General features: G+C 45.7%; 195 protein-coding genes, 2 pseudogenes and 3 riboswitches (2 of these 200 only partly in view). Of the genes and pseudogenes, 151 read left to right on the top strand and 46 right to left on the bottom strand.

Annotated elements, in window-relative coordinates; all coding sequences use genetic code 11:
- The 15 genes from QMA13_RS32705 to purD all read left to right on the top strand — a co-directional run.
- A protein-coding gene (locus QMA13_RS32705) for a Gfo/Idh/MocA family protein (RefSeq protein WP_282937806.1) crosses the window boundary here: on the top strand, positions 1-994 show its 3' portion. 212 nt of this gene lie to the left of the window's left edge; 994 of the gene's 1,206 nt are visible here — the last part of the coding sequence; its start codon lies beyond the left edge, outside the window; its stop codon occupies positions 992-994.
- 343 nt (positions 995-1,337) lie between these two features.
- The gene (locus QMA13_RS32700) at positions 1,338-2,009 is read left to right on the top strand and encodes a DUF6483 family protein (protein ID WP_282937805.1); all 672 of its coding nucleotides are present in this window, start codon (positions 1,338-1,340) and stop codon (positions 2,007-2,009) included.
- A gap of 137 nt (positions 2,010-2,146) precedes the next feature.
- Positions 2,147-2,248: riboswitch (purine riboswitch) on the top strand.
- 160 nt (positions 2,249-2,408) lie between these two features.
- Positions 2,409-2,894 (top strand): 5-(carboxyamino)imidazole ribonucleotide mutase, encoded by a 486-nt coding sequence (gene purE, locus QMA13_RS32695; RefSeq protein ID WP_282937804.1) that lies wholly within the window; start codon positions 2,409-2,411, stop codon positions 2,892-2,894.
- Positions 2,891-4,090 (top strand): 5-(carboxyamino)imidazole ribonucleotide synthase, encoded by a 1,200-nt coding sequence (gene purK, locus QMA13_RS32690; protein ID WP_282937803.1) that lies wholly within the window; start codon positions 2,891-2,893, stop codon positions 4,088-4,090. The genes purE and purK overlap by 4 nt, the downstream gene beginning before the upstream one ends.
- 17 nt (positions 4,091-4,107) lie before the next feature.
- A complete protein-coding gene (gene purB / locus QMA13_RS32685; protein ID WP_282937802.1) occupies positions 4,108-5,403 on the top strand; it encodes an adenylosuccinate lyase in 1,296 nt (431 codons plus the stop codon).
- 26 nt (positions 5,404-5,429) lie between these two features.
- Positions 5,430-6,314 carry a phosphoribosylaminoimidazolesuccinocarboxamide synthase gene (locus QMA13_RS32680; RefSeq protein ID WP_282937801.1) on the top strand — a complete coding sequence of 295 codons (885 nt, stop codon included), beginning with the start codon at positions 5,430-5,432 and terminating at the stop codon, positions 6,312-6,314.
- Positions 6,315-6,390: 76 nt separating this feature from the next.
- Positions 6,391-6,633, top strand: a complete 243-nt coding sequence (gene purS, locus QMA13_RS32675) for a phosphoribosylformylglycinamidine synthase subunit PurS (RefSeq protein ID WP_079914022.1) — start codon at positions 6,391-6,393, stop codon at positions 6,631-6,633.
- A gap of 72 nt (positions 6,634-6,705) precedes the next feature.
- Positions 6,706-7,401: a phosphoribosylformylglycinamidine synthase subunit PurQ gene (gene purQ, locus QMA13_RS32670; RefSeq protein ID WP_282937800.1), complete on the top strand. Its 696-nt coding sequence runs from the start codon at positions 6,706-6,708 to the stop codon at positions 7,399-7,401.
- Positions 7,379-9,622, top strand: coding sequence for a phosphoribosylformylglycinamidine synthase subunit PurL (purL, locus tag QMA13_RS32665; protein ID WP_282937799.1), 2,244 nt, complete (start codon positions 7,379-7,381; stop codon positions 9,620-9,622). Before purQ ends, purL begins: the two co-directional genes overlap by 23 nt.
- The gene (gene purF, locus QMA13_RS32660) at positions 9,607-11,091 is read left to right on the top strand and encodes an amidophosphoribosyltransferase (RefSeq protein ID WP_282937798.1); all 1,485 of its coding nucleotides are present in this window, start codon (positions 9,607-9,609) and stop codon (positions 11,089-11,091) included. The genes purL and purF overlap by 16 nt, the downstream gene beginning before the upstream one ends.
- A 620-nt stretch (positions 11,092-11,711) precedes the next feature.
- Positions 11,712-12,752 carry a phosphoribosylformylglycinamidine cyclo-ligase gene (gene purM, locus QMA13_RS32655; protein ID WP_282937797.1) on the top strand — a complete coding sequence of 347 codons (1,041 nt, stop codon included), beginning with the start codon at positions 11,712-11,714 and terminating at the stop codon, positions 12,750-12,752.
- A complete protein-coding gene (gene purN, locus QMA13_RS32650; protein WP_282937796.1) occupies positions 12,749-13,378 on the top strand; it encodes a phosphoribosylglycinamide formyltransferase in 630 nt (209 codons plus the stop codon). Before purM ends, purN begins: the two co-directional genes overlap by 4 nt.
- Positions 13,375-14,562, top strand: coding sequence for a phosphoribosylaminoimidazolecarboxamide formyltransferase (locus QMA13_RS32645; protein ID WP_282937795.1), 1,188 nt, complete (start codon positions 13,375-13,377; stop codon positions 14,560-14,562). Before purN ends, QMA13_RS32645 begins: the two co-directional genes overlap by 4 nt.
- Positions 14,563-14,592: 30 nt before the next feature.
- Positions 14,593-15,324 (top strand): IMP cyclohydrolase, encoded by a 732-nt coding sequence (locus QMA13_RS32640; RefSeq protein WP_282937794.1) that lies wholly within the window; start codon positions 14,593-14,595, stop codon positions 15,322-15,324.
- Between the two features lie 15 nt (positions 15,325-15,339).
- A complete protein-coding gene (gene purD / locus QMA13_RS32635) occupies positions 15,340-16,599 on the top strand; it encodes a phosphoribosylamine--glycine ligase (RefSeq protein ID WP_282937793.1) in 1,260 nt (419 codons plus the stop codon).
- Between the two features lie 56 nt (positions 16,600-16,655).
- Here the strand turns inward: purD and QMA13_RS32630 are convergent, their stop codons facing one another.
- A complete protein-coding gene (locus tag QMA13_RS32630; RefSeq protein ID WP_282937792.1) occupies positions 16,656-16,787 on the bottom strand; it encodes a hypothetical protein in 132 nt (43 codons plus the stop codon).
- A 156-nt stretch (positions 16,788-16,943) separates the two neighbouring features.
- Here QMA13_RS32630 and map point away from each other — a divergent pair, with 156 nt between their 5' ends.
- A complete protein-coding gene (gene map, locus QMA13_RS32625; RefSeq protein ID WP_282937791.1) occupies positions 16,944-17,690 on the top strand; it encodes a type I methionyl aminopeptidase in 747 nt (248 codons plus the stop codon).
- A gap of 82 nt (positions 17,691-17,772) precedes the next feature.
- On the opposite strand, the gene QMA13_RS32620 is transcribed toward map, so the two are convergent.
- On the bottom strand, positions 17,773-18,645 hold the full coding sequence (locus QMA13_RS32620) for a D-alanyl-D-alanine carboxypeptidase family protein (protein ID WP_282937790.1): 873 nt from the start codon (positions 18,643-18,645) through the stop codon (positions 17,773-17,775).
- A gap of 212 nt (positions 18,646-18,857) precedes the next feature.
- Between QMA13_RS32620 and QMA13_RS32615 the strand changes: the two are divergent.
- From QMA13_RS32615 to QMA13_RS32555, 14 genes and pseudogenes are all read left to right on the top strand, one after another.
- Positions 18,858-19,496, top strand: a pseudogene (locus tag QMA13_RS32615) (DUF2278 family protein); the annotation flags it as partial.
- Positions 19,485-19,877 (top strand): lamin tail domain-containing protein, encoded by a 393-nt coding sequence (locus QMA13_RS32610; protein WP_282943668.1) that lies wholly within the window; start codon positions 19,485-19,487, stop codon positions 19,875-19,877. The pseudogene QMA13_RS32615 and the gene QMA13_RS32610, both read left to right, overlap by 12 nt.
- A 107-nt stretch (positions 19,878-19,984) precedes the next feature.
- Positions 19,985-20,410: a hypothetical protein gene (locus QMA13_RS32605; protein ID WP_282937789.1), complete on the top strand. Its 426-nt coding sequence runs from the start codon at positions 19,985-19,987 to the stop codon at positions 20,408-20,410.
- A 415-nt stretch (positions 20,411-20,825) separates the two neighbouring features.
- A complete protein-coding gene (locus QMA13_RS32600; protein ID WP_282937788.1) occupies positions 20,826-21,725 on the top strand; it encodes an ABC transporter ATP-binding protein in 900 nt (299 codons plus the stop codon).
- 19 nt (positions 21,726-21,744) lie between these two features.
- Positions 21,745-22,485, top strand: coding sequence for an ABC transporter permease (locus QMA13_RS32595; protein ID WP_282937787.1), 741 nt, complete (start codon positions 21,745-21,747; stop codon positions 22,483-22,485).
- Positions 22,486-22,488: 3 nt separating this feature from the next.
- The gene (locus QMA13_RS32590) at positions 22,489-23,631 is read left to right on the top strand and encodes a sensor histidine kinase (RefSeq protein WP_282937786.1); all 1,143 of its coding nucleotides are present in this window, start codon (positions 22,489-22,491) and stop codon (positions 23,629-23,631) included.
- Positions 23,628-24,233: a response regulator transcription factor gene (locus tag QMA13_RS32585; RefSeq protein WP_282937785.1), complete on the top strand. Its 606-nt coding sequence runs from the start codon at positions 23,628-23,630 to the stop codon at positions 24,231-24,233. Before QMA13_RS32590 ends, QMA13_RS32585 begins: the two co-directional genes overlap by 4 nt.
- Before the next feature lie 231 nt (positions 24,234-24,464).
- Positions 24,465-24,657: riboswitch (cyclic di-AMP (ydaO/yuaA leader) on the top strand.
- Between the two features lie 154 nt (positions 24,658-24,811).
- A riboswitch (cyclic di-AMP (ydaO/yuaA leader) is annotated at positions 24,812-24,965 on the top strand.
- A gap of 145 nt (positions 24,966-25,110) precedes the next feature.
- The gene (locus QMA13_RS32580; protein WP_282937784.1) at positions 25,111-25,509 is read left to right on the top strand and encodes a hypothetical protein; all 399 of its coding nucleotides are present in this window, start codon (positions 25,111-25,113) and stop codon (positions 25,507-25,509) included.
- 126 nt (positions 25,510-25,635) lie between these two features.
- On the top strand, positions 25,636-25,713 hold the full coding sequence (kdpF, locus tag QMA13_RS36775) for a K(+)-transporting ATPase subunit F (RefSeq protein WP_481858262.1): 78 nt from the start codon (positions 25,636-25,638) through the stop codon (positions 25,711-25,713).
- 75 nt (positions 25,714-25,788) lie between these two features.
- Positions 25,789-27,468, top strand: coding sequence for a potassium-transporting ATPase subunit KdpA (gene kdpA / locus QMA13_RS32575; RefSeq protein ID WP_282937783.1), 1,680 nt, complete (start codon positions 25,789-25,791; stop codon positions 27,466-27,468).
- 19 nt (positions 27,469-27,487) lie between these two features.
- A pseudogene (gene kdpB, locus QMA13_RS32570) lies at positions 27,488-29,540 on the top strand (potassium-transporting ATPase subunit KdpB).
- A gap of 63 nt (positions 29,541-29,603) precedes the next feature.
- The gene (kdpC, locus tag QMA13_RS32565) at positions 29,604-30,209 is read left to right on the top strand and encodes a potassium-transporting ATPase subunit KdpC (RefSeq protein WP_282937782.1); all 606 of its coding nucleotides are present in this window, start codon (positions 29,604-29,606) and stop codon (positions 30,207-30,209) included.
- A gap of 34 nt (positions 30,210-30,243) precedes the next feature.
- Positions 30,244-32,568, top strand: coding sequence for a universal stress protein (locus QMA13_RS32560; protein WP_282937781.1), 2,325 nt, complete (start codon positions 30,244-30,246; stop codon positions 32,566-32,568).
- Between the two features lie 48 nt (positions 32,569-32,616).
- The gene (locus QMA13_RS32555; protein WP_282937780.1) at positions 32,617-32,790 is read left to right on the top strand and encodes a hypothetical protein; all 174 of its coding nucleotides are present in this window, start codon (positions 32,617-32,619) and stop codon (positions 32,788-32,790) included.
- Positions 32,791-32,869: 79 nt separating this feature from the next.
- Here the strand turns inward: QMA13_RS32555 and QMA13_RS32550 are convergent, their stop codons facing one another.
- Positions 32,870-33,142: a hypothetical protein gene (locus tag QMA13_RS32550; protein ID WP_282937779.1), complete on the bottom strand. Its 273-nt coding sequence runs from the start codon at positions 33,140-33,142 to the stop codon at positions 32,870-32,872.
- A gap of 325 nt (positions 33,143-33,467) precedes the next feature.
- On the opposite strand from QMA13_RS32550, the gene QMA13_RS32545 reads away from it, so the two are divergent.
- The 3 genes from QMA13_RS32545 to trxA all read left to right on the top strand — a co-directional run bounded on the left by QMA13_RS32545 (position 33,468) and on the right by trxA (position 34,828).
- Positions 33,468-33,902: an RrF2 family transcriptional regulator gene (locus tag QMA13_RS32545; protein ID WP_282937778.1), complete on the top strand. Its 435-nt coding sequence runs from the start codon at positions 33,468-33,470 to the stop codon at positions 33,900-33,902.
- Between the two features lie 166 nt (positions 33,903-34,068).
- Positions 34,069-34,452: a hypothetical protein gene (locus QMA13_RS32540; protein ID WP_282937777.1), complete on the top strand. Its 384-nt coding sequence runs from the start codon at positions 34,069-34,071 to the stop codon at positions 34,450-34,452.
- A gap of 55 nt (positions 34,453-34,507) precedes the next feature.
- Positions 34,508-34,828, top strand: a complete 321-nt coding sequence (trxA, locus tag QMA13_RS32535) for a thioredoxin (RefSeq protein ID WP_282937776.1) — start codon at positions 34,508-34,510, stop codon at positions 34,826-34,828.
- 67 nt (positions 34,829-34,895) lie between these two features.
- Here the strand turns inward: trxA and QMA13_RS32530 are convergent, their stop codons facing one another.
- The 4 genes from QMA13_RS32530 to QMA13_RS32515 are packed head-to-tail and all read right to left on the bottom strand — an operon-like array spanning position 34,896 to position 38,429.
- Positions 34,896-35,774 (bottom strand): ABC transporter permease subunit, encoded by an 879-nt coding sequence (locus QMA13_RS32530; protein WP_282937775.1) that lies wholly within the window; start codon positions 35,772-35,774, stop codon positions 34,896-34,898.
- Entirely contained in the window at positions 35,771-36,730 is a 960-nt protein-coding gene (locus QMA13_RS32525) for an ABC transporter ATP-binding protein (RefSeq protein WP_282937774.1), read from the bottom strand. The genes QMA13_RS32530 and QMA13_RS32525 overlap by 4 nt, the downstream gene beginning before the upstream one ends.
- The gene (locus QMA13_RS32520; protein ID WP_282937773.1) at positions 36,727-37,884 is read right to left on the bottom strand and encodes a hypothetical protein; all 1,158 of its coding nucleotides are present in this window, start codon (positions 37,882-37,884) and stop codon (positions 36,727-36,729) included. The genes QMA13_RS32525 and QMA13_RS32520 overlap by 4 nt, the downstream gene beginning before the upstream one ends.
- An 11-nt stretch (positions 37,885-37,895) precedes the next feature.
- Complete coding sequence (locus QMA13_RS32515; RefSeq protein ID WP_282937772.1) at positions 37,896-38,429, bottom strand: sigma-70 family RNA polymerase sigma factor; 534 nt, start codon at positions 38,427-38,429, stop codon at positions 37,896-37,898.
- Between the two features lie 213 nt (positions 38,430-38,642).
- Here QMA13_RS32515 and QMA13_RS32510 point away from each other — a divergent pair, with 213 nt between their 5' ends.
- Positions 38,643-39,413: a DODA-type extradiol aromatic ring-opening family dioxygenase gene (locus QMA13_RS32510; RefSeq protein ID WP_282937771.1), complete on the top strand. Its 771-nt coding sequence runs from the start codon at positions 38,643-38,645 to the stop codon at positions 39,411-39,413.
- Between the two features lie 84 nt (positions 39,414-39,497).
- Here the strand turns inward: QMA13_RS32510 and QMA13_RS32505 are convergent, their stop codons facing one another.
- The 6 genes from QMA13_RS32505 to QMA13_RS32480 form a co-directional block, all read right to left on the bottom strand.
- Positions 39,498-40,376: a hypothetical protein gene (locus tag QMA13_RS32505; protein ID WP_282937770.1), complete on the bottom strand. Its 879-nt coding sequence runs from the start codon at positions 40,374-40,376 to the stop codon at positions 39,498-39,500.
- Between the two features lie 146 nt (positions 40,377-40,522).
- Entirely contained in the window at positions 40,523-42,799 is a 2,277-nt protein-coding gene (locus QMA13_RS32500; protein ID WP_282937769.1) for a hypothetical protein, read from the bottom strand.
- 152 nt (positions 42,800-42,951) lie between these two features.
- Positions 42,952-44,604 (bottom strand): hypothetical protein, encoded by a 1,653-nt coding sequence (locus QMA13_RS32495; RefSeq protein WP_282937768.1) that lies wholly within the window; start codon positions 44,602-44,604, stop codon positions 42,952-42,954.
- 143 nt (positions 44,605-44,747) lie between these two features.
- The gene (locus tag QMA13_RS32490; RefSeq protein ID WP_282937767.1) at positions 44,748-45,182 is read right to left on the bottom strand and encodes a divergent PAP2 family protein; all 435 of its coding nucleotides are present in this window, start codon (positions 45,180-45,182) and stop codon (positions 44,748-44,750) included.
- Positions 45,183-45,224: 42 nt separating this feature from the next.
- Entirely contained in the window at positions 45,225-45,581 is a 357-nt protein-coding gene (locus QMA13_RS32485) for an SMR family transporter (protein WP_282937766.1), read from the bottom strand.
- Between the two features lie 20 nt (positions 45,582-45,601).
- The gene (locus QMA13_RS32480) at positions 45,602-46,510 is read right to left on the bottom strand and encodes a decaprenyl-phosphate phosphoribosyltransferase (RefSeq protein ID WP_282937765.1); all 909 of its coding nucleotides are present in this window, start codon (positions 46,508-46,510) and stop codon (positions 45,602-45,604) included.
- A gap of 334 nt (positions 46,511-46,844) precedes the next feature.
- Between QMA13_RS32480 and QMA13_RS32475 the strand changes: the two genes are divergently transcribed.
- The 6 genes from QMA13_RS32475 (at position 46,845) to QMA13_RS32450 (ending at position 55,080) form a co-directional block, all read left to right on the top strand.
- Positions 46,845-47,156 carry a helix-turn-helix domain-containing protein gene (locus QMA13_RS32475; RefSeq protein WP_282937764.1) on the top strand — a complete coding sequence of 104 codons (312 nt, stop codon included), beginning with the start codon at positions 46,845-46,847 and terminating at the stop codon, positions 47,154-47,156.
- A gap of 33 nt (positions 47,157-47,189) precedes the next feature.
- The gene (gene glmS / locus QMA13_RS32470; protein ID WP_282937763.1) at positions 47,190-49,019 is read left to right on the top strand and encodes a glutamine--fructose-6-phosphate transaminase (isomerizing); all 1,830 of its coding nucleotides are present in this window, start codon (positions 47,190-47,192) and stop codon (positions 49,017-49,019) included.
- 38 nt (positions 49,020-49,057) lie between these two features.
- Positions 49,058-50,266, top strand: a complete 1,209-nt coding sequence (locus tag QMA13_RS32465) for a HEAT repeat domain-containing protein (protein WP_282937762.1) — start codon at positions 49,058-49,060, stop codon at positions 50,264-50,266.
- Positions 50,263-51,726, top strand: coding sequence for a glycosyltransferase family 2 protein (locus tag QMA13_RS32460; protein WP_282937761.1), 1,464 nt, complete (start codon positions 50,263-50,265; stop codon positions 51,724-51,726). The genes QMA13_RS32465 and QMA13_RS32460 overlap by 4 nt, the downstream gene beginning before the upstream one ends.
- Before the next feature lie 59 nt (positions 51,727-51,785).
- A complete protein-coding gene (locus QMA13_RS32455; RefSeq protein WP_282937760.1) occupies positions 51,786-52,601 on the top strand; it encodes a response regulator transcription factor in 816 nt (271 codons plus the stop codon).
- Between the two features lie 259 nt (positions 52,602-52,860).
- Positions 52,861-55,080, top strand: a complete 2,220-nt coding sequence (locus tag QMA13_RS32450; protein ID WP_282937759.1) for a hypothetical protein — start codon at positions 52,861-52,863, stop codon at positions 55,078-55,080.
- Between the two features lie 34 nt (positions 55,081-55,114).
- Here the strand turns inward: QMA13_RS32450 and QMA13_RS32445 are convergent, their stop codons facing one another.
- On the bottom strand, positions 55,115-55,447 hold the full coding sequence (locus QMA13_RS32445) for a helix-turn-helix domain-containing protein (RefSeq protein WP_282937758.1): 333 nt from the start codon (positions 55,445-55,447) through the stop codon (positions 55,115-55,117).
- A gap of 141 nt (positions 55,448-55,588) precedes the next feature.
- The gene (locus QMA13_RS32440) at positions 55,589-55,759 is read right to left on the bottom strand and encodes an anti-repressor SinI family protein (protein ID WP_282937757.1); all 171 of its coding nucleotides are present in this window, start codon (positions 55,757-55,759) and stop codon (positions 55,589-55,591) included.
- A 389-nt stretch (positions 55,760-56,148) separates the two neighbouring features.
- On the opposite strand from QMA13_RS32440, the gene QMA13_RS32435 reads away from it, so the two are divergent.
- Both QMA13_RS32435 and QMA13_RS32430 read left to right on the top strand, forming a co-directional pair.
- Complete coding sequence (locus QMA13_RS32435; protein WP_282943667.1) at positions 56,149-57,006, top strand: sugar phosphate isomerase/epimerase family protein; 858 nt, start codon at positions 56,149-56,151, stop codon at positions 57,004-57,006.
- Between the two features lie 172 nt (positions 57,007-57,178).
- Entirely contained in the window at positions 57,179-57,400 is a 222-nt protein-coding gene (locus tag QMA13_RS32430) for a DUF2905 domain-containing protein (protein ID WP_282937756.1), read from the top strand.
- A 510-nt stretch (positions 57,401-57,910) separates the two neighbouring features.
- Here QMA13_RS32430 and QMA13_RS32425 read toward each other — a convergent pair.
- Together QMA13_RS32425 and QMA13_RS32420 are read right to left on the bottom strand one after the other, a co-directional pair.
- Entirely contained in the window at positions 57,911-58,402 is a 492-nt protein-coding gene (locus tag QMA13_RS32425) for a DoxX family protein (protein ID WP_282937755.1), read from the bottom strand.
- 86 nt (positions 58,403-58,488) lie between these two features.
- Positions 58,489-58,884 (bottom strand): hypothetical protein, encoded by a 396-nt coding sequence (locus QMA13_RS32420; RefSeq protein WP_282943711.1) that lies wholly within the window; start codon positions 58,882-58,884, stop codon positions 58,489-58,491.
- On the opposite strand from QMA13_RS32420, the gene QMA13_RS32415 reads away from it, so the two are divergent.
- From QMA13_RS32415 to QMA13_RS32405, 3 genes are all read left to right on the top strand, one after another.
- Entirely contained in the window at positions 58,883-59,695 is an 813-nt protein-coding gene (locus QMA13_RS32415) for a DUF3048 domain-containing protein (protein WP_282943666.1), read from the top strand. The genes QMA13_RS32420 and QMA13_RS32415 overlap by 2 nt on opposite strands.
- A 114-nt stretch (positions 59,696-59,809) precedes the next feature.
- Entirely contained in the window at positions 59,810-61,090 is a 1,281-nt protein-coding gene (locus QMA13_RS32410) for a Gfo/Idh/MocA family protein (RefSeq protein WP_282937754.1), read from the top strand.
- Between the two features lie 272 nt (positions 61,091-61,362).
- The gene (locus QMA13_RS32405) at positions 61,363-62,244 is read left to right on the top strand and encodes a glycoside hydrolase family 43 protein (protein ID WP_282937753.1); all 882 of its coding nucleotides are present in this window, start codon (positions 61,363-61,365) and stop codon (positions 62,242-62,244) included.
- Between the two features lie 66 nt (positions 62,245-62,310).
- On the opposite strand, the gene QMA13_RS32400 is transcribed toward QMA13_RS32405, so the two are convergent.
- The 4 genes from QMA13_RS32400 to QMA13_RS32385 form a co-directional block, all read right to left on the bottom strand.
- On the bottom strand, positions 62,311-63,450 hold the full coding sequence (locus QMA13_RS32400) for a Ger(x)C family spore germination protein (RefSeq protein ID WP_282937752.1): 1,140 nt from the start codon (positions 63,448-63,450) through the stop codon (positions 62,311-62,313).
- Positions 63,447-64,979, bottom strand: coding sequence for a spore germination protein (locus tag QMA13_RS32395; protein WP_282937751.1), 1,533 nt, complete (start codon positions 64,977-64,979; stop codon positions 63,447-63,449). Before QMA13_RS32395 ends, QMA13_RS32400 begins: the two co-directional genes overlap by 4 nt.
- Complete coding sequence (locus QMA13_RS32390; protein WP_282937750.1) at positions 64,976-66,067, bottom strand: GerAB/ArcD/ProY family transporter; 1,092 nt, start codon at positions 66,065-66,067, stop codon at positions 64,976-64,978. Before QMA13_RS32390 ends, QMA13_RS32395 begins: the two co-directional genes overlap by 4 nt.
- Positions 66,068-66,196: 129 nt before the next feature.
- Positions 66,197-67,540 carry an aminotransferase-like domain-containing protein gene (locus QMA13_RS32385; protein ID WP_282937749.1) on the bottom strand — a complete coding sequence of 448 codons (1,344 nt, stop codon included), beginning with the start codon at positions 67,538-67,540 and terminating at the stop codon, positions 66,197-66,199.
- A gap of 135 nt (positions 67,541-67,675) precedes the next feature.
- On the opposite strand from QMA13_RS32385, the gene QMA13_RS32380 reads away from it, so the two are divergent.
- The 3 genes from QMA13_RS32380 to QMA13_RS32370 all read left to right on the top strand — a co-directional run bounded on the left by QMA13_RS32380 (position 67,676) and on the right by QMA13_RS32370 (position 69,909).
- Positions 67,676-68,626, top strand: a complete 951-nt coding sequence (locus QMA13_RS32380; RefSeq protein WP_282937748.1) for a DMT family transporter — start codon at positions 67,676-67,678, stop codon at positions 68,624-68,626.
- 109 nt (positions 68,627-68,735) lie between these two features.
- Positions 68,736-69,371, top strand: coding sequence for a TetR/AcrR family transcriptional regulator (locus QMA13_RS32375; protein WP_282937747.1), 636 nt, complete (start codon positions 68,736-68,738; stop codon positions 69,369-69,371).
- A 34-nt stretch (positions 69,372-69,405) separates the two neighbouring features.
- A complete protein-coding gene (locus tag QMA13_RS32370) occupies positions 69,406-69,909 on the top strand; it encodes a DUF4188 domain-containing protein (protein WP_282937746.1) in 504 nt (167 codons plus the stop codon).
- Between the two features lie 95 nt (positions 69,910-70,004).
- Here the strand turns inward: QMA13_RS32370 and QMA13_RS32365 are convergent, their stop codons facing one another.
- Positions 70,005-70,169, bottom strand: a complete 165-nt coding sequence (locus QMA13_RS32365; protein ID WP_282937745.1) for a DUF1328 domain-containing protein — start codon at positions 70,167-70,169, stop codon at positions 70,005-70,007.
- A 69-nt stretch (positions 70,170-70,238) separates the two neighbouring features.
- Positions 70,239-70,685 (bottom strand): YflT domain-containing protein, encoded by a 447-nt coding sequence (locus QMA13_RS32360; protein ID WP_282937744.1) that lies wholly within the window; start codon positions 70,683-70,685, stop codon positions 70,239-70,241.
- Between the two features lie 316 nt (positions 70,686-71,001).
- Here QMA13_RS32360 and QMA13_RS32355 point away from each other — a divergent pair, with 316 nt between their 5' ends.
- The 9 genes from QMA13_RS32355 to QMA13_RS32315 all read left to right on the top strand — a co-directional run bounded on the left by QMA13_RS32355 (position 71,002) and on the right by QMA13_RS32315 (position 83,371).
- Positions 71,002-72,147, top strand: a complete 1,146-nt coding sequence (locus QMA13_RS32355; protein WP_282937743.1) for a SpoIIE family protein phosphatase — start codon at positions 71,002-71,004, stop codon at positions 72,145-72,147.
- Positions 72,148-72,179: 32 nt separating this feature from the next.
- Positions 72,180-75,860 (top strand): response regulator, encoded by a 3,681-nt coding sequence (locus QMA13_RS32350; RefSeq protein WP_282937742.1) that lies wholly within the window; start codon positions 72,180-72,182, stop codon positions 75,858-75,860.
- A gap of 38 nt (positions 75,861-75,898) precedes the next feature.
- Complete coding sequence (locus QMA13_RS32345; protein WP_282937741.1) at positions 75,899-76,777, top strand: CheR family methyltransferase; 879 nt, start codon at positions 75,899-75,901, stop codon at positions 76,775-76,777.
- A 42-nt stretch (positions 76,778-76,819) separates the two neighbouring features.
- Entirely contained in the window at positions 76,820-78,007 is a 1,188-nt protein-coding gene (locus tag QMA13_RS32340) for an ATP-binding protein (protein WP_282937740.1), read from the top strand.
- 255 nt (positions 78,008-78,262) lie between these two features.
- Positions 78,263-79,462 (top strand): glucose-1-phosphate adenylyltransferase, encoded by a 1,200-nt coding sequence (locus QMA13_RS32335; protein WP_282937739.1) that lies wholly within the window; start codon positions 78,263-78,265, stop codon positions 79,460-79,462.
- Positions 79,463-79,530: 68 nt separating this feature from the next.
- The gene (locus QMA13_RS32330; RefSeq protein WP_282937738.1) at positions 79,531-80,082 is read left to right on the top strand and encodes a hypothetical protein; all 552 of its coding nucleotides are present in this window, start codon (positions 79,531-79,533) and stop codon (positions 80,080-80,082) included.
- A 176-nt stretch (positions 80,083-80,258) separates the two neighbouring features.
- A complete protein-coding gene (locus QMA13_RS32325) occupies positions 80,259-81,308 on the top strand; it encodes a Leu/Phe/Val dehydrogenase (protein WP_282937737.1) in 1,050 nt (349 codons plus the stop codon).
- Positions 81,309-81,736: 428 nt separating this feature from the next.
- A complete protein-coding gene (locus tag QMA13_RS32320; RefSeq protein WP_028549944.1) occupies positions 81,737-82,159 on the top strand; it encodes a helical membrane plugin domain-containing protein in 423 nt (140 codons plus the stop codon).
- A gap of 33 nt (positions 82,160-82,192) precedes the next feature.
- Complete coding sequence (locus tag QMA13_RS32315; protein ID WP_282937736.1) at positions 82,193-83,371, top strand: NAD(P)/FAD-dependent oxidoreductase; 1,179 nt, start codon at positions 82,193-82,195, stop codon at positions 83,369-83,371.
- Between the two features lie 108 nt (positions 83,372-83,479).
- Here QMA13_RS32315 and QMA13_RS32310 read toward each other — a convergent pair whose 3' ends face one another.
- Positions 83,480-83,641 carry a hypothetical protein gene (locus QMA13_RS32310; protein WP_282937735.1) on the bottom strand — a complete coding sequence of 54 codons (162 nt, stop codon included), beginning with the start codon at positions 83,639-83,641 and terminating at the stop codon, positions 83,480-83,482.
- Between the two features lie 242 nt (positions 83,642-83,883).
- Between QMA13_RS32310 and QMA13_RS32305 the strand changes: the two genes are divergently transcribed.
- The 6 genes from QMA13_RS32305 to QMA13_RS32280 all read left to right on the top strand — a co-directional run bounded on the left by QMA13_RS32305 (position 83,884) and on the right by QMA13_RS32280 (position 87,486).
- Positions 83,884-84,327 carry a DUF948 domain-containing protein gene (locus QMA13_RS32305; RefSeq protein WP_282937734.1) on the top strand — a complete coding sequence of 148 codons (444 nt, stop codon included), beginning with the start codon at positions 83,884-83,886 and terminating at the stop codon, positions 84,325-84,327.
- Positions 84,328-84,468: 141 nt separating this feature from the next.
- Positions 84,469-84,804 carry an STAS domain-containing protein gene (locus QMA13_RS32300; RefSeq protein ID WP_282937733.1) on the top strand — a complete coding sequence of 112 codons (336 nt, stop codon included), beginning with the start codon at positions 84,469-84,471 and terminating at the stop codon, positions 84,802-84,804.
- A gap of 20 nt (positions 84,805-84,824) precedes the next feature.
- Complete coding sequence (rsbW, locus tag QMA13_RS32295) at positions 84,825-85,274, top strand: anti-sigma B factor RsbW (RefSeq protein WP_282937732.1); 450 nt, start codon at positions 84,825-84,827, stop codon at positions 85,272-85,274.
- A complete protein-coding gene (locus tag QMA13_RS32290; RefSeq protein WP_282937731.1) occupies positions 85,271-86,047 on the top strand; it encodes a sigma-70 family RNA polymerase sigma factor in 777 nt (258 codons plus the stop codon). The genes rsbW and QMA13_RS32290 overlap by 4 nt, the downstream gene beginning before the upstream one ends.
- Before the next feature lie 76 nt (positions 86,048-86,123).
- On the top strand, positions 86,124-87,083 hold the full coding sequence (locus QMA13_RS32285; RefSeq protein WP_282937730.1) for a magnesium transporter CorA family protein: 960 nt from the start codon (positions 86,124-86,126) through the stop codon (positions 87,081-87,083).
- Between the two features lie 85 nt (positions 87,084-87,168).
- Positions 87,169-87,486 (top strand): hypothetical protein, encoded by a 318-nt coding sequence (locus QMA13_RS32280; protein ID WP_282937729.1) that lies wholly within the window; start codon positions 87,169-87,171, stop codon positions 87,484-87,486.
- Positions 87,487-87,655: 169 nt separating this feature from the next.
- On the opposite strand, the gene QMA13_RS32275 is transcribed toward QMA13_RS32280, so the two are convergent.
- Together QMA13_RS32275 and QMA13_RS32270 are read right to left on the bottom strand one after the other, a co-directional pair.
- On the bottom strand, positions 87,656-88,102 hold the full coding sequence (locus QMA13_RS32275) for a YtxH domain-containing protein (RefSeq protein WP_282937728.1): 447 nt from the start codon (positions 88,100-88,102) through the stop codon (positions 87,656-87,658).
- 30 nt (positions 88,103-88,132) lie between these two features.
- A complete protein-coding gene (locus tag QMA13_RS32270; RefSeq protein ID WP_282937727.1) occupies positions 88,133-88,393 on the bottom strand; it encodes a GlsB/YeaQ/YmgE family stress response membrane protein in 261 nt (86 codons plus the stop codon).
- A gap of 292 nt (positions 88,394-88,685) precedes the next feature.
- Between QMA13_RS32270 and QMA13_RS32265 the strand changes: the two genes are divergently transcribed.
- The 8 genes from QMA13_RS32265 to QMA13_RS32230 all read left to right on the top strand — a co-directional run bounded on the left by QMA13_RS32265 (position 88,686) and on the right by QMA13_RS32230 (position 99,638).
- Entirely contained in the window at positions 88,686-90,983 is a 2,298-nt protein-coding gene (locus QMA13_RS32265; protein WP_282937726.1) for an AraC family transcriptional regulator, read from the top strand.
- A gap of 259 nt (positions 90,984-91,242) precedes the next feature.
- Entirely contained in the window at positions 91,243-92,109 is an 867-nt protein-coding gene (locus tag QMA13_RS32260) for a carbohydrate ABC transporter permease (RefSeq protein WP_282937725.1), read from the top strand.
- Positions 92,110-92,128: 19 nt separating this feature from the next.
- Positions 92,129-93,667: an extracellular solute-binding protein gene (locus tag QMA13_RS32255; protein ID WP_282937724.1), complete on the top strand. Its 1,539-nt coding sequence runs from the start codon at positions 92,129-92,131 to the stop codon at positions 93,665-93,667.
- A 71-nt stretch (positions 93,668-93,738) separates the two neighbouring features.
- On the top strand, positions 93,739-94,623 hold the full coding sequence (locus tag QMA13_RS32250) for an ABC transporter permease (RefSeq protein ID WP_282937723.1): 885 nt from the start codon (positions 93,739-93,741) through the stop codon (positions 94,621-94,623).
- Positions 94,624-94,658: 35 nt separating this feature from the next.
- A complete protein-coding gene (locus QMA13_RS32245; protein ID WP_282937722.1) occupies positions 94,659-96,116 on the top strand; it encodes an arylsulfatase in 1,458 nt (485 codons plus the stop codon).
- Between the two features lie 161 nt (positions 96,117-96,277).
- Entirely contained in the window at positions 96,278-97,111 is an 834-nt protein-coding gene (locus QMA13_RS32240) for a GNAT family N-acetyltransferase (protein WP_282937721.1), read from the top strand.
- A gap of 124 nt (positions 97,112-97,235) precedes the next feature.
- Positions 97,236-98,183, top strand: a complete 948-nt coding sequence (locus QMA13_RS32235) for an MraY family glycosyltransferase (protein ID WP_282937720.1) — start codon at positions 97,236-97,238, stop codon at positions 98,181-98,183.
- 198 nt (positions 98,184-98,381) lie between these two features.
- A complete protein-coding gene (locus tag QMA13_RS32230) occupies positions 98,382-99,638 on the top strand; it encodes a M16 family metallopeptidase (protein WP_282937719.1) in 1,257 nt (418 codons plus the stop codon).
- An 82-nt stretch (positions 99,639-99,720) separates the two neighbouring features.
- On the opposite strand, the gene QMA13_RS32225 is transcribed toward QMA13_RS32230, so the two are convergent.
- Positions 99,721-101,760, bottom strand: a complete 2,040-nt coding sequence (locus QMA13_RS32225) for a peptidoglycan D,D-transpeptidase FtsI family protein (protein WP_282937718.1) — start codon at positions 101,758-101,760, stop codon at positions 99,721-99,723.
- Positions 101,761-101,794: 34 nt separating this feature from the next.
- On the bottom strand, positions 101,795-101,926 hold the full coding sequence (locus QMA13_RS32220) for a hypothetical protein (protein WP_282937717.1): 132 nt from the start codon (positions 101,924-101,926) through the stop codon (positions 101,795-101,797).
- Between the two features lie 248 nt (positions 101,927-102,174).
- On the opposite strand from QMA13_RS32220, the gene QMA13_RS32215 reads away from it, so the two are divergent.
- From QMA13_RS32215 to QMA13_RS32190, 6 genes are all read left to right on the top strand, one after another.
- Entirely contained in the window at positions 102,175-102,717 is a 543-nt protein-coding gene (locus QMA13_RS32215) for an RNA polymerase sigma factor (RefSeq protein ID WP_282937716.1), read from the top strand.
- Positions 102,714-104,258, top strand: coding sequence for an ABC transporter substrate-binding protein (locus QMA13_RS32210; RefSeq protein ID WP_282937715.1), 1,545 nt, complete (start codon positions 102,714-102,716; stop codon positions 104,256-104,258). The genes QMA13_RS32215 and QMA13_RS32210 overlap by 4 nt, the downstream gene beginning before the upstream one ends.
- A 22-nt stretch (positions 104,259-104,280) precedes the next feature.
- Positions 104,281-105,672, top strand: coding sequence for an ABC transporter substrate-binding protein (locus QMA13_RS32205; protein WP_282937714.1), 1,392 nt, complete (start codon positions 104,281-104,283; stop codon positions 105,670-105,672).
- A 103-nt stretch (positions 105,673-105,775) separates the two neighbouring features.
- Positions 105,776-107,692 carry an FAD-dependent oxidoreductase gene (locus QMA13_RS32200; RefSeq protein WP_282937713.1) on the top strand — a complete coding sequence of 639 codons (1,917 nt, stop codon included), beginning with the start codon at positions 105,776-105,778 and terminating at the stop codon, positions 107,690-107,692.
- A gap of 519 nt (positions 107,693-108,211) precedes the next feature.
- Complete coding sequence (locus tag QMA13_RS32195; RefSeq protein ID WP_481858261.1) at positions 108,212-109,900, top strand: glutamine--tRNA ligase/YqeY domain fusion protein; 1,689 nt, start codon at positions 108,212-108,214, stop codon at positions 109,898-109,900.
- 223 nt (positions 109,901-110,123) lie between these two features.
- Positions 110,124-110,882 (top strand): hypothetical protein, encoded by a 759-nt coding sequence (locus tag QMA13_RS32190; protein WP_282937711.1) that lies wholly within the window; start codon positions 110,124-110,126, stop codon positions 110,880-110,882.
- Between the two features lie 287 nt (positions 110,883-111,169).
- Here the strand turns inward: QMA13_RS32190 and QMA13_RS32185 are convergent, their stop codons facing one another.
- Together QMA13_RS32185 and QMA13_RS32180 are read right to left on the bottom strand one after the other, a co-directional pair.
- Positions 111,170-111,958, bottom strand: a complete 789-nt coding sequence (locus QMA13_RS32185; RefSeq protein ID WP_282937710.1) for a phytanoyl-CoA dioxygenase family protein — start codon at positions 111,956-111,958, stop codon at positions 111,170-111,172.
- Positions 111,951-112,241: a hypothetical protein gene (locus tag QMA13_RS32180; RefSeq protein ID WP_282937709.1), complete on the bottom strand. Its 291-nt coding sequence runs from the start codon at positions 112,239-112,241 to the stop codon at positions 111,951-111,953. The genes QMA13_RS32185 and QMA13_RS32180 overlap by 8 nt, the downstream gene beginning before the upstream one ends.
- A 69-nt stretch (positions 112,242-112,310) precedes the next feature.
- Here QMA13_RS32180 and QMA13_RS32175 point away from each other — a divergent pair, with 69 nt between their 5' ends.
- The 7 genes from QMA13_RS32175 to QMA13_RS32145 all read left to right on the top strand — a co-directional run bounded on the left by QMA13_RS32175 (position 112,311) and on the right by QMA13_RS32145 (position 121,148).
- The gene (locus QMA13_RS32175) at positions 112,311-113,240 is read left to right on the top strand and encodes an AraC family transcriptional regulator (RefSeq protein WP_282937708.1); all 930 of its coding nucleotides are present in this window, start codon (positions 112,311-112,313) and stop codon (positions 113,238-113,240) included.
- Positions 113,241-113,304: 64 nt separating this feature from the next.
- A complete protein-coding gene (locus tag QMA13_RS32170) occupies positions 113,305-115,620 on the top strand; it encodes a helix-turn-helix domain-containing protein (protein ID WP_282937707.1) in 2,316 nt (771 codons plus the stop codon).
- 155 nt (positions 115,621-115,775) lie between these two features.
- Positions 115,776-116,726 carry an ABC transporter permease gene (locus QMA13_RS32165; RefSeq protein WP_282937706.1) on the top strand — a complete coding sequence of 317 codons (951 nt, stop codon included), beginning with the start codon at positions 115,776-115,778 and terminating at the stop codon, positions 116,724-116,726.
- A gap of 76 nt (positions 116,727-116,802) precedes the next feature.
- On the top strand, positions 116,803-117,669 hold the full coding sequence (locus QMA13_RS32160; RefSeq protein WP_282937705.1) for a carbohydrate ABC transporter permease: 867 nt from the start codon (positions 116,803-116,805) through the stop codon (positions 117,667-117,669).
- A gap of 57 nt (positions 117,670-117,726) precedes the next feature.
- Entirely contained in the window at positions 117,727-119,262 is a 1,536-nt protein-coding gene (locus QMA13_RS32155; protein WP_282937704.1) for an extracellular solute-binding protein, read from the top strand.
- A 74-nt stretch (positions 119,263-119,336) separates the two neighbouring features.
- The gene (locus QMA13_RS32150; RefSeq protein ID WP_282937703.1) at positions 119,337-120,749 is read left to right on the top strand and encodes a sulfatase family protein; all 1,413 of its coding nucleotides are present in this window, start codon (positions 119,337-119,339) and stop codon (positions 120,747-120,749) included.
- A gap of 156 nt (positions 120,750-120,905) precedes the next feature.
- Entirely contained in the window at positions 120,906-121,148 is a 243-nt protein-coding gene (locus QMA13_RS32145; RefSeq protein WP_282937702.1) for a hypothetical protein, read from the top strand.
- Between the two features lie 131 nt (positions 121,149-121,279).
- Here the strand turns inward: QMA13_RS32145 and QMA13_RS32140 are convergent, their stop codons facing one another.
- Positions 121,280-122,137 (bottom strand): AraC family transcriptional regulator, encoded by an 858-nt coding sequence (locus tag QMA13_RS32140; RefSeq protein WP_282937701.1) that lies wholly within the window; start codon positions 122,135-122,137, stop codon positions 121,280-121,282.
- Positions 122,138-122,428: 291 nt separating this feature from the next.
- Here QMA13_RS32140 and QMA13_RS32135 point away from each other — a divergent pair, with 291 nt between their 5' ends.
- Both QMA13_RS32135 and QMA13_RS32130 read left to right on the top strand, forming a co-directional pair.
- On the top strand, positions 122,429-124,906 hold the full coding sequence (locus QMA13_RS32135) for a glycoside hydrolase family 2 TIM barrel-domain containing protein (protein WP_481858063.1): 2,478 nt from the start codon (positions 122,429-122,431) through the stop codon (positions 124,904-124,906).
- A 93-nt stretch (positions 124,907-124,999) separates the two neighbouring features.
- Positions 125,000-126,154, top strand: a complete 1,155-nt coding sequence (locus tag QMA13_RS32130; protein WP_282937700.1) for a glycoside hydrolase family 88 protein — start codon at positions 125,000-125,002, stop codon at positions 126,152-126,154.
- Between the two features lie 67 nt (positions 126,155-126,221).
- Here the strand turns inward: QMA13_RS32130 and QMA13_RS32125 are convergent, their stop codons facing one another.
- A complete protein-coding gene (locus QMA13_RS32125; RefSeq protein ID WP_282937699.1) occupies positions 126,222-126,974 on the bottom strand; it encodes an AraC family transcriptional regulator in 753 nt (250 codons plus the stop codon).
- A gap of 152 nt (positions 126,975-127,126) precedes the next feature.
- Here QMA13_RS32125 and QMA13_RS32120 point away from each other — a divergent pair, with 152 nt between their 5' ends.
- The 4 genes from QMA13_RS32120 to QMA13_RS32105 are packed head-to-tail and all read left to right on the top strand — an operon-like array spanning position 127,127 to position 131,582.
- Positions 127,127-128,110 carry a hydroxyacid dehydrogenase gene (locus QMA13_RS32120; protein WP_282937698.1) on the top strand — a complete coding sequence of 328 codons (984 nt, stop codon included), beginning with the start codon at positions 127,127-127,129 and terminating at the stop codon, positions 128,108-128,110.
- Positions 128,111-128,128: 18 nt separating this feature from the next.
- Positions 128,129-128,980 (top strand): sugar phosphate isomerase/epimerase family protein, encoded by an 852-nt coding sequence (locus QMA13_RS32115; RefSeq protein WP_282937697.1) that lies wholly within the window; start codon positions 128,129-128,131, stop codon positions 128,978-128,980.
- On the top strand, positions 128,977-130,374 hold the full coding sequence (locus QMA13_RS32110) for an enolase C-terminal domain-like protein (protein ID WP_282937696.1): 1,398 nt from the start codon (positions 128,977-128,979) through the stop codon (positions 130,372-130,374). Before QMA13_RS32115 ends, QMA13_RS32110 begins: the two co-directional genes overlap by 4 nt.
- A gap of 23 nt (positions 130,375-130,397) precedes the next feature.
- Positions 130,398-131,582 (top strand): Gfo/Idh/MocA family protein, encoded by a 1,185-nt coding sequence (locus QMA13_RS32105; protein ID WP_282937695.1) that lies wholly within the window; start codon positions 130,398-130,400, stop codon positions 131,580-131,582.
- Positions 131,583-131,957: 375 nt separating this feature from the next.
- Here the strand turns inward: QMA13_RS32105 and QMA13_RS32100 are convergent, their stop codons facing one another.
- Both QMA13_RS32100 and QMA13_RS32095 read right to left on the bottom strand, forming a co-directional pair.
- Positions 131,958-133,997, bottom strand: a complete 2,040-nt coding sequence (locus QMA13_RS32100; RefSeq protein WP_282937694.1) for a penicillin-binding transpeptidase domain-containing protein — start codon at positions 133,995-133,997, stop codon at positions 131,958-131,960.
- A 350-nt stretch (positions 133,998-134,347) separates the two neighbouring features.
- Positions 134,348-135,280 carry a helix-turn-helix domain-containing protein gene (locus QMA13_RS32095; protein WP_282937693.1) on the bottom strand — a complete coding sequence of 311 codons (933 nt, stop codon included), beginning with the start codon at positions 135,278-135,280 and terminating at the stop codon, positions 134,348-134,350.
- Positions 135,281-135,485: 205 nt separating this feature from the next.
- Between QMA13_RS32095 and QMA13_RS32090 the strand changes: the two genes are divergently transcribed.
- On the top strand, positions 135,486-136,226 hold the full coding sequence (locus QMA13_RS32090; protein ID WP_282937692.1) for a ThuA domain-containing protein: 741 nt from the start codon (positions 135,486-135,488) through the stop codon (positions 136,224-136,226).
- A 362-nt stretch (positions 136,227-136,588) separates the two neighbouring features.
- On the opposite strand, the gene QMA13_RS32085 is transcribed toward QMA13_RS32090, so the two are convergent.
- Complete coding sequence (locus tag QMA13_RS32085) at positions 136,589-137,056, bottom strand: hypothetical protein (RefSeq protein ID WP_282937691.1); 468 nt, start codon at positions 137,054-137,056, stop codon at positions 136,589-136,591.
- Positions 137,057-137,348: 292 nt separating this feature from the next.
- Here QMA13_RS32085 and QMA13_RS32080 point away from each other — a divergent pair, with 292 nt between their 5' ends.
- The 4 genes from QMA13_RS32080 (at position 137,349) to rlmD (ending at position 141,467) form a co-directional block, all read left to right on the top strand.
- Complete coding sequence (locus QMA13_RS32080; protein WP_028549983.1) at positions 137,349-137,639, top strand: YerC/YecD family TrpR-related protein; 291 nt, start codon at positions 137,349-137,351, stop codon at positions 137,637-137,639.
- A gap of 454 nt (positions 137,640-138,093) precedes the next feature.
- Positions 138,094-138,858 carry a sirohydrochlorin chelatase gene (locus QMA13_RS32075; protein ID WP_282937690.1) on the top strand — a complete coding sequence of 255 codons (765 nt, stop codon included), beginning with the start codon at positions 138,094-138,096 and terminating at the stop codon, positions 138,856-138,858.
- Between the two features lie 37 nt (positions 138,859-138,895).
- Entirely contained in the window at positions 138,896-139,879 is a 984-nt protein-coding gene (locus tag QMA13_RS32070; RefSeq protein ID WP_282937689.1) for a diacylglycerol kinase, read from the top strand.
- Positions 139,880-139,934: 55 nt separating this feature from the next.
- Positions 139,935-141,467 carry a 23S rRNA (uracil(1939)-C(5))-methyltransferase RlmD gene (gene rlmD, locus QMA13_RS32065; protein WP_282937688.1) on the top strand — a complete coding sequence of 511 codons (1,533 nt, stop codon included), beginning with the start codon at positions 139,935-139,937 and terminating at the stop codon, positions 141,465-141,467.
- A 114-nt stretch (positions 141,468-141,581) separates the two neighbouring features.
- On the opposite strand, the gene QMA13_RS36770 is transcribed toward rlmD, so the two are convergent.
- On the bottom strand, positions 141,582-141,785 hold the full coding sequence (locus QMA13_RS36770; protein ID WP_481858260.1) for a hypothetical protein: 204 nt from the start codon (positions 141,783-141,785) through the stop codon (positions 141,582-141,584).
- Between the two features lie 348 nt (positions 141,786-142,133).
- Positions 142,134-142,358, bottom strand: a complete 225-nt coding sequence (locus QMA13_RS32060) for a tyrosine-type recombinase/integrase (RefSeq protein WP_282937687.1) — start codon at positions 142,356-142,358, stop codon at positions 142,134-142,136.
- 315 nt (positions 142,359-142,673) lie between these two features.
- Between QMA13_RS32060 and QMA13_RS32055 the strand changes: the two genes are divergently transcribed.
- From QMA13_RS32055 to QMA13_RS32035, 5 genes are all read left to right on the top strand, one after another.
- Entirely contained in the window at positions 142,674-144,761 is a 2,088-nt protein-coding gene (locus QMA13_RS32055; protein ID WP_282937686.1) for a dynamin family protein, read from the top strand.
- A complete protein-coding gene (locus QMA13_RS32050; RefSeq protein WP_282937685.1) occupies positions 144,736-145,377 on the top strand; it encodes a hypothetical protein in 642 nt (213 codons plus the stop codon). Before QMA13_RS32055 ends, QMA13_RS32050 begins: the two co-directional genes overlap by 26 nt.
- Positions 145,378-146,107: 730 nt before the next feature.
- Positions 146,108-148,519, top strand: a complete 2,412-nt coding sequence (locus tag QMA13_RS32045) for an ATP-binding protein (protein WP_282937684.1) — start codon at positions 146,108-146,110, stop codon at positions 148,517-148,519.
- Positions 148,520-149,227: an HNH/ENDO VII family nuclease gene (locus tag QMA13_RS32040; protein ID WP_282937683.1), complete on the top strand. Its 708-nt coding sequence runs from the start codon at positions 148,520-148,522 to the stop codon at positions 149,225-149,227.
- 11 nt (positions 149,228-149,238) lie between these two features.
- A complete protein-coding gene (locus tag QMA13_RS32035) occupies positions 149,239-149,628 on the top strand; it encodes an SMI1/KNR4 family protein (protein WP_282937682.1) in 390 nt (129 codons plus the stop codon).
- A 196-nt stretch (positions 149,629-149,824) separates the two neighbouring features.
- On the opposite strand, the gene QMA13_RS32030 is transcribed toward QMA13_RS32035, so the two are convergent.
- From QMA13_RS32030 to QMA13_RS32005, 6 genes are all read right to left on the bottom strand, one after another.
- Complete coding sequence (locus QMA13_RS32030) at positions 149,825-151,003, bottom strand: tyrosine-type recombinase/integrase (RefSeq protein WP_282937681.1); 1,179 nt, start codon at positions 151,001-151,003, stop codon at positions 149,825-149,827.
- A gap of 276 nt (positions 151,004-151,279) precedes the next feature.
- On the bottom strand, positions 151,280-151,753 hold the full coding sequence (locus QMA13_RS32025) for a site-specific integrase (RefSeq protein WP_282937680.1): 474 nt from the start codon (positions 151,751-151,753) through the stop codon (positions 151,280-151,282).
- Positions 151,754-151,828: 75 nt separating this feature from the next.
- Positions 151,829-152,785 carry a tyrosine-type recombinase/integrase gene (locus QMA13_RS32020; protein ID WP_282937679.1) on the bottom strand — a complete coding sequence of 319 codons (957 nt, stop codon included), beginning with the start codon at positions 152,783-152,785 and terminating at the stop codon, positions 151,829-151,831.
- A gap of 10 nt (positions 152,786-152,795) precedes the next feature.
- Entirely contained in the window at positions 152,796-153,899 is a 1,104-nt protein-coding gene (locus QMA13_RS32015; RefSeq protein WP_282937678.1) for a tyrosine-type recombinase/integrase, read from the bottom strand.
- Between the two features lie 2 nt (positions 153,900-153,901).
- Positions 153,902-155,434 (bottom strand): tyrosine-type recombinase/integrase, encoded by a 1,533-nt coding sequence (locus tag QMA13_RS32010; protein ID WP_282937677.1) that lies wholly within the window; start codon positions 155,432-155,434, stop codon positions 153,902-153,904.
- A gap of 115 nt (positions 155,435-155,549) precedes the next feature.
- Positions 155,550-156,404, bottom strand: a complete 855-nt coding sequence (locus QMA13_RS32005) for a hypothetical protein (RefSeq protein WP_282937676.1) — start codon at positions 156,402-156,404, stop codon at positions 155,550-155,552.
- A 667-nt stretch (positions 156,405-157,071) separates the two neighbouring features.
- Here QMA13_RS32005 and QMA13_RS32000 point away from each other — a divergent pair.
- From QMA13_RS32000 to QMA13_RS31890, 23 genes are all read left to right on the top strand, one after another.
- Positions 157,072-157,242, top strand: coding sequence for a helix-turn-helix domain-containing protein (locus QMA13_RS32000; RefSeq protein ID WP_282937675.1), 171 nt, complete (start codon positions 157,072-157,074; stop codon positions 157,240-157,242).
- A 50-nt stretch (positions 157,243-157,292) separates the two neighbouring features.
- On the top strand, positions 157,293-157,493 hold the full coding sequence (locus tag QMA13_RS31995) for a hypothetical protein (RefSeq protein WP_282937674.1): 201 nt from the start codon (positions 157,293-157,295) through the stop codon (positions 157,491-157,493).
- Between the two features lie 64 nt (positions 157,494-157,557).
- Positions 157,558-157,734 carry a hypothetical protein gene (locus QMA13_RS31990; protein WP_282937673.1) on the top strand — a complete coding sequence of 59 codons (177 nt, stop codon included), beginning with the start codon at positions 157,558-157,560 and terminating at the stop codon, positions 157,732-157,734.
- Positions 157,727-158,317 (top strand): ATPase, encoded by a 591-nt coding sequence (locus tag QMA13_RS31985; protein ID WP_481858062.1) that lies wholly within the window; start codon positions 157,727-157,729, stop codon positions 158,315-158,317. Before QMA13_RS31990 ends, QMA13_RS31985 begins: the two co-directional genes overlap by 8 nt.
- 126 nt (positions 158,318-158,443) lie before the next feature.
- Positions 158,444-159,397: a helix-turn-helix transcriptional regulator gene (locus QMA13_RS31980; protein ID WP_282937671.1), complete on the top strand. Its 954-nt coding sequence runs from the start codon at positions 158,444-158,446 to the stop codon at positions 159,395-159,397.
- A gap of 38 nt (positions 159,398-159,435) precedes the next feature.
- Positions 159,436-159,759, top strand: coding sequence for a hypothetical protein (locus QMA13_RS31975; RefSeq protein ID WP_282937670.1), 324 nt, complete (start codon positions 159,436-159,438; stop codon positions 159,757-159,759).
- A gap of 253 nt (positions 159,760-160,012) precedes the next feature.
- Entirely contained in the window at positions 160,013-162,910 is a 2,898-nt protein-coding gene (locus tag QMA13_RS31970; protein WP_282937669.1) for a PD-(D/E)XK nuclease family protein, read from the top strand.
- Positions 162,903-163,952, top strand: coding sequence for a UvrD-helicase domain-containing protein (locus QMA13_RS31965; RefSeq protein ID WP_282937668.1), 1,050 nt, complete (start codon positions 162,903-162,905; stop codon positions 163,950-163,952). Before QMA13_RS31970 ends, QMA13_RS31965 begins: the two co-directional genes overlap by 8 nt.
- A 257-nt stretch (positions 163,953-164,209) precedes the next feature.
- Positions 164,210-164,725 carry a hypothetical protein gene (locus QMA13_RS31960; protein WP_282937667.1) on the top strand — a complete coding sequence of 172 codons (516 nt, stop codon included), beginning with the start codon at positions 164,210-164,212 and terminating at the stop codon, positions 164,723-164,725.
- A gap of 288 nt (positions 164,726-165,013) precedes the next feature.
- Positions 165,014-166,174 carry a PD-(D/E)XK nuclease family protein gene (locus tag QMA13_RS31955; RefSeq protein WP_282937666.1) on the top strand — a complete coding sequence of 387 codons (1,161 nt, stop codon included), beginning with the start codon at positions 165,014-165,016 and terminating at the stop codon, positions 166,172-166,174.
- A 97-nt stretch (positions 166,175-166,271) separates the two neighbouring features.
- Positions 166,272-166,727, top strand: coding sequence for a BREX-3 system P-loop-containing protein BrxF (gene brxF, locus QMA13_RS31950; RefSeq protein ID WP_282937665.1), 456 nt, complete (start codon positions 166,272-166,274; stop codon positions 166,725-166,727).
- Positions 166,728-166,745: 18 nt separating this feature from the next.
- A complete protein-coding gene (locus tag QMA13_RS31945) occupies positions 166,746-170,429 on the top strand; it encodes a DUF6079 family protein (RefSeq protein ID WP_282937664.1) in 3,684 nt (1,227 codons plus the stop codon).
- Between the two features lie 8 nt (positions 170,430-170,437).
- A complete protein-coding gene (locus tag QMA13_RS31940) occupies positions 170,438-171,262 on the top strand; it encodes a DNA methyltransferase (protein WP_282937663.1) in 825 nt (274 codons plus the stop codon).
- Positions 171,205-173,193, top strand: coding sequence for a DNA methyltransferase (locus tag QMA13_RS31935; protein ID WP_282937662.1), 1,989 nt, complete (start codon positions 171,205-171,207; stop codon positions 173,191-173,193). Before QMA13_RS31940 ends, QMA13_RS31935 begins: the two co-directional genes overlap by 58 nt.
- 17 nt (positions 173,194-173,210) lie before the next feature.
- Positions 173,211-175,112 carry a BREX-3 system phosphatase PglZ gene (pglZ, locus tag QMA13_RS31930; protein ID WP_282937661.1) on the top strand — a complete coding sequence of 634 codons (1,902 nt, stop codon included), beginning with the start codon at positions 173,211-173,213 and terminating at the stop codon, positions 175,110-175,112.
- A 10-nt stretch (positions 175,113-175,122) separates the two neighbouring features.
- On the top strand, positions 175,123-175,830 hold the full coding sequence (locus tag QMA13_RS31925; RefSeq protein ID WP_282937660.1) for a hypothetical protein: 708 nt from the start codon (positions 175,123-175,125) through the stop codon (positions 175,828-175,830).
- A 12-nt stretch (positions 175,831-175,842) separates the two neighbouring features.
- Positions 175,843-179,064 carry a DEAD/DEAH box helicase gene (locus QMA13_RS31920; protein WP_282937659.1) on the top strand — a complete coding sequence of 1,074 codons (3,222 nt, stop codon included), beginning with the start codon at positions 175,843-175,845 and terminating at the stop codon, positions 179,062-179,064.
- 264 nt (positions 179,065-179,328) lie between these two features.
- Positions 179,329-179,850 carry a hypothetical protein gene (locus tag QMA13_RS31915; RefSeq protein WP_282937658.1) on the top strand — a complete coding sequence of 174 codons (522 nt, stop codon included), beginning with the start codon at positions 179,329-179,331 and terminating at the stop codon, positions 179,848-179,850.
- A 26-nt stretch (positions 179,851-179,876) separates the two neighbouring features.
- Complete coding sequence (locus QMA13_RS36485; RefSeq protein ID WP_349254187.1) at positions 179,877-181,127, top strand: HD domain-containing protein; 1,251 nt, start codon at positions 179,877-179,879, stop codon at positions 181,125-181,127.
- 48 nt (positions 181,128-181,175) lie between these two features.
- Positions 181,176-182,732: a hypothetical protein gene (locus QMA13_RS31905; RefSeq protein ID WP_282937657.1), complete on the top strand. Its 1,557-nt coding sequence runs from the start codon at positions 181,176-181,178 to the stop codon at positions 182,730-182,732.
- Positions 182,717-182,977, top strand: a complete 261-nt coding sequence (locus tag QMA13_RS31900; protein WP_282937656.1) for a hypothetical protein — start codon at positions 182,717-182,719, stop codon at positions 182,975-182,977. Before QMA13_RS31905 ends, QMA13_RS31900 begins: the two co-directional genes overlap by 16 nt.
- Positions 182,974-183,747, top strand: a complete 774-nt coding sequence (locus tag QMA13_RS31895; protein ID WP_282937655.1) for an McrB family protein — start codon at positions 182,974-182,976, stop codon at positions 183,745-183,747. The genes QMA13_RS31900 and QMA13_RS31895 overlap by 4 nt, the downstream gene beginning before the upstream one ends.
- Positions 183,744-185,018 (top strand): McrC family protein, encoded by a 1,275-nt coding sequence (locus QMA13_RS31890; protein ID WP_282937654.1) that lies wholly within the window; start codon positions 183,744-183,746, stop codon positions 185,016-185,018. Before QMA13_RS31895 ends, QMA13_RS31890 begins: the two co-directional genes overlap by 4 nt.
- 140 nt (positions 185,019-185,158) lie before the next feature.
- On the opposite strand, the gene QMA13_RS31885 is transcribed toward QMA13_RS31890, so the two are convergent.
- A complete protein-coding gene (locus QMA13_RS31885; protein WP_282943664.1) occupies positions 185,159-189,484 on the bottom strand; it encodes an AAA domain-containing protein in 4,326 nt (1,441 codons plus the stop codon).
- Between the two features lie 389 nt (positions 189,485-189,873).
- Here QMA13_RS31885 and QMA13_RS31880 point away from each other — a divergent pair, with 389 nt between their 5' ends.
- From QMA13_RS31880 to QMA13_RS31810, 15 genes are all read left to right on the top strand, one after another.
- Complete coding sequence (locus QMA13_RS31880) at positions 189,874-192,225, top strand: McrB family protein (protein WP_282937653.1); 2,352 nt, start codon at positions 189,874-189,876, stop codon at positions 192,223-192,225.
- Positions 192,222-193,448 (top strand): McrC family protein, encoded by a 1,227-nt coding sequence (locus tag QMA13_RS31875; RefSeq protein ID WP_282937652.1) that lies wholly within the window; start codon positions 192,222-192,224, stop codon positions 193,446-193,448. Before QMA13_RS31880 ends, QMA13_RS31875 begins: the two co-directional genes overlap by 4 nt.
- Before the next feature lie 300 nt (positions 193,449-193,748).
- Entirely contained in the window at positions 193,749-194,645 is an 897-nt protein-coding gene (locus QMA13_RS31870) for a restriction endonuclease-related protein (RefSeq protein ID WP_282937651.1), read from the top strand.
- Positions 194,642-197,755, top strand: a complete 3,114-nt coding sequence (locus tag QMA13_RS31865; protein ID WP_282937650.1) for a pPIWI_RE_Z domain-containing protein — start codon at positions 194,642-194,644, stop codon at positions 197,753-197,755. The genes QMA13_RS31870 and QMA13_RS31865 overlap by 4 nt, the downstream gene beginning before the upstream one ends.
- Entirely contained in the window at positions 197,721-200,192 is a 2,472-nt protein-coding gene (locus QMA13_RS31860; protein ID WP_282937649.1) for a pPIWI_RE module domain-containing protein, read from the top strand. The genes QMA13_RS31865 and QMA13_RS31860 overlap by 35 nt, the downstream gene beginning before the upstream one ends.
- A 45-nt stretch (positions 200,193-200,237) precedes the next feature.
- Complete coding sequence (locus QMA13_RS31855; RefSeq protein ID WP_282937648.1) at positions 200,238-202,289, top strand: ATP-dependent nuclease; 2,052 nt, start codon at positions 200,238-200,240, stop codon at positions 202,287-202,289.
- Positions 202,290-202,303: 14 nt separating this feature from the next.
- Positions 202,304-204,193, top strand: a complete 1,890-nt coding sequence (locus tag QMA13_RS31850; RefSeq protein WP_282937647.1) for a UvrD-helicase domain-containing protein — start codon at positions 202,304-202,306, stop codon at positions 204,191-204,193.
- Positions 204,190-205,149 (top strand): 3'-5' exoribonuclease YhaM family protein, encoded by a 960-nt coding sequence (locus QMA13_RS31845; RefSeq protein ID WP_282937646.1) that lies wholly within the window; start codon positions 204,190-204,192, stop codon positions 205,147-205,149. Before QMA13_RS31850 ends, QMA13_RS31845 begins: the two co-directional genes overlap by 4 nt.
- Before the next feature lie 20 nt (positions 205,150-205,169).
- On the top strand, positions 205,170-205,388 hold the full coding sequence (locus QMA13_RS31840) for a hypothetical protein (protein ID WP_282937645.1): 219 nt from the start codon (positions 205,170-205,172) through the stop codon (positions 205,386-205,388).
- Positions 205,389-205,616: 228 nt separating this feature from the next.
- Positions 205,617-206,075, top strand: coding sequence for a DUF2397 family protein (locus tag QMA13_RS31835; protein WP_282937644.1), 459 nt, complete (start codon positions 205,617-205,619; stop codon positions 206,073-206,075).
- On the top strand, positions 206,017-207,153 hold the full coding sequence (locus QMA13_RS31830) for a DUF2397 family protein (protein ID WP_282937643.1): 1,137 nt from the start codon (positions 206,017-206,019) through the stop codon (positions 207,151-207,153). The genes QMA13_RS31835 and QMA13_RS31830 overlap by 59 nt, the downstream gene beginning before the upstream one ends.
- The gene (locus QMA13_RS31825) at positions 207,125-208,321 is read left to right on the top strand and encodes a TIGR02678 family protein (protein WP_282937642.1); all 1,197 of its coding nucleotides are present in this window, start codon (positions 207,125-207,127) and stop codon (positions 208,319-208,321) included. Before QMA13_RS31830 ends, QMA13_RS31825 begins: the two co-directional genes overlap by 29 nt.
- Positions 208,322-208,323: 2 nt before the next feature.
- Positions 208,324-212,502 carry a TIGR02680 family protein gene (locus QMA13_RS31820; protein WP_282937641.1) on the top strand — a complete coding sequence of 1,393 codons (4,179 nt, stop codon included), beginning with the start codon at positions 208,324-208,326 and terminating at the stop codon, positions 212,500-212,502.
- 18 nt (positions 212,503-212,520) lie between these two features.
- Positions 212,521-213,825, top strand: a complete 1,305-nt coding sequence (locus QMA13_RS31815) for a TIGR02679 domain-containing protein (protein ID WP_282937640.1) — start codon at positions 212,521-212,523, stop codon at positions 213,823-213,825.
- A 185-nt stretch (positions 213,826-214,010) separates the two neighbouring features.
- Entirely contained in the window at positions 214,011-214,256 is a 246-nt protein-coding gene (locus tag QMA13_RS31810; protein ID WP_282937639.1) for an AAA family ATPase, read from the top strand.
- Between the two features lie 210 nt (positions 214,257-214,466).
- Here QMA13_RS31810 and QMA13_RS36765 read toward each other — a convergent pair whose 3' ends face one another.
- On the bottom strand, positions 214,467-214,562 hold the full coding sequence (locus QMA13_RS36765) for a hypothetical protein (protein WP_481858259.1): 96 nt from the start codon (positions 214,560-214,562) through the stop codon (positions 214,467-214,469).
- Positions 214,563-215,258: 696 nt separating this feature from the next.
- Here QMA13_RS36765 and QMA13_RS31805 point away from each other — a divergent pair.
- The 13 genes from QMA13_RS31805 (at position 215,259) to QMA13_RS31745 (ending at position 229,488) form a co-directional block, all read left to right on the top strand.
- A complete protein-coding gene (locus QMA13_RS31805; RefSeq protein WP_282937638.1) occupies positions 215,259-217,238 on the top strand; it encodes an nSTAND3 domain-containing NTPase in 1,980 nt (659 codons plus the stop codon).
- A 16-nt stretch (positions 217,239-217,254) separates the two neighbouring features.
- Positions 217,255-218,040 carry a PRP40 family protein gene (locus tag QMA13_RS31800; protein WP_282937637.1) on the top strand — a complete coding sequence of 262 codons (786 nt, stop codon included), beginning with the start codon at positions 217,255-217,257 and terminating at the stop codon, positions 218,038-218,040.
- Positions 218,041-218,218: 178 nt separating this feature from the next.
- Positions 218,219-218,716: a transposase gene (locus tag QMA13_RS31795; RefSeq protein ID WP_282937636.1), complete on the top strand. Its 498-nt coding sequence runs from the start codon at positions 218,219-218,221 to the stop codon at positions 218,714-218,716.
- Between the two features lie 69 nt (positions 218,717-218,785).
- Positions 218,786-219,505: a hypothetical protein gene (locus QMA13_RS31790; RefSeq protein ID WP_282937635.1), complete on the top strand. Its 720-nt coding sequence runs from the start codon at positions 218,786-218,788 to the stop codon at positions 219,503-219,505.
- Positions 219,496-220,620: an AAA family ATPase gene (locus tag QMA13_RS31785; protein WP_282937634.1), complete on the top strand. Its 1,125-nt coding sequence runs from the start codon at positions 219,496-219,498 to the stop codon at positions 220,618-220,620. The genes QMA13_RS31790 and QMA13_RS31785 overlap by 10 nt, the downstream gene beginning before the upstream one ends.
- Positions 220,621-220,639: 19 nt before the next feature.
- Positions 220,640-221,509 (top strand): HNH endonuclease, encoded by an 870-nt coding sequence (locus QMA13_RS31780; RefSeq protein ID WP_282937633.1) that lies wholly within the window; start codon positions 220,640-220,642, stop codon positions 221,507-221,509.
- A gap of 533 nt (positions 221,510-222,042) precedes the next feature.
- Positions 222,043-222,354 (top strand): hypothetical protein, encoded by a 312-nt coding sequence (locus tag QMA13_RS31775; protein ID WP_282937632.1) that lies wholly within the window; start codon positions 222,043-222,045, stop codon positions 222,352-222,354.
- A 348-nt stretch (positions 222,355-222,702) separates the two neighbouring features.
- Complete coding sequence (locus QMA13_RS31770; protein WP_282937631.1) at positions 222,703-224,661, top strand: AAA domain-containing protein; 1,959 nt, start codon at positions 222,703-222,705, stop codon at positions 224,659-224,661.
- Positions 224,662-224,694: 33 nt separating this feature from the next.
- A complete protein-coding gene (locus tag QMA13_RS31765) occupies positions 224,695-225,672 on the top strand; it encodes a DEAD/DEAH box helicase (RefSeq protein ID WP_282937630.1) in 978 nt (325 codons plus the stop codon).
- Positions 225,673-225,755: 83 nt separating this feature from the next.
- The gene (locus QMA13_RS31760; protein ID WP_282937629.1) at positions 225,756-226,181 is read left to right on the top strand and encodes a hypothetical protein; all 426 of its coding nucleotides are present in this window, start codon (positions 225,756-225,758) and stop codon (positions 226,179-226,181) included.
- Positions 226,182-226,842: 661 nt separating this feature from the next.
- Positions 226,843-227,778 carry a sulfate adenylyltransferase subunit CysD gene (cysD, locus tag QMA13_RS31755; RefSeq protein WP_282937628.1) on the top strand — a complete coding sequence of 312 codons (936 nt, stop codon included), beginning with the start codon at positions 226,843-226,845 and terminating at the stop codon, positions 227,776-227,778.
- 1 nt (position 227,779) lies between these two features.
- Entirely contained in the window at positions 227,780-229,246 is a 1,467-nt protein-coding gene (locus tag QMA13_RS31750; protein ID WP_282937627.1) for a GTP-binding protein, read from the top strand.
- A complete protein-coding gene (locus QMA13_RS31745; RefSeq protein ID WP_282937626.1) occupies positions 229,222-229,488 on the top strand; it encodes an adenylyl-sulfate kinase in 267 nt (88 codons plus the stop codon). Before QMA13_RS31750 ends, QMA13_RS31745 begins: the two co-directional genes overlap by 25 nt.
- A gap of 205 nt (positions 229,489-229,693) precedes the next feature.
- Here QMA13_RS31745 and QMA13_RS31740 read toward each other — a convergent pair whose 3' ends face one another.
- Positions 229,694-230,686: the 3' portion of a sensor histidine kinase gene (locus QMA13_RS31740; protein ID WP_282937625.1), read on the bottom strand. The gene runs 369 nt beyond the window's last position; only the last 993 of its 1,362 coding nucleotides appear in the window; the start codon falls outside the window, past its right edge; it ends in the stop codon at positions 229,694-229,696.

Genomic DNA, 230,686 nt, shown 5'->3' with positions numbered 1-230,686 from the left:
CAACAAGGCGGATTTGGCCGTCATTAGTACGCCGATTCAATTTCATTGCGATCAGACTTGCCTTGCATTGGCTAATGGAAGCAACGTTCTGTGTGAGAAACCTATTGCCGCGACAGTGCAGGAGGTACGCCGAATGATGGAGGCGCGTGACCAATCAGGGAAATTCGTTGCCATAGGCTTCGATTGGTCGTTCACCCCTCAAATTCAGCAGCTGAAGCAGGATATAATGTCAGGATGCTTTGGCAAGCCGAAGCGTCTCAAAACGATTGTACTGTGGAAACGGACGGACACTTACTTTTCCAGCGGCTGGAAGGGCCGCAAAAAAAGCGATCAGGGCGATTGGATCCTGGATAGCGTCGCCCATAACGCAACATCACATTACTTGCACAATATGTTTTATATCCTCGGCTCGAAAACGGATGAAAGCCTGCGTCTGCAAAGCGTTGAGGCAGAGCTGTACAGAGCAAACCCTATTGAAAACTTCGATACATGCGCCGTTCGTGTTCAAGGCGAAGGCGGTGTGGAGGCGTTGTTCTACGCTACGCATGCGGTGAGTCATAACTTTGGCCCATCTTTTTGCTATGAGTTTGAAAAGGCGACGATTACGTTTACATTCGGTCATAATGAGAATCGTATCGAGGCTGTTTTTGCAGATGGAACAAGGAAAGTTTATGAAGCTCAAAAAGCTAGTAAGCTGAGAATCTGCATCAAGGCTGTTGCTTCAGGCGATTCACTTATTCCTTGCGGCTTGGAGGCAGCCTATGCCGAAGTATTATGCACGAATGGAATGCTGGATTCCATGCCGGCTATTCGACCTTTCCCTGAAGCTTTGATCCGGCGCGATGAAGAGGAGAAATTCACTTGGGTGGAGGGTCTGAAGGAATCGCTGCTGGATAGCTATCACCGCTGGGCGCTGCCTTCCGAGCTTGGCTATGAGTGGGCTGCGAAGGGTACTTTGACGGAGCTAGGAAACTACCGTTCTTATGTAGGATGAGTAGATAATACTTGCGGTAAAAGAAGTCGAAGTAAGCAGTAGGGTAGAACAGAAGAGGGAATGGTTGCGGGGTGGAGAAGCGATAGCGTCCGCCTTTGAAGCTCGTGTTCCAACAGCTGCAAGCCTATTATTCAAGGAACACGACTTCAACAGCGGTCGGAATCCCGCAACCACTTCCCTCCCTTGCACAAACGTTCGGCTACAATATAATAAATCGAGGCCTAGCGCAAATATCGCTAGGTTTTTTCTTTTTCCCATCCGCCATCACTTTTCCAATAAGCATCGTCATACAGTACAATAGAAGTAAATCTATATCGCGCACAAGACATAGGAGGGGATCGCGATGTATCGCAGAGATTACCTAATGAGGATGATCGAGCAGTTTACCGTATCCATGGGACAAGTCATGTTCCAAAGGCAGAACCGCAGGTTTGCCGAAGCGATGGAGCTGCTGACGCAAGCGATGAAGCAGCTGCTAGGTCTCAACTCGAAGATGGTCCGGGCTCTGTCCGTTAAAGATATCATCACGCTGCTCTCAACAAACGGCCATTTCGATGCCGGCAAAGGGCTTCTCCTGAGCGATATGCTCGTTGCGGAGGGGGATGTGCTCAACGATGCGGAGCAGGAGGAGGAAGCCTCGACCTGCCTGGTTAAAGCATTAGAGCTTCTGCTCAACATTCGCCGAATGGAGGATGCGGAGCACGGGATGACAGACGTTGATGAGCGAATTGCCGCAGTGCTGCCCAAGGCGCAGAACATTCGGATGACCCCCTTTATGATGGAGGTGCTGATTGAATATCACGATACTGCTGGGCAGTTGTCCAAGGCGGAGGACATGCTGTTTTTCATGCTGGACGACGATCCGGGAAATACTACCGCGATAGAGCAAGGAATAGCTATGGTAGAGCGATGGATCAAATTGTCCCCTGAAGACATTGAGAAGGGCAATTTAAGTACCGAGGAAATCCAAGAAAGTTATCACGTACTGATAAAAAAGAAGCAATCTACGAACTAACCAGTGTGAATGTACGGGAAATAGCAATTGAAATGCGAACTTTAACTAGTTTTATTTCACATAATGTTCGCCTTTTTTTGTTGACATGAGGCTTTCATCACTGGTAAACTAAAGATGTTATCAGAACATGATTTTTAGCTGAAAATGTCACAGTTTCTCGTATAATGTCGGGGATATGGCCCGGAAGTATCTACCCAAAAACCATGAATTTTTGGACTACGAGTAAGCGTAAATAATGAAGGTCGGCGCAGAGGCGCTTGGCCTTAGCTTGCGCTTGAGCAATACTCGTCGTCCTGCGGATAGCATGCCTATGCATGTTAACTGTCGGACGTTTTGTGTTTATTAGGAACTTATTTAGACTGCAAATGCCAAAAAAAGCGCATATCACGGAGGTTGGAAATGTCTGCTCTTGTTGGAGTGATAATGGGAAGCAAGTCGGATTGGGAAACCATGAAGCATGCATGCGACATGTTGGAAGAGCTAGGGGTTTCTTACGAGAAGCAAGTTGTATCGGCTCATCGTACGCCGGATTTGATGTTCGAGTATGCGGCATCAGCCGCAGAGCGCGGGTTAAAGGTCATTATCGCTGGAGCGGGTGGAGCCGCTCATTTGCCCGGCATGGTCGCCGCAAAAACGGAACTGCCGGTTATTGGCGTGCCTGTGAAAACGTCCACGCTGAACGGAATGGATTCGCTGCTCTCCATCGTACAGATGCCAGGAGGAATTCCAGTTGCAACAGTAGCCATCGGTCATGCAGGCGCAACCAATGCGGGCTTACTGGCTGCGCAAATTCTTGGAGCCTTTGATCCCGAGCTGCAGCAGAAAGTACGTGACCGTCGTGAGCGGATTCGCCAATCGGTGATAGAAAGCAGCGTGCTGGAATGAGTCAAGCTGCTAACAGCCATACCGATGCGAATCAGGTTATTCGTCCCGGTGGTACGATCGGCGTGTTGGGCGGAGGCCAATTAGGCCGAATGCTCGCATTGTCCGGACGTGCGATGGGATACCGTTTCGTCACACTGGACCCGACTTCCGACGCTCCTTGCGGGCAGGTGGCCGATCAGCAAATCGTGGCATCATACGACGATATCGAGGCCGCCAAAGCATTAGCGGAGCAGTCCGATGTCATCACTTATGAATTTGAGAATGTGGATGCCGACGTGACGGAGCTTTTGATGGCTCAATCCTATGTGCCTCAAGGAAGCCGGCTGCTCTATACGACGCAGCACCGTTTGCGAGAGAAGCGCGCGATCGAAGCGGCTGGTGTGCAGGTAGCGCCTTATGCAGAGATTACAAGCGCAGAGCAGCTGCGAGAATCGGTCGAACAATTCGGTACGCCTTGCGTGCTGAAGACAGCGACTGGAGGCTATGACGGTAAAGGACAATGGGTTATTCGTTCCTTGGATGAAGTGAAGGAAGCGTACTATACTCTCAGCAAAGCGAAAACGGAGCTGGTGTTGGAACAGTTTATCCATTTCGAAAAGGAAATATCCGTTATTGCAGCGAGAAGTCCCCGCGGAGAAGTGAAAGCATTTCCTGCTGCGGAAAACATTCATATTAACAATATATTGCATCTATCTATTGTGCCTGCCCGAACGAGCGAAAGCATTCAGCAGGAAGCGGAAAGGTTGGCTGTACGCATCGCTGAATCGATGGACGTTATCGGTCTGATAGCCGTAGAAATGTTCTTGACCAAGGACGGTCAGCTGTTCGTAAATGAGCTAGCTCCACGTCCTCATAATTCCGGTCACTACACGATGGAAGCATGCGCAACGTCGCAATTCGAGCAGCATGTACGGGCGATTTGCAATTTGCCGCTCGGTTCGACGGAGCTGTTGACCCCGGTTGTGATGGGCAACATTCTCGGACAGCATGTAGAGCCGCTTCTGGATTGGGTCGTTCAGCCTGAATCGGAGCAATTGGACGGTGTTACGGCCAAGGTCCATTTGTACGGCAAGCATGAAGCGAAGCATAACCGCAAAATGGGACATGTTAACGTGCTGGCGGATTCGGTCGATAAGGCACTGCAGTGGATAGAGGCTTCAAACATATGGAAAACTAACGAATCAATAGCAGATTGAAGCGGAGGCGGAAAAAGTTGATCGAGCGTTATTCAAGACCGGAGATGGCCAAGATTTGGACGGAAGAAAACAAGTTTAACGCATGGCTTGAGGTAGAGCTGCTTTCCTGTGAAGCATGGGCGGAGCTTGGGGTTATTCCCAAAGAGGATGTGAAGGAGCTTCGCAAAAACGCAACCTTCGATATCGACCGCATTTATGAAATCGAGCAGGAAACCCGTCATGATGTAATTGCTTTTACTCGAGCGGTATCGGAAAAAGTCGGCCCAGAGCGCAAATGGGTTCATTATGGACTGACTTCGACGGACGTAGTAGATACGGCGCTAGGCTATCTATTGAGACAAGCGAATGAAATCTTGGAAAAAGATATTGTGAACTTTATTGATATTTTAAAAAATAAAGCGATTCAGTATAAAGACACTCCGATGATGGGACGGACGCACGGCGTGCACGCAGAGCCTACAACCTTCGGCTTGAAAATGGCTCTCTGGTATGAGGAAATGAAACGGAACCTAGAGCGTTTTCGTTTTGCGGCTGATGGTGTACAGTACGGTAAAATCTCGGGCGCTGTGGGCACATACGCTAACATCGATCCATTCGTAGAAGGTTACGTATGTGATAAGCTCGGCACCAATCCAGCTCCGATTTCTACACAAACCTTACAGCGTGATCGTCACGCGGAATACATGGCTACCTTGGCGCTAATTGCTACATCACTTGATAAATTCGCTACAGAAATTCGCGCGCTGCAAAAGAGCGAATTCCGCGAAGTGGAAGAGCCATTCGCCAAAGGGCAAAAAGGCTCCTCGGCCATGCCACACAAACGCAACCCTATTGGTTGTGAGAGTATCTCCGGCTTGTCCCGCGTGATTCGCGGACATATGATCTCCGCTTACGAGAACGTAACGCTTTGGCATGAACGCGACATCTCGCATTCCTCCGTAGAGCGGATTATCCTGCCGGATGCGACGACGCTGTTGAACTACATGCTGAACCGCTTTGGCAACATTGTGAAAAACTTGACTGTGTTCCCTGAAAATATGAAACGCAACATGCAAAGCACTTATGGCGTTCCATTTTCCGGTCGCGTTATGACGAAATTGATCGACAAAGGCTTCAGTCGAGAGCAAGCCTACGACACGGTACAGCCTAGAGCCATGCAAGCTTGGGAAGAGCAGCGCTCGTTCCGTGAGATCATCGAGAATACACCTGCGATTCGGGAGCAATTAAGCCTCGAAGATATTGAAGATTGCTTCAATCCTAGCTGGCATTTGAAACATGTAGATACGATTTTCAAACGTTTAGGTTTACATTAATATACTCTGGGGAGGACCAATCCATCATGGGCTCAACAAAAGCTATATCGAGTGCTGAGGAATACGTCAAAGCACCTTTGCTTTACAAAGGCAAGGTTCGCGAGCTGTACGATTTGGGAGAGCATTTTTTGATCGCTGTAACCGATCGCATCTCCGCCTTTGACTGGGTGCTGTCTCCAGCTGTTCCCGATAAAGGCAACGTGCTGAACAGCTTGAGCAAGTTCTGGTTTGAGCAAACGAAGAACATCATGCCGAATCATGTGGTGCATGGTGATGTCGAGAAGCTGGGCGATATCGTAACTGACCAAGACATCATGAAGGATCGCTTTATGGTCACGAAGAAGGCAGAACGAATCGATATTGAATGCGTCGTACGCGGCTACATCACCGGTGGCGGATGGCGTCAATATGAGAAAACAGGCGAGATTAACGGACATAAGCTGCCCGCTGGCCTGCGCAAAAACGAACGCTTTCCGAAGCCGATCTTCACACCTGCGGCAAAGAATGATGTCGGTCATGACGAGGATATCTCCATCGAACGGATGAAAGAGCTTGTCGGAGCTGAGCTGACAGAGAAGCTGGAAGCGAAGAGCATTATGCTTTACGAATTCGCTCGTCAGTTCTGTGAAGAGCGCGGCATTATTTTGGCGGATACGAAATTTGAATTTGGTCTTATTGACGGGGAAATTATTCTGATTGATGAAATTTTCACCCCGGATTCCTCTCGTTTCTGGGCGAAGGAAAACTTCGCTTACGATATCGAAATCGATAGTATGGATAAAGAACCAGTACGGACTTATCTTTCCAGTACAGACTGGGATAAAAACAGCGAGCCGGCTCCACTGCCAGCCGATGTAGTCGAAGAGACTTCCCGCCGGTACAGAGCGATTTACGACCGGTTAGTAAAATAGTTCACGTCATTTACATTTTGCAAGGTTTAATATAAAGCTCAATTAATAATATCTCTCCAGAGGAGGATTCACCCTAATGTTAAAAGCAACGGTTTATGTGACGATCAAACAAAGCGTACTCGATCCGCAAGGGGTTGCGGTACAAGGCGCTCTGCATTCCATGGGTTTTGATGAAGTAGGTAAAGTGCGCGTAGGTAAATATTTGGAGCTGGAGCTTGGCACTAGCGACCGTGCAGTAGCTGAAGAACGTGTAAAAGCAATGTGTGAGAAGCTTCTCGCCAACACCGTTATTGAAGATTACCGTTACGAATTGGTTTAATCAACGACAGCAATATCCGGATAGGATTTTACAAATAGACAGACATCGACCTAAGTGAAGGAGGAGCAAGTGATGAATTTCGCTGTACTGGTGTTTCCTGGTTCCAATTGTGACATTGACTGCTATAAAGCAGTAGAAAATACGATCGGCCAGCCTGTTAGCTACGTTTGGCATACCGAAACGGATTTATCCCAATATGACTGTATTATCGTTCCAGGAGGCTTCTCTTACGGAGACTACTTGCGCTGCGGCGCTATTGCCCGGTTTGCTCCTGTAATGAATGCGCTAGTTCAGGCGGCGGAGCAAGGCAAATATATTATCGGCATTTGCAACGGATTCCAAATATTGCTCGAATCTGGCTTGCTTCCAGGCGCAATGCTTCGTAATGAATCGCTTAAATTCCGCTGCCACGCGGCTATGCTGCAGGTGGAGAACACAACGACCCCTTTTACTTCGGAGTATAAGCAAGGCGAACTCATCAACATTCCTATCGCTCACGGCGAAGGCAACTACTATTGCGATGATGCAACACTGGCTGAACTCAAAGCTAACAATCAAATCGTGTTCCGTTACGAGGCAGGTACAAACCCTAACGGCTCCGTGGAAGATATCGCAGGTATTTGCAACAAAAATGGCAACGTGCTTGGCATGATGCCGCATCCGGAACGCGCTGTGCATGAGCTTCTTGGTTCCGCTGACGGTAAACGGATGTTCACATCGATCTTGAGTACTTGGAGGGAAAAACATGGCGCAGCAACTATCGGCTAAGGAGCCAACTGCACAACAGATTGCAGAGCAAAAAATTTACAAGCAGATGGGCGTTACCGATGCTGAATTCGATAAAATCTGCGGTTTCTTGGGTCGTCAACCGAACTACGTAGAAATCGGCGTATTCAGCGTCATGTGGTCCGAGCACTGTTCTTATAAAAATTCCAAGCCGGTGCTTCGCAAGTTCCCGGTTACTGGCCCTCGTGTTTTGATGGGTCCCGGCGAAGGCGCAGGTATCGTGGATATCGGCGACAATCAAGCTGTTGTATTCAAAATTGAAAGCCATAACCATCCATCCGCTATCGAGCCTTTCCAAGGCGCTGCAACAGGTGTGGGCGGTATTATCCGCGACATTTTCTCCATGGGCGCACGTCCGGTGGCCTTGCTGAACAGCTTGCGCTTCGGTCGCCTTGAGAATGAGCGCGTTAAATATTTGTTCGAGCATGTCGTTTCCGGTATTGCTGGCTACGGTAACTGTATCGGTATTCCTACTGTCGGCGGCGAAGTCATGTTCGACGAAAGCTATGAAGGCAACCCGCTTGTCAACGCTATGTGCGTAGGGATCATCGACCATGATATGATTCAAAAAGGCGTAGCTAAAGGTGTAGGAAACCCAGTGTTCTACGTAGGTCCTGCAACAGGACGCGACGGAATCCACGGAGCAACATTCGCTTCCGAGGAATTGACCGCTGAATCCGAAGCGAAGCGTCCGGCTGTACAAGTAGGCGATCCGTTCATGGAGAAGCTAGTTCTTGAAGCTTGTCTGGATTTGATCAACTCCGGTATTGTTCTTGGTATTCAAGACATGGGCGCCGCAGGCTTAACCTGCTCCAGCGCGGAGATGGCAAGTAAAGCGGGTAACGGTATGGAGCTGTACCTGGATGAAGTGCCTCAACGTGAAGATGGCATGACGCCATATGAAATGATGCTGTCCGAGTCCCAAGAGCGTATGCTGTTCGTAGTAGAGCCTAAGCATGAAGCTCAAGCCAAAGCGATCTTCGAGCGTTGGGGTCTGCACTGCGCGAAAGTCGGTAAAGTATCCAATGACGGCCGCCTGAAGCTGTTCCACAAAGGTGAACTCGTAGGCGATATGCCGGTAACGGCGCTTGTCGATGAGTGCCCGGTTTACAACAAGCCTTCTCAAGTGCCTGCTTATTATATTGAAAATGGTTCAATCGATACGAACGGCTATGCAGAAGTGAACGATTTGAACGATGCATTGTCTAAAGTACTTGCTTCCCCAACGGTTGCAAGCAAAGAGTGGGTTTACAATCAATACGATTACATGGTTCGTACCAGCACAGCGGTTCGTCCGGGTTCGGACGCAGCGGTAGTTACGATTCAAGGCTCCCGCAAAGCATTATCGATGTCCACGGACTGCAACAGCCGTTATGTATACCTCGATCCGGAAGTGGGCGGTATGATCGCGGTTGCCGAAGGCGCGCGTAATAACGTATGCTCCGGTGCTGAGCCACTGGCTATCACGGACAACTTGAACTTCGGAAGCCCTGAGAAGCCGGAAATTTTCTGGCAGCTGGAAAAAGCGGCTGATGGTATGGCGGAAGCTTGCCGCAAGCTCGAAACTCCGGTTATCGGCGGTAACGTAAGCTTATACAACGAAAATGCAAAAGGCGCGATCTATCCAACGCCGGTTGTCGGCATGGTCGGTCTTGTTCATGATACAGATCACATCACTACGCAAGCTTTCAAAAAAGAAGGCGACATCATCATCTTGCTCGGCGACACGAAAGCCGAATTGGGCGGTAGTGAGTTCCAATATGTGATTCACGGCGTAACGGAAGGACGCCCTCCGCAGCTTGATCTGGATGTTGAGAAAAAGCTGTTGAACACCGTATTGGGTGCTATTCAAAAAGGTCTTGTCGCTTCTGCGCATGACTTGTCCGACGGCGGTTTGGCTGTTGCTTTGGCCGAAAGCTGCATCAGCGGACGTCTTGGCGCCAAAGTGAATTTCTCTACTGAATTGCGCAACGATATTGCGTTGTTCAGTGAAAGCCAGTCCCGTATTTTGTTAAGCGCATCGCCAGAGCAAGCTGAATCCTTGAAGCAATGGATTGCCGAGCAAGGCGTTCCATATCAAGAGCTAGGTCAAGTTCAAGGGCAAGAACTGCAAATCCAAGTGAATGCTAAACCAGTCATCCAATCACCTGTCGCACAACTAGAAAAGGTTTGGAAGGATGCGATTCCATGTCTGATGAAGTAATGCAGCCGCAGCAGCTATGGACAGGACGTTTCTATAATGATGGAATCAACAGCCATGACGGGCTGTTTGACAAGCTTCGTGAGGAATGCGGCGTATTCGGAGTGTATGGTCACTCCGAAGCCGCTAACCTTTCCTACTACGGTCTGCATGCTCTGCAGCACCGTGGTCAGGAAAGCGCCGGTATTTGCGTGGCTAATGGAACCGATTTTCATTACCATCGCGGTATGGGCTTGGTGAAGGAAGTTTTCAATAACGATAACCTCAGCACGATGATAGGCTCGTCAGCTATTGCTCACGTTCGTTATTCAACGGCCGGAGAGAGCAAGCTCGCGAACGCTCAGCCGCTGGTGTTCAAATACCGTGGAGGCGACTTGGCTATCGCTACCAACGGGAACCTGCATAATGCCGGGGATATTAAAGCCGAGCTCGAAAGCCAAGGCTCGATCTTCCAAACAACAAGCGATACGGAAGTTATCGCTCACTTGATCGCTCGTTCCAAACATGATGATATCGTGCTGGCCGTGAAAGAAGCGCTCCTTCGTGTCGAAGGAGCTTACGCTTTCTTGTTTCAGACGAAGGATAAAATCATTGCGGCACGCGATCCGCATGGTTTGCGTCCATTTGTCATGGGACGTTTGGGAACAGGATATTTGTTTGCTTCAGAAACCTGTGCGTTTGATGCCGTTGGTGGAACCTATTATCGTGACGTAGAACCAGGTGAGCTGCTCATTCTGGATGGGAAAAACGGACTGACCGAAGACCGTTTCTCTCCGATTAAGCAGCGCGCCATCTGCGCGATGGAGTATATTTACTTCGCGCGTCCGGACAGCGACATCGACGCGATTAATATCCATTCCGCGCGTAAGCGGATGGGCCGCCAGCTTGCGCTAGAATCGTTCGTAGACGCCGATATCGTAACCGGCGTACCGGACTCTAGTATCTCGGCAGCTATCGGCTATGCCGAGCAAACCGGTATCCCTTATGAGCTTGGGCTCATCAAGAACCGATACACGGGCCGGACGTTCATCCAGCCGAGCCAAGAGCTGCGCGAGCAGGGCGTGAAGATGAAGCTGAGCGCCGTGCGCAGCATCGTGGCTGGCAAGCGCGTCGTCATGATCGACGACTCTATCGTACGCGGCACGACTTCCCTTCGCATCGTAAACCTGCTTCGTGAAGCGGGTGCTACTGAGGTGCATGTTCGCATCAGCTCACCTCCTTTCAAAAATCCTTGCTTCTACGGCATCGATACGCCGGACCGTAAGGAATTAATTGCTGCACAGAAATCAATCGAAGAAATTCGCCAAGCCATCAACGCGGATTCGCTTCACTTCTTAAGCAAAGACGGCCTCCTTGCCTCTATCGGCCGGCCTAATGTCGAGCTGAACCGCGGCCATTGCACAGCCTGTTTCGATAACAGCTACCCAACTCGGGTCACCGAGGAGTCTTCTATCGGCTGCGGGTGCGATTAATCTTTTTCAAACGACGATTAGGATCAAATCGTCGTAATAAGGCGAGCTTGCGATGCCTGAGGTTTATGGTTTAAGGTTTAGGGTTTAAGGTTTAAGGTTTAGGATTTAAGTGTTTATGGTTTAAGTTTTTGATTAAAGCTTGTGAAGTCTTACAAGCTTCAAAATGCTAGAAGAAGGTAGAGGCGGAGGAGGACAGTGCCGACTCCGCCATTAAATAGTAAATAAACGCAGCCGAGTTTGGGATGCGTTGGAAGCGAGCGTGGCTCAGCCGCCGAGGCGAAGGTCCATGTGTCTGCTGGAAAAACAGCTTTTGAATGAGTGTGCAGTTGTTACGGTGATAAATAGCGGAGAGAGCGGAATCGTTCTGGAGAAGCGCAGCGTTCCCCTTTGTCCCCGAATTTCAACCGTTAAACACGGTATCATATCAAGAAATTCGGGGACAACAGGGATCGGAGGAATGATCCGCTCGCGTAAGCGATCTGTTATCACCTGGCTCCTCACACTCATTCAACAGCGGCCGGAGGCAGCACATGGACCGCAGCCGAGGCATCCTGCTGAGCCATCAAAGGGGTTCTGCTTCCACTCAAACCAAACCTCGGCCCCATAGGGAGTGAAACCAAGTGTCGGATGCATATAAAAAGGCCGGTGTCGATATCGCGGCAGGCAACGAAGCGGTAGAACGAATGAAGAAACACGTAAAAACGACGTTCCGTCCAGAAGTTTTGACGGATTTGGGCGGCTTTGGCGCGTTGTTTGGCTTAAATAAAGATAAATACGAAGAACCGGTGCTTGTTTCCGGCACAGACGGTGTAGGCACGAAATTGAAAATTGCTTTTGCTATGGATAAGCATGATACAATCGGCATCGATGCTGTAGCTATGTGCGTGAACGATATCGTGGTTCAAGGCGCAGAGCCGCTCTTTTTCCTGGACTACTTGGCATGTGATAAGGTCATTCCTGAGAAAATCGAAGCGATCATCAAAGGGATCAGCGATGGCTGTGTGCAATCCGGTTGCGCATTGATCGGCGGAGAAACGGCTGAAATGCCGGGTATGTACTCCGAAGGCGAGTACGATATCGCTGGCTTTACCGTAGGGATCGTAGACAAGAAGAAAATCATCGACGGCTCTACTATTCGTCCTGGTGACGTAGTATTAGGCTTGGGTTCCAGCGGCGTACACAGCAACGGCTTTTCTTTGGTACGTAAGCTTTTGCTTGAAGAAAAAGGCTACAGCCTGCATGATCATATCGATGCATTAGGCGGCAAGCTGGGCGATGTTGTACTTGAGCCTACGAAAATTTACGTAAAATCCGTTTTGGCGGCGCTGGAGAAAGTGCAGCTTAAAGGCTTGGCTCACATTACAGGCGGCGGTTTCATCGAGAATATTCCACGTATGCTTCCGGCTGACGTGAATGTAGAGATCGATTACGGCTCCTGGCCGATTTTGCCGATCTTCCAATTGATGCAGCAGGATGGCGGTATCAGCAACAATGATATGTTCCGTACCTTTAACATGGGTATCGGTATGGTGATTGTCGTATCCGAAGCGCAAGCGGCGGAAGCGTCTGCTATTTTTGAACAGCACGGAGAAAAAGTATATACGCTCGGCAGAGTGACCGCAGGGGAACGCGTCGTAACGTTTACCGGAGCGGAAGTATGATTAAACCCATTCGCATAGCCGTATTCGCGTCCGGAAGCGGGTCGAATTTTCAGGCAATCGCGGATGCGGTTCATGCAGGCAAGCTCGATGTTCGCATCGAGCTATTGGTTTGCGACCGGCCGCAGGCCCAGGTCGTACAGCGTGCGCAGAAAGCCGGAGTGCCGGTGCATACGTTTCGGCCGAAGGAATACCCGTCTCGCGAAGCCTATGAGCAGGAAATTTTGGAGCTTCTCAAGAATAAACAAGTAGATCTGGTTGTACTGGCTGGTTATATGCGCATTGTGACTCATGTACTGGTCGATGCTTATTGGGGCCGGATGATTAATATTCATCCGTCTCTGTTGCCTTCGTTCCCTGGACTCAATGCGGTTCGACAGGCACTTGAGCACGGCGTGAAGATTACGGGCATCACTGTGCATTTGGTAGACGGCGGACTGGACAGCGGACCTATCCTAGCCCAGCGTGCGTTCGATATTCGACCGGACGATACGGAGGAGACGCTCAGCCATCGGATTCATCCTATGGAGCACGAGCTGCTTCCAGAGGTCATTCAACATATAGCTTCAGGACATATCGATTTAAAACATATCACTAACCTTAAACTGAAGGATGGGATTAAATCATGAGCCAGACGACTAGCGGGACGAAAGTACTGGAATTGCGATACGGAATGAATCCGCATCAAAAACAAGCAAAACTGTACAGCGACGGAGAGCTTCCGATCAAAGTATTAAACGGAGATCCAGGCTTTATTAATCTGTTGGACGCTTTGAACAGCTTCCAGCTTGCACGTGAGCTGCGTCAAGCTACCGGCCTTCCTGCGGCTGCTTCCTTCAAGCATGTTAGCCCGGCAGGAGCGGCAGTAGCGGCACCGTTGACAGATAACCTGAAAAAAGCCTACTTCGTTGAAGGCTTGGAGCTTTCTCCATTGGCAACGGCGTATGCTCGTGCTCGTGGTGCTGACAGAATGTCCTCGTTCGGCGATGCGGCTGCACTCAGCGACGTAGTAGATGCATCTACTGCCCAATTGTTGAAGCGAGAAGTGTCTGACTTGGTTGTTGCTCCCGGTTATACGGATGAAGCTCTTGAGATCCTCAAAGCGAAGAAAAACGGCGGCTATTTGATTCTGCAAATCGATCCTGAGTATCTGCCAAATCCGGTAGAAACTCGTACCTTGTTCGGTTTGACGATGCAGCAAGAGCGCAATAATGGCATTATCGATGCATCCGCATTGGATAAAATCGTAACGGAAAATAAAGATCTTCCTGACAATGCCAGAAGAGATCTTTTGATCGCGTTAGTTACATTGAAATATACGCAATCCAACTCCATCTGCTACACATTGGATGGACAAACCATCGGTATCGGTGCAGGACAGCAATCCCGTATTCACTGTACCCGTCTTGCCGGAGACAAAGCAGACCGTTGGTTCCTGCGTCAGCATCCGCAAGCATTGAACATGAATTTCCGCCAAGGCCTCTCCCGAGCGGAGCAAAATAATGCCATCGACCTGTGGCTTGAAGAAGAACTGACTCCTGTGGAGCAGGCAGCTTGGGAAGCTTGCTTCGACGAAGTTCCTGCTCGCTTGTCCCGTGAAGAGAAGCGTGAATGGCTGAGCAAGCTTCAAGGCGTATCCTACGGCTCTGACGCTTTCTTACCTTTCCGTGACAATCTTGACCGTGCCAGCCGCAGCGGCGTGAAATACGTTGTCCAAGCAGGCAGCTCCATGCGTGATGAAGAAGTGGTCAAAGCTGCTAACGATTACAGCATGGTCATGTGCTATTCCGGCGTACGCCTGTTCCACCACTAAAATCGACGCAGTTCAGGGGAGGATTTCATCGTGACAACGACTAGAGCCGCTCAAGCGGATCAATATATTAATGCATTAAGCAGCAATGCGTATCCTGGACGCGGTATCGTTATCGGCGCGACGCCGGACGGTACTCGCTTAGTTCAGGTGTATTGGATTATGGGACGCAGCGAGAACAGCCGTAATCGTGTATTTATTCAAGAGGATAATGGATTTGTTCGTACGGAAGCGAAAGATCCTGCCAAGCTGACGGATCCTTCGCTTATCATTTATTATCCGGTAAGACATGCGAACGGAGCTCATATCGTGACTAACGGTGACCAAACGGATACGATCTATGACGCACTGCAATCCGGCGGCTCCTTTGAATCCGCACTGGCAACTCGTACGTACGAGCCGGATGCTCCTAACTTCACGCCGCGCATTAGCGGACTTGTTGATCATAAGGACGGACAATTCGCATACAAGCTGTCCATTCTAAAATCTAACGGAAATGTAGAGGATCAAACGCTTCGCCATACGTATACGTACGAAAAAGCGATTCCTGGCTATGGTCACTGCATTCATACGTATCAAGGAGACGGCAATCCACTTCCATCATTCCAAGGAGAGCCTGCGCTCGTTCCTTTGACGAATAACATTCGTGAAATTGCTGACCTTTATTGGAAAGCGCTGAACGACGAGAACAAGATCTCCCTGCTTGTCAAAACGATCGACATCGAAAGCGGCGCTACCGAGCTGCTCGTAGTGAACAAAGATTAAGGGGGAGCAGAAACCGTGCGTGTATTAGTCGTTGGCGGCGGAGGCCGTGAGCATGCCATTTGCTGGGCGTTGAAAAAAAGCCCTAAGGTGCAGGAGCTGTATTGCGCACCGGGTAATGGAGGCATTGCTGGAGTAGCAGAGTGTGTTCCTATTCAAGTGAATCAATTCGAAGAGATTGGCGAATTCGCCATCGACAATGCGATTGATCTTGTTGTAATCGGACCGGATGATCCATTGTCTGAGGGCATTGTCGATCACTTGGAAGCGAAAAAAATTCCGGTATTTGGTCCACGCCAAAATGCGGCAATTCTGGAGTCGAGTAAAGTATTTTCCAAGGATTTGTTTAAAAAATATAATATCCCGACAGCTGCATACGAATCGTTCGATGATTATGAAGCTGCTCTGAGCTATTTGCGGAAGCAAACGATCCCTACGGTCATTAAAGCCGACGGCTTGGCTGCAGGAAAAGGCGTTATCGTAGCGCAATCGATGGAAGAAGCAGAAAAAGCGCTTCACGACATCATGGTAACCAAAATTTTCGGCGATTCCGGTAATCAGGTTGTTATTGAGGAATTCCTGACTGGACAGGAGATGTCCATTCTTTCCTTTGTTGACGGCCATGTCGTTCGCCCGATGGTGCCTGCGCAAGACCATAAAGCTGTCTACGACAATGATAAAGGTCCGAACACAGGAGGTATGGGCACTTACACACCTTTGCCGCATATTCCTCAATCGGTTATCGATGAAGCTATCGAAACAATTATCAAGCCGACGGCGGCTGCGATGGTCAGCGAAGGACGTCCGTTCCGCGGCGTGCTGTTTGCCGGTCTTATGATCACCCCACAGGGGCCTAAAACAATTGAGTTTAACGCTCGTTTTGGCGATCCGGAGACTCAGGTTGTGCTGCCTCGTTTAAAAACGGATTTGCTGGATATTTTCGTTGCTGCTGTTAACGGTCACTTGGAGCAGATGGATATTCAATGGTCTGATGAGGCTGCTGTATGTGTTATACTCGCTTCTGAGGGCTATCCAGGTTCTTACCCTAAGGGACTTCCTATCGAAGGCTTGAGCGATGTTCAGGATTCCTTCGTATTCCATGCAGGAACTGCATTGAAAGACGGACAGATCGTAACCAACGGGGGACGTGTGCTTGGGGTTACGGCGCTTGGCAAAGATATTGCTGAGGCTCGCGCCAAGGCTTATGCCGATGCCGATCGTATCCGGTTCCAAGGCAAGCATTACCGTACCGACATCGCTAAAAAAGCGCTTGTATAGTGATCATAAACAATGCCAAGGGAATTTCCTTTCCTAAGGCATTGTTTTTTTTAGGTTTATTTTCGACCGCTGCCTTTGATGATGATTTTGTCCCAATTTTTGTACACGAAGAATATGGCGGCGATAATTCCTAGAAGAAGAACAATAGATAACGCGTAATGGTGCAAAAAGTATGAAATGGCATTCATGGCGCACACCCTCCCGATGTTTTCTTCTTAAGGTCCCCTAAGTTGCATGGAAGATTCCATTTAAAAATGTTCACGGGTCATTCATCATCTTTTACCCTAAAAACTGTTATACTAAAAGGATGATCAAGGATTACAGGAAAGCTAGGAGTGAACGCAATGGTTGTTATAAAAACGAAAGAAGAAATACAATTCATGCATGAAGCAGGAAAAATTCTTGCGGCTTGCCACAGGGAAATTGCCAATATGATTCGTCCGGGTGTTTCGGGAATGGACATTGACCGGTTTGTAGAAAAGTTTCTGGCCGAGCACGGTGCTACCCCGGAACAAAAAGGATACAGCGGGTACCCTTTTGCAACTTGCGCTTCAGTTAACGATGTTATTTGCCACGGGTTTCCTAACGAGAATCCGTTTCAAGATGGCGACATTGTCACCATCGATATGGTCGTTAATTTGAACGGCTGGCTGGCGGATTCGGCTTGGTCTTACAGAGTTGGCAATGTTTCGCCGGAGGCGGATAGACTGCTTAAGGTAACGGAAGCTGCGCTGTACAAAGGCATAGAGCAGGCGCTCGACGGAAACCGTATCGGGGATATTTCCCATGCCATTCAGGTATATGCCGAAGCCGAAGGATTATCGGTAGTGCGTCAATTCGTCGGTCACGCCATCGGTCAAAAAATGCACGAAGAACCTCAGGTTCCGCATTACGGACCAGCAGGTAAAGGGCCAAGATTGAAAGTAGGCATGGTTATTACCATTGAGCCTATGTTAAATATCGGCGGTTACAAAGCAAAGATCGATGCGGACGGATGGACAGCCAGAACGGTCGACGGAAGCTTATCGGCGCAATATGAGCATACGATCGCCATTACAGCTGAAGGTCCGATTATACTTACCCAACAATAAGAATACGGCTGGAAAAATCAAAAGCTCCGAAGTCGCTATTTTGGCGGCTTCGGAGCTTTTGTTTAACCTGGCGCTGCAGCAGTTATTTGGTTGCTGGCACGGCGTTTAAGTACTCTTCTAATGTGATCCCCTTGGAGGCTATTTCTTTGGCCATTTGTGTTCCTACATAACGAATATGCCAAGGCTCATATTGATAGCCTGTAATAGATTCCTTACCCTTTAAATAACGGATAATAAAGCCGTATTCCGCCGAATGCTTTGCCAGCCATTCCGCTTCCTTCGTTCCTCCGAAGCAATCCTGAGCGGCACATTTACCGTCGCTTCCTGAGACATCAATGGCTAAGCCTGTCTCATGTTCACTGTGACCCGGAACTGCGCTATAGGTTTTTGCTTTTTCTTCGCCGTCGGTTTTTACATAGTTGTTAAAAACTGTTTTTTGCGTAGCGTGGGACCGATAGGCAGATACACCTGCCAAATAGATGCCGTCCTTTTTGGCGCCTGCAAAAAGCTTCTCAAGGGCAGCCGCAGCCTCTTTACGCATTTTGCGCTTTTCAATTTTTTCTTTGAACGTAAACGGCACATCAGGATATACGAGATCAGACGGTTCGTATTTCTCCGGCAGGGCGAATTGCTTGTTCACCAGCACAGAGATGCTTTCCGGCTCAGCTACCACCTGATTGGCTGCGCCTTTGCCTGGATCGGTCGTTTTACCGGTATTGCTGGCGCTTCCCGTTGGGGTAGTGGCTGGAGCTGGAGAAGTTGTGCCTGGTGAGGTAGCTACGCTTCCCGGGGTGCTTGTGGAGTTCCCATTAGGGGTGGTTGTAGAAACGTTATTTTGCGCTGGGGCAGCGGTGTCTGCAGGTTTAGCGGACGGATCATTCTTGGAGCCCTCACAGCCTGTGAATAAAGCGAGGGATGAAGCTAGCAGTAAAGCGGTAAGTGACGATTTGTTCATGAATTCTAATTCCTCCGTTAGTGGGTTTAACTAAGGGGCGCTTCTATGTAACTAGGGGTCCGTTAGTTGTAGCTTTCTCATCATACTATAGACTGGTGTAAACGATCAAAAGTTACAAGCTTGCTTGAGGAAATTGAGAACAAGCTATTGACTTGCTCCCTTATTTGATTAAATCTATTAGCAGAGAAATGGACTGGGAGGGAGCTACTAACATGACAATCCATTATGGAGTCCTGAAATGTAAAGTCATTGGACGTCGGCAGGGTATGCGGGAAAACCCGCATTACCAGCTGCACGCCGAGTCGGGAGGAATCCATTACCGGATTGCGATCAACGTGAAGTCGCAGCTATCTCCTTCGGAGCTGCTATACTATACGGATGAGCATTTTGAGCATGAGGTAACCGGCGATTTGCCAGGGCTGCCGTTTGGGTTTACCTACTTGGATAGCAAGCCCGGGGGCATGGCTCTGGATTATATTCGCGGCAATTTGTTTGATCGGCGCAGCATGGTTCCACTGGCGTTTGAAGTGCCGGGACATGATAACGATTTGAACGGCAAGCTCGATATGTATATGAAACTGGCGATGGAGTGCGATGATGCGGTTCTTTACGCATATGGTGATGTGTGGGGACCCGAGCCTAAGCAGGCTGATAGCATTTTTGGTTTTATTCCTGGGAACGGTCTTCATGACATTCATATGAATCAAGGGAACGGTGGGGTACGCACCAAGGATAATGGGGTCTATCAGGATGGGGGCCTGCTGCTGCATTTTCCATCCAGCAACCGCTGGATAGCGATATTTTTGGCTTTTCAGTCTCAATCTTGGCATACCAATGACTTGACGGGCCATCCTATCCATCTAGGCCGACAAGCCCCTTCAGGAACGCAAGAAAGGGAGCTGCATACGGAGCATGCGATATTTATTGTAGGAGCTATAGTTAAGCCCGCAGCACCGACAGCTTATGAATCGGTTACTTTATTGAATGTAACGGATCGAACCATGGATTTAACAGGCTGGTCTTTAGCCAACAAATTCAAACGGAAGTACCCTTTAAAAGGCACTATAGAGCCGGGGCAGTACTTGACCGTACCGTTAACTCTTCCTGGTTATTCCGATTATCTGCGCCAGCGGGGCGACATCATTACATTGCTTGATACAAACGGTTTGAAGGTCCACGGGGTTTCGTATACGAGAAGCCAAGTCCGCAGCGGGTGGACGATTCGGTTTTGATAGGAATCAATGTATTGCGTAATAATGGAAACTATTTCAGGTGTCAAAGCGTCTAACCAAAAGAGGTGAAGACTGAAATGAAAAGGCTTTGTCTATTTGTTTGTCTAATGATGCTTACGGCATGTTCCAGTGCTGATAAAAGCGGTAAGGTTTTGGAGCCTTCTGCGGTCAAGACGGAGCTAACCAATCCACAGCATCTGGATCAATGGAAGCTGGCCCTGCTGCCAACAAACCGCTCTCCGGAAATGTCTTGGCAGTATGCTATCGAAGTGCAGTATACAGGCGAACAAGCGGTAAGTAATGTCGTCGTAGTGTACAGAGTGGATACGAAGGAGAAGATGTCGGGCAGCACGATCAGACCCGATGCCAAAATGGTAGTCTCCAAGCTTGAACCTAATGAAAAAATTATGATTCAGGATCTGAGTCTTCCGTTAAATACTCCTATTCAAGTAGGAGTCACTTGGTTGAGTGTCAATACGATTATTAACAGTTCCGGCACTTTTACTATTACGGAATTAAAAGATAGCAAGTGATCAAGTACCATCACCTTGTTTTACTAGAGATCGGCTTGTTAAAATGTTTACCTCCATCAAAGGATGGGGGTATTTGTGTTATAGCTTTGTAATGTTTTGAAAAGTTTGGGCCAACTGTTTGTAGAACACGAGAGGGAAGGGGTATGGGGTGGAGAAGCGATAGCGGCCGCCTTTGAAATCGTATGAATACCGCTAAAGCAATAATTCCAATCATACGATTTCAACAGCGGTTGGAACCCCATACCCCTTCCCTCCCAAGCAACGGATGGGTTTATGAAGGGTCTTTTAAGCAACTGAGAACACAGCCGATATCCAACATGACATTTGTCATATGAAAAGAGTGACATTCATGAATACCGAGCGTGATTCAATCCAGTTACACTAAGTACATACCAAATACGACGAGGTGAATGTAGTGAAACCAGTCATTCAATTGGATCACGTTACCAAACAATATAAAGATAAAGTAGCTGTTAACGATCTTTCCTTAAGCATAGAAGAAGGCAGCGTTGTTGCACTGCTAGGTCCGAATGGAGCGGGAAAAACGACCACGGTCTCGATGACGCTGGGTCTTCAACAGGCGACTTCCGGCACGATAAGACTACTAGGAGGCAGTCCTCAGGACCGCAGGGTGAAAGACCGTTTAGGCGCGATGCTGCAGGATGTTCATGCGATCGATGGCCTCAAAGTTGGTGAAACGATCGAGCTGTTCCGCCATTATTACTCGAAGCCGCTGCCTCTCAACCATCTGCTGAAGGTGTCTGGCTTGGAGGAGGAAAAGGACAAAATGGCCACGGCATTGTCTGGCGGTCAGAAGCGCAGATTGAACTTCGCCTTGGCGCTGGCAGGGGACCCGTCCATTCTGTTTTTGGATGAACCGACAGTAGGCATGGATGTAACATCTCGCCAATTGTTCTGGGAGACGGTTCGTGCGATGGCGGCGCAAGGCCGTACAGTTATTTTAACGACACATTATTTGGAAGAGGCGGACGCCATTGCCGATCGGGTCGTCGTAATTGACAAAGGCAAGCTCCGTGCGGATGGCACGCCTGCGGAGATTAAAGCTTCAACGAACGGCAGGACGCTTTCTTTTACGGCTGGGCCTCGTGTAACCCAGGAAATGATCTGGAGCCTGCCGGGCGTAACGGATGCGGTCTGGAACGGCCGGAGAGTCAAGCTGTGGAGCGGCGACACGGATCGGCTCATTTATGCCATTATTCAAAACGGATTGGATGTCAAAGATATCGAAATTCAGAGCGGCGGCTTGGAAGAAGCGTTCCAAACATTGGTTCAGCATCCAAGCAGCCATGCCTAAAGAATAGGAGATGATATAGATGAATGCAGCGTTAGCCCAATGCAAGGCGGAGATTTTGCGTACGTTAAGAAATCGGAAGTTTGTCGTTATGGCGTTGTTGATGCCGGTCATTTTCTACTTTATTTTTACAAGCACAATTGATGGGAACACGGAGATAGGAGGAATTCAATGGAAAGCATATTATTTGATGTCCATGACTGTTTTCGGAATCATTGGGGGAAGTCTGAATACCATCAGTATTCGTTTTGCCCAGGAACGGAAGCAAGGATGGGTGCAGCTGCTCAAAATAACTCCATTGCCGTCAGGTACGTACGTGTTCTCTAAAATAGCGGCACAATCGATTTTGAATCTTGGCGTGATCGTTCTGATGTTTATCATTGGAAGTGTGTTTAAAGGTGTCCAGCTGTCCTTTGTGCAATGGATGTTGTGCGGACTGTGGATTTGGATCGGAGTACTTCCTTTTCTAGCCCTAGGCACCCTTATCGGTACGATACGCAGTGTAGAAATTGTACAGGTAGTATCTCAGGTGTTATTTATGGGGATGTCGGCTCTAGGGGGCTTGTGGATGCCTATCCAAACGATGCCTTCTGTCATGCAGCATATCGCGCAGTGGCTGCCTTCCTACCGATATGGTCAAGGGGCGTGGAACATCATTGCCGGAAGCGCCGTAGATTGGACTGGGATCGTAGTGCTTGCTGCTTATGTGGTTGTCTTTATGATACTATCTTCTTATATGATTAAAAGACAGGAAGCGGTATAGACGATGTTCAAAAAAGAAGGTCAGCCATTTAATCGGGGCATGGGTGTTTTTCAAATGATTTGGCTCGTGTATCTTGCCTCACCAATCTACAATATTTTACAATTGCCGGTTCGCGAAATGTGGATCGGCCTTGCTTTATTATTTGTGTTTGTTGTAGCGACTCTATGCTGCTATTTCACGGAAAGCAAGAGGCTGCTATTTATTTTATTGATGATGGCGATCATCGTCTTTTTTTGCTTGAGATATGATCTGGGCTTCTGGTTTATGGGTTTTTATGCGGCTCCGGTTATCGGGCTTTTGCGGTCAAGGGTTCAATTCTTCGCAGGCCTGGGGATTATGGCTGCCCTATTTATTTTTTTGTTAGGATTTCATTTGGAACGGTTCTCCGGCAGCGAGCTGGTCATTATTCTCCCCTCTTCGGCGTTAATGTTCGGTCTACCCTTTATTCTTCGGGCAGGAGTGAAGTCAAGAGAACTGCGGGCCAGGCTGAATTCGGCGAATGAGGAAATAGCGAGGCTTGTCAAAAATGAAGAGAGACAGCGTATTTCCAGAGACCTTCATGATACGCTTGGACATACACTTTCATTAATTACGTTAAAAAGCGAGCTGGCGGAAAAACTAATTGTCAAAAATCCGGAGCGGGCCATAAAGGAAGTTAAAGATATTCAAATGACGGCTCGTGCTGCACTGAAACAAGTTAGGGAGTTAGTATCGGGAATCAATGCGGTATCCGTGAAAGACGAGATTCGCCATACGGAGCAGCTGTTAGCCGCTGCGATGATTGAACTGGAGGCTGTAGGCGATTTTGGAGGCGTGCAAGCTTCTCCCATCATACAAAATATTCTCGGGATGTGTTTGCGGGAAGCGATAAACAATGTGGTCAAGCACAGTAAGGCCACACGATGCAAGGTAGAGCTGATGGAGGATGCAAGCCAAATATCAATTGCGGTAAGCGACAATGGGGTAGGGGCACAATGTCCGTCACCCGGTACGGTGTCTTCCGGACGTGGTTTGCTTGGAATGAAAGAGCGGCTGGATTTAATCGACGGCAAGCTGGAGTTTCATTCCTCAGGCGAGAGCGGTACTAGAGTGACAATGACCGTAAACAAAATTGTGAAGAATCAACAAGCGGAAGGGGAAGCGTGATGAAGGTTATTATTGCAGAAGATCAGGTGATGCTGCGCGGCGCATTGAGCGCATTGCTGGATTTGGAGGATGATGTTGATGTCATCGGTCAAGCCGGGGACGGAGAGGAAGCGCTGAAGTTCATTATGCAGTTGGAGCCGGATCTGTGCATTATGGATATTGAAATGCCCAAAATGACCGGTTTAGACGTTGCGGAGCGTTTAAAAGAACTTGGACATCCATGCCGCGTTGTCATTTTGACAACCTTCTCCCGTTCTGGCTATTTCCAAAGGGCTATGAAAGCGGGAGTTCACGGATTTCTCTTGAAGGATTCGCCGATAGACGAGCTTAGTGAGGCGCTCCGCAAAGTTTATAAAGGCGGCAGAGCGATTAGCCCGGAGCTATCGTTAACGTTCTGGGAGGCGGAGAATCCGCTGACAGAGCGGGAGCAGGAAGTGCTGAAGCGGGTCGCCCAAGGCTTATCGGCCAATGATATTGCCAAGGAGCTGTACTTATCTAGTGGCACGGTGCGAAACTATGTCTCGGAAATATTGCAAAAGCTAGAGGCCAAAAATCGAATCGATGCAATAAGTATAGCGGAGAAAAACGGCTGGCTGAAATAAATCCAGTTATTAGTAAAGATAGCGGGACAATATTAGGGAAATATAAGGAAACATTTTATGAAAACCAGAGATAGAGTGAGCAGGAGGTAGTTATCTGGAGATCGCATATTAAGTAAGCGTTATCATCCTATCCGTTGGTGTAATTTCATCTCACATGTCTCTCAAGTGTTCTTTACAGTTTAGAGTAACTGGCGTAATATACAATTCATGATTTGAAAAAAACAAAGTTTCCAATTCTGATCGCTTAATTTCCTTAATAGGAAAGCGGGGGAACCAATTCAGTGATATTCGTTCGGTGTGAGAGCCGGCCGCATATCGCTTGGGGTGAATCCTAAAGGTGCAAAGCTAGCTTGCACCGACAGGTAGGGCGACTCTCACCGCCCGAATCCGACAGCTAACCTCGTCAGCGTGGAACAGACTTCAACTTCTTTATGTAGAGAAGTTACAGGGTCTATGGAGAGAGGATGATGAAGCTTGTGATCGCTACTAACGACCACAGGGCTTAAGCCTCTGTGGTCTTCTTGCGTCTTCTTATGAAAAAAATAGTATTTTTCCATGAAAACATTTCAATATGACCTTGCAATGTATCGCTGAATCCTTAATGCAATAAGGAACGGGGGAACCAACGAGCCTATCGGCTCATGGGGTGAATCCTAAAGCTATGCTTTGGGTAGGGCGACTCTCACGCCCGAATCCGACAGCTAACCTCGTAAGCGTATCGAGAGAGGCAACGATGATCGTGTGCTCGGCACAGCTATTTTGCTGTGCGGTAAGAAGCCGCGAGAAGAGTTCTCCTCTTTTCGCAGGCTTCTTTTTTTATGCCTACAACACGGATTATCGGTGCCTCCTCTTGGGAGAATTAGGAGGGAACGAGAAGATGAACGCCGCTCAAGAATTTGTTCTTGTATCGGCGCCCAATAAAACCGGTGAAGGTTTTGTCCGGCTGCTGCTGTCCAAAGGCATTCCGTTCGCAGCCATTACGAACAGCCGGGCTGAGCAGGAGCGTCTAGTGAGCTTGGGCGTAAAGCATATTATTTGGATCGACACGACAGAATGTGAATCATGGATATTGCCCGAGCTTCCGATTGGCAAAGTATTTTTATTCGAAAGCTCGCTGAACCTGTGCTGCCGCTTCATTCAAATATGCAGGACATGGACGTCCAAAGATATTTGCGTCGTGACGCATAACACGAATCCGCGGCTTGTCTACAAAGGCTTGGGAGCGAACCATGTCATTCATACTTCGAGTCATGAGGTATCTTTCTTAATCAATTGATGCGGACGGAGGCATTCCGATGCAGGATTTATACATGGTAGTACTATTGGCAGTGACGTACCTGTTGTTTTACGGCTTTTTGTCCTGGTGTAACAGGGTTGTTGAGGATACGGGAGGCGAACGATCATGATGGTTATCGCAGTCTTTACGGTGCTTCTCTTTATCTACTTGGTTTATGCTTTGATTCACCCGGAAAAATTTTGAGCTTTGCGCTAGCAAAGCTCAGCAGATGCTTACGAAGTTAGCTTTTCTACGAAAAGCTCTTAGGAGGAAAGAACAATGGGAATTTTGCAAATCGCCGTCGTGATTGTCATTTTAGTCCTGCTGGTCAAACCGTTGGGGACTTATTTATATCATGTCTTTTCCAACGAAGGCAATCGTACGGATAAATGGTTTGCTCCTGTGGAAAAGGCGATCTACGCGGTGACAGGTCTGAAAAACCGTCAAGGCATGACCTGGAAAACATATGCTTTAAGCTTTATTTTAACGAATATCGTCTTTGTGGCGATCAGCTATATCATTCTTCGGGTACAAAAATATTTGCCGTTCAATCCGAACGGAATCGACAATATGGAAGAAACGCTGTCGTTCAATACGGTCATCAGCTTTATGACCAATACGAATCTGCAGCATTACAGCGGGGAGTCAGGGTTATCTTATTTCTCGCAAATGGCCGTCATTATGATGATGATGTTCACCTCCGCTGCGACTGGGATATGCGTAGCCATTGCTTTTATACGCGGAATTACGAGCAAGGGAGAGACGATCGGTAACTTTTTCGAAGACTTCGTTAAAGCGCACATTAGGGTGTTTTTCCCGCTCGCAATTGTTGTCACAATGGCTCTTGTAGCTCTTCATGTGCCGCAAACGCTGCAGCCGACCTTAACGGTCAACACACTGGAGGGAAGCGAGCAGCAGATTGCCATCGGGCCGGTAGCGTCCTTGGAATCTATTAAGCATTTAGGGACGAATGGAGGAGGATTTTTCGGCGTCAACTCTGCGCATCCGTTTGAAAATCCGAACGCCATTACGAATGTGATCGAAATTTTATCGATGTGGTCGTTGGCGGCTGCGCTGCCTTATACGTATGGACGGTTTGCGCGCAACCGGAAGCAAGGCTGGGTTATTTTCTCGGCGATGATGATTTTATTCCTGCTGTTCCTGTCGCTGGTTTATACATCGGAATCGGCAGGCAACCCGCTTATGAATAAGCTGGGCATTGACGCTTCACAGGGCAGTATGGAAGGTAAAGAGGTCCGCTTCGGCATTGCGCAATCGACTCTGTTTACAACGGTTACGACGGCGGCAACGACCGGTTCAGTCGATAATATGCACGATACTCTGACTCCGCTCGGCGGGATCACACCGCTTGCTCTAATGATGCTGAACTGCGTATTCGGCGGTAAAGGCGTTGGATTGGTCAATATGCTGATGTATGCGATCCTTGCGGTTTTCCTGGCCGGTTTAATGGTTGGACGCACACCGGAATTTCTCGGCAGAAAGATAGAACCGCGCGAAATGAAGCTGATAGCCATTGCGATTCTAGCGCATCCGTTCATTATTCTTATGCCTACGGCTCTGGCATTAGCCACAGAGGTAGGGAAGGTTGCCATCTCGAATCCGGGTTATCACGGAATATCGCAAGTGCTGTACGAATATACGTCTTCGGCTGCCAATAACGGCTCAGGGTTCGAAGGCTTGGGCGATAATACGCCATTCTGGAATATTTCCACCGGTATCGTCATGCTGTTCGGTCGTTATATTTCGATGATTGCCATGCTGGGAGTCGCCGGTTCTCTTGTACGCAAGCAATGGGTGCCTGAGACGATCGGCACGTTCCGCACGGATAACCGTCTGTTCGTAGGGATTTTGGTATGCACGGTATTCATTATCGGGGCGCTGACGTTCCTGCCGGCCATCGTGCTTGGGCCTATCGCGGAACATGTAACGATTCGTTAAATAGGAGAGGCGAAACTGTATGAGTGAAAATAATGCAAAAAACCATCGAAAATCGATGTTGAATTCAACTATCGTCATGAATGCCGTTAAGGAAAGCTTCGTGAAGCTGAATCCGGTCGTGATGATGAAAAATCCAGTTATGTTCGTCGTAGAGGTAGGCACCTTGGTTGTTCTGCTTATGACAGTGCTACCTGGCTACTTTGGAACGGAGAACAGCTTAGGCTTTAATTTTACCGTATTCGTAATTTTATTATTTACTGTGTTGTTCGCTAATTTCGCGGAAGCATTGGCCGAAGGGAGAGGGAAGGCTCAAGCCGACTCTCTCAAAAAAGACTAAACAAGAGATTACGGCAAACAAAATAATTAATAATGGCTCCGGAATCAAGGTGGTTCCGTCCACAGAGCTGCGGAAGGGTGACCTGGTGGTTGTGTCCCAAGGGGAAATGATTCCGGGGGACGGCGAAGTGATTGAAGGGCTTGCTTCCGTTGATGAATCGGCTATTACAGGGGAGTCCGCTCCCGTAATTAAAGAAGCCGGCGGAGATTTCAGCTCGGTAACAGGCGGCACACGAGTCGTCAGCGACAAAATCAAGGTGCGGATTACGAGCGATCCTGGTGAATCCTTCATTGATCGGATGATCTCGCTTGTCGAAGGAGCCAAACGGCAGAAAACGCCGAACGAGCTGGCTCTGAACACCCTGCTGACCAGCTTAACGCTTATTTTCTTTATCGTTGTTGTTACCTTAGCTCCTATCGCAGGCTATTTGGAAATTAACCTGGAGATTCCGGTTTTAATTGCTCTGCTTGTTTGTCTTATCCCAACAACTATCGGCGGCTTGTTATCGGCCATTGGGATTGCGGGTATGGATCGGGTTACTCAATTCAACGTATTGGCCATGTCCGGTAAAGCGGTTGAAGCAGCCGGAGACATCAATACGATGATTTTGGATAAAACAGGGACGATCACCTACGGTAACCGGATGGCAAGCGACATTATCCCTATCGGGTCCGAAAGTGTCGGTACAGTAGCCGGCTGGGCAGCGGTTAGCTCGTTGAAGGATGAAACGCCGGAAGGCCGTTCGGTACTCGAATGGTTGAAAAAGCAAGGACTAACTTATGACGAAGCCTTGGGCGTAGGCGGAGAATTCATCGAATTTAAAGCGGAAACCCGAATGAGCGGCATCGATCTGGCGGATGGACGCAAGGTACGTAAAGGTGCTGTTGATGCCGTGAAGCAGTGGGTTCTCGCTCAAGGCGGTACGATCCCGGCGGATTTGGAGACGAGAGGCAATGCTATTGCCTCGGAAGGCGGCACACCTCTGGCGGTAGCGGTTGATAAACAGCTGTATGGATTGATCTATTTGAAGGATACCGTTAAGCCTGGCATGAAGGAACGGTTTGACCAACTGCGCAAAATGGGAATCAAAACGATCATGTGTACCGGGGATAACCCGTTAACGGCTGCAACTATCGCCCGTGAAGCGGGAGTGGATGATTTTATCGCGGAGAGCAAGCCGGAAGATAAAATTGCGGTTATCCGCAAAGAGCAAGCGGAAGGCAAGCTTGTTGCTATGACAGGAGACGGTACGAACGATGCTCCAGCGCTCGCGCAGGCTGATGTAGGCTTGGCGATGAACAGCGGAACGATTGCTGCCAAGGAAGCAGCGAACATGGTTGATCTGGACTCCGACCCGTCGAAAATTATCGAAGTGGTTGCCATTGGTAAGCAGCTGCTGATGACTCGCGGAGCCTTGACCACCTTCAGTATTGCGAATGACGTGGCCAAATATTTTGCCATTATTCCGGCTATGTTCACCGTTGCGATTCCACAAATGGAGTCCTTGAACATTATGCACCTCGGGTCGCCGATGTCTGCGATACTTTCAGCATTAATATTTAATGCTATTATTATTCCGCTGCTCATTCCGCTTGCGATGAAGGGCGTGGAATACAAGCCAATGAGTGCAACAAAGCTGCTGAGCAGGAATATCGTCGTGTACGGACTCGGAGGAGTTATCGTGCCGTTTATCGGGATCAAGCTGATCGATCTTATCGTCAATGTGTGGATATAGAGAAAGATGGAGGGGGTCCGGGCTTCCCGGACCAGCCCTCAACCAAGAGAGGAATGAAAAAGTATGAATAAATCGGCCTCGCAAAGTGGTACCGGAACCATTTCCTTTTTTACGGTGCTCCGGATCGGCGTCGTATTCATCGTATTGTGTGGCATTGTGTATCCGTTGGTCTGCACCGGCTTGGCTCAAGTATTAATGCCTGGCAACGCGAATGGCAGCTTAGTGAAAAATGCATCGGGAGAAGTAGTTGGCTCCGAGCTGATCGGGCAAAAATTTGCAGATCCTAAATGGTTCCAAGGTCGTGTATCCAGTATTGACTATAAAGCGGAGGCATCAGGGACGAATAATTATGCACCGTCCAATCCGGAGCTCATCAAGCGCACTCAAGCTTCTATCGACGATTGGAAGGCGAATAACCCTGACGTACCGATCAGTAAGCTTCCTATTGATCTGATCACGAACTCGGCTTCAGGGCTTGACCCGCACATCAGTCCGGAATCAGCTAAAGCGCAGGTTCCTCGGATCAGTAAGCTGACCGGCATTCCGCTGGACCAGCTTAATAAGCTGGTGGACACTCATACACAAGGGCGCGATTGGGGATTGTTCGGTGAGCCTAGAGTCAATGTGCTTAAGCTGAACATGGATTTGGAGACTTTGGCCAAGAAGTAGCCTAAATGACGCTGGATAAGGAGCGGAGCTCACAATGGAAACCTTTAGAGGAAAGACGCCCGAGGAAATCTTATTATCCATATCCAAGCTTCACCGTGGGCGGCTAAAGGTGTACATCGGCGCGTTCAGCGGCTCCGGAAAAACGTATCATATGCTGCGCGAAGGACATGCGCATAAGCAGCAGGGGCTCGATGTCGTCATCTGCGCCGTATCCACGATGCAAAGACCGGAAACGATGGAGCAGATCGGCGATCTCGAGCGCGTCCCAAGTATTCATTGGTATAAGGATGGCGTCGAAAAAAAGGATTTAAACATCGAAAAACTGATTGAGCGCAATCCTGAGGTTGTGTTGGTTGACGGTCTGGCTCATCGTAATCAAAAGGATGCTCTATTTCCAAACCGGCTGGAAGACATTAAATATTTGCTGAGTCATGGCATCAGCGTCATCACGACTATTAACGCCTATGAGCTTGAAGGGGTCACAGAGCTGGTCAAACGTTGGACCGGTATAGATGTGAGGGAAACCGTCCCTTCCGATACTCTGGAGCTGGCCGATGAGGTCGTGCTAATCGATGTAACGCCCGAAACGATGCTAAACCGTGCTGCCGATAGCAACATGCGGTTTCAAGGGGATGCAGATGTATTCAAACGCGGCAATCTCGCAGTACTGCGGGAGTTGTCGCTTCGACTTGTAGCAGAAGGGGTCAATGACTCCCTGGAAAAGTACAGGGAAGAAATGGGGCTATTGGGTCCATCGGGTGCTGGAGAACGCATTCTGGTATCGGCGCAGTATCATTGGAACGGCTCGATTCATGTGCGACGGGGTCAGCAGATTGCCAAACGGTTGAACGGGGATTTGAATGTCGTCACCTTCTTCAATGAGAAAAAGCAGCTAAGTAAAGAGGCGGCCGCCTTCAAACGGTCTATCATGAAGCTGGTGGAAAAGGTAGGGGGCAGCTTCGAGGAGCTGCCGCTGTGCTCGCGCAGGGCTCTTCCTCGCGTGCTGGTGCAGTACGCGATAGAGCATAACGTAACTAGAATCGTAATGGGCCATTCCAAGCAGACTCGAAGGCAGGAATTATGGCAGGGCTCCATCGTTCACGATATGTTGAAAAAAACGAGAAATATCGATATTTTCATCGTCGCAGACAGAGCGGAGTATGAGGGAGAACGAATTCTTCCTGCTAAGAGGAAGAAGCCCGCGGAAGATCCTTACCGTAGGCTCAGCTCGCAGGAGGTGGAGCGTCGAATCGAGCAGATCCGGCGCGGCCGGTTCAAGGTCTATATTGGAGCTGCTCCTGGCGTCGGCAAGACGTATACGATGCTTCGCGAAGGTAATGATTTGCTCCGTAAAGAGGCGAATGTGCGCATTGGCCTGCTAGAAACCCATGGTCGGAAGGAAACATTGGCGCAAGTAGACCAGTTGGAGACCATTCCTCGCAAAGTAATAGATTATCGCGGAACTCGGCTAGAGGAAATGGATACGGAGGAGATTATTCGTCTGGCTCCGGAAATCGTGCTTGTTGATGAGCTGGCTCATACCAATGTCCCCGGCAGCAAAAATAAAAAACGGTACGAGGATGTCATTGAAATATTGGATGCAGGCATCTCGGTTATTTCCACCGTTAACGTGCAGCACCTGGAAAGCCTCAATGATGCCGTTATGCAGATTACAGGGGTTCGCGTCCGCGAAACCGTTCCCGATCACATCCTCTGGTTGGCGGATGAAGTCCAGCTTATCGACGTAGCACCGAGCTCACTCCAGCAGCGGATGAAGGAAGGCAACATCTACGCAATGGATAAAGTGAATCAAGCATTGGGCAACTTTTTCAAGACGGGGAATTTAATTGCGCTTCGGGAGCTGGCGCTGCGTGAAATTGCCGACGATGTGGATGAAAGGCTGGAATCGTTGGAGCGCAAGAGCTCTTTGCGAGGGCCATGGCGCAGGCAGGAGGTCATTTATGTAGGTGTTAATATTTCGCCTCATGCCGAGAGATTGATTCGCAGAGGCTTTCGTATAGCCCATAGGCTGAAGGCCGTGTGGATCGTAACGTATGTTCATTCAGATGATATGAGGCTAAATGCGGAGCTGGCGGAAAGGCTCAAGGCCATCCAACAGCTGACCGAGCGACTCGGAGGGGAATTTGAATTACAAACAGCCAGAAGCCGAAATCAGATTACGGATGTATTGGTGGCCAAAGCTAACGAATACAAGTCAACGCAGATGATTATAGGGCAATCGAGACAAACGTTGTGGCAAGAATGGTGGCATGGATCTTTGGTGAAAAGGCTGCTTCGCTCCTCTCGCCATATGGATGTGCTTGTCGTTGCCGACTTTGACCCGAATTTTCAAGTTTAAGCCAGCAAACAATGGTTAAATAGCATTCCAGTATGGGGAGAGATAGCAATGGGAATTTTTATATTTGTATTTATTTGTTTATTCGTATCCGGTTATTTATTCATTAATATGTTCGACAACAGCCGTAGATCGAATAAAGAAGCTGTGCGGAAAAGAATTATCGTCTCATTTTGCCAGGCGATTGTCATTTCAGGCCTTCTCCAGTTTATTATTCATCAATAGCAGATATCGGCAGCGGAGGGGCTGCAGTTAAGCTGGGCAGGCCCTTCCACATATTCATTCCATGCTTTACAGCTAGATATCATTGATCCAAAAAGTTTTTTAAAGGCCCTATAACGAGATTCATTCCGTCCACCATACCTTGCAGATAGACAACCTTCTCAATATCATGAGGGTTTTTATCCGCTACTTCCGATAGTTTTCTGCGGAAATTGTATTGGGTGGATTCGAGGTTTTTGACCAGCCCTGTGAAATCCTTCACTGCTTTTTGGCAGTCTGTGAAATCATGCTCCGTGAATAGGTCATTATTTTTACTGATCAATTCTTTAATAAAATGGTCTGTATGCTGTGACATGTTTGTTCAACTCCTTAGAGTTTTGCGAAGCAAAACTTGCTTCGGAAGGATATGCTTAGAGTTTTGCGAAGCCTAACTTATCGTTTGTTCTCAAAGCTCATTCTATACATTCATAAGCCCTTGACACCACTAACTGTAATCGATATAATAACAGTAAGAAAAACGTCAACGACGTCCTTTCAAAAATGCGCGACCGCGGTTAGCGGAAGTTTCATCGCCAGTAAGAAAGTTATTCACTATGAATAGTGCTATAGTGAAATTAAACTTTCCTATGCGGGTATGAAACAGCAGCAAGTTAAGCATCAGGTTTATGAGGAGGCATGTTGTGAATAGCGAGTTTACAATAGCGGTTCATAGTTTGGTACTGCTCGCTTATAGGCCCGACCATATGGCGACGAGCGATATGATCGCCCACAATGTATGCACCCATCCAGCCCGAGTGCGCAAAGTCATGGCGCTGCTTCGCAAGCATGGTTATGTGGCGGCTAAGGAAGGAACCGGTGGAGGATTCTTGCTTCATTGCAATCCTGAACAGGTGACTCTGGCCGAGATGTATCGTTTAACCTCTATGGGGTCCGTAAAACCGGGATGGTGTTCGGGCGATGTCGAGCAGCAGGATTGTATGATTGCATGTAATATGGCTACTGTGATGGATGACATATTTGCTGGGGCTGAGAAGCAATTGATTGAATATTTTGGTCAGTGGACGATCCTTGATGTATTGGAGCAGCTGCGTCAAAAGCAGGAGAGGAAACGTTAGCGTTTCTTTTTCCATCAAACTGTTATTAATAAGTTCTCAGTTAGGTATGTTAATCTTGGCAAAGAACAGACGACACAGAAGAAGCTAAAGCTCTTTCGTTAAACTGTAATGGGATTCATTTCAGTTGAGTAGTTGGACGTGGACAAAAGGAAGGAGAGTGGAAACAATGGCAGCGATCAATCAGGATTGGATTAAGGTAAGTGATTGGGTTAGTGGAACTTCGGCAGAGGATGAAAAGTTTATAGGGTATGTAGAGTCCATAGATGTTTATGGTACGGTGAAGGTACGAGTCACCCAATGCGACCATGAAGATGCAGTCGGGAATATCGTCAGCAGCTCCTTAGCTAAGTTGTATAAATTGACCGATTATGTACCTGTTGAAGAAGGCCTGCGCAGCTTGCTCGACTTGGCCTTGATGACACGTGATCAGTCATGGTTTGAAGATTTGTATGCAAATCTTCGCATACTTCAATTTGATACAACCAGCGGCAGCAAGCCTTCTGCAGGATATGGCTCAGGCCCCACAGTTAATCGAGTACGAATCGACTAAGGGTTTGGGATGATATAATTCATGGTTAATCATTATTTAAAGGAGAGTGTTGATTATGTCTTTGATAAAAGTAGAAGATAACAATTTCAAACAAACTATTGCACAAGAGGGTGTCGTCCTTGTTGATTTTTGGGCTCCATGGTGCGGACCTTGTAAAATGATCGCTCCAGTGCTTGAAGAGATGAATCAACAGCTTGGCGACAAGCTGACCATTGCCAAAATGAATGTCGATGATAATCCGGAAACGCCGGGAGCTTACGGAATTATGAGTATTCCTACCATGAAGCTGTTCAAAAACGGCGTTGAAGTGGCCACAACAGTTGGGTTTAAACCACTGCAGGATATGCTGTCTTGGGTAGAGCCGCATCTGGCTTAATAAGAAATGAATATAACCCTACGGGTGCCTTGGATTGTTGGGGAACCGTAGGGTTTTTCATATGGCATTAAAAGTCCTTGCGATTAAACATGAATAATCCAGCTCCGATTGCCGCGAGAGTATAGCATGCCGCATAGATTAAAAATGAATTGGAAGGGACTTGACCGATTCCGAACGGGCCAAGGGCGCTATCCAACCCTGTAATCCCTTGTAGTTCGGTGAGGGAGAACATTTCGGAGAGCATTCGATGCTGAAGTGACTCGGTAGGCATGGCAAGGGACATTAATCCTGCGATGGTAGTCAATGGCTTGACCGCATCCTCATCCAGCCTTGCGATCCCTCCTACTTTTTCAATCATCCCGCCCAGCCAGCCGGCTCCATACAGCATGGTCATGAATACGCCGTTCCCTAGTGCGGAGAATAGGCAGGAGCCTAACATCGAAACCGATACCAGCATAGGAACGATAGAAGCGAACAGAACAAATGATTTGATTAATGAGACCATGTCGGAAGGAACTCTCGAATGATAATTGGTAATCCATAAAATGGAAACAAACAATAGAGCTGCGTACCCTATGCCTAAGCTGACATAACCGATCCAGCGTCCCAGATACCAATGCCACCGCGGCACAGGACGAGGCAGCAAAGCCTGCAGTACGCCTTGCTCCGCTTCTCCCGAAATAACGGAAAAGGAGCTGAAGATGGACAAGAAAGCGACGACAAAGGCTCCGAAAAAAAAGCCGAGCGTTAGAGTGACGCTGCCCATGGTAAAGCTTCCAATAAGATAATTAATGCTTGTCTTATCGGTAGTCTCGTGCAGCCGCGCTCCGATGGTTTGAGCGACAAACCAAAAGGCCAGCAAAAAAATGATCGTCATGAGCAGTGTAAGGAGCATAACCCGTTTGCGCAGCAGCTCCTTCCAGGTCATTGCAATGATGGCTGTCATGCGCGTTCCCCCCTATGACTCAATCCGGACACGGCGCTCATGAACCATTCGTCCAGCCTTGTTTTCGATTTTTTGACTTCGTAGAGTGTCATTCCTTGCTCAACAATAAGACTGTTCAACCAGCCGATTTGTTCATCATCCTCCAGCTCTGCTTCCAGCCAGACCGAATCGCTGCCATCAGGAAGCGGCAGCGCGGCTGTTGTAATCGGCATTCCGGTCAGGTCCGTCAGCCATGCTAAAGCAAACGGCGTCAACCCGCCGACACGCAGGTGCCAGCGGGTTTTCTCCTGCAATACGTCGGAGACGGCTCCGGTTTGCAGTATATTTCCATTATTCAGTAGGGCGACACGGTCGCACAGCATTTCAACGTCCTCAAGCAAATGCGAGTTAAGGAAAATCGTTTTTCCTTGCTTCCTTAACATGCGAAGCAGCTCGCGAACCTCCATGCGGCCAATAGGATCTAGCGCAGAGGAGGGCTCGTCCAAAAATACGAGCTTCGGATCATTAATAAGAGCACAGGCCAAGCCCAGTCTCTGCTGCATGCCTTTGGAATAGTTCTTCACGCGATCGCGACCGCGAAGTCCGAGTCCTACCTGGTCGAGCAGCTCGGGGATTCGTTTGGCTGCAACCGCCTTATCTATGCCGCACAGCTTGGCATGGAGCTTCACAACCTCCTCGCCGCTCAGCCATTCCTGATAGCGGTACAGCTCAGGTAAATATCCGATATGGCGCCGTGCTTCCATAGAACCGATTGGTTCACCCATGATCATCCCACGCCCCCCGGTAGGACGAATGAGCCCGACCAGCATTTTGACGAAGGTGCTCTTCCCCGCACCGTTAGGGCCGAGGAAGCCAAAGGCTTCCCCTGCACCAACTTGTAGCGTAATACCGCGGCAACCGCGGCCGTTTCCATAATCCTTGCTTAAATCCTGGGCTTCAATCATGGCATGGCTCAAGATTTGATCAACTCCGTTACTTTAGCGACAAGGGCAGCTCGGCTTGTCAGAGCTTCGCCTCCATCAAGACGGAACAGCTGGCCTTGCTTCACCCAGGTTGCAGAGTAGTAGACTTGCTTGCCTTGATTGTAAATATTGGTACTTACGATGACATCCAAGCCTTCTACTTTCGTTTTTTCGACCTTTCCATTCTCTATAATAGGGAGCGGTACGGAGCCTCCCTGCAAGACGCCTGCCGTTTGCAAGCTCTCCTTTAAGTTTGACGGAAGCAGCGGGAATTGCAAAATCGCATCCAATGCTTCAGCTACCGGGATAGAAGGATCGACAGTAAGTGTAGGTACTGGCATTTGCGAGAACGAATACCCTTTGGAGTCGTCTTTCTCTTGAGCCCCTTTGCTTACATAGAGATGGACGGATGGCCCCATTTCGAGTGTAATTGGCTTGCCGTCCACGGAAACAGGCATCAGTTTGGTCGCGCCGAGGCGTTTCATCGCTTTATTAACCTCATCTACATTCATGTTAAAGGTTAAACTGTTGGATGGAGAAACGTAAATTTTATTTTTCATATCATAATCAGATGGGATGACAATCTTATGTCCCAAGATTTTGGCCGCTTCGGATGCATCGACTTCACCAGACGGTTTGCCGGAGGTTTGGGAGAACGTGCCGAACGTATTGATCGACTCACGTTCCTTGCCGTCACCGAAAGCACCGCTAAGAATCGCTTGTAAATCATTCTCCTGTACAACGGTAAGCTGCTGCATACGGAATTTGTTCAAAATCGCCGCAAGAGCTTGATTGCCGGTTGGTGTAGCGATAGTAACGGCGATAACGCCTACTGCCGCGGCACCCGCCACCCATTTCTTATTCTTATGCAGCCAGCCAGCGAACGAGCTGGATTTCTTGGTGTTAATAGCGTCGGAACCAAGGCGGGGAGCTTTCGGGCCGATGCTTGTTTCTGGGCTTAAAGCTGGCGCTGCTGCAGGTTCACCTGCAATGGCAGCTGTCAGTGGAACGGCCGCAGCTTCAGCCGTCATTTGTTCCGACCAACGAGACCATTGCGGCTGCAATGGTTCTTGCGCCAGCTTCTCCTGAAGCTTTGCCCAAGCTGTGTCCGCTAATTCCCGTTCATTCTTTTTAGTGGATTCGCTCATGGAATCTCCTCCTATTCAATCTGTGCATGTGCCTGCGTTTGCGCTTCGGCATGTCGTCTTAACCGTTCGGTAGCTCGGTGAAGCAGCGTTCCGACCAAAGGGGGGCGTACTTGCAGCTGCTCGGCGATTTCCGCGTAGCTGTATCCTGAGTATCTCAGCAGCAGTGCTTTGCGGTCACGCTCGGGCAGTTCATCCAGCCATTCCCGCATTTCTTCCTGGTCAAGCTGTTTCATAAGTATTTGTTCGTTGGACGGCTGTTCCTCTTCGGTGCTAAGGATGTGCAAAGACTGCTTTTCATGAAGAGCACGTTCCCGTGCTTTTTTATTCAAGTAGTCGTAGGCAATTCTTGTCAGCACCCGATGCAGCCAGGCCCCCATAACAGACGGTTCGTCCGGAGGGTTGCGGTAGAGACGCAAGAATACCTCCTGAGCCAAATCTTCTGCGGCCGCCTCATCTCGAACAAGCCCAATGAGCTTGCGGCGTACGGTAGGGTAATGTATATAAAACACTTCACGAAAATAATCAGTTGTTTGTTGCGGTTCCAATCGATTGTCCTCCTTTCAGCTGCAGCTATATATAAGACGGACCCCGGTTCGATTTTGTATCAGCATCCAAAAAAGTTGGAAAACATTTTGTCCATCTTATTATAACCCGACGCAGGCTGCCATTTTGCAGTTATAATGGAGAGAGCAAAGAAGTTAGCGGTGTGAGCATCCTGTCTGGTAAAAAATAAAAGGATAAAAAGGAGTCGTTGCCCGATGGTTCCAGCTTTATTTATAGCCCATGGAATGCCTACATTGGTGTTGGAAACGACCCCTTATACGAAATGTTTACGGAATTTGGGGCTGCTTCTTCCGAAGCCTAAAGGCATTGTTGTCTTTAGCGCACATTGGGAACATCCCGTCCAGATGATATCGAGCGCCCCGAAATGGGAGACCATGCATGATTTCTTCGGTTTTCCGGATTCCCTTTACGAAATAGATTACCCAGCCAGCGGGGACCTTGTGCTAAGTATGGAAATTGAGCGGCTGCTGACCAATGAAGGCATTCGGTGCGGATTTAATCATCGCAGGGGACTAGACCATGGGGTATGGACCATCCTGAGGCTCTTGTATCCTGCAGCGGATATTCCCGTCGTTGCTCTTTCAGTGAATCCCAAGCTGGTTCCTGAGGAACAATATAGGATAGGAAAGGCGCTAAATACATTAAGAGAAAAAGACATTATGATCATCGGCAGTGGAGGGACGGTGCACAACCTGTCCAAGCTGGAATGGGAGACGGAGGGAGTAGAAAGCTGGGCCGTCGATTTCGATCAATGGATGTCCGACAAAATCAGCGTATGGGATTTGGAGGCTTTATTCGATTATGAGCGGAGGGCTCCGTCGGCGGCTGAAGCCGTACCTTCCAAGGAGCATTTGACCCCGTTATTTATCAGCATGGGCTCTGCAGACCAACATCAATCGGCGAGATTACTGCACCAGCAGTATCAATATGGTACTTTAAGCTTGGCCGTTTGGATGTTTAAATAAGGTAGCAAGCTCAGAGAGCTCGGGAGTAAGCAACCAGCATAAAAAAACAGAGCCCGCATCCAATGCAGAGCTCTGCCAACTCATTTAGTTCATCTTTAACCAGCTATCCCACTCATGGACGCTGATACCCTTGAAGGAAGGGTGAATAATCAGTTTCTCTTGCAGTGCTTCCAACTCTTGCAGCATGAGGGCTTCGCTTTTGCCGTAAAAGCTGCCTGGCTCGCCACTATCAACGGTATCCACAGCTACAAGCAATGGAACACCGGCCTGGTCTGCTGAGGCTAACTCAGTTTGGATGGATGCTGTGATGTCTTGGGCTTTGTTGAAATATGCCATCAGAGTCACTTCGTCCATGCGTCGGATCAGCCAATCCGACAAGGTCGTTCTGCCGCCCTGACCGTCTCCCACTTGAAACGAATCGAGCCACACCGGCATGTCCATGCCGACAGTCAACGTGGAGTCGCTCTTCACTTCTTCGACAAATCCGCTTACCGTGTCTTTCCAAAGTCCGATCACCGTATCTGAATCCTTGCGCCACTCAGGCAATACATAAGGCTCCACATCCAAATGAATCCCGGCAAACTGTTCCTCAGGAAGGACACTCGCGTTATACCTCTTAACCCAATCGATAAACTCATATAATTTCTTGTTATGCTCTGGAAGCACCCAATTCGGAGCGCCGCCCAGCGCTTGAACCTCAATGTGCTGAGCGTTCGCCTTGCGAATAAAGCTGCTGTAATAAGGAGCCGGATAACTCGAATCCACGAACAGATAGACCCGGTTGATCCCTTTGTACGCCAACTGCTGCAGCGTGCTATCCGCCTCTTGACCGATTACATACGGATTCCACATCCACGTACTGAGCACCTGTTGACCTTCAGCTTCAGCAGCCTGGGCGGAAGTCCCGCCTAACAAGGAAAACCCCGTGAACGCCTGTCCCGCCAGAAAGCAGTTTAACAACAACCAGCATAACCTCCTTCTCGTTATTGAATGGAAAAATAGTTTTGTTTGCCGCAGATTCACTTTCTTGCTCCTTCCAATACAATGTTAGCCTAAGGATGTGCCCGATCATTTGAACTTCATTCAAAAAAATAAACTGCATCTACCTATCAGTTGGCCGAGGCTGCAGGGGAGGGAGGCGTCATGTCTTTAGGTGGCTGCTTGCCTTGCTCCGCGAATAGACTCTGCAAAATCGAGTAGCTTTTCTTGAGCCGCTCATGGTAATCGACTTTATCCCAGTTGTTCCATTTGTAGGCCAAGGGTTCCTGTTTCTCTTTTCCCTCGGCTCCATGAACCCAATGCGGCTCAACGCGGACCGATTTTACCTCATCGAATTTCAGCGCTCCGGCTTCATAAGGATACTTCCACGCCTTATGCTGGCTTGGATCGGTGAATCCCAGCATCATCCAAGGCACACGCACCTCGATGACTGAGCCGGATACAAACCAGTCCGCCAGATTGTTGAAATCCGGGCTCGCCGGATCGGTCGTACCCTGATGAAGCTGTCCGATTTCCACATCCTCGAAGGGGATCGTTTCCTTCGTTTGCGGCAGTACAAAGCCTTTGTTGACAGGCAGCTTCCACGGTAAAAAGATCCCGTTCTCCGCATGAGCCCAACTCTCCTGCCACGGCATGAGCTTTTTTTGAGATCCGTACAGCCAGGTATGGTAATCGTAGGCACTGCCTACATAGAGGGTTGAATTTTTGGCTCCCTGCAGCTTCATGACAAATTCTTGACCGCTGCTGAAGCCAACACCCGGCGCTTGATCCGCTGTAGTACTTCCTCCAGTCAATGTGTCGAAGCCAAGGAATAAGGTATTGTCCCCGAGCTTCCAATCGCCTTGGGTATTTTTCAACATCAGATACAAGTACGCTTCATCGTGAGAAACTGATAGATTGTAACCCGGATATTGTTTGGTTTCCACAGGCTTGCGACGATCCCAATCTTCCGTCTTGCCGTCCAGCACAATTGTATCCTCTGGCGATTTTCCCGGCTCAACAGCCAGCACACCAAAATGCTCTTCATTGGTCAGCATATTTCGCCAATACGGCCGCCTTGCGATAGGCGTATCCAGCTCCAGCGTATTCCACGTGATTTTGAACCATTCGTCCTGCCACGAGAACAATACAGCACCGTCGTAATTTTCATTGTATATGCTTTTATACAGAGCGGCATCGATCTCGCCTTGTTCCTGCTCGGTATGCAGGCCTTGGTTGCGATTCAGCGGACCATAATGGGCGAGCCCCCGTGAGCTCGGCACTCCGTATTCCGCCACGATCAGCGGAATGCCTTTATGATACTCTCTTAAATCATGCAAATAGCCGGCATAAGGATTGATTTCTCCCGTACTGTCCTTGTAGGTCTGGTACTTGTCCTCGTAGCTCAGGAGATCGGGGTAATACGGATAAATATGATAGGAAGCAAAATAGCCTGCTTTCCACGTTTCCCGTGGACTAATATGCATCGGATCAACAGATACCATATCTTCGTTCTCTGCCGGTTCATTAGGGTGTGTGAGCGGGTCAGTTGTCACCCAGTTGGTAAATGAAACGGGATGCTGCCAGCCGTATTTCATTTCCTCCTGCGCTACCGTGTCAAGCATTTGCGTAAGCCAGCTCTCGAATGGATTAGCCTCTGGGTTGGCCTGAAAATACGTTCCTTGAAATGGTTTCAAACCGGGATGCGCGTCATTGGTTGCCTTTACCGTATAAGGATCCCACTCCGTGCCTACAACCCAACCTAATACATAAGGAGAAATGTCCGCGTCGTATTTGCCAGATGCATGTCCGGGCGTTGCCTTCCGGTTGAAATTGCCGTGAACGGCATGGACGGCGTCTTGAATTTCTTTCTTAAATACAGCTATGGTATCTTCCTGATAGGCATCCCTCCCTTCTCCGCCGCTCCCGGTCAATTGATCCTCCGGTGCCCAGATGCCGTGAAGCACATAGAGCGGGTCTTTGCGTCCGCCATTGAATTCCGCTAACGCCTCGTAGAAATGGGGCGGTAAGATGGTATATACGCGGATGACGTCGGCGTGCATCTCTTTGATTTGCCCGAACCAGCGCAAATAATCTTCCTTGGTCGGGCTGAGCTCTCCGGGGGCATGCCCGGGAGTGGTCGCACCCAAGTTGACACCGGTCCAAAATTGCGGTGTCCAGTCGGTACCATTGTATACCTCCAAATGGCCATCCTTCACCGAAGCGGTCTGTTTAATGCCTTGTTCTTCGAATACCGGCATCACCGATTGCGGAGCTGTCTTACCCGGTCCTGCGAACCAGCTGCGTGTCCCATGCGTTAACGACAGTGCAAGCGTCGCAGCAGCAAGCAGCGCTACGACTGCCGTCAGGCCCAGAAGGGTGCGTTTGTTAACCGAATTCACTTGCATGATATCCTCCTTTGTAAAAGCTCTATCCCCTTGTTTTTACCATATAGGAAAGAATCCGTTCGCTAGGGATTACCGAAGACTTTCCTATTGGCGATAAAACCAACCACAGAGCGGGGGCGCTCATCTTTGAAAGGCTTCGATGGAGGTTTTTTCTATTTAAAGCATAAGGAGGTGCCCGACTTTACGAGCGTTACTTTGTCGGTGGAGCAGCTGAGCTCCCGTTCTTCCTTCACTTCGATTCCGAGCTCCTTCAGCCGCTCCTGATTGGACCAGCTGTATGTAAATTCAGCCTGAATCGGTTGAGTCGCATCGCGCAGTTCAGCCAGTTGGCCCTTCAGCTCTTGATTCCAGGCGAGCTGTTCCTTTGTGTACATGCCGGTGACGAGCAGCGCATTGGCTGCAATCAATACCGCCAAGGTCCATCCGGCGACTTTTATTACTCGATAGCCGCCTTGCAGACTCAACGCCAGCCAGACGCAGATCAGCGGTACGAACCATAGCTGCGGCACATAGCGGGCCCACCATGCCGCTGGATTAACAAAAGACGAGGCCGCCAGCAGCAGGATCACCCCAAGGGCCGCTAACGTTAAGCCAGTGCGCTTACGAAGAGCGAGCAGCAGCACCAATAGCGAAAAGATCAGCGTCCCGCTGAACAGCGGGCCGAAGCCAGACACGGCTACATCAGGCTCTCCGTAAACCTGAAGCTCGCGATCCGTGAAGGTGAACGGCCATTTGAACTGGGTGGGTCGTTTTTCCGTGCTGTTACCGACGGTTGTCGCGAAATAGGATGAAGCTGCTTGCTCGAAGCGGTTCATCATTTCGAGGTTGCGCGGAATGAAATTTTTGACGACATCGATCGCCTCTTCACCGGCTAGCGGATAGAATGGATGCCCGTCCCGCACCGTATTCGTCACATACGGGTTGTAGCCGACCAACAGGACGCCTACGAGTCCACCGATGGCACCGATGCGGAACACCCGCTTCAGCAATCCGAACTGCTCGCTCATATACAAGACGATGAGGAGCCCAACGGTCAGCAGGCCTGCATACGCAATCGCCGTGAATTTAATATTCATGATCAGGATCATGGTCAACGTATAGCTGATTAGTAAAACCCGGTTCGCCTGCGCATAGATTAGTACGCCGAGCGCAACCAAGCACAACAGTAGTGACGCCAGTAAGCCGTCGACATAGTAGCTGAACGCCTGATAGATGCTGACTGGATTCAGTGCAAGCAGCACCGCGACGACCCAAGCCTGAACACGCTGGTTCGGCCGCAAATGGAGCAGTGCCGACAAGCTAAGCAGCGCTGAGGCAGCGATCGTTAACAAATTGATGGCTTTGCCGCTCTCCAGTAAGCCTGTCGCTTTATAAATCGTTGCGGACGCAAGCTCCGCACCCTTGGCATAATGGTTGACCCAAATACTGTTTCCTGTCGGCATGGATACAGGCTCGTCATAGACCGGATTCCATCCGTTTGAGAGTAAAATAATCGCTTCTTGGTGATACGCTTGTCCATCGTAGGACAAATCGTAAAAATAGTTGCTGATCAGAAGGCAGCTCGCAAAAAGCAGCGCTGCGCAGCCGATGGATGCCCAGAGCAGCCAGCCTGGCAACTCATTTCCTGAAGCTTGGAATAGGAGCCATACCGTTCCGACTGCAGCAGCTGCAGCTAACCAAAAATGCATCGGCAACAGCGGTACCTTGGCCAAGAACAAAAGTGACGGAATGACGAAGCCGGCTATAACAAGCATCAATAATGCCATCCCGGTCATCAAACTAAAGGAAGCAAGTCGGTTCTTCATTGTGTCACTCCTCAATCTTTTCATCGCTAATTCAAGTAAACTGATTCATCTATCCAATGGTTCGTCATTGACAGAACCCATGCCATACTCTAACTTGATTCCGAGAATAGCCAGTCATAAACGGGGGAATTGGGTTCTTATACCTAGGAGAGGCATAGTGAAGCTGCCCAACCAAGTAGAGTGCCTACGGCAAGTCCGCCGAGCAGCTCCAGGCGGGTATGTCCTTGTCTTTCCCGCAGCCCTGCTTCAACCATTGCGGCATTTTCACGGGTAAGTCTATTGATCCATTTGGCATTGTCCCCAACAGCGCGCCGAATCCCTACCGCATCGATCATCACAATGTAGGTTAATGCTACGCCAAGCCCAAACATCGGTGTTCCAAAGCCCTGATCGAAACCGATCAGCATCGTGACAGAGGAGACGACGGACGTATGGGTGCTCGGAAACCCTCCGTTCCCGATAAGCCGGCGCGCTTCATGCCCATGCCGGATACGATTGACCGCATATTTCAATGTTCCGGATACGACCCATGCTATAAATGGCAGCACAGGGTATAAGAGGTGGGCGCTGATTTCCATGAACTGATCACCTCGTTTCTCTCTGCGTAAACTTCCTCACGCTTATCCCGCCCGAGCAATAACCAATACCCCTGCGGAGATCAAGACGGCGCCGCACCATTTTTGAACAGAAAGCGTCTCTTGAAATAAAAAGAAGCTGAGCACCATGACCAGGATATAGCTCAAACTGACCATCGGATAAGCGGTACTGAGCGGGAATCGCTTCAAAGCAAGCAGCCAGAAGATCGAGCTAACCCCGTAGCTCCCTATACCGGCAATTACAGGCCAGTAGGCTTTAAAGCCCGTCCACGTCCATAATGCAGATCCCGCAGGCAGAACAGCGCTAACGCCCCATTTCATTAAAACCTGCCCTGTGGCACCCAAGAGGACGGAGGCGATTAACCATATGTATTTGATCACACGCTTGGTTCACCCCCTTTTTATTTGTTGAAAAATAGCAGGATGAAGCCGACGGAGAAGCCATACAACACGACCGTTAGCAAAATATGCTTGTCCTCGAGCAGCAGCTTTTCCGGGCGCCCGCCCTTGTCTTCCATATGAATCAGGTATAAATAACGAAACATCCCGTATAGCACGAAAATAAGTGTCCACATTAGGTGGATCGTGCGTCCCGACGTAAAAGTAAACAGCGCATAGCTCATGATGGTTGCTGTCGTGGCGATAGCCGACATTTGGTTCAGCATTTCCATCGAATACGATTCCAGCACTTTGCGGTGCGCTCCTTTGCCGCCTTCGAGCAGCGACAGCTCATGACGTCTTTTCCCAATAGCCAGGAACAAGGCAAGCAGCATGGTGCAGATCAGAAACCAAGGCGTGAGAGACACGCCGATCACCAGACCTCCGCCAACTGCCCGCAGAACAAAGCCGGATGCAATGATCAGCAAATCGAGAATGACGACATGCTTTAGCTTCAAGGAATAGAGCACATTTAAGAAAAAATACGCGGACAGGACAACCCCGAACAAAGGCTGGAAGCGAAACGCCACCAGAATGCAGCACAACAGCAAAACAAATCCGAACACCAATGCCATCTGAGGCTGAATGGCCCCGGAGGCCAGCGGCCGAAGCTTTTTCTCCGGATGCATCCGGTCTCTTTCCCGATCTACGTAATCGTTCAAAATGTACACACAGCTGGAAACGAGACAGAACAAGACAAAGCCGGTCATAGCTCGAATTAGCAAATTCAAGTCTGCTTGTTGGATGGAAAAAATAAGTGCGGCGAATACCAGCAAGTTCTTGGTCCATTGTCGCGGGCGCATCAATTGCAAATATTGCATCGGGAGCGCACGGCTTTCACCTCGCTTGACTTGAGCTTTCGTTTGGTCCATACCCCATTCTCCTTTTCGTTTTAATTTTTGATACGTGCAGGGCAGATGGGTATCTGGGTTTCCTTCTGTTCCGCCATTCATTATATCGAATTCACCATTCGATAAAAAGAACGAAACTATGCCGTTTTTTGGAGAATTCTAGAGGAATCTCAATGATTTCGTTCTCTAAATCGAAATATTTCGCGTTTTTCGATTTTTATTTTCCTTAAAACTGCGATATACTCCAAAGTATCGTTCTGTATATGGAACGAATGACCCGTTCTCCAAATAGAACGATTTTCGGCAAATGCTCGATTAGAGCATCTGTTACACCAAAGGATAGGAACGATGGCGCATGTTGGGAAAGCGAGTGAGGAAGCTGCGCTTGGAGAGGGGACTTTCCTTATCCGAGCTGTCACAAGCCTCAGGTGTGGCCAAATCGTACCTGAGCACCCTTGAGCGGAACATTCAGTCGAATCCGTCCATTCAATTGCTGGATAAAATTGCGGACGCACTGGACATTTCTTTGGAACAGCTGGTCCAACCGGAAGCGAAGGAACAAGCCCCTTTATTAAGGCAAGCCTGGTATGAGCTGTTCGAAGAGGCGGTGAATGCCGGCATCAGCCGGGAGGAGCTCAAGCGGTTCATTGAACTGCAAAAACGATAATTTCATTAAAACAACCATGAGGAGGAGTAAATAATGTGCGGTATTGTAGGTTATATCGGCAGTAGAGATTCACAGCCGATTCTTTTGGAAGGATTGAAAAAACTGGAGTATCGTGGGTATGACTCGGCCGGAGTGGCTATTTATACCGATACAGGTCTGAAGCTGAACAAAGCGAAGGGAAGAATTACCGAGCTGGAGCATAGGCTGCAATTCGAGCCTCTGGAGGGCTCTGCAGGTATAGGCCATACACGATGGGCGACCCACGGCAAGCCCTCAGATGAAAATTCCCATCCTCATACAGACAAGGATCGGACCATCTCTGTCGTACATAACGGCATTATTGAAAATCATATGCAGCTGAAGGAAGAGCTTGAGATGCTCGGCTATACCTTTGTATCCGAAACGGATACGGAAGTATTATCCCATCTGATTGCCCATTATTATGAAGGCAGCCTGATACAGGCTGTTCGCCAAGCGACTTCACGAATTAGGGGCGCCTACGCCATTGCCGTGTTATCGGCCTATGAGCCGGACAAGCTGGTCGCGGTGCGGAACGCAAGTCCGCTAATTATAGGCGTCGGTCATGGCGAGAATTTCATTGGATCAGATATTCCGGCCATATTGGAATACACGCGGGATGTCTACATCTTGAAGGATGGTGAAATGGCCGTATTAACCCGCGAAGGGGTCGATCTGATGACCTTGGAAGGCAATTTTATCGCAACACAGCTGTTTCACATTGACTGGGACTTGTTGATGGCTGAGAAGAACGGCTTCGATACGTTCATGCTGAAGGAGATTCACGAACAGCCGAGGGCATACCGGGATACAATGCGCGGAAGAATTGACGAGGACCTTCAGAAGATCGTATTGCCGGGGGTACAGCTAACGGAGGATCAGGTCCGCTCTATTAAGCAAATCCATATCGTAGCTTGCGGAACCGCTTATCATGCGGGGCTGGTCGGCAAAACAGTCATCGAGCGGCTGACCCGCCTTCCCGTGGAGATCGATTTGGCGTCGGAGTATCGGTACCGGATGCCCGTCATTCCGGAATCTACACTGGTCATTGCTGTCAGCCAGTCCGGTGAAACCGCCGATACGCTCGCTGCCATGCGCGAAGCGAAGGCGAATGGGGCTCGCATTCTAGCTATTACGAATGTGGTCGGCAGCTCTGTCGCGCGTGAAGCCGACGATGTCCTGTTCACGCTGGCAGGTCCGGAAATTGCTGTCGCCTCAACCAAAGCCTATACGACACAGCTGATCGGCTTTTATTTGCTCGGACTGTACATGGCGGAAGCGCGAAGCTCGATCGATAAGGTAACACAGATCGAGATGCTGGCTATGCTGGAACGGCTGCCTATGCAGGTGGAAAATATTTTCCTGCACCTAGAGCCTATTGAACAGCTTGCTCACCAGATTACCCGCCATGAGCATCTGTTCTTTATCGGTCGGGGACTGGATTACTGCGTCGCGATGGAAGCCTCTCTCAAGCTGAAAGAAATTTCGTATATTCATTCGGAAGCTTATGCCGCAGGTGAGCTGAAGCACGGATCGCTCGCCCTGATCGAAGATGGAACCCCCGTCATTGCCTTGGCCACCGATGACCGGCTGATGGAGAAAACCATCAGCAATATCAAAGAAGTCAAAGCGCGGGGAGCTTACGTTATTGCTATTGCGTTAGAAGGCAATATGGAGCTTGCCAAGACAGCGGATCACGTCATTTATGTGCCGTATACCCACAGCCTGCTGACTCCTGCCGTTAGCGTGGTTCCGCTGCAGCTATTGGCTTACTATACTGCATCGCTTAGAGGCAACGATGTGGATAAGCCACGAAATTTAGCCAAAAGCGTTACAGTAGAATAAAAATACAGCATGCTGCTGGAGGAGAGAAACGTATGGAGATGGAGCCATTACAAGAAACGGCTTCCGTATTGTACGTACTGGGAGCCGCAATAGCCTGTGGTTTCGGAGTCTTGGGGCTGCTGCGATTCCGCAATTTAAGAAACACTAGACAACTGAACCAAAGTCTTGCCAAACATCAGGACTATTTCGCCTATTTGAGTGTCCAGATGGACGATACCGAGGTTCTGCTGCCTCCGCCAGGTTCCTTGACCCAGGTGGAGCTTCGAGCAGTGCAGTCCAAGCTGCTGGAATGGATCGAGACGATCCACGGTCGGCACCGGGACAAGCTTACAACCTTGTGTCGTGATATGGGGCTGATCGAAATGGAGCGTCGGCGCTTGAACAGTCCTTGGCACGTAGTTCGTGTAGAGGCTGCTTACCACTTGGGAGTGATGCGCTCCGGTGAATGCATCGAAGCGCTGCTGGAGCTGCTGGAGCGCGAGACAGCGGAGTCGACCGCGTTCGTGATCGGACGTGCGGCCGCCAAATGTGCTCAGAAGCCGGACGAGCTGCATCGGCTCATGTCGCTGCTCCTGAAGCGGCATCCCCATGCCTTACACCTGACTGCGGATATCCTTTCCGCCTCTTCGCTGGATCCGGCGCCCCTATACGCCCGGATATTGGAGACTGAAACGGACGAAGCGATGTTAAAGCTGGCTTTGATCGGCTTGTCTGCAGGGAACCATCCGTACAGCATAGCGGCACTGGACCGCTTACTGCTGTCGGATGCCGTGGATGTGAGGATTAGCGCCGCTAAGCTGCTGCTAAAATATCCGCAGCTTCTGCCTTCAGGCCGCGTTGGCGAGCTGCTCTGCCATCCTGATGAGGAGATCAGGGCCGCCGCCGCGCAAGCGGTCGGGGAGCACCAGCTGCTGTTCTATATCGAACCACTGAAGGCATCACTTACCGATCCGCAGTGGCAGGTACGCTATAGCAGTGCCAGAAGCTTGGTCTACCTCGGCCTCGAAGGCTTCGAAGTTCTGTGCGAAACCGCCCGCGATATGAAAGCGGGACCTGCTCAGGACACGGTGTGGAATGCCATTCATGAGGCGATGGACCGGTCGGCCGCAGCTGCAGCGCAAGAGGTGCGGCAAATTCCACTGCAAAACGAGCTGTCCCGCTTGTATCGAACGATTTTTCAACAAAACTACACGAGCCTTCCCGTCACGGCAGATTCCCATCGGTTCGTAGAAAGAGGAACCGGATGAGATCATTTTTATTGGATTATGGTATTGCAGCCACTTACTTAATTATCGGGTCCAGCCTGCTGTACATGTTCATCCTGGCTGTATCCCATCGGAAAATGCTATCGCTGGTCAAAAGCACCATGTACTCCCGATACAGGGAGCTCGCAGGCTCCGAGCACGTGCCTCCCGTATCAATTCTGGTGCCTTCCCATAATGAGGAGCTCACGATTATTGAGAGCGTACGCTCATTGATGCTGCTTGAGTTTCCGGTCTACGAGATCATTGTGATTAATGACGGTTCCCGTGACCGCACCTTGCAGGTATTGATAGAGGAGTTCGACTTGAAGTCGAACCGCTTGACTCATTATCAAACTCACGTTGATTCCAAGCCGATTCTGGGCATGTATCATAACCCACTGTATCCGAAATTGATCGTCATTGATAAAGCGAATGGAGGCAAAGCGGACGCATTGAACGCTGGCATCAACGTTGCCCAATACCCTCTTGTGGCGACCATTGATGCCGACAGCTTATTGGAAAAAGATGCGCTCATCCGCTTGGTCAAGGTTTACATGGAAAATCCGGAGGAGCATATTGCAATCGGCGGCAATGTGCGCATCGCCAATGGCAGCACGGTAGAGGACGGTCGCGTCACCTCCGTTCGCTTGCCGAGCAAATGGCTTCCCGCCCTGCAATACGTGGAATACATGAAGGCTTTCCTTGGTGGGCGAATCGGCTGGAGCTCTGTGAACGGGCTCTTGATCGTATCCGGAGCCTTCGGACTGTTCCGTAAGGACTGCCTGATTGAAGTCGGCGGCTATGAAGACGAATGTCCTGGCGAGGACATGAATATCGTCATGAAGCTGCACCGGCATAAACTCGCACAGAATTTGCCTTATAAAATCATCTTTTGCCCCGATGCCGTTTGCTGGACGCAGGCGCCGGATACGCTGAGTATTCTGGGTTCGCAGCGCCGCCGCTGGATCCGGGGAACTTTATGGAACGTGATCCGATTCCGTTCGATGCTTTTTATCCCGAAATACAAGGTTATTGGCTGGCTGTCGCTGCCTTATACCATTTTGTACGAGACGATTAGTCCCTACATTCGTTTATCCGGATTGGCTGCGCTAGTCGGCTATGTACTGATGGATATGACACAGCTGCCGGTACTGCTCGTTTTTCTGCTTGCGAACCTGCTAATTGGGCTCGTATTTACTCTCGGCTCTCTCATCATCGAAGAAATGGCTATGGGACGGAAGGTCAGCGGCCCGAGTTTGCTCCGCATTCTGGGATTGTCCGTCATCATTTCTATTTATTTTGACCCATTGAACGCTTGGTGGAAATTGCACGGCCATTGGGATTATATCCGGAGAAACAAAGGCTGGGGGAACATGGTTCGGCGCAGCTGGGCGACAGGGGACACGGCAAAAGCAGGTGTTTCCGTTCCAGAATCCAAAGCTTCGAAGGCACAAGCCATCTGATTGCTTGCTTACTTATTAACATCTCAATCAACTCTCAAAACGAAATGGAGTGAACCTATATGAAAACCTCTTTGTTATCTCAATCCGTAGGGTCAGACCGTCTTTATCATCAAATCAATCAAGTGCTGCAATCCTCTGCAGGGTGGAACAGCTGCGGGGTGATTATTGCTCATTCCCGTCTCTTGCGAGCTATAGAGCTGCAGGATTTGGAAACGCGTTTGAAGATGGAGGATTTGAACTTGATGGTGCTGTCCACATATGAAGCGGATGAAGAGCTGCTCACCCTATTGCTTCCAGGACAATCACTGTCCTTCACCCATTATTTGGCCATAACAGTAAAAGCGTTCCTTCAAGATGCCGGGTTTCTGTCCGGTAGTCTTGCGGTAGCAAGCTTCCCTGAGAGCTCTCAGCTCACGAAGGAGGCACTTGGTGATTTCAAAGCCCTGACAGAAGAAGCAGGCCGTATGAATCATGAAATCGCCATCTATTCAGGACAGCCGGTCGGAGCTGCAGCCCCAAGCATCGTCATGGTTGAGCCGAATGGGGATCTGCAGGATTTCCTCCATATGCGTCTCGGCCACCAAGGGTACGATGTTCATCCCGCGCAGGATGGCTTGGAAGGGCTGCGGCTCATCGAAGCCGTTAAGCCTAATCTGGTTCTTACAGAGCTGATGCTGCCCGCACTCGACGGATACCAGCTCATTCACCGCGTATCGCAATCGGAGCAAGCTCCAGACTGCCAAGTCGTTGTGATGACCGATCTGGGCGTTGAGCAGGACGTATACAAATGCTTCGAGCTCGGCGTCGCAGACATTATCCGCAAGCCGTTCTCGCCTGTGGAGCTGGAGGCTCGCCTGCGAAGATTGCTGGCTTAATTGAAGAGAATAGGAGTTAGATCAGCTTGTTGAAAAACCCTATCCTACGGAAATATGCGAAAGGTGATAGGTGGGGTATCCCCTGTAGGAGCGATAGCGTTCGCCTTTGTTCTCGGAAAATCCCCCGCTATAAAGCGAATGTAATCAAAATTTTCCGAGAACAACAGCGGCCGGAAGGGGGTAACCCACAGGGGGACCTAAGCAATTTTCAGATTTTCAGGTTTTTCGACAGACTCGAGTAGATAAGGAGTTTAAAGCCATGAAGGGTACACGCTTCCCCGTCACCTGGCTGCTGCGCCTGATTGCGGTTGTTCTCGTCGGCACCCTCATCTGGCACTATTGGCCTGCCAAGAAGGTCGAGAGCATGAAGAGCTCCGACGGATCGCACATCAAGTTTCGCACCCAGGATGACCACATCGAAATGTACGATAAACAGCAATGGACTCCTTTTTTCGCAAAAGGAGTCAACGTAGGCGCAGCGCTGCCGGGGCATGACCCTGGGGAGCTGCCTATAGCCAAGGAAACCTATTTGAAATGGTTCCAGCAAATTCAGCAGCTTGGCTCCAATACCATTAGGGTATACACCATTCTATCCCCGGTTTTTTATGAAGCCCTAGTGGAATACAATCAGAAGCATGCGGACAATCCGCTTTATTTTATCCAGGGTGTCTGGACGCCCGAGGAAGAATTAATCGAGAAAAAAGATGCTTATTTGGACGACATCTACCAGCAATTTGAGAATGAAATTACATTGGCTGTCGGCGCTGTCTATGGGACGATCGAAATTCCGGAGCGCTTCGGCAAAGCCAGCGGTGAATATCGTTCCAACGCGGGTCCTTATCTGCTAGCCTGGCATCTGGGCACAGAATGGGAACCGAATATGGTGAAGAACACCAACGATAAGCATAAGGACAAAATCGGATACCAAGGCACCTTTATATCCGCCAAGCCTGAGGCGAGTCCATTCGAAAATTGGCTGGCGCGCCTGCTGGACCATCTAGCTGTGCAGGAAGAGCAAAATGGCTGGAAGCATCCGCTGACATTCACGAACTGGGTGACAACCGATCCTTTAAAGCACCCTGGAGAAATTCTCATACAGGAAGACATGTCCAGTGTAGATGCGACCCATATCGATGCTACCGGCTGGCAGGGTGGTTACTTCGCATCGTTTCACGTCTATCCGTATTATCCGGACTTCTTCCGGTTAGATACGACTTTGCAAGATGTCAAGAATGAGGACGGAACCTTCAACACCTACCGAAGCTACCTGCACCAATTGAAGGCGTACCATAAGGGGCTTCCTGTCATGATCACGGAGTTCGGTGTCCCATCCTCCTTAGGTATCGGCCATCTGGCTAACATGGACCGCAATCAGGGCGGGCATGACGAAGTCGAGCAAGGACGGATTAACGCATCGCTGCTGCAGGATATTCATGCCGAGGGGATGGCCGGGGGCATTGTATTTTCATGGCAGGATGAATGGTTCAAGCGGACATGGAACACGATGGAATTCGAAATCCCTCAGGCACGTCGTAAATATTGGCACAATGTGCTTACGAATGAGCAGTATTTCGGACTTGTTGCGGAAGCGACCGGCAAGGAGGGAGTGCTTAACATCGACGGCGACAGCAGCGATTGGAACAAGCTCAAGGCCGAGGACAAGCAAGTGCTTCAAGGGTCCTACCCGGGCTATAAATCGATAACTATGACGCATGATGAAGCTTATGTGTATATTCTGGCGGAGCTCGACAAGCCATTTGATCCCGAGCATGAGCTGTTGAATCTGGGAGTGGATACGGTTCCCGGTGGCAACAAGCATGCGAAGGAGCTTGGCGGACGTCAATTAGACGAAGGTCTGGAGACGCTCATCACTTTAGGCAAAGATAACGAAAGTGAAGTGAAGATCGCGTCCAATTATGATTTTCACACCCGATTATATGGGAAGCTGTACGGCATGCTTCAGGTGAAGCCAGAGGAGATGAAGGAGGATTCCGGTGTGTTTAACCCTTGGAAACTGGCTGTCGGATTGGAGATGATTCCTCCTGACTCGACGAAATACCATCCGTTCGAGGATGTGCCAGCCGGCCACTTAGTTAGAGGCACAACAAACCGCACCTCACCGGATTTCAATTCTCTCGCCATGTGGCAGGCCAAAGGAAATATAGTCGAAATGCGCATCCCCTGGATGCTGTTAGGCTTTACCGATCCGAGCTCCTTACAGGTCATGAGCTACGAAGAGAAGGACGGAAAGCTGACCGCGACAACCGCCCAAGGCATCCGTATTCTTCCGTGGATTCAGCAGCGAAGCGAACAAAGTGTTCCGACTGGAGCAGGGGAAGCAGCTGCCGAGACCGTTGCTGTATCTAAGCTGCCCATCTACAGCTGGCCTGTCTGGGATAAGGTCGAATATCACGAAACATTGAAGCAAAGCTATGATCTTATGAAAAAAGCGTTCGAACAGATAAAAAGCCCTTCCTGAAGAAAGGACTTCCAGCAATGCCCATGCTAGCGGGCTATTCTGGTTTGCTGCGCGAGTTGCGCCATTTGTTGAATTCCACAAATTCCGCAAACTGCTCCTTGCTGACGCCGGAAGCTTTCGCTTCCCGTAACAGCTCCAACCACTCCTCATCGAGCTGTCCTTGAGGGGTGGTTTCATTATGCAGTAAGGTTTCTACTGAAACCCCCAGCACCTGACTGATTTTTTCCAGAAAATGAACCGATGGATTCGATCTCAGGTCTCTCTCTATCGAACTCAAATACGATTTGGCCACACCTGCCTTCTCTGCCAGCTCAGAGAGAGAAAGCCCTTGCGCCAAACGCAATTCCTTGACTTTTTTGCCAAACATGGTCGTGACCCCTTTATGCTCTTTCGTCAATTATATAGTATTATTATAGTTTAACAAATAATAAGCCGTCTCTTTTATTTATTGTAATCGCTTTCAAATATATTAAAAAAAGAAGAATCCGCAGATTCTATAAAAAACAGCTTATTCTTCTTCTTGGTTATGGGCGTTTTTCATCTTTATATTTGTTTTTTTACATTCATTGAAAAATTGCCGGACTTCCTCTGTAGAAAGTCCCGAATCACGGGCGGCGATCATCAGGTGAAACCAATTCATATCCTGACTTTTAGTATGTACAGTCGAAGACAATGACATAGCCCAATCCCTCCTGGTTTCGGAAATTTGGCACATTATACTGTTCGTCTAAAGGTCTCGATTTCTGTCGTTTGAGAACAAAGTTTGGGATATTCTAACATAATTACACCACGATGATGGACATGAGAACCTAGGATAGGGTATACCCAGTGCGAATCATAAATAGTTGCAAAAACCAAACCAATCTCAAAAGAGCCATTCTATTTCAACGATGCTTTCAGCATGCTCCTTAACAAGGAAGGAGAGAGTATCCCTCGATGTTAAAGTAACTAAGTAGATGAAAAAATCTGAATATTAAAAATGTTCACGTTAACATAGATAAAAATGCGCAGGCCTGTTATAATTTTATTAGCAAAACCAAAGTCTAAAAATAAGCTGGAGGTTCAATGATGAAACTTTCCGTATTTACTGTTGTTACACCGGACCTGTCACCCGAAGAATTAGCTGCTGCCGCCAAAGAAGCAGGTATTGAAGGCATCGAATGGCGTTTTAAAGAAGTTCCTGAGGAATTGAAGAATGAGAAGCCGTCCTTTTGGCGGAATAACCTGTGCTCCATCGATCCATCTGCTTCGGATGAAGAAATTGAGCGTTTCGCACGCGTAGCTCGCGAGCATGGTCTGCAAACGATCAGCGTTACGCCTTATTTAAAGGCTGGAGATATTGAAGCTACGGAGCGTGTATTGCAGGTTGCTCAAAAATTAGGTGCAAAAGTGATCCGTGTCGGCGTTCCTAACTATGACGGTTCGACCCATTATAATGAGCTGTTCGATCTGGAAGTTCGTTACTTGGAGGCTGTTGAGCCTTTGGCTAAAAAATATGGTGTGAAATGTCTCGTAGAGACGCATCACAACACCATTATTGCCAGCGCGTCCGCAGCGCTTCGTTTGGTGAGCCGCTTCGATCCGAATCACATCGGCGTTTTGTTTGATCCAGGCAACATGGTTCATGAAGGATATGAAAACTTCCGCATGGGTATGGAGCTGTTGGGACCTTACTTGGCTCATGTTCATATTAAAAATACAGGCTGGAAAAAAACAGATGTTCGCGAAGACGGCTCGCAAGGCTGGACTTCCTACTGGGAACCAAACCTGGAGGGTATCGTGAACTGGAGAAAAGTGCTTAGCGATTTGAAAGCGATCGGCTACGACGGCTATTTGGGCGTAGAGGATTTCAGCTGCAAATACGAGTCCAAGGAATTACTGAAGCAGTATGGCGAAGAAGTTCGCGGTATCCTTGCTTCCATCTAATAAGATTGCAGCAAAACCCGCTTGTCGGTTTATACCGGCAGCGGTTTTTTGTTTTGTGTGATGAATCAATAATGTGAAAGAGCTGATGGGACGCAGCGGTTTGGCTCTATTCGGTAATTGATGATAATATAGAAGCCATATAGGGAAGGAAAAAGGAGTCTGAACAAGTCCGATGAATCCTGTTGCCAAAATGCTTATTATCGGCGGTATTGTTATGGTCGCTGCGGGACTGTTATGGGCGGTCGGGAGTAAGTATTTGCAAATAGGCCGACTGCCCGGCGACATTGTGGTGGAGAAAGAAAACTTCAAGTTTTATTTTCCTGTCGTGACCTGCATTGTCATTAGCGTCGTATTATCGCTCGTTATGTATGTGATTCGTTGGTTCACGAAGTGAGCCAGCGGCGCTTGTTTTAGGTTGTGAGTTGGGATGGGCGTTTTTAAGTAGACTAAGGCCGGGCTATTTGGGAGTCCGGTCTTGTCGCATCTTATGGTGGGGAAAGGAAATAGGATGGAGGGTGAGGGTTTAATGCTGAGAAGCAGCATTAATGGCCGATTGAAAAGATTAGAGTGCACATTAATGCTGAAAAACAGCGTTAACGCACCACGCTCCTCTAATGAGAGCTGAAAAGTGGTTCCATAACGCTGAAATACAGAGTTAATGGCAGGTGGAAGAGACTGGAGTTCACTTTAATGCTGAAAAACAGCGTTAACGATAGATGAAACGTGTTACGCCTCCGATTAACGGAAATTCAGCGTTAATGGGAGGCGTTCCCGTCAATTAGAAGCCGCGTCAGAGTCAGAGACATCAAGGGCATTGCTTTCGCTTGGTTCGTACAGCTAAGCTGACTTCGTGATCCGCTAAACATGGTGCGGTTTCATCGGTCCGGTTCCTGTTGCGTTCGGCTTATGTCCACCGTGGTGCATTTTGCGGCGCAAGGTAGGGCAGCACATAGCGGTCTAGGCCATAGCGTCCGGCATTGGCGCCTGCGGCAAGTACGAATACTGTCAGCAGAATCATTTGCACGTTCGTGCTGGTCGAACCCGAGAACAGGAAGGCAAAGTTCATGACAGCACCCATCAATGCGGCGAAAGTAGTAAAGAGTCCGAGTAGAAGGGCGATGCCAACCAAGATTTCTCCCCACATGACAAGGAAGTTAAACAATTCGACATTGGGGAGAGCTACCTTATTCAAGAATGCTGCCCACCAAGGTTGAACGACAGGATGGTCGCCGACGGCTTTTTTCACCGCTCCGGCGAGGAATCCCTGAGCATCAAATGGCTTGTCACCGCTCCATTTCTCAATCCCTGCAGTAAGCCACGACCAACCGAGATAAAGTCTGAATACGAGCCAAAGCGCGGAAGCTATTTTGTTTTCCCTAAACCATGTCATGAACATGAGGATCATCTCCTTCGATTATTTGTCTTTATCATACGCTCTCTTTATCGGAATTCATGTGAAAATAATCACAAAGTTTAAGAAAATTATGGATCCTTTGTGAATGGGTAATAAGAGGAACTACGTGAAAATAAAATTCTATTATTGCACTTAATAGAATATAGATTAGTAGACAACGGACAAGAGGTGAAAAACATAATGATTCGCACACGACGCAATGCCGCAGCAAGCAGCAGGCTCCGCAGCGGCCTGCTGCTTGCGCTTGCGGCCAGCCTGCTGACAGCATCAGCAGGCTGTGCCGCCAACAAGCCCGACGCCGCGCCACCCGGCGTCGATGCTGGCTCCGCCGCTGCCGTGACCCAGCCCCACGGCAGCGGCGAGCCGAACCCGCCGACTGCGGCGCAGCAGTCGGCGGGGTACCGCTTCCCGCTGACGGGGCTCGTCAGCGGAAAGCCTGTCCATGACCGACCGGTGGTGGTCATGGTGGAGAATGCGCCGCAGGCCCGGCCGCAAAGCGGACTCGATCAGGCTGATCTCGTCTACGAGATTTTGGCCGAGGGCGAGATCACGCGCTTTGTGGCCGTGTACCAGGCCCAAGCGCCGAAGATCATCGGGCCGGTGCGCAGCATCCGGCCGTATTTCGTCAAGCTGGGTGAAGCGCTTGACGGCGTCATCGTCCATGCCGGGTGGAGCCAGGATGCGATGGACCTTATCGCCGAGCATAAGCTCGACCATCTGGATGAGGTGTACGGGGACAGCGCGTATTATTGGCGGTCCAATGACCGCAAAATGCCGCACAATTTGTACACCAGTATGGAAAAAATACGTCAGGGCGCAGCCAACAAACAATTCCGCAATGAATGGAATATTCAAGGGGCCTCGTACGCTTTTGCATTCGAAAAGCCGCAGCTATCCTCGGGAAAGCCGGTGACCAAAGCGACGATTAACTATATTCGAGGATATAACGTCTCGTACGAGTACGATTCCGAGATCGGTTTGTATAAGCGGTTCATGGAAGGGAAACCCCACAACGATAAGGAAACCGGCAAGCAGCTGACTGCAGCCAATATCCTCGTTTGTGAGAGCAAGCATCAAATTCTCGATAATGAAGGCCGTCGAGATGTGGATGTGACCGGGCCGGGCAAAGGCTATTTGCTTCAGGGAGGACTAATGAAGGAAGTGACGTGGGAACAGAAGAACGGAATGATCCGCGCCTTTTCGGGCGGTAGTGAGCTCGCCATGCTGCCAGGCCCAACGTGGGTTCAGGTGATCCCTGAAGACTGGAGAAATTGACACCCAATAATATGATTGAATAGTTCAAAAATAATGATTGAATCCATCATAAATCTGCGTTATGATTTCCTCGTAAAGATGTTATCCAACGTTAGAACAAAGGAGAGGATTCGGTTGACTAAAGGTGTGTCAACGCCGCTTTCTGCGGTTTTAATAGGTGCGGGACAACGATGTATGATCTATGCTTCTTACGCAGAGAAGCATCCTGAGCAGCTTCACATAGCTGCGGTGGTTGAGCCGGACGCAGAACGTAGAAAGCTTGCTGCTGATCGTTTTGGGATTGAAGATGATCGCTGCTTTGATACCGTCGCTCAATTGATAGCGCTTCCCAAACTTGCGGATGCCGCCATTAACGGGACGATGGACGAGCTGCATGTACAAACTACAATTCCGTTGCTAGAAGCCGGGTATGACGTACTTCTGGAAAAACCGATTGGAGTGACCGAGGAAGAGGTGCTGGAGCTCAAGCGTATCGCAGACGCTAATGGGCGTAAGGTGATGATTTGTCATGTGCTACGCTATGCTCCTTTCTATACAGCCATCCGCGAACGGATTGCTGCAGGGGAGATAGGCGAAGTTGTTAATATCCAAACCTCCGAGCATGTAAGCTATCATCATATGGCGGTTTCGTTTATCCGCGGCAAATGGGGCTCGCAGGAAAAGTGTAAATCATCGATGCTAATGGCCAAATGCTGCCATGATCTTGATTTGATTACTTGGCTGAACGGTGACGCTCGCCCGGTCAAGGTCAGCAGCTTCGGAAGCCTTTCCCATTTCCGCTCCGATAAAGCTCCGGCAGGTGCGGGTACTCGCTGCTTGACCGATTGCAGCATTGAGGAGTCCTGTCCGTACTCGGCCAAGAAAAACTATATCGAGCAGGGACGTTGGGGCTTTTATGTGTGGAATAATCATCATTTAGGTGCCAGGCTGAGCACTGAAGATAAGCTGGAATCGCTGCGCACCGTTAATCCGTACGGACGTTGCGTGTGGCACTGCGATAACGACGTCGTAGATCGCCAATCGGTCATTATCGAGTTTGATAACGGAAGCACGGCCTCCCATAATATGATCGGCGCCACTCCGAAAGCTTGCCGCATTCTCCATATTATTGGAACGAAGGGCGAAATCGAGGGTGTTATGGAGGATGGGCATTTCGTAGTCCGCCATCCGGACCCTAGACCAGGACAGAGCTATACCGAAGAGCATGTGAAGCTGGACGTTAAGGATGATGGTCACGGAGGCGGAGATTTGAGGCTGGTCGAGGATTTTGTAAAAATGCTGAGCGGAGATCAAACTTCCGTTATGTCTACGACACTGGATCAGTCCATTTCCGGTCATCGGATCGGGTTTGCCGCCGAACGGTCACGGCTCGAAGGCCAAGTCATCTTACTTTAATGGTTTGTAATGAAAATGAAATCTTTTTTTCATCTTAGATTAATGTTGCAAGCCTATAATAATAAGTGACCCCCCTTTTCATATAAATACATTGGATGAAGATCCGCAGCCACCGTTGGCATGCGGGTCTCTTTTTGTTCGTTAACGCTCTTCGATTTGCGGAGCTCCGCTACAATAATTACCAATTTCCAAGTATAATGGGAGCATATCGATGGAAATCGTGTAGGTATAAGGCACGCAGCCTCCGCCCATGCCTAGAAAGGGAGAATTGGATGAAGAGACTAGATGATATTCATCTTCGCGATCCGTTCATTTTACCGGTTGAACATGAACGCAAATATTATTTGTACGGTACTTCGGGGGAGACTGCCTGGGCCGGGAAGCCGCAAGGATTTGACGTTTACGTAAGCGATGATCTGGTGAACTGGGATGGGCCTCACCCGGCCTTTCGACCGGATGCTTCATTCTGGGCGGACCGTCATTATTGGGCACCGGAGGTACATGAATGGAAGGGCAGCTACTACATGTTTGCCAGCTTCAAGTCAGAGGACCGATGCCGCGCAACCGAAATTCTTAAGGCTGATCGCCCGGAGGGCCCTTATAAGCCGCATGGCAGTGGTCCTGTAACGCCTGTCGATTGGGAATGCTTGGATGGCACCTTATATGTGGATCGTTCCGGGGAACCCTGGATTGTATTTTGCCACGAATGGCTCCAGGTTAAGGACGGAGAAATCTGCGCATTGCGCTTATCCTCCGATTTGACGGAGACGCAGGGCGATGTGATTACCTTATTTAAGGCATCCGATGCGCCGTGGGTGCGGCCGGTTCGGGAAGGGGATACGTTCGTAACGGATGGGCCTTTCTTTTATAGCTCCAGCACAGGCGAACTCCTACTTCTATGGTCCAGCTTTGGGGAGCAGGGCTATGCGATGGGCATCGCACGCTCTTTGAACGGGGACATTATTGGACCCTGGGTGCATGAAGCAGAGCCGGTTTACCGGAAGGACGGCGGACATGGCATGCTGTTCCACGGGCTGCTGGGCGGCTTGATGCTGACGATTCATAAACCGAACAACAACCCTAACGAACGACCGCATATTTTTCCTGTAGAGGATTGCGGTGGAACCTTAAACGTAGGAGCTTCAATAATCTAACTCTTAACTCAAACACAGCCCCCCAAGAGCATGGGGGGCTGTGTTTGGTGCTATGTAGTCTGCAGGTTACTTCTTTTCCTTCAGCATGCCCGAATGCAATAGCTGGAGCTGGACTTCGATATCGTTCAGCGACTCTTTATCTAAATTGAGCTGTTCTTCGGACATTTTTTTCCAGTCTTTATAATGCTGAAGATACAGGGCATATTTAAGCTGCAGCACATCGGCATGAATGGCGAGTCCTTTTTCATAAGTGAACCTGATTTCATTCTGGATCGTTTTCTTAGCCGCTGCAAGAAGCTCCTTCTCCTGCGCATTCCCAAACAACTCGACGACATTCCCCTGCAAAGAAATTTCTAGATCATACTGGGGTTGCATCGAAGCATTCTTCACTTCAATATGGATTAACGGATCTTCGAGCGATACGACCCCTAATAATTTACCTTTCTCTTGCACCTTTAACGGGGAGCGGAGTGTTTGTCCAGTTACCCAACGCAGCCCCTTTAAATCATCCTGTTTTAAAGATCCCTTAATCTTTTTACCGCTCATAATAAATGCACCGTCCCACTCCAGCTTCGCTTCGGGCTTACCGGATTTTTTCCATTGATCGGGATTGGTCGATAAGATGGGCAGCAGGACCGTCCTGGCAGGCTCGTAATAATCCCCCAGAAATGTCATGTACTGAAGCGGAAGAATCCAGGAATGCTGTTTATAATTGGCAGCAGGCGCGTGCGCTATCGTTTCACGGGGAGACAGGTTGAAGAAAGCGGGGGCATTCATAATTTCCTCAACGGACTGTTTGGTGCCGAATACCCACGGAGTGAGACGTATCTCCCGGAATCTCGTTAAAGCGTCTATATAACTTCCCGGCCATTGCTTGAGTGCTCTTTCTCCGATGATGATGGCGGTCACATGGCTCCATACCATTCTATGCTGCGCCGTATTGTAAAGATCGTTCATTGCTAGGTTCAGCGTTTCTCCTTTTCCTTTACCTATCCAATTGAGTGCTTTTCCTCTACCCTGAGGACTTTCCTGCTTGGCTATCGACGAGAATTCCATCAATTGGGCATAAACGACGTAATACGGTTTTTCGTAATCAAGCCCAATGGAAGTAATATAGTTGATTTTCTCTACATTTTGGGCATCCCAACAGCCGGTAATAAACGACATGCCTACAAGCAGGCATAGGACCCTTCCTATGTGCTTCATTCCGAATCGGATCTTTCCCGAGTAGAATCGATTGTATTCAGCATGCCCGGCCGGGTTTTCTCAGAGCTCCAGGGCAGCGCCAACAAAGCAGGAAGCAAGCCTCTGAATGTCACTGGGGACAGCGGTGCGAGATAGGGGAGACCGAATGACCGCAGACCGGATAAATAGACGACAATAAAGAACATCGAGACGAAGAAACCAAACAGCCCTATGATGGAGGAGCATACTAGAACAAAAAGCCGCAAAACACTCACCGTTCCGCTTAAAGACTGATTGACCAAAGTAAATGTAGCAACAGCGGTCACGGAGGAGGCAATCAGCATGGTAGGTGAAGCCAGTCCGGCACGAATGGCTGCGTCCCCGATAATGAGCCCCCCTACAACGGCGATCGTTTGTCCCACAGCCTTGGGAAGCCGTATGCCTGCCTCTCTGAAGATTTCAAACAAGAACAGCATAAGCAGCGCTTCAAGAGGCGCTGATGTAGGGAGACCGGTACGGGATGTAACGATGGTTGCCAACAGCGGAAAAGGAAGCTGCTCCATATTGAAAGTGCTTAAGGCAACCCAGAAGCCCGGAGTGAATATGGCGACAAACAATCCGACTAGCCGAAGCGCTCTTTCGAAGCTGACGAAGTAGAATGTAAGGTGCAGGTCCTCCGGCGATTTGAGCTGCTCGGTCAGATTAGATGGGGCGATGAGTGCCATTGGCGAACCATCCACAATGACGGCGAAGCGCCCGCGGAGTAAGCATTCGGCAATAAAATCCGGTCTCCCGATGTAGTCAATCAATGGAAACAGTGAAAAGGAACGGTCGGATATGCCTTCCTCAAGCTGTGCACTGCTCAATAAGGCGTCAACATGGATGTTGTTGAGTCGATTACGCGCTTCCTGGATCGTATTCGGATTGGCAATGTCTCGAATGTACATGAGCGACACCTTCGTCTTGCTTCTTGCCCCTATTTCGAACGGTTCATTGCATAAGGAAGGCGTCCGCAACCGTTTACGTATTAAAGCGACATTTGTGAAAATTTCCTCTGTGAAGGCATCCCTAGGACCTTTCAACGAGATTTCCGTCGCTGATTCCTCCGGTGTCCGCTGTGGAATTTGTGGAATGCAGACGGTGTAGATCAAGGATAAAGACTCAAATACGATGATAAGATTCCCGCTGAACAAACACGTAAACAAGCTTTCATCATCCCGAATCGATTGAAGCTGAAGCAGATCAGTCAAATTTTCCGTAATGGCTTTCCAGTCGGAATGGTCATTGATACTGATGTTTAAGTTAGGGATGACCCACTCGAGCATTTGCTTGGAATCGATCATTCCTTCGCAGTAAACGAAAACAACCGTGGGACATGCCTCATTGGTATATTTGTGAGAAATGACACTTACGTCAGCCGAATGGGCGAAATAAGAGCGAAGCATCGCCTCGTTCCATTGGGTCAATGTCTTTGAAGGCTGGCTTCTGGTAAGCGGTGAGGTTGTACGCTGCGATTCCAGCGTTTTACGTATCCATTGAAGAAACTTCATAAGCTGCTTCGTCCTTTCTGCTTGCTTTTTACGACCACGAGAGTGATGAGAACCAGCGAGAACACAAACGCCGTACAGAAGGTTATGGCGTAATAGTTGTGAATATAGGCAATGTAAGTCATGTCACTGATCGGCAGTAAGCAGAGAATGAATAGGCATAAGCTGATCAGATTGATAAAGAGTTGACGTTTGCGGGGCTGCCGCACCTGAAACAGATCCACAATCAGAAAAATGGATAAGGAAATACGGATAAAGCTTCCGGAAAGCCATTGATAGATAGAGAAAAAATCGACGTGCGCAACGTAATCCCCAATCGTTACGAGCCTCCACTGCTCATAGGCTGGGTAACGTAGCATAGCGGCTTCTTCCGGTCCGAAGGCAGCAATAGACCCTATAAGCGGTCCTATAGTCAACCCGCACATCACGGAGAGCAGTGCAAATAAGTGAACCCATTTGATAGGGCGGCTTAAAAAATGCTGCATGAACAAGATGACGATCAGTTCAATAAATCCTCCTCCTATATAAATCGCACATTGAGCAATGGAAGAAAGTTCGTTCGTGATCATCGGAAACAGAAGGTTATAACGCTTATATTGAAAATTAGCTCCCATAACGAAATAGCCAAGAATCACAACGAAGGGCAGAAGAACGCCCGCGGTAATCGCAATCGCTTGGATGCCTTTGCTTGCCGTGTAGCAGCACAGTATGACTAGACTGATTACAATGACGATAAGCGGTGTTTGCGGCAAATAGGTCACCTTGGTCCAATTCGCGGTTTCTTTCATCGCTATGAAAGCGATGGATAATAAATAAGCTGCGGCGGCACCCTGTATCAGTCGTGCGAACCAGACTCCTACATGACTCTTAAGCCAATCGATGAGATTGGCTTGACCTGTTTTGCTTGCTATTGCGAAAGGAATCCATATCCACGCTATAAAAAATAAAAAAGCGGCAATGACGCTGATCCATGCATCCCTCTTGGCTGTTTGAAGCAGCAAGGGAATCACGGTAACGTGATTAGCAAGCCCGACGGTCATGGTCAAGATGATGCACAATTGGAGCACGGAAATTTTATTGGACGAGTTCATGCTTGCAGGTCAGCTCCCTTATCTCACCCTAGCAGTCATATCCAAAAAGGGAGCGTTTTAGACTGGATTTTGTCGAATGGGGTCAAAATAAAGACCGCCTCAGTATAAGGCGGATTCATAGGAATCTTATTAGAAGGGGGCACGACGCAGACTGCGGATGGTTCCGGCTATTAAGCCAGCCGTTTGTTCAATGTGCTCATCTTTTACATTAGAAATACTTAGCCTAATTAAGCTTTCTTTCGGAAATCCGGATAAATAATAGGTATCGGCAGAATCCAGCCTCACGTGCTTTTTTAACAAACGTTCTTTTAAGGCCGTGATAGAGATCGGTTCCCTGATTGCAATGTGGGTATGAGCCCCTTTGTGCAGCGGAGCAAACTCAATGTCCCCCTCACGATCCAAAGCTCTTGTTAGATGCTCCATCCGCCGCTTGTAGACCGCCTGAATTTTTTGCTTATGCCGATTGAACATGCCGCTTTGGATATAAATTTCAAGAGCAGCCTGAGACAGCATGGAGCTGTCTATATCCTGCAGCTTTTTATACTTGTTAAACGTGTCTGCAAGGACAGGAGGCACTACAGCAGCTCCGACACGCAGCCCAGGAAATAAAATTTTGGAGTAGCTTTTTAAGTAAATGACATGTGCCGAGCTGTCGTAGGCATAGATAGGATCAGACTTGGGGTCATCCTCCAGATCGGCTAAGTAGTCATCCTCGACGATGTAGACGTCATATTTCTCCGCTAGCTCAGCAAGAATTTTTTTCTCCCGGGTGGAGTACGACGTTCCAAGCGGATTGTGAAACCGAGGCATAGTGTAGAACAGTTTGATATTCCCGGTGCGGAATAGCCTCTCAAGCTCATCGAAATCGATGCCCTGAGCCGTTCGCTTGATACCGATAACCGGCACACCATACGTTTCCAGCAGCTGAATGTACAAATGGTAGCTGGGCTGCTCGATAAGTACGGTCTTCTTTTGATTCGGAAAAGGCATGGATGTTAGTATGGCTAGCGCCTGCTGTATACCGGATGTAATGCAAATTTGGTGCGGCTTGGCAAAGACCTGGTAATTGGCTAACTGCTTATGAAGCACACGAATCAAGGAAGGGAGTCCGCTAGGCGTACCGTATTGGAATAAGTCGTTTTGATACATATCGATCGCTTTGTTGATACAATGCTGAAAATCGACATAGGGAAACACGCTCGGGTCCGGTGCCGCAGAGGTTAAATCTATCATTGCGGATGGTTCCTGCTGCTCGGATCGGTTATCGCGTTTAACTACGTAGTAGCCGCTCTTGGGGATCGAATAAATAAGGTGCCGCCGCTCCAGCTCGTCGTAAGCATTGATGACTGTGCTTTTGCTGCATTCATACTGCTCGGCGAGCGTACGGATAGGAGGAAGCTTGTGTCCATCCTTGAAATCGCCGCGTTCGATGCGGCCTTCCATGTCTTGAATAAGCTGTTCATACTTGAGCATTGAACGTTCCCTCCTTCAGCCGTATCTGTATCGGTACAGATAGCGGTTATTTGTGTTGTATGCGGTTGGTCGCTAACTTATAGTAAATATGCCGGCCGGCAAATGATGCTTTATAGATGAATAGGAGTGATTGGAATGCTAGGTACCTCGCAAGCAAAGGCTTATTTGGCTGCGTCCTTATACGCCATCATTATAAGTTTGTCGTTTCTATTTGTAAAACTGGCGTTGGCCGTATCGGACCCTATGGATGCGATGGCGCATCGCTTCACTATTTCCTGGTTGGCTATTGGTATTCCCGTTCTATTCGGGTGGGTTCGCCTCAACATAAGCTGGAAAGATATTGTACGGATTTTACCCTTGTCCTTGCTGTATCCGGCGATGTTTTTCAGCTTTCAAGGTTACGGATTAAGCTATAGCTCCTCGTCGGAGGGGGGCATTATTCAGGCCACAGTGCCTATATTTACGATGATACTTGCCTCGATCTTTTTAAAAGAAAGGACGACTCTATGGCAAAAGCTGTCCGTTATGGTGTCGGTAGCCGGAGTCGTATTTATATTCATCATGCAAGGCGCCGGACTATCTGCCGATCATCTGCTGGGCATTTCTTTACTGCTGCTGTCCTGCCTGTCGTTTGCCGGATATAACGTGTTGGCGCGACCTATAAGTCAAAAGTTCAAGGGGATGGAAATATCCTTCATTATGCTGACGATCGGGTTCGTATGCTTTAATGGAATGGCTCTTGTCAAGCACGGGTTGGACGGCAGCATCCACGCCTTTGTTCAGCCGCTGGCTTCGCCTACATTTGTCTTGTCGACGTTGTATTTGGGTGTTCTGTCTTCTTTGGGCACCACCTTGCTTCTGACTTATGCGATATCACGGATGGAGGCATCCAAGCTCAGCGTGTTCAGCAACTTGTCGACTTTGATCTCCATGGGAGCAGGGGTCGTGTTCCTAGGCGAACAGCTGAAATATTATCACGTGATCGGTGCGGTCATGATTGTGGCAGGAGTTCTCGGAACGAACTTTTTGGATAAAGTTAGGCTTGGTTCCAGGCTAGAGTTGAGAGAACAGAAGGAGTCCATGTAAAAAACGGTTCGTGGACCCTCTATTTCAGGAAATTTATGTTGAAATAAAAGTTAACTCGTGTTAATTTATTTATACAAGTTAATTTTTATGCGGAAGGATTTTACCCAACGTGCAGGAAAACACAATAGCTTTACGGGAGCTGAAAAAAGCCCGAGCCAAATTAGCCTTGTACGAAGCCAGCTTGGAGCTGATCGGCGAGAAATCGTTTCGGGAAGTATATCTGGAAGATATTTGCCGCAAGGCGGAAATATCGAAGGTGACGTTCTTTAAGTTTTTTCGCCAGAAGGAAGACGTGCTCGTTTATTACATGAGAGTGTGGTTGACGGAACGTATGATTGAGCTTGCGAAGGAACCGAAACGGGGATTTGCTGCATTGCGTCATATTTTCTCGGACGTAGCCGAGCGTTCCAAGAAATGGCCCGGCTTGATGCTAAGCCTGATCAGCTTTTTATCCGAGATGAAGATGCATCCGTGTATGCCCAAGCTAAGCGAAGCGGAAGTATACCTCCTGTTTCCCGATCATATGGAGCTGGGAAGACGGGACCCGAATCTGTTCGAGCTGTATAGACAGTTTATGGATGAGGCTTACACCAATGGAGAGCTGAGGGAAGGGATAACGTCTGCAGCTGCTGTGCAGATGGCCTTTACGATCTTTTATGGTGCGTTTCTCACGGCCCATCTGTACCGCTCGAAAGATGTCATGGGAGTATATGATGCTCATTTGAAGCTGTTAATGCGCAGTTAACAACCTATTTGAATATAGAAGGGTGAGTTGCAGGATGTCAAAGGTAATCCCAGGAAGGTATACGGCGCAGATGGATGGCTCCTTCGTTGTCTTTATCATCGGGATGCGCATTAACAAGCTGTGGGCAGTGCACAAGTGGGTACCGGTAATGAAAGCAATGCCCAAAATGCTGAAGGAGCTGTATCAGAATCCGGATCTTGGATTTTTATCAGCTAGTTATTTCCTCTCATGGCGCGGTTTGTCCATCGTTCAATATTGGAGAAGCTTTGAGCAGCTGGAGCACTACGCAAGACATGGAGCGATTCATCTGACAGCCTGGCGCGAGTTTAACCAAAAGGTCGGAACAAGCGGAACGGTAGGGATTTATCATGAGTCTTACTTGATTGATGAAGGGAAGCATGAATGCTTTTACAGCAACATGCCCGTGTTCGGTTTGGCGCAGGCAGGCTCCCACATTCCCGTGACTAACAGAAGGGAGAGCGCCCGGCAACGGTTGGATGCCGACAGGTATGGATCGGGTTCGGAAGTATCCGGCTGATTCTCAGACGATGACATAAAAAGGAGCTGTACCCCAATATATTGGGAAGTCAGCTCCTTTTTATCGTATATCTTATTCTAACCAGATTAATCTCCTCAGGCTGAAGGTCTTCGGCCCATGATCAATGTGATGACAAACAAGATTAGGAATATAACGAACAATATTTTGGCAATACCGGCTGCCGCGGAAGCAATCCCAAGAAATCCGAAGACTCCGGCAATGATCGCAACGACTAGAAATAAAAGTGCCCAGCTTAACATATGCCTCACCTCCTGAAGTTGGTTTTGGTTCAATGAGCAGTTCCTATCGGTTATATGACGGTATACCTGCTAGCGCAATGTTCCGTCCGGCCCCATAGTGTCGGATAGATAAAGTCCTGCAGGCGGAACGACCGGCTCTTCGCGATGTAGATCACGTCGGCGTGCGTCCTCCAGATCATGACGATCGATATCGTCATACCATACCATGACAAGAATTTTCCCTTTGTCCAGCTCTCCTTCAAAATGATCGGCTTCATCCTTGGTTAGGCCAAGCGAATGCATTTTGGAGCGAAGTTGGTCTCCTTTGGAACGGAACAAGTTCGCGAAGGTGTTGGCAATCCCTTCTTCATACAAGCCTACCTTGTTTGTGTCCATCAAGTCAGCTAGTCCTTCGGTCGTTTTGTCGTCGTGGGCCAGCACGTAGATTTCTTCAAGTGCGTAGCCTTCTCTGCGGAAAGAACGAATGGCCTCAATCGCCTGTTCTTCTGTCATTACCAGCCTCACTTTGTTATTCATGGTAATCCCTCCTTAGAGTTTTCGAAGTTCGAAGAAAGCTTGCTCCGTAAGCGCTGGAGAGTTTCAAAGAAAACTCTCATCGGATGCGTTGCCACGCTTTCGATGAAGCTAGCTTCGCCAGTTTCATCACAGTATTCGTGATTGCTTGAGGTTGTCTAACTGCCGTGACTGGCATGCCTTTACTTAACCGCGTGTTATCGTAGTGAAACAATACTTCATCGGTGATTCAATTTTGTTCAGAATGGTTACATATTTATAGAACAATATTTATAATAAGAAGGAAGCAAAAAGCGTAACGATAGGGGATTTGCAGCAGATGAATATCGTGATCGTGGATGACAACCCCATCAATTTGATGGTAATTGAAAAAATATTAAGCAATAAGGGATACTCTCATTTTATTAAGCTGTCTTCCGCCCTGGAGCTGCTTGATCTATTAAATGTAGGTACAGGTGCAGGTCCTAAAGAACCGGTAGACTTAATATTACTTGATATGATGATGCCTGAAATGGATGGGCTGGAGGCTTGCAGACGTATTCAACAATGTGAGGAGCTTAAGGACATACCCATCATTATCGTAACGGCACTCGGTGATTCCAATTTGTTGGCAGAGGTGCTGGAGGCCGGTGCCTCCGATTATGTCGTGAAGCCCATCAACAAGGTGGAGCTGATTGCCCGCATCGGGGTCGCGCTTCGATTGAAGCATGAGAAGGATTGGCATAAAGAAAATGACGCCCGCATCAAGAGCGAGCTTGAGCTGGCCAAACAGGTACAAAGCAGCGTGCTGAGTCAGCCAATCCATACGGATGTGCTAGATATCAGTGCTTCCTACCATCCTTCCTATGAGCTTGCAGGGGATTTATATTCCTGGTATCGCATTGACGATCACCGTTATGGAATTGTTCTGCTCGATATGATGGGACATGGCATTTCATCGTCGCTTGTATGTATGTTCATTTCCTCGGTCATGCAGGACACAATCACCCGCTATGTATCGCCGGACCTGGTCATTGCCGAGTTAAATCGGTATATGAACCAATTGAACAATCGTAAAAATAACAGCTTCAGCTATTATTTTACGGCGATCTATTTATTGATTGATACGGAAGCGAAGACCATTGAGTATGTGAATGCCGGACATCCGCCAGGTATGCTGTTTGAAAGAGGAAAGCCCGTCCGTTTATTGGACCAAGGAGGCTGTGCGGTAGGCTTTTTTGAGCAGATGAACATTCAAAAAATGGTGTTTGAATACGAACAGCCAATTCAGCTTTACTTATATACGGATGGTCTTCTGGAGGCCATAGAAGAGGAAGGACAGGATGAAACGGACAAGCTCATTCGGGAGCTTGTTTCATGCAGCGAAGAGCCTGAGCTGACTTGCATTATAGACCGCCTCATTCCTCCTGAAATCAGAGAGGAGCAGGAGGACGATATTTGTATGGTCATGGTTCGAGCGAAGTAGAATGACTGGATTTGGCTAGAAGGAGAGAATGTATGAAAATTAAATCCAAGCTATTTCTCGGCTTCGGCACCCTAATGATTCTCATGTTCATGCTCGCAGGGATTGGCATCAACCGATTAAATACTATTGATGAGAGCATGACCGAAATATATAACAATCGCTATATGAAGGTACAGCTTACGGCAGAGCTTCGTGACGGAACGACGGAGCTAGCTAAAGTGCTGGCCAATCTGCTTTTGAATGCCGATCCTTCCAAGTCAAGTCAATATATAGAGGCCATTCGTACGGATAGCACGATCGTGACCAGAGCGCTCAATCGAATGGATTCCGAATTTAAAGGAACCATGGAGCAGTCATTAGCGGCTGACATTGTGACTAATGGGAAAAAGTTTTTGCAGTACAAGGATGATGTCATTCAGCTGTATAGAGCGGGAAAGCAGGCAGAAGCGAACCAGCTGCGTACAGCTCTCGGTATCGGCTATCAGGACGATTTTGTAGGCAGTATCAGTTCCATGACGGACTATCAGGAAGAATCCATGAAGCAGGCTTTGACCGCTGCGGAGGATGCTAATAGCCGCGCCTACCTGTACACCTTGCTGCTGACCATTGTAAGCCTGCTGCTTGGAATTGGCATCATGTTCTGGATTGTTCTGAGCGTAACACGGGGGCTTGGGATGTTATCTGGCATTATCTCTAACTTTGGCGCTGAGAAAGAGCAAGGCAAATGGATGGGCTCCTATCGTATTGATATTAGAACGACGGATGAGTTTGCCGATATTGCCCATATCTTTAATGAAATAGCGGAGGATTTGGAGGAAACGACAGCCAAAGAACGTCAGTTAAGTCGTTTGAATGCCGACCAGGCATGGCTTGAATCCCATATTTCATTCGTCACGACAGCGCTGCAGGAAGCCCGCTGTTTCGAGGAAATGGCTCACACATTTATTGGTGAGCTTAGCCGAATTATCGGCGCGCAGAGCGGGGCGATCTACATCGCCGAGAAAAAATCAGAAGGCATAAATAAGGCTAATCAGCGCTTTTTGTTACAAGGGACTTACGCTCGTTCCGATGAGGCGGAACCGTTGAAGGTGGTTGTTCCCGGACAGGGGCTTATCGGACAATGTGCTTTGGACGGGAAGCCTATCGACATTTCGGAGGTTCCGTCCGATTACGTGAAGATTAGCTCCTCATTCGGAGAAATTGCCCCTTTGTCGCTAGCTGTTCGCGCTGCTGTTTCCTTAGACGAGGTTGTAGCGGTTTTCGAGGTAGCTGCACTTCGTTCGCTAACGGAGCTGGAGCTCCAATTGTTAGATCGTCTTAGCGAGATTGCCGCGGTGACGGTTCAGCGCATTCGCGGACAGCTGCGAGTAGAAGAGCTGCTGCGTGTTTCACAAATGTTAACCGATGAGCTGCAGAGCCAATCGGAGGAGCTGTTAAGCCAGCAGGACGAGCTGAAGTCTTCTAATGAGAAGCTGGAAGAGCAAACCAAAGCTTTACAAGCCTCTGAGGAGCTGCTGCAGCGCCAGCAGGAGGAACTCGAGCAGATCAACTCCGACTTACTGGGCAAAACCAAGCAGCTTGAAGAGCAGATCTTGGAATCGGAAGAAATGAACCGTCAAATTGAGCATGCTAACGACGCACTGGAGAAGCAGGCGCTCGAGCTGGCTTTTGCCTCCAAATATAAATCGGAATTTCTCGCCAACATGTCGCACGAGCTGCGGACGCCTCTTAACAGTCTGCTGATCCTATCTCAGTTATTACAAGAGAACAAGGAAGGGAATTTGAGCGGCAAGCAGGTCGAATATGCGGAGACGATCTATTCGTCGGGAACCGATTTGCTGAAACTGATCGATGACGTGCTTGATTTGGCCAAGGTGGAATCCGGCAAGATGGAGCTCCATACCGAACCTATCTTGATTCAAGATATCGCGGATTCCCTCTTTAAGGCATTTGCACCGCTCGCGAGGAAGAAAAGGCTGTCGTTCGACATTCTAATAGAAGAAGGAACTCCAAAGGAAATGGTCACGGACACGCTTCGTCTTCAGCAGGTGCTGAAAAATTTACTTTCCAACGCGTTTAAATTTACAACGCAAGGCAGTGTCTCGCTCCAGATCGGTACGTATGTTGAAGATGCATCTATGCTTCGGTTTACGATTGCGGATACAGGAATAGGCATCCCTGAGGAGAAGCAAAGGATGATCTTCGAGGCTTTCCAGCAGGCTGACGGTACGACGAGCCGCAATTATGGTGGTACGGGCCTTGGACTCTCGATCAGTCGACAGATGGCTGGGCTGCTTGGCGGCTGTATTGAGCTGGAGAGCGTTGAAGGCGAAGGAAGCCAATTTACATTTTATGTGCCTCAAAATCACGAGTCCTTGTTTTATGGCAGCAAGGAAGCTGCAGCCACATCGGATACGGAGCCACTGAGGGCAGAGCCTCTACAGCTTCATGAAAGACTACAGCGAGGTTCATCCTACGAGAAGTCTCCAATCAACAAGACACCGATGCTATCCGATGACCGCAGCTCCTTGGAGGAAGGCGACCGTGTGCTGTTAATCGTGGAGGATGATGTGCACTTCGCTCAAATTTGTATCGATACAGCCCGCGAGCGAGGATTCAAGACTATTGCGGCTCTCCAAGGAGACATTGGACTGCAGTTGGCTAAAGAATATAAGCCTGATGCCATATTGCTTGATATTCAGCTTCCTGTTATTGATGGGTGGTCGATTCTCGTTCACCTGAAAAATGATCCTGGCACACGTCATATTCCAGTGCATATCGTTTCTGTCGTAGATGAAATCCAACAAGGTCTCTCTATGGGAGCGATGGCCTATTTGCAAAAACCATCCAGCAAGGAAAGCCTGGAGCAGGCGTTCGTGCAGATTGAGGCATTTTTGGACAGCAGTATGAGAAGGCTTCTGCTTGTAGGAAATGACGAGAATCAACGAAACAGCTTGTTGGAGCTGATTGAACATGACGATGTTCATATTGTTAGTGTGTCTGATGGAGTGGAGGCATGGAAAGAACTTCAGAGCCAATCGTTTGACTGCATGGTCATCGATATGGGGCCAACCGATCTGGCTGAGTTCGAGCTGCTGGACCGAATCAAATCGGAGGAAAGCTTGCGTCGGCTGCCCATCGTTATTTATACGGAGCATAAATGGGACAGCAAGGAGCGGCTGCGGCTTAAAAAGTATGCCGAGTCTATCATTATTAAGGATGTCAAATCACCGGAGCGTCTGCTGGACGAAACGGCTATGTTCCTTCACAGGGTTGAGGAGAATCTTCCGGAAGCGAAGCGCCGGATCCTTCAAAAGCTGCACAGTAAAGAAGCCGTATTCTCCGGTAAAAAAGTACTGCTTGTAGACGATGACATTCGCAATGTGTTCGCGCTCTCGAATTTATTAGAGCGTTATGATATGCAGACTTCCTTCGCGGAAACAGGCAAGCAAGCACTGGAGCGTCTGGCGGAAAATCCGAACTTTGATCTAGTACTCATGGATATTATGATGCCGGAAATGGACGGTTACGAAGCGATGCGCGCCATTCGCAGCCAACCGCAGTTCGAACGCTTACCGATTATTGCCCTTACGGCCAAAGCTATGAAGGATGACCGCGAGAAGTGTGTTCAGGCAGGGGCGTCCGATTATATTACAAAGCCCGTTCATACGGAGCAGCTGCTTTCCCTCATCCGAGTATGGCTCTGTAAATAAAGGGATGACGAAACAAATTTCTTGAGAGGAGGCTAGGTGTGAAAGGGGATGTTTGGACACCAGGAACCACAGAGCGTGTTGAGAACCCTGTGGACGAGGAAGCAGAACGTGAGCGAATAGAAATCGGACTTCTGCTTGAAGGCCTATTTAGGCTGTATGGATACGATTTTCGCCACTATGCTTACCCAACATTACGTCGGCGTATTTATCACCGACTTTACGGGGAACGATTGCAGACGGTGTCCGAGCTGCAGGCTAGAGTGATGCATGACAGAAACTGTATGGAGCGTCTTGTATCTGACTTGGTTATCCATGTCACCGAAATGTTTCGTGACCCGAGCTTGTTCGCCGCCTTCCGGCAAAAGGTCATCCCGCTGCTGCGGAATGTGCCTGCTATCCGTATTTGGCATGCCGGATGTTCGACAGGTGAAGAAGTGTATTCCATGGCCATTTTGCTATATGAGGAAGGCTTGTACGACCGAACGATGCTGTATGCGACCGACATGAATGAGGATGTGCTGCAGCGTGCCGAGAAGGGCGTGTATCCTCTGACAAAAATGCGGGAGTATACGAAAAATTATATTCATGCCGGCGGCAAGGATGAATTTTCACGTTATTATACGACGGCCGATGATGCGGCCTATCTTCAATCGTTTTTACGGAAAAATATTGTATTTGCACAGCATAATTTGGTGACGGACCGCTCTTTCAATGAATTTCATGTTATTTTTTGCCGCAATGTACTTATTTACTTTAACTCCGAGCTGCAGAGCAAAGTACATGACCTCATGTATGAGAGCTTGAGCCGCTCGGGTGTGTTTATTCTGGGTGACAAAGAAACGATTACATTTACAAAGCATGCCGCATGTTACGAAATGATAGATCCGCAGGAAAAAATGTATTGCAAGATCAAGTAAAGTGATTCAAATGCAGCAATGGAAGGGAATGGGAAAGCTTCAATGAATGAATCGATTCATATTTTGCTTGTTGACGATCAACCGGAGAATCTCCTGGCACTTGAGGCTATGCTTGGCGATCAGCCATACCATCTGGTCAAGGCTTATTCAGGAGAAGAGGCTCTTCGCTGTCTGCTGACCTATGATTTTGCTGTTATTGTTCTGGACGTGCAGATGCCGGGAATGGATGGCTTTGAGACGGCCAAATGGATCAAATCACGTGACAAATCCAAGGCTGTGCCTATTATTTTCGTTACCGCTGCCTATCATGAGCAGGATCAATCCTGTACTGCCTATTCTGTTGGGGCTATTGATTACATGGTGAAGCCTGTCATGCCGCATGTCCTTCGTTCCAAAATCGAAGGCTTCGTTCATATTTATGTGACCCAGCAGGAACTGCAGAGACAGACAGCCCTATTGCAGGAGCGAACGAAAGAGCTGCAGTTTGCGAAAGAGGAGGCGGAGCAGGCTGCCAGAGCCAAATCTGAATTTTTAGCGGTAATGAGTCATGAAATTCGGACCCCGCTCAATGGGGTGCTGGCGATGGCGGATCTGCTTCTCGATACGAAGCTGTCGGCTGAGCAGAGGGAGTACTCGGAAACGATTCGCAAAAGCGGAGCTTCCCTGCTTACCATATTGAATGATGTTCTCGATCTATCCAAAATTGAATCCGGAAAAATGGAAATTACCGAGGAGCTCTTCCACCTTCATTCGTGCTTGCAAGAATCGGTAGGTCTTTTTCTTCTGGAAACCCGACGCAAATCGTTGGACATCACTTATGAGATTGATCCGCGGCTGCCTGAGCTGCTGGTAGGTGATGAGTCCAGATTGAGACAAATCCTTGTTAATTTACTTGGAAATGCCGTGAAATTCACGGAGCGCGGAGGGGTTCATTTATCCGTCAGAGAGCTTTCCCACAGCCACAGCGACGTAGAAATCGAATTTGCCGTGCAGGATACAGGAATCGGAATTCCTCTTCGGAAGCGTGACGTCCTTTTCAAACCATTTTCCCAATTAGATTCCTCCACAACCCGCAAATATGGCGGTACCGGCTTAGGTCTTGCAATTTGTAAAAACTTCTCCGAGCTGCTTGGCGGTTCGATTCACTTGGATACTAATTACACAGCTGGAGCCAAGTTTGTGTTTACGATACGCGCGCAAGTAGGGGTGCTGGAGGAACAAACCTTTTAGTCCACAATTAGATAAATCGAATAAATAATGAAAATGCCTATAAAAAGCGATAGGCTTTTTTTGTTTTGTTTTTTAGATGATGTAAAGTCTGGGATGGAATTCAACTGCGATAAAAAGAGTGAAAAATCGATTAAAGATCATACTAATCAGGACTGCCCAAATCCAAAAGCGATTGTTTCAATGATATCCCCTTCGTTTAATCAATAGTATGAGGATCATGAATCTACATAAACTGAAAGGTTTGGTGATGACGGGATGAAACAAAAGCAATGTGTAGCTATGCTGCTTGCCGGAGGGGAAGGAAAGAGATTGGGCATACTGACGAGTCAAAAGGCGAAGCCTGCCGTCCATTTTGGCGGTTCAGCCCGAATGATTGATTTTGCGCTTAGTAACTGCCGACATTCCTGCCTCGACACGGTTGGTGTAGTGACACAATATCGTCCTGAGTCTCTGCATCATCATATCGGTTTGGGCTCCGCTTGGTTAGAACAGCCGGAGCGGGGGGAGATTGCTTTACTTTCGTCCCGTCAGGCCCATATCGGAGATGCCGGGTACCAGGGAACGGCGGATGCGATCTACCGCAATTGGCCGTTTATTGAGAAATATAATCCGGATACGGTTCTCATTCTTTCGGGAGACCATATTTATCATATGGATTATCGCAAGCTGCTGGAGCAACATTTGGCCACAGAGGCGGATGCCACCATTGCTGTAACTCCGGTGCCTATGTCGGAAGCAAGCCGGTTTGGCATTATGAAGACAGACTCTGAGGGACGAATTACCGAGTTTGCGGAGAAACCGAAAATGCCGACAAGCAACCTTGCCTCCATGGGCATCTATATATTCAAAACTTCATTCCTTCGAGCCTATTTGGAACGGGATGCCGAAGATACGACGTCGAGCCATGATTTCGGTAAAAATGTTATCCCGGCTATGTTGAAGGAAGACGCTAAGCTTCATGTCCACGAATTCAAGGACTACTGGAAAGATGTTGGCACAATCGACAGCTTGTGGGAAGCTCATATGGATTTGCTGGGCAGAAATCCCCTTTTTACATCGAGCTTGGCTTCCAGACCGCTATATAGTGCTAAAGGCGTGACGGCTTCGCGGTTTATAGAATCGTTAGGTCAAGTGAAGCAATCGCTGGTTTGCTCGGATTGTACCATTCATGGGCAGGTAGAGAATTCCGTTATTTCAACCGAAGTCGTTATCGGGCAAGGCAGTCGAATCTATGACAGTGTCATCATGCCGGGCGCACAAATCGGTAATGGAGTGACCATCTACAGATCGATTATTGGGGAAGACGCCGTCGTACGCGATGGGGCAATATGTGGTTCTATGACTAACCATTCGATTACGGTTGTTGGAGATCGCGAGATCGTAAACGCACAGGGTCAGAAGCTGCCCAAAATATTCGTTTCCGCTAATCAATTACATGCGGAGCTCATAGGTTAGTATTAGGTTTACTGTTTTCCGGCAGCATGTTTTTGGATCCTAACACCATCTTAGGGAGGGGAAGGAACATGAACAGGATGTCTTGGATATTAATAACGGGGATATGTATAGGAGTAGGATTTGGAGGGTTTCAACCGGCTCAAGAAGAGACGGCCTTGGCTATGAGCCCTTACTCATTTGATGGCTCACAGGCTTCTGCAGGGAACATTGCCGAAGGGATTGAAGCCGGCAGTCAACCGTCAGGTTTCCAAACGGTGAACGGATTATCGTTAACAGATGATTTGAAGACGGTGTTCGAAATGAAAGGACAGCCCTTATCCATTTTGCAGGATGAAATATTACCATCGTTAAAAACATACACCTTTAAGGACTGCAGCATCACTTTGGTTGATGGTGCCATCGAGTATTTGGTGGTTCCGGCAGCGGCAGGCAAGCTGGACATCGACGGTCAGCTGCTTCCTATGGATATTGTAAAGCTGAAAGAAACACTGGGGGAGCCTTATTTTGTCAGCGAGGATGGCATTGTGTATAAAGATGGAGCCAACGCTTTAAAAATATATATCGATACCGCAAGCGGTAAGGTTACCTCGGTCCATTACTTTCATGAGGCAGCTCAGTGAGCGGCAGAAGAAATAACTACATGGTTCTATGAGCCTCGTTTCCATTAGGAGACGGGGTTTTTCGTGCGTTGAAAAGAAGCCTTGAGTCACCAGCGTCCATGCCATTGAATATGACTATAGTAGACTTATGTTATCCAAACCCTGATCAATTGGCTTAGAGCGAAGGGGACTTCTCTATGGAATTATGGAAAGCAATGGAGCTGGACAATGCGGAGCAGCTCGTTTTGTGCCAGGATCGGAACAGCGGATTGAAGGTGGTCATAGCAATTCACAGCACTAGCCTGGGCCCAGCGCTTGGAGGATGCCGCATGTGGGATTACGCTACAGAGGAAGACGCCATTCGGGATGCCCTTCGGCTTGCCAAGGGAATGACCTATAAATGCGCCGTATCAGGCCTTTCTTACGGAGGCGGAAAAGCGGTTGTTATGGGAAGGCCTGACAGCTTCCGTCGCAAGGACGTTTTTCGAGCTCTTGGCCGATTTATTGAAACGCTGCGGGGCCGCTATGTTACCGGTATCGATCTGGGGACTACGGTGCAGGATATGGATGTTGTCCGTTTGGAAACCGGTTATGTAACGGATACGACAGGCTCGCTGTGCGCGACGGGAGATTTTACGGCAGAGATGACGGCGTACGGTGTATTCCTGGGCATGAATCAATCCCTTATGCAAGATAATGGGTCGAATACAATGGCAAATATCACCGTTGCTGTACAGGGCTTAGGGAAGGTTGGCTCTTTTCTTTGCCGCTATCTGCATGGTGCAGGAGCACGGTTAATTGTGACGGATGTGGATGACCAGCGCGTACGCAATGCCGTTCAACAATATGGAGCAGCCGCGGTGCATCCCGATCATATTTATGCTTGCGCATGCGATATATTTGCACCCTGCGCGCTTGGGGCAATACTGAACGATAGTACGATCCCGCAGCTTCAATGTCGAATCATTGCAGGAGCCGCCAACAACCAGCTTGCCGAAGAGAAGCATGGGATCATGCTGAACGATGCGGGCATTCTTTATGCTCCGGATTATGTTATCAATGCCGGAGGCATTATTGTTACGGCTGCCGAGCTAAACGGCTACGATGAGTCCATCGCCAGACGGCAGGTGGAGCGGATCTCAGCGACCCTTTCCACGGTGTATCAAGCTTCCCTATCGGAAGGCATCGCAACATCAGCTGCAGCCGATAAGCTTGCAGAGCAGCGGTTATCTCGGGTGTTGCCATAAGCGCTACAGGCCAGCGCCGTTCTCTTGGTTCTTCTGCTAAAGAAAACAGCCAAAGACGGCGTTTTTGTTTTCAATTTGGAAGGAAACGGCAGGCTTGTATGTAAAAAGTGCTGATTTCATGCCATAAAGGCCGTAAGAATCCGTAAAACCGCTGAATTTGTTCCCTAAATGTTCACAATTGTCGAAAATTGCTTTTTTCTATTTTACGAACTAGGAGTATAATAGGAACTACATAGGATTCCGTTCGCACCTGTTCTATCGCAAGGATAAAAAATTAATGATGGACTTCGCTCTTACTTGTGAAAAAAGTTACATTTAGGCTGAATTCCAATTTTTCATAAATCTCCTTGAGACGGAAAAGCTATAGAAATGAACAGGGATGCAGACACTGACGGTTTTCTATCTCAAAGCAAAGGAGGACGTTACTTATGTCAGAAGCAACACAAACGATTTCGCGCGAATCTGCGGATGTTCTTGACCAATTGATGAAGCCTGAGGTGCAGCAATCTCTTACTGTCCTGGTTGAAAACCTGCCCAAATTGGCAGAATTGGTTACCATCCTGACAAAAACCTACGATGTAGTACAAAACGTAGTGACGGACCAAGTACTGATCGAGGATATCAAGGGCGGTATGGAAGAATTCGTAAAACCGATTCAAGAGGGTGCAAAAGGTATTGCATCGGCTGCAATCGAAGCTAACGATCGTGTAGCAACAGCACAAACATCTTCGATCGGACTGTTCGGCATGCTTAGAATGCTGAAAGATCCACAAGTGCAAAAAATGCTTCAGCTTTCTCAAGCTTTCCTTGATGTTATGGCTGAGCGCCGTGAACAGAAGGAACAGCATTAATCCATTGGATCGATCATAGAACGGAGGATAAGTATGTCGAAGCAAATATTAATTTTAGGCGGCGGTTACGGCGGTTTGTTGACTGCAATGACAGCTCGCAAATATATGACAGCAGAAGAAGCAACCATCACGGTTGTGAATCGTTTCCCAACTCACCAAATCATTACCGAGCTTCATAGATTAGCTGCAGGTAATTTGTCCGAGCAAGCGGTAGCACTTCCTTTGGAAAAGCTGCTTCGCGGTAAAGATGTGAATCTGCGCATCGATACAGTAGAAAAAATCAGCCCGGACGAGAAGAAGGTTCTTTTGGCAAGCGGCAAAACTTATGAGTATGACGTTCTTGTCATTGCTTTGGGCAGTGAAACGGCATTCTTCGGAATTCCAGGCCTGCAAGAAAACAGCTTCATCCTGAAATCGGCAGCTGACGCCAACCGTTTGCGTGCACACGTTGAAGAGCGTATCGATGCTTATGTTAAAACAAAAGACAAAGCAGACGCTACTTTCGTTATCGGTGGCGGCGGTCTTACAGGTGTTGAGCTTGTCGGCGAATTTGCAGATATGCTTCCAGGCTTGTGCCGTAAAAAAGGTATCGACTTCAGCGAAATTTCCTTGTACTGCGTAGAAGCAGGTCCTTCCATTCTAGCTGGCTTTGCACCTGAATTGGTTGAACGTGCTCAAACAAGCTTGGAAAAACGCGGCGTTCAGTTCTTGACTGGCGTACCTATTACGGAAATGACTTCAACTACGGTTTCGTTGAAAGACGGACGTGCAATCGACACCAACACATTGGTATGGACGGGCGGCGTTCAAGGTAACTCGGTTGTTGCTAACTGTGGTATCGAAGTTAACCGTGGTCGCGCTACAGTAACAGAAAATCTGCAATCCACTTCCCATCCAGATGTATTCTTGGCTGGTGACAGCGCGGTTGTTATGGGCAATGAAGGACGTCCTTATCCTCCTACAGCTCAATTGGCATGGCAAATGGGCGAAACGATTGGCTACAATATTTTCGCTTACTTCAACAACGGACCTCAACAACAGTTCAGCCCTGTATTCTCCGGTACTCTTGCGAGCCTTGGCCGCAAAGATGGTATCGGTACGATCGGTGCGAACCAAACACGCTTGAAAGGCTTACCTGCTACATTGATGAAAGAAGCAAGTAACATGCGTTACTTGTCTCACATCAACGGTCTTTTCACGCTTGCCTATTAATTCATAAGGAAAAAGCCTTACTTCGGGATTCCCGTAGTAAGGCTTTTTTTGCATGTAATCGTCCCCGAAGGAAAATCGTGGGGTGAAGGTTTTTGATGAGTTCTAGTACTACCGGAACATCGGGAATATATAACGAACAATGAAGTATAGGAATCCGAAGAAAATAACGATGTAGGCAGCATATTTAATGAAGGTTGAGGCGACAAGCCCCTTATCATACTTTTGTTCGATATTTTTCTTTTCAATATCTACGCTTTTTAACTCTTCCATGACGCATCGCTCCTTTACATTCATTTCGAATTGGTGAAGCGCTAGTAGTATGTATTACCCTGGCCTCTCTGGGACGAATCAAGTTTCATCCAAGCTGGGTGGGGGTAATAGCCGAATAAGGTTAGAACAGGTAAAAACTCAGCACACGCTTACGAAGAAAGTTTTTATTTTCAGTAAAAACTCAAGCAGACGCTTACGAAGAAAGTTTTTACTTTCAGTAAAAACTCTTAGGAGGGGAACCCATGATCATTCAAATTAGTGTAGCCATCATCGCAATAGCTTTTGTAGTACTGGTCGTTTTTCTAATTACAACACTGCGTTCGGTAACTTCTTTGTTAGGACAAACAAATACGACTATTCGTGAGCTTCAAAGCGAAATGAAATCAGTAACTATGGAAGCCTCCGAGCTGCTCCAGCATACGAGTGAGGTTACATTGGACGTATTGCAGAAGCTGCATGCCTTAGAACCGACATTCGATTCAGTCAAGCAGGTCGGAGAAGCAGTAGAAGAGATCACATCTTCGGTGAAGCAGGCATCTACCACGGTAGCACGTACGATTAAGGACAAAGTAACAGAGGAAGCTTGCCAGCCGATATCGGGCAAGATTGCCAAAGCCTTGCAGTTGGCTCCGTTGGTGCTTGACGCCTGGCATCAGATCAAACGGCATCAATCGCCGGTCAAATAAGAAGATTGCACATCATCCATCATAGTGGGAAATATAGGGCTGAAAGTTATTAACTGCTGGCTGTTTCATTGGCTCCCGGTCAGGGTAATGATAAGATATTGGTTGATATGTATGGAAGTTAAAGAGAGGAGCCATTCAGGAATGAATCGCAAGCATACGTTCGAAATTGAAAAAAAGGTCACTCCAGATAGTAATTTGTTTTATTTAAAAGGAGAGCTCGACTTGTCCAAAGCGGCTGAATTTCGTGCGGCTGCGGACTCTTTCGTAGCGGATACTGACCGCGTGATGGTACTGAATTTAAAGGACCTTGGGTACATTGATAGCACGGGCATCGGTGTCATTTTATCACTGCTAAAAGCAAGGCATGTATTGAAAGCTCCGATCATTGTAGAAGATATTCCGCCCAAAATTCAAAGACTGTTCGACATGACTGGGTTGACCCCGTTTATCCAAGAAACAAAGAATAATGCGATATAAGAAAGGAAAGAAGAGAAGATATGAACTGGGAAAATCGTACGGTTAGTATGACGTTACCTGCCGAAGCGGAGTTTATAGATCTCGTGCGTTTGACCTTGTATGGAATATGCACAAAGCTTGGCTTCTCTTATGAAGAAATCGAAGACATGAAAGTGGCTGTAGCGGAAGCATGCAACAATGTTGTCGTCCATGCATATGAGCCTGGCAGCGCAGGAACGATGGAAATCCAATTTGAAATGCTGGAAAGCGGGATACGTATATCGGTTAAGGACCAAGGCAACAGCTTTAATTTTGAAGAGAAAGCTCAGCAATCCACATCGCTTCATGATAAATCATTAGAAGAAGCCAACATTGGCGGCTTGGGTATTTATTTGATGCAAGCGCTAATGGATGAAGTGGAAGTGATGAGCGGGAGGGGGACCGAGGTCATTTTGACCAAACGTCTGAGTAAAAGTGAGGAAATGGTATGAAAATAAATTCAGAGAGACCGGCATTCAATGTTCACGATCTGATTGCAACATATCAGCAAACGGGTTGTAATGAGGTTGCTACCTCTTTGCTGCTGCAGTTTGAACCGATGGTGAAAATGGCTGCCGGCAAAATGTCACGGAACCGTCCGGACCTCTATGAAGATTTATACCAGGTTGGGCAAATGTCCATGCTTCGTCTGTTCAAGCAGTTCGACACGGAGCAAGGGGTCCAATTTGAAGCTTACATGATGAAAAGCATTATAGGACATATGAAAAATTACTTGCGCGATAAGTCCTGGTACATCCAGGTGCCCAGACGCGTTAAGGAGAAAAGTGGCCGTCTTCAAACGGCTATCGATATGCTAACGGTTCAGCTGGAGCGGTCGCCCAATGTGGAGGAGATCGCTCAAGAGGTGGAGCTGTCTGTTGAGGAAACCATTGAGATATTGGCTGGTCGTGAGTATTATCACTATGTTTCTTTAGACACGCCTTTGTCTACGGAAGACAATGGGGCAACTATCGGTGATTTGCTAAGTGAGGATAAAGATGATTTTCAGCAGCTCGAGCGCAAGCTCGATTTGGAAGATGCGATGGCGCGGCTGAAAAAGCAGGAGCAGCAGGTGCTTCACCTCGCCTATGTAGAAGGTCAATCTCAAAGAACGATAGCGGAGCAGCTGAACGTATCGCAGATGAGCGTATCAAGAATCCAGAAGCGGGCGATTGATAAGCTCAAGCAGTTTTTCACGGAATCCTGCGAAATTTCGGATGCCTGAAAGAATGGATTGGACACGCCCTTAAGGGCGTGTTTTTACGTTAAAATGGTGAATCCGGTCAGGAGGAAGCGGGAAGATGACGATTCGACAAATCCGTATGCCAGAAGGATGGATATGGCACATAGGCAATGATTGGGTTCCCCAACAAAGTGAAGAAATTAGCCCTGATCTTCGGCATTCCAAGCAAGGATCAGCATGGAAAAACTATTTTGGAGACATCTGCATCCAAACTCCGCGTATGTTTGAGCGCAGCACCGGTGTGAAAGCGTTGTATGGCTCATTGCTGTACGGAAGCCTCATGAATCAGCGGGAGGGGGATCAGCATTTGTTGTATTGTGTGGATGAGCAGGATTTGTTCACCTCTGAGCTGCACTACTCCAGCTTGATAGATCTGGATGAGGATGTGCTCACCCAACGAATGCAGGGATGCCGTACTGCCGCTGAAGGCTTCTTCGTTCTATTAGGCGAGATGGCCTTAGTATGCTTAAACGGGCTGGATGTGTTAACTGCCGATCTAACCAAGCTGGAACGCCGCATGCGCAATTCGAATAACTCTCTGCTGTTGGATCATCTCATAGAAAGACAATATGACTTGCTCTATTGGCGGCACCGTATTGGTCCTCTTGAGGAGCTGTTAGTCTCACTGCAGGAAATCTTCACACCGGATCAGCTCGCGTGCAATGAAGTCTATCGTTTGACATCACTTCGTGTAGAACGGCTTACATTGAGAATGGAACGGTTTCACGATGAGGTCCGCACGCTTCTCGCTATGGATGAGAATATAACCTCCTATCGAGGAAATGAGATTATGAAAACACTAACGGTTTTCACAGTCGTATGTACTCCGGCTACCGTATTTGCTGGCTTATGGGGCATGAACTTTAAAGGGATGCCCGAGCTTGAATATGAGTGGGGCTATCCCATGTCCATTGCCATCATTGTGCTGCTTACGTTTCTCGTCTACGCGTGGCTGAAATGGAAAGGCTGGACGGGCGATTTAATTCGCGGTAAAAGGAAGGATTCCAATATATTTTAATTGGAGTCCCGTTCGTTTCAAGCCGCCGTGTATAGGGTAATGATAATTAGTAACAATTAACTTATGACAAAAGGCGGTGGTTGCCATGACAGTAAAACACAGTATCCCTTGCGGGGGAAATGAGGTTACCGTACGTCAGTTGGACAAGGATAAGTATCAGGTCACCATTCAATCGCAAGTCAATCCGCTAGGCACGGGCAATGTATTGGAAACGTTCTCGGGCTTGGAAGAAGCGATTCAAGCTGCGGATCTGTTCTGTAAGCTGCACGCCGCGGCCAAAGAAATGGGCTATCATCTGGAAGACGGGCATTTTGTTAAACCGGACCGGCCCAAATTGCATGTAGGGATGCTCCTTCAAGAACAAACGATGCCGGATGAATTGATTGTGCTGCTTGAAAAATAACGAAATCACATACATGTTGGCTTAGACATGAATCTTAATAAAGGCGGTTGACGTGAGTTAGCTGCCTTTGCTAAGATTCTTTTTTGTTGTACAAGTTGGTGGATTGCGCAAAAAAACGATGCTTAGATACATCCTAAGCATCGTTTCATATTAGGGGGAAGCCTCAAGCCTAGTGGGAGTAAGGCTTTACCTTATCCAATGCATCCTGTGCTGCGTCTTCCGCCTTATCCGTAGCTTTATGTGCGGAGTCACTTGCCTTATCAGCAAGACGATGAGCCGTATCGGCGGTGCTATCTGCTACCTTGCGTACCTTATCAGCGGCTTCTTCGGTTGCCTTTTGCGCTGAATCTAATGCTTGATTCGTTGCTTGCTTTGTCTTTTCAAGCAGCTCGGAGCCTTGTGTGCTTACGGTTTCTACCGTATCGGCTGTTTTGGTTTTGACCATATCCATCCAGTCCTGGCTTTTGGCTTGCAGTGACTGAACCTTGGTCATCAAGTCCTCTCGAAGCTCGCGTCCTGTTTTGGGAGCCAACAGAAGAGCGATCAGCGCTCCGGCAGCACCTCCAATAATGGTTCCTAATACGACGTCATTTCGTTTGCTTTCCGTTGCTGTCATCTCATCCACTCTCCTCAGCATGTATTTGGTTTAAGACTGTTTGCCGTTCAAAGTTCTGGACAATAGGGTGAGCAAGAAAACGAATATAGCTGCTCCCACGATGGCTGGTACGACGGCGAAGCCTCCGATGATAGGTCCCCAAGTCCCGAGCAGAAGCGCACCGAGCCATGCACCGACGAACCCCGCAATCATCGATCCGATAATGCCCCCGGACATACCGCCAGGCGCAATTGCCGAACCGATAGCCCCGATGACAATAGCCATGATGATCGTTATCAGCAAGCTGATCATTCCCATCACGCTCCCTTCCATTGGGTTGTCTTGCATGATAATTAGTACCCGTTATAAAGAACGGTGAAACAAAACAACGGCCCGACACATCCCATGAGGAGGCGAAAGGCCGTATGTTTTAATCGTTTTTAGCTATAGTTTCATAGAGAGTTAACCTGTTGCCTGCCGGATCGATAACACCGATCTCTTTAGTTCCCCACAATCGCCGTGAGGTTATTTATTCATAGATAAGCAGTATCTCGTATGGTAAAATAAAACAATCAAATTGAAAGCGGATACAATCGAGGAGGAAATGAACATAAAACGAAAATGGGTTACCATGAACATTTTCAATAAAATATGGATGTCCTATTTGATAACTATCTTTATTCCTACGGTGTTAATCAGTTCATTCTACTTCTACAATTATTCAGTGGAAACGAAGGATGAATACAAGCGTGCCGCCTCTGCAGAGCTGTTGGGCTTATCCTCGCAAGTAAGCGCAATGTTCAGCAACTTCAATAATTTGACTCTGCAGCTGTCGCTGCTATCGAATTTGAATGAGCTGCTGGCTAACCCTTATAGCGCAAGCATGTACGATTTCAATGTGCTCAAGAACAACCTTATTGATCAGATTACAGCAAGTCGGATGGTGCAGTCAGCATACGTCTATTTCAAGCTGTCCGATAAAGTGCTGACGAGCAACGAGGGCTTCTATCCCCGAGGAGAATTTTATGATAAGGAATGGATTGATCAGGCAGGGAAAGACGATGGGGCATTAAGCTATAAAGTTCGCAAGGTGCTCGCGCGATTCGATTTGCCTCAGAATGAGGTCATTTCGTTTAAACAGAAAATTCCGTTAACCGGCAAGTATGAGCTCGGCTATATGTTCATTAATGTGAGTAAAGATCAGTTCTTTGAAGCGCTGCAGCATATGCTCCCGACAAGCTCGTCATATTTATTTATCATCGATGGCGATAAGAACGGGGAGGTGCTGTTTTCAAACAGAGGCAACTCTCTGTCTCCGTATGTTTCAAGGTACATTGCGGACCATGGGATTCCGAGTAAGGAAGAGCCCCTCATTGCCAGCCTGGGCGGGGAAACTTATTTTGTCAGCAGCAAGAAATCTCCGATGAGCTCGTGGACACTCGTTCAAGCTACCCCTTACAGGGTCTATGAAGAAACGATGAATCGGAAATTTACCGCTATAGGAAAAATGTCACTTATTGTGATGCTCCTCGGCTTTTTACTGTCATACTTGCTTGCCCTCATGTTTTACAGTCCATGGAAAAAGATTTGGAAGAGCTACGCATCTAGCTTTATTCCCCCTATGCTGTCATCAAAAGAAGACGAATATACGTTGATTCGAAGAGGTATCGATCATTTGATCAATGAGAATCAAAAGGTCAAGGCGACGATGGAGCAGCATGAATCGCTTATCCGGCACCGCTTGATTTATGAAATACTCAGCAATAACGTAACAGACGCCCACTTCATGTCCAGTCAGCTCCAGCAGGTAGGCATTGAGGTGACGTATCCAAATTTTGCCGTTTGTATCGTCGACCCTGATCTTCACGATTACATTCAGACAGAGGAAGATACGAAGATCAAACTCTATATGTTCGGACTTATCGAGAATATGTTTCCGGCGGACTGTCGGGTGTATGGAACCATTCTTGAGGAAGGCCGTTTCGGCTTCATTCTTAATTTCTCCTGGTCCTCGATAGAGCAAGAGTGGAAGGAAGCGTTGATTCAGGCCTGCAAAGCCATCAGCGACTCACTGTACGTGCAATTTCAAATTCATTTGCAGTTTGCTTTTGGTGAAGTGTGCGCATCGCTAGAAGATCTGCACGAATCGTATGCCCAGGCGAGAAAAGGGATGAGATACAAAGCCCTGTTCAACAAATCGGATGTGGTCTTCATAGGGGATGCAGCAGCAGAGCCAAGGTTTGAATACCCGCTTGCAATTCAGAAGATGCTTGTTCATGGCATCAAAACGATGGATGAAAAGAAAACGAGTGAAGCGGTGGCCGCTTTATTCGAGCAGTACGTCTACAATGACAAAGGCGTACACGAACAGACCCAGGAAACCATCGTTATCCTAATAAGTACGGTTATCAACGAGCTGCTGCAGGAGGGCTGTGACCCGGAATCGCTGCGTATCATTCAGGTGATGAAAATCCACGATTGCCGCAACAAACAGCAATTGGAGCTGCTAATACGCCAGTGGTTTAAGGAATTGCTGGAACGGCTGGAGCAAAAGCAGGACAAGAAGAACGATAATCTGTATATTCATAAAGCGATCTCGTATATGGAGCAGCATTACGGGGAGCCGATTTCGATCAGCGATATCGCCGATCATGTAGGCCTCAGCAGCAGTTACTTAAGCCGTATCTTCAAAGCCGAAACGCAGCACTCTCCGCTTGATTATTTGAACAAATACCGGATTACCCGCAGTAAAGAACTGCTGATGCATGATAAACGGTATTCCTTACAGGAAATTAGCGGGATGATTGGCTATGTGGACGTCCACAGCTTCATCCGTTTTTTCAAAAAGTACGAGGCGATGACGCCGGGAGAGTTTCGTAAATCGCTGTCGGGCAAAAAATAGTCAAGACAGCAGGGACTTCTTCGGTGGATAACCAGTCATCAGAGATACACTCCTTTGGCTATAGGGAGGTGTCTCTTTTTATTTTACCGAATGTATAATATCGATTGTTGATGTAGAATTTTTGACCAGCTGCAGCGAGATAATTGTTTTTGCACACAATAGCAAGGATTGCACGTAGTCAGTACCATCCGATTCCCACATAATGAAAACGTATTCAAAACGTTTTGATCATCCAATTACGTAGGGAGGAGGTGATTACGTGTACGGCAAGCAGCATTTGGGGAGTTATGTTTTTCAGTTGATTAACGGGGGGATTTTGCTTCTTCTAGCTTTATTAACGCTTTATCCGCTGTGGCACGAGCTTTCTCTGTCGTTTAGCTCTATGGAAGGAGCGATGCGGGGAGGATTTTTCTTTTGGCCCAGGGAGTTCACAGCTGCTACCTATCAAGTGGTGCTGTCCTCCAGCTATTTATGGACGGCTTACGCCAACACCCTGTTTGTAACCGCAGTAGGAACGGTACTCAGCACCTTGCTTACAGCATCTACAGCTTATCCTCTGATCAAGCAAGGTCTACCAGGCAAAAATACAGTGACGTTCCTGATCTTGTTCACCATGTTGTTCGGAGGCGGGTTAATCCCCACTTACTTGCTCGTTAAAGGACTCGGGTTGATTAATTCGCTATGGTCATTGATCCTGCCTGGAGCCATATCGGCATTTAATGTGATCATCATGCGCAGCTTTTTTGTGAACCTGCCTGCAGAGCTGGAGGAGTCGGCGATGATTGACGGGGCGAACCCACTCCTCATTTTTTTCAAAGTGATCCTGCCTTTATCCATGCCCGTGCTATCTACTGTAGCCTTATGGGAAGCCGTCAGCCGATGGAACAATTTCTTCTCCGCACTCATTTATTTGAATGACAAGAGCAAGTATACACTTCCGGTTATGCTCAAAGATGTGATAAATGGACAGGAGCTGTCCAAAATGACCGGAGAATTAACGAACGCCTCTACAGACTCTGTTATTGCAGCGACCATCGTCATATCCATTCTGCCGATCATTTGCGTTTATCCTTTTTTGCAAAAGTATTTCGTGAAAGGCATCATGATCGGAGCCGTTAAATCTTAAGTGAGAGGAATGAAAATTCATGAAAAAGTTGAGGAAGGTTGCGGCTGCATTTACAGCTGTCACGTTAACCGCTGGACTTGCTGCATGCCAATCCAATACGGCTACAGACGGGAAACCAACGGATACAAGCGACAAGCCAGGGCAGACCATTACCTATAAAATGTTACGGAGCAACGGGGTTGCGGAATATCCGGCAGACGGGGGAAGAGGCAGAAAGGAAATCGTCAAAGCTCTGGATAAAGCAGGTATTAAAGGGGTTGATTTCACGGTAAATATGCCGGGAACCGGACCCGATTATACGACCAAGCTGAATTTGCTCGCCACCTCGGGCGACCTGCCCGATTACTTCAACCTCGATCTTCCGACCATGGCAAAGATGGCCGATGATGGCCTGCTGCTGCCGCTTGATGATTACATTAAGAAGATGCCGCACGCTAGCAAGCTGTTCAAGGACTCAGATCTAGAGGCGCTACGGTATAAGGGCAAGCTCTATGCTTTACCTGTCGGTTACCGTCCGGAACCGTTCAATGGTCCGAATACGAATGGTTTTATAGTACGCAAGGATTGGCTTGATGCGCTAGGCCTGAAAGAACCGACCACGCTCGATGAGCTGCATGATGTGCTCAAAGCATTCACGACAGGTGACCCGGACAAGAACGGCAAGAACGATACTTATGGGCTTGGCGGTACGAAGACCTCGAACTTCTCGGGGATATTCGGAGCCTTTGGGATTGCCCCGACGTTCTGGTTCGAACGGGACGGCAGGCTAAAGCAGGGCATGGTGCTGCCGGAAACGAAGGACGTACTCAAACTCTTGAACCAGTGGTATAAGGAAGGGCTCATTGATCCCGAGTTTTTGTTGATGGAATCCAAGCAGCGTGACGAGAAGGTCATCAATTCCAAGCTGGGTGTGTTCGAGGGAACCGCGTTTGATATTGATCCGAAGCAGCCACTGATCAATTCATTGAAAAAAGTAACCCCGAATGCTTCATTTTCCCTGTTGCTTCCTCCGAAGGGGCCAAAAGGGTTAATGGGCTGGCCGGAAGCAGGTCCTGCTTACGGAGATATCAAAGCGGTATCGGCTAAAGTGAAAAATCCGGATCTATTAATCAAAATGATCGACTGGTCAACCTCAGACGAACCGGACGGCGGATTTTATCTTATTACATATGGCATGGAAGGGGACCATTATACGTTCGATAAACAGAAAAATAGGGTTACTCAGCTTGTCAGCTCTTATTCCGACTTGTATAAGGAGGGCTTTTCCAACCCTGTCCGCTTCACACAAGTGGTGGATCGGCGCTGGATGGCGGACGATTCATTGAAGGCGATGGAAGTGACCAATAAATACGTCATCACGAATCCGTTCTGGAAAACCGTCCCCGCCCAGCTGGAGTATCCGGATATTATCAAGCTTTGGACGGAATACTTTGCAAAAATCGTTCTTGGCGAGATGCCCCTCGACAAGTTTGATGAATTCGTACAGAAGTATTATCAGCAGGGTGGCAAGAAGATTGAGGACCAAGTGAACGAAGAGTGGAAGAAGACGAAGAAATAGGCTCTGGTCCCTTCGCGGTCGCCTAGCTTGCAGGTGGCCGCCCCAATAACGACATGTCAGGAGAGACGGCCATGAGCATGAGGTTATTTCACAAATACAAGTATTACTATTTGCTGCTGCTGCCGGGACTGCTATACTTTCTTCTATTTCATTATATTCCGATGGGCGGCATTATCGTTGCATTCAAGGATTTCAAGCTGGCTAAGGGGATCTTTGGAAGCGAATGGGCAGGGTTGAAATGGTTTGAGCTGCTGTTCGAATCGGAAGACTTCTGGCTAGCTTTGAGGAATACGATCTTGATCAGCTTTTATAAGCTTATTTTCGGCTTTCCATTTCCGATTCTGCTTGCGCTTATGTTGAATGAGCTGCTGGGCAGTGCATTTAAACGGATTTTACAGACCATACTGTATTTCCCGCACTTTTTGTCCTGGGTTGTTCTCGGCGGCATTATGTTTACCTTGTTCTCATCAAGCACCGGCATTTTATCGGTTATGGGATTCAAATCATCGCCGCTGCTGGACCCGGGAAACTTCCGCGGACTGTTAGTCATTTCTGAAATATGGAAGGAAGCGGGGTGGGGGACGATCATTTATTTAGCAGCCATCGCGGGAATTAATCCTGAGCTGTATGAGGCGGCTAGAATCGACGGAGCAAAGCGGTTTCAGATGATCCGCTACATCACGCTGCCATCGATCAGCAATACCATTATCATTTTGCTGATCCTTCGTACCGGTCATATTTTATCGGCAGGCTTCGATCAAGTATTTATCCTCTACAATCCGATGGTATACAATATCGCCGATATTCTCGACACCTATGTGTATCGGGTAGGCCTTTCTATGGGCCGATATTCTCTGGCGGCAGCCGCAGGCTTATTTAAATCTGTTGTAGGGCTGTTCATGCTGCTGTTCACGAACTGGCTTGTACGAAGGATGGGCGGGCAGGGCTTGTGGTGAAAGAGATTTTGTAGAAAACAAGGGAGGGATGTATTATGAAGCCGAACATTCTGTTCATTACAGTCGATCAAATGCGTTGGGACTGCCTTAGCATACTCGGTCATCCCGTGGTGGAGACGCCGAATCTGGACCGTCTCGCACGGTCGGGCGTGCTGTTTCGCAGCGCGTATTCGGCTACGCCGTCATGCATCCCGGCTCGCGCCGCGATTTTTACCGGCATGAGCCAGCGCTCTCATGGCCGTGTAGGCTACAAAGACTGCGTTCCATGGACGTATCAGCACACCCTGCCGGGGGAGCTGGCACTAGCAGGGTACCATACCCAATGCGTCGGTAAAATGCATGTGTACCCAGCACGCAATTTATGCGGCTTCCACAACGTTGTGCTCCATGACGGTTATTTGCATCACAACCGTGATAAGTACAAAACAACGACAAACGCTCATTTCGATCAATGTGACGATTACCTCCAATGGCTTAGGCAGACCGCAGGCGCTGGATATGATATCACCGATCTCGGCCTTGACTGTAACTCTTCGACCGTTGCTCGCCCGTGGCACTTGCCTGAGCACATGCATCCGACGAACTGGACGGTGACACAGTCTATTGATTTTATGAGGAGACGAGATCCGAGCAAACCGTTTTTCTTATGGACGTCATTCGTCCGCCCGCACTCACCGCTAGATCCACCGCAGGCCTACTTCGATATGTACAAGGATTTGGAAATGCCGGATCCACCGATCGGCGATTGGGTAGATACCGTCTCTGCGGAGCTAGGAGGTAACGATCCGACCGCGATCTTCGGCCAATTTCCCAAACGCCGTCTGAATCGCGCGCGTGCCGCTTATTACGCTCTAATTACGCATATCGATGATCAGATTGGGCGTCTCTTGAATGCACTTCAAGAATACGGCGTGTATAACAACACAATAATATTGTTCACGTCAGATCATGGGGAACTAATCGGGGATCATCATTATTTCCGAAAAGGCTTGCCGTATGAAGGAAGTGCCAAAATTCCGTTTGTGATCAATGATCCAAGCGGTAAGCTGGGATTCCAGCCGGGCAGTGAAGTGAACGAAGTAATTGAGCTGCGCGATATTATGCCTACCCTTCTCACGGCAGCTCAAGTACCTATACCTCAGAAGGTGGAAGGGCTTGATCTCCTGCCTCTCTGTAGAGGAGAATCAGGTAGCTGGCGGGAATATATTCACGGTGAACATACATACGGAAGCTTATCCAACCACTATGTAACGGACGGAAAAGAGAAGTACCTCTGGTTCTCGCAAACTGGCGAAGAGCAGTTATTCAATCTAACAGACGACCCGCAAGAGCTTACCGACTTGTCCGGTGATCCTATGAAGGCTTCACGCCTAGACTTGTGGCGTCAAAGAATAATTGCAGAGCTGGATAGAAGGGAAGAAGGCTACGTCGAAGAGGGTAGGCTGGTCGCAGGTCGTCCGGCGGTCGCATGTTTGAGTCATGTTGTGACGTAGATTATGGCTAGTATGAAACTCGGCTGCAGAAGCCGGGTTTTCTTGTGTGTTAGTAAAAAGAAAAGGATAGTTGAAACCATAAAAAAGATGGAATCTTATGAGGTATAAATGTATAATAATTCATTATTATTTATATTTATTCAATTGGAGGCCTCAATGTTATGGAAACCAAGATTCGATTGATGAAACCTGATGATTTGGATGCTGTAGGAGAGCTGCGACCGGAGGGCTGGGGCGATATTGTGCCGCCAATCATGTTTTATTTGAATGATCCAAGCTGTACAACCTTTGTGGCTGAGCAGCAAGGGCGGATCATCGGCGTCTCCAACGGGACTTATTGGGGGCAAACGGGATGGGTGGGTCCAATCATTGTGGGTACTTCGTCACGAGGGCAAGGCCTGGGCTCGTTGTTAACGAAAACGATCATGAAAGATCTCGAATTGAAAGGCTGCCGTACACTGCTGCTGATTGCTACAGAATTCGGCAAGCCGGTCTACGAGAAGCTCGGCTTCACCGTCGATTCCCGCTATTGCTTTTTGAAGGCTGAACAGGCTGTCCTAGAGCAAGCCAACCTATCAAGCCAGCTCAGAGCGGTTCATTCGACCGATCTTCCCATGCTTGTGGAGCTGGATCGACGCGCATCAGGAGAGAATAGAATGACAGTACTGGAAAAGCTGCTTCATAATAATGGGGGATGGGTCATTCCAAGGGAGGATGGCAGCGGTCTTCGCGGCTATTACTTGCACGGAGCTCCGTGGGGCTCCGGTCCAATCGTGGCGGAAGATGAAGAAGCGGGCTGTAGTCTGCTCCATCAAGCTTTTGTCGTAGAGAAGCATCTCTCGGCAGGAGTGAGCGAACACAATCATAAAGCGATAGAATACCTTCAAACACTCGGCTTTACTATTGGTAAATACGCCGACCGTATGGTATTAGGAGATCATCCGGCATGGCAACCTGACATGATCTACTCTCGAATTAGCGGTTCGCTCGGATAATCAGGCTTATTTCGACAGCATGTTCACCCTACCATGACTGTGATATAATGGAAATTGTCAGTATGCATCCTTATAAATTCGACAGTGTGACAATTTTTGAGGAGGGATCTTTATTCCGTATTTCATGGCTGGACTTATTTCGTTTGTGATTGTGTTGTTACTCATACCACCGCTTCGCAAGATGGCTTACAAAATTGATTTTGTGGACAAGCCTAGGCCGGACAACGAAAGAAAGATTCACCGTGAACCGATTCCGCTTACGGCGGGGATCGCTATTTTCGCAGGATTCGTCATTACATATTTTGTGTTTATTAGAGACAATATGAGTGAGACGTTGGCTATAATGGCTGGTGGACTGCTCGTGCTGATGATCGGGCTTGTCGATGACTGGTATAAAACGCACGGCAAAGAGTTGTCCGCATTGCCCAAGCTTATCGTGCAGCTGTTGGCAGCCGTTCTCGTATATAAATCCGGGATTGTGTTTCACGGCTTTACGAATCCGTTTACAGGGGAAGAAATCCTTCTCTGGAGCTGGGCTCAGTTCTTATTGACTATCACTTGGATTTTCGGCGTGACGACGGTCATTAACTTCTCGGACGGTATGGACGGATTGGCAGGGAGCTTATCAACCATTTCTGCATTGACGCTGTTTATCGTAGCTTTAGCCAAAAATCAGCCGGAGTCGGCCATGATGGCTATTATTTTGGTCGGGGTCGGACTGGGTTATCTCCGCTATAATAAGCCACCGGCAAAAGTATTTATGGGAGATGCAGGGGCATCGTTCATCGGCTTCATGCTCGCCGTTATCGCATTGAACGGGGCGTTCAAGCAGGCGACGGTCTTATCATTGTTTATCCCGATTCTTGCTCTTGGTGTACCGATATTCGATAATTTGTTCGTTGTTGTCAAACGATTTTTGAACGGCAAACCGATCTATCAGGCGGACACGAGTCAAGCTCATTACCGACTGTTAGCTAGCGGATTGAATCCGAAGCAGGTACTTATGTTTTTATGCTTGATCAATGTCTGCTTTGGACTAACCTCCATCATTATTTTGATGCTGAAGGTATAATAATAATGGATTTGCCTGCCGCATTCTTATGTGCGGACGGGCTTTTTTTGTTATATGCAAAATGACTCTCAATTTAATAAGGTAATTTAACCCAAATGATTGTAGAACTGAAGGTTATGGACAGGGGAAACTCGAATACTTATATCATTAGCGGGCATTTTGCTGCTTGTCGAGTAATATGCTGAGAGGAGCCGGGACATGCAAAAAACGACTTTGGCAAACGGACTTACCATTGTCAGTAAGCACAATGAGCAGGCCGTATCGACCCTTCTGTGCTTTTGGGTTAGGGCTGGGGGGCACTACGAAAAGCAGTATCCTTACGGCATTGCGCACTTTTTGGAGCATATGCTGTTTAAAGGAACAAAGGAACGATCGAAAGAGCAGATTACGAACGATATCGAGAATTACGGCGGTAGAATGAACGCAGCCACCAGCGTGGATCGGACGCGCTATTATGCATACGTACCTTTTGATAAGTGGAAGCAAGGAGTGGAGCTGCTAACCGACATGGTATTTCATTCCGTATTTCCAGAAGAGGAGCTTCAGCTCGAGAAGAAAGTCGTGATGGAAGAAATCAAGCGTGCTCATGATAATCCACGCGATTATGGGAGTCGTACGCTTATGAGAATGCTGAGGGCGATGCATCCGGAGCGCGCTGGAAATCTGGGGACGGAAGACACACTCACGTCAATAACGAGAGAGGATCTTGTGCAATATCATAAGCATTATTATCAGGCTAGCAATATCGTGCTGGTGGCTACTGGAAATATTCAGCATGACGAACTGGTTGAATATGTCGGCTCTTTGGACATTCCAGGAGCAGGGCCTTTCTCGGAAACGTTGGATAAGCTGCAGCCTTATCAGCTCGGGGGGCGTGTTATTCACGAATCGAGAGATATCAGGCAAGCACACCTTCATTGGGGGATGTACGGTCCGAGCTCATACGATAACGACAAGTATGCCGGATACGTTGCCATGCACCTACTAGGCAGTGGCCACGGCTCTAGGTTGAAGCGTCGCATTCGCGAAGAGATGGGGCTTGCCTACGAAGTATGGGCTGCGATCAGCCCTATGGTCAGCGAAGGCTTCATTACGGGGTACGTCGGCACTGACCCGCTTCGCCTTGAGGACGCCAAAGCGGTCATACTCGAGGAGATGGACCGTATGCACCATGAACGTATCACGGATGAGGAGCTGGAAAGAGCCCAAAATGCTATCATCGGCAGGCACATGATCTCTCAAGATCAGGCGGAATCCGTGAACAGCAGGCTAGCGTCCGAGCAGCTGTATCAAATTAATCCGGACCCTCACTACTTTGCTTCACAAATCCGCAGCGTGACGGCGGAGGATGTGATGACGTTTGCACGGAACTACTTGTTGAAGGAGCAGATGCTGTTCGTTCAGGTTAGCCGTGAGCAAGAGTCTAAGCAGGATGTGGACAACAAAGCCGTATAACAAAAAAAGCCGGAACCGAGTGGGTTCCGGCTTTCTCGATCTGTCGAAAATAGTTATTCCGTTGACATGGGTTGCCAACTTACTACTTCTTAGTTTTACTGCTGCTGAGCCCGCCTATATACTGATCGTAGGCCTCGTAGATTTTAGCCGCGATTGGGGCTGCGCCATATCTCCCGAACTTGCCTTCCGGTACGACAACAGCTACAGCCAGAACGGGATTATCTGCTGGCGCGAAGGAAATCAGTACGGCATTATCGACGGTGCCTCCAGGGACTGCCTGCGTCGACGTACCGGTTTTGCGTGCTACCGGATAGGGCAGATCCTCAACTCCCGCAGCGCCGCTCTTCATTCCTTTAATAACGGTATCCCAATAGTTTTTCGGATAATTGACCTCGTTTATAACGGCGGACTCGTATCCTTTCACAAGCTCGCCATCGGTCGTTGTAATTTTATCGACGAACTGCGGCTGCATTCTCTTGCCCCGGTTGGCTAGTGTTGCGGCATATTGCGCCAATTGCAGCGTGGTGTACTTCTCGTTTTGCCCCCACGATGCATAGACCATCGCGGACTGCATGCTGCTCGTCTTGGCGTTTTGGAAGAAGTCGTTGGATCCCGCTATTTCATTAGGTAAATTACTGCCGGTTTTTACTCCTAGGCCGAACTCCGCTAAATGCTCAGCCCATACGTCGAGCACCTTGGATTTCTCACCGCCATATTTGTTCCACAGCGGGATACCAACCATAGCCGACATGTACGTGTTGGATGAATTCAAAATCGCTGTTGTCGGATTCAGTGAGCCGTAAGCATGGCCGTCTGAATTTCGGATGGTGGCATTATTGCCACTCCCGAAAGAGAAAGAACCTGAGTCGTAGTAGGTAGTGTTAGGGGTAATAACACCTTCCTTCAACCCGACGAGGATCGTCAAAGGTTTAATAACGGAACCCATGAATACCAGGGAAGAAGGGTGCTTATTCCGCTCTTGGGCGGGAAAATCAGGGTAAGAGGTCGTAATAGTACCGTTATTGACGAACGGCATGATTTGGTTGTATACCTCGTTGCTGCTTATGCCGCCGGTCCACAGATTCGTGTCATAATCCGGCATGCTGGCCATAGCGATTACCTTGCCGGTCTGAACCTCCATAGCCACAGCGTAGCCTGAACGTGCATTCGGAGCATAGGCGAACTCTCCTGCAGCCGAACGGTTTCGAATAAAGCTTAAATGCTCGGTAATCGCTTTCTGCGTTGCGAGCTGAACGTCCTTGTCCAGCGTCAAGTAAAGGTTATGACCCTTTTCCGGTTTAACGATAGTGGCTGGGCCGATGATTTTTTCTGCTGCATTGACCGGGTAGGTCTTGCTGCCTTTCTTCCCGCGCAGCTCTTCCTGATACATTAGCTCCAGGCCATCGAAGCCGACATCCTCCACGTCTAGATATTCATCCGTTTTGCTCCGATAATATGCCAGACCGGATTGAGGATTTCTCGCAGCGTTGAACCGTTTCATATAGCCGACCAGTTGGGCGGCGATTCTCTGATCATCGTAGAGACGGATGCTGTCCTCTAATATTTCAATTCCTTTTAGCTCATCCCGGTGCTCCAATAAAAAAGCGATCTCTTTGTTGGATAAATCGGCTTTGATTCGTCTTGGGATGGAGTAGTAACTCGGATCTTTCGTTTTGTTCTTATTCAGGTCAAAGCCGACATCCATCAGCTTCAATATTTCAGCAGCAGGGAGTGCCTTGGCCTCCGGCTTGCCGCGTTCAGCAAATATTTCCTCCAGCTTTTTGGCAAGCTCGATGATCTCGTCCTTGTCTGTCGCACGGCCTTCCACTCGATAGTAGAGCGATTGCATAGATCGGGATTGAGCGATGGCATTCCCTTTGCGGTCAAAGATGGAACCGCGGATGGGAGCGATCGGGCTTTCGCTGTGGGAAATCATGTTCTCAACGTCCTTGAAATATTTTCCTTCTACAAACTGCAAAATGGCCAAACGAATAATCAGAACGCTAAACAGGGAAAACGTAACAAAAAAGAATAAATTCAACCGAATCGAAAAGTGTCTCCGTTTACGGATTTCCTGCTTTTCGGTCTGATCCTCCGTATATCGAAAAAAGCCGCTACTCACTTGTCTTCCACTCCCCAGACCAATATCCCGTAAATTATAGCTGCGCAACCCAAATGATAGCTATCCATAGCAGGATTGCCGTCAGGAACCCCGTCATTCCGTATACAGAGGCCCAACGCCAATCAAATCTTCGACTCGGTTTGTTCTGTAATAGACGTGAACTCATCTCGCATTCTCCTTTACTCAACCCTAGTTTACCATGCCGATAGGCTGCTGTGTTGAGGGTTTTCCACACAATTCAAATTTTTTTGAGCCTATGAGAACAAAAGCATAAAGAGCCGAGTTACGTCCGCTTATAAGACGAATGAAGCGGGAGAATAGTTACGTTACTATATCCATATGAAGAAAATATTTCCGGATAAAGGGAACCTTCCGGCCATTGGATCGTCCAATTGTTTGGTGAGGTGAACAGGGGTGGCCTTTGAATATTTGAAATCACTTTCCGGCGGGGTGGATAAAAACATCATTTTGGAAGAAATGATGCTCGCACACGGGGAGGATGTATGGAACTATGCTTTTTTCATGACGCGTAAAAAAGAGCTGGCTGATGATATCGCACAGGAAGTGTTCGTAAGGGTATATGAACGGCTCTACTCCTTTCGAGGAGAAGCCACAGTGAAAACTTGGCTGCTGACCATTACGCGCAATTTGGTAAAGGACCACTGGCGTTCCGCCTGGATTCGAAAGGTTATACCTTTCGGCCTTCAGACCAAGGATAGCAGCAGCCCTTCAGCTGAGGTAGAAGCGATAGGTATGCTGGTGGAGGAAGAGGTGTGGCAGGTCGTACTGGAGCTTCCACGCAAGCTTCGAGAGGTGCTGCTGCTTCATGCGCACCATCAGTTGACCCATGCAGAGATAGCCGAGTTATTGTCTTTATCGGAGGGAACGGTCAAATCCAGGCTGTTCCGGGCAAGGGAGAAAGTGAGCGGTTTGTTGAATAAGGAGGGCAAGCCATGAAGCAGATGGAACCGGAGCAATGGGAGAAGCGGCTCGCAGGCTCACCCGTAAGGATGGGCGAAGGGGGCTTTTCCAAGGATTTGATGAGGAAGATTAAGGAGCGTGTCGAGGTGGAGGGAAATCCGGGAAGTCAGCGTTGGCTCAAGCTGAGTCCAGTACTGCTGGCCTGTGTGCTGTTGGTTTTCGTGTTAACCAAGCAGGAGGAGCTGGGAAGCTTGCTCGGACAGCTGTCTAAGCCTGCTAACCCTATAGCATTGTCGCCAATGGAAAAAGAGAAGGAAATAACACTAAAGGTAGCTTATTTTCATGAGAATACATTTTCGATACGCTATGGCAAAGCTTATACGATCCGTTACCCAAACGTGGAAGTGAAGATCATACCCGTGGATACTAATGGATGGAATCAAGGGGATTACAAAGAGAAAATGATCGATCTAATCGATAAAGAGAATCCGGATGTCATGTACTTGTCGCCCGAGCTGTACGGTGAGTTCGCCAAGGAAGGCAGGCTGTACTCGCTGGATGCGGTCATGAAGCAGGATAACTACGATCTGAACAATTTGTACGCAGGCGTAACGGATACGCTGCGTAAGCTGGGAGACGGTAAGCTGTACGGGCTTACTCCGGAATATGAAATGAATGCGTTGTACTATAACAAAAGCTTATTCGATAAATACGGCATCCCATATCCCAAAGAGAAGATGAGCTGGGAAGAGCTAATGCAGTTGGCTGCACGTTTTCCGGTGGATGGCAAAGGGGAGGAGCGCATCTACGGCCTGCTGCCGTACTACTACAGCGACGCTTCCGAATTGGCGATGCAAATCGGAAAGACGAATGGAATGAGTCTGATCGGCTCTGATGGAAAGCAGGCAACAGTAAACACGGAGGCCTGGAAGAAAGTATGGAGCATGGCGATTGACGGCTTTCAGAAAGGGTACGTCTACCAGCGGGAGCCGACTCCACAACGCAGCATGATGATGGATGAGGTATACAAGAGAAATCCGTTCATTACAGGCAAAGCAGCAATGGCGTTATCCGGGTTCTCGTTGAGTAGCGATTTAAAAACGGCAGTTTCCAGGTACAACATGCCTTCCTTCACATGGGATATTGTGAGTGAACCCGTCAATCCGGCTCGTCCAGACGAGACTTCCTCTTTGTTTATCGGGTCTGTGTTTGCGATTAATGCGAAATCAGAGCATCTGCGGCCTGCCTGGGAGATGCTGAAGCTGATCAATAGCCTGGAAATTGCCAAGAAGCTGGATAAAACATATGGCGGAAGTTTATCAGTCCGGATGAAGGAATTGAAGCCTGCGGATGAGCATAATTATGCTCCGTTTTACAGTATGAAGCCTGCCGAGCAGCCGGATTCTTCAGTACATCCGCGAGTGCTGCGCAAGTTCAACGAGGCATTCTCTCCCATTGCCGTTCAAAGAACGGGCACCGTGATCGAGGGTTGGTCGAAGCTGGACGAAACACTCAAGCAGCTGCAGGAAGACGCGCAAAAAGCATTGTTTAACGCAATGCTCGACAGCAGGAATTAAAGGAGCGAAAGAGAGGATTTATATGATCATCCCAAAGAGCGGGCGGACTAGGGCCGATTTTCAACGGTATAAATATGGCTTCCCTATGCTGGCCTTGTCAGCCTCATTGCTGCTTTTGTTAAACGGGTGTGAGAAGTCGGAGGAAGCTGCGGCACCTCAACCCAAAGGCAGCCTTCGCATCGCTATGAGCAGCGAAGATTATTTCCAATACGAGTATGCGGACTACTTTACGGCCAAATTTCCTGACTTGGATGTAAAGATTGTGTCCACTCAGAATTTGTTTGGTGCAAATTACATGAAGGATTATTTGAAGCTGATTGAGGAGCAAAAACCAGATCTGCTAATAACCGGGTCGTTCGAGTATGACAAGCTGATTCAAGAGGGCAAGTTGTATGACTTGTCCCCGCTCATTACCAAGGATAAGTTCGATCTGCCTAACCTGCTGCCGGCTGCGGTCGATTACTTGCAAATGAAAGGGCAAGGGAAGCTGTACGGCTTGTCGCCGAGCTTCTCGAGCTCCGTATTGTTTTATAACAAAGATGTATTCGATAAGCTTCACGTCGCTTACCCGAAGGATCAAATGACGTGGGAAGAAATGATTCGTCTCGCTCAGCGTTTCCAGGGGGAAGGTGGCAAAGACGAGCGGATTTACGGATTCCATATGGGTTATATGAAATCGCCGCTGGACTTGGTCTCTTATATCGGACAGGCGGAAGGCCTAGCGATCATGGATTCTACAGGTCAAAAGCTCATGCTGGATTCTGATTCATGGAAGAAGATCTATCGGCTTGTGATCGACGGCTACCAGAGCGGGGTGCTTCAATGGACTTACACTCCTGATAAACGCCGGTACGACAAGGAGGACGTGGAGCGAGAAGATTTGTTCGGTGCGGGACGAGCTGCTATGACGATTGGTAACATAGGTCAGATTAACAGTCTTAAGCAGAGAGGGGCGACCTTCGCTTGGGATATGGTAGGCGCTCCGTCATCCAATCCTGGGCACAGCAGCAATCCGAACTTTTACATCAATCCGATCTACAGCATTAACGCTCAAGCCGAGAATGTAGCCTCTGCATGGGAAGTAGTTAAATATTTCAATGGGCGGGAGGCCGCCAAAATCGCCTCTAAAACATCGATGGATCTTCCAGTGCGTAAGGAATTTGCCAAGGACATCGACGGGCATAGTATGGAGCCGTTTTATAATGTGAAGTATAACGAGACTGTACAATCCGGTTACAACGATACTATTCCTCTTTCTTTTACTGAGCAGCTTCAGGTTATTATGGAGAAGCAGATGGAAGCGATGCTGGGCGGGGTATCTGTAGAAGCGGTGCTAAAGCAGATGCAGGAGCAAGGGCAGCAGGCATTGGATAAGGCGCATGCGGAGGAGAAGGCAAAAAAGGGGAATGAATAGCGGAACTCCTTCTAGGATTTGGCAGGTGTTGAATTTATAAAAAGGTTCCTGTTACAATATATGGAATTGAACTCATTTCTTATTGGTAACAGGAGTTGAAGTTGTGAAGCTAAAAAGTATGCGGATGTGGCTGGGTGTTATTGTATTTATTGCTATGATTGGAGGGACATTAGGGTGGAGTGCATGGAAAAAGAATGACAGCGCCGGAATTGGTCCGCAGAAGCCATTAACGAAGGTTGAATCGGTTACACAGGTGAAGGAACGCTACGACACAATTGTCGTGGGGACAGATCCCGAAGGAATTACGGCCGCCGTTTCGGCAGCCCGGAGCGGGCTTAAGGTGCTTCTGGTAGACGGGCGCGACCGTGAGATTCTGGGAGGGCTTATGACCGTCGGTTGGTTAAATACGCTGGATTTGAATTATGCACCACAGCAGCCGGTTATCCCGGGAAAGCATAACTTTTTGAATAAAGGCATTTTTCAGGAATGGTATGACCAGGTAGAGGGTACTTCATTCGATACGCATACGGCTGCCAATGTGTTTTATAAGCTGGTGCACAACGAGCCGAACATCGACCTTCTGATGAAGGCTAAGGAAATGAAACCGTTGGTTCAAGACGGTAAGGCCGGGACTGAAATTGCCGGCTTACAAATAGCGAGTTCGGATAATACGTCCCACACGGTGTATGCAAAGACTGTTATCGATGCTACGCAGGATGGGGATATAGCTGCCAGGGCAGGTGTACCCTTCACGAAGGGACGTCAAGATATCGGTGATCCTGAATCTCAGATGGCTGTAACGCTGGTGTTCAAGCTGGGCGGAGTTACGCCAAAAGTATGGGAATCGTTCGGCAAGCATCCGAATACAGGCAGCGATAAAATGAGCGCGTGGGGCTTTCCTGAGATGAAGGATTACGTATCCACCAATAAAGAGCGGGTACGAATGAGAGGTCTGAATATAGGCAGGCAGAACGACAACACCGTATTGATTAATGCGATACAGATTTTCGATGTAGATCCGCTGAATCCGCAGTCCGTGAGAGAGGGAATGGACATTGGGAGGAAAGAAGCAGAGCATGTCGTCGCTTACATGAAAAACAATTTCAGTGAGTTTAAGCAGGTGGAGCTGTTAGGTACCGCTCCCGAGCTATATGTCAGAGAATCAAGGCATATGCAAGGAGAATACCGTTTGACAATGGCTGACTTGATGGAGAACAGGAATCACTGGGATGACATAGCGTATGGGTCCTACGAAGTTGACATTCAAAGCACCAATTATAAAGACCCTGGCTCGGTCATGATGAAGCCGAAGCAGTATGGAGTTCCGTTCCGCAGTCTGGTACCGCTTAAGATAGATGGATTGTTGGTCGTGGGGAGAGCTGCCAGCTTCGACTCTCTGCCTCATGGAAGCGCTCGCGTAATTCCACTTGGAATGGCAGCGGGAGAAGCGGCTGGAGCCGCAGCCAAAATTGCAATAGATCAAGGGATGACATTCAGGCAGTTGTCTAAATCGAAAGACGGAATAACAGCATTAAGGGACAAGCTAACTCAGCAAAAAGTGGAGCTAATGTTGTATTCATTTGACAAGCCATCCTATGCACTGCACAAATCGTTCTCAGGTTTGAAAGCTGCAGTCAGCATGGCCGTTACTTTAGGTGGATACGATAATAAGAATTGGGATTTGGACGGCAAGTCCAATCCGCAGCGATTTGTTTCCCATATGGCCAATGTGCATAAGGTACATCCGGCGCAATTCCAGGGCGATGCGACCTTGACGATCCGGCACATGCCCAATCCGGCCATGCAGCCGTTAACCCTGGATCAGGCAGCTCTAACCTTAGCGACGGCAACAGGTTTAAAGAGCACTAGAGAAGAGGCCTTAGCGGAACTGCTTCAGCGTGGATGGATCAAGCTCGATACGATGAGTCAGATAACAAATCCGGAGCAGCTTACGAATGGAGAAGCCTATATGTTAATTCGCGATGTGGTCGAGAATAATGTCGGAGTGAAATACGAATAAACGGCGAAGAAAGGAATAAACTGATAACCATGACCCCGTACATATGCCATTTGACAAACCGAAATAGATGATGTAAATTGTTCAATAATTCAAAATAAATCGACTATGACGAGAAGAGTAAATAAAAGGATTCTTTCACAGAGAGCCCCGGCAGCTGAAAAGGGGTAAGGAATATTTTATTGAAACAAGCCTCTGAGTCTCATACCGATCCTTGTATGTCAGGACATACAAGCGGGAGGCTATGACAGGAGCTCCTGTTACAGAGCTAGGGTATCGCGATCGCTTACAACAAGGATGGGCCGTACCTGATAAGGTCAGCGTGGCGACATGCTGATGAACTGGGGTGGCAACGCGAATCGTACTCTCGCCCCCAAGACGAATGATCTTGGGGGTGGGAGTTTTTTTGTTTTGCCGGATAGAAAAGTCTGTAACGGTTGCATAGGCAAAACCAAGTTAGTTGTTAGCAAGTTTGAAACTACTATTGCGCGATATATACGGAGGTGCTGAACAATGGAGAACATGACAGATTCAATAGATGAAAATAAGAGGCCGTTGAATTTTCTGGAAAGTATGATTGCTGAGGAGCTTTCAGAGCAAGAGCTGAACATACAAAAGGTATGTACTCGCTTTCCGCCTGAGCCGAACGGCTATTTGCATATAGGTAGTGCGTACGCCATTAATATTAACTATTCAATAGCCCGGAAATTTGGCGGAAAGTTTCATCTTCGATTGGACGATACAAATCCGCTGAAGGAGGATATGGAATACGTCAAAGCCATTATCGAGGATATGAAGTGGCTTCAATTTGATCCGGAGCAGCTTATTTTTTATGGCTCGGATTACTCCAACCAGTTGTATGAGTATGCAGTTCAACTAATCCAGAAGGGGCGAGCTTACGTTTGCGACTTAAGTGCGGATGAAGTGCATGATTATAGAGGCACCTTGACGGAAGCGGGTAAGGATAGCCCGTATAGAGTCCGTACTGTGGAGGAAAATCTCGATTTATTCGCAAGAATGAAGCAGGGAGAATTTCCGACAGGAGCGAGGGTTCTCAGAGCGAAAATTGATATGGCCTCGCCTAATATGAACATGAGAGATCCGGTTCTGTATCGGATTATTCACACACATCATTATCGGACGGGGAATGACTGGTGCATTTACCCGATGTACGATTATGCTCATCCTTTGCAGGACGCGATTGAAGAGATTACCCACTCTTTGTGCTCGATGGAATTCAAAGACCACCGTCCTCTGTATGAGTGGGTTCTGAATTCGTTGGAAATCCAACCTGCTCCTAAGCAAAGCGAATTCGGCAGGCTGAATATACGGGGGACCGTAACCAGCAAACGGTATTTACGAGAACTGGTATCGGGAGGTATCGTAGACGGCTGGGACGATCCGAGATTGCCGACGATCAAAGGGCTGAGACGAAGGGGTTATACTCCGGAGAGTATCCATCGTTTTCTGGAAGAGATCGGTGTATCAAAGGGCTGGTGCACGATAGATATTTCCTTGTTGGATCACTTTTTGCGGGATCATTTGAAGAAGACGGTACCATGCGTTATGGCTGTTCTACGGCCGCTGAAGGTCATTATAACCAACTATCCGGAAGGGCAGGTGGAGTGGCTGCCGATCCCAAATAATCCGGAGGACGATGCTCTTGGGGAAAGAGAGGTTCCTTTCTCGCGAGTATTGTATATTGAACGTGAGGATTTCATGGAAAATTCCGTCAAGGGCTTTCAAAAGCTGGCCCCAGAGCAGGAGGTCAGACTTAAGGGCGCTTATTATTTACGTTGTGAAACGATCGTAAAAGATCCGGAGACAGGAGAGATTACAGAGCTTCACTGTACCTATGATCCGTTGACCAAAAGCGGCACCGGCTTTACAGGAAGGAAGGTAAAGGGAACCATTCATTGGGTATCAGAGGAGCATGCGGTGAAAGCCAGTGTCAGACTGTATGACAAGCTGCTTCTTGACGAGGAGGCCTTGCAGGACGTAGATAAGGAATGGGCGGATAAAATAAACCCGGATTCGTTTATCGAGCTGACAGACTGCTTGGTAGAACCATTCTTATCTAAATCGCTGCCGGAGAGCCAGTTTCAATTTATGCGGCATGGCTATTTTTGTGTGGATTCCAGGTATTCCACGGAGGAGCTGCTGGTCTTCAATCGCATCGTTTCTTTGAAGGATGGGTGGAAGAAGAAATAAAACTGTGTAATATGATATTTAGAACAGAAGAAATCATGCTTAACGAAGAAGCAGGCTCCTTTATGAGGGGCTGCTTCTTTGTTTATATTCCATCAAGATCACCTGGATATTTCGTTATATTATGGAAATAGATGCTCAGGTAGGAAAATGGAATTAAACTGTCGAATAAACTAACGGTAGATATTTCAAGTAACATCCCAATATGGTAAATAGGAGAGTCGTCTTGCAAAAGCTAGCGTCATTTTTATTGGATATCGTCGGTTTGTTCTTTCAAGGACTTATATTTATAGCATCCATAGGATGCGCTTATGGCTTACTGATCGACTGGTCGATGCATGAGAGAATGCTGAGTTCATTTCATGCAAGCAGCGACATTATTAGTTACGGCTTACAGCAAATAGCGGAGGACGGAGCCTTGGCCAAGGCTGTTGTCGCTGGTTTGATCATCGTAGGCTTGATCGGGTGTTATTTGATCGGAATTATCATCTCCTATTTTGGCAAATGGTTGTTAGAGAATGGCCCTTTCCAAAGGAACCGTGCGATCTGCTTCAAGGAGAACACGGAGGTACTGGAAGCCGTTAAATTAAAGCTGTATGAGGAATTTCATGTTACCTTGCGTGAAATAAGGATTAAAATGGGATGGGCACCATTTTACCGCTGGGCTTCCCATTTATCGTCTATCCGCGGGTGGAAAACGCCGCTGCTGCTGTACAAGCTTCGCTGCAGCACGTATCGCTCTTTAACGGGAATTTTTGTAGTGGCCTTCTGCGTGTCCATAGTACTGCAACTGCTTCATTTCATCTTATCGTATTGGTATCCGGTCAACATGCATTGGACGATGTTCGCCGTGATCTGTGTAAGTTTTTTGGCCGCGGCATACGTATCCAAGCGGTTCTACGAGGAGGATTATCTTCGTACGGGGAACGAGTCGGTTATGATTTTGAATTCGTATTTTGCTTCCTCCGAGGGCAAAGACGAGTAGTTCCTCCTAGCTCTCCTTATAAAAGGACTCATCCGTGAAGGGTGTGTCCTGAAATGTCGAGAAACCCGTTATTCAGAAAGGAAAAGGGTGTAGGTGGGGTATCCCCTGTAGGAGCGTTAGCGTTCGCCTTTGTTATCGGGGAACTTCCCCTATAAACCTAAATTTAAAAGTTCCCCGATAACAACAGCGACTGGAAGGGAATACCCCACCGGAATACCTTGTACAATTTCTGAATGTTTATGGTTTCTACGTAAAAGGACACACCCGCAAAGGATGTGTCCTTTTTCCTATATCCCCATTCGAGTCAAAACGCCCTCAAAAGAAGTATCCACCTTGTTATCACCGCACAGGTACCGCCAAAACTTGGCGATCTGAATTTGATTCACACGCGCTTCGTCCCCGCACCAAGGATGGTACGCCTTGCGGAACACCTCACGCACTTCTGGACTATCGTATCCGTCCGTGTTGAACAGCGCTCGCTGCTCTTGTCCGGGACGAAGGCGAAGCTTGAATACGTAACGGGTTTGGTCGGTGAAATTTGGCTGGGCGCAGTGCCAAATGCCGTGATGCAAAAATCCGATCGTGCCGGCCTTAGAAACCATCCGCTTTTGGCCGATAATATTTTTATGGCGTCCAATGCTGCCGTTGCTCACCTTACGCAGGTGGGAGCCTGGCAAGACGAGTGTAGGTCCCATTTCATCGGGCGCGTCGTGGGAGAAGTAGAAGGCTTGAATATCGAAGCCGAACTCGCGAGTATCGATGACGGAGTCGGAGTGATAGGTTTGGCCCTTCAGGTGCTTGGCACGAACGATATGCATGAAAGAGTGATCGTAGATCGGTGCCGTTCCGACAAAGCTTTGAAGGGCACCCTTCACCTGTGGCAGGTCAAAAATCTCGCGAATCACCTCGGATTCGTTCCAATACCGGCCTCCGGGGCCTGTATATTCACGCTGTTCTTTGTAAGCGGCATCATTTAGCTCCTTCGGAACGAGCTCGTCGAGCTTTAAAAAGCCATTGACGGCAAAATCAGCCATTTGCGTCGCAGTCAGTAAATGCTTTTTCTCTACGCTACTCATCGATCGTCACCTTTCTTTCGAGAACATATTCATAAGGCAGGTGCCCGAGCTCATGCTCGAAACCGGTTCGGAATATCGGTGGAGCGGGAAGTTGAATCACATTCCATCCGTCACGCATCGCATCGAGTACAGAGTCATACATCGGTTCATTGGAATCCCCTGTATTCATTTGCAGCTGGCCTTTGGGGATCGTGCTGTCATATAACGCCCAAGCTACGGTACGGGATTCGAGGTCGGGATCGCTTAAGTGCAATATCAATATTTGCTGACGAGTCACACTCATTCTGAGTTCATCCTCCTTAATCATGCAATGCCTACACACATATTCTAGTATGCAAAAGGGGGTTAAGGGATGTATGATAGTAGCAAACATTTGCACAATCCTAATGCCTTTTTGGTTGAGTGGGAGGATGACATGGATCAAGATAAATTGCAGCTGCAGCTCATGCGAAGCTATCTGGACAATACACAGATTACGCTGCAGATGGCACACTATACGAAGGTTAGCACGAACTGGCGGGTATCGAATATGATGACCGACGTCAACCGCTTGTATTATATACGGGAAGGCGGCGGCTGGATTCATATCCGTGGCAAGGATTATTATCCCGAGCCGGGTCAGCTGTTTCTCCTTCCCGCTGGTATGAAGCTGTCCTACGCACCTGAAAACGATAATTTGCTGGGCAAATATTGGTGTCATTTCTCAGCCACGGTGGGGGATGTGAACCTGTTTCAAATGCTGGACTTGCCCCATTGGATCACGGTAAGGGATGAGCCCATGCTTGAGAAGCAATTCCAACAGCTGCTGGCGCTGCATACGAACAGCTCTGTTACCGCACCGCTGCGAATTAAGTCCATTCTCTTCGAGATCATTTCGAACTATATCGAGCAGTCGGAGAATCAGCTGCACCTAGCGGCAACCTCCAGCACATCCAAGATCAACATCGTTCTATCCTACATTGAACGTCATTTAGCACAGCCTATATCAGTAGAGGAATTGGCGAAGCTGGTCCATTTTCATCCTAACTATTTCATGCACTACTTCAAATCGATGATGGGACTTTCCCCGATCGTCTACATCAATAAGAAGCGTTTAGAGAAAGCGCGCCGGATGCTCGCCACGACCGACTTGTCCATATCAGGGGTAGCGGATGAGATTGGCATGGAGCTCTATTATTTCTCCCGTATTTTCAAAAAGCAGTCCGGACTCTCCCCATCGGAATACCGCAAAGCTTCAGGGAAAGCGATTATTGCGGCCGAGGAAATGCTGGAGCAGTCGTAAGAGGAAGCAAGAACTTGGTGCAACCAACAGGAGAGACTATATTTTAAAATAGGGGGAGTATTTCTTGAAGCGGACCGTGTTTATTCGCCTACTGCTTCACTTAACGATTGCGATGGTTTTGATCACGCTGATTGCGGGCACGCTCGTCTATCGGTATACGAATTCCATGCTGAAAGAAGAGGTACTTGGCACCAACACAGAGCTGCTTGCCCAGACGAGAAAAATTGTCGAGCAAGCTCTTGGGGAAGTTCAGCAAATAGCCAGCTCGCTGGCATTAAATACTGACGTTCAGAAATCCGTATGGCTGTCATGGAACTTGGAGGAAGAATATCGTTTTTTGAAAAATACGAGTGATCTGTTCTCCGACCGGATCAATTCGTCTAATTATCTTCACTCCATCTATTTATACAGTGCGATCAATCAGAAGCTGATATCCAGCTCGGGCATTACGGACGTTCCGCAGTTTGCCTATAACGCAGGCTTGAACAAGTTTCTCGAAAGCCGCAGCACGTCATTCTGGGAAGCGGCAAGTCAAGCCTCAGGCTCAGGCTCAGATAATGTCATTTCCTTTTACTTCAGCGTACCGATTCAAAATGTACAGAAAAAAGGAGCTCTATTGATCAATCTGAAGGAAGATGTGCTGTACAATGCCGTGGTCAATACCAATAAGCGGAAGCTCGGCAACGTGGCGATACTGGATTCGGATGGCAAGGTGCTCTCTTACAAGGATAAATCGATGCTTTTGTCACGCTTTGATCAGGCGGATATAGAGCGTATCCAACGAGAGAAGGAAGGCTATTTCGTAGAAGAGATTAATGGTGTGCCGACATTGGTTTCGTATTTGACCTCCTCCTCCAACGGGTGGATCTATTTAACGCTCAATCCTTATGATGAAGTGTTTAAAAAATCCAAGGATGTCATCCATTTCACGCTGCTTATTTCGCTCGTTGTGCTTGCGGCCGGCATTATGCTGATGGTGATCGTATCTAGGAACTACTATTTGCCAGTGAAAAAGATGGTGCAGTCCATTACGAGTAACATGGATAAGCCGCTTCCTCAGGTCATGTACAGGGATGAATTCGGCTTCATTCGGGAATCGATCAACCAGCTATTTCATCAGAACGAAGAGTTCAAGGCTAAATTTCGCGGTCAGGAGCTAATTTTGCAGGATCATGTGCTGGTGAATCTGCTGTCGGGCAAAGCAACGGATGATGAAGAAATGCTGCGTCAATTTGAATATTACAAGATAAATCTGGAGCCGGAGCAATTTATAGTGATGGTTTTGCGTATTCATCTGGATCAGGCCTCAGTGCCGGAGAGCGAAGAGCAGGTTCGCAACTTGATTCATTTTCAAATACGGACGATAGGTGAGGAGCTGCTGGCTTCTTACGGAAAAGGGGTTTATGTAAGCCAGTTTCATAGGCATGATGTCATCATTATGAATGCCGAACATTGGGCCGACCATAATGAAGCTTTCGCCAAGGCTAAAGAGATGGCGTTCCGAATGATTACTACGGTGTCCTCGCAGATGGAGCAGGTGCTAATAACGGTCGGAATTGGCGGCAGATATCGTAAAATTTCCGAAATCTCACTTTCATACAACGAAGCCTTGGAAGCGCTGCCTTACGAGCAGATTGCCGGCAAGGGCAGCATTTTATCGATTCATGATCTGCAGGTTAACCGTGCCAATCGCAACCGGTTTATCGCTTACCGTAATCAGGTGGACAAATTAATTGGGGATTTGAAAACAGGCAATTTGGATAAAGCCATTCAAACGAAGGATCACATTATTGAGCAGCTGGACACGGACACTCAATTCGGCTTTTCTTACAAACGGATGATTTTGACCCATCTTCTGAATTGTCTGGTGGCGGTTCGAGTAGAGCTTGTGCAAAAAGACGGCGAGCCGGACGAAGAGGAGCATCGTTGGTATGGAGACTTTTCCAAGCTGCACAATCTGGAGGAATGCCGTACTTGGCTTGGGCGAGCAATGGAGAAAACGTCTGCTGAGCTTCAGGATAAACGGGAAAATAAAAATGTAGAGGTTATCGAAAAGCTGGTCTCCTATATACGCGATCATTTCCGGGAACCGATCGGACTGCAGACGCTGGCGGATTTGGTTTTTATGAACAGCAACTATGTATCCAAAATGTTTAAAGAAGTGACGGGTCAAACCTTTATCGACTTTTTGACGGAAATCCGCTTCGAGGAAGCGTGTCGTCTGCTTCAAAATACAGACAAGAATATTAACGAAATTGCAGAGCTGACCGGATTCGGCCAGAAGCAGAATGTGATCCGCACCTTTAAAAAAATGACCGGACTCACCCCGACCGAATACAGAAACCGCGGTGTATTGGACCGTTTGAGCGAAGAAAAATGAAGAATTGAACCTATTCTGAACAATTGATACCTGTAAGAACAGAAGAATAGTAACCGTTTTCACCGATTGAATCTTGAGGGATTCTCCTCTTCCTTTTACGATGAAATTGTTTCCCGAATGGGACAGCGCCATCTAGAGAAGGGGGAGGTTTTTTTATGGCAATACCGGCGATGAAGCGGAGTACCCAAGTGTGGGTTCAAAAGCAGACGATTTGGAAGCGCATTCTTGCCAACCGGTATTTCTACATTATGCTGCTGCCGGCCATAGCGTATTATGGTGTCTTTCATTACTATCCCATGTATGGAGCGTTAATCGCCTTTAAGCAGTTCAGCATTACCAAAGGCATTCTGGGAAGCCCATGGGTTGGATTGAAGCATTTCGAGTATTTGTTTGGTCTGGATAAGTTTTGGCAGGTGTTTTGGAATACGATCATCATCAGCCTGTATCGGCTTGTCTTCGGTTTTCCTTTACCGTTAATAATGGCGGTGCTGCTGAATGAAGCGGCAAGGCTGGCTTTTAAAAAGACGGTTCAGACAATCGTTTATCTTCCGCATTTTATATCTTGGGTCATAATGGGCGGTTTGCTGATCAGCCTTCTATCCACGGATAGCGGTGTCGTCAACAATGTCATACGTTCGTTAGGCGGAGAGCCGGTTGGCTTTTTGACCGATGATAACTATTTTCGCAGCACTCTGGTATGGTCGATGATCTGGAAGGAATTCGGGTGGAACACGATCATATATATGGCAGCGCTTGCAGGGGTGAATCCGCAGCTCTACGAAGCCGCAGTGATGGACGGAGCGAACCGGTGGAGACGCATTTGGCACATTACGCTGCCTTCCATTCGCAGTACGATTATCATCCTACTTATTCTCCGTATTGGCAGCTTAATGGAGGCCGGCTTTGAACAAATATTTGTGCTGTATCATCCCGGTGTCTACAGCTCGGCAGATATCATTGATACCTATGTATACCGCATTGGTTTGACCGAGGGACGGTTTAGTATAGCGGCCGCGGTAGGCTTGTTCAAGTCGGTCATTAATTTTGTGCTGCTTGTTACAGCCAATCGGCTATCCCGCATGATGGGTGAGCAGGGGATTTACTAGACTAGCATTTCTTCGGAAAGCTCAGCAAACGCTTACGAAGATAGCTTTCCTTCGGAAAGCTCTAAGGAGGATTCATATGTCACATTCCGGTCTCGGCAGCAAGCTCTTCGATGGTTTGAACTACACGCTTTTATCATTGATTGCGATCATGACATTATATCCGTTCTGGGATTCGTTGATCGTTTCGATCACACCCTTAAATGAAAGCATCGCAAGCAGTATTCATTTATATCCTAAGGCAATTACGCTGGAAGCTTATCAGTATTTATGGAAGCTGGATCAGCTGTGGACCTCTTATAAGGTCAGCATTCTTATCACTGTGCTCGGAACGGTCATCAGCATGGTTGCAACCACATTGGCTGCCTACGCGCTATCCAAGAAGGACTTGCCCGGCAGCCGGGTTATCATGTTCGCTATCGTCTTCACGATGATGTTCAGTGGCGGCATTATTCCCAATTATCTCGTGGTGAAGCAGCTCGGGATGCTCAATTCCGTCTGGGCGATGATGATCCCTGCGGCCATTCAAACGTATAACCTCATCATTATGCGAAGCTTCTTCGTTTCCATTCCGGAGAGTCTGGAGGAATCGGCCAAAATAGATGGCTGCAACGATTTCGGGATCCTGCTGCGGATTGTCATTCCATTATCGATGCCGGCGATGGCCACGATCTCATTGTTTTACGCAGTATCCAAATGGAACGAGTTTTTCACGGCGGTCATGTACATTACGAACAAGGACTATTGGCCGCTGCAGCTGTTTCTCCGCTCGATGCTGATTGATAATGAAGCCTCCTTTCAATCAGGTGGAGACAGTCCGTTCTTGCTCGGTCAATCCATCAAAATGGCCACGATCATGATATCCACCATTCCGGTGATGATGATTTACCCGTTTTTTCAACGGTATTTCGTTCAGGGTGTAACGCTAGGTGCTGTAAAAGAATAAACGATTGCTCAGTAAGGGCCATCGGATCATCTTTTAAATAAGGGGAGGACAAAGAATATGAACAGTTGGAAAAAAGGAGTACTGCTCGTGCTATCGGCTGCGTTACCGTTATCGATGGCGGCATGCAGCAGCGGGAATACGGAAACCAAGACAGGCGGCAGCGACAAGGGTAGCGGAGACAAACCGACGAAGATTGTGTTCCTAACGACAGGAGATAATGCGGCGATGGGGATTAAGCCAGGGGACCGGATTGTGGCCGAGATTAACAAACGGTTGAATATCGATTTGGAGGTCAAATTCGTTCCCGAGAATGGCTATGAAAAAATTAACGTGGCTATGGCGACAGGAGATTTGCCTGATGTGGTAACAATCAATTATCCGTCTCCTTCCTTAAGTCAATGGATCGACGAAGGCTTGCTGCTTCCGCTTAACGACTATTTATCTGTAATGCCGACGGTAAAGGAGAAGCTGGATAAAAACTTGAAATGGACCGCCGTTAACGGTAAATATTACGGTTATCCATTCATTGAAGAGCGGGCCAATGCAACGATGGCATTCCGTGCTGATTGGTTGAACACGCTCGGAATCAAGCCTCCCCAGACGTTGGATGAGTTTTATCAGGCGTTGAAGGACGTTACAACCAAAGATCCTGATAAAAACGGCAAGAACGATACGTACGGCTTGACCGCTCAAAAAAATCCGGGCTTTAACACATCGTTTAATTTTGTGTTCTATGCCTATGGTATGCCGCATGGCGATTGGGTTCTTGATAACAGCGGCAAGGTCGTGCCTATTTTCGAGCATCCTGCGTTTAAGCAGGGAGTTCAATTCTTGAGAAAGCTGTGGGATGAGAAGCTGATCGATCCTGAGTTCCTGCTTAACGATGCTCAGCAGCGCGAGCAAAAGTTTTACCAAGGAAAGGTTGGCTTTATGGCCGCTCCATTATTCCGTCATGTCAGCCGTCTTGAAACAAGTCTGCAGAAGGTCAATCCTGAAGGGAAGCTGGGTTATTCGGCCCCGCCTGCGGGTCCCGATGGTAAACGAGGTATGAACAGCGCGCCGAAGAGCGGACTATTCACAGCGGTGACGAAGAATGCCAAAAGTCCGGAAAAGGCCGCCAAATTCATCGAATTCATGCTGTCTAAGGAAGGCCGCAGCTTGCTGGAGCTGGGCATGGAAGGTGTTCATTATACGAAACAGGGCGATAAAATCGTATACAACGAGGATGAACGTGCTAAAGACGGCTTCGCCTCCAACGGCTGGTCACATCCACTGGCATGGGGCAGCGTAGTGTGGCCACTGACGGAAAATTACTTGCCGCAAACAGAGCCGCAAGCGGACCGTGCCAAGGAATCCGTAGATATCGCTACCAAGAATATGGTGCCTAATCTAATTAATACGACCACACCGGAAGAGGTCGAAATGAGCGGCGTACTAGGTGAACTGATGAATCAATACTATCTTGAGATGATTACAGGCAAACGGGAGATCGATCCGGGTCTAGCCGAGCTGTCCAAGAAGTGGAGAGACCAAGGCGGCAGCAAAGTGCTGGATGCCGTTAACAAAGCTTACCAAGCGCAAAATAAAAAATAAATACGAGGACAGAGGGATGTTGGAAAACAGCCCTCTGTATATTTCTATTATACAATCAAAAGGAGTGTTTCCTTATGGAGCAATCGACTCAAGCAAGGAATGGCCAGCCGAATATTGTGTTCATTCTTACGGATGATCAAGGTCCTTGGGCATTGGGATGTGCAGGCAATTCTGAGATTAAGACGCCCCATCTCGACCGCTTAGCGGCGAGCGGCATGCGATTCTCGAACTTTTTTTGTACCTCTCCGGTTTGCTCTCCCGCTCGCGCCTCGCTTCTGACTGGGCGAATTCCTTCTCAGCACGGCGTTCATGATTGGATTCGGGGAGGGAACGTTGGCGAACGAACTATTCAATATTTGGAAGGTCAAACTGGCTATACGGAAATACTGGCTGAGAACGGATACCTATGCGGACTAAGCGGCAAATGGCATCTTGGGGACAGCATCGTTCCGCAGAAAGGCTTCACTCACTGGTACGTGCATCAGACCGGAGGCAGCGCATATTACGATGCGCCAATGATCAGGAATGGCGAATGCATTAATGAGTCGGGGTATTTGACGGATGTTATTACCGAGGATGCGCTGCGGTTTCTTGACGTGCAGGATGGGAGCAGACCCTTTTATTTGAGCGTACATTACACCGCTCCGCACAGTCCTTGGATCGATAGCCATCCGAAGGAATATTTGGACATGTACGAGGACTGCGCATTTGAGAGCTGTCCTCAAGAGCCTAAGCATCCATGGTCGATTAAAACGGCTCCATGGTCGGATGACCAAACCGAAAATCTGAAAGGCTACTTTGCCGCTGTAACGGCAATGGACCATAATGTAGGGCGCCTCATCGACAAGCTGGAGCAGATGGGTCTACGAGAGCAGACGCTGATTTGCTTCATGAGCGACAACGGATTTAACTGCGGCCATCACGGCATTTGGGGCAAGGGGAATGGCACATTCCCGCAGAACATGTTCGATACTTCCGTCAAAGTACCGGCTATTTTCAGTCAGCCTGGGCGCATACCGCAGGGAGAGGTTTGTAATGAGCTGGTCAGCGGCTATGATTTCATGCCGACTCTGCTGGAGTATGTTGGGCTCGATCATCCGGAGGCTGAACGGCTGCCGGGCAGCAGCTTTTTGCCGTCACTTCTTGGGGAAGAAGGGGCCGGGCGCGAGGATGTCGTCATCTTCGACGAATACGGTCCGGTACGCATGATTCGGACTCGAGATTGGAAGTATGTCCATCGGTACCCCTATGGACCACATGAGCTGTACAACCTGAAGGAAGATCCCGACGAGCGGATGAATCTTATTGATGCACTAGAAGCGCAGGAGCAGCGTACCGCAATGAAAGCAAGGCTGGAACGCTGGTTTCTCCGTTATGTGGATCCAGGAAGGGATGGAACGAAGGAAGGAGTCACCGGCTTCGGGCAATTGGAGCTTGCCGGACCTGCAGGAGAGGGAAGGGCGACTTATCATGAGGGGGAATCGTAAATCGGACTTTGGAGCCTGACGAAGGCTTGCGTGAGCAGATTGGCTGAGACACTATTCCTATTCCGGAAAAAATAAGTGTAATCCGCTGCGCCATCGGGTAAATTAGAAGTAAGCTAAGATCGAATGGAACAACGAAGGCTGAAGGAGGACCTGACGATGGATGCAAAGGAATGGGAAGAGCAGCTCGCGCGCAAGCTGACTGAGGGTGAGATGGATACGGAGGATACGGATGAAGCCGCCCGCAAACGGCTGCCGATAAAGACGGAGATCCGGATAACGGCGCAGATTGACCCTGTAGTACAGGAAACTAAGCTGTACCGCCAAATGGCCGATGAGGTCGACGGCCGATATGACCGTTGGGCTAAGGAAGAAACAGCGGATAATAACCATAAAGAATAAGAAAGCTTAAAGGATAAAGGCCAGCATCGCTGAACAATGATGCTGGCCTTTTTTTATTGCGCAGTAACCAACGAAGCCCCGTTCCGAACGCAGGTCGCGGTCAAAGGGGCTTTCGTCAATTACAATAACGATTAATCAAAAGAGCGTTTGTAGCGATAGGGGCTTAAGCCTACATGCTTTTTGAACAGCTGGCAAAAATAAGGGAAATTGCTTAATCCGATGGAATGGCCCACCTCTTGTACGGTCAAATCGCTTGTTTTCAGCAGCCAGCATGCCTGACGAATACGTCGGGCCGTCAAGTATTCCGTAATGCTCGTACCGGCGGTTTGACGAAACACGGCGGAGATATGGTTCGGCGACAAGTGAACGGCTTTGGCCAGGCTTTCCAGATGGAATTCCTCCATATAATGCTCTTCAATCCACTCCATAACCTGCTCCGCGCTGGTAGATTTGATTCTGACAGGCCGAGCTGATTCTTCCGGATTCCAATGCGCTTTCAATTCATGCAGCAGAGCTACAAGAAACAGCATTTCCTCCTCCAATAGCTCCTCCGGTGACGCTTTACCGATTCGTGTACGGTACAAATCAAGCAGCTGAAGGATATGCTGTTGGGGCAGATCGGAGAACACCTGATAGGCGATAGGATCCTTCCACAGCCAATGAAAGAACGATTGCAGCGATGCAAAAGGTGCCAAATAGCGGTCCAGCTCTGATGGTTCAAAAACGAACAGAGAACGGATGTAGGGCGTTTCCTCACTGACCTTCATCTGTATACGGTGTAGCTGATAAGGACGGAAGTAAACCAGACTGCCGGGTGCCAGCTTCACGATTTGTTGATTCACGATGACACTGCCGTGCCCCTCGTGTACGTATAACAGCTCCATCCCTTGGTGGGCATGGAAAATTTCAACGAATTCGTGGGTACGATCTCTGGCAAATGAAAGCTTAACCGGATGTCGGTTCAAGTTCATATAGTTCATTATTTTCATTGATACTATCACCTCGGTCGGTTAACCGTAATATAACAACATTTTATCATAAACACACCAAACATTGGACGAGCATTTTTTGTTATGCTTACCCTATGAGAATAGGAATGATGAAGCTCACTTTCAGGACTGTGGGTGAGCTACCATTTATTGGCGATTTGACTGCTTTGCTTGCGGCTTTATTAGGCAGCAGGAATGCAGGGGAGCGCTAGCTAGGAAAGACCTCGTTAAGAGGTTTTCCCCGATTTACACAGCATGTGTAACTACTATGACCAACGGAGTGTGAATAGATTGATCAAGCGCAGATTAAATGAGCAATGGGAGCATCACCGCGGAAGTCTGGGCGGGCCTTGGGAAGTCTGGCGTCAGGACAAGTTGCAAAATCACTATAATGTGCCATGGCATGGAGTAGAGCTGCCGCATTCTTACAATGGCCTGGACGTACTGGACCCTGATGGCAAGTATTATCAAGGACAAGGCTGGTACCGCAACAAGCTGGAAGTGAATAATCCTTATCCGCAAGGCAGAACGCTGCTTCATTTTGAAGGAGCAGGCCAACGGACGGACGTATATGTGTATACGAATAAAGTCGGCTCCCATTTGGGCGGCTATGATGAATTTACGGTGGATATTACGGAAGCTGTTGCACAAGCGCGCGAGATCGAGCGTTATAATGGGCTGATTCCAGTAGCTGTCGCTTGCGACAACAGCCGTGAGTTGGAGACGATTCCGTCTGACGCGAGTGACTTTAACCTGTACGGTGGGATTTACCGGTATTTGAATCTGGTTTATGTGCCGGCTGTTTCCTTGGAAAGAATCCATGTGGAGCCTCAGCTGTCGCAAGATCATGGAAGCTGCCGCGTATCGGTTCGCGCTGCACTCTATAACCCGGAAAGCTTGCAGGATAATGTTACCTTGAAAGTCACCATCCGAAACCGTGAAGGCCAAGAGCTGGCGCAATTCCAGCTTCGTGAGAAGCCTTGGACAGGGATGAAGGAGGTTGCCGTAACGGAGCTGTCGAACCCGACACTGTGGACGACGGACGACCCTTACTTGTATAGCTGCACAGTAGAACTGGAGAGTGCTTATGGCCGCACGGAGCAAGTGGAGCGTTTTGGTGCACGCAGCTTCGAATTCGTGAAGAGCGGACCGTTCAAGCTGAACGGCGAGCGTTTGCTGCTTCGCGGTACTCACCGCCACGAAGATCATGCAGGTGTAGGTCCTGCGATGACCGAAGAAATGATCCGTACAGAAATGGACCTGATCAAGGACATGGGAGCGAATTTCATTCGACTGGGTCACTATCAGCAATCACGCATCGTCCTCGAATTGTGCGATGAGCTCGGAATCCTGGTATGGGAAGAAATTCCTTGGTGCCGCGGAGGTCTTGGTGGAGAACAGTATCGCCAGCAGTGCCGCGATATGCTGACGGCCATGATCGAGCAGCATTACAACCATCCTTCCGTTATTCTGTGGGGCTTGGGTAACGAGAACGATTGGGAATGCGACTTCGATTACTTCGATCAACAGGAAATTCGCAAGTTCATGAAGGAGCTTCATGACTTGTCGCATAAGCTGGATCCAAACCGTTTGACGGCTATTCGCCGCTGCGAGTTTTGTAAGGACATCATCGACGTGTACTCGCCTTCGATTTGGGCAGGCTGGTACCGCGGTATTTATACGGACTATGAAGATAGCTCCCGTCAAGCATTTGAAAATGTCGACTCTTTCTTCCATATGGAGTGGGGCGCGGATAACCTGGCAACACGTCATGTGGAAAAAACATACACTGGCTTTGAGTTTATCAAAGGCGGCGATGGAGATACCGACGAGCGTGATGGCGACTACCTATTGACTGGCGGAGAGCCGCGCGTATCCCGTGACGGCGACTGGTCGGAGACTTATTTCTGCGAAATGATCGACTGGTATTTGAAATCCCAGGAGAACATGGAATGGCTGACTGGCGCAGCTCAATGGGCGTTCAAAGACTTCGCAACGCCGGTTCGTCCGGATTCGCCGATTCCTTACTTGAACATGAAAGGGATCATTGAACGCGACTTTACGAAAAAAGAAGCTTACTACGTCTACCAATCGTACTGGACAAGCAAACCGATGGCACGCATTTACGGTCATACGATGCCAGTTCGTTGGGGAGCCGCGGATGAGCTGAAAAGCATCAAAGTTTACTCCAACTGCACGGAAGCGGAACTGTTCCTGAACGGTGTGAGCCTTGGCGTGAAGCAGCGCGATTCGCAGAATTTCCCTGCAGCAGGCCTGCGTTGGGATACGTTGCTGAAGCCTGGTATGAACCAGGTGAAGGTAGTAGCGACCAAAGATGGCGTTACCGTAACGGATGAGCTTTCGTTTGAATATCAAACGGAAACATGGGGCCAGCCAGTTGAACTGAAGCTGAACGCTCAGAAGCAGCAAGACGGCAACATTCTTGTAGAAGCGGTAGCTTATGACGCTAATGGCGTGCGCTGCCTCGATGCATTGAACTTCGTTCGTTTCGGCTTAACCGGCGACGGCAAGCTGATCGATCGTCAAGGTACCGTTCGCGGCTCCAGCTTGGTTCAGTTGACCAACGGACGCGCCCGCATCGTGTTTGATCCTGTAGGTGCAGCTGCTGCAAGCGTGCCGGTTACCGGTTTCGTATCGGCAGGCGGTCCGGCAGCGGCCATTGCGGCGAATGGAACGGCAACACGCGAACCGGTTTCAGTTGTTAGCGTAGCAAGCGCCGGTTTGCCAACCGCATTCTTGACCATCTAACATTATGGTAATAAGAGCTGGATGAGCCTTGGCCCATCCTGCTTCCTATAAGCTTCATTCGATTCTAAGCCATCCTAAAGGAGGATCTATCAAATGACAACATTGGATACGAGCAAGTTGAAGCAAGCGACGAATTTGCAAGAAGCACTGCCGCATATTTGGGAAGCATTGCAGCAGAAGGTAGACCGTATGATTACACAAATCGGTGACAAGTCCCCGCACGTGGCTCCAGCCGATACAGGGATTTACGATGATTTGCGCCATGACTGGTGGACTTCAGGCTTCTGGCCGGGCATTTTGTGGATTATGCACGAGATGACAGGCAAAGAGCATTACAAAAATGCTGCATGGGTATGGGACGAAAAGCTCGAGCAAAAATCCATCCAACAAAACAATTACCATCATGACGTAGGCTTCCAATACCTGCCTACAGCTGTTATTAAATACAAACTAACAGGTGACGAAGACGGCAAGCGCCGTGGCCTGCTAGCAGCGAACTTCCTGGCTGGACGTTTCAACATTGCAGGTAACTTCCTGCGTGCATGGAATCAGGAAAAAATCGGCTGGTCGATCGTAGACTCCTCGATGAACCTGTCCATCTTGTTCTGGGCAGCCGAAGAGATTAAAGATCCTCGCTTCAGCCATATTGGTAAAGCTCACGCGGATACCGTTGTGAACCATTTCATCCGTGAGGATGGTTCCGTTAACCATATCGTCAGCTTCAACCCGGAGTCCGGTGAATTCATCGAGTCCCTTGGCGGTCAAGGCGCAGGACCTCATTCCTCCTGGAGCCGCGGTGCAGCTTGGGCGCTGCACGGTATGGCGAACACTTATCGCTATACTGGCGATAAGAAATATTTGCGCGCAGCACAACGCGTAGCACACTACTTCCTGTCCATGCTTCCAGAAGATCATGTAGCGCACTGGGATTTCCGCGCGGCAGACTCTTTGGCCGACGAGCCGCGTGACACATCGGCTGCATCCTGCGCCGCTTCAGGCTTGCTTGAGCTGGCTGATGCGCTTCCAGGCGTGGAAGGCATTGCATACCGCGACGCGGCTGAGCGTATCCTGCTCTCGCTGACGCAAAACTATGGTACTTGGGACCGTCCTGAGCATGAAGCGATTCTGCTCGAAGGTACGGGCAACAAGCCGGCTGGACAAAACATCAATGTCTCCCTGATCTACGGAGACTACTACTATGTTGAAGCCATCGCCAAGCTGCTTGGCTGGAAAAACCGCATTTTCTAATCGATTCGCGGCGAGTGCCGCAATCGATGTTAAAAAAGCTCCTTCTCGTGTAGGCGAGAAGGAGCTTTTATTTGTTGGCTCTATATTGTCTAGGGTTTATTCCTGTCGTTCGCTTGAAAAATCGTGAAAAGGTGAATATATCCTTAAACCCAAGCTCCTCCGTAATATAAGAGATATTGAATTCGCTGTACCGCAGCATTTCCTTGGCTTTCTCCAGCCTCACCCTATCGATGAATGATTTTAAATTTTCTCCGGTCAGCTGCTTGAACAGCTTCGATACATGACTTCGTGTATAGGATAGCTGATGTGCAATCTCATCTACCGTAATAGGCCTGCCGTTCCGCTCTCTCACCAAATCCGTAATGGTCCGAACAAGCTGGCTGGGCTCATCCTCCTTTTTGCAAAAATCTTCCGAATCGATATATACAAATAGGGATTCGAGCATCCCTTCCACAAACGTTTTCTCATACGGTCGCAGGATGGTTCCTGTAATCGTAGCTAGAAGTGATGCGGTAAATTTCTCGGTGAACAACGATTTTCGAATAACACTTTCCCACTGGTTGTTACCTGTCGTACTGCGTTCGAACTTCAATGTAACCCATGCTGCTCCCGGAGTATCATATATGAATTCATGTTCCTGATACGGAGGAATCAACAGCATATCTCCAGCATTCAGTACCTCGGTTCCCTCGTCCTGCAGCGCGTAAGTAATATGACCTCGAGTGGCAATCTCCAACTGCCAAAACGGATGCGAGTGCAGAGATACCTTCCCGTAGTCGTGCTTCTCTCCTTTGAACAAAATGAGCAGATTAGAGTTCATTCGACTAAGCCTCCTCTTACAAAGCGTCTTCCCTTCACAATATCAATAATCACACAAAACGACAAGTAATGCTTCGATTTTGCCATTCGTCTCTATTTAGTAAGGTGATATATTATCTATGTAAAATAATGACGGAGAGGCGTGAAAAGTTCATGACCAAATTAGGTGTCTTAATGCCAGTAAGTATGCAAAAAGCTATATTTTCAGAAGCCAGCCGCAAGGAGCTTGAATCGATCGCACAAGTAGAATGGAATCCAACCGATGTACAATTCAACGATGATGAAGCAGCTGCATTTTTGCAGGATTGCGAAGTATCTGTTGGCTCTTGGAGGACACCTAAACCTTCGAAAACCATATTGGAAGCGTGTTCATCCCTCAAACTGTGGGAGCATGCTGCCGGATCGGTAAAAGGCTTTTTCACCGACGATTTGCGCGGCAGTGACATTATGATCGCTTCTTGCGCTCCTGCCATCGGAAAGACCGTTGCCGAAATGGTGCTTGGGGAAATGATCATCGGCTTACGCCGGGTGATACCGAATGCCCAAACGAATCAAACCGAGTTCAGAGAGCCCGTTCCTAATAAATTATACCTGGCTGCTGCCACTGTCGGAATCATCGGTGCTTCCCAGGTAGGACGGTATTTCCTGCAGCTCGTGCGTCCCTTTGGCCCTCAGATATTGCTCTATGATCCTTATATAACACACGAAGCCGCAGCAGAGCTCGGAGCGACTAAAGTCGATTCGTTAGTGGAGCTGTGCAAGCAATGTGATGCGATCACGATGCACACGCCGATGACGGACAGCACGCGTCATATGATGGGGGCAAACGAATTCCAGGCGATGAAAGATGATGCCGTATTTATCAATTCCTCTCGTGGAGGCTGCATCGATGAGAAAGCATTGATTGCTGAGCTGGAGAAAGGGCGCCTGTTCGCTTTTCTCGATGTATCCGATCCCGAACCTGCAGAGATGAGTAATCCGATCCGCACGCTGCCTAATTGCATCTATACTTCCCACTTAGCGGGAGGACAAAGCTACCATATCGGAAATCAGGTCGTTGAAGACGTAAAAGCTTATTTGAATGGTTCCAAACCGAAAATGGTCGTTACTTGGGATATGCTGGATCGTTTGGCATAGCCGTTGGAGGGAAACTAGATGAATTCCATGATCTATACACTATTTCCAAAGTTCTTCCAAAGCTACGATGTGAACCAGCTTGCTGCTATTGCGCGCGATAGCGGGTTCGATGCGGTTGATTTGGTCGTCCGCGACGGATATTGGGTAACACCTGAACGATTTGCCAAAGAAGCACCGGCTTTTGTGCAGGCTATGCAGCGTAGTAACTTGAAGGTGGAGTTCGCCACTACCGGCTTTTCACCTGAAATGCTTGCTGAAGATGAAACGCCTTTGAGAGTCATGTCCGATATCGGTATCCACAGCTTTCGCATGTCGTATTTTTCATATGATGAGCATGAGAACTTGTTCAACCAAATGGAAAAAGCCCGTGTCTCCATGCATCAAATGGCGGAGCTGTGCGCGAAATACAACATCAAGGCGGTCTATCAAATTCATCACGGGGATCGTATGCTCATTCATCATGCGTATGCTGCACTATCTCTGGTGGAAGGACTGCCATCCGAATATGTCGGCATTATGCCGGACCCTGGCAACCAGTTTCATGAAGGAACCGATAACTGGAGAAGGGCGATAACAACGTTAGGAAGCTACTTAGCTGGTATGGGTATGAAGGATGCCCAGTACGTGTTCAATCCAGATGGAAAAACTGCTCCGAACAAAGGCTGGAGCAAGCAATGGACACCTTGTCAGGACGGAGTGACGAATTGGCATGTCATTGCGAAGGCGCTGCACGAAGCGAAGTTTCAAGGCGTGCTGAACTTCCAGCCTTTTTACCACAGCAGCAATCTGGATCTCCTTATTCCTGCGCTGCAAGAAGAGGTTGCCTACATCAAGAAAATCATGTCAGAGGCGGGGGAAGCGGAGTTATGAAGCCGTATGATATAGCTATAACGGGATTACAGCTGTTTGAGCTGCCTGTACAGACTCGTGTTCCTTTGAAGTTCGGGGCTGAGGTGCTCACGACGGTAACTTGCGCGAGAGTATGCATTCAGACGGAAAATCGACGTGGCGAACGTGCCGAAGGCTGGGGGGAAACGCCGTTAAGTGTGCAGTGGGTGTGGCCGAGCTCACTCAGCTATGAAGTACGCGAGCAAGCGCTGAAGTCTGTGTGCCGACTCATCGCTGAAGATTTATCCCAGTGGAGGGAGCAGGGCCATCCGTTTGAGCTTGGCGTGCTGTATCAGAAGCAGCGGTTGCCTGGAGTGGTCGATACTTTTAACGCAAGCTCGGGTCTGCCTGAACCTGTGCCGTATTTGGCGGCGCTCGTTTGCTTCTCTCTCTTCGACATTGCGCTTCATGACGCTTATGGACAAACGAATCGGGTCGCCACCTATGAGACCTACAACAGCACCTATATGAACGCTGATCTGTCTGCTTATTTACAGCCTGCAGCAGGATCATCCGTTAGCTTCGATGGATTGTACCCGGAGGACTTTTTCAGCATACCTTCGCAAAAAGAATTAGTTGCTTGGCATTTGGTTGGAGGCAAAGACCTGCTGTATCGGCATGAATTGACTGGAGAAGAAAGCAATGACGGCTATCCTTATACGCTGGAGGATTGGATTGAACGAGACGGCTTGAAATGCTTGAAAGTAAAGCTGACAGGGAATGACCCAGCCTGGGATTACACACGCCTTGTTCAGGTAGGAGAAATTGCTTTGGCTGGTCAGGTTGTATGGTTGACGGCCGATTTCAATTGTCAGGTCACCGATTGCAGCTATGTGAACGATATATTGGATCGTTTAATGCAGGAGCACCCAGACATCTATAAAGCGATATTGTATATTGAGCAGCCTTTCCCTTATGACTTGGAGGAGCATCAGCTCGATGTCCGCAGTGTCAGTGCCAGAAAGCCATTGTTCATGGATGAAAGCGCCCACGACTGGGAGCTGGTTAAGCTGGGTCGGGAGCTAGGCTGGACCGGCGTCGCTCTTAAAACATGCAAGACGCAAACAGGAGCTTTACTTAGCCTTTGTTGGGCCAAGGCTCATGGGATGACATTGATGGTTCAAGATCTAACGAATCCGATGCTGGCGCAAATTCCTCATTTGCTGTTAGCGTATCATGCAGGTACAATTATGGGAGTGGAAACGAACGGGATGCAATTTTACCCTGAAGCCTCTCGTTATGAAGCCCTCGTTCACCCGGGGTTGTATCAGAGGCAAAAAGGTAAAGTACAGCTTAGCAGCCTAAAAGGTTACGGATTCGGCTATCATGTCGAGCAAATCGCCAGACCTCTCCCTAAGCCCACTGTATGCTACTAGACAGCGGAAAGGCGGTGTAACCGATGAAAGTGAAATCCAAGGTGAACATCGGAATTATTGGAATGGGCAATATGGGCAAGTTGTACTACGAGCAGTTGTCCCATATGGAGCCTTGTCAGGTCGTCTCTATTTGGAGTCAAAAGGAAGAAAAGGTAAGAAAGCTAGCTGAGGAATACGGCGTGCAGGGCTATACCGATTATATAGCGATGCTTGATGCAGGTAATTTGGACGCCGTTATCGTGGCTACGCCTCATTATCAGCACACGGCCGTAACTATTGAGGCGCTGCGCAGAAATATTCACGTACTCGTGGAAAAACCGATAGCTGCTCATGCAAAAGACGCGGAGCGTATGATTTCGGTCTATAACGAGCAAAAAAAGCTTAAGCCTGATTTGGTATTCGCAGCCATATATCAACAGCGTACCGTTCCTCAATGGCAGTATATCAAACAATTAGTGCAGGAAGGCAAGCTTGGCAGATTAATGAGGTTTGCCTGGTTTAATACGAACTGGTTTCGCCCGCAGGCGTATTTTAACGTGGGTAATTGGCGTGGAACATGGAACGGTGAAGGCGGCGGAGTACTGTTAAATCAGTGCGCGCACAATCTGGATATGATGTGGTGGCTGTTCGGTCTTCCCCAAGCTATTACGGCTACGGCTTCCTTCGGGAAATACCACAATATCGAAGTCGAGGATGAAGTGCATGCTGTGCTCGAGTACACAGGAGGCTTGATGGGAAGCTTCGTCGCTTCTACATCGGAGTGGCCGGGTACGGATCGGTTAGAAATCGTCGGAGAATACGGAAAGCTTGTGTATGAGCAAAAAAAGGTGACTCTGTATCAAAACGCCGAGTCTGCGCTCGACTATATTCATCATGCCAAGCAAGCCTTCGGTACCGTAAAGCATGATGTATCGGAAATTGCATGGGATGAAAGCACCGGACCGGGCCATGAACGTATTTTGGAGGATTTCCTCCAAGCGATAACAGAAAAGAGGGAGCCTTTGGTTCCTGCGGCAGAAGGGCTGAGCTCACTCATGATCATCAATGGCATGGTGCTGTCTTCCCTACGCGAAAGCAAAGTGCGTCTGCCGTTAGACAGCGATGAATACGATCGCGCATTGCAAAAGCTCATTCAGGATTCTACGTATCGCAAGCCGGAGTCGAATCATGATCATGTGATGGTGGATGTTAAGGATTCGTTTCGGTAGAGGTGATAAAAAGAAGAAACGGCTTTTAGGTCGTTTAGTCGGTTGAGAAACCTCTGAAGATACAGATGGGTATGGGGTGCTCCGGTGAGGTATCCCCTTCCGGCCGCTGTTGTTCACGGGAAATTCGATTTTATTCCGCTTTATAGCGGTTATTTCCCGAGAACAAAGGCGGACGCTATCGCTCCTACAGGGAATACCTCACCTACCGCTAGCGTATCTTCTGGATTACAGAACAGGCTTATCAACAGACAGAAGAAACGGCGGGTATGTGCCGTTTCTTCTTTTTTACCATTATTAGAGTTTATAAAAAAATCGGGGCTCCCCGCAAAGTACCTGAATCAGCTTCGAAGCCAAGGCCCCACTTTGTGGGGGATCTCATTTAGAGGGTTTTATATAGGATTGAAATAAGGTTTTTATTTTTTCGCTCAAGTAATGGCTTCCGCCGCGTTCCTGAACTTGCTCGACCATCAGGGCAACCAGCAGCTGAGGCTTGTCGGTATTGAAGGCGACGAACCAGCCGTTCTCTTGACCGGCGACGTCTTTTTTCTGCTTCAGCTCAGCGGTACCGGTTTTACCAGCCAATCGCAAGCCTTTGATCATCGCGGTATGACCTGTGCCAGAAGGATTCTCGATGACCTCAACCATTTTGTCGGTTACGGTTTTGACGACGTCAGGACCCAGCAGCTCGCTTTTCCAAGGCTCAGGCTTGGCTGCCTCACTTAAAAGCAGGGTCGGCTTGAGCATCGTCCCATTGTTCGTAAATACCGTATAGGTTGTCGCCACATGAAGAGAGTTCATGACGACCTCCCCTTGACCGTAACCGGAATCGGCTAATTGAATATCGTTCTTCATCTTCGGTGTGTTGGAGAGCGACGAAGCATCGAAAGCGAGCGGGAGGGGCAGCTGCTCTCCGAACCCGAATTTGCCTGCGTCCTGCATGAATTTTTGCTCGCCCATCTCCAGCGCCACTTGAGCGAAATAAATATTATCCGAGTACATCATCGCCTTGGACAGATCGACCTGGCTTTGGGATGTGGATACTCGCGACACATAGTAATTGCCCCAGGATGAGTCCTTCTTCCAGGTCTTTCCGATAATTTCCTTCGTCGCATTCGGATCCAGAGCGTGCTCCTGCAAAGCGATAGCTGCCGTAATAGGCTTAAAAGCCGAGCCAGGGGCATAAGCCCGGGCAAAGCGGTTCAATAGAGGCTTGTTAGGGTCCTCTGTCCATGTCTTCCATTGTTCAGCGGTTACGCCGCTAATGAACAGGTTAGGATTATACGATGGAGCGCTAACCAAGGCCAATACTTCACCTGTCATGGGCTGTATAGCGGCGCCAGACCCTGAGTCCTTGGCGAGCTGACGGTATAGGTCGGACTGCAGCGCCGAATCGATAGTCAGCTTAACGTCCTCGCCATCTACGGCTTCTCGACTTGCCAGTGTAGCCTTTTCCTTGCCGTCAGCATCGACGATATAGATGCGTCCGCCATCCTTACCCCGAAGCTTGGACTCCAAGGAAAGCTCCAAGCCGGTTTTGCCGATCCAATCATCGGCTCCATACCCCTTATCCTTGTACTTGTCCAGTTCTTCCGCAGTCAATTTGCCTATGTATCCTACCAGATGAGCAGCTGCATCCTCCAATGGATAGGAGCGTACCTTTTTCGTGCGGTAAGTTACTCCTGGTATCGCCGTGAGCGTCTCAAACCGTTGATCTCCCTTGGGGACGATGGTCACAGGAACGAAATAATCCGGCTTTACCCATGCGGCTTTCAGCAGATTTTGTATCGTTTTGGGGTCCAGCTTCAGCAGATCAGCAAGCTTCTGAATCGAATCCTCCTGGGCTTCCGGCAGCTTCTTCGGAATAATGCCGAGCTCCAGTTTATCTTCATTGACAGCCAGTCCGAAACCCTGCCGATCCAGGATTTCTCCGCGCTCTGCCTTCGTATCCTGAACCCTTATTTTATCCATGTCACCCAATTTGGGATGTATTAAGTTAGAGTCCCATTGAACTCGCCAGTTGGCGTCCTCTTTGACCACAAGCGCGTTCTGATCGTAGGTGATAGGGCCAAACGTGCTGTTCATATTGACATGCAGCTTGTAGGATTGTTTATCTTTGATTTTTCGGTTGGGGTCTTGTTCTACCGGCTGCCATTGGATGGCGAAATCGCTCATCCCGATACCGTCATAAATCGATTTGTGACGGGTGACGAACGCGGTCGCGTCGATTTTTTGTTTGGATTCCGTGGAGAGCCATTCGTACATGGCTTCGTACTGCTTTTGCTGCCACGCATTCGTGAACGATTGCATCGCTTCATCCGGAGTCGGTTCATTTCCTTTGCATCCTGCCATTGCGACTAAAACGCAGGTGAGCGCAAATAAGCGGCCCCATGCCGCGATTCGATTTTTTTTCATCATTCACCATTCCCTTGCATTTCCGTTGCTATCTTATTGTATAGATAAATTTGGCAAGGATGAATGGCTGCACTCTGATAATCCCCTCATAGCCGACTGATGCGCAGATATAACAAAAAAGGGGGAAATCCCCCCGAGTCTTTGAGAAACCTGTTTTCTCGAGAAATTTGCTATGAGGAAGTGGGGTATGCCTAAGAGGAGTTTACGTCCGCCTTTGAAATCCGTGAATATACCACTAATTTTAATCAAATTCACGGGTTTCAACAGCGGCTGGAGGGGCATATCCCACTGGAGTATACTAGCAATATTTCGAGTCTTAGAGGTTTCTCGTCCATCTTATGGGGAAATCCCCCTTACATGATATAAGCGGCTTGCTCCATTGAGGTATCGCCCCGCATCCGCTGCTTGAACTCCTTGGGGGAACACTGGTTGTGGCGCTTGAACAGCTTGTAGAATTGAGCCATATTCGGAATACCTACCGCATCGCCTATCTCCATAATGCTGACATCCCGAGTGAGAAGGAGCCGCTCGGCTTTTTTAATCCGTTTATAATTAACGTAGTCAACAAACGACATACCCATAACCTTTTTAAAATATTTAATGAAATAGTGATAGCTCAAATTGAGTACGGCGCAAGCCTGTTCAATAGCGATCTTTTCACCCAAATGGGCATCCACATAATCCAATGCGGGCTGAAGCCTCATCAGTTCGGCATTATCGGTTCCTTGAAGCAAATCCCGGCTATCGTGCCGCAGCAGCAGCAGGAGAAGTCTTCGGATCGAAGCGCTTATCGCTAACTCGTAGCCTTTGGCTTTGTTCTGGGTTTCCTTATAAATGTCCATAATGAGGTCAAATGCTTGCCTCTGCACATCTGGCTGCTCGCGAAAAATATAGTTCAATTGCCCGAGAGGCCGCCGTACTTCACTAAAATAGGATAAGTAAGGCATGGTGCTTTCGTCAAAATGCTGAGACAGATCGAATTGGCACACGATATAGCTAAGCGGCATCGGAAGCTCTTTACGCGTTCTGTGCAGCTGAGAGGAGCCGAATAAATGGACATCGCCTGTCTGCAGCAGTCTCGTATCATGCTTCGTTTGGATGCTAAGTCCGCCTTCAGTCAAAATGAGAAATTCAACTTCTTTATGGTAGTGCCATTGATACACTTTTGGAATGGATATTGTAGTGCCCGGGCTCTCGATCTGCCATATTTTCAGGCGGAGCAATGGATTCTGGTAATCGACGAGCTCGTTAAATACAACGGTTTCCGTATCGTCCCACTTCGTCATACGCTTGCCGCAACCTCCATTTCCATAAAAAGGAAGACTTTTTTGCATAATAAAAATACGGTTTAAATAAGAATAGTATAGCATGTTTAGATAGGACATGACATTATTGCATACAGAAGCAACAATATTGAGAATATCTTTTTGCAAGGGGCATCTTATATAATCAAGGTAACAAAAAGACATATCTATGGAGGTATTGGATCCCATGAGTCAAAAGCTGAGAGTTACGGTATGGAATGAATTTCGTCATGAAAAAGAAAATGAGAAGGTTCGTTCCGTTTATCCAAACGGCATCCATCAAGCTATCGGAGAGGGCTTGGGAACTGAGGTAGAAGTGTCTTACGCTACTTTGGATGAGCCAGAGCATGGTCTAACTGAGGAAAAGCTGAACAACACGGATGTTCTCATCTGGTGGGGCCATAAAGCACATGGCGATGTTGAGGATACCATCGTTGAGCGTGTCCACAATCGTGTGCTGCATGGCATGGGCTTGATCGTTCTGCATTCCGGTCATTTCTCGAAAATTTTCAAAAAGCTGATGGGTACCTCCTGCGATTTGAAATGGCGCGAAGCCGATGAAAAGGAACGCATTTGGGTCGTGGCACCAAGCCATCCGATCGTGGAAGGCGTAGGTCAATATATCGAGCTGGAAGCGGAAGAAATGTACGGAGAGCACTTCGATATTCCAGAGCCGGATGAGCTGATTATGGTCAGCTGGTTTGAAGGTGGAGAAGTATTCCGCAGCGGCTGCACGTTCCACCGTGGTCAAGGTAAAATCTTTTATTTCCGTCCGGGACATGAAACGTACCCAACCTACTACAACGAACAAGTACGCCGCGTGATTCGCAATGCGACTCAATGGGCTGCCCCATCAACACGGGAATATCCGGTTTATGGCAACCACAAGCCTTTGGAGCCGATTAAAGCGAAGGTACAGCAAGGGTAATAGAAGCTGCAAGGGTTAAAACCTACGAAGTCTCTTGAATCAACATGATGAGAAATAAGTCTGGTTAGAGCTTCAGCAGCTCTTGCCGGGCTTTTTGATTTGTGAACCCGTGACTGGATACCCATTAGCTGAATGAAACCGTTGATCCAATCCTCTAAACGTTAAGGCGTGGCTTAGCAGAACGGGTTTCTTTTTGGGAATGTAAAGTATTTCCTCACCGTCACGCAGCATGTTCCTAATCATAAAAAAGAGTTTTTGTTACGTAATCGTTTACAACGGGCTATATTTGGTTAAACAGATAAAGAGCCGCCCAGTGTTCGGAGCAGCTCTTTTTCATCATGATGGAGTGATTTAGCGCGTTATTATCTAGATGTGCGCCGTTTAACGCGAGTTTTACGCGCAGTACCATTTCTGCGTTTTTTGCGTTTCCTGCGTTTGGGTGCAGCATCCAAGTCATCTCCGGCTTTCTTTTTTATAAGATTACCCATTAGCACCTTGACTAGAGGAGCTACTTGTTGTACGCTTTGCACCATGCGCTGTACCTTGGTTACTGTGTCCACTATACCTTCGATACCACCGAGACGATCGATGATCTGCTTGATTTGGCCGATGTTGAAGGTGCTGCTTCCACCGCCCGATCCGCCGCCTAATAGAGACGTTAAACCGCCTCCGCCGGAGGGATTTGCAGGGACAGGAGACTGTGCATAGCTGTTGATTTCCATGCCTGGGTACTGAACAGGGTATTGTCCTCCTTCGAAAAGAGAACCCGATTGGTTAAAGCTTCGCATCGGTGCCCCTTGGTTTCCGATTGATGGTCTTTGATAACTCACGGGTTTCACGATCCTTTATTTTGGATTTCTAATTACGAGAAGCCGGTACGGCTAACAGTGCGAACAGGACAGAACTGATTGGCCATAGACGTTTTACCTAATTTAGTCTATGTCATAGGCAAATGATTGGATTGGACTCCTGTCACGGGTTACCTATGTTTTCGAGGTTTTACCTCATTACCGCATAAAAATAGTAACGAATTGCTAATCTAAAGGGAGGATTTCCTCCTTGGGTGTCGAATAGATTGATTGTAGGAATGTTAGCAGACCATCATAGGGGTTGAACGAAAAGATGCAATTAAAAAAGTTAAATGATAAAGCGATCGATCAACTGTTCGAAGCGGTCCTGACGCTTAAAGATATTGAAGAATGCTACGTGTTTTTTGATGATTTGTGCACCGTGAACGAAATTCAGTCCTTGTCCCAGCGTTTGGAAGTTGCTCGGATGCTGCGCAAAGGCAATACATATAACCAGATCGAAGCGGAAACCGGTGCCAGCACGGCTACGATTTCTCGCGTCAAGCGCTGCTTGAATTACGGGAACGATGGTTATAAAATGACGCTGGAGCGTCTCGGACGTTAGCGGAATGCGCAAGCTTGCTCGCAATCCTTCCCGATCTTAAGTCGGGAGGGATTTTCTTCGTGTAAAAATAATGGTATGGCTTCAGGGTTACTGTGCTATTTTGAGACGAAAGCTCATCGTACTCTACCGCCTACTGTTCTTCATTTATAGAAACTCATGTTTTCTCTACTTCCTTAAAGGATTTAACCGCAGTTACGTGGCAGTCTCTGAGTCGTTGCTCAAATACGCAACGGATCCAGCAGGAGTGTGCTATAATAGGACAAAGTTGTGTAATCATGGATGGAAGGACACTGTTGCGCCTTCTTCTTTTACCACATAGGAAATGTTAAACTCAATAAAGCATTATCGATGCGAAGAACTTTCCTATAGGCGATAAAAACTTACGTTAAACGCGGTCGCTCATCTATGATAGGACGTCGATAGACGTTTTGCTCACGCTAGGAGAGGATATTCGGTGGTAAAATACGGCATATTAGTCATAAGTCACGGTTCCCGCAGTGATGAATGGGTTCGTCTTGTGGACGAAGCGGTGGGTGCCATGCAGGTGCCAGAGAACATACCGGTATATTCTTCTTTTCTTGAGATCGTGGAGGGCCGCCTTATTCAGGACGGGATAACCTGTCTGGAATCTCAAGGGGTGACAGACATCGTGGTCGTACCTCTGTTCGTTTCTTCAGGCAGTACCCACATCGATGAAATCAGCTACGCGCTTGGAGTAAAGCCAGAGCCTGTACTTCCGACAGATTTACTGCCCTTTGTAGTGAAAGCGAAGGTCCACTTCACTTCTCCGATCGATGACGATCCGGATATAGCGACCATACTATACGAAAAAATGAAGCCGCTGTCAGTGGATCCGACCCGGGAGCTCGTTCTCTTGGTTGGACATGGTAGTGTGGAACCTGGGTTCTATGAACCCTGGCTTGAAGGTATGAAGAAGCTAGCACAACGCGTTCAAGCGATGGGCGGCTTCGATGAAGTCGGTACGGCCATGCTGCTGCCTGACCAGATTCAGAGTAAGCTGACCGAGTGGAGCGAGCGTAAACCGCATCATACGGTGCTGGTAGCTCCGTTGTTTCTTAGCGAAGGGTACTTCACGAACGAGGTGATTCCTTCTCGTATGCAAGGCTATACATATAAATACAATGGGAGATCGCTGCTGCCGCATCCGCTGCTGACGCGATGGATGGAACGGCAGGCAGCTTCTTACTTGGAGTGGTAACCATGCAGCAAATCGAGGCGAACGGGTGAATAAAGGAATGACCAAACGTGCAAGACTGATATATAATCCAACTTCCGGTAGGGAAGAAATGAGAAGGCGGCTGCCTGAGATCTTACAGCGGCTGGAACGCGGCGGCCTGGAAACCTCAACACACGCCACGATCGGCGAGGGTGACGCTACATTGGCAGCAGCTGACGCTATCGAACGCGGCTTTGACGTTATCATTGCAGCCGGTGGCGATGGCACGCTGTACGAAGTGATCAACGGTATGGCGGAGAAGCAGTACCGTCCTCCCCTAGGCATTTTGCCGCTGGGTACGACGAACGACTTTGCCCGTGCGCTCAATATTCCGCGCAGCTGGGAAGGTGCTGTCGATGTCATTCTCCAGCAGCATACGAAGGTTATCGACGTCGGTAAAATGAATCAGCGCTATTTCATCAACATTGCAGGCGGAGGCTCTATGACAGAGCTGACCTATGAAGTGCCGAGCAAGCTGAAGACGGTGATAGGCCAGCTGGCCTACTATATGAAAGGGCTGGAGAAGCTGCCGCGGCTTCGCCCTATCGAGTTGTACATTCGAACGGATGAGAGTGAGTTCCACGAGGAAGTGATGCTGTTCCTCATCTCGAACAGCAACTCCGTAGGTGGCTTCGAGCGCTTGGCGCCGGACGCTTCCCTTAACGACGGTCTATTCGACGTCCTGATCCTTAAGAAGTGCAACCTCGCGGAATTCATCCGCGTCGTTACTCTGGCGCTCCGCGGCGAGCACTTGGGCGATCCGAATATTATTTATCTTCAAACACGCAGCATTCAAGTGACTTCTCCAGATTATGTGCAGATCAATCTGGATGGCGAATTCGGCGGCACTCTGCCGTGTATCTTCACGAACTTGCCATCACACCTGCACATCTTCGTAGACGAGAGCGGTCAATCGGTATATAAAACAAATCCTTTGCAGCAAATCAAGCTGCCATGGAAAATGAAATCTGGAGTGGACGGAAATGAGCACGAAGAGCAATAACGGAAGTAGAAGGCCGCAAGGTAAGGGACGGCAGCAGGGCGGAGAGGGACAACCTATGAGAGCAGGAGCTTACGGCGGTCAGCGTAATTCCGCGAGAAGAGCGGCTAGTCCTGCTCCAGATCTGAGCGGCCTGCCTGTGGCGAAGAATGAAGAATATGAAGCCGATATCGTCGGCATCGGGCACGAGGGAGAAGGGGTAGGCCGTGTGAACGGCTTTACCCTTTTTATTAAGGGAGCCCTGCCGGGCGAGCGGGTGCTCGTCAAGGTGATGAAGCTGAAGAAGCAGTATGGCTACGCCAAGCTGCTGCGCATCTTGAAGGCTAGTCCTGATCGTATTGATGCGCCCTGTCCGATCTACAGCCAATGCGGCGGCTGTCAGCTGCAGCATCTGAGCTATGAAGCACAGCTCCGCTTCAAGCGGCAGCTGGTCGTGGACAACCTGGAGCGGATCGGCAAGCTTCAGGTAGCGGGGAGTGGCGGGATAGCTGAGGAGCAGAGCGAAGAGAAGGCGGGGACAGTTTCTGGAGCGGAAGGGATCATAGTCCATCCGACACTAGGGATGGACGATCCTTGGCGATACCGCAACAAGGCGCAGGTGCCTATCGGCTTCGAAGCTGCCTCAGCAGAGCGGGAGGGCGGCCTGGTCGGGGGCTTTTATGCCCAGGGCAGCCACCGCATCATTGATATGGATGAGTGCCTCATCCAGCAGGAAAATAACGACCTCGTCGTAGCCGAGGTCAAACGCATCGCCCGCGAGCTCGGCATCCGAGCTTATAATGAAGAAACCCACAAAGGCCTGCTGCGCCACGTTGTGGCGCGTTATGGCTTCAATACAGGCGACATCATGGTCGTCCTCATTACGAACGGCGAAAGCTTGCCGCACGTGGACGAGCTGGTCGGCTTGTTGCGCCAGGCAATACCTGGCATCAAAAGCATCTGCCAGAACATCAACAAAGAGCAGACCAACGTCATCTTCGGCGACAAAACGAAGGTGCTATGGGGCGACGATGTGATCTACGATACCATCGGAGACGTCCGATTCGCGATCTCCGCGCGATCGTTCTATCAAGTGAACCCCGTACAGACCGAGGTGCTGTACGGCAAGGCACTGGACTTCGCCGGCTTGAGCGGCGAAGAGATCGTGATCGATGCCTACTGCGGTATCGGCACGATCTCGCTGTTCTTGGCGCAGCGCGCGAGCCAAGTGTATGGCGTCGAGATCGTCGGTGAAGCGATCGACGATGCTCGGCGCAATGCTCAGCTGAACGGCATCCGCAACGTTCAGTTCGAGACCGGCGCGGCCGAGGTGGTCATCCCCGAATGGCGTCGGCAGGGCATCGCCCCCGACGTCATCGTGGTTGACCCGCCGCGCAAAGGCTGCGACGCCGCGCTGCTCGACACGATCCTCGAGATGCGTCCATCTCGAGTGGTGTACGTGTCGTGCAATCCCTCGACTTTGGCGAGGGACTTGCAGGTGCTCGCGGTGGGCGGTTATTCCACCGTCGAGGTTCAGCCGGTGGATATGTTTCCACATACCGTTCACGTAGAATCGGTGGCTTTGTTGGTGAGGGATGGTACAGCGTATTAAAAGCCTTATATTTGCTGGATTTTTCAATGTGGTACAGATTTAATATATGAGTGGTACAGTGGACGAAATACAGGCTTGATGTAAAACTGATGTAAAAATCGATCAGAAATTAGCTCATATGAACCGAAGACGCCAGGAAACTCCTAGGCGTCTTCGGTTTTGTCCTTGTGTAGCATTAGATGTAAAGAATGATTCGAATTTATCAGCAGCAGCTTGGTCGGTAGTTCGAAGAGAGTGGCCGTATATGTTCATTGTTGTAGTTATGCTTCCGTGTCCAAGCCGATATGAAATGATTTTGACATGAACGCCTTGGTTAATCAGAATTGTAGCCGAGGTATGCCAGAGATCATGAAATAGGATGTACCGGAACCCGTTTCGTAATATTCCTTAAGCTCTTTAAGCGTAGAACTCGGTGAAGCAACTTTTCGAATGGATTTTTTTGTTTTTGGCTGTTTGACAATGATTTCATCTTAAAGGAGCATGAATCATGGTTTACGAAACATCCAAAACTCCAGAGTTGAAAACAAGAAGTATCCATTCAAGACCGAGCAACTCGCTCCTTCGCAAACCGGAAGTAAGGGCCAATATAATCATGATTCCTCCAGTGATACGGTTCAGATGGTTTTGCACATCATGAGATGATTGGGCTTTTCTTAATTATTTCCATTAAACAGCACGATTGATTATTTTTTTGATACGATGCTGAAATACGTTTGTTCCAGTGGCTAACCCCTTCACTTTTTTATCTCCGCGGCTACCTTCCTCTTTAAGCAGATCAAGAAAGTTCACGATGTGAAGAGCCTTGATTTCTTCCATCCTTCGTTGTTGAAAGTACGGAGGAATTCGGGTGTTGAAATTCGAGTTGTAAGTGTACAGTGTCTTGTGCCCCAAAATGTTTTACGGCATATTTACTGCGTCATTTTCTCAATAAACGTCCTTAGTAGTATGGCAACCTACTACTTTCGTTACTTCACTTTTATGCCTGAACTTCTACCATTCTTTGCCGGCATACCACCAAGAATTTGACCATCATGAAACGAAATTTACTGCTAAACTACGAACGTATATTTGCTGACAACTTTGTGTCTACAATATCCTATATCATAGTTATGTACTTATTGGAATTAAAAGTAGGATTTCTCATTGAGTTTGTCGAATTATAGGTCTTGAGTTCGGTATCCAAGACCTATTTGGAGGGGGATTTTCATGATTACAGACTACACAAGTAGGAAAAACGAAATACTAGCAGCCTATGAGCGCTTTGAAAACCATATTCATACTTTGACTCTTATTGCAAGGGAAGCAGAACTTCCAGATCCCACTGAACAACTAATGGCTTCTTTGAAAGATGCACAACAAAAAGCTGAAAGTATCCGTGCAGATCGTTTTAGACTTATGATTGCTGGTGAAGCCAAAAGCGGAAAATCCACCTTTATCAATGCATACCTTGGCGTGGAACTGCTGCCGATGGATGTTAAACAATGTACTAGTTCTATCATTGAAATAAAATATGGCGAGCGGTTGAAACTTAATTCCACGTATGCGGATGGCAGAACGGAGTCTATTGACGATGAAGTAGCCGTTCGCAGGTTTTTAAAAGAAAATGCTGCTCTTAATGACGAATGGCGTGATATTCCCGTTCCTACCATTAATCATGAAATCCTCGTGAAAGCGGGATTGAGGGGGAGGGGAAAAGGACGCGAAATTCATATTCCAGAAGGAGACATTAAAGACTTACTAGCTGCTCCAGAAGTGCAGGCAGCCAACATTCATAATATTGTTGACTACGATGCGAAAATTCGTCGGTACATTAAAGAGAAAAAAGATAACTGGAAAAATATCGTAACTAAAATAGAAATATTTTTTCCCTTTAAGGATGAACTCAAGGGTATCGAAATTATCGATAGCCCAGGTGTTTGTGCCCGCGGCGGAGTTGCGGAAATAACTTCATCTTACATCGAAAAAGCCAATGCCATTATTTTCCTCAAACCTATCTCGGGGCAGGCTTTGGAATCTTCGCAATTCAATGAGTTTTTGAAAAATGCAAGTGTGGAGCGTAATCGCGAAGCGTTATTTCTAGTGCTTACCCGTGCCACAAACGTAACTCCTGCAGAGCTTAACCTTCTTAAAGAAGAGGCGCACAAACAATTCAGTACAGGCATACTAAAAAAACGCAACATTATTATCGTCGATAGCAAAGCGGAGCTTTACGTAAATCGTTTTGGTTATGAAGAGAATGTTCAGGGTCAAATACTCTTGCTCAACGCAGAAGGTACTTTGGATGACTTTGTAAAAAGCATATGGTTCGATGCTATGGGAGACAAATCAGCGTTTCTTGATGGATTGCGCCAAAAGTCCAGATTTGACCTAATAAATGAGGCCCTATCTACGTTTGGTAGGAAAGCGCATTATATCGCTTTCAGTGAATTGCTTGGGGTTATAAGCAAGGTATATAACCGTGTATTAGGTGACCTGCAGTTCCAAATTGACATGCTCTGCCAAAAGGCTGAGGATCCAATTGAACTAGGAAGAAAGATAGAAGATATCAAAGAGGAACTGGAAAATATTAAATATAAAATGAATGTCGGCGTTGATGAAATAGTAAACAGTTATTCAGGTGAATTTAGTCCCATTAAAGAAAAGGCCGAATTCGCGGTGGAAAATTTCAAAAAAAAAGTCACAAGCATTGACCCTGATTCTGCAAAAGCATTTGAAGAGCTCGAGCGTCACTCTTTCCAGAAAATCGAGGAGTTCAAGTTGCTGCAGAAAGATCTTCAGCATGAAGTTGTGGAAAAATGTAACAAACTTTTGGTTGCTCTTAGTGATGCCAACATTATACCCTATACCTCCCTGGAACCGGATTTTTCTGAAGAAACATTTCGGCAAATCAAGGAGACTACTGAAAAGAGCTCTGTGGAAACCCGATCTTATGAAGAAGGATTAACATTTAAAGAAACAAAAACACACTCGGTATATTCTCAGCCTAAACACTTTGGGAATGTTAAAAACAATATATCTGAACGATTAAGAAGGATTCAGAATGATCTGATCGGTAATTTGGAGGATTTTATCGTTAATGTTGGAGCTCAATATATGTCCGAATTGAAGAAGAATTTCGATAAAAAAATATCTGAGTTGGAAGCGATCAAGAAAGCCAAAATGGATGCAGAACGTATTCAAGCAATTGTCGGACAGCTTGAAGATCTTAGAGCCGCATTTTCAATCGCAATAAGTGAGAACAATAAATTGAACGGTGGTATCAAAAAATATGAGCAGCCAAACCGTCTACAGTGAAATACTCAAACCCAAAATAGACAAAATGTTTCAAGATTTGCGTGCTAGAGTGTCGGAAATTATTTCTTACTCTGAAGATGTGCATCAAGCGGGACAAAAAATAGCTATTGCGGTAGCATCTGAAACTGCTACACGTAGTAAAACCATGCTTAGTGACATGTATGCATACTTGTCAAAGCAAGTATTACAATCAGCAGATTTCTCTGATGTAACGAGGAAGAACAAGTTTTACGAAGCAAACCTACGTAAAGAACTGTTTGATAAATATAGCTTTGAGTCTCTAGGTACGCTTGACTTCAAAGAGGTTAATCGTGTTTATGCCTCTCTTGCCGATTCTGCTGGAACTGTGGCGTTGGGCGGCATTCTTATCGTAGCCTTGTCGCCAGCGAGTTTGGCTATACCAATTGCTATAGTAGTTGCTGCTTCAGTTGCCGCATTCTGCGCATCTTATTACAAGGTCACTCCAAACATAAACAAAGGTAATTTCGACAAAGCGATAGACAAATACTTGTCTGATACAAAGCGCGATTTTACGAAGTGGTTCGATGAAATAGAAAGATACTTTGGATCTTGTGTTGATAATCTCATTCGCAGCTTTAATACGCAGGGAGAGTGACCTATGAGCGAAAGAGAAACCAGTCTTATCCCAAGCGACTTTGAAAGTGATACGAGGATTCTTGGCGAACAAACGGATAAGTTTTTACGGCTTGTTTATCCAGGATATTTGGTAAATAAAAGTCGGCTTTCGGACCAAATGTTTGAACGAAATGCTTCGTTAATGCTTGACGGCATGACGTTTTTTCGAATAACCCAGTGTTCTGTTGAGAATGCAGATAACGTATTTGCAAGTCTGAATGCGCGAATGGAAAAGTTGCTTACAGCACTACATTCAATAAATGTTTCGATGGGATACGGAATTATCAGCTATGGTGGTACGACCAATCTTGTTTTGTGCGTTTATTCGAGTGGCAATGTAAAATCCGTCGAAAATATTTTACAAGGAATGCTTTCGGGCGTCGAGCTCAAGGAGTTTTCACCGAACTTTCAAAAGCGACCAAGTGTTAAACGCAGCTATGGCATTCTATCCGGGGTACCAACTCTTTTCCTCAAAGAGCAAAAACAGACCTTCAGCCTGTCATCGATCATGCGTAGCCTCAACGGCACAGATTATACGTTGCTATTTCTTGCCAAGCCTGTTTCATCTGAAATAGTCATGCATGCGATTAGCGATCTAATTAAGGTAAGAGACAATGCATTTGCTGTAAGCAAGCGCAATATTTCGAGGAGCATAAGTACAACTGATTCGGAAACGCGCACAACAAACGTAAGTGATACCAAAAGCAGTAATGCTGGAAGTGCTTGGTCGGGAGGGGGGGGCCGCAATAGGCGCAATTGCTGGCAGTATAATTCCTGGGGTTGGAACGATAGCAGGTGCTGCTATTGGCGGGGGCTTGGGGACTATAATTGGCTCTGTTGTCGGGGGGAAAAGCCATACTGAAGGTTACGGCGAGGCAATTTCTAAAGCCGTAATGGGCAGTGAAGCGATTTCTGGAGATGTTCAGAACGGATTTGCCGTTGAACTGATGAATTATGCAGACAATGCTATAGAACGTTTGAAGTGCGGGCACAACAATGGCGTATGGCAAACTGCGATCACATATTCGGCTGATTCAGATATGGCGAGAAATATTATACAGGCGTGTCTGTGCGGTGAACTGTCTAAACCGGACCCGGATAAACTTCCTTTACTGACTTTTTCTCTAGGAAAAAATATGGATAATAATCAGGAATTGTTAATTCCTGATTTCTTGAATTCGGATATTCAAAGTCCTTTGTGCTCCTACATTAACTCGTCTGAGCTTGGGTTATTATGCACACTACCATCAGAGAGCGTTCCTGATTTTGAACTTCGCACAGCGAGACGTTTTCCGCTCATTAAAAGCTTGGAGTGTGAAGCGTCCGCGACGGTCGGCCATGTTGCAGATGGCAAGCGGATCATCGGCAATATGCCATTTTCATTCAGTTTAGCCGATCTCAATAAACATACCTTTGTTTGTGGTATTACCGGCAGCGGCAAAACAACAACGGTCAAGAAAATATTGATTGGGGCCCAAAAACCGTTCCTGGTAATTGAATCGGCGAAAAAAGAATACCGAAACCTTTCTCTTGAAACAACCGTGTATACGCTGGGCAAGCCGGAAATCAACTGTCCGCGTATAAATCCGTTTTATATTATGCCTGGCGTAAGTCCTGGGGCGCATATTGATTATCTGAAGGATTTGTTTAACGCTTCGTTTTCATTTTACGGTCCTATGCCGTATATTCTCGAAAAGTGTCTGCACAATGTTTACAAAAATAAAGGATGGAATTTGACGTTGGGCTTCCATCCGATGCTTGTCAATGAACGCAGCAATGTTGATTTTTTCGATATCAACTACATGCACAAACAGTACGCACTGCAGGCCCACCGCTTTCTGTTCCCCACTATGCAGGAGCTTAAAGACGAAATCGAACGCTATATTAAAGAGGAAATGGATTACGAGGGTGATGTAGCTGGCAATATCAAGACGGCAATTAAGATTCGGCTTGAAAACTTATGTATTGGCGCGAAGGGTTATATGTTTAATACATATGATTATTTGGATTTTGGAAAACTTTTGCAGGAAAATGCTGTATTCGAGCTTGAGGGGCTCGCCGATGACTCGGATAAAGCGTTCTGCGTTGGACTTATGGTAATTTTTATTAATGAGTACCGTCAAATCGTCAAAGAATCACACGGCAGCCGCAAACTGGAGCTTCAACACCTCCTCGTGATCGAAGAAGCCCACAGACTTTTGAAAAATGTGGATACGGAGCGTTCCAGTGAAAACATGGGTAACCCGAAAGGGAAGGCTGTTGAACATTTTACAAATATGATTGCTGAGATGCGGTCGTATGGACAAGGTGTAATAGTGGCGGAGCAGATACCGAGCAAACTGGCGCCAGATGTCATTAAAAATTCATCCAATAAAATCATTCAACGTATTGTAGCTGCCGATGATCAGCAGATTATTGCCAACACCATCGGGGTATCGCCGGAAGAGGCATTGCAGCTAGGCGCGCTCGAAACAGGGTATGCGTTGTGCCATAAAGAAGGGATGTCATTGCCCGTTTCTGTAAAAGTGCAAAGTGTTGATGATGTTTATGTGAGTGACGAAGCGCTCTACAATGTGGAAACTGCTGAGAGGATCAGACAAATAAACATCAGCATTGCGCGGAGCATTTTGTCTGATGGAGATTTAGCCAAGCGTAAATCCCTTGCTTTTCTTAATACATTGCTCATCGAGGAAGCACAGCTGGTGGTTGAGGCATGTGAGCTAATTCTATTTGCATTCGAAAGCTTTTTAAAGCGTAGAGATGCTGCAATGGTGCAGTGCAAAGATTACAAAACCATTTGTGCCACGATTCTTGCTGAAATGGTACAAGGGTTTCTAATTCGTGGTACTTATTCAGTAAACAGTCTTCCTAATGATGATACCGTCAGTCTTATAGAGAATCTTTTAAAGAGACCCTCAATAGATGCTGTAATATTGCTGAAAAATTCGCTTGCGAGACTGTATGGTCGAAATACTGAAATATATGCCAAACGTATCGTATCTGAGTTGATAAAGAGAAAAGGATCTCCCAACCTCGATTTATCTGCGACGATCGAAACATATTTTATCAAAGTTACTGAACAAACAAAACGTAGTATCTCATTGATTGGAGAGGAGCTATAAATGCCTGTAGGCGAAGAAATAAGAAGACTGAAACCTCAGTCCGAATCCACTTCGATGAATCTAGAACATGAAAATATTGAACCGAACAATCCCGATGCTCCAGAGTTTGATGAAGCAACTGATTTTAAAGGCAGGGTTATTGAGAAGCCAGACATACCATTTATTGAGAATACGTCATTTTCTTCATTAATTGAGCAAAACAGTATGGTTGAAACTAGACCGAATGATGTGGTAACTAAAACAGATAGCCTTGAGAATGAACGAACAGGTCTTAGTGAAGAGCAAAAGGCAGAAATTAGAGAAAAAACAGGATGGTCTGATGAAATTATTAATTCTATAAGTTCATGGAAAGAATATGAAATATACCAAAAGGCTGGACTGCAGGAAAGTGAAGTGAATGGTAAAAAATGTTTAATAAGAGATGATATTGATCTCGATTATGAGGATGAGGACGGCATCTCAAACCGCGAACGAATGAAACGCGGCTTATCACCAATTACTACTAACGGGGAGATCGTTGAGTTGCATCATATTGGTCAGCGTGCCGATTCGCCTTTAGCAGAACTTAGCCGAAGTGAGCACCGCGGCGGTGGAAACGATTCAATATTGCACGATAAAACGATAGCAACCCAAGTTCACGGCGAAGGCAACAATTGGAGTAGCGAGAAAACTCAATATTGGAAATCACGTGTAAGCTCTATTCGATAAGGGAGGGTATTATGTCGAACATTATTACTTCAATAAAAGCACTACCTGAGCTGCTTCAACTTGCTCCTGCTACGCAAATAGAAATTTCAGATGCCGAAATACAGTTGTGCTTGCGATTCGCTGATGAATATAGAACGTATCTCGCCGAATTCGGAGCTGTGCTTGCTGTTGGAGTAGAATTGACTGGTATTACAAAATCCAAGCGCCGACATGTGGTAACAGTGACGAAACAAGAATGGGAATTAAATCCGAATGTCCCGCACAACATGTATGTTATCGAAAATGTGGCGATTGACGGAATTGTTATATGGCAAGATAGTAACGGTTGGATATACCGATCTACAACGAACAACGCACCTATTAAAATTGCCGAAACGCTTGTGGAGTACTTGTCCAAATAGTAAGCTGCTAAACCTAAGATACCGAGCCATATTTGACGAGAGTTTCAAGAGCTAGATGCTTCCTATACTTATGAAGGTGCAGAAATGTCAAAAGGCCAGTGAAAAGGAGCTTGAAGAAGCGTTTTAAAAGGCGCTGCTAGATATGGAATCAGTAATCAATGAACCGAAGACGCCAGGATACTCCTAGGCGTCTTCGTTATTGTCCTTGTGCAGGTTTAGATGTAAAGAACGATTCAAATTTATCAGCTGCTGCTTGGTCGGCAGTCCGAAGAGCATGGCCATAAATGTTCATTGTTGTAGTAATGCTTCCGTGTCCTAACCGCTCTGAAATGATTTTGGCATGAACACCTTGGTTAATTAGAATTGTAGCCGAAGTATGCCGAAGATCATGAAATCGGATATACCGGAACCCATTTTTCTTAACGAACTGTCGAAACCAAAGATAGGGCCGTTCGTGATGGAATGGTTGTCCATCGGTATGTGAAAACATAAAAAACCAATCACCGCCGCGCCACGCATCCCCAATGTCATTTCGTTCTTTCAATCTATAGTCATAATATTCCTTTAGTTCCTTAAGCATGGAGCTTGGTAATGCAACTTTACGAATGGATTTCTTTGTTTTAGGCTGTTTCACGATGACTTTACCTTTCAGAGCATGAATCATGGTTTGTGAAACATCTAACACACCGGTGTTAAAATCAAGATGCTTCCATTCAAGTCCAAGCAACTCACTCCGTCGTAACCCGGTTGTAAGAGCTAATGTAATCATTATCCTCCAGTGATAAGGTTCACGTTGTAAGGCTCGAAGCATTTGTTCTACTTCTGCTTCGTCGTATGGGATAATCTCTTTTGAATCCACTTTTGGTTTTTGCACATCACTGACCGGATTTCGTTTGATAATTCTCCATTCAACTGCACGTTTTAGAATGTTTTTTAAGATACGGTGATTAATTTCAATCGTTCCGGAGGCTAACCCTCCGCTTTTTTTATCTCCGCGGCTGCCTTCTTTTTCAAGTTTATCAAGAAAATCTACAATATGGAGGGGTTTGATATTCTCCAATTGCATGTGCTGGAAAGCAGGAAGAATACGAATTTTTAGATTGGATTCGTATGTATACAATGTTTTATAGCCCAGATGTTTAACAGCATATTTATCCCGCCATTCTTCAACAAATGCTCCGAATGTCATCTTCTGAGGTGCGATATATTCACCAGCCTCAACCTCTTGGCGAAATTTTGCATATTCGCTTTCAGCTTCTCTTTTGGTTCGGCAATGAACAGTTTTTGTGCGACGTATATACAATCCTTGGTGGTCTTTGCCTAAACTAACAGTCAGGAACCAAGAATTGTCCCCGCGTTTTTGGATGTTAGCCATTTAATAAATCACTCCATTACTCGAATGAGGTTAACCATCAGCAGTTATACCTGCATTTTTTCCATTTATCTGATAGAAGAAACATTGTTGATACGGATAATACGGTTTCATAATTAATAAAGGCACCCAAAGTTTAACGGGAGCCCAAAGACCAACCTATCCAATTGCAACAAGACAAGCGATCATCGAGAACAAGCTTTCAGCTGTCATTCTCGATGATCGCTTTTTACCAGTGACCACGCTTAGTCACGAAGAACAGTATCCCCTAGAAAAGATCTAATCATACTTATAATATGGACGCAGGTAATAAATTGTACAGAGCTTTTCTGTAGGTTCTATGGGAATTAGCGAGTTTGAAACTATTGCTTGGTAATTGAGCATTCTGACGGTAATATATAGACTCCTCAAATTTAACTGTGAGAGACCAGTCGCATTAGCTAATCTTGTTTCCTTTCTTCTCAGTACGTATGGACTGGTTGGAACGACAAATTCCGAACCTTTCCTATATTTTAATAAATAATTTATCATTGAACCGGGTATAGGAAATTGGTTATATTTATATTTCCCTTGAATGTGAATTATCTTTTTTCGGATATCAATCTGATCCCAACGCAAACAAACAATTTCAGAAAAACGTAGCCCGATCAAGCTTAGAAACATAGCTGATAATAATTCTTGGTCATTTTCTTGTGCCCATTTTATTGCGAGGCCTATTTCTTTAGCATTTAGACAATTGTTTTTTTTAACCATAAACCAAATCTCCTCTGTGCTATTTTTGTTTTCATTTTTTTTGTTCTATTCGGTCCTAAAAGAGTGAGGGTTATCTTATGGTTGATAAATTAATGCACTGTTATTATCCTTCTGAGCCAGGATCTTCGCTAAGTCATTCAATGGCGGGATATAACGTAATGTTGTAGCCATTATCTGATGTCCGAGCTGCCTTTGAATTTCGACCATATTCATCCCGACTGATTGCATGAGATAGCCGGCTGTACGTCTCAAGTCATGAGGAGTTACGGTCCTGGATAAATTTGCCCCCATGCATAAATTCTTTAGAATTACACGTAACGCTTTATCGGTTAGTGGTTTATTTTTCCGAAAAAATAGCTTGTCATTTCCGTTTTCCTTCCAAGCGATATAGTTCGGATGATTAATATACCGTCTAAGTTCTTCAGATAGAGCAGTTGTGATGCTGGTAGAACGAGCATCATTTTTTTGTCCTTGTATAATCAACACCATCCTGCTCTCCAGGTTAATACTTGTTCGAGAAATAGATCTAATTTCCGAATTTCTAACCCCAGTAATTAGCATGAACCAGATCAAAACGAATTCCTGACGAAAGAATGGATCTTTTTTTAAGGCAGCACCAAGAAGAGCAAGGCATTCTTCTTTTGAAAGTGCAGTATTTTTGATCGGCCTGTTGTAATATGGATTTGGATAATCCTCCATCGGATTATGTTGAATTAACTCCATATCGTATAGAAATTTAAAAAAATTCTTTAACGAACTGATCGCATTGTACATAACATTCTTCGTTGCCTGATAATCTACGCGAAGATACTCTACGAATTGGTCGATAAAGTATTGCTGAATGGGACGAAATGAGCCTGGATGTTTTTGGCTGGCATGGAACCTGTCGAAATCAAGCTCGCCTTCAAACCCTCTCAAATGTAAATACTTTTCGAATTTTCGTAGGTCACGTTCGACATATTTCTTCGCTGTAAGATCTACATGCTCATACCAAAATCTATAGTACTTCGATTCAAATAATATGTTGTTCATTTCGGATCACCTAGAAAAAATCACTGACTTTTAGATTTCCTAGCGGATGTTGATTGATCACTTTGACAAGCATGCTGTCAAACATTTTAAGATAAACGAGCGTTGAACTGAGCCATTTGTGTCTAAGAAACTCCTGAATGGTGTATATATTTACACCGGACTCCAGCAAATAAAGGGCAAATGAATGACGGAGGGAGTGAACAGATAGCTGATAAACGCGTTTGTCATCCTCCGTAATCGATGACGCTTCATCAATGAGACTGCTAAACATTTTCTGGATTGTACTCTCATGCAGCGGTGAGACCCCTTTTTCGTCGGAGAATACATATCGTTCAGTATAATCAGGCGAGTGCTTAATAGCGCCGTATCTGAAATTTACATATTTACACAACAGCTCAAGCGAAAAATTAGTAATTTTACATGGAGTTTTAAATTCCTTTTCGCCCTTTGAACGAATGTAAATCTCTTGCGTTTGTGGTTTTATATCCCCAATCTGCAGAGTACATAATTCACTGAGGCGAACCCCGGTCCCGAGGAATGTCCACAGAATTATAAAGTTTCGATGGGATTCACGACCTAATCTTGCTAGCATCATCAGCTCATCAATTTGTTCTTTGGTGAAAGCACGAGGTACACGTCTTTTATCAACTTCTACTTTCAAGACCCGCTTTAGTTTATCTATGTTCTCTTCATAGAAGTTTTTAAGAATGGTTCGCAAAAAGCTTCTCAAAAATGCAGCCTTTTTACTTCGTGTATTCTTATTTTTCACTGGCGTTAGATAATCACTTAAAAATCGAGAGGTGCAGATCGTTTTGAAATCCGGGTCTTGATCGAAATGTTGGTTACAGAATTTGATAAACAAATTCATTTCATAGCGGTAAGCTATTTGTGATTTCTCTGCAAGTTCTGTAAAGGAATCACTCGAAAAATAGAATTCGACTGCATCGGAGAGCATTACATGCTCTGCAGGTTTTTCGTTGTTAGTGACTTTTGGAATCCAATCCATTTGGTTTAAGGCATGCAGAAATTTATGGGGTCCGTAGGCTTCGGCTATTTCTTTAATCTTATCCTCTAATAAGAGGTCCATTTCAAATTCCTTATCGTAAATAGGCATACTCATTTACCTCCTTGGTACGAATAATCAAGCTTGTTAATTTCTTGAGAAAGCCAATTCGTTTTCTGATTTAGGTGGGTATACAAACTAACCGTATCCATCCTAACAACCCTGGAAAGTGCTTGAAGTGCTTGTGGTGGCGGGCTTTGGCCTGCTAGATTAGTCACGAAACAGTGGCGGAACAAATGCAGTCCACCAGAGAAAGCCCAGCCAGCGATAAGACTGTATAATTTGTAGTTGTTTTGAAGTTCTCGTGTACTCTTTTGTGGATTATCGCCAAATAAGTACTTTGACGTTGAAGTAATGCTCTGGAAAATTTCTAAATCACGATATAGTTTTCCCGCCAGCGGCAGTTCGTGATGTTTTCCGCCTTTGCTGTGAATACAAATCGTTCGGATTCCCATGTTAATGTCATTCCACGATACTTGCGAGACTTCCATAGAGCGCAATCCAAGTGTGAGCATGAATTGAAAAGCGATACACTCCAAAAGTGGATTTTCGGAATACATTTCAATCACATTAAAAAACGCAATGATCTGTTCTTCAGTAGGCAGGTTTCGGAAACGATATCGAGACGCTTTGATGGATTTTATTTTCTTTGCTGGGTCTGGAAAGCCGAAAATTTTTTGCAAAAATAGAAAGAAGCTTTTAATCGCATAGATGCATTCACTGATGGTGATTGAGCTGTACTCTCCTTTTCGTTGTTTCTTCAGAAGGTAGGAGCGAAATTCCTGTAGGTGCATCTCTTTAATAGATAAGATTGGAACTGTATGCAATTCACACGCTGTGAAATCCTTCATAGTGTTAACTAGCCAAAACAGCATTGAATTGATGTGAGTTATGACTCTTGCTATGGTAAGTTCGGATTTTCCTTCTTTTGTTAACTGCTTCATATACATTTCAATTTTCGGATGAACTGGTTTTCCTTTACGTGTTCCTAGCGGAGTAAACAGAAGGCGATATTTTTCTGTATCGTGCATGGTAGTCTGTTTGGCATACTGAACTACAAACGCTATGAGATTTTGCTTTCTACCAGTTGTTGCAAATGATTTTGATAAATACGTCAAGACTTCATTATCCATAAGTTGCTCATCCAAAATTTCACTGATAGGTATCTTTAGATACGCAGCAATTTTTTGTGCCAGTTCTCGGGCCATGATATACTCGTTATAAAAAGCAAAGGCATCATTCGTCATCTTCTGATAGAGATAATCCTTTAAGACTTTTGTTGGAATATCGAGTATTACTTTGTTTTCCCATATCCAGTGGTTGATTCCTTGACGTCCAATGTGGATATTGACCGGTGTTTCTGACAACTCAAAACTGTTCGCGTACAGCATGTTCTCAATCCTCGCTCGGGTTATTTTTCTAATATCATGATCGTCACCGCAGCGAGTAAACATACCTTCATTGAGAAGAATCTTTTCGGCAAAAGAAGCATTCTGCCGAAAAGATTCTTGTTTTTTTGTGGATTCCAGATCATTGATCTGGTGAGGGATTTGGTTCGAAGGTTTTGTTTTTTCGAAGTGATCCACCTGAGTTTCCTCCATTCATGTCCTTTTGATACTTAGCATTGACACGAATGGGGTGGTGGTCCGTTTTTCTTAGTTCAACTAAATTGGGCGATAATTTGAAGACTTGTTACGGCATCTATTTCAGACTGTGGTATTCCGTATTCTCCCGATATTCCTTCAGTTCGTGAAGCATTCCTTCGTATGGAGGTAATGATTCGTTTTTAGGGATGATGACCCATAACGCTCGCTTGGCTGGCGGCTTAAATGGACGATATGTTGTAATTAGGTGTTTAGCCATCGGGAACAGTTTCAGAAGTGCTTCCCGAAGTAACTTATCGATTATAGGCTCGTGATTCAGATGAAATTCAAAGTAATCAAACTCGGGGTACGTCGTCACCCAGCGTCCGGTTAAAGCAGTTGATTCCTCTTGGAACAACTCTGGGGCATTGATAATCACGTATCCTCTTATGCTCAATACTTTTGATCTTTCGTTCGCCAGATCATTAAGGTGTATTTTTCTAGATACTCTTTCTTCAAAGTACTCCGGTGATTCAGAATAAGAATATGGATCAGGAATCTCATAATTTACAAGCTGCCATGGGTGCTCAAATAGAACGCTAAGTTGAAATGGCCGCGGCCAATTTGGCTTGGTAGATCCATTAAATAGATTACTGACTGCACCACTTGATAGATCTAGCTCTTCCATGATATTTGCTCGTTCGAGTCTGTAGAGGTTAGCACATAACTCCCGCCTAAAATTAAGGCTTGGATCTTTCATCAGCCTTTCCCAGTGCTCTTTAGAACTTTGCAAAATAAGCAATTCATAATGCCAAAGATTTAGAATCTTATTTTTTGCTTTAACAACTGCACTTTCTATGGGCTCTTTCTTCTGTGTCTCAATTAAGTATATGTTATAGTACTTGTGTACTTCGCTGCGATTCGTCTTATACATTATTGGATCAAGTGTCATATGATCATCACCACTAACCATGATATCGCAGTTTTAGGAGTGCTATTGAAATTCTTAGTCCGACTAAGAATTCGTAAATCGGTCGTATAAAAGGAAATATTTGATACTATCGAGTACACCTCCACTAAAATTAGTCCAGGAACTTGAATCTTTAAATATCCATCCAAATTGAAAACACCTTGTACCTAATCCCCATCAAAAGCTTTATACAACGTGAAATAGTAGGTTTAAATCATCCTCAGTCAGACTAAGGATTCCAAGGAAAAGCAAAGCAGTGAGCATACTGATTAATAATGAGTTTGAGTAGAACACCTCCAAGGGAACGAAGTTTTTTATTATGGTTGCAGGTGCACTGTATGTGAACCGATTCGTGTAAAAATTAATTTGCACATTAAAAACACCTTGAGATAGATTGCTCAAAGTGTTTGCAATTGCAATGTTTAAAAATTATTAGCCAGATCAGGGAGAATTAGGAAGGCGAGTTTTGAATTTAGGTTCTCCGCATGTAATCACGAATTAGGTATGCTTAAAGAGAGCATAACTTTAGCCGCTAGGAGGAGCGTAATTACAGCTTGGTGCTGTTTTGGCCTGTGGAGAACAGGCACGAGCATGAGGAGAGCTCGCATGATAAGTGTAGGTACATTTTAACAAAAAAATAATTAGAAATATAGAAAAGGAATGATGTAATTTGAAAAAAACTTTTACTGTTTCTGAGGTTGCCCAGTATTTGAATGTATCAACCGATAGTATCTATGCAATGGTACGGGAAAAACAAATTCCTCACGTTAGAATTCGAAGAAGAATAATTTTTTCTATTGAAATAATAGAGGAATGGCTCCGGAATCAAGGTGGAATTTAACATGGAAAACTCGTAAGCTATCTTTATGAATCGGAAAGAGGGTGATTGTTTTGGAAAAGGAAATCAATGTATTAATTGAATATTTTGAACGGAACTTGGAGGAGTTGCAACAAGAGCTTCAATTGAACCCTGACAATGAATTTTTAAAAGGAAAGATCGCCGGCACCAAGAATGCACTAATTATTTGCCGTATGTACAATAGACCCGAAGATGATCATCAAATAGATATAATAATTGATACTCCGATGTAATGAGAAACGTGTGTTATAATTATTACCAAATGCCGATACTTAAGGAACAAGGATGGTGATGCAAATGAATCAATTCAAAGACATCCAGAAACTAATTAAGCTTACGGGTGATCGAGCTAAGTTAGATGCCAAGGCAAACGAGACATACATTGTATATAAAACTGCAGAAGGCCATATTGTAAAGGAATACAGTAACGGTAATGTTATCCCTGTGCCTGAAAAGGACGGTTCTCATGCATGATCCGACTCCCATCATGTACGTTTTTGCAGGGAACAATGGGAGCGGAAAAAGTACAATCCGTAATCTAATTGTTGATCGGCTCGGAATCAGTGTTAATATTGATCCCGATGCCTTGGCCCGAGGAATCGATTCAATTAATCCGGAAAGCCGAAAAATTTCTGCAGGGAAAGAGGCTATCAAATTAGCTAGGGACTGTATTCGTAACAAACGTGATTTCTCAGTTGAAACAACATTGGCCGGAGGCAATGTCATTCGTCTCATGCATGATGCTAGGGCGAATGGATTCGAAGTTTCGATGTTTTATGTTGGTCTGGGTGATTATCAATTGAATATCGAGAGAGTAGCGGTTCGTGTTAAAAATGGCGGACATCACATTCCTACTGAGGATATTATCAGACGACATGACACTTCCATTCAAAATTTACTTTCTCATCTACATTTAATCGACCATTTGATTGTTATAGATAACAGCCATACAGAAGGTGTAATTATTCTGGGTGCAGATAACGGTTCAATAACATATCGGTCGGATTCCCTTCCTCAATGGAGTGAATCGATTGAGCATAGATTACAATCCTTGTAAGAGCAGCCAGGAAATTTGGGCTGTTCTTTTTGAATACAAATGAAAGAATTTCTTCATAGATTCCCTCAACCATGATACGATAACACTAATGAGTATTACCTATTATGGAAAATTGAGGGGATCGTCATGATCGACAAAGTCATTCGCATCTTTAATATCATAAACGCAATACAGGCAAACCCTGGAATTTCGGCAAAAGATCTAGCTTTCAAATGTGATGTAAATATTCGTACCATTTACAGAGATATGGATATTCTCGAGCTAATTGCCCCGGTCTCTAGAGAGGGCAGAGGAACCGGCTACCGATTTATGGGGAAATTCTTTCTTTATCCACTTAACTTTACTGAGCAGGAATCGCTCGTATTCTCCTTGCTTCCCTCTATGCTGGATAAGGATAAGCTCCCTCCTGGGTTCGATACCGCTTATGACAAGGTTATGGGAACGCATCGCAAGGAAAAGTCTCACTTGAATAATATCATCGAAGATATCACAGGGATTATTCAAATGGGTACACCCGCGTATCGAAAAGAAAGTCCAAATTTCTTACAACCAATTATCCAAGCTATTTTGGAGCAGAAGACGATTGATACCGTTTACCATACTCAATCCCGAAATGAAACGACTGAACGAAAAATTGACCCTTATTATCTCGTTCCGCGCGACCAGCGGTTTTACTTAATCGGTTATTGTCATTCAAAGCAAGGGATCAGGACATTTCGAATTAGCCGGTTTCAAAAGGTGGAGATTATGGATCAGCCTTTCGATAAAGGCGATTTTAATATCAAGCAATACTTAAAGAATACTTGGTCTGTTGATCGAGGAGAAAAGAATATTACGTTCAAAGTCCGGTTTAATGCCGAAGCAGCCCGCTACATCAAAGAAGAAGAGCTGTTTGTACATCCGCGAATGAAGGATGAGAAAGATGGCAGCCTTATCTTTGAAGTAACGGTTAACAACGAAAAAGAGTTTCTACGATGGGTTTTGCAATATGGGGATTCTGCAGAGATACTGGAACCTAAGGCGGTTAGGGAATCGCTCAAAGAACAATTATTACAGTGGATCAGAATGTATCAAAAATAATGATGAAGTATACCGACGATGTACTGGAGGCTGTAATCATGCATTCTGATGTGTGGAATCAAATAATCGAACGGGCTAAAATTGAAGCTTTTGAGATTCATACTGTTCCACAAAACAACAGGGCACCTTTATGGTTTAGAATTAGTACGGATGGAAATACAATCATAATCAGTCAGGCCAAAGATAACGTCCCTAGTTCAACTTTGAAAATGCCCAGGACGATTTCGTTTGAAGAGTTCGACAGGATATTTCCTTATTACCAATTACGGCTTAACGGAGCGTCAGTAAGTCAAGAAGCAGTTTGTAAATCTGTCAATACCGTTTACATTTACGGATTAATCGCAGATGCCCTTTCGCGCTAGACAATACTACAGCATAATGAATTGAAGTACCTCGCGGAATTACAAGCGAGGTATTTCGTTTTATAGAACGTATATTCGCTGACATCCTGCTGTCCATACGTAGTTTTACAATATGGATAGTCTTAGGCAGAATAATCCATAACATCACATAAAGATAGTCCGAAATTCCCCCTTCATTTCCGCATTGTGGAAGGAAAGGAGGTGTATTTCAGAGAATTTAGGTATATTGGATTATTCGTAAGGGGGCTTTAACATGGATCTAATCGATCGGTTGTATCAGAAAATCAACGAGGCTCCATTGTCTCCGAAAGTGTTGTTGGCCAGATCCTATGCCCAAGGACACCAACTGCTCGAGCAGATATGTAAGCGTTACGGAGCTATTTTTAACGTAGAAGTGCAGACTCTTCGCGGAATAGTGACCGCAAATACAAAGTCAGAGCTGTTTCGCAGAAATATCAGTCTGCTTGATGAGGGGCAGGCTGTTTGGGTTGTCCGTGAGTTGATGAAGCAGTTAGCCATAGAGAATCCGATGAATTATATAAACGAGTCCATGTTGAAGCCTGGTATCGTGAATCAAGTGAATCGTGTTATATCAGATATGAGGTTGGCCGGTCTTCGTTCTGATGAAGTGAAGGCGGAGTGTTTCACGAATCTGAATAAAGGCGAATATTTGAAAAGATTGCTAGCATCCTATGAGACGTTTCTGTGGGAAAATGGCCGATCGGATGTTGCCGGATTAGGTGACTACTTGAAACCAGGAGGGGACGAAACCGTCTATCTAGCGCTTGCACCAACAGGGTGGACATTTGTGGAGCGAAATATGATCCACAAGCTGTCGGGGGATCGTCTCTGTTTACTTGATTCGGATGTTCCATTTTATATAAATGAAGATTTTTCAACCAATAGATTCACGATGTTTCGCGCGACCGGAAGTCTATCGGAAGTCAGAGAGGGATTTCGAAGAATACTATCGGACCATGCGGCTCTTGATCGGATGGAAATCATTTTGTCTGATTATGAGCATTATGCACCCATTATTCACTCGCATGCCGAAGCACTGGGCGTCGAATATACACTCTCGAACGGGCTGCCGATTGTATTTTGTGATGCTGGGAAAGCGGTTGTAGGTATACTTGATTGGATTGCAGAAGGTTTCCCGGTAAAGAGGCTTACGGAAATGCTGCGACATGGTTATATTTCGTTTTCAGATGAACGCTGGTCTCGCACCGAATGGATTCGCTTGCTGGAGAAGTCCGGTATTGGTTGGGGGAGAGAAAGGTATCTTGCTTTACTTCGTCCAGAACGACTGAGTGAGGAAGAGCGGGAGCAAGGCACTGCTTTATTTACTTACGTGAAAGATTGGTTTGATCAGCTGCCCGAAGGCAATGAATGGAATCCACGTATACTGTTAGAGTGGATGACGGATTTTGTTCAGAGATATGTGCCGGCACGGTCACTGGATGATGCAAATGTAGGAGCAGCGTTGAAGGAGATGACGAAGAGATACTCGGCAAGTCCATCTGAACCAATGCCGATGGATTTGGCTGTCCAGTACGTGAAAGAGATGTTAGCTGGGATTCGTATTCGCGCCACGGCAACACCAAAACCGGGTTCGATTCACATTAGCTCTCTACATAACGGTGGATGGAGCGGGAGAGAACGGACTTGGATCTTGGGTATGGATGAGAGAACTTGGAGTATATCTGCAGTACAAGACCCTCTTCTCTTGGACCAAGAACGTATTACGCTATCTAAGCACTTGGAGTCTGCCAAGGAACGTGCGAAGAATGTCAGGAGCGAACGTGAGTCCCGACTGTCGCGAATTCGAGGCGAGATATGGTTAAGCTATTCTTCTTATGATATAGGGGAGCAGAAGAGCAACAGCCCTGCTTTTGAAATGCTTCAGGTTCTGCGGTTGCAGTCAAGAGATTCGTTATTAGATTTTGGAGTATTAGAGCATTCACTAGGTGAACCTTACAGTGTTATGGATATCATGCATGCATCCGAGTTAGCTGCTCCGTTTGACGGAATCGATGCGTGGGCCCGACTGCTCCAGGAACCAAATGGCAAACCCAAGGATGGATGGCAGGCTATGATGGAAACGTACCCTGCTCTTGCCGCGGGTTATCAAGCCCTAACTTTCCGATTTGGTGAGAGGTTATCAGCCTATGACGGTTGGTTGGAGAGCGGCTTTTCTACAAGTGCTCACGGCTTAGATGACGTTCAACGCCGCGATACAATTAGTGTAAGTCAGTTAGAGAAGTATGCGAGCTGTGGGCTGCAATACTATTTTTACTATGTCTTGAAGCTTCGTCCGAAGGAAGTCTCGGAATTCGATCGGACCCGCTGGCTGCAAGCAAGCGAAAGAGGCTCACTGCTGCATGACATTTTCAGACGGTATTTAGAGGACGTTACGGACAAAGGTACGAAACCGGCCATGCATGACAAAGGCCGATTACTCGAAGTTGTGGAAGCGGTGATCCGAGAGAATGCTCTATTAATCCCTGCCCCAAATCAGCATGTATTCGCCAAGGAATGTGAAGAAATTCGGCGTGATGTGGAAATCTTTTATCTCCATGAAGTCGGTAGAACGGATCAACCATGCTTCTTCGAGTTAGAGCTCGCGACGCATGATGGAGAGCCCATGGAGATTCATTTGCCCGGAGGCATTCATTTTAAGCTGAAAGGCTTCGTCGACCGGGTCGATCGAATAGGACCTCACGAGTACCGGATTATCGATTATAAAACGGGCAGCACTAGCAAGTACAAGGCTGCTGAATATTTCAGCGGCGGAACACAGCTACAGCATGCTGTATATTCCATTGCTGTAGAGCAGTGGCTTCGCGAAACAGGGATGGACTTCGAAGCCAAGGTGACGGAGGCGGAATACTATTTTCCAACTGAGCGTGGGCGCGGCGAGAATGTAAGACGAATTCAGAATCGCAGAGAAGACCTGGCTACCATTATTGCAAAGCAGCTGGAATCTCGGAATCGAGGGATTTATGTCCCAGCTAAAGATTTGATGGTCTGTGGGTGGTGTGATTACCGAGCCGTGTGCGGATCTCATGCGGAGTGGATGGCGGGCAAACGTGATTCGTCTGTAAATGCTGATATTCTAAGCACGCTGCTGGAGGTGGAGAGTCATGACTGAGTCATTCGGCTTTACGGCACCTGCAGATCAAGCTGACCGCGATCGGATCCTTACGGATTTAAATACGACTTTGCTTGTTGAGGCAGGGGCTGGATCGGGTAAAACGACCAGCTTGGTTGGCAGGCTTCTGGCATTGATCGAATCCGGCGTTAGTGTCAGTCAAATCGCGGCTATTACTTTTACCAATAAAGCTGCAGACGAGATGAAAGAACGTTTCCGACTGGCGTTGGAGAAAGCATATCGAAGATCATCGGATGCTTCTTTAGTTCGGGAGCGGTTGTCCGAAGCACTGGGAAATCTTGATCTGATCTTCATCGGAACCATCCATTCGTTCTGTGGATCGCTATTGCGCGAGCGTCCCATTGAGGCAGGGCTGGACCCATCATTTGTAGAAATGGACGAAGTAAGCGATAAGCAATTCCGCTCGAGTTGTTGGGATGATTACATGGCTGAGCTGGATGAAGAAGCGCGGTTACAATTCGAAGAGTTATTGTCGCTGCGTGTGGATGTTAATACCCTTAGAGACGTATTTGATCGTGTGTCTTTGTTTACTGATGTTGAGCTTCCTTGCGAGGAGCGGGAGCGGCCCAATTTTGATCGAATTCGGGAAACTCTGCTTCCTTTGCTCGATGCTGCAGCGCCCTTTATTCCGACGGTGGAGCCTGAGAAAGGCTGGGATACGGTACAGAAGCTTGTTCGACAGACGCATCAGAAGATGCGCTACATCGACTTGTCGGATGATATGCGAATTCTCGAGATCGCAAAGGAGTTTGACCGCAAGCTCGACGTGACGCTGAATAGGTGGACATCCAAAGAACATGCCGGCGAGATGAAAAAGCTTTTTCCCGATTGGCAGATCAACGTACTTTTTCCGTTCCTTCAGGAATGGCGTGAATATATGTATCCGAAGCTGATCCGCTTCGTGCGGCCTGTACTTGATCATTACAAGACACGCCGATACGCCGCGGGAAAACTGAATTTCCAGGACTTACTCATGGAAGAAAAAAAGAGAGAGAGTATGAAAGAAAAAGATGTTGGATAATTTTAGAGATTATATAGATTAAAGAAGAATTTTAATAAGGGAGAAGGGGGGTGGGGGGTTTAGAAAGAAGGGGGGGACAGAAAATGTTTGGGGGGGAAAATCAATATATAGGGGGGATATTGTATTAAAGAAGTCAAGGGGATCCAGAAGTGCCAAGGTTGAAAAAAGATACCTCAGGCTGTCAAGTATAGTCAGCGAATTTCCAGAGTTCTGTACATTCTCATCCGGCAGATTACATAAATGGGGCCGTTTGTTCATTGCATTGTCCTTTCGGCATAAATGGTGAGTTTGTCGGCAAATTCCGTCGCAAACGCATACCAGCTGCGTTCGTGAAGATGGAGACACGTGCGGACAACCCCAAAGGCGCTCGTAAACCGCCACATGGGATATATGTTCTTAATTATCCCAAAATGCCGGGAGGCAAAGCTGCCGTCGCACAAACAGATGCTGAGCAGATTGCAAGATATATATCGTGGGCGTGTAATAATGGTAATTTGCAGATTGTAGATCGTGATAGAGGAAACCGAAATGCGGTTCCGAGTGATTTTCTGATTTTGACGAAAACGAGGGAGTTCATCCACCTGTATGCAGAACAGTTGGATTTGTTCGGAGTACCGGCTGATACTTCGGGCAGTACGACGGTCTATGAGGAACTGCTCGCATTATTACAGCTGGTACGGATTTTAAAAAAAAGAGAAAAAAAAAAACACCCCCCCTCCTCTCTGTGGGGGGGGGGTGGTGGTGGGGGGGGGGGGGGGGTTATGGTGGGATGAGGAGGGGGGGGGTTTTTTTTTTTTTTTTTTTCTCGCAGCGGGGGGGGGGGGGGGGGGGGGGGGGGGGGGGGGGGGGGGGGGGGGGGGGGGGGAGAAAAAAAAAGGGGGGGGGTGGGTGCGGCCAACAGCACCCCCAGCCACCACCCGCGGCGGGGGGGGGGTCCGCGGGGGGCCGGGGCGGGGGGGGGGGGCCCGGGCGGCGTGGGGGGGGGGGGGGGGGGGGGGGGGGAGGGGCAACCGTTACAGGGGGGGCCCGCGGGGGGGTCAAGGCGGGGGGGATTGTGTCGGTTGATTGGGGACAAACTCGGGGGGCGGGGGAGGGAAACATCGAGCCTTTACGCTGGCGGCAACCAGGCTGTCCGGATTATGAATCTGCATAAAGCCAAAGGACTAGAAGCGCCCGTAGTCTTCTTAGCCTGTCCCTGCGGGGAGTCTGATCATGATGCGACGCAGTATATAGATCGTTCCGCAGATCCGGCTGCAGGTTACTTTACGATAAGTAAATCAATCGGAGAGTTCAAAACGGAAGTGATCGCTCAACCCTTAGGATGGGGTGAGATGAACGAACGAGAGCGTGCTTTTTCCAATGCAGAGAAAGATCGGTTACTTTATGTCGCGGCTACACGCCCGAAGCAGATGCTCGTTATAAGCTTGTATCCCGATCAACAGGCGAAGTGCCCTTGGACACCGCTCGTAGATGGGATGGATCTCGCACGCGAACTTGATGTGCCGGCGATGAAGCTAGAGAAGAAGACGGAGTTGACCGAGGGACCGGAGTTGCAAAATGTCGCGGAAGTTCGAAAGATGAGGCTGAATGCGATTAGTGAGCCTACTTACGCAGTCTTATCTGTCACCGGCCAGACGAAAGCAGCCGGCGATACACCGGAATGGTCCGCGGAAGGCAGAGGAATGGCTTTTGGAAGTGTCGTTCACCGTACTATTGAGATGCTAGGCAAGGGATTGCCGGAGTCGGAACTTGAGGACACCATACGCTTCTTAGCGGATGAGGAAGGCATGGCTGAGGAGCTCATAAGCGAAGCCGTTCGGGTTGTAAGAAGCGTAATCGCCAGCGAGCTCTGGCAGCGCAGCCTGCGCGCTCGCCGCCGCTTATTCGAGGTGCCGCTGATGATTCGAAAGAATGCCGACCGAATCGGCGGATTTAGCGATGCTGGGAGTGCAGCATCAGAGGTTGCGGCTGCATTGGAAGGTACAGGTTCAATTCAGTATGCCTATGTTCGTGGAATCATAGACTTCCTCTTCGAGGAAGAGGATGGCTGGGTTATTGTTGATTTCAAGACGGATAGCGTAACAGAAGAGAAATTGCAAACCTTCATTGATTACTACCGGCCACAGGTTCAGGTTTACGCTTCGGAATTGGAGCAGACTTTTGGTTTCAAGATTAAAGAAGCTGGATTATATTTTGCCCAGTTAGGAAGATGGGCAACATGACGCCTTAAGTGAAGGATAACAGGTTCACTTGTCGAATTATAAACCTATAGTCCTATTAGCATGGAAACTAGAACTTGCATTCAGAGGAGTTAACCTTATGGTTGAGAAACTTGAGCAATTACATGCTGAGATCTCAAGTTTGAGTAATCAGAGATATAAAGTTTTTTTCCTTCTTCCGGCAACTACGAACCAACAGAAGCTCATCAATGACATAAATCGTGAAGGTATTCCCACAGTAAACATAGGCCTATATTTATCCGAACAACTAAGATTTATCCCCTCTGACAAACGCCCTTTTGATGTTGCGAAGTGGCTTAGGAAGGCCATAAATGATCAAAAGAATAATGTTGTATGCATACACAATATCGAATATCTATTTGATCCTGAATTAAAGCAAAATCCAGTCAAATTGCTAGAAGCACATAGTGGAAATACAGTTCTGCTTGTAATATGGCCTGGTAAAGCTGAACAAGGAGTGCTTTACTACGCAACTCCCGAGCATCCGGAGCACTACCAGAATACCGAGTACAGTAATAGTATTATGTTCTATTAATTGTGGAGGGATTTAACGATGAAGTATAGAGAATTGATCCAATTTGAACCGATAAAGTCTGTAGTTGTTCTAAAGGATGCCGCTGAAGATCAACTAGCTCAGCAATTAGTTCAAACATATGTAATATCGGACCGTATGGCAGAAGTAATCGATGATATTATTTTTGAGCAACTTCAATTCCAACGTCCTATTGACCACAAAGGAATTATGATCGTTGGTAATTATGGTACCGGTAAATCTCACCTGATGAGTGTAATAGCAGCTATTGCTGAATCTGATGGGACCTCACAATATATCCATCATGAGAAAATTGCGAAAAAGGCAAAAGAAATAGAAGGGAAATTCAAAGTATTACGTGTAGAATTTGATGGAATTCAATTGCCACTTGGTGAAGTTTTATTCCGAGAAATGACTAATTACCTTCAAGAGATTAATGTGGACTATGAAATGCCGAATGTAGCTACATTGATAAGTAATAAAGACGAAATGAAACGTATGATGGCTGCATTTCATGAGGTGTATCCGGATCACGGATTTTTGTTGGTGATAGATGAATTACTTGATTATTTACGTACTCGCAAAGAGCAAGAACTCATTCTTGACTTAGGCTTTTTACGGGCTATGGGGGAAGTTGTTCAGTCTACTCGATTTAGATTTATTACAGGCGTACAGGAAATGCTGTTCGATAATCCCAAATTTCAATTCGTAGCAAATGAAATTCGAAGAGTCAAGGAGCGTACTGATCAAGCGATCATAGTTCGTGAGGATATCGAATTCGTCGTTTCTCAACGGTTATTACGAAAGGATGACCGTCAAAAAGCACTAATAAGAGAACACTTACTACGATTTGCTCCACTTTATGAGAATCTTGGGGAACAAATCGAGAAGTATACTGCACTGTTTCCTATTCACCCCGCGTACCTAACAGCATTTGAGAATGTACGTGTTGTGGAGAAACGTGTAGCATTAACCACCATTAGCGATGAGATCGAGAAACTTCTTGATACTGAAGTTCCACTAAATAGTCCGGGAGTAGTCTCTTACGATAATTATTGGATGTATATTCAAGGGGATCGTACATTGCGTACGGATCGAGATGTACGTGAGGTATTGGAAAAGTCAGATGTCCTGATGGATCGAATTGAAAATTCTTTTCCAAAAGCAAAGGCCACTTATAAACCAATCGCTAAACGTATCGTGCGGGCGCTTTCCGTATTTAGACTTACAACGGATGATATTAAGGTGAAGATCGGCGTCACTTCAGCAGAATTGAGGGACCAGCTATTTTTGTATTTTGATTTTCCTGAATTGGACTCCGATTTCCTAAATGCAACTATCGATACAATTTTAAATGAAATCATGAAATCCGTCAGCTACCAGTTTATATCCCTAAATCGAGATAACGGCCAATATTATCTTGATTTGGAAAAAGTAACGGACGTTGACTCGCTGATCGAAGAAAAGGCGGGAATGCTAGTTGGCAACCAACTGGATCGTTATTACTTTGAAGTCCTTGAGAAGTTAACCGACGATGGATCTCCAAGTATAGTCTCTGGTTATCGTATTTGGCAGCATGAATTAAACTGGTACTCAAGGAAGGTAACCAGGCCGGGGTATCTATTTTTCGGTGCGCCGAATGAACGCTCCACTGCACAACCGGAGCGGGATTTCTACATTTATATGCTTCAACCGTACGATCCGCCTAAATTCAAAGACGAAGCCAAACCGGATGAAGTGTTTTTCAAGCTAGAGACAAAGGATGAATCATTCCATACTGCACTTCGTCTTTACGCAGGTGCTAGGGAAATGTCCATAACTGCTTCAAGTGCCACCAAGAAGCTGTATGACGATAAAGCCGCGGAGTTCTTAAGGAAATTAATGAAATGGCTAGTTGAAAATATGCCATCCGCATATAAAATGACGTATAAGGGCGTAACTAAGAAACTTGCTGATTGGAGCCTATCTGCCCCTGCTCAAGCGACAGTGCGGGAGATTATCGATGCAGCGGCAGATGATTGTTTAACCACATGGTTTGAGGACAAATACTCTGATTACCCTACATTTCGACTTAGTAGCATCAGCATCACCCGTGAAGCCATGTTAAAGACATATGTTCCGGAGACATTAGCGAATATCTCTAATCCAAAAACGAAAACAGCAAGAACCATACTTGAAGGACTAGTATTATTGGATGGGGAAAAAATTAATGTACAAAAATCTGGATATGCCAAATGGGTCTTGGACTTGTTAAATAACAAAGGCAACGGACAGGTACTGAATGCTTCTGAACTTCTTGAAGTCCTCCAATCTCAAGGAGATTGGGAAGTCAAGAAAACAGTAGAATTTCAACTAGAACCTGAGCTCTTAAGTGTACTATTAGCAGCCTTAGTCTTCACCGGTGATATTGTGATCACGATTAATGGGGAAACTTATGATTCCATGAGGTTTAACCAATTAATCGCTTTGAAAGCAGAAGGAATTGCTGAATTTAGCCACATTAAGAAACCAAGTGATTTGCCATTAGCAGAACTGCGTGCATTATTTGATTTGTTTAGTATTAGTCATGGACTGCTTCAACCAGACTCTCAAACGAATGGAGTTCAAACGCTTCAAACAAAAGTACAGCAATTGCTAACTCAACTGGTTAAACTGCAACACGATCTTAAGGACAAAATTCCTACATGGGAATTGCCTCTCCTGTCGGATGACGAGTTGCAGGAGTATCAAAGCAAACTTCAAAATTTGAATCAGTTCCTACAGAGTCTTCAAGTGTTCGATACGCCGGCGAAACTGAAAAATTTCAAAAAGAATATTGCCGAAATTCAAAGTCAACATGAAAATATCTTGTTAGTGGATAAGCTCATCAAATGGCGTGAGCTTGCTTCACAAATTACTAAAAAAGCGAACTATATCGTAAGTGCTAGTAACCATGTATCGATTACTGATGAATGGTATGTAAAAGTTGAAGGTGCACTGGGGGATCTATACGATGCCATAAAGGCTAACAGCGACTGCAGTGCTGAACTTAAGGTGATTGACCAATTAAAGGATCAATATATTGATTCTTATTTCGTGCAACACTCAGCATCACGCTTAGGAGCAACAGATGAGAATAAGCTCAATCAGCTTAAACGTGATGGACGTATCGATACCTTGCAGAAGATTTCTGTAATCCCAATTCTGCCTTCACATCAATTACAAGCATGGAAGGCAAAGTCTGATGAATTGAAAATTTGCTGGAAGTTACAAAAAAGTGAATTGGAGCACTCTCCAGTTTGTCCACATTGCCGATTTCGACCAAAGGATGAAAAAATTGTTCAGAAGGTAACGGTTGGACAGCTAGAAGCGGAATTAGAAGAATTACTTAATTTTTGGACGAATACCTTATTGACTAACCTGAATGATAGTGAATTAAAAGAGAACGTTGAATTACTCACTGGAGAGCAGAAACAATTAATAAAACAATTTATGGACGATAAATCATTTGGAATCCCAGTTGATTTACGTTTAGTGCAAACAATTAAAGAAGTGCTTGAAGGAATACAGAAAGTAGAATTGCCGATAAATCGCTTGCTGCAGATGGCCGGCGATGGAAGTCCATTGACAATCGAGGAGCTGCGCCTACGATTTGAGCAATTAGTAAGGGAACAGGTTGGTTCCCAATCGACTAATCGAGTACGGATCATGTTGAAGAAGGAGTAACATAAGATATGAGTGATAAGCTAAAGCAAGGAACTCTATTTGAAATCAATAAAGAAACCCAAACAGGCCCAGTGACCTGTTTGGGTTTAACATTTGAGAATGATGAAGCTCGGCGCGCATATTTTACTGAAGAATTGCGAAAAAAGCTACCAGAACTTAAGAAAATTGAGGGGTTTCCAGAAGGTGAAGATGAGGATATATTGGCGCTGTCCGATCCCCCTTACTATACAGTATGTCCAAATCCATGGATTATCGATTTTATAGCTGAATGGAATCGTGAAAAGAAGTCATTCGATGATGCAAATATTGAAAGCTATAACAGAGAACCTTTTACTGCTGATGTAAGTGAAGGAAAAACAGATTCAATTTATAAAGCGCATGGCTATCATACTAAAGTGCCACATAAAGCGATAATGAGGTATATACTACATTATACTAACCCAGGCGATATCGTATGGGATGGTTTTGCCGGGACAGGAATGACAGGTGTTGCAGGTCAGTTATGCAACGATGAAACAGAATTACGACAGATGGGCTTTACAATTGAAGGTAACGATGTCATTAATCAAGACGGGGAAAAAATATCAGAGCGTGGGATAAGAAAAACGATTCTTTCTGATCTTTCCCCTGCAGCAACTTTTATATCGAGTAATTTTAATCTACCAATTGATAAAGATAGCTTGTCTCAAGAGATAAAAAAAATAATGGGCGAATTAAAGAAGTCCAGCAAATGGATGTATGAGGTAAATGACCCTAAATACCAGAATCAGGAGAAGTGTTTTACACAATATGGAGCGACGTTTTTATTTGCCCTTCATGTTCTGGGGAAATAAATTACTGGAACGAAGCTGTAGAAAAAGATACTCAAAAGCTTAAAGCAGAATTTTCTTGTCCTCATTGTGGGATCAATTTGACGAAGAGAGGTTTAGAAAGGTCTTGGGAAACAGTTTTTGATGGGAACATAAATTCTACAGTAAAGCGTGCAAAGCAAACTCCGGTTGCTGTTAATCTTAAACATGGATCAAACAGAATGGAAAGAGAGGCTGAACATTTAGATATTGAGTTACTTAAGTCCATAGATTCCTATAGTTATGATGGATTTTACCCTATAGATAAATTGCCATTTGGTTATAATACGGCTCAGCCTGTTAATAGTCACGGAATTACACATGTACATCATTTATATACGAGAAGAAGTTTACTAACTCTATCCAAGTTTTATCAGTTGGTGAATCAATCCAACTATCGAAATAACTTATTAGCATTGTTAACTGGAGTAGCTTTTGCAACAACGAAATTGTATAGGTGGACGCCGAATTATGAAGGTGGTGGACCACTTAGCGGTACGTACTATATTCCAGCATTGTATAGAGAAATTTCAGTGTTGGACGCGCTAAAGCGATTCGGTGATAAACTTCCTAAAAATATGGGGTTTACAAAAAAGAAAGGGAATACAATAATCTCTGTTGATTCGGCAACGACTATTCAAATTCCGGATAATTCTATCGATTATATATTTGTGGACCCACCTTTTGGTGGAAATATTATGTATTCGGAGCTCAATTTTCTTTGGGAATCCTGGTTGAAGGTTAAAACTAATAACAAAGATGAAGCCATCATAAATGAAAAGCATGACAAGCAAATTTACGAGTACCGAAAGCTGATGGAGTCGTCTTTCGCAAATTTTTATAGAGCTCTAAAACCGGGGAAATGGATAACAGTTGAATTCAGTAATTCTCAAGCGAGTATTTGGAATGCCATACGTGAATCAATAGAACGTGCTGGCTTCATTATTGCCAATGTATCCGCTCTTGATAAAAAACAAGGCAGTTTTAAAGCTATTACAACAACAACCGCTGTAAAGCAAGATCTTGTAATTTCAGCCTATAAACCTAAATCAGAATTTGTAGATAATATGTTAAAACAACAAAACTCTGAGGAATCAGCATGGCTTTTTATTGAGCAACATCTTCAGCAATTACCCGTTTTTGTCGGGGGAAAAGGGGCGGCTGAACTTATTGTTGAGCGGACTCCGCGTATTTTATTTGATCGGATGATTGCGTATCATGTTCAACATAGCCTTCCGGTACCTATATCATCGGCAGACTTCCAATTAGGAGTAGAACAACGTTTTCCAATGCGAGATGGAATGGCCTTTCTGGAGGAACAAGTTGCTGAATATGATAAAAAACGAACACTGGCTAAAGAATTTACACAGTTGACTTTGTTTGTTTCCGATGAAAATAGTGCCATTGAGTGGTTACGTCAACAACTATTAAAAAGACCCCAAACACGACAGGATTTACATCCAAATTATATGAAAGAGATTCAGCATATTGCAAAGCATGAGGAGTTACCTGAACTAGATGCTTTACTTGAACAAAATTTTCTAAAGTATGATGGACAAGGAGAAGTACCTACTCAATTATTGCGAAGTCTTTCTAAAAATGATCCGGGGCTCAAACTGAAAGCTAAAGAACGTTGGTATGTACCAGATCCAAACAAGCAAGCAGACTTAGAGAAGTTACGTGAAAAATCGTTATTGCGTGAATTTGAAACATATCGGGATGGATTAAACGGTAATCGTAAAAAACTTAAACAATTCCGTACTGAGGCTATTCGCGCAGGATTCAAAAAAGCTTGGGGAGAAAAAGATTATCAAACCATTGTAACAATTGGGGAACGTCTTCCAGAAAATGTACTTCAAGAAGATGACAAATTGCTAATGTACTATGATAACGCACAAATCAGACTCGGCCTTTAGTTAAGGAAGTGCAATCAATGAATAAAAATAATTGGCGTCGAAAGGTGCTTGAGCATTTTCAAGCACCTTTCTACCATATTACGTTAGTGACCGACCCTGATTCCCTATTGCAAGATGAAGCCATTATTAGTCAGTTGCGGAAGTTAGGAATAGAGGTTGTAGAATTTCAAGATCGGGCCGTATTCAGATATTGGTACGAAAGTCAGTATAGGCGGAATACTTTCAGTAGGTACTTGCTGATACATCCTAAGTCAGATGATATTAGTGATATCCCCTATGATATTTGGATTCAAGGCAACCATATTTCAATAAGTAAGAGTGATTTGTTTCCGATGTTATCTGCCCCTATAGTAAAGGATCTCGATTTTAGAACACTAGATGCACTGTCATTAATTGATGACATACCCACGAAAAGATCAGACGCTGATACTATAGACTTCATACTGAAACGAATATATAAATTACCTTACGACACCATTGATACAGTGGCTGAATGTCTTTTTCTTTGCATTAACCGACATCAGTTGCATTATTCAATGCCAGAAATTATAGAAAACCATCTGAGAGATGCATTAAATCATAAAAACAGCAATCTGCGATTGGTAATGTCTGAGTTCATTCACTCTCCAGATGCTTTATACTCCTTCTTACAGAAGGAATGGTGTGATTTCTTGGAAAATGGTACCCCGGATAACCACCCATACCGGGACATCAAATTACAAGATACACTTGCTGGTTTATTTCGTATAGGCAAATTAAATCCTATAATGTTTGATAAGGACTCATTGCCTGATTCGTTATTATTCGGTGTAAAACCGCATAATGAAGAACAATCCCGAGTCTTGTCAATAAACGAGCATATCAGTCAGATCGAAAAAATGTTAGAACTTGAGATTGATCGCCGCGGCTGGGTCAATCTTATTGGTTTATTCAGTACTGCGAAATCAAATATGTTTACATTGGAGTTTCCATCAGAAATTAGTAAGAAATTATCGTCCATTGAACAAGTCATAGAAGAGAGATTTGCACTTTGGCTAAATATCCATTATGGAGCACTAGCTTCGTTGTCAGACCAGCATACACCGGTTATGCTCCAGAAAGTGGCAGAGCATGTGCACCTGCAAAGAAGCCCCAAAAAGGCTATAATCGTAATGGATGGATTGAGTTTTGTACAGTGGAGTCAAGTACGTTCAGACTTACAGTCTTCTTTCGATTTTATAGAAAACGGTACATTTGCATGGATCCCAACGTTAACATCAGTGTCTAGACAAGCCATATTCTCGGGGGAAATTCCAAAGACCTACTACTCGACTATTCATACAACAGCTAATGAGGAAAAAGAATGGAGAGCTTGTTGGGCCAAGTATGGTATTGCGCCAATCCATGTCACTTATGAGAAATCATTAGGCCAAGGGGAATATAATAAAGCGGAAATCAAGGCGTTATCTAAATCGAGCATTAAAGTTGCGGGACTTGTAGTCGACATTATTGATAAGTTGACACATAACACGATTCAAGGTCATAGGGGAATGCATGGGCAAATATCCATTTGGTTAAAAACCGGTTACTTGCGATCATTACTTCACGACTTATTGGAAGCCGGATTTGATGTATATATAACCTCTGATCATGGCAACAAAGAAAGCGTAGGTATCGGAGCCATTCGCGAAGGCGTATTAGCTGATACCCGCGGGGAGCGAGTCCGAATTTATAATTCAGAGGAGTTACGGGACCGGGCCGCACAGAAATACTCATCGCAGAAATGGGAATCAATCGGTCTCCCGGATGAATTCTTCGTATTGACAGCTAAAAGTGGTGAGGCTTTTGTTAAAGAAGGCGAAGTTGTAGTGAGCCATGGCGGGACTAGCATTGAGGAGGTTATCGTTCCTTTCGTGCGAGTCAAGAAAAGAAGAGAATGAAGGTGTCAGATTGAAAAAGGCGGTTGGCTTTGATCAAAAACTGCAATTGTACCAGTTGGACCATATCACACGTGAGTTATCAAGAGTGGAAAATCGACAACAGCTATATGATCTCGTGGATCAAAATTTGATGGCAGATATTGCTGGTGCAAAGGCAAGACTTAATGCTAGAACGATTTTGTTTAAAATTTGGGTGCTAGTCGACAACGAGAATGTGGAAATTCGGGATCGTGGCTTACAATTGTTTGCGAACGCCTCGAGAGAAGAAAGATTGCTTTTGCACTGGGGAATGATGCTTCTTGCATATCCATTCTTCAGGGATGTTGCTGATCAAGTGGGGCGTCTTTTTCAACTCCATGGGGAATTCTCGAGTATGCAGTTAAGTAGGAAAATTTTTGCGCTTTATGGCGAACGTAGGAGAGTCAGTGTATCAACTGGGGCCGTACTTGGAACTTTTAAACACTTAGAAGTAATCAGCGAGCAGAAGAAACAATATGTGAATGCTGAAAAGAAATCCATTCACCAGTTAGAATTTAAGCTTTGGCTTATTGAGGTCATGCTGAAAGCCGCCGAGAAATCAGCTATAGAATTAAAGCAAATTGCTACGGAACCTAGTTTGTTCCCATTCAATCTTGATATAACGGAAAGCGAATTGAGAAATAGTCGGCTACAAGTAACGCGGCAGGGTATAAACATGGTGATGGTAGGATTGAGGTAAGGCGGTGGGATCATGGTTAAAGTCGGTGAAATTGTACAAGGAGCTCAGTTTCCAGAGAGTGTTGAAATTAAAAAAGTTGAAGCCTTCGATGAAGGCTTTTTCTCTATTGCTGCATTAGGACGGGATTCGAATCGGTATTATGAGTTAATGTTGGATAAAGCTGAGCTTGAATCTTTAAAGAGAATAAGTGGGCAAATTAGTATGGACCAGCAGATAGCTTCAAGTGATCTTCAGCATTATCTGCGCTATCACGCATTGTTAGTCAATAGTAAATACTCTTCGAAAAGGGCATTGGGCAACAATAATTTAATTCCATTGCCACATCAGATCGAAGCGGTTTATAGCCGCATGCTTCAAATGCCCCAGGTACGCTTCTTACTTGCGGATGACCCAGGTGCAGGGAAGACGATTATGTCGGGTATGCTCATTAAAGAGCTTAAAGCACGTGAAAGTGTGGAGAGAATCTTAATTCTTGTTCCTCCATTAGTCTTGAAACAATGGCAGGAAGAGTTGCAGGATAAATTCCATGAGGATTTCTTTATCATAAATCGCTCTGTAATAAAGCAGTATGGTTCGAAAAATCCGTTCTTAGAACATGGTTGTTGTCTTGCTTCAGTTTATTGGGCAGCCCGTGATGATGTAAAAAGCTTAGTCAGTGAGGCGAATTTCGATCTTGTGATCGTGGATGAAGCCCACAAAATGGCAGCCTATACTCACGGTGTTACAAATAAGAAAACATCTAAAACAAAACTGTATCACTTAGGCGAAACCGTACTTAGGCAAGCAGAGCACTGCGTGCTGCTAACAGCTACTCCACATAAAGGTGACATGGAGAATTTTCGGCATCTGATGCGTTTAGTAGATGATGATATTTTTTCTAACTTGTCGGTAACAGAATCCCTGCGAGAAAAGGCAAATCCGTTTATTATTCGAAGATTAAAGGAAACGCTAAAAAATTTTGATGGGACGCCCCTTTTTCCTAAACGGACAGCTAGAACAATTCAGTATACTTTATCTGAAGAAGAACTTGATCTTTACGAATCAGTTACAGATTATGTTCGTCTCTACTTTAATCGAGCGATGAATTCAGGAAGTAACAGCACAGCTTTTGCTATGATGCTGCTCCAAAGAAGGCTCAGCTCGTCTGTTAATGCCATAGATCTGTCGCTTAAGCGTAGAAGAGACCGGTTAATCAAACTGTTAGAAGAAACGATCGCAAGTAAGAAGAAACAAAACAAAAATAAAATGGAATTTGATTGGGATGAGTATGCAGACGAATCGTTGGAAACTCAAGAACAATTAGAAGATGAACTTGAAAGCTCAACGGATTTCCTTGATCCAGAGGAGCTAAGGATCGAAATTAATGAGTTAGAAAGATTAATAAGGAAAACATCCCGTCTGAAAGAAACAGCTGTTGAACGAAAATATGATGAACTAGAGCAAACCCTATTTGGTTGGAATGGTTTATTGAATCAAGGGGAAAAGATTCTTATCTTTACGGAATCGGCGGACACACTTGATTTTTTAGAGAAACGCTTATTAACGCGTGTTCCTCAGATCGCGAAGATTGTTGGGCGTTTTTCTATGGATGAGCGTAGAAGACAAGTTGAATTGTTCCGTAATGAGTGCCAGATCATGCTAGCTACAGATGCCGGTGGAGAGTCGATCAACCTACAGTTTTGTAATCAGATGATAAACTACGACATCCCGTGGAACCCCAATAAGCTAGAACAACGTATGGGACGTATTCATCGAATTGGTCAAAAGAATGAAGTGGCTATCTTTAATCTTGTTGCATCTAACACACGAGAAGGCGACGTAATGATTCGTCTGCTTGAGAAAATGGAACGTATGAGAGAAGACTTAGGTGCCGACCTTGTATACGATTTTATCGGTGACATCGTTGATGGAGATTTCAATGATTTAGCATCGTTAATGCAAGCTGCCGTCATTCACCGTGAGAAGCTAGACGATATTATTGCAACTATGGAGCGGAAACTTTCAGAAGAGCATAAAAAACTACTTGAAGAGGTAGAGAGGGAGAGGCTTTCCGAAGATATTTTTGATTTGCCCAAGATGCGAAGGGAACAGCATGATCTGGTAGTAAGAAAACTCCCCGAACGAAATTTCGGGTTATTTACAGAAAATATCCTCAAGAAATGTAATGTGCGGATACACCAGACCCAAAATGAGAAGATAAAACGAATTGAACGATTGCCCAAATACATTCGAGATATATCAAAAACAAATCGCCTTCCATTGTATCAACTGGAGGACGCAATTCGTTTTACTTCATTTAGGGGTTATGTCAAAGAAGGAATTGATATCATTTCTGAGGATCATCCTTTGTTTAAATTAGGAATGATTCTTACACGTAAAGAAAATGAGAAATTAGCAATAGATCGCTATATGGTGTATTGTCCGGTAAGTGAACCTTTGTCAATTGAGGTTTATCTTAATAGTGTTACCGATGGCACAGGGAATGAATTAGCTAATGAACTTATCCTTCTAGGTAAACGACAGGATGATTCATTAATTCGATTAGATCCTTATTGGTTTTTTCAGCAGGAGTTTGTCGGTGAACTTACCACTTTAAGTGAGTCGTTAGATAGTTCATTTCGTTCCGCCGCGGTGAAGGCAGCAATGGATTTACGGGATCAGGTTCGACAAAAACGAGCAGAGCAGCTGGACCGAGTATCAAGCTATTTGGACAAAACGTTTAAAAAACAAATTGATGACTTAATTGAGCGCCGCGGCAAGTATGAACGGGAAAATGAGGAAAATCGTAATGGTGCCTTAATTAATCAAGTTGATGCTAATCTAATTGACGTGGAAATGCGTAAGGAGCGGAGATTAGCTTTAGTTCAAAGACAAAAAAATATTGGAATGAAGCCTCCAAAACGAATTGCCCAACTGGAGGTTATACCAAGAGGGAAATCCCAAAGACTCATTTCCGTAGATTACAAGGACATTATCCAGGATTACGAACGACAAAATGGGCGGGCAAATATAAAGACATTTAATCCATATTCGCTGGTTGACTTTTATAGTGAAAGATTTAACGGGGAACCACGGTTTATCATCATTTCCGATGACGAAATATATTGGCCATCCGAAGAATATTCCGAAGACTTGAAAGAGATAGAAGATCGGACTTATATTTATGTTGTGAAAGACGGTACTGTGAAAGAAGAGAGAAAACTAACAGATTTACCGAGGTTTATTCAATTATAAGACATTATATACTATGGCGGTTATAGATAAAGCCTAAAAAGACGTAAATAAAACACTACTTTTCGTTTCCTGACATCTCCACGTTGGGGAACTTTTTTATTTTCGATAATTAGCAGGATTTTGTTGGATATTGACGAAGACACAGGAAGTGGGAACTATTTAGAAGATAAAAATCATTACGAAGAACATATGTTTCCTGACATAGATATGTCCTGCCATTAGTTTATACTTCAAGGGGACAGCAGATGAGAGGGGATGTTTTCATTGCAAACATTAGAGCTGACCGAGGAAATTCTTAAATCTAAAGGCTGGGCATACCAATTCGATTTGTCTGTTTTAGCCGACCCAAATGAAGACACCATTAACGAGCATATTAGAAATGTATATTTATCAGCACTCCAAGCCATATCCAAGCAGAAATCGAAAAAATTATTGAAAGGTCCATTTTATATTTGGATTTGCCGGAAAAAGCTTTTGGGAGATCACAATCAATATGTAGATGGTTTTGCGTTAATTATAACCCCCTTCTATAAAGAAGTGGTTGGTAGAGATGTGGACCCGATTGTTGAGAGAATGTGGCAGCATAAAGGATATATTCGAATGGAATCAGCAATCCCGATATTAGAAGGTGCCATTCCCCTTTGTGTTTTTGAAGATGGCCAGGCAATTCCTATTGAATTGGATGCTGCATTGCTGTCCAGGTTGAACGACACGTTTGAAGAACATCAATATATGCTTTCACTGGTCAATCCGGGAATGACGTTAAGATCTAATCCTTACGAATGATATATATATATATGGAGAGAACTTAAATGACCGAAATTTTAAATGAGGACTTAAGATTATGGAATATCCCGTCTACTCGGACCAATGAATTGTGGCAGAAATGGAGAGATTTTGCTCTCACGTTTGATGGTTATGACTATTTTAAAGGTGACTCTGACGGACTATTTAAGCTACATTCGTCGGTAGCGGAATTCTTTAAAACAAATAAGAGTCTTCCTAGCGAACTAAGCCTCTCAGAGTTACGGGTATGCTTGTTTGCCACGCAAAGAATATGGCGTAATTCTGGTGAATGGGATTTGGGTCCTAGTGACAAAGATTTCATTAAAAAAATAATCAACGCGATCAAGGATCAAGTGAAGGAAAATGAAGCACGATTACCGTCCATTGTCGACCAAGCTATCGAGTATGCCGCTTATACGCATCGGGATCAGAATCGCAAAGGCACTAATATACCTTATATTAGTCACCCTTATGCTGTAGGAATGATTTTGAAGAAAGCAGGATGTTCTGAGGAAGTCGTCACTGCTGGAATTTTGCACGACACGCTTGAAGATACGGATACGACGGAAAGAGACTTGCTTGAGCGGTTCGGTCCGGTTGTGCTTGAAATTGTCAAAGGTTGCTCGGAACCGGACAAGAGGGCGTCTTGGGAAGAGAGAAAGCAGCATACGCTCGATGAACTTAAACACGCTAAATTATCAATTCGGCAGGTGTCTTGTGCGGATAAACTACATAATATCCGTTCCATTCAGAAGGATTTGAAGGTACAAGGGGAGGAAGCTTGGAAAAGGTTTAAACGTGGACGGGAGAGCCAGGAGTGGTACTACAAAGGGATAATAGAGAGCCTAGGTTATTCCTCTCGTTTTGACTTATTAGACGACCTTCAAGACGTAGTCGAAGAAGTGTTTGGTCCGTCATTGTTAAATGCAGAATGGAAGAGGTTGAGAAGAAGTCGTAAATTCATAGACCTCGCGTTCGAAACGGCCTATGGGAACCCGGAGTCGATAAAGGATAGGGAGCTTCAATTCAAACGTCTTGGTGCATATGAACTGATGGGTAAATTACATAAGCAAGCCTACTCCGTTGAACTGATCAACAGCGAAGATTTTGATACGATGGCAGAATATCTGCAGATGCGCGGAATCGAGTTCGAATGGAACAGCGAGGGGCCTGCTATGCTGATTGGATTCAGCACTGCTCTAAAGCAGTTGCTTAACATGTATCCGTCTGAGGTGTATCTGCATTTCAAGAGGAACTTGGATCGTAGAATTCTATAAAGGGTCTGAAACGTGGAGTTTTATAAATTAGAAAAGAGGTCTCACCCTATGTCCAGATTTGAAGAATGGGATACGAAGCCAATTTATGATACAGCCGAGCGGTGGAAGGAATGTCTACTCGACGGAGATTCACTTCTGTGGCCGGGAGAAAAGGTTTGGACATTAGCAAATGTGGAGTCGTTTATGGAAGCGTTGGGCAGTCCGGATGGGTCAGACGCTGATTTTTTCACCAAACTGAAAGCTCAGTTACAAGGTAAGCCAAGGGGAGTCTCTCAGCTCGCGTGCGAGGTCCTACTGGTTTACTATTTGTTCCCGCGAAAGATCAAAGGGGATACGAAACGAGCAGCACTGAAGATGGTTGTGGAGTGGTCAGACGAAGTCACGCTGGAGGACCATAATCCTGTTTTACAGGCCTTGGAGTGGGGGATCGGTGCGACGGGGACCGCTTATAATACTCGTCGTTATTATGAGGTGCTCTTTATTCTAAGCTTCTCGAGAGTGATGTTGGAAAAGCCGATGGAGGAAAGTCGTGCTTTATTAAATAATCATTTGCAGGTTCGCACAGTCTTGGACTCGACCAAGGGGACCTCAAACCCGATGAGCCGGCATATTCTGCTTCATCTGCTGTTCCCGGACTCCTATGAGCGAATCTCGAGCCAATCACAGAAACTAAAGATTCGGAATGCGTTTGAGAAGTTCATGGGCAACGAGCCGCTCCCTGCGTATGTGGATGATGCGTTGTATGCCATCAGAGGCAAACTGGAGAGTCTGCTTCCTCAGTCTCCCGTGGACTTCTACCGCACACCGGTTAAGGAATGCTGGGAATCTGGGGTTGTTACCATACAGGAAGCTGCAATAAATCGGATTCTTCAGGGTCAGTGCCGGTTCTCATTGGACGAAGCGAAGCTTCATCGGTTGTTGGAAGCTTTTCAAACGTATCGAAACAACCAAGCAATTAATTATGAAATACAATTGAGAAAGCCTATAGAGCATGTGCTTGATCAAATTCGCCAAATTATGAACGCTATGGAGGAAGATCCGGAACAAGCACGTGAGGACTTGAAAAACCTGTTCGCCGACAAGGATAAGTCCGTTACGGCAATCCTCGACAACCTGCTCTCCTCCCAGTATAATCAGCGGCAAACGTTCAAGGCGATGCTAGATGTTCTGCCAACTGAGCGATTTCGAGAGCTATTTTCCGCGTTACACGAACTGGGGGTTACTCAAGAGGTCCGCGAGCAGTTCAGCGAATATTATACAAGCTTGTACAAGCAAGGAAAGATAAACGCCGGAAGCAAGAATGCGCCGCTTATCACACCCCAGCTAATGGGAATGCTTTTGTGCGATCCCAGTGAAGAACCACATATTCTGTATCTGCCTACGAAGTACTTTCAACTCATTTCAGTGCTGGGGATTCCTTACCCTAACGATGTGTTAGAACGCTATCATCTATCGAGTTCGATTGCTGCAGAGATCCTAAGGTTTGCCAAAAATTATCATTATCCGGTGGAAGATCAAGTCGACGTCTATTTATTGGTGCACTCATTCCAGCCAGATTGGCTGGCTGATGAGGAGAGAGGGGGGTACATGTGGAAAAGAATCTGATCCTGTATGGTCCGCCGGGAACCGGCAAGACCTATGAAACGGTCTATCACGCATTGCGGATTGTGGAGCAAGATATCGATTCGAAGCTGTTGAAGGATCCGAAGCTGCGTGAAGAGGCAATGAATCGATATCGTACCCATGTGGAGAAAAACCAGGTGGTCGTCTGCACCTTCCATCAATCCTACAGCTACGAGGATTTCGTGGAAGGAATTCGGTTCAATACGGAGACCAGGGATACGAGGTGAAGGACGGCATCTTCAAAAAACTATGTCAGGCTGCCAAATCTGACTTGACCAATCCTTCGGCTCCCGCTTATGTCATCATTATCGATGAGATTAACCGGGGCAACATCTCCAAGATTTTCGGAGAGTTGATCACCCTGATCGAGCCGGATAAGCGTCTGGGCAGTACGAATGAACTGACTGTAACGCTTCCGTATTCAGGGGAACGCTTCGGTGTGCCGGCCAATGTTCATATCATCGGAACGATGAATACGGCCGACCGTTCCATTGCCCTTCTGGACACGGCTCTTCGCAGAAGGTTCGAGTTTGAGGAAATCGAGCCCAACCATACGATTCTTCCGAAGGATGTTGAGGGTCTAGATGTCCGCGTGCTGCTTAAAACCATGAATGAACGCATTGAGGTACTGTATGATCGTGACCATCGTATCGGTCAGGGTTATTTTGTGACGGCGGGTATACAAGGGTTAGACTTCTATAAGACGGTTATGACCAAGCAAATTATTCCGCTTCTGCAGGAGTATTTCTATGACAATTGGGAATTGATCGAACTGATGCTGGGCGGTGCCGGTACGAAACTGGGCGATCCGGATTACCTGATCTCTAAGAGCAAGGTGGATACGACTCGACTGTTTGGCGGCAAGCAGCCGGCTCAAAGCTTTGGCAAAATGACTTATACGGTGAATCCCAATCCGTCGCTTAAAGCTCTAACACGAATTTACGAATCGAGCCTCGCGACTGCCAATGAAGATGAAGATGAAGAGGAACAGGAATGAAGCGTCTTATAGTAACCGAATGTTACGGTGCCATTCCGATTAGCCGACAAGGGGGAAGTGGGGCGCTGAGCGACAGGCAAGCGGATGAGCTCAGTCAGTATGTGGAGCGGCATGTTCTGGACGCGGATCTGATCCGGATCGGGAGGGACCAGGTTCGATTCGTGAATTACGTGGGGTTCCTAAGGATGTCCGATTATTCGATTGAGGTACTCCCCAAGGTGCATGCCGACAACCTCGGTTATTCCCGTAAAATCCTGCTTCGGATGCTGGCCAGAAGCGGTTACCTGGAGATTAGCGAAAGTGAAGCCGATCAATTGGAGATCGAAGAGATGGATTTGTTCGAGATCCTTTCGCTGCTCTACGTACGCCGGGTGACGAGGGAACTGGTACAGGGTGTGATAAGAACATATGTGAGCGTTGAGGACGAGCTTCAGACGCTTCGCGGCCGCATTAACGTGCCATCTCAGATGAGAACTTCTCATCGAATGTCGACTGCGGTACCTTGTATCTATGATGAATTCGACTCTAATCATGAATTGAATCAGGTCTTGAAGGCAGCGCTGGTTAAGGTTGTGCGGCTGACAGCGCAGCCCCGAATTCGTACGATGGCCGCTCATGCCCTAACCTATCTGGAAGAGGTGGATGAACGGGCGGTCGTGGCTGGCTTGCGTGCTCAAATCGGGAAGAGGAGACCTCGGTTCGATCGGTTAAACCGAAGGTTCGAGCCGAGTTGGAAATTGGCGCATCTGTTGCTTTCGGAGAACTCTCCATCCAGCCGGCTTGGGGGACAATCAACAAGCGGATTGCTATTCAAGATGAATGAGCTGTTCGAGCATTACGTAGGTTTCTTGCTTAGGCAGGCCGCTTCCGACGTGGTAACCAAGGATCGTTCGAAGAAGCTCTTGGTTAAGGACGGAAACGGGAAGCAAGGGGTTTTTCAGCTGGAACCGGACTATCTTATATCGAAAGGGAATGGGGAGCCATCCATCATTGTGGACACGAAGTGGAAGGTGATCTCAAGTAAGCTTCCCCGACATGGGGTACAGCGGGAGGATTTCTACCAGATGTATGCGTATTTGACTCGTTACCCGGAGGTAGGGAAGGTGATCCTGCTATATCCTCATCACGACGATGTTAAGGTGCTTGATGACAATGGCCCTTCGGAGGCTTGGCATCTGGAAGGGGAGCCGGGGAAGCGGCTTCAGGTGTATACCTTGGATTATGATAATGAGGAAGAGGCGTTGGAGAGAGTGAAGGAGATGATCTTCTAGTCTGTTCCTTAACGGGAGCGAACTAATGCGCATCCTTTTATTTATTGAGGATAGAGTGGAAAGGAAGATAAGGACTAAGCTCATGATAATTAATGTAAGAAGAGGCGCCCCACGAGGCGCCTCTTTCCATTCTCAAATACTTACTTCCCCTTACATTCCACCTCCCGCCGCTCAATCTCCATCTCATCGAGCAGTTGCCAGAGCGGTTCCATCGCTTTGGCGCGGTCGCGGTAAAAGGTGCTACCGCGGACACGCCAGAACCTCCAGCCGACTCGCTCGAGGATGCGCTGGCGATCCATGTCTGCCTCCCATGCATCAATCCCATGCCACTTGTCGCCATCGCATTCGACGGCCAGTCGGGAGCGGAGGCCTTCGATGACAAGGTCAATTATTCGGCCATAAGTGCCGACCTTATACTGTGGGATCACCCGATAGCCCCGGGAGGATATCAGCTTGAAAACATCCTGTTCAAACTGGGAGTCGAATTCATGTTGAACCTCCTCGAATTCCTTGATGGTGCGTCCGGGATTCTGGCAATACTCCAGTAGACGATACCGCATGCAGTCTGAATTGAGATCATTCAGCTTAACCGAATGAAACAGGATCATTTGGTCCCGAGCCCGAGAAGCGGCAACGTTGAATCGCTGCTGATCCGAGCGTTTGGTTAGGGCCGTGGTGCGACGATTCGGAGCAGCAACCATCGACAAGAAGATAATATCCCGCTCATCCCCCTGGAAGTTGTAAGCATCACCACAAGTGATGTTCCGGTTGGCCATTTCCTCGGCACCGATCTGATCGCGAAGCAGATCTTCAATCAGCTTCGCTTGATCGTTGGCTTGTAAGGAAATGACGCCCATACTTTTTCTAGCATACCGTGGGTTAGCAATGCATTCCTTGATGCACTGGACTAAGGCTTCTGCCTCCGGTTGATTGAGCGCCTTCGCCCCATCTTTTCGGTATCCCTCGGATACGTGAATCGCCAGGATAGCTGGCTCCATCCGCTCGCTGACGGAAGGAAGGCGCAAGGGATCCATGCTGCCGCCATACATCAGATCGTTCGAAAATTGGATAATCTCCGGCACACAGCGGAAATGCTCCTTGAGCACAATCTTGCTGCCGAACATTTGGGAAGCGAGATCGAACAGACTCGTCTTCAGTTCGTAACGGCGATGGTGCGGAATGCCGATAAGGTAACGGTTCATCAAATCGCTCACATCAGAGATGTTATCGAAGCTTTCCGGACTGATCTGGTTATCGTCCCCAACCACAATCACCTTCTTGGCTCTCAGCAAGACGCTAAGGGCGAAGATGTTGCTTTGGCTGCTTTCATCAATGATGGCCACATCGAAGCTTTGGTCTGTCAGTTGCATATTCTCGATCACCTTTTGGATCGGCATGATCCAGACTGGAATGGCGCTGCGGCAGCTATTCATCTCGGAGGTGGCTTCCTTACGGTACATGTTTGCGTATTTCCCCGTGCCTTTGCCAATACGCTTCATGGCACTCATCCAAGCATGAAGGCTGGCTTTCTGTGCCCGTGTGACTTGTTTAATCTGCGTAAGCCAGGTCGAATGGGTCACATAGTCCCGGATCAGCTTGGCCTCGAGTCTACGCTCCTTCATTAGCTCCTGCTGCATCTCTTCCACCGAGGCTGCCTTTTGATGCTTGGCCCACCAGCTGGAAATCTGGCTGTACAGCCATGCTTCCTGTAAGTCGGATGGGATGGTGATGTTATGCCCGGCGTTCTTCTCGGCTTGCAAAGCTTGGAGCCAGTTCGGCGCGGTTTGTTGTAATTTATCGAAGCAAACTCTTACCAAGGAATAGGGTTCTACAAGACTTTCAAGTCTCAGAATCTCAGCGTAAAGGGAACGATACCTCGCTCCATCGAGACTTACACAGACCTCTAGTAGCTGATCCCATAGGATGTTCGGGTTCTCGGCGGGTTTGCCTGCATGAAGCTTACTTTCAAGAACCATTGTGAACCGTTCCGCTTCTTCGCAGAGTCTACGGGCCTCGATAGCCTCTATGCCATCGAGCAGGCTCTGGAACCAACCGGCCTCAATCCAACGACGGGGGAGCGGTGCGCCTAACAGCGATACGCTGTCTCCAAGCGGCACAATCATTTGGCCATGCCATTGACAGATTAGCTTCAGCTTGGCAAGCAGGGTCTCAAGGGTGGAGGAGAATCGCTTCATCTCCGCATCGATCAATACGCCGTCGAATTCCTCCATGATCCGGTTCCAGCCTAGCGACGTTTTCTGTTTCAGGTCCTTTAGCTCGATGTAATGCAGGACCCGTTCCGCATCGTCCGCATTCCGGATGGGCAATCCATTCAGACGAACCTGCTCGAACAAGGGCTTGAACTTGCGGCCTGTAACCATTTTCAGCAGCCAGCCAACTTGCCCGCCTCCATATAATTTGGAGCGTAGCTCTATCAGGAGCTCCTTGGCAATGGTGGGATGCATCGTATCCGGAAACACCAATTCCGTTTCACGAAGCGTACTCTCCAATTCCCGAATTCGGTTCAGTCGAGCGATCATATCTACAACGAAGTTTTCCCATTCTTGAACCCGATTGCTGTGAGTCACGACTTCATTGAGGATCGTCATGAACCAAGGTTCGGCATTCGCATGAAGTTTCTCTAAGGCATCCAGCAGTTGACGTTTCAGCGAACCCAGTTCTGCAGGCGCGTGTTCGATATTCCATCCGTTTACGGTATGCGCTGTCTGCTGCACTTTAGTCCTTCTGGCCTCTATGCTTCGGGCATGTTCCAGGAATACCTCCGGTGCGGGAAGAGTGCTGGAGGATGGCCTTGCAGACTCAAGCTCTTCCATATCCAATAATGTCAGTCGGTTATACCTTTCAACAAAGGCTTGAAGCCCCTCGTCACTCAGCGGAAACGATGAACCGAAAGGTATAGTATCGGGGAACCAAGAATAGTCAACATATTCCGCCAGCCATTTTCCGATATCGAGCGGTGTCATTTCCGAACCACTAATGGATAAAGTTTGATTCTCGCGAGCGGCCGCTTCACGCATTTCATGATGAAGCCGAGCGATATTTTTGCGAGTTTCATGCAATTGGTCCCGAAGTTCTTTGATTCTCTTCTCCAGAATGGCAGGCTGCCAGCGGTCCAGATTTTCCGCTATGGTGCTGATCGAGTCCTCGAGCTCCTTCATGGCCTTGGAATCACCGCCAAGCAGGCTCACGCATAAAGAACGGATCTCTTCCGGGATTTTCGCTTTTACAACTTTCAAAGCCTTCTCGCCTTGGCTCGTGACCAAGATCCGTTTCCCTTGGGCCAGTAAATGGGAGATCAGGTTGGCGATCGTATGGCTTTTCCCCGTACCAGGTGGGCCCTGTACCACTACTCCCGCACTTCGCTCCAGCTTATAAGCAATTTGCCTCTGATCCTCGTTGGATGGAAGGGGAAACAACAATTCGGAAGAGCCAGCCCCGACAGCTGTACTTGTACTGTGACCTTCGGGAGGCTCGGATTCTCCTAACCCTTCTTCGTCACTTATCAGCATCTGAATCGTGTCCGGAATCGGGTATCCATTTCGCAAGCTTTCAAGTACGTTACTTAGTTCATTCTGCCAGAGGCGCCCCCCGCTCTTGCGAAGCATGATAACCGGGGAGAAGGAAATGGAAGGGGTTGCGTCAATAGGAGTAGGATTTGCCTCCTGCACGTACTTGCCTTGTGGACTGATGGTCTGAACCACTTCTTGAAGCAGGGGCAATAGCGATTCTTCACGGCTAAAATCCAATTCTATCTCAGTCAATTGTCGTCCCATTTCTTGGATACGCTGAATATTCGGCACATCTATGTTCGCCAGCATATCCGATTCCAGAATGGTGCCGGCGCTTGTAGGCAGCAGGTAGAAGGTACGCTGTTTCGGTTCAAACTGAAGTTCGAGCTTCGTTGTAATCAGAGGCCGTTTGATTTTCTCACCGCCTGGCGCCCACGTGAACAATCCATGACCCCATACTAGCTCGACCGAATCCCCTTCACGCTGAAACTGTTGGTGTACAGCAAAAAGGTGGGTATACAAATCATTGATCCTTTGTCGAGGGAGCATGACCTGTGCCCATTGACGCCAAGTATCCAGCCATGACTCGTAGATTGAGATTCGAACCAAGTCGTCCCCAAAATATTCCTCTCTGCCATCAGCGAGATCCACGACCACGCTCTTAACGACTACGGGCTCCGTTTCCGGATTGTTTATATCCTTAATCCAGCCGCTGAGCTCCAGAGGAAGGGAAGGAGGAGGTTCGACCTGTTGCTTACACACTTCCAGCCACGCCTCTTGATTCTTTCCGGTTCCGTATAAGTTGCATCCCTCTCCTACAGGCAGCTGGTGCTGCCACCAGACCCTCTCGTACTGATCCAAGCTACGGATGGGCTTCTCATCCAAATTCTTAACAGCGAGCAGGTATTCAAAAATCTGCATCGCTTTGGATAACATTTCGTTCAACGGATTGGCCTCCTACTACATAACCTTTTGATTCCATTTATAATTAATAATAACATACCTGTAGAATAGAATGATCTCGATTGATTGGAAATGTAATTTTTACAAGTGCTTTCGAACAAAGGCAGGATGATGTTGAATGTTGACGAAAATATAAGGAATTAGTTTAATTCCCCAGTTTTGTTACCGAAGGTTAAGTAAGTGCGGCTGATTCTAATCCTAAGAACACTAATTTATAATGGAGAATTCACGGGGAACATACGTTTCCTGACATGATTGTGCCTTTTTAATGTTTTATACTTGCAGTGACACGGCACACCTATCCCTGACTTATAGTCTTACATTTTGACTTGAATTATCTCAAATTCGGAGGAGTCTTTTTCATGAAAGGAACTCAATGGAACGAATCCCAAACAAAAAAGATATTTTATGCGCTGCCTGGATCGGAAGCGCTTATGGAGTATTTGGAGAGGCGGTTAGATACCGAAGGACTAGTGACCGAGGCTAAAGAAAGGCTATTTCCGGAAAAGGCTCAAGGATGTATGGTTTATAAAAGGGATACACGTAATTTGCTAACTTCAGCTCCGCGCAAACGTGATAACTATATTCATGTTGTGTTGACCTTCGGCAAGATTTCCGCAGCTCAGCTCTCCGACCGTAAGCTGAGGGTAGGAAGCGGAAGCGGGAAAGGGCAGGATGTAAGGCTATATTCCAATAGGGATATAGACATATTAATTTCCCTTATTCAGGAGACAATGGGCGGAACTACCATTGACTCAGCAGCATCGTCGGATATCATCGATCTCGCAGAATGGGTAGAGAAATATCTATCTGATTCCAAGCGCCAGAAATGGAATAAGACTCTTGATTCAGCGAGGAACGACTTTATAGATAACTTTATGGAATTGGAACAACTGCAAAGCGGTAAGCTTGCTTTAGGCGATTTCAAAAAGCAGCTAGATATAAAAGCAAAGCAGAAAACGGACGGAATTAACATCTGGGGATTTAGCGGTTTTTCTGGACAAATGTTTTTCAATCAGCTGTTCAATCAAGCCGAGCATGTAGGCGCAATCGATGAAATGATGGTAGCGCTTCTGGATGCTATTACGTTAACAGAACAATCTAACGAAAATTTTGAAGAATGGTCAAAAGAAAAGCTTGCAACGTTCATTCAACAAATAAACAATATCAAAACTCGAGCAACGGCAAAAGGTTACTCTCCGCAAAAATGTGCAAACACTAATTTTGCGCCTTTTTTTCTTAGTTTTTTCTGGGGACTTCAAAACCTACATGAACATCCGATTTTCTATAAAGCGAGCCGCGGTGGTTTAAAAATATTGGGATACTGGTCGCAATCTGATGATCAGTTATCTAGTGTGGAGCAATATGGTCGCTTCCTTCATCAAACCCAATCTTTGGTCCAAGAAATCGAGGAGATAACGTCAGAAAGCTGGGATATGCAGCAACTCGAGCATTTTTTGTACTATATTCAGGAGGAATTTACGGAAGATGAGGAAACGAATGATATATCAAACGCTCCTGTTGTCCAGCCACAACCACTCTCGGATGAGATAACCGATCTACTGAAGCGTTTCGGCTACTCAGTATCTCAAGTATCGTCATTAACTGAATGGGAACCAACTGTTGGGCAAATCTCAAATTGTGTAAATATTTGGAAATACGATTGCACACGTCGTCAGGTCATGAATTCGTTCATATTTCTTTGGGAAAAGGATCCAGATGTGTTCCATGCCCAGATTCATGATGAAAATGAAGAGGGGCAAACCCGATTTCTATTAGAAATCGAGGAATCGCAACCATCAGACTTTTTGATTAGATTCGAACAATATCTCTCATCTGCTGTTTCAACCGTAGCTTACACACTGGACGATGCGCAGAAAGAGACTTATTTAAATCAAGATTTGCTGCAGGAGTGGCTGGATCTGCTTACTGATCGCAGGCAAATCATTTTCTATGGGCCGCCAGGCACAGGGAAAACGTTCGTTGCTCAAAGGCTTGCGAAAGTGTTAGCTCAACAAGAGCAACGTATCCGTCTCGTACAATTTCATCCATCCTATACCTACGAAGAGTTTATTGAAGGGCTTAGGCCGGAAGTGATTTCTCAATCAGGGGGACCGTCGCAACTGAATGTGTCCGTGAAATCAGGTATCTTCGTCGATCTGTGCCGTGAAGCAGCCAGGTCAGAAAATCGCGATCGACCCTACATTTTGATCATTGATGAAATCAACCGTGCCAATACTGCGAAAGTATTCGGCGAACTGTTATTTGCGCTTGAGTATCGTGGCGCATCCATTGAACTACCGTACTCCCGAAAAAGATTTTCAATTCCGGAGAATGTGTACGTCATTGGAACGATGAATACGACTGACCGATCACTAGCCCAAATCGATCTAGCACTGAGAAGGCGGTTCCAGTTCATTCAATTCTCGGCGAAAGAAACAGATCAAGTAATTTCGAGGTTTCTCGCTCAGCATGTGCCAGAAATGCAGGGTGTTGCCCAATTGCTCAAAGACGTGAACGCTACAATAGGCTCTTCAGATTTGGCTATCGGTCACAGTTACTTTATGAAGCCTGACCTGAAGTTCGCATCGCTTGAGAAGATTTGGAAGTATCAAATAATTCCTTACTTGGAAGAGTTATTCGTCATGGAACCCGAACGGGTAGCTGACTATAAACTCGAAAGTCTTCTTGCGAAAAGCGAGTATTTCGTATGACGGTCCGTCAAGTTATTGAATTAAAGGAATACCAGACGATCGATGGTCTTCAATTGACCACCGCCGAAGTGGAGTGGTTAAAATTACGTTGTTCCAAAGCCATAGAACTTAGGATTGGTTCCAATTGTATCGTTAGCTTAACAGCTACATCTTGGATAGGACGCATAAGTCTCCCGGAAGTAGAAATTCGAATTCGTCCCAAGCTTCCTCTGAACCGGATATGGAACTGGCTCTCATGGGCGTATGATCTCAAAAGCTTGAGATGGATTGGCAGTGCTGGATTTGACTCAAACTATGATGATATGGATTGGCTAATCCGATTTTATGTAAAGGCATGTGAACGTATCGCAGCGATCGGACTTCGAAAGAACTATGTTCCTATAGAGGATGTAATCCCGTCCGTAAAAGGGATTCTACAATCATCGCTAACGGTTGGAAGATGGCTGAAGCAAGATTACCGATTCGACTGCAGGTTTGATGAGTTTACAAGTTGGGTGAATGAGAATCGTTGTATCTTTGCAGGTTTACAGAGTATGCGTAAGCTGCAGATTAAGGATGCAAGCTTGTACTTAAATCTACAGGCATTGATGGATGTATTCGGACGGGAAAGAAGCCTACTTCCGCCGATGATGCTAACAGACGCGATAGGAAAACAGCTACTAATCCGAATGCAAGCCAATCGTATGAATCAGCAATACTGTGAAGCTTTCAACTGGCTTCGGCTTTACTGGAACTGTGTGACAATTGCAGATTCAGAAGGCGGTTTAAAGGCAGAAAGTTTCTTGTTGGATATGAATGAATTGTATGAAGCATATGTTGCTGCTCGATTTCGTGCTACGCTTGAGCCCCAAGGCATTCGGGTTATCGCTCAACAGCATGATTGGCTGGCAGAAGAGGGTCGGATCAAAATTGTACCAGATCTTATTCTGCGCGATTCATCAGGTCGTGAAATCATCGTTGACACAAAATATAAACAGAAGAAGGATGACGCTTCGATTAATGCGGATGTATTTCAGATGCTGGCATATTTGACAGCTCGGAAGTCGGACACAGCCATTCTCCTATATGCTTCCGGACCTGAGCGGAAAGACCGGATCAAGAATGCTGGATTCTCTGTGTTACAGTGGAGTTTGAACTTGGAATCTACCGGCGGTTATCATGAGGAAGAAAGTAGGTTTTTGAATCTAATCAATAGAGTTAGAGGAATGTTTGACAACACTTAATATCTACATCATGGAGGACTTCAATGATATTGAAGTCCGCTTTTTATTGGGAACGAGTGTTCGGTGACAAGCTGATGTCAAGCTAGCGGGTTACAATGAATGTAAAGTACTCTCAAGGAGCGTGTTCCATTGGATAGACTACAAGATATGCTTTATCACCTTATCACCGGATTACAACAATGGACAAAAAACTATGATCATGTCCCAGAGGAGCTTCACAGGGGCATGCTTATGTTTATACGAGAAGCCGGAAGGTCAGGGGCTGAGATTCCTACGGATTTGCACCGGCTTCTTCAAATTTTGCATAAACCATCTTCTGAATGGGGAATTCAAGGGCTTATTGAATATTATCCTGGCGAATCCTCTCTTATTGAAGAGTTTATTGGGATAATTCCGGATGCAGAGGATTTCATTAATACATATATATCCCCTGATGAAGCTCAGCAGAAGAATATGCTGGCTATTTTGCAATTTTGCAGAGATGAAAACCGGAATTTGCAAGCAGAATATACTCAAATACGCACATTTTTGTCCAGGCCTCAGAATGCAGTATTGTCTGCGCTTCAACTCGCGCAATTTACTGAGTCCATTCGTGACCGCGAATTAAGCGCGTTAGTGCGTCAATGTTATGAAGAGGTAACTCTACAGATGGATAATTATCGTAAATGCCCGCATTGCGGTTGGACATTAACATACAAGCATGATCGATGGCGATGCAACAAAGAAAATATCTGTCACTCGCTAGCTGATTTCGAGAAATTTGATTTGTTCAACTTTAAAGATGAACGAGTATTCCGGCAGCTTCCCGGTATACAGAGGTATGTGCTGTTACCTGGGATTTCAGAAATGAAAATTGCCGAATGGTTAAAACAGAAAGGGTACGGAGTAGAATTATATCCTAATATTGATGAGTATGATCTTGCAATTTCACATAATAACATTGAAAGTAAGATGTTTTTGGATGTCAAAGACTTCAAAGATCCAAGAACGCTGGCGAATTTCTTTAATCAAAAAACATTATCGTATTTGGAGAAGTATGGTCAACAGGTGTACGTTGTTATTCCCAAATACCGAAATGATCTATATCCATCTTACGGTATGAGAGCATCAACTCTTTTAAAAGAAGACACACGGAAACTTATAAAAATCATTATGGAGAATGAATTGGAAAAAACGTTGAAGGAGGTGCTCTGGTGAGGAAAACCTATTGGGATTTAACTGAAGAAATAAACAAAGAGTTTTTCTCGCTAGAACTGCCCAAAGCCGACATATCAACAATAATAAGCCTGGAGCTATTTATGACGGGCTGTCATTTGATTGATTCGATGCTTCATATTGATCAGGGTTGGTCGTTATTGGTCGGTTATGATGAGCCGGTTTTAAAGTACATCGAACATAAGGATATCGTAGTCCGACTTAGAATTTTATTCCCTGAGTTAAAGAGTAAGAAAATACTGGTTAGGCGGATTGAAGCCTATCGAGCTATTGATATGAAATTTCGTTTGTTTGATATCGATGAAAAGGGAAAGCTTAACCAACTGGTTCCGCGATTTTTGACTAGTAGAATAAACAATTACGAACAGATACTTAAAAAACCGATTCCCAGACAAATCAATACAACTCCTTTTGCGACTCAAGGGAAATTCGAATACTCCAGAATCGTAAGAGGAGGATTTATTCAAAGCTTTCATGGCAACATCCCGGAAGCTTTAGCAGTAAAAGAAAAGCGTGTATTACCTTCTTATCGTGAGAAGAAGAAGCTTAGTCTAGAGTTGCCCTTCAATGGGCTTTCGTTGGGCAAAGAAATGGATGAAATAGCCGGGAAATCTTCATCTTGGGCGAACAGAGCAACTGCAGTTGTACTGGAGTCAATAGATTGGGATATAGAGTTTGTTTACAAAGGAAACCAGCATATAGGCGGTGCATTGGGAGCAGGGAAATCTACTTTCATGCTCATGGAGACGTATCGTCTCGTGAAGCAGGAAGGTGCCAGAGTCGGCTTTATTGAAGGCAGCGTTTCCCAAGTGATAGAGCGTATCAAAATTCTGCGTGAGTTAGGTATTCATGCTGTTCCAATCATCGGCAAGTCATCCAGAAAGACGCATCAAGAGAATTATTTATTTGCAAATGCCGGCGGGATTATCGAGCTTAGTGATTGGACGAACAACGAATTTCAAGATCTAAAGCATTTGTCGGACGTATGTGTTATTAAAGCGCTGTCTGAAGATTACGAACGAAATAGTAGTTATCCGTGTACTCAGCTAAAACAAGAAAATAAGTCTGTGAAATGTCCATTAGCGGATCAATGTGGAGTTTACCGTGATTTCTCCCGACTTGCAGAAGCAGATGTTTGGGTGGCTACGTCTGCAAGTGTACTCAAAACAAGGATTCCAGCGATGATTGATCCGTTAGAGAGGACGATCTATGAAGCGATGTACGACCTAATGGATGTTGTATACGTGGACGAAGCGGATGAAGTCCAAAAGCAATTCGATGAGACGTTCTTATCGGAATATAATGTTTTCGGAAGCGTAGAGGATATCTTTGAACGGTTGTCAAACGAATCTCATCATTTAACAAATGGACGATATCATTTAGCAGGTGATCCCGTTGTGACGGAGTGGAAAGATAAACTTCGCCAATTAGATCAAATGATTTGGAGAATTTATGAAAAGTTAGATCGTTCTCTAACATTGCGTAAGAATATCAGTCGTAATCTGATTAGAGTGGCGGCGCTGGCCGATTCATTAAGCGAGAAGATTTCCTTCGACGAGGAATCGCAAAAGAAGATTCGCAAACATTTATTGGATTATGCAAATGAGCCTTATCAGGATTCCAGGTTATCTAGCATTGTTGATGAGTTAATTGAAAAGGAAAATCACGATGAAAAGCAAAAGCTGCTGACTCAAATTACAGAGAAGCTGCTTAAAGGAACAATTCGGCCGCGAGTAAACAAAGATTTATTTTATGCGCAATTGGAGTTTTATATTTATTTATGCCGAGCGGAAGAATGTATCAAGTTCATTCTGACTTCCTTTACTATGATTCAAGCTAAGCTGGGAATGTCCGCAGATTTTTCTCCGTTATTCACCATGCAGAAAGATTATCAAGCGTTCATGAAAGAGGCCATGACGGGAACGATGATCGGGTATAAATATGATTTGAAGGATGGGGAAACGACAGGAGCATTTAAATTAATCGAGTATACAGGAGTTGGCAGATTATTATTACATGACTGGCATTGTGTATATGAAGATTCTGATCAGAAACGAGGACCGGCAGTTATCTTTCTATCTGGGACAAGCCATGCACCTGAATCCGCGCATTACCATTTGAACACGGGATCCAAATGGTTGCTCAAAGCAGATCGAACATCTCCGGAAGTTCAAATAACATTCAAACCCATTCTTGACGCTCGCCATGATAAATTTCTTGAAGTCTCAGGGATAGGCGATGAAGAGGTTAGAAACAGCAATTTATATGAGATGGTTCAACAACTTAAATCTGATATTCTTTATGAATTGAAATTTTGGAGTAGTAGAGGAAATCCGCGAAGGGCACTCTTAGTGGTAAATTCGTATGATGATGTTGCCACAGTCGCCAGGGCGTTTCGTAGTGATCAGAGTTGGCAAGGACGTTATAAAGTTCTTTCAAGGGAAAGGAGTCATGAACCAGATCAATTCCCTAGAACAATGATTGAGTCGTTTCGCAAAGAAAGGGCTGAAGTATTGATTGTACCGCTTCTCTCTGTAGGTAGAGGCTACAATATATTGGATCAAAATGGAGAGTCGTTATTTGGATCGGTCTTTTTCCTCGTTCGTCCTTATCCTATTCCGAATGACATGAATTACTTGGTTCAAGCGCTCCACTCCTACTTGACTCAATATTTACAACGAATAACAGGACAAGGGATTCATTACGAAAAAGCTGTTTCTAAATTACGTCAAATTAGCAGCGGTAAGTTCGAAGCGATGTATAAAAAGCCTGACTACTGGTCGATTCTTAACGATTCTGAAAGAGAAGTTATGGCGTGGTATACGTTTATCCCGATTTGGCAAATGATTGGACGATTGCTGCGCGGCGGTAAAAATGCCAGAGTATTTTTCTGCGATTCAAAGTTCAATGCAAAGCCTGCTGGTAAACCAGAAGGGATGTCCATGTTGGATAGTTGGGCAGCGATTATGCAGAAGCACAAAAGGGATCCTTTGTTCTTGAGTTTGTACGGACCATTTATCGACGGAATAAATAATATCACTCGGGAGGGATATAGCGATGAAGAAGATGGAACTGTTTGCATTGGAGATTGATGAAACGCTGTTTTATAACGAAACTATCTATTATATGAAAATGCCGGAGAGCTGGAGAAACTTCTTTAATAGAGAGCGTACAGATCGCTTTAAGCTTGCATTTAAAGTAGAACCTCTAGGAAAGAAACTTAAAAGTATTTTTCCTGAAATAATAAGCGTATGTTCAAACAACAAGGTGTTGCTCGATGATCAGCCTTGGCTAGTTTCCACAAAACCTATTCATTCATCGTATATAAAACATTTGACGCTTGGATGGCTAGCACATTTAAAGGATTATTCGATTCTTGATTTACCGCATGACGTAAGAGATTCGGAGCTTGTTTGGGTTTCTTCTACGTTTGGTGATGTTCACGAGTTCGTTGATAACTACCAGTGGGTTCCCGGCATGGCAGCAGTCAAGTTCTGCCAGGAATCAAAGTTTCTTGATTTAGGTAATGAGCTACGTGAAGAGCTGAAATTCTATCATGTTATCTTTAATGATAAACACGAATGCATTTCTAATCCGATTCGAAAATCTCATCGTCATGATCCATTTTCTTATGTCATTCGATTTGCATTGAAGACTCGTGGGGGAGATGCTGATCGAGCCCTACTAACGGTTTCCTTGGGGACAAGAAGGTATTTGAGCGATGTACAAATCAAAGATGGCAAGTGTTACATGAGGTCTGGGCATTCCTGTTCGGTTTTGGTATCTGTTCAAAATCCATATGTTACGAGCTTAGATCGTTCATTTTCCCAATTGAAATTTGAAAGACGTCCTCGCAACTCTTCATATACATCATGGGAGAGCGCATTAGACGAATTGTATTGGGATGTGCTGAATGGGGAGTCTTTCGAGGCAGATTCGTTGCTTGTGAATCCCAAGGTCTATTCCGATGGGGATGGAGAAATCACGGCTTATGTCGTGAACAACAATCTATTTGCTGGAAATAGTGTGAAAGCGGGAATCGGCCTTCCTGAGAAAAGCGGTTTGTATAACTTGGCCAAAGGGTTCTTAACGGATTATGGTGCAAGAGAACTTCAACTTATTCCTGATATTTCTCTTAAAGGTATGAATGACAATCGCTTTCCAATCGTTGTTCCTAAGGAAGAGCGAGTAACTATCGAGATTTATAGTTCTCCCGAGATGTTTGAAGCAGTAAAAAAGGAACTATCTACAGCGCAAAAGTCAATTGATAACGTAACTATTCTTGATGAGATTTCTGACTCCGTCTTCAGATTAAATTCGGATAAAGAGTTCATTGTTGAACTTGTCCATTGTAATCCAGACATCATAACATCGGAGTTAGAGATAGATAGATATAAGGATAACTCGATCGCTCAAGAAAAGCGTATTAATCAAATTGTAAAGCAGCTTTCCAAAGATGAACAACCTAACCATTCGGTATTAGCTCTTGTAGAAATTGAAGAAAAGAGTAAGTGGAGAGAGGGGTCCGACCCTAAGAAAGCTATTCGGGAAGGATTGAAGCGGACAGGACGGCTGTCGCAATTTATTTACCCGTTAACAGGTGATGAGAAAGGAGATTTATCCCGCATTCTGAATGCAGTGTTAGACCTTTTTAACGATTATGGTCTATTTAGTGATAACGTCAATAAGATCAATGCGTCTGGAACGTTGTTATCTATATCTGTCATAAAAGCTGGAAAAAAATATTTGCCTGCCATTTCAAGATTAGACGGCACGGATCTCAGTGTTAAGCTGTTAGGTAATGATAGGTGGATGACTTTGTCTGAAGCGGCACTGAAAATGGATGAATCTAAATTTCTTGATAATCCTCGAAGAGAAAATAAAAGCAGCGAAGTGTTTAAAGCATTTATCACAGCTGAGATTCACAGTGAACTAGAACGAAGTTCGGGGCAAGTCATTGTGCTTATCAACGCTACCTTAAGACACGGTTGGTTGGGGGCTATCGGTAATTCAAAAATACAATGCGATCGTGTTCCTTATCTTAATGAGCGCTTGGCCAATGAGACACGATTAAGGTTCATCCGCATTAACGCGACGGATGACATTCCTCAATATCGAATCATTATTGATGATGAGATGAACAGGTTTACTAAAGCATTAGGAGTTTTTAAGGACCCTGCAGGTATTTATTACGGTGTAGGCGGAAGACCAAATGCATGGAAAGGAATCGCTAACGATGCAACCAAGTTTTCATCGCCATCCAAATTATTGCTCCAACAACGGGCTGTGGAATACATTCCGTTAGGAGCAGAGAATGAAAGCGAGTCGGATGAACTTGCTCTTCTAGCGGATCATCTAAGACGATTAGGGTTGACTTATGATAAGCACACCATTTTTCCGTATACGATGCGTGTAATGAGCTCACTATCTAAATATATAACCGGTAACGAAGACAATTATGATTATGACGCTGAGTTTGATGAGGAAGTGGAGTTGGACTCGGAGGAAGATTTGATACTCCAATCCTAGACCATCTAAATAATCTTAATATGCACTGTACAAGGAGATGCTGTTATGCGGCTCAACAAATTAAGAATAAGCAACTTTCGTAGTTATGGACCAACGGAAACGGTAATAGATTTCGAAAATATTACAACATTTATCGGGGCTAACAGCAGTGGGAAAAGTGCTGCACTACAGGCACTAACTAAGTTGTTCGGAGAAACAAATGCAGATAGAACGTTAGAAAAATCCGATTTTTATGTATCACATGACGAAGTACTTGAGGATTTGGAAAGACGAGAGTTTTACATCGAGGCGAATTTCTCATTTCCGGAAATTGAGACCGATGAAGGTGAAACACATTATGCAATACCTACGTATTTTGATAACTTTGTTGTTGAAAACACTGGCGAGGCACCGTTCTTGCGAATTAGACTACAAGCTACATGGGAGCAAAGCAATACGCCAGATGGAATCATAGAAAGTAAAGTCAACTATATGTCTCTATCAGAGGATGCAGAAGAGGTAGCTACGAGAATTCCGCCAAGCGAGCTCTCACAAATAAAAATCATTTATGTTCCAGCAATTCGCAATCCATCCACGTTATTAAGGAATGCGACCGGAACATTGCTCTGGCGTGTATTGAAGAGTATTAACTGGTCAACGGAAACAAAGGAGAACATCAAGGATCAACTAAAACGTGCTGAAGAATCCTTGTTTGAAGAGGCTGGGTTGGAGAGAGTAAGGGATTCACTGAAAGATCACTGGAAAAAATACCATAAGGATACCCGATACTCGGAAGCAAACATCAGATTTAATAGCACAGACTTGGATCAATTAATAAAAAAGTTTGAAGTTGATTTTATGCCATCCATAACGCAAAAAGCTTATTCCATTGATTCATTAGGAGATGGGCTTAGGTCTTTATTCTATTTGTCACTCGTGGATTCGTTTCTGGAAATTGAACAGCAAGCTATGGACAATAGTGAAGATGAGGACGCGCCACTATTTAACATTCAAATTCCAGCCTTAACAATACTCGCTATCGAAGAACCTGAAAACCATGTGTCTCCTCATCTATTGGGGAACATTATCGTAAACTTAAAAAGAATTGCTTCGAAGAATAATTCTCAGGTCATAATAACCTCACATACGCCAGCTATTGTGAAGAGGGTTTCGCCCGAATCGATTCGGTATTTTAATATATCAATTGATGAATTAGTTACGAAAGTGAAAAAGGTAGTATTGCCTCTTAAGCAAGGATCAGCAGAGAACGAAGAAGCGTATAAATACGTTAAAGAAGCTGTAAGAGCATATCCAGAAATTTATTTTTCAAAATTAGTTATTTTAGGTGAAGGGGATAGCGAAGAAATTGTTATCCCTAAAGCAATTGAACTGGATACCGAGGAGCAGCTAGATAGCATTGCGGTATCTGTTGTGCCATTGGGAGGTAGGCATGTCAATCATTTTTGGAAACTTTTAAAAGAATTGGACATCCCTTACGTTACATTACTGGACCTTGATAGAGAACGTAACGGAGGGGGATGGGGGAGAGTCAAATATGCTTTAGAGCAGTTGATTAAAATAGGAACGGACAAGAGTCAGCTGCTATTACTTTCTAATCAAACCATATTAAGTGACGATCGATTAAGTGTAATGCATACTTGGTCTGAAAATAATCAAGAGAATCAAAGGGCATGGTTAGGTAGACTGGAGCGGTACGATGTATACTTCTCAAGCCCATTGGATTTGGATTTCATGATGTTAGAGGCATTCCCTGAAGCTTATAAAAGTGTGCTAAAAGGAAATGAAGGTCCACGAATCGATCGTGCAGGTAAAATTTCCGAAATCGAGGATAATGATCCTCCGGTAGATGGATATTTAGAACGTGTGGACTTAGCAACCAAACATACTTTAAAAGAAGGTGGGGGCAGTGGCGAAACCTATACTTTCGAACAGAAAAAATTAATGGTGTGGTATGATTACTTCTTCTTACAACGAGGGAAACCTGTTACACATAGATTAGCCTTACTTAATATTAGTGATGAGACGTTTAAAGATAGTTTACCTGCTCCATTAAAGCGACTAGTTGCTAAAGTGAAACAAAAACTTAATGGCGAATAAGGAAAGGTTAATAAATGAAAATTATTGATAAACATATATGGGAACCCGCTGATGGATTAACTCTCGAACCCGCAGCTCTTCAAGTTGTAAAGAGCGAAAGTAATGCTCTTGTTATTGCTGGTCCTGGGGCAGGTAAGACGGAGTTGCTTGCTCAAAGAGCGTGTTTTTTACTTGAAACTAATACATGTAAAGCCCCAAGGAAAATACTCGCAATTAGCTTTAAGAGAGACGCCGCTAAAAATCTTGCAGAACGAGTAGAGAAACGCTGCGGTACAGAGCTTTCAAAAAGATTTCAATCTATGACGTATGATGCATTTGCTAAGAGTCTTGTGGATCGTTTCTATTTAGGTATTCCCGAGGATTACCGGCCTAACTCAGTCTATGATATTGCTGTGATGGACCGAACCCAGAACGACATCAGAACAGCATATGAACATGCTGGCTTTGTTCGTCCTGCTTGGCTACAACCTCGAGACATAAACGGCTTTTTAGAAAAAGAAATTGTTCGATATAGTTTACCATTGCCCCGTGAAAATGAATATCCGACAAAGAATGCATGGGAACTCCTTTTGAAAGGCAATGTAACAGGTACGGCAAGGCTCTCATTTACCATGATCACACGGTTGGCAACATATTTATTACAAAGTAATTCGCAGTTGAGAAAGTCATTACAAATGACCTACAGTCATGTATTTCTTGATGAGTTTCAAGATACCACGCGCATTCAGTATGAATTTGTTAAAACATGTTTCTACAATTCTAATTCGGTACTCACAGCTGTTGGGGATGGCAAACAGCGAATAATGGTTTGGGCTGGGGCAATGAGAGAAGTGTTCCCAACCTTCATTTCTGACTTTGGATCCAGAAATTATCAGCTAATAATGAATCATCGGTCTGCTCCTAGGCTCGTAGAAATTCAAAAAATGTTTTTCTCGAGATTTAATGAACAACCGATTTCAATACAAACAAATCCAAAATGGCAAGCCTCGGATGGACAAGCCTATCTTCATTTATTTGATGACCATGTACAGGAAGCTAAAGTTATTGCAAATCTTATCCAAGAGTATATTAGTGATGGGAATCACAAACCCAATGATATATGCATTCTGGTTAAGCAACGAGTTGATACATATTGCAGCGCATTACTGATGGAATTAAATATGCTCGGAATTCAGGCTCGTAACGAGGGTATATATCAAGACTTTTTGAAAGAAGATTATATATCGCTATGCATAAATACTTTTATTTTAGTAATCAGAAGAGATGCTAGTTCATGGACCTACTGTCGGAATATATTATTGGATTTGAGGAAAGAGGATGATTCTTCTTCTGAGATACACACATCACAGAGTGAGTTAAGCGACTTTATATTGGAGCTAAAATCTGATTTAAGGGGAATAAACAGTGAGAATGATCTGAAAATGATTGTCAACAAAATTACCGATTTTTATTCTATAGATGCCCTTAAAGCTTACTTCCCTCAGTATTTAAGATCAAATTACATTGATAGATTAAGTTCGCAATTTGTAAATTATATATGGGAAGAGTACGTTAAGTCAGGCACTATAGGAGCGGCGATAAATAATTTGCTCGGTAAAAATACAGTCCCGATAATGACAATCCATAAAAGTAAAGGCCTTGAATATAAGACGATAATTTTTTTGGGATTAGAGGATGCAGCATTTTTTAGATTTACTGACCAAAGAGAAGAGGATACCGCGGCTTTTTTCGTAGCTCTTTCAAGGGCAAAAAACACGCTTCACTTTACCTTTAGTAAAGTAAGACCAATTGGGCGGTTTAGCAATCAAGACAGGAGAATTATAGCTGATTTTTATCAAGCATTGCACGATTCGGGAGTTGTAGAATCTGTGAACCATGCAGCGAGCACCGAGGTGATTGTGTGACTAAACTAATCAAAGATTTTTGTGATGGCGATGAATTTGTTGGCTTCTATATAATCAAAGAAATAGAAGCCAAACAAACAAATAGTTCGATACCAAAAGATTACTTAGACATTGTGCTTGCCGATTCTAGCGGACACATTTCCGCAAAGTATTGGGAAGCAAGTAAGCTCGATATTGAAACATTCTTTCCGATGTGTCTTGTTAAAGTGCAGGGTGTGGTTCAAGTATACCGTGAAAAACTGCAAGTAAAAGTAATACGAATCCGAAAAACAACGGAACAAGACGGGGTATCCGTAACGGATTTTATCCGTGCCGCCCCTGTAGGTGCTGACGAACTAATCCCAATCATTGAAAATGCCATAAATAGTCTAACTCATAATGATATTAAATCGATTGTAACTTTTTGTTTTGAGAAAGTGAAAGAAACACTGCATTCTGCACCCGCGGCTAAATCCCATCATCATGCTTATTACGGTGGACTAGCTTACCATATAGTTCGAATGCTTGAACTAGGCGAATTTATTAGTCAGCAACGGCCGTTTCTTAACTCGGATTTGATTAAGGCGGGCATCATCTTGCATGACATCGCAAAACCAGTGGAAATGATTTCGGAGTATGGTATGGTAATTGATTACAGTAATCAAGGCAAATTGATCGGACATATCAGTATGGCTGCCAATTGGATTACAGAAGCTACAATTAAACTTGGGCTCGATTTAGAGTCGAATGCCATCATGGCACTACAACATTTGATTCTGTCTCATCATAATTTGGGTGAATGGGGAAGCCCTGTTCAACCGCAATTACCGGAAGCTGTGGCCCTTCACTATATCGATGCGATGGATGCTAAGCTGCAGATGGTAGAGGACATGCTTCAAACAACCGCGGAAAGTGAAGAATGGACACCGGTTATTCGTGGTTTGGAGAACAAAGCGATTTATAGATTGAAAATATGATCTGCTCTGGGGGGAGAACATTGATTTGGGTAAACGTCCATATCCCTGACAAGTTATGTACAGCACATATATCCACATGCGGTCATGTTCTTCAAGAAGAAACAGGCCTTAAAGGAATTAGAGAAATCAAAGGTGATGGCGGGTGGTATGATTTCTCGCTCGTGGAGGAGGCATCGTTTTGGTCGGGAAATAACTATCCGCATTATGAGTTTAAGAAATGCGGTAAGTGCAAGCCGTAAATACGACGAGCAGCAATAAAGAAGAATCTCAGGGAGATTACAGCCGCGATGAATAATAATGATGATTTGCGTGGTTCGTTTACGGTAGTTTACGAAAGTACTATTATTTAAAAAACTTCAATACAAAGGGTATCGTAAACGTGGCATCTCTTAAGAGATAGTAAGCGTTGTCTTGCATATGCCCGAAAAGGCAGCATTACGGAATAGAAAGGGGAGAACCCAGATAAAATGGATATTTCAGTTATGCGTCAAGTGCCTGAAGCCATTTATCTTTCTACGCAAGATACAAAATACTATCGTGCAATTTTAAGATATATGTATGAGCAGCATCGTATTTTTAATAACGATGTTCTGCCAGTTGAAATCTATACCTATCTTCAGCAATTCCCGGAGTTTGGCGATTACACCATTGAGAAGCTTGACGGCGATTTATCCGTCCTCGTAGGCAATAAAAATTTAATTCTAAATCAAGACAATACGGACGCTGCAACGCTCGAAGATCTCATAAAAAACAGAAAAACGTATTCATTGACGGAGTATACCATCGAGTTTGAAAAAACGCTTATTTTTTGGAAAAAAGCTCAATCGAATTCGCGGAGGCTCCCTCGACAAAAATTTAACGGAACGCTTGTACAATGCGCTTATACGAGTAAATGGATTTTCTGTTTCGGTGGATTTGGATACTAAGGATTTAGAGGACCTTTATGCAGCATGGGATGAACTCTACGAACGTTTTACAAAGCTCGACAACGACGCTTCTGATTATTTAAATCACATCAGTGGCGACAAGCTGGACAGTAAAATGGAGACAGACGCTTTTATTGTGTTCAAGAATCAATTCCGTTCTTACTTAACGGATTTCATTGTAGAACTCAATCGGAATTCGCCATCCATTATTAATATTATCACGCGCATTTCGGAGAAAAAGATCGAGTCGATTATTACGCAACTCATTCGCTACAAAAAAAGTATTCCGACAACAGCGGTCGTGTCGGACCAGGAATATACAGAGACCTTTTTTGATGTTTGGACAGGCATCCGCAACTGGTTTATCGCTAATGGTACGAAACCAAGCAAAGCGTCTCAAATGGAAGTTCGTACGCGCGATGCCATCAGCAAAATGTCTAAGCTTGCCCATTTTCATGCGGAGCGGCAATTCGTTAAGAAAAGTCGTGTGACCGAATTTTTGCGGCTGGCGGATATGGCGCACGCTTCAACGCTTGACGAAGCACACAAAATTTTTTCTTATCTGTTTGGATTTGATGGCATTCAGCATTTTAAACTCGCAAGAAAACCATCGGATAGAAATGACGGAACTGTTTGGGACTTTGAGCCCGACGAAGTGGATGTTACGTACCGGGTGAGACCGATCGGCGAAACGCAAACGAAGCGTAATCTTAAGGTAACCAAAGTCACGCAGGAACAACTCGAAGAGCAGCGGTTAATGAAAGAACGACTAGCATTCGAAGAAAGCGTGCTCTTAGAACTGGTCAGCCAGCCATATCTCGTTATTAAAGAAATGGACATGGTCGAACCATTTGTTCGCAGGGCACTTCTTGATTGGATTGATGCGGCTTTGCTTAATGAAATCGGTTTTGGCGTCTACGAAGGTTCTACAGAGCTTGGCGTTAAATTTAAGCTCCACATTCTGGGCAAAGAAAACGTCGAAATGCGATGCACAGATGGTATCCTTTGGTTACCCGATTTTCAATTGACATTTACAGAGGTGAAAGCACGTGAAAAAGCCCTCGCAGGAATTTCTTGAGTGCATCCATCAACTGCTCGACAATTTTTGGATTGTACGAAAAGATAATCCGGAATCGTTTTATGAGATAAAGAAAAACGAAGTCGCTTTACGCGACTATTTTAAAGATTATTTCCGCTTTAAGCTTGTCTTGGGCGCGGATTTCGCAAAGCTTGAAAAATTTCAAATTACACCGCAAGCTGCAAACGGTATCTCTGATTTCAGGGAAACAAAAGACTATGTCATGTTTTACTGTGTACTCGCATTCCTCGATGGCAAAACGTCGAAGCAATTCACACTATCTGATGTATGCCAAGCTGTTGTTTCTTATTATCCCCGAAGCGGGGCGGATTACAGTTTAGTGGATTTTTTTCCAACACTGACTTGGAAAGGCAACGATGGTTATCGAAATCGCTTATCGCTCGTTCGCGCTTTAAAAGAAACGGTTCGTCGATGCTTAATCGAAGTCGTAGATAAAAACATCGAAGATTTCCAAGACAAAGAAACCGGAGACGCTTTGCTTCGCTCTACCGGACTCGTGAAATATTTTATGCGCAACATCAATTTTGGGCTAGAAACACAGATGACCCTTCACGATGTCGTGTTGTTGCAAGAGATGCAAGAACGCGAGCTTGGCATTGAAAGAAAGCACGTCTTGTACCGTAAACTGTTTTTAGAACCTGCCCTGTACAAACACGAGGTGCCTCAAGCGGATTTTGAGTACCTTCAGCAATATGGGCGTTATCTTAATGAACACGCTGAAACCTACTATGAAATGAACCTTGACGTTTACGACGCCAGTGCCTTTTTGGTGAGAGACAGTGTCGGCACGTTCCGTAAATTTTTTCCCGCAAGCAATTCGGAAGCTAATTTGGTTATCCAATTCGCAAGTTTGCTTCGGTTAAGAATCATTGATAATGACGATGCACTCGCAGAGCAAAAAGACGGCACTGTCGTTTTGACTTCTACGGATATGGATATGATGTGCCGGCACTTGGTTGGTGAGCACAGCCATACGTGGACAAGCGGTTTAAAAGGTATGAGCATTACCGAAATCAAAAATAGTATTGTAAATACACTAATGGATTGGAAATTAGCCGATGTTACGCAGGATAGCGAAATCAAACTTTACGACGTTATCGGTCGTTTTTTTGAAAAATCGAAAGAAGAGAGCTCGAAGGGGGCTTAACTATGAAACGGGATTCCGAACGCTGGAAACCAAACCGCATTATTTTCTTTAACTATTGGTACTTCCCAAACGAAGAATATAAATTTAGAAATGGCAGACTGCTCATTAAAGGTCACAATGGCGCGGGAAAGTCCGTCGCCATGAATACGGTCTTCACTTTTCTTATCGATGGCAATAAAGACCCTAAACGTCTGGACCCGTTTGAATCAAGTGACCGCAAGTTTTATGATATTTTACTTGGGGAAGAATCACTCAACAAAGATATCACAGAGCGCATTGGTTACGTAGTTGTCGAGTACAAATTAGGCGATAAAGAAGAGTACATGACAACCGGCATTGGCATGCACGCCAAACGCAAAAACCGAAAGATGGAGGATGCATGGGGCTTTGTTATTCCGAATCGCCGTATTAATAAAGGAAAAAATTCGCTTTCTCTCTACACAGCCGAAATGCTCGACGGCTCCTTTGAAAACATCCCAAAGGATAGAAAGCAATTCACAAACGACGTTGGAGACTCTGGTAATGTGGTGGATTTAAACCAGTATGCCAAACACATGAACGATCGCTTGTTTGGATTCCCAGATGAATCCGGTCTTAAACTGTATACCGATGTGCTCGTTCGTTTGAAAAGCCCGAAGCTTACAAAAGGTGGCGGACCTGATGATTTGAAGGACACTCTTAATCATTCGTTGCCTTCTCTAACCGAACAGGAATTGTCGGCTCTGACAACAACCGTCCAAGCACAAGATCAAACCCAGCGCGAAATCGTGAAGACGCAAGCCGACCTATCGTTCGCCGTTAAACTCGACAAAGGCTACGACGATTACGTTTCTTACGTGTTTGCGGATAAGGCAAAACATTTCCTTGATTATATGCAAGAGTTGCAAAACGTGAACGCCGAATATGACGCCACACTTGCTGAAATTGCCGATAAAACCGAAGCATATAATGCTGCCGAGCTTCAAATCCAAGCGATTAAAAGTGAAATCGAAGGGCTAAAAGAAGCAAGGTCTGAACTTAAACATGAAGAAGTTAGTAATCTTGAAGATGCACTCAATTCGGCTAAAAACACATTTCAAAAGTTAGAGGGCGACAAAATAGACAAGTCCTCCCGTTTCGACAACAAAAAACAAGCATTATCATCCGAGCAGGATGTCCGTCGCAAAATTGAAGACGAACTTTGGGAAATTGAAAAAGAAATGAAAGCCTTACTAGAAAACCTAGAAGAAATCGCTTACGACACTTCGTTCTCGGATATTTATGACGCTTTCATCGATCATTACAAACGGCATGAAAATGAAGGAAGGTATGATTTTTACCATTGGGAGACGCAGACTCGGATTCGTCTTCAACAGCTTGAATCGCTTCAAAAACAGTGGTCCGATTACGAGCAAAAGAAACGAGTCCTTACCGACATGCGCGAACAAATCGGAGAAAAGCAAACGGCTTTGGATGCACAAAGACAGCTTAGAAGTGACCAAGCGGACCAATACGACCGCGAACGTAATAATAGCTATGTCGAAGTTGAGACCTGGATAAAGGAGCTTAACGCCTTCACACTTAGCGTTAATAGCGCTACGACGGTTAAGCGGATGATGAATGGCTACTTGGAATCGGTGACCGAGGAAGAGATGTTTGCACCTATCCTGCGGGAGCGGGATGAGCAAATCTCCAATCTTCAGCTTGCACAAGTATCGCTCGCTTCTCAAAAGCAGGCCAAAATGGATGAGAAATCACGTGCAGAACAGGAAAAGGCGGCGCTTGAAGCAAGCGAGGAAATTGAACCTGAACTTCCTGAACCAAAACAAAAACAAATCGCAGAACTTAAAGCGACAGGCATCCCCTTTGTCCCTTTCTATGCTGCGGTTGAATTCAAACAAAGCCTCTCAGACGAGCAGAAATCACGCTTAGAATCCGTGCTCGCGGAAGCGGGTATTTTGACCTCGCTTATTGTGCCGGCTCCATATCAAGGCGCGGCGCAGACTCAGGCAGTCCAAAGCAGCAACAATCCCGCAACTACAAACAACCTAACACAATACTTTGATGTTGCAAGTGGCGATGAAATAACGGAAGCAGATGTCTTAGCGGTCCTTAAAGGGATTTCGATTTCGGACACTGATGCACATTATGTATCGGATAACGGTGCTTTCAAAGGTTCCTTTGTCTTTGGCACGGCCCCTCACTATGGGGTGGCAAAATATATTGGCAAACATGCGCGTGAACAAGAACGCCTGCGCAAGATAGCTTCCTTGCTGGAGAAGATTGCAGGGCTGGATAATGAAATAGCGCGACTCCAAACCGACATTGATGAAAGCAAAGTCATTATAGGGGCAGTAGAAGAAGAGTTCAGACGGTTTCCGAAGTTCGCCGCACTTAAAGACGCGAAACGGAAACTGGAAACCATCGTTAGCTACATTGCCGATATTTTAGAACCGGACATAGTGCGTTTGAATGATAAGTTCAAGGAACAAAAAACGGTTCTTGATGCACTGCTTGCTAAAATCAACTCAGAATTTGAATCCCTTTCCGTAGACAGAAACGAGCAAGCGATTTATCAGGAATGTCAAAACATCGGCAATTTTAGATCGGCTCTCACAAACATGAAAAGCGCCCGCCGTTCATATTTCGATAAGCAAACACTGCTCGAAAACCAAGATGAAAAAATTCAGGAAATCGGCGATGCCATCGAAGAGGCTAGAGGGGCGGTACTTGCACTTGATGGTCAACTAAAAAGCCTTACCGTAAGGATTGATAGCTACGAAACACAATTAAAAGAGATGGATGCCGACGGTATACGCGAACTTGCAAAGTCGATTGCCGACAAGCTAGACGAATTACCCAATGTTCTCTCCGACCTTAATCGTTCTTTCGGGGAATTAGATAATGCCTTGAAAACGTTAAAAGACCGTTTGCCGCTTGGCGAACAAAAAAAGCGCTTCTTAACGTGGTTTGTTGGCGCTTGGGAAAAAGCACTTTTGCAAGACGTTAAAGAATTCGGAGAACGACTGGGCTTACCGTTAGATGCGGACTCTGTTTCTCTTGCAACTGTCGTTATGCAGAAGTTTGGTAATCTTCTTACGAAAAAAGATAGAGTTAAAATTAAGAGTGATATGGGCGCCGTCTTTGGTGAAGCAGACAAAGGGCTGCCTGAATACAATCTCAGCATGGAGCCGGTCGAGTTTGAACTGGACGCGCCGGAATTAACTGCTGATCAAAACAGCCTTTGTGACATACTGATGATGATTGCGAAGCGTGAAAAGGTTACGCTGGAGTACCAAGCTCGCCGGGTATCGCCGAACTACTCCAAAACCAAACTCGAAGAGCGAGATAAAATTCTCGCCGATGTAATGGCAGAGAAGGATATCGAGATTTACGAAGACATTCTCATTAATCATGTCGGAGAAATCATCAAAGGAAAAATCCGCAACGCAAAAGAATGGGTACTGCACATCAACGAAATCATGGAACGCACCCAAATATCAAGTGGGCTGAAGTTTGACATGGTGTGGTCGCCAAAAAGCAATCCAAACGAGGACGAACTGGACACAGCGGATTTGATGCGTATCCTCGAAAAAGACCCAGTCCTTCTCTCGGATACCGACAGAAAGAAAGTTGCGCAGCACTTCCGGTCCAAAGTGCACGATGCCAAACGCAAATCCGAACTAAGTGGCACTTCTTCCTTTATAGAAGACATCATGAAAGTGCTTGATTACCGCGATTGGTACCAATTCATCATTTATTACACCAAGACAGGCGAACCGCGCAGAGAAATGAAGAAAAGTAATTTTAATACCTTCTCAGGCGGCGAGCGTGCGATGGCAATGTATACACCGCTACTTGCGGCGGTAGATGCCAGGCTCCAAAATGCAAGACCGAATGCACCGCGTATATTCGCGCTTGATGAAGCATTTGCCGGCGTCGACGAAAAGAACATCAGGGAAGCATTCAAAGTCATCGAGTCGTACGACTTTGATTACACGCTTAATTCACAAGCCATTTGGGCGACATTTGAAGAAGTGCCGGACCTTTCTATTATCGTTTTAAGCCGACTAGGCAACGCAAACGTGGTGATGTCGACAGCCTACACATGGAATGGTATTCGGAAACTGCCCGTCGATGAATCTCAAGAAGAGCCGGAAGACAACAGCGAATCATTCAAATCGCAAATCGCCTTATTTTAACTAAGTGGGGAACATGTCATGAACATAGCCAACGAGGCTGCGAGATATTTCAAAGAGAAGAAGGGCTTTGACCGTCTTTTCGTTGAGTTTGAAAAACGGTACAAAGGCTTAGAACGCATTGGCGGCAACGCCATCCTGGAACACGTTACGGATGAAGAGTTTATCACCATCCGAGGCATAATCGGAGACAAACTTAAGAGAAACGGGGACAAGCTATCTGTCCCCTTACTTCTTTTTGAAGAAAAGCTCCAAGGAACAAAATTTTCAGGCGTCAAGCTCTTAACGCTATTAGAGGCGTATACCGGCAAAAAAATCGTCACGAACAAAGAAAAACAATTGGCTTTTGAACAGGAGAAAGAACGTTTCTTCATTGAACTACATCACGCGCATCCTGGTTCCAATGCCGACTTTATCATGGCGAAAATTAGCGAGAAGTCTCCAGGCACACTTCAAGTGCATGCACTTTATCAACAAGATACAAAGGCACTTAGAACCGTTTTAGGTGCTTCCTTAAATGCAGTAAATAAACTTCCACTTCAACAACCCAAAAGACTTGCGCTTTTCGCAGCGGATGTAACCGATAATCCGCATTTCTTTGATGTTAAAACAGATGCCGGGCGTCTCTTCATTTCTTTTTTACAATTACTGCTCGAAAGGGATGGTTGGGTATACAGAACTAATCCTAATGCAGAAGAAGTCACGGAGATCCTTAGCGCACACAGGATATGGCGAGATGATGTGCTTAACTTTGTTTCTTGCTTCGGTATTCGTGGATTCAAAGATAATGAAGATTCATTTAAGGTGCTTGAGGGCGCAATTGAAGAAAAGACGATATGTAATTTACCTTTACGTGATGTATTTCGTATAAAGAGAGTAGAGGCATATAAGCAAAAGGTATTCGTTGTTGAGAACTCATCGTTGTATTCAAGCATAATCGAAGAATTTCAAGACAAGCCGTTTACACCAAGTATCCTGTGTACTCATGGACGAATGAAATTATCCGCACTCCTGCTGCTCGATAAAATAGCAGAAAGTAACAATATTATTTTTTATGCTGGCGACCACGACCCACAAGGCTTATCTATCGCGGAAAGTCTTGTAAAGCGCTTAAAATCTAAAGTTAAGCCATGGAGGTTCGATAAAGAAAGTTATCTGCTAAGTTTATCTGATGAAATGTTTGATTCTGAAAAGATGTTAACCAACAATAAAGAACCGCAACTTCAAGCACTGATTCAAGTTATGCTTGAATATCGGAAGTCCGCCTTTCAAGAGAAGTTAATTGAGCATTATTACGATGACATTCTTCGCGAATTAACAACCTAAAATCCCGTGATGGAGTCGGCGCAGATTTGTTCATCGTTGATGACACTGGCAATATTGATATGAAATGAAAATGAGTGATAGAGAGAAATACTGCAATTGTCGCTCATCTTTTTATTTTGCAGGAAAATGTAACCATTTGTCGAACTCTTCTAGATATTAAATTAGAGGAATGGGTGAGTTTACATATGCAACTTTATAGCTTGAAAATCGAAGGTTTTCGTAGGCATCTGGATACAGAGGTGTTTTTTTCGGACGCCACCTTTCTGATAGGTGAGAATAATGTCGGCAAGAGTTCAATTTTATCGGCCTTGAACTATTTGTTGAATGATATAAAGAAAATTACGGTAGAGGAATTTTTTTCATTTCTGGATGAAGGTACTGCCACTAATGTCCGTGGGGCTAATAAAATTGTAATGACCACTCCGTCGTAACCCAGTTGTAAGAGCTAAAGTAATCATTATCCTCCAGTGATAAGGTTCACGTTGCAGTGCTCGAAGCATTTGTTCAACTTCTGCTTCATCATATGGGATAATCTCCTTTGAATCGACTTTTGGTTTCTGCACGTCACTAACCGGATTTCGTTTGATGATTCTCCAGAATGTTTTTTAAGATACGGTGATTAATCTCGATCGTTCCAGAGGCTAACCCTCCATTTTTTTATCTCCGCGGCTGCCTTCTTTTTCAAGTTTATCAAGAAAATTTATAATATTAAGGGACTTAATATCCTCTAACTGCATGTGTTGGAAAGCAGGCAGGATACGAATTTTTAGATTCATTGTTATGATTTCGCCGGGTGTGACGACCCGTATGTATACAATGTCTTATAACCCAGATGTTTTACGGCATATTTATCGCGCATTCTTCAACAAACGCTGCTACGAAAATAGTGATCCCAAATAAGTCGATGTAGATGGCGGTATAAATACAGAGAGTTATGGAGCTCCGTGGTTTGTCGGAAGAGAAAAATAAGGTTTTGAGAGGATTGTTATAATCGGGTAGATAATCAGATTCATTTGACGGTGTGTTACAGGTGATTTCGGATTAGAATAAATTATATGGAAGTGTTCGTTTAAATTCTACTACAATCCTTTTTGTTAGAAAATACTTAATATTTCAATAACTTTAAGTTCGTTAATAATAAAGCAACACATCTATATATTAAAGCATTACGACAAAACATATTCATATTAAACACTCGGTCGAATGTTGACATAACGAGTGTTTTTTTGATGTTGACCAATTAATTCAAGGAGATATGTTTAAAATCATCTTTTGTAGATATGTTAATCTCAACATGTTAAAATAAGAACCCATATTCCCTATTTAGGATATTCCCTCCTTATAGCCCAAAATACGAATGATAAAAAGGAATAATGTGGGATGCTGTCGAAATGCCATAGTGCATAAGATTCAATAAATAAGGATGGAAGCCTATGGAGAGAAGTATTATCAGTCGGGCAGTGGGTGAACAAAGCAAGGGAGAAAGGCTGCAACGTCTTAGAGCTATCCAGTTAATATTTGATGAGCTTGAAAAATCCCCCAATATATCTGTGCTTGTAGCATGTGAGCATATTGAAGACATCTATCTGAACAAAGAAGATGGCTATGGCGAAAATTCGGAATACATAGAGAGTGACAAGAGTTATGAATCCAAATGCTTTTCATTAAACTCTGATGAAGTAAAGAATAGTTTAGTGAGCTTTTTGGATTGTTCTTTACGTTTTGGTAAACATATTCGTTATGGTTTTTACACGAATACTGGAATTACGAATGAGCGTACTACTGATTTATTAAAAAGAAACAAATTAGAACTGCCAGAAGAAAAACTAATAAATTTATTAATAGATAAAGATTATCCAACGGTTCTTCCTTATCTTAAATGCGTTGTGTTAGAAGATTATAAAAATCAATATGCAGGAAAAAATGAGACCGGCTTTTTAGATGTAATTGAACAGTACACAGATGAGATGTGGATCCAGTTCCTTGAACAGATTGATTGGAAGTTTGACCAGGAAGATGAGAATCAGCTTGAAGCTACCTTGCTGTTAAAAATTCAAAGATGTCGTTTGTATAACACTATAACAGTTTCTGGAAAAGAACAGTATATTATCGATGCGCTGGATAAAGAACTTGAAAAACGGCAAGCATCCAAAGAACCTATTCATCGAATGATTAATGCAGATACAGTAAGAGCAAAATTTCTTGAAATAGGCAACAGTGTTGCATCTGCAAAGCCCATTAATTTATCGAGTAAAAATGAGAGCGATAAATTTTTCACTGATATACTAGATAAAAATGTTAATGCTTTTTTTGTCAAAACAAGCTATTATACTCGTGCTTTAGAAGCCTTAAAACAAGATAACATAGTTATACTTATAGGGCAACCCGGAATTGGCAAAACAATTACATCAGAAAAGATAGCTTATGACTATAAGACCAATGGATTTAAAATTCTGCGTTCTGAGAAATTGAATATAGGAAATGCAAAAAACTTTTTAAGGGAACAACTACCTCAAGAAAAAACGCTAATAATACTTAATGATTTTTTAGGACAATCCATTACAGAATATAAAAATATAGATTCTAGTGAGTTGAGTGATTTGTTTAGGTTTTTAAGAGCATACGATCATATAAAATTACTTATTAATACTAGAGGTGTAATATATCAAGAAGCCCTTCAAAATACCAAAATTAACTCTGAGGTTACTAGTAGTTTAAACGATATATGTGAAATACAGATGGCAGATTTAACTTTTGTGGAAAAGGCTTATATTCTACATTGCCATTTAAAGCGAGCTTTTGAAAAAGGAATTCTATTAAGTGAACACTATCAAGCTGTGATACAAGATAGAATATATGGTAAAATTGTAATCCACGAGAATTTTATTCCACGAATTATGGAGTATATAACCTGTAAACCCTTTGTTACGAAAACTAATCCTCAAAACTATGTAGGCGAAATATTTGAAACCTTAGCAAATCCGTCACAAATTTGGAAAGAAGAATATGAAGGATTAGAAAAACTGGATCGTATTTTATTGAATACTCTTTTTTCTTTAACAAATACAAATGTGCCCATTGAAATCTTGAAGGAATGTTTTGAGAAAAGAATAAAAGATGAAAAGTCTGATACAACAATAAACTATTTCAATAATTCTATTAATCGATTAACGGAATCGCTCGTTAAGCTCGAGGTGTTTCATGGTGAACAGCGAGTTGGTGTCCTAAACCCGTCAATAAATGATTTCTTATTAAACCATTTATCGGAGAACAGTGATGAAATGGAAGCAATAATAAATCACTCAATGTATTACGAACAAATAGAGCGATTAATAACCTGTAAGGTGCCAAAAAAATCTTCTTATAACACAAATAAAAGATGGAATTTTCAAACGACTCACTACTTTTTCTAAGCAAGTATTTTCAAATATGGAATTTATGTTTGCACCTCCACCGTATTTATATGTGTTAAAAATATTGTTAATACACCTTAATGAATCTGATTTGGTTGCCTGCGGTATACACAAATCAAATATTCAACATTTCGTTCGCGAAATATTTGCAACACAGTATGACAGTATTGAAGCAAATTCAAGGCTCTATTTTGCATATGAATTTCCAATTGTTTTTGCAGAATTGATAAAAAGTGATAACGAATATGATTTAAATGAGATTCTGGCAGATGAAAAGTATTTAAAAGTCATTATGGATTCCATCGCTAGGTGCGATGTTTTTTGGGATATCCTTGTTGATATTCAAGAAAGATATTATGCATCTTCGAAAGAAGCCTTTTATAGATTCCCAATAGTACAATCAAGCATAATTGAAAGAATTACATCAGAAGTCATTTGGGATGTCCAAGAAGATATTCTATCCAAAATTACATCTGAAATTGAGGACAACTATGATGAGCTTGAAGAATATGAGGATGTTTATGAAATGACAAATTTTGTTCTTCAAGGCATTGTAGATGATATTCACGACCAGATTACAGAGATAATGAATGCTAAGTTAGACAAACGGGGAATAAATTCGATTACTGCTGAGGATTTTGATATAGACACCATTTTAAGTGAAGATATCGATATTCATGACATGATCGAGCGAAAATATTATGAAATGATGTATAGTCAAAGCGATGAATATAAGCAACAACTTCAAGAGCCTATTGAGAATATAGTTGAATTATTTGAAGATACCTATTGGCTCTCATGATTTTTGTTGATGTACTCGAAAATGCCAATGCTATCTTAAAATGGCTAAAGAAAACTTGACAAAAAAATGACGAAATTTAAGGTGTGAAGGTGTATGATGAAAATATGCGAAAATCATATACAAGTGACTTTAAAGTAAAAGCGGTACTGGAAATTTTCAAGGAAGAAAAATCCCTAAGTTGGCATCTGAGCTGGAAGTTCACCCCAACCAGCTTCCGAAATGGAAAAAAGAGGTTGGACGCAAAAGGGGGCAGACCGGCAAGCCATCCGAGTTCGCGTGGAGGATTAATCACCAAAATTCATGCGATGGTGGACGCGCTCGGCTATCACTACGTTTCGAATTGACGTCAGGACAAGACCACGATTCTGTCACCGGCTATCGCTTTCTTCAAGAACTGGACTACTATCCGAGCGAAGTGTTGGCTGATCGTGCCTACGATACCAATGCCATTCTGGAGCATCTACAAAGCCGAGCAATCACTGCGGTTATCCCAAGCAAACGCAATCTGCGGGTAAAGCGCCTGTTAGATTCTGAAACGTATAAAGAGCACCATTTAATTGAATGCATTTTCAATAAAGTAAAAAAATATCGACGTCTGGCCACTCGCTATGAAAAAACAGCGAACATGTTCATAGCTTTTTTGACGCTGCTTTCCATTCGTTTATGGCTCAAATAGGTTTGCATACAGACCCTAGTAAGGAGATACAGATCGAGAAAATTATCTTTAATTAAGGAGATAATATGTATGGAGTTGATTTATTTATGGGTATCAGATTATCGTAACATTGAAAATACAGGATTTAAATTATCATCAAATTTTGATGTGAAATTTAATAATAATAACAAGGGTTACAGGGAGCTAGTAATTAGAAATTTAACTATTAATAATTTATTATTCGAAGAAAAAATCGAAAATGTCCATGCTATTATCGGAAAAAATGGGGCAGGCAAAACAAATCTCATGGACCTACTCGGTTTTAATTATAAAGAAAGAAAAATGGCATTTAATGCAAAATATTTTATTTTATATCACATGAGTGATGATATTTATGCTATTGAAGGTAGAGGTTTTGAATTAATTGAGCCGAACATCGTGAATAATCCGACTGTCGGTAGTTCTCTAAATTCTTTAAATTATGTAACAGAGCCATATAGTCTACTAATCAGAAAGCTTCCTAAGAAAAATAAATTTGAATTTATTAGTTTCCTTCAGTTTAAAGAACAGTATCATCGTAATGACCATATTTATTATATAAAAGACTTTGATCATAATAGTAATTTTGGTATAAACTATTCGAAAAATAGTGTTGAAAGAAATGCAGATTCCGCTCTATTCAATAGAGCGAAAATTGATCATAATGACATTAATAAATTGTCGATGTATAAATTAATCACTTATTTTAATAACTCAACATTTAAAAAAATTCAAAACATCTATTTAATCTTAACGAAAGTGTGTACGTAAGAGTTAATTATAGTATAGATTACAATGATGAATATATAGACATTGATTTAAAAATAGAGAATGAAAAATTTACAAAAATATTAGATCGTGTATCGAGGATTTACACAAAAGAGGAATTGAAGCATCAATTTATTCTTAATTTTATGGAACAGTACATATATTACAGTTACGCTTCCTTAAAGCAATTTGAAAAAGAGAAAACGATAATTAGTAATAGTAATTATAAAAAGCTGATAAATGAATCTGATCTAATTAACATTACTGAAGTCGAATATTATTTAAAGGTTCAAAAGATTATCTCAGATGAAATAAAGAAATATACGGATGTAACTAATCATGACAAATTCTTTGAGTCATTTTCTTTAGCTTGTTCTTATCTATTAAACTTAAATGCAGAATTTTTTGACGATAAAACACAAATTAATATCCCGATCAACATTCTTGAAGATAAGCAAGTTATAGATTTCCTGAATTTTATCGATGAATGTCAAAGTCCTGAAGTTAATTATCTCAATAATGCTTTAGTCATTTCGATTGGCCCCATGAGTGATGGTGAACAGGCTTTTATTAAGTTGTTTTCGGCTTTATTCTATGGGCTTACATTAAATCGATACGAAGAAAAAAGAACTGCAATCATTTTATTAGATGAGCCTGACAAGTCAATGCATCCTGAATGGAGTAGGATACTACTGTCTGAGGTAATGAATTTCTTAAAAAGATTAGAAGAAGGGTATGAACGTTACCAAATTATTATTACTTCTCATTCACCTTTCGTTATTTCTGACTTACCAAAGGAAAATGTAATCGCCTTAGACAAACATTTAACGACTGGTAAGTGTGTCATTAAAAAAATAGAAATTGAGCAGACTTTTGCTAATAATATTCATTCTATTTTAATAGATAAATTTTTTATGACTGCGACGATCGGTGAATTCGCGCTCGATAAAGTAAATTCAGTAATTAACCGATTAGTTCAAAAGGAGTCATTATCCGAAGAAGAAACGGTTGAGTCTAAATATATTATTTCATTGGTCGGGGATGAACTAATTAGAGAGAAATTAGTGGAATTATTTAATGATAAAATTAAATTCCAACGAGAAGGGAATAGCCGATGATAGGTATTACTCATAAAAAATGGAGGATATAGCATCTGAACACTACAAAGAGCTTGAAGATCAATTAAAAAAGCGAAAAATGTATAATAAAGTAAATAATTGGTTTTTAAATAATGGACTTCACATCAGTCTTAAGAGTGTTGTTTTAGCTAATGTGGATTTCCTTGGGAAGATTGTTTACAAATACAGAAGATTTAGCTATCCAAGCGAAATCCATTATTTAGTAAACGTTTATCAAAATTTATTCGCAAAATCCAATAAATCTATAGGGAGCAATTATTATAATGCGGTGGCCTTATGTAGAAAATTAGGAATTACCGTTTGTCCTTATTGTAATAGAAACTTTATAAACAATGTTGACCTTGGGGAACAAGGAATTAAAAGAACTTCGCAGCTCGATCACTTTTATTCAAAGGACAAGTACCCTTTTTTAGCGATGTCATTTTATAATTTGATTCCTTCCTGCCCAGCTTGTAATCTTTTAAAACATAACCGAAGGATATCAATATCACCTTACGATACACGAATAAATTTTGAAAAAGAAATTATGGTTAATTATGTGCCGAATTCTGCCATCTTTTTTTTAAAAGAAGAAGATATCGAAGTTAAACTTGAATATAGTGATAGGATGAAACGCAATATTAATGTTTTCGGTCTAGAATCTCAGTATCTCTTACATAAAGATATAGTTTTTGAAATTGCAAAAAAGTGTGAGTTTTACAGTAAAAGTCAACTCAAAGAATACAAAAAAAATTTTGGACGGCTTTTCAAAAATGAAGATGAAATGAAACGAGTATTGTTTGGAAATTATCTTAAACCTTCTGATGCTTACAAGCGTCCACTTGCAAAATTAACTGGAGATATATATCAGCGACTAGTAAGACCATGAAAGGATGTATAAATTAATTGAATTCCCCCGAGTAGGAATAAGGAATGGCAAAATCGTCTCCTGCATTAGCATCTATAAAACATATAAGAGAAGGTCGCTTCCATATTTCTTTTGCGAATTCCGTTTTGAGGTAATTGGAAAGAGAAGAAAATAGAAATTGGTCGGGCCAATATTTAAAACAAATATGATGCTGCTATATTGGGATTCAAGTAAGGGATTTTGGATAAGATTTTAAATTTGCCGGGACCATTGATGTAAAATTGATGTATTACATCAATTTTACATCAATGGTCGGATTCCAATCCAAAGAAACGGATTGGCTCACCGAAAACCCAGTAAAATCAAGGTTCCAGTGGATTAAAACAGAACCCAACCAACCGATGCTTTAGCCCGAGCAATCGATTCAATTCATCCTGAAAGCCGTAAAATATCGGCAGGGAAAGAAGCCATTAAAACTAGCCAAAGATTGTATCCGTAACAGGCGCGGTTTTTCGGTAGAAACTACATTGGCCGGAGGTAATGTCATCAGGCTCATGCGTGATGCTAAGGTCAATGGGTTCGAAGTTACAATGTTCTATGTCGGTCTAGGCGATTATAATTTGAATCTTGAGAGGGTGGCAGTACGGGTTAAAAATGGTGGACATCATATTCCCTCTGAAGATATCATAAGGCGGCATCAAACATCGATTCAAAATTTAATTTCTCATCTTGAATTAATTGATCATTTAATTGTGATTGACAACAGTTTATCTGAGGGAAGAATTACTCTGGGCGCGGATGATGGTTCAATAACCTGTCGATCGGAGACCGTTCCTTCTTGGATTGAATGCATAGTGCAGAAGTAAGAACTATAGAAAGAACAGCAATGTAATTAATTAGGGCTGTTCTTTTCTTCTTTTTAGAAAGTGAATTTTTCGCTAATTAATAGATTCTGTTACCGTAGGCTCTGCTTCTGAGGCAGATGCCTTTTCTATTTCAATTGGCTGATGTTCGGTTTATGAAAGTCTGAACTCGCATAGGTAAGGACTTCCATTTATCTTTGTGATATTATTAGGCATATTGACCTAATTAGAGTTAAGTTCGGAGTTTTTACAAAGATGTGTAATGTGGGTTTCTCAGGAAACGCGCCACCTTGATAAGGGAAAATCCTTTCCATACATCATAAAATTTGTTGTAGTTATTAGGAGTTGGACATGAGCAGACAATCGCAGAATATTACAAAGTACTTTAGAAGTGCCGTCTCGGCTCAGGCGAATACGGGCCTAGAGTTTAAGAACGAGCCATTCTTCATTATTGAGGCTTCTCAGTTGTTAGAGGGAAGAATTCATAGTGAGATATGCGAAAAGGTGTTTATCGAAGCTAACAAAGGTTCAAATTATGAGGATGATAAATTTAAGAAAACGACTATAAACGTCATCGTAAGTGCGAAAACAGTAAAGACGATATATGAGGCAAATGCTAAAATCCAAGACGATGTTGATGAATTGACGGGTCTATTTTTTATACCTGCAAGAATGGATAATAGCGGAAAACTCTATTTTGATTCTGAAAATAAAAAGCTTCCTTGGTTCCCGCGAGAGTACTTACAACCCATGGTTGAGTCTAAATTGGCTATTGGTAGTGCAAGTAATGTTGATTCTTTTATTAGTGATCATGTCGATCAAGTAGAATTAATAGGAACATGGGCACAATATGTATCATTCATTAAAGAGTTTTATGAAACCATAACGAATAGCAAATTTGAAGATAGCAATATTCTTAGTCAAGAAGAAGATTCTACTTCGTTTGACTTGGAAAGAAATATGTATCTATTTATAGATAATACAGTAAACTCAACATTTCATATTTTGAAATTGTATAATTACTTACTTCATGATCTTCAGCTTAAACCGCTATATGATAATTTTACTTCAATATCAAAAGTAATATCAGAGTCACTAATACCCAATTCGACCTCCAATATGCAGCTACATGCTGGGCAAATGGGAGGAGAGCATCCATTATCTCCTTCTCAGAGGGAGGCTATGAATCATTATAATCATATGAATGTTGGTGAAGTACTAGCTGTCAATGGACCACCGGGAACGGGGAAAACCACGCTATTGCAATCCATTGTTGCTGATACATACGTGAAAAGGGCGATATTAGAAGAAAAGGCGCCGCTAATTGTTGCGACATCGACCAATAATCAAGCCGTTACGAACATTATTGCTTCATTTGGTAATATTAAAAAAATGAGTGACTCGAACCTTGAAGATCGTTGGATAGAAGGCGTACATAGTTTTGCTACTTATTTTCCTTCTGGATCGAAAGTAAAGGAAGCAACAAGTCAAGGCTATCAATACACCAATTCTAAGGGCGAATACTTTTTATCCGATATCGAGACGGAAGATAATCTAAATAATTCGAGAACGAAAATAATCGAAAATTGTAGTGAATTTTTTAAATCGAAGTTTACTAATCTGGAAGAATGCCGTAGTGCTCTTCATAAAGAGTTATTGTTCTTCGAAGAAAGTAAACGGAGTCTACTCGCGTTATGTGATGAGTCCAATCAATTTCAGCACCCTGATATTCCTGTAGACGTACAATTGAAATTGCTCGAAGAACAAATGGATCATATTCAAGTAAGAATTCAAAATATTAAAGATAGAGTGTCTCAATGGGAAATCGTTTACAGTAAAATACCTTTCATTATCAGGTTGATCTCGAGGATAACAAAGAAAAACCTTAGAAGAATCCAAACGGAATTCAGGTTGTTTATTTCTACTGAAGAGCTTGCAGTTCTTGATGAGTCTATGAGTATTGGGCGAATTAAAGAAATATATAGTCAACAGGTTGCGGAGTTGGGTAGGTCGTTTGTAAAACTAAAAGATGATGCTGAGTTAATTAGGGGCTGGATAAAAAAGTATGACAATGAATTAAAGACCTTAGGAGAGCACGGGGTCATTCTCCATGACAGTGAATCGACTAGATACAATATTTCGATAGATACGGTTAACGAGCTAATAGATAAAAAGATACGTTATCGAGAGTTTTGGATAGCCGTTCATTATTTTGAATGCAGATGGGCAAATGGTGAAGATGAACTCACAGATAAGCAAAAGGGAAAAACCTTCCCTAATGTTCTAACAAAGTTTTATAACAGACTTTAAATGATTACTCCATGCTTAGTAATGACGTTTTACATGCTTCCAAAACAATTTATGGCATTTAACGAGCAGAAGAATATGTTTCTATTTAACTTTATTGATCTATTAATCGTAGATGAAGCGGGACAAGTGTCACCTGAAATTGCGGCTGGCGCATTCGCACTCGCTAAAAAAGCTGTTGTCGTCGGAGACATTCATCAGATTGAGCCTGTATGGAGTGTCAATAAATCATTAGACAAGGCATTGGCTCTCGCCAGCGATACAATTAAATCTATTGATCAGTTCAATGAGTTAGAAGAGGCTGGATTGACAAGCTTTGGTTCAAGTGTAATGATGGTTGCTTCAAAGAGTTGTAAGTATGAAAAATATGATCAAAAAGGTTTGTTTCTTTCAGAGCATCGGCGCTGCTATAACGAAATTATCGATTACTGCAACAAATTGGTGTATAGAGGAAATCTCAATCCCATGCGTGGAAAGGGGAGCGACCGTAAGAATCGCCCTCTAGAACATTGGCCGCAAATGGGATATCACCAAATCGCTACGGAAAGCTCAAAAAAACTAGGAGGCAGCAGGTATAACGAGAAGGAAGCATCTTATATCGCTGAATGGTTATATCAACATTACGAGATCATTCGCAGTGCATATCCAGACGATTTGGAAAACAATCTAATTGGAGTAATTACCCCATTTAAATCACAAGTATGGTATATCAAATCGGCATTAAAGAAAAAGATGCCTCTTTTATGCAATAAAATAAGCGTGGGTACGGTTCATACTTTTCAGGGTGCGGAACGTAACATGATCATACTTTCAACTGTGTATGGCATGAACGATGGAAGTTACTTTATCGATGCAAATAATAGTCTCATGAATGTAGCTGTGTCGCGGGCAAAAGACCATTTCTTTGCATTTGGTGATATTCGATGTTTGAAAGATAATCAAAATAGCGCCAGTGGATTAATTAAATCATTCATCCAAAGCAATCCACTATCAAGTGTCGCCTCTATTCACTAACTCTCTTTTCAGTGAGATTAAGATTCACCAATTATGTTTGGTGGAAAACTGACTATTACCAATGGAATGGGGTTTAACGATTAATGGCCATTAATATTTGGCGTGAACCGGATGATCCAGAAGCAGAGAATCAAAATATCTTTGTCAAAGAATACATTTTAAAACATTTTGGACCCACTTCAGAAGATTGGGAAAATGGTGTATCGGCTGCTTTGTGTGCATATTGGAAAGAGCAGGGCTATGAATCAGATCCGGAGGAAGATACCTTTATTTTACCAGTTGATGTGATGCTTCAGAAACAGTATGAATGTTCACAGTGTAAGTCACAGTATTCTAGTGAACATGACGGTGACATTTATTATGATCAAGATACAAATATACCACAGTTTGTCTGTCATGATTGTCTAATTATGGCTGCACGTCATCGTAGGTGGTTGTTGAAAGAGCATATGAAGCTAAAGATGCAATCATTGGCAAAAAAGGTACAAGAAACTAACGATGGATCTTAGAAGTTCTTCCAACATGAAGCATCGCGGCTTTCAAGCACCATATTCCTTTTCAAACATATGCGGTATTTAAGCTCGCTTGCTACGATGAAGTGAAACTTTGATGTTGATGTAAAGTTGATGTAAAACATCAACAGAAGTGCTCGGATTGAAGCCTTCTAGAGCAAAATCAAATTGACAAAAAGCCCGCCAAATCAAGGTTTCTACGGATTGTAACAGATCACATCCTAGACTAATATGTTTCCGCATACGGTGCATGTGTTAGCAAATTGAGAATTATTGAATTTTAAATAATATACCATCTATTATACTAGGATTAGGACGAATAGTAGTAAACGAAGTTTGGGGACGCGTAATGTTGCGTCCCCAATATTTATTTTACGAGTAGACTATTTAATGTTCCCATGGATAAATGAACAGGGGTTCAACTCCCGCAACGTAAAGAACCCGCTGTTCAGGCGCAACGAAGTAAGATCAATTGTGTTACACAGCGATCATTGTGTTAAAGGGAGCGTTATTTTCCAGAAAAATACTACAGTATTCGACGCAAAATAATAGAAATCCTGAGAATTTTAGATTATTCCACTTTGCATAAAAGTTAGAATCTGATAGAATATAAACAAATACTATAAACTTAGTGGGGATTAATAGGAGGCGCCTTTCCATGCAAAAACTGACGCAGCTGGATCAACTTGATTCCACGCAAGAAATGACGCACTTGGATCAGCTCGAAGCTGAAGCGATTTATATTATACGAGAAGTAGCGGCGGAATGTGAAAATCCCGTGATGCTGTATTCGATCGGGAAGGATAGTTCCGTGATGCTGCATTTGGCGCTGAAGGCTTTTTATCCCGAGAAACCGCCATTTCCTTTCATGCATATTGATACTACGTGGAAGTTTAAAGAAATGATCGAATTCCGCGATCGCAAAGCTAAAGAATTTGGGATCGAAATGATTGTTCACTCGAATCAGGAAGGTGTTGATCAAGGGATCAACCCATTTGATCATGGTGCCTCGTATACCGATATTATGAAAACCCAAGCATTAAAACAGGGATTGGACAAATACGGATTCACGGCTGCGTTTGGCGGTGGAAGACGTGACGAGGAAAAGTCGCGTGCGAAGGAGCGGATTTTTTCGTTCCGGAATAAGAATCATGCGTGGGATCCGAAAAACCAACGGCCAGAAATGTGGAAGCTTTTCAACACAAGAATCAATAAAGGAGAAAGCATCCGCGTCTTCCCAATATCCAACTGGACGGAAAAAGACATCTGGCAATATATTCGCAGAGAAAACATTGATATTGTGCCTCTCTATTTTGCAAAAGAAAGACCCGTCGTCAATCGCGATGGACATATGGTCATGGTGGATGATGATCGCTTGAAACTCGAACCCCATGAAAAAGTTGAAATGAAGAAGATGCGGTTTCGCACATTAGGCTGCTATCCTCTTACTGGCGGAGCCGAGTCTGAGGCGGATACGCTAGATGCCATTATCGAAGAAACACTTGGTGCAGTTTCATCCGAACGGACAACTCGGGTTATTGACCAAGAAGAGGCTGGAAGTATGGAAAGACGTAAACGGGAGGGCTATTTCTAAAATGAAAAGTCTGCTTAAATTTATTACTTGCGGAAGTGTAGACGACGGAAAATCCACCTTAATTGGACATATGCTTTATGAGGCCAAGCTTTTATTCGCCGACCAGGAAAGAGCGTTAGAGCTGGATAGCAGACTTGGTAGCCGCGGCGGCAAAATTGACTATTCCTTGCTTCTGGATGGGTTACTGGCCGAACGCGAACAAGGGATAACGATTGATGTGGCCTATCGGTATTTTACGACGGATCACCGTTCATTCATTGTAGCGGACACACCGGGACATGAAGAATATACACGGAATATGGCAGTTGGCGCATCCTTTGCGGACCTTGCCGTCATTCTTGTGGACGCAACAAAAGGGATAATTACCCAAACCAAACGCCATGCCCGGATTTGCGCACTCATGGGAATTAAACATCTTGTATTAGCTGTGAACAAAATAGATTTAGTGGATTTTGATCAAAAGAAGTTTAATGATATCAAAGAAAGTTTCCTCCAAATGACAGCCGAATTTCAACTTCAAAGCATACAAGTGATCCCTGTTTCTGCCACAGAAGGGGATAATATTACAAAGAAATCACAAAATACACCTTGGTATGAAGGTCTTCCTTTATTGTCATATTTAGAAAATGTGGATGTTCATAATACGGATGAAGCGAAGCATTTTATGATGCCCATTCAGCGTGTATGCCGACCGGACCATACGTTTCGCGGTTTCCAAGGCCAGATTGAGGCTGGGAGCATCGCGGTAGGCGATGAGTTGACGACGTTACCTAGTCGCGAAAAAGCGAAAGTCAAACGCATCTTAGTGACAGACAAAGACAGAGATTCAGCCCATGCCGGACAACCCGTAACTATTCAATTGGATCGTGAAGTCGACGTTTCGCGGGGCTGTGTTTTCACAAAAGACAGTCAAATTAAAGAGACGGATAGTTTTAATGCCACGATTCTTTGGATGGATGATTCTGTACTGACACCGGGTAAAAATTATTTAGTAAAAATAGGAACGAAAGTCCTGCCAGGTACCCTGACGGCCATTATGCATAAAATCGATGTTAATACTGGAAATACAGTTCCAGCAGATCGTATTGTCAAAAATGAATTGGCAAAATGCGAATTTTCTTTATCGGATAACATTGTCTTTGATTCCTTTGAGCAATATAAAAGCATTGGCGGATTTATTCTGATCGATCGCGTAACCAATATGACATCCGCTTGCGGAGTCATTGATCAAGCTCTTCAAAGCTCCGACAGATTGGTAAAGTTAGATACGGAAGTTACCAGAGAGGTTCGTGCCCAACAAAAAGGACAGAATCCATTAACTCTATGGTTCACCGGTTCGGATTCGGATAAATCCACCCTTGCGAAGGAAGTCGAAAAAAGGTTGGTATCTGCAGGCTACCATACCATGTTACTCGAGAATGGTCAGGAGAATCCGCGCGGCGAATGGTGGAAGTTGCAAAATGGATGAATGATGCGGGACTTATTGCATTGGTATCGATTGATTCCCCATACGACAACGACCGAGAAATCGCGCGAGACATCATTGGCAAAGAATATATAGAAGTTTATGTAAACGGACCGGTTGCAGGCAGTTCGGGCACATATGATGCACCTGGGAACCCGGAAATCGAAATCGATACAAGCAGATATTCAATTGAAGAAGCTGCGAATAATGTAGTTAAACAAGTTATGAAATATTTAATCAATTAGTAGTAAACTTTTAGTCGTGGACTACTCCTTTATTCCTCATGTGAATTTAACTTGTGTTTGGTAGCGCAATCGAGCAACGAAATAGTCTTTTAAATATGCCTACATCATCGTGAATAGTGATGTAGGCATATTTTTCTTGAGTCCGCGGCATGGGGCAATGGAATCATAAAAATGGCACAACCCATTTTCGTTTTACCATCCCAACCTAACCACCAACAATCCCTTCATAACACACCGCAGGCAAAGTAACCCTAATCTCCGTCCCATCCTCACTGCTTCTCAAAATCTCAATATAACCGCCGTGAGAATTGACAATACGCTGGCAGATTGGCAATCCCAACCCCATGCCTGCTTCTTTTGTAGAATGGAAGGGGGTGAAGATCTTACTCCAGGCTTCCTCAGGGATCCCTGAGCCGCTATCTGCAAACAGGATATGGATTTCATTGTTACTGCTGCTGGTTCGGATTTTGATGATTTTGCGCTCTTTTTCCTCCATGGCTTCGATGCTGTTATTGATCAGGTTCATAAAGACTTGCCTGATTTTATCTATATCTACGATGACTGTAATCTGTTTTTCTTCGTTCAGATCGATGTATACGTTCTTCTCTTTAGTTTTAATGGACGTTAATACAAGAGCTTCCTTAATAATTTCCGTAATATCGGCTTCGGATGCATGGATTTTTCCGCTTTTGATGAACTGCTCGTAATTGGTGATCACGCTGTTCATATGCGAGCCCGCAACTTGAATCTGGTTCACCATTCCTAATGCCTTACTATTTAATTCATCGTTTCTTGCCAAAATATCCGAGTAGCCTTTTACAATGGTCAGCGGATTTTTTATTTCATGGATGAGGCCGGAAGTTGAGATTTCAATTTGTTCCTCTTGCTCTTTTCTTTTGATAATTTGATTGGTTTCTCTTATCATTTTTGTGTTCATATGGGTAAAAATAAAGAAAATGAATACAGAAAAGATCATGACAGCGATTTGACTGGAATAGATGAAGGTCGTTTCCTGCAAATTCATGACTCCAACAATATAGGTTAGTAGAAAAGCCGAGCTAAATGAGGTGAGAAAAAATCTAACATATTTATCAATGACTTTTCTGCTCGCAATGAGTGTTAGAAGAATGCTAACAATTAGCAGTTTGATATGATTTGCAAATAAGAATCCCCACTCACCGTACTTCGGGAAGAGGAC

Source organism: Paenibacillus sp. RC67, assembly GCF_030020805.1.
In the GTDB taxonomy this organism is placed as follows: Bacteria; Bacillota; Bacilli; order Paenibacillales; family NBRC-103111; genus Paenibacillus_S.
Note: the sequence above shows the minus strand (reverse complement) of the source record. Positions and strands in the feature narration are given on the sequence as shown.

Excerpts from the sequence above, each read along its gene's own strand:
- QMA13_RS32700 (WP_282937805.1), top strand. The coding sequence starts at position 1,338 with ATGTATCGCAGAGATTACCTAATGAGGATGATCGAGCAGTTTACCGTA.
- purE (WP_282937804.1), top strand. The coding sequence starts at position 2,409 with ATGTCTGCTCTTGTTGGAGTGATAATGGGAAGCAAGTCGGATTGGGAA.
- purK (WP_282937803.1), top strand. The coding sequence starts at position 2,891 with ATGAGTCAAGCTGCTAACAGCCATACCGATGCGAATCAGGTTATTCGT.
- QMA13_RS32680 (WP_282937801.1), top strand. The coding sequence starts at position 5,430 with ATGGGCTCAACAAAAGCTATATCGAGTGCTGAGGAATACGTCAAAGCA.
- purS (WP_079914022.1), top strand. The coding sequence starts at position 6,391 with ATGTTAAAAGCAACGGTTTATGTGACGATCAAACAAAGCGTACTCGAT.
- purQ (WP_282937800.1), top strand. The coding sequence starts at position 6,706 with ATGAATTTCGCTGTACTGGTGTTTCCTGGTTCCAATTGTGACATTGAC.
- purL (WP_282937799.1), top strand. The coding sequence starts at position 7,379 with ATGGCGCAGCAACTATCGGCTAAGGAGCCAACTGCACAACAGATTGCA.
- purF (WP_282937798.1), top strand. The coding sequence starts at position 9,607 with ATGTCTGATGAAGTAATGCAGCCGCAGCAGCTATGGACAGGACGTTTC.
- purN (WP_282937796.1), top strand. The coding sequence starts at position 12,749 with ATGATTAAACCCATTCGCATAGCCGTATTCGCGTCCGGAAGCGGGTCG.
- QMA13_RS32645 (WP_282937795.1), top strand. The coding sequence starts at position 13,375 with ATGAGCCAGACGACTAGCGGGACGAAAGTACTGGAATTGCGATACGGA.
- QMA13_RS32630 (WP_282937792.1), bottom strand. The coding sequence starts at position 16,787 with ATGAATGCCATTTCATACTTTTTGCACCATTACGCGTTATCTATTGTT.
- map (WP_282937791.1), top strand. The coding sequence starts at position 16,944 with ATGGTTGTTATAAAAACGAAAGAAGAAATACAATTCATGCATGAAGCA.
- QMA13_RS32620 (WP_282937790.1), bottom strand. The coding sequence starts at position 18,645 with ATGAACAAATCGTCACTTACCGCTTTACTGCTAGCTTCATCCCTCGCT.
- QMA13_RS32605 (WP_282937789.1), top strand. The coding sequence starts at position 19,985 with ATGATGCTTACGGCATGTTCCAGTGCTGATAAAAGCGGTAAGGTTTTG.
- QMA13_RS32595 (WP_282937787.1), top strand. The coding sequence starts at position 21,745 with ATGAATGCAGCGTTAGCCCAATGCAAGGCGGAGATTTTGCGTACGTTA.
- QMA13_RS32590 (WP_282937786.1), top strand. The coding sequence starts at position 22,489 with ATGTTCAAAAAAGAAGGTCAGCCATTTAATCGGGGCATGGGTGTTTTT.
- QMA13_RS32580 (WP_282937784.1), top strand. The coding sequence starts at position 25,111 with ATGAACGCCGCTCAAGAATTTGTTCTTGTATCGGCGCCCAATAAAACC.
- kdpF (WP_481858262.1), top strand. The coding sequence starts at position 25,636 with ATGATGGTTATCGCAGTCTTTACGGTGCTTCTCTTTATCTACTTGGTT.
- kdpA (WP_282937783.1), top strand. The coding sequence starts at position 25,789 with ATGGGAATTTTGCAAATCGCCGTCGTGATTGTCATTTTAGTCCTGCTG.
- kdpC (WP_282937782.1), top strand. The coding sequence starts at position 29,604 with ATGAATAAATCGGCCTCGCAAAGTGGTACCGGAACCATTTCCTTTTTT.
- QMA13_RS32560 (WP_282937781.1), top strand. The coding sequence starts at position 30,244 with ATGGAAACCTTTAGAGGAAAGACGCCCGAGGAAATCTTATTATCCATA.
- QMA13_RS32555 (WP_282937780.1), top strand. The coding sequence starts at position 32,617 with ATGGGAATTTTTATATTTGTATTTATTTGTTTATTCGTATCCGGTTAT.
- QMA13_RS32550 (WP_282937779.1), bottom strand. The coding sequence starts at position 33,142 with ATGTCACAGCATACAGACCATTTTATTAAAGAATTGATCAGTAAAAAT.
- QMA13_RS32540 (WP_282937777.1), top strand. The coding sequence starts at position 34,069 with ATGGCAGCGATCAATCAGGATTGGATTAAGGTAAGTGATTGGGTTAGT.
- trxA (WP_282937776.1), top strand. The coding sequence starts at position 34,508 with ATGTCTTTGATAAAAGTAGAAGATAACAATTTCAAACAAACTATTGCA.
- QMA13_RS32530 (WP_282937775.1), bottom strand. The coding sequence starts at position 35,774 with ATGACAGCCATCATTGCAATGACCTGGAAGGAGCTGCTGCGCAAACGG.
- QMA13_RS32520 (WP_282937773.1), bottom strand. The coding sequence starts at position 37,884 with ATGAGCGAATCCACTAAAAAGAATGAACGGGAATTAGCGGACACAGCT.
- QMA13_RS32510 (WP_282937771.1), top strand. The coding sequence starts at position 38,643 with ATGGTTCCAGCTTTATTTATAGCCCATGGAATGCCTACATTGGTGTTG.
- QMA13_RS32500 (WP_282937769.1), bottom strand. The coding sequence starts at position 42,799 with ATGCAAGTGAATTCGGTTAACAAACGCACCCTTCTGGGCCTGACGGCA.
- QMA13_RS32495 (WP_282937768.1), bottom strand. The coding sequence starts at position 44,604 with ATGAAGAACCGACTTGCTTCCTTTAGTTTGATGACCGGGATGGCATTA.
- QMA13_RS32490 (WP_282937767.1), bottom strand. The coding sequence starts at position 45,182 with ATGGAAATCAGCGCCCACCTCTTATACCCTGTGCTGCCATTTATAGCA.
- QMA13_RS32480 (WP_282937765.1), bottom strand. The coding sequence starts at position 46,510 with ATGGACCAAACGAAAGCTCAAGTCAAGCGAGGTGAAAGCCGTGCGCTC.
- QMA13_RS32475 (WP_282937764.1), top strand. The coding sequence starts at position 46,845 with ATGTTGGGAAAGCGAGTGAGGAAGCTGCGCTTGGAGAGGGGACTTTCC.
- glmS (WP_282937763.1), top strand. The coding sequence starts at position 47,190 with ATGTGCGGTATTGTAGGTTATATCGGCAGTAGAGATTCACAGCCGATT.
- QMA13_RS32465 (WP_282937762.1), top strand. The coding sequence starts at position 49,058 with ATGGAGCCATTACAAGAAACGGCTTCCGTATTGTACGTACTGGGAGCC.
- QMA13_RS32460 (WP_282937761.1), top strand. The coding sequence starts at position 50,263 with ATGAGATCATTTTTATTGGATTATGGTATTGCAGCCACTTACTTAATT.
- QMA13_RS32455 (WP_282937760.1), top strand. The coding sequence starts at position 51,786 with ATGAAAACCTCTTTGTTATCTCAATCCGTAGGGTCAGACCGTCTTTAT.
- QMA13_RS32450 (WP_282937759.1), top strand. The coding sequence starts at position 52,861 with ATGAAGGGTACACGCTTCCCCGTCACCTGGCTGCTGCGCCTGATTGCG.
- QMA13_RS32445 (WP_282937758.1), bottom strand. The coding sequence starts at position 55,447 with ATGTTTGGCAAAAAAGTCAAGGAATTGCGTTTGGCGCAAGGGCTTTCT.
- QMA13_RS32440 (WP_282937757.1), bottom strand. The coding sequence starts at position 55,759 with ATGTCATTGTCTTCGACTGTACATACTAAAAGTCAGGATATGAATTGG.
- QMA13_RS32435 (WP_282943667.1), top strand. The coding sequence starts at position 56,149 with ATGAAACTTTCCGTATTTACTGTTGTTACACCGGACCTGTCACCCGAA.
- QMA13_RS32430 (WP_282937756.1), top strand. The coding sequence starts at position 57,179 with ATGAATCCTGTTGCCAAAATGCTTATTATCGGCGGTATTGTTATGGTC.
- QMA13_RS32425 (WP_282937755.1), bottom strand. The coding sequence starts at position 58,402 with ATGTTCATGACATGGTTTAGGGAAAACAAAATAGCTTCCGCGCTTTGG.
- QMA13_RS32415 (WP_282943666.1), top strand. The coding sequence starts at position 58,883 with ATGGTGGAGAATGCGCCGCAGGCCCGGCCGCAAAGCGGACTCGATCAG.
- QMA13_RS32420 (WP_282943711.1), bottom strand. The coding sequence starts at position 58,884 with ATGACCACCACCGGTCGGTCATGGACAGGCTTTCCGCTGACGAGCCCC.
- QMA13_RS32405 (WP_282937753.1), top strand. The coding sequence starts at position 61,363 with ATGAAGAGACTAGATGATATTCATCTTCGCGATCCGTTCATTTTACCG.
- QMA13_RS32400 (WP_282937752.1), bottom strand. The coding sequence starts at position 63,450 with ATGAAGCACATAGGAAGGGTCCTATGCCTGCTTGTAGGCATGTCGTTT.
- QMA13_RS32395 (WP_282937751.1), bottom strand. The coding sequence starts at position 64,979 with ATGAAGTTTCTTCAATGGATACGTAAAACGCTGGAATCGCAGCGTACA.
- QMA13_RS32390 (WP_282937750.1), bottom strand. The coding sequence starts at position 66,067 with ATGAACTCGTCCAATAAAATTTCCGTGCTCCAATTGTGCATCATCTTG.
- QMA13_RS32385 (WP_282937749.1), bottom strand. The coding sequence starts at position 67,540 with ATGCTCAAGTATGAACAGCTTATTCAAGACATGGAAGGCCGCATCGAA.
- QMA13_RS32380 (WP_282937748.1), top strand. The coding sequence starts at position 67,676 with ATGCTAGGTACCTCGCAAGCAAAGGCTTATTTGGCTGCGTCCTTATAC.
- QMA13_RS32370 (WP_282937746.1), top strand. The coding sequence starts at position 69,406 with ATGTCAAAGGTAATCCCAGGAAGGTATACGGCGCAGATGGATGGCTCC.
- QMA13_RS32365 (WP_282937745.1), bottom strand. The coding sequence starts at position 70,169 with ATGTTAAGCTGGGCACTTTTATTTCTAGTCGTTGCGATCATTGCCGGA.
- QMA13_RS32360 (WP_282937744.1), bottom strand. The coding sequence starts at position 70,685 with ATGAATAACAAAGTGAGGCTGGTAATGACAGAAGAACAGGCGATTGAG.
- QMA13_RS32355 (WP_282937743.1), top strand. The coding sequence starts at position 71,002 with ATGAATATCGTGATCGTGGATGACAACCCCATCAATTTGATGGTAATT.
- QMA13_RS32350 (WP_282937742.1), top strand. The coding sequence starts at position 72,180 with ATGAAAATTAAATCCAAGCTATTTCTCGGCTTCGGCACCCTAATGATT.
- QMA13_RS32340 (WP_282937740.1), top strand. The coding sequence starts at position 76,820 with ATGAATGAATCGATTCATATTTTGCTTGTTGACGATCAACCGGAGAAT.
- QMA13_RS32335 (WP_282937739.1), top strand. The coding sequence starts at position 78,263 with ATGAAACAAAAGCAATGTGTAGCTATGCTGCTTGCCGGAGGGGAAGGA.
- QMA13_RS32330 (WP_282937738.1), top strand. The coding sequence starts at position 79,531 with ATGAACAGGATGTCTTGGATATTAATAACGGGGATATGTATAGGAGTA.
- QMA13_RS32325 (WP_282937737.1), top strand. The coding sequence starts at position 80,259 with ATGGAATTATGGAAAGCAATGGAGCTGGACAATGCGGAGCAGCTCGTT.
- QMA13_RS32320 (WP_028549944.1), top strand. The coding sequence starts at position 81,737 with ATGTCAGAAGCAACACAAACGATTTCGCGCGAATCTGCGGATGTTCTT.
- QMA13_RS32315 (WP_282937736.1), top strand. The coding sequence starts at position 82,193 with ATGTCGAAGCAAATATTAATTTTAGGCGGCGGTTACGGCGGTTTGTTG.
- QMA13_RS32310 (WP_282937735.1), bottom strand. The coding sequence starts at position 83,641 with ATGGAAGAGTTAAAAAGCGTAGATATTGAAAAGAAAAATATCGAACAA.
- QMA13_RS32305 (WP_282937734.1), top strand. The coding sequence starts at position 83,884 with ATGATCATTCAAATTAGTGTAGCCATCATCGCAATAGCTTTTGTAGTA.
- QMA13_RS32300 (WP_282937733.1), top strand. The coding sequence starts at position 84,469 with ATGAATCGCAAGCATACGTTCGAAATTGAAAAAAAGGTCACTCCAGAT.
- rsbW (WP_282937732.1), top strand. The coding sequence starts at position 84,825 with ATGAACTGGGAAAATCGTACGGTTAGTATGACGTTACCTGCCGAAGCG.
- QMA13_RS32290 (WP_282937731.1), top strand. The coding sequence starts at position 85,271 with ATGAAAATAAATTCAGAGAGACCGGCATTCAATGTTCACGATCTGATT.
- QMA13_RS32285 (WP_282937730.1), top strand. The coding sequence starts at position 86,124 with ATGACGATTCGACAAATCCGTATGCCAGAAGGATGGATATGGCACATA.
- QMA13_RS32280 (WP_282937729.1), top strand. The coding sequence starts at position 87,169 with ATGACAGTAAAACACAGTATCCCTTGCGGGGGAAATGAGGTTACCGTA.
- QMA13_RS32275 (WP_282937728.1), bottom strand. The coding sequence starts at position 88,102 with ATGACAGCAACGGAAAGCAAACGAAATGACGTCGTATTAGGAACCATT.
- QMA13_RS32270 (WP_282937727.1), bottom strand. The coding sequence starts at position 88,393 with ATGATCAGCTTGCTGATAACGATCATCATGGCTATTGTCATCGGGGCT.
- QMA13_RS32265 (WP_282937726.1), top strand. The coding sequence starts at position 88,686 with ATGAACATAAAACGAAAATGGGTTACCATGAACATTTTCAATAAAATA.
- QMA13_RS32255 (WP_282937724.1), top strand. The coding sequence starts at position 92,129 with ATGAAAAAGTTGAGGAAGGTTGCGGCTGCATTTACAGCTGTCACGTTA.
- QMA13_RS32250 (WP_282937723.1), top strand. The coding sequence starts at position 93,739 with ATGAGCATGAGGTTATTTCACAAATACAAGTATTACTATTTGCTGCTG.
- QMA13_RS32245 (WP_282937722.1), top strand. The coding sequence starts at position 94,659 with ATGAAGCCGAACATTCTGTTCATTACAGTCGATCAAATGCGTTGGGAC.
- QMA13_RS32240 (WP_282937721.1), top strand. The coding sequence starts at position 96,278 with ATGGAAACCAAGATTCGATTGATGAAACCTGATGATTTGGATGCTGTA.
- QMA13_RS32235 (WP_282937720.1), top strand. The coding sequence starts at position 97,236 with ATGGCTGGACTTATTTCGTTTGTGATTGTGTTGTTACTCATACCACCG.
- QMA13_RS32230 (WP_282937719.1), top strand. The coding sequence starts at position 98,382 with ATGCAAAAAACGACTTTGGCAAACGGACTTACCATTGTCAGTAAGCAC.
- QMA13_RS32220 (WP_282937717.1), bottom strand. The coding sequence starts at position 101,926 with ATGAGTTCACGTCTATTACAGAACAAACCGAGTCGAAGATTTGATTGG.
- QMA13_RS32210 (WP_282937715.1), top strand. The coding sequence starts at position 102,714 with ATGAAGCAGATGGAACCGGAGCAATGGGAGAAGCGGCTCGCAGGCTCA.
- QMA13_RS32205 (WP_282937714.1), top strand. The coding sequence starts at position 104,281 with ATGATCATCCCAAAGAGCGGGCGGACTAGGGCCGATTTTCAACGGTAT.
- QMA13_RS32195 (WP_481858261.1), top strand. The coding sequence starts at position 108,212 with ATGACAGATTCAATAGATGAAAATAAGAGGCCGTTGAATTTTCTGGAA.
- QMA13_RS32185 (WP_282937710.1), bottom strand. The coding sequence starts at position 111,958 with ATGAGTAGCGTAGAGAAAAAGCATTTACTGACTGCGACGCAAATGGCT.
- QMA13_RS32180 (WP_282937709.1), bottom strand. The coding sequence starts at position 112,241 with ATGAGTGTGACTCGTCAGCAAATATTGATATTGCACTTAAGCGATCCC.
- QMA13_RS32175 (WP_282937708.1), top strand. The coding sequence starts at position 112,311 with ATGTATGATAGTAGCAAACATTTGCACAATCCTAATGCCTTTTTGGTT.
- QMA13_RS32165 (WP_282937706.1), top strand. The coding sequence starts at position 115,776 with ATGGCAATACCGGCGATGAAGCGGAGTACCCAAGTGTGGGTTCAAAAG.
- QMA13_RS32160 (WP_282937705.1), top strand. The coding sequence starts at position 116,803 with ATGTCACATTCCGGTCTCGGCAGCAAGCTCTTCGATGGTTTGAACTAC.
- QMA13_RS32155 (WP_282937704.1), top strand. The coding sequence starts at position 117,727 with ATGAACAGTTGGAAAAAAGGAGTACTGCTCGTGCTATCGGCTGCGTTA.
- QMA13_RS32150 (WP_282937703.1), top strand. The coding sequence starts at position 119,337 with ATGGAGCAATCGACTCAAGCAAGGAATGGCCAGCCGAATATTGTGTTC.
- QMA13_RS32145 (WP_282937702.1), top strand. The coding sequence starts at position 120,906 with ATGGATGCAAAGGAATGGGAAGAGCAGCTCGCGCGCAAGCTGACTGAG.
- QMA13_RS32140 (WP_282937701.1), bottom strand. The coding sequence starts at position 122,137 with ATGAAAATAATGAACTATATGAACTTGAACCGACATCCGGTTAAGCTT.
- QMA13_RS32130 (WP_282937700.1), top strand. The coding sequence starts at position 125,000 with ATGACAACATTGGATACGAGCAAGTTGAAGCAAGCGACGAATTTGCAA.
- QMA13_RS32125 (WP_282937699.1), bottom strand. The coding sequence starts at position 126,974 with ATGAACTCTAATCTGCTCATTTTGTTCAAAGGAGAGAAGCACGACTAC.
- QMA13_RS32120 (WP_282937698.1), top strand. The coding sequence starts at position 127,127 with ATGACCAAATTAGGTGTCTTAATGCCAGTAAGTATGCAAAAAGCTATA.
- QMA13_RS32115 (WP_282937697.1), top strand. The coding sequence starts at position 128,129 with ATGAATTCCATGATCTATACACTATTTCCAAAGTTCTTCCAAAGCTAC.
- QMA13_RS32110 (WP_282937696.1), top strand. The coding sequence starts at position 128,977 with ATGAAGCCGTATGATATAGCTATAACGGGATTACAGCTGTTTGAGCTG.
- QMA13_RS32105 (WP_282937695.1), top strand. The coding sequence starts at position 130,398 with ATGAAAGTGAAATCCAAGGTGAACATCGGAATTATTGGAATGGGCAAT.
- QMA13_RS32100 (WP_282937694.1), bottom strand. The coding sequence starts at position 133,997 with ATGATGAAAAAAAATCGAATCGCGGCATGGGGCCGCTTATTTGCGCTC.
- QMA13_RS32095 (WP_282937693.1), bottom strand. The coding sequence starts at position 135,280 with ATGACGAAGTGGGACGATACGGAAACCGTTGTATTTAACGAGCTCGTC.
- QMA13_RS32090 (WP_282937692.1), top strand. The coding sequence starts at position 135,486 with ATGAGTCAAAAGCTGAGAGTTACGGTATGGAATGAATTTCGTCATGAA.
- QMA13_RS32080 (WP_028549983.1), top strand. The coding sequence starts at position 137,349 with ATGCAATTAAAAAAGTTAAATGATAAAGCGATCGATCAACTGTTCGAA.
- QMA13_RS32070 (WP_282937689.1), top strand. The coding sequence starts at position 138,896 with ATGACCAAACGTGCAAGACTGATATATAATCCAACTTCCGGTAGGGAA.
- rlmD (WP_282937688.1), top strand. The coding sequence starts at position 139,935 with ATGAGAGCAGGAGCTTACGGCGGTCAGCGTAATTCCGCGAGAAGAGCG.
- QMA13_RS32055 (WP_282937686.1), top strand. The coding sequence starts at position 142,674 with ATGATTACAGACTACACAAGTAGGAAAAACGAAATACTAGCAGCCTAT.
- QMA13_RS32050 (WP_282937685.1), top strand. The coding sequence starts at position 144,736 with ATGAGCAGCCAAACCGTCTACAGTGAAATACTCAAACCCAAAATAGAC.
- QMA13_RS32045 (WP_282937684.1), top strand. The coding sequence starts at position 146,108 with ATGCTGGAAGTGCTTGGTCGGGAGGGGGGGGCCGCAATAGGCGCAATT.
- QMA13_RS32040 (WP_282937683.1), top strand. The coding sequence starts at position 148,520 with ATGCCTGTAGGCGAAGAAATAAGAAGACTGAAACCTCAGTCCGAATCC.
- QMA13_RS32035 (WP_282937682.1), top strand. The coding sequence starts at position 149,239 with ATGTCGAACATTATTACTTCAATAAAAGCACTACCTGAGCTGCTTCAA.
- QMA13_RS32030 (WP_282937681.1), bottom strand. The coding sequence starts at position 151,003 with ATGGCTAACATCCAAAAACGCGGGGACAATTCTTGGTTCCTGACTGTT.
- QMA13_RS32025 (WP_282937680.1), bottom strand. The coding sequence starts at position 151,753 with ATGGTTAAAAAAAACAATTGTCTAAATGCTAAAGAAATAGGCCTCGCA.
- QMA13_RS32020 (WP_282937679.1), bottom strand. The coding sequence starts at position 152,785 with ATGAACAACATATTATTTGAATCGAAGTACTATAGATTTTGGTATGAG.
- QMA13_RS32015 (WP_282937678.1), bottom strand. The coding sequence starts at position 153,899 with ATGCCTATTTACGATAAGGAATTTGAAATGGACCTCTTATTAGAGGAT.
- QMA13_RS32005 (WP_282937676.1), bottom strand. The coding sequence starts at position 156,404 with ATGGTTAGTGGTGATGATCATATGACACTTGATCCAATAATGTATAAG.
- QMA13_RS31990 (WP_282937673.1), top strand. The coding sequence starts at position 157,558 with ATGAATCAATTCAAAGACATCCAGAAACTAATTAAGCTTACGGGTGAT.
- QMA13_RS31985 (WP_481858062.1), top strand. The coding sequence starts at position 157,727 with ATGCATGATCCGACTCCCATCATGTACGTTTTTGCAGGGAACAATGGG.
- QMA13_RS31980 (WP_282937671.1), top strand. The coding sequence starts at position 158,444 with ATGATCGACAAAGTCATTCGCATCTTTAATATCATAAACGCAATACAG.
- QMA13_RS31975 (WP_282937670.1), top strand. The coding sequence starts at position 159,436 with ATGCATTCTGATGTGTGGAATCAAATAATCGAACGGGCTAAAATTGAA.
- QMA13_RS31970 (WP_282937669.1), top strand. The coding sequence starts at position 160,013 with ATGGATCTAATCGATCGGTTGTATCAGAAAATCAACGAGGCTCCATTG.
- QMA13_RS31965 (WP_282937668.1), top strand. The coding sequence starts at position 162,903 with ATGACTGAGTCATTCGGCTTTACGGCACCTGCAGATCAAGCTGACCGC.
- brxF (WP_282937665.1), top strand. The coding sequence starts at position 166,272 with ATGGTTGAGAAACTTGAGCAATTACATGCTGAGATCTCAAGTTTGAGT.
- QMA13_RS31945 (WP_282937664.1), top strand. The coding sequence starts at position 166,746 with ATGAAGTATAGAGAATTGATCCAATTTGAACCGATAAAGTCTGTAGTT.
- QMA13_RS31940 (WP_282937663.1), top strand. The coding sequence starts at position 170,438 with ATGAGTGATAAGCTAAAGCAAGGAACTCTATTTGAAATCAATAAAGAA.
- pglZ (WP_282937661.1), top strand. The coding sequence starts at position 173,211 with ATGAATAAAAATAATTGGCGTCGAAAGGTGCTTGAGCATTTTCAAGCA.
- QMA13_RS31920 (WP_282937659.1), top strand. The coding sequence starts at position 175,843 with ATGGTTAAAGTCGGTGAAATTGTACAAGGAGCTCAGTTTCCAGAGAGT.
- QMA13_RS36485 (WP_349254187.1), top strand. The coding sequence starts at position 179,877 with ATGACCGAAATTTTAAATGAGGACTTAAGATTATGGAATATCCCGTCT.
- QMA13_RS31905 (WP_282937657.1), top strand. The coding sequence starts at position 181,176 with ATGTCCAGATTTGAAGAATGGGATACGAAGCCAATTTATGATACAGCC.
- QMA13_RS31890 (WP_282937654.1), top strand. The coding sequence starts at position 183,744 with ATGAAGCGTCTTATAGTAACCGAATGTTACGGTGCCATTCCGATTAGC.
- QMA13_RS31885 (WP_282943664.1), bottom strand. The coding sequence starts at position 189,484 with ATGTTATCCAAAGCGATGCAGATTTTTGAATACCTGCTCGCTGTTAAG.
- QMA13_RS31880 (WP_282937653.1), top strand. The coding sequence starts at position 189,874 with ATGAAAGGAACTCAATGGAACGAATCCCAAACAAAAAAGATATTTTAT.
- QMA13_RS31875 (WP_282937652.1), top strand. The coding sequence starts at position 192,222 with ATGACGGTCCGTCAAGTTATTGAATTAAAGGAATACCAGACGATCGAT.
- QMA13_RS31860 (WP_282937649.1), top strand. The coding sequence starts at position 197,721 with ATGAAGAAGATGGAACTGTTTGCATTGGAGATTGATGAAACGCTGTTT.
- QMA13_RS31855 (WP_282937648.1), top strand. The coding sequence starts at position 200,238 with ATGCGGCTCAACAAATTAAGAATAAGCAACTTTCGTAGTTATGGACCA.
- QMA13_RS31850 (WP_282937647.1), top strand. The coding sequence starts at position 202,304 with ATGAAAATTATTGATAAACATATATGGGAACCCGCTGATGGATTAACT.
- QMA13_RS31835 (WP_282937644.1), top strand. The coding sequence starts at position 205,617 with ATGGATATTTCAGTTATGCGTCAAGTGCCTGAAGCCATTTATCTTTCT.
- QMA13_RS31820 (WP_282937641.1), top strand. The coding sequence starts at position 208,324 with ATGAAACGGGATTCCGAACGCTGGAAACCAAACCGCATTATTTTCTTT.
- QMA13_RS31815 (WP_282937640.1), top strand. The coding sequence starts at position 212,521 with ATGAACATAGCCAACGAGGCTGCGAGATATTTCAAAGAGAAGAAGGGC.
- QMA13_RS31810 (WP_282937639.1), top strand. The coding sequence starts at position 214,011 with ATGCAACTTTATAGCTTGAAAATCGAAGGTTTTCGTAGGCATCTGGAT.
- QMA13_RS36765 (WP_481858259.1), bottom strand. The coding sequence starts at position 214,562 with ATGCAGTTAGAGGATATTAAGTCCCTTAATATTATAAATTTTCTTGAT.
- QMA13_RS31805 (WP_282937638.1), top strand. The coding sequence starts at position 215,259 with ATGGAGAGAAGTATTATCAGTCGGGCAGTGGGTGAACAAAGCAAGGGA.
- QMA13_RS31800 (WP_282937637.1), top strand. The coding sequence starts at position 217,255 with ATGGAATTTATGTTTGCACCTCCACCGTATTTATATGTGTTAAAAATA.
- QMA13_RS31790 (WP_282937635.1), top strand. The coding sequence starts at position 218,786 with ATGGAGTTGATTTATTTATGGGTATCAGATTATCGTAACATTGAAAAT.
- QMA13_RS31780 (WP_282937633.1), top strand. The coding sequence starts at position 220,640 with ATGGAGGATATAGCATCTGAACACTACAAAGAGCTTGAAGATCAATTA.
- QMA13_RS31775 (WP_282937632.1), top strand. The coding sequence starts at position 222,043 with ATGCGTGATGCTAAGGTCAATGGGTTCGAAGTTACAATGTTCTATGTC.
- QMA13_RS31770 (WP_282937631.1), top strand. The coding sequence starts at position 222,703 with ATGAGCAGACAATCGCAGAATATTACAAAGTACTTTAGAAGTGCCGTC.
- QMA13_RS31765 (WP_282937630.1), top strand. The coding sequence starts at position 224,695 with ATGCTTCCAAAACAATTTATGGCATTTAACGAGCAGAAGAATATGTTT.
- QMA13_RS31760 (WP_282937629.1), top strand. The coding sequence starts at position 225,756 with ATGGCCATTAATATTTGGCGTGAACCGGATGATCCAGAAGCAGAGAAT.
- cysD (WP_282937628.1), top strand. The coding sequence starts at position 226,843 with ATGCAAAAACTGACGCAGCTGGATCAACTTGATTCCACGCAAGAAATG.
- QMA13_RS31750 (WP_282937627.1), top strand. The coding sequence starts at position 227,780 with ATGAAAAGTCTGCTTAAATTTATTACTTGCGGAAGTGTAGACGACGGA.
- QMA13_RS31745 (WP_282937626.1), top strand. The coding sequence starts at position 229,222 with ATGGTGGAAGTTGCAAAATGGATGAATGATGCGGGACTTATTGCATTG.